The organism is Dyella acidisoli, from assembly GCF_030160295.1.
In the GTDB taxonomy this organism is placed as follows: domain Bacteria; phylum Pseudomonadota; class Gammaproteobacteria; order Xanthomonadales; family Rhodanobacteraceae; genus Dyella_B; species Dyella_B acidisoli.
In genome coordinates this window covers 214,049-424,574 of sequence record NZ_BSOB01000017.1, presented here as the reverse complement: position 1 = coordinate 424,574, position 210,526 = coordinate 214,049, and the positions used below count along the sequence as shown (strand labels likewise).

At 59.3% G+C, this 210,526-nt stretch carries 171 protein-coding genes, 2 tRNA genes, 2 pseudogenes and 1 riboswitch; of the genes and pseudogenes, 88 read left to right on the top strand and 87 right to left on the bottom strand.

Annotated elements, in window-relative coordinates; translation table 11 throughout:
• Positions 1-106: 106 nt before the first annotated feature.
• The 8 genes from QQJ86_RS11125 to QQJ86_RS11090 form a co-directional block, all read right to left on the bottom strand.
• Entirely contained in the window at positions 107-1,414 is a 1,308-nt protein-coding gene (locus QQJ86_RS11125) for a DUF58 domain-containing protein (RefSeq protein WP_284321015.1), read from the bottom strand.
• Positions 1,414-2,373 (bottom strand): AAA family ATPase, encoded by a 960-nt coding sequence (locus QQJ86_RS11120; RefSeq protein ID WP_284321014.1) that lies wholly within the window; start codon positions 2,371-2,373, stop codon positions 1,414-1,416. Before QQJ86_RS11120 ends, QQJ86_RS11125 begins: the two co-directional genes overlap by 1 nt.
• A gap of 41 nt (positions 2,374-2,414) precedes the next feature.
• The gene (locus QQJ86_RS11115) at positions 2,415-3,527 is read right to left on the bottom strand and encodes a DUF4350 domain-containing protein (protein WP_284321002.1); all 1,113 of its coding nucleotides are present in this window, start codon (positions 3,525-3,527) and stop codon (positions 2,415-2,417) included.
• Positions 3,524-5,047, bottom strand: coding sequence for a DUF4129 domain-containing protein (locus QQJ86_RS11110; protein WP_284321001.1), 1,524 nt, complete (start codon positions 5,045-5,047; stop codon positions 3,524-3,526). The genes QQJ86_RS11115 and QQJ86_RS11110 overlap by 4 nt, the downstream gene beginning before the upstream one ends.
• Positions 5,037-6,014 carry a stage II sporulation protein M gene (locus QQJ86_RS11105; RefSeq protein ID WP_284321000.1) on the bottom strand — a complete coding sequence of 326 codons (978 nt, stop codon included), beginning with the start codon at positions 6,012-6,014 and terminating at the stop codon, positions 5,037-5,039. The genes QQJ86_RS11110 and QQJ86_RS11105 overlap by 11 nt, the downstream gene beginning before the upstream one ends.
• Positions 6,011-6,691 (bottom strand): RDD family protein, encoded by a 681-nt coding sequence (locus tag QQJ86_RS11100; RefSeq protein ID WP_284320999.1) that lies wholly within the window; start codon positions 6,689-6,691, stop codon positions 6,011-6,013. Before QQJ86_RS11100 ends, QQJ86_RS11105 begins: the two co-directional genes overlap by 4 nt.
• Positions 6,691-7,227, bottom strand: coding sequence for an RDD family protein (locus tag QQJ86_RS11095; protein ID WP_284320998.1), 537 nt, complete (start codon positions 7,225-7,227; stop codon positions 6,691-6,693). The genes QQJ86_RS11100 and QQJ86_RS11095 overlap by 1 nt, the downstream gene beginning before the upstream one ends.
• Positions 7,228-7,568: 341 nt before the next feature.
• Complete coding sequence (locus QQJ86_RS11090) at positions 7,569-8,048, bottom strand: SET domain-containing protein (protein ID WP_284320997.1); 480 nt, start codon at positions 8,046-8,048, stop codon at positions 7,569-7,571.
• A 376-nt stretch (positions 8,049-8,424) separates the two neighbouring features.
• Here QQJ86_RS11090 and QQJ86_RS11085 point away from each other — a divergent pair, with 376 nt between their 5' ends.
• The 6 genes from QQJ86_RS11085 (at position 8,425) to QQJ86_RS11060 (ending at position 15,911) form a co-directional block, all read left to right on the top strand.
• Complete coding sequence (locus QQJ86_RS11085) at positions 8,425-8,922, top strand: hypothetical protein (RefSeq protein WP_284320996.1); 498 nt, start codon at positions 8,425-8,427, stop codon at positions 8,920-8,922.
• A gap of 27 nt (positions 8,923-8,949) precedes the next feature.
• Complete coding sequence (locus tag QQJ86_RS11080; protein WP_284320995.1) at positions 8,950-10,725, top strand: acyl-CoA dehydrogenase C-terminal domain-containing protein; 1,776 nt, start codon at positions 8,950-8,952, stop codon at positions 10,723-10,725.
• Between the two features lie 269 nt (positions 10,726-10,994).
• On the top strand, positions 10,995-12,971 hold the full coding sequence (locus QQJ86_RS11075; RefSeq protein WP_284320994.1) for a CocE/NonD family hydrolase: 1,977 nt from the start codon (positions 10,995-10,997) through the stop codon (positions 12,969-12,971).
• A 264-nt stretch (positions 12,972-13,235) separates the two neighbouring features.
• Positions 13,236-13,709, top strand: a complete 474-nt coding sequence (locus QQJ86_RS11070; RefSeq protein WP_284320993.1) for a GNAT family N-acetyltransferase — start codon at positions 13,236-13,238, stop codon at positions 13,707-13,709.
• 145 nt (positions 13,710-13,854) lie between these two features.
• On the top strand, positions 13,855-15,462 hold the full coding sequence (locus tag QQJ86_RS11065; RefSeq protein WP_284320992.1) for a flavin monoamine oxidase family protein: 1,608 nt from the start codon (positions 13,855-13,857) through the stop codon (positions 15,460-15,462).
• Positions 15,459-15,911, top strand: coding sequence for a c-type cytochrome (locus tag QQJ86_RS11060; RefSeq protein WP_284320991.1), 453 nt, complete (start codon positions 15,459-15,461; stop codon positions 15,909-15,911). The genes QQJ86_RS11065 and QQJ86_RS11060 overlap by 4 nt, the downstream gene beginning before the upstream one ends.
• A gap of 74 nt (positions 15,912-15,985) precedes the next feature.
• Here QQJ86_RS11060 and QQJ86_RS11055 read toward each other — a convergent pair whose 3' ends face one another.
• Positions 15,986-16,333, bottom strand: a complete 348-nt coding sequence (locus QQJ86_RS11055; RefSeq protein ID WP_284321013.1) for a GFA family protein — start codon at positions 16,331-16,333, stop codon at positions 15,986-15,988.
• Positions 16,334-16,460: 127 nt separating this feature from the next.
• A complete protein-coding gene (locus QQJ86_RS11050) occupies positions 16,461-17,222 on the bottom strand; it encodes a SapC family protein (protein WP_284320990.1) in 762 nt (253 codons plus the stop codon).
• A 256-nt stretch (positions 17,223-17,478) separates the two neighbouring features.
• Here QQJ86_RS11050 and QQJ86_RS11045 point away from each other — a divergent pair, with 256 nt between their 5' ends.
• The 3 genes from QQJ86_RS11045 (at position 17,479) to QQJ86_RS11035 (ending at position 22,781) form a co-directional block, all read left to right on the top strand.
• The gene (locus tag QQJ86_RS11045) at positions 17,479-18,078 is read left to right on the top strand and encodes an HNH endonuclease (RefSeq protein ID WP_284320989.1); all 600 of its coding nucleotides are present in this window, start codon (positions 17,479-17,481) and stop codon (positions 18,076-18,078) included.
• Between the two features lie 69 nt (positions 18,079-18,147).
• Positions 18,148-19,959, top strand: coding sequence for a 1-deoxy-D-xylulose-5-phosphate synthase (dxs, locus tag QQJ86_RS11040; protein WP_284320988.1), 1,812 nt, complete (start codon positions 18,148-18,150; stop codon positions 19,957-19,959).
• Positions 19,960-20,180: 221 nt separating this feature from the next.
• Positions 20,181-22,781, top strand: coding sequence for an MMPL family transporter (locus QQJ86_RS11035; protein WP_284320987.1), 2,601 nt, complete (start codon positions 20,181-20,183; stop codon positions 22,779-22,781).
• 123 nt (positions 22,782-22,904) lie between these two features.
• Here QQJ86_RS11035 and QQJ86_RS11030 read toward each other — a convergent pair whose 3' ends face one another.
• The 5 genes from QQJ86_RS11030 to QQJ86_RS11010 all read right to left on the bottom strand — a co-directional run bounded on the left by QQJ86_RS11030 (position 22,905) and on the right by QQJ86_RS11010 (position 29,737).
• A complete protein-coding gene (locus QQJ86_RS11030) occupies positions 22,905-25,223 on the bottom strand; it encodes a TonB-dependent receptor (RefSeq protein WP_284320986.1) in 2,319 nt (772 codons plus the stop codon).
• An 86-nt stretch (positions 25,224-25,309) separates the two neighbouring features.
• A complete protein-coding gene (gene prmC / locus QQJ86_RS11025) occupies positions 25,310-26,182 on the bottom strand; it encodes a peptide chain release factor N(5)-glutamine methyltransferase (RefSeq protein WP_284320985.1) in 873 nt (290 codons plus the stop codon).
• Positions 26,183-26,335: 153 nt separating this feature from the next.
• On the bottom strand, positions 26,336-27,280 hold the full coding sequence (gene oxyR, locus QQJ86_RS11020; protein WP_284320984.1) for a DNA-binding transcriptional regulator OxyR: 945 nt from the start codon (positions 27,278-27,280) through the stop codon (positions 26,336-26,338).
• Between the two features lie 161 nt (positions 27,281-27,441).
• Entirely contained in the window at positions 27,442-28,374 is a 933-nt protein-coding gene (locus tag QQJ86_RS11015) for a S8 family serine peptidase (RefSeq protein WP_284321012.1), read from the bottom strand.
• 607 nt (positions 28,375-28,981) lie between these two features.
• The gene (locus QQJ86_RS11010; RefSeq protein WP_284320983.1) at positions 28,982-29,737 is read right to left on the bottom strand and encodes a response regulator transcription factor; all 756 of its coding nucleotides are present in this window, start codon (positions 29,735-29,737) and stop codon (positions 28,982-28,984) included.
• Between the two features lie 132 nt (positions 29,738-29,869).
• Between QQJ86_RS11010 and QQJ86_RS11005 the strand changes: the two genes are divergently transcribed.
• The 6 genes from QQJ86_RS11005 (at position 29,870) to QQJ86_RS10980 (ending at position 34,788) form a co-directional block, all read left to right on the top strand.
• Entirely contained in the window at positions 29,870-32,554 is a 2,685-nt protein-coding gene (locus QQJ86_RS11005) for a M1 family metallopeptidase (protein ID WP_284320982.1), read from the top strand.
• A 212-nt stretch (positions 32,555-32,766) separates the two neighbouring features.
• On the top strand, positions 32,767-33,189 hold the full coding sequence (locus QQJ86_RS11000) for a rubrerythrin family protein (RefSeq protein WP_284320981.1): 423 nt from the start codon (positions 32,767-32,769) through the stop codon (positions 33,187-33,189).
• A 72-nt stretch (positions 33,190-33,261) separates the two neighbouring features.
• Entirely contained in the window at positions 33,262-33,453 is a 192-nt protein-coding gene (locus QQJ86_RS10995; protein WP_284320980.1) for a hypothetical protein, read from the top strand.
• Entirely contained in the window at positions 33,423-33,842 is a 420-nt protein-coding gene (locus QQJ86_RS10990) for a hypothetical protein (protein WP_284320979.1), read from the top strand. Before QQJ86_RS10995 ends, QQJ86_RS10990 begins: the two co-directional genes overlap by 31 nt.
• The gene (locus QQJ86_RS10985; RefSeq protein WP_284320978.1) at positions 33,791-34,309 is read left to right on the top strand and encodes a (Fe-S)-binding protein; all 519 of its coding nucleotides are present in this window, start codon (positions 33,791-33,793) and stop codon (positions 34,307-34,309) included. The genes QQJ86_RS10990 and QQJ86_RS10985 overlap by 52 nt, the downstream gene beginning before the upstream one ends.
• 2 nt (positions 34,310-34,311) lie before the next feature.
• Positions 34,312-34,788, top strand: coding sequence for a DUF3501 family protein (locus QQJ86_RS10980; RefSeq protein WP_284320977.1), 477 nt, complete (start codon positions 34,312-34,314; stop codon positions 34,786-34,788).
• A gap of 216 nt (positions 34,789-35,004) precedes the next feature.
• Here QQJ86_RS10980 and QQJ86_RS10975 read toward each other — a convergent pair whose 3' ends face one another.
• The 6 genes from QQJ86_RS10975 to lgt all read right to left on the bottom strand — a co-directional run bounded on the left by QQJ86_RS10975 (position 35,005) and on the right by lgt (position 39,368).
• Positions 35,005-35,523, bottom strand: coding sequence for an adenine phosphoribosyltransferase (locus tag QQJ86_RS10975; protein ID WP_284320976.1), 519 nt, complete (start codon positions 35,521-35,523; stop codon positions 35,005-35,007).
• Positions 35,524-35,743: 220 nt separating this feature from the next.
• Positions 35,744-36,022 carry a putative signal transducing protein gene (locus tag QQJ86_RS10970; protein WP_284320975.1) on the bottom strand — a complete coding sequence of 93 codons (279 nt, stop codon included), beginning with the start codon at positions 36,020-36,022 and terminating at the stop codon, positions 35,744-35,746.
• A gap of 40 nt (positions 36,023-36,062) precedes the next feature.
• Positions 36,063-37,025 (bottom strand): Nudix family hydrolase, encoded by a 963-nt coding sequence (locus QQJ86_RS10965; RefSeq protein WP_284320974.1) that lies wholly within the window; start codon positions 37,023-37,025, stop codon positions 36,063-36,065.
• A gap of 4 nt (positions 37,026-37,029) precedes the next feature.
• Positions 37,030-37,518 (bottom strand): dihydrofolate reductase, encoded by a 489-nt coding sequence (locus tag QQJ86_RS10960; protein WP_284320973.1) that lies wholly within the window; start codon positions 37,516-37,518, stop codon positions 37,030-37,032.
• A 149-nt stretch (positions 37,519-37,667) separates the two neighbouring features.
• Positions 37,668-38,462 (bottom strand): thymidylate synthase, encoded by a 795-nt coding sequence (locus tag QQJ86_RS10955; protein WP_284320972.1) that lies wholly within the window; start codon positions 38,460-38,462, stop codon positions 37,668-37,670.
• 9 nt (positions 38,463-38,471) lie between these two features.
• Positions 38,472-39,368, bottom strand: a complete 897-nt coding sequence (gene lgt, locus QQJ86_RS10950; protein ID WP_284320971.1) for a prolipoprotein diacylglyceryl transferase — start codon at positions 39,366-39,368, stop codon at positions 38,472-38,474.
• Between the two features lie 452 nt (positions 39,369-39,820).
• Between lgt and QQJ86_RS10945 the strand changes: the two genes are divergently transcribed.
• The 3 genes from QQJ86_RS10945 to QQJ86_RS10935 all read left to right on the top strand — a co-directional run bounded on the left by QQJ86_RS10945 (position 39,821) and on the right by QQJ86_RS10935 (position 45,126).
• Positions 39,821-42,580, top strand: coding sequence for a TonB-dependent receptor (locus tag QQJ86_RS10945; RefSeq protein ID WP_284320970.1), 2,760 nt, complete (start codon positions 39,821-39,823; stop codon positions 42,578-42,580).
• A 49-nt stretch (positions 42,581-42,629) separates the two neighbouring features.
• Entirely contained in the window at positions 42,630-43,835 is a 1,206-nt protein-coding gene (locus QQJ86_RS10940) for a phosphodiester glycosidase family protein (protein WP_284320969.1), read from the top strand.
• Positions 43,836-44,028: 193 nt separating this feature from the next.
• On the top strand, positions 44,029-45,126 hold the full coding sequence (locus QQJ86_RS10935; protein ID WP_284321011.1) for an ROK family transcriptional regulator: 1,098 nt from the start codon (positions 44,029-44,031) through the stop codon (positions 45,124-45,126).
• A 198-nt stretch (positions 45,127-45,324) separates the two neighbouring features.
• Here the strand turns inward: QQJ86_RS10935 and QQJ86_RS10930 are convergent, their stop codons facing one another.
• From QQJ86_RS10930 to QQJ86_RS10920, 3 genes are all read right to left on the bottom strand, one after another.
• Positions 45,325-46,488: a transglycosylase SLT domain-containing protein gene (locus tag QQJ86_RS10930; protein ID WP_284320968.1), complete on the bottom strand. Its 1,164-nt coding sequence runs from the start codon at positions 46,486-46,488 to the stop codon at positions 45,325-45,327.
• A gap of 212 nt (positions 46,489-46,700) precedes the next feature.
• Positions 46,701-49,058, bottom strand: coding sequence for a winged helix-turn-helix domain-containing protein (locus QQJ86_RS10925; RefSeq protein WP_284320967.1), 2,358 nt, complete (start codon positions 49,056-49,058; stop codon positions 46,701-46,703).
• A gap of 228 nt (positions 49,059-49,286) precedes the next feature.
• Positions 49,287-50,000: an AraC family transcriptional regulator gene (locus QQJ86_RS10920; protein WP_284320966.1), complete on the bottom strand. Its 714-nt coding sequence runs from the start codon at positions 49,998-50,000 to the stop codon at positions 49,287-49,289.
• Between the two features lie 203 nt (positions 50,001-50,203).
• Between QQJ86_RS10920 and QQJ86_RS10915 the strand changes: the two genes are divergently transcribed.
• From QQJ86_RS10915 to QQJ86_RS10880, 8 genes are all read left to right on the top strand, one after another.
• Positions 50,204-51,148 carry a 4-hydroxyproline epimerase gene (locus QQJ86_RS10915; RefSeq protein ID WP_284320965.1) on the top strand — a complete coding sequence of 315 codons (945 nt, stop codon included), beginning with the start codon at positions 50,204-50,206 and terminating at the stop codon, positions 51,146-51,148.
• Positions 51,127-52,242, top strand: coding sequence for an NAD(P)/FAD-dependent oxidoreductase (locus tag QQJ86_RS10910; protein ID WP_284320964.1), 1,116 nt, complete (start codon positions 51,127-51,129; stop codon positions 52,240-52,242). Before QQJ86_RS10915 ends, QQJ86_RS10910 begins: the two co-directional genes overlap by 22 nt.
• The gene (locus QQJ86_RS10905) at positions 52,239-52,481 is read left to right on the top strand and encodes a (2Fe-2S)-binding protein (RefSeq protein ID WP_284320963.1); all 243 of its coding nucleotides are present in this window, start codon (positions 52,239-52,241) and stop codon (positions 52,479-52,481) included. Before QQJ86_RS10910 ends, QQJ86_RS10905 begins: the two co-directional genes overlap by 4 nt.
• Positions 52,474-53,760, top strand: a complete 1,287-nt coding sequence (locus tag QQJ86_RS10900) for an FAD-dependent oxidoreductase (protein WP_284320962.1) — start codon at positions 52,474-52,476, stop codon at positions 53,758-53,760. The genes QQJ86_RS10905 and QQJ86_RS10900 overlap by 8 nt, the downstream gene beginning before the upstream one ends.
• The gene (locus QQJ86_RS10895) at positions 53,757-54,662 is read left to right on the top strand and encodes a dihydrodipicolinate synthase family protein (protein WP_284320961.1); all 906 of its coding nucleotides are present in this window, start codon (positions 53,757-53,759) and stop codon (positions 54,660-54,662) included. The genes QQJ86_RS10900 and QQJ86_RS10895 overlap by 4 nt, the downstream gene beginning before the upstream one ends.
• Before the next feature lies 1 nt (position 54,663).
• Positions 54,664-56,244, top strand: coding sequence for an aldehyde dehydrogenase family protein (locus QQJ86_RS10890; RefSeq protein ID WP_284320960.1), 1,581 nt, complete (start codon positions 54,664-54,666; stop codon positions 56,242-56,244).
• Positions 56,245-56,500: 256 nt separating this feature from the next.
• Positions 56,501-58,216: a DUF885 domain-containing protein gene (locus QQJ86_RS10885; RefSeq protein ID WP_284320959.1), complete on the top strand. Its 1,716-nt coding sequence runs from the start codon at positions 56,501-56,503 to the stop codon at positions 58,214-58,216.
• 168 nt (positions 58,217-58,384) lie between these two features.
• On the top strand, positions 58,385-59,821 hold the full coding sequence (locus QQJ86_RS10880) for an amino acid permease (RefSeq protein ID WP_284320958.1): 1,437 nt from the start codon (positions 58,385-58,387) through the stop codon (positions 59,819-59,821).
• A 353-nt stretch (positions 59,822-60,174) separates the two neighbouring features.
• Here the strand turns inward: QQJ86_RS10880 and QQJ86_RS10875 are convergent, their stop codons facing one another.
• The 3 genes and pseudogenes from QQJ86_RS10875 to QQJ86_RS10865 all read right to left on the bottom strand — a co-directional run.
• Complete coding sequence (locus tag QQJ86_RS10875; RefSeq protein WP_284320957.1) at positions 60,175-60,528, bottom strand: Hpt domain-containing protein; 354 nt, start codon at positions 60,526-60,528, stop codon at positions 60,175-60,177.
• A 626-nt stretch (positions 60,529-61,154) separates the two neighbouring features.
• Positions 61,155-61,385, bottom strand: coding sequence for a fimbrial biogenesis chaperone (locus QQJ86_RS10870; RefSeq protein ID WP_284321010.1), 231 nt, complete (start codon positions 61,383-61,385; stop codon positions 61,155-61,157).
• A gap of 81 nt (positions 61,386-61,466) precedes the next feature.
• Positions 61,467-61,793: pseudogene (locus QQJ86_RS10865) on the bottom strand (fimbria/pilus periplasmic chaperone); the annotation flags it as partial.
• Between the two features lie 18 nt (positions 61,794-61,811).
• Between QQJ86_RS10865 and QQJ86_RS10860 the strand changes: the two are divergent.
• Together QQJ86_RS10860 and QQJ86_RS10855 are read left to right on the top strand one after the other, a co-directional pair.
• Positions 61,812-63,941: a hybrid sensor histidine kinase/response regulator gene (locus QQJ86_RS10860; protein ID WP_284320956.1), complete on the top strand. Its 2,130-nt coding sequence runs from the start codon at positions 61,812-61,814 to the stop codon at positions 63,939-63,941.
• 117 nt (positions 63,942-64,058) lie between these two features.
• Positions 64,059-64,481, top strand: a complete 423-nt coding sequence (locus QQJ86_RS10855) for a response regulator (RefSeq protein WP_284320955.1) — start codon at positions 64,059-64,061, stop codon at positions 64,479-64,481.
• A gap of 337 nt (positions 64,482-64,818) precedes the next feature.
• Here QQJ86_RS10855 and QQJ86_RS10850 read toward each other — a convergent pair whose 3' ends face one another.
• From QQJ86_RS10850 to grxD, 8 genes are all read right to left on the bottom strand, one after another.
• Positions 64,819-66,678, bottom strand: a complete 1,860-nt coding sequence (locus QQJ86_RS10850; protein WP_284320954.1) for a beta propeller lectin — start codon at positions 66,676-66,678, stop codon at positions 64,819-64,821.
• Between the two features lie 1,217 nt (positions 66,679-67,895).
• Positions 67,896-67,972 (bottom strand) — tRNA-Asn (locus tag QQJ86_RS10845).
• A gap of 67 nt (positions 67,973-68,039) precedes the next feature.
• Positions 68,040-69,440 (bottom strand): nucleotide 5'-monophosphate nucleosidase PpnN, encoded by a 1,401-nt coding sequence (gene ppnN / locus QQJ86_RS10840; RefSeq protein WP_284320953.1) that lies wholly within the window; start codon positions 69,438-69,440, stop codon positions 68,040-68,042.
• Positions 69,441-69,629: 189 nt separating this feature from the next.
• Positions 69,630-72,089, bottom strand: a complete 2,460-nt coding sequence (locus tag QQJ86_RS10835; protein ID WP_284320952.1) for a TonB-dependent receptor — start codon at positions 72,087-72,089, stop codon at positions 69,630-69,632.
• A gap of 487 nt (positions 72,090-72,576) precedes the next feature.
• On the bottom strand, positions 72,577-74,292 hold the full coding sequence (olsF, locus tag QQJ86_RS10830; protein ID WP_284320951.1) for a bifunctional ornithine lipid synthase OlsF: 1,716 nt from the start codon (positions 74,290-74,292) through the stop codon (positions 72,577-72,579).
• Positions 74,293-74,473: 181 nt separating this feature from the next.
• A complete protein-coding gene (locus tag QQJ86_RS10825; protein ID WP_284320950.1) occupies positions 74,474-75,070 on the bottom strand; it encodes a YhgN family NAAT transporter in 597 nt (198 codons plus the stop codon).
• Between the two features lie 50 nt (positions 75,071-75,120).
• Entirely contained in the window at positions 75,121-75,894 is a 774-nt protein-coding gene (locus tag QQJ86_RS10820) for an SDR family NAD(P)-dependent oxidoreductase (RefSeq protein ID WP_284320949.1), read from the bottom strand.
• The gene (gene grxD, locus QQJ86_RS10815) at positions 75,891-76,217 is read right to left on the bottom strand and encodes a Grx4 family monothiol glutaredoxin (RefSeq protein WP_284320948.1); all 327 of its coding nucleotides are present in this window, start codon (positions 76,215-76,217) and stop codon (positions 75,891-75,893) included. Before grxD ends, QQJ86_RS10820 begins: the two co-directional genes overlap by 4 nt.
• 108 nt (positions 76,218-76,325) lie before the next feature.
• On the opposite strand from grxD, the gene QQJ86_RS10810 reads away from it, so the two are divergent.
• Entirely contained in the window at positions 76,326-76,907 is a 582-nt protein-coding gene (locus QQJ86_RS10810) for a superoxide dismutase (protein WP_284320947.1), read from the top strand.
• A gap of 151 nt (positions 76,908-77,058) precedes the next feature.
• Here QQJ86_RS10810 and QQJ86_RS10805 read toward each other — a convergent pair whose 3' ends face one another.
• Positions 77,059-78,213, bottom strand: a complete 1,155-nt coding sequence (locus tag QQJ86_RS10805; RefSeq protein WP_284320946.1) for a 5-(carboxyamino)imidazole ribonucleotide synthase — start codon at positions 78,211-78,213, stop codon at positions 77,059-77,061.
• Positions 78,210-78,713: a 5-(carboxyamino)imidazole ribonucleotide mutase gene (gene purE, locus QQJ86_RS10800; RefSeq protein WP_284320945.1), complete on the bottom strand. Its 504-nt coding sequence runs from the start codon at positions 78,711-78,713 to the stop codon at positions 78,210-78,212. Before purE ends, QQJ86_RS10805 begins: the two co-directional genes overlap by 4 nt.
• A 67-nt stretch (positions 78,714-78,780) precedes the next feature.
• Here purE and QQJ86_RS10795 point away from each other — a divergent pair, with 67 nt between their 5' ends.
• The 4 genes from QQJ86_RS10795 to QQJ86_RS10780 all read left to right on the top strand — a co-directional run bounded on the left by QQJ86_RS10795 (position 78,781) and on the right by QQJ86_RS10780 (position 82,985).
• Entirely contained in the window at positions 78,781-79,053 is a 273-nt protein-coding gene (locus QQJ86_RS10795; protein ID WP_284320944.1) for a Trm112 family protein, read from the top strand.
• A 198-nt stretch (positions 79,054-79,251) separates the two neighbouring features.
• Positions 79,252-81,567 (top strand): DUF1631 domain-containing protein, encoded by a 2,316-nt coding sequence (locus tag QQJ86_RS10790; RefSeq protein WP_284320943.1) that lies wholly within the window; start codon positions 79,252-79,254, stop codon positions 81,565-81,567.
• A gap of 116 nt (positions 81,568-81,683) precedes the next feature.
• Positions 81,684-82,541, top strand: a complete 858-nt coding sequence (nadC, locus tag QQJ86_RS10785) for a carboxylating nicotinate-nucleotide diphosphorylase (RefSeq protein WP_284320942.1) — start codon at positions 81,684-81,686, stop codon at positions 82,539-82,541.
• Between the two features lie 36 nt (positions 82,542-82,577).
• Positions 82,578-82,985: a DUF3301 domain-containing protein gene (locus QQJ86_RS10780; protein ID WP_284320941.1), complete on the top strand. Its 408-nt coding sequence runs from the start codon at positions 82,578-82,580 to the stop codon at positions 82,983-82,985.
• Here the strand turns inward: QQJ86_RS10780 and cycA are convergent.
• The 6 genes from cycA to petA all read right to left on the bottom strand — a co-directional run bounded on the left by cycA (position 82,982) and on the right by petA (position 88,646).
• The gene (cycA, locus tag QQJ86_RS10775) at positions 82,982-84,385 is read right to left on the bottom strand and encodes a D-serine/D-alanine/glycine transporter (RefSeq protein ID WP_284320940.1); all 1,404 of its coding nucleotides are present in this window, start codon (positions 84,383-84,385) and stop codon (positions 82,982-82,984) included. The genes QQJ86_RS10780 and cycA overlap by 4 nt on opposite strands.
• A gap of 218 nt (positions 84,386-84,603) precedes the next feature.
• Positions 84,604-85,029 carry a ClpXP protease specificity-enhancing factor gene (locus tag QQJ86_RS10770; protein ID WP_284320939.1) on the bottom strand — a complete coding sequence of 142 codons (426 nt, stop codon included), beginning with the start codon at positions 85,027-85,029 and terminating at the stop codon, positions 84,604-84,606.
• A 261-nt stretch (positions 85,030-85,290) separates the two neighbouring features.
• On the bottom strand, positions 85,291-85,917 hold the full coding sequence (locus QQJ86_RS10765; RefSeq protein WP_284320938.1) for a glutathione S-transferase N-terminal domain-containing protein: 627 nt from the start codon (positions 85,915-85,917) through the stop codon (positions 85,291-85,293).
• 86 nt (positions 85,918-86,003) lie between these two features.
• Positions 86,004-86,744 carry a cytochrome c1 gene (locus tag QQJ86_RS10760; RefSeq protein ID WP_284320937.1) on the bottom strand — a complete coding sequence of 247 codons (741 nt, stop codon included), beginning with the start codon at positions 86,742-86,744 and terminating at the stop codon, positions 86,004-86,006.
• Positions 86,737-88,041, bottom strand: a complete 1,305-nt coding sequence (locus tag QQJ86_RS10755; RefSeq protein WP_284320936.1) for a cytochrome b — start codon at positions 88,039-88,041, stop codon at positions 86,737-86,739. The genes QQJ86_RS10760 and QQJ86_RS10755 overlap by 8 nt, the downstream gene beginning before the upstream one ends.
• Positions 88,041-88,646: a ubiquinol-cytochrome c reductase iron-sulfur subunit gene (gene petA, locus QQJ86_RS10750; protein ID WP_284320935.1), complete on the bottom strand. Its 606-nt coding sequence runs from the start codon at positions 88,644-88,646 to the stop codon at positions 88,041-88,043. The genes QQJ86_RS10755 and petA overlap by 1 nt, the downstream gene beginning before the upstream one ends.
• A gap of 237 nt (positions 88,647-88,883) precedes the next feature.
• Here petA and QQJ86_RS10745 point away from each other — a divergent pair, with 237 nt between their 5' ends.
• Positions 88,884-90,095, top strand: coding sequence for a trypsin-like peptidase domain-containing protein (locus tag QQJ86_RS10745; protein ID WP_284320934.1), 1,212 nt, complete (start codon positions 88,884-88,886; stop codon positions 90,093-90,095).
• Between the two features lie 231 nt (positions 90,096-90,326).
• Here QQJ86_RS10745 and QQJ86_RS10740 read toward each other — a convergent pair whose 3' ends face one another.
• Positions 90,327-91,343, bottom strand: a complete 1,017-nt coding sequence (locus QQJ86_RS10740; RefSeq protein WP_284320933.1) for a lytic transglycosylase domain-containing protein — start codon at positions 91,341-91,343, stop codon at positions 90,327-90,329.
• 417 nt (positions 91,344-91,760) lie between these two features.
• Between QQJ86_RS10740 and miaB the strand changes: the two genes are divergently transcribed.
• From miaB to corA, 7 genes and pseudogenes are all read left to right on the top strand, one after another.
• Positions 91,761-93,104: a tRNA (N6-isopentenyl adenosine(37)-C2)-methylthiotransferase MiaB gene (miaB, locus tag QQJ86_RS10735; RefSeq protein ID WP_284320932.1), complete on the top strand. Its 1,344-nt coding sequence runs from the start codon at positions 91,761-91,763 to the stop codon at positions 93,102-93,104.
• A 194-nt stretch (positions 93,105-93,298) separates the two neighbouring features.
• The gene (locus tag QQJ86_RS10730; RefSeq protein WP_284320931.1) at positions 93,299-93,838 is read left to right on the top strand and encodes a GNAT family N-acetyltransferase; all 540 of its coding nucleotides are present in this window, start codon (positions 93,299-93,301) and stop codon (positions 93,836-93,838) included.
• 84 nt (positions 93,839-93,922) lie between these two features.
• Complete coding sequence (locus QQJ86_RS10725) at positions 93,923-94,942, top strand: PhoH family protein (protein WP_284320930.1); 1,020 nt, start codon at positions 93,923-93,925, stop codon at positions 94,940-94,942.
• Positions 94,943-94,947: 5 nt separating this feature from the next.
• Positions 94,948-95,409, top strand: coding sequence for an rRNA maturation RNase YbeY (gene ybeY, locus QQJ86_RS10720; RefSeq protein WP_284320929.1), 462 nt, complete (start codon positions 94,948-94,950; stop codon positions 95,407-95,409).
• Positions 95,410-95,601: 192 nt separating this feature from the next.
• Positions 95,602-96,441 (top strand): CorC family transporter, encoded by an 840-nt coding sequence (locus QQJ86_RS10715; protein WP_284320928.1) that lies wholly within the window; start codon positions 95,602-95,604, stop codon positions 96,439-96,441.
• Positions 96,442-96,773: 332 nt separating this feature from the next.
• The gene (locus tag QQJ86_RS10710; RefSeq protein WP_284320927.1) at positions 96,774-97,991 is read left to right on the top strand and encodes a lipoprotein N-acyltransferase Lnb domain-containing protein; all 1,218 of its coding nucleotides are present in this window, start codon (positions 96,774-96,776) and stop codon (positions 97,989-97,991) included.
• Positions 97,992-98,195: 204 nt separating this feature from the next.
• Positions 98,196-99,165 (top strand): annotated as a pseudogene (gene corA / locus QQJ86_RS10705) (magnesium/cobalt transporter CorA).
• Positions 99,166-99,240: 75 nt separating this feature from the next.
• Here the strand turns inward: corA and QQJ86_RS10700 are convergent.
• Both QQJ86_RS10700 and QQJ86_RS10695 read right to left on the bottom strand, forming a co-directional pair.
• Positions 99,241-101,217 (bottom strand): acyltransferase family protein, encoded by a 1,977-nt coding sequence (locus QQJ86_RS10700; protein ID WP_284320925.1) that lies wholly within the window; start codon positions 101,215-101,217, stop codon positions 99,241-99,243.
• Positions 101,218-101,337: 120 nt separating this feature from the next.
• Positions 101,338-103,470 carry an alpha/beta hydrolase family protein gene (locus QQJ86_RS10695; protein ID WP_284320924.1) on the bottom strand — a complete coding sequence of 711 codons (2,133 nt, stop codon included), beginning with the start codon at positions 103,468-103,470 and terminating at the stop codon, positions 101,338-101,340.
• A 122-nt stretch (positions 103,471-103,592) separates the two neighbouring features.
• Here QQJ86_RS10695 and QQJ86_RS10690 point away from each other — a divergent pair, with 122 nt between their 5' ends.
• The 14 genes from QQJ86_RS10690 (at position 103,593) to QQJ86_RS10625 (ending at position 121,366) form a co-directional block, all read left to right on the top strand.
• On the top strand, positions 103,593-105,392 hold the full coding sequence (locus QQJ86_RS10690) for a tetratricopeptide repeat protein (RefSeq protein ID WP_284320923.1): 1,800 nt from the start codon (positions 103,593-103,595) through the stop codon (positions 105,390-105,392).
• A 135-nt stretch (positions 105,393-105,527) separates the two neighbouring features.
• Positions 105,528-105,968: a pilin gene (locus tag QQJ86_RS10685; protein WP_284320922.1), complete on the top strand. Its 441-nt coding sequence runs from the start codon at positions 105,528-105,530 to the stop codon at positions 105,966-105,968.
• A gap of 318 nt (positions 105,969-106,286) precedes the next feature.
• Positions 106,287-106,736: a pilin gene (locus QQJ86_RS10680; RefSeq protein WP_284320921.1), complete on the top strand. Its 450-nt coding sequence runs from the start codon at positions 106,287-106,289 to the stop codon at positions 106,734-106,736.
• A 69-nt stretch (positions 106,737-106,805) separates the two neighbouring features.
• Positions 106,806-108,908: a tetratricopeptide repeat protein gene (locus QQJ86_RS10675; protein ID WP_284320920.1), complete on the top strand. Its 2,103-nt coding sequence runs from the start codon at positions 106,806-106,808 to the stop codon at positions 108,906-108,908.
• On the top strand, positions 108,905-110,935 hold the full coding sequence (locus QQJ86_RS10670) for a hypothetical protein (RefSeq protein ID WP_284320919.1): 2,031 nt from the start codon (positions 108,905-108,907) through the stop codon (positions 110,933-110,935). The genes QQJ86_RS10675 and QQJ86_RS10670 overlap by 4 nt, the downstream gene beginning before the upstream one ends.
• A 95-nt stretch (positions 110,936-111,030) precedes the next feature.
• Positions 111,031-112,740, top strand: a complete 1,710-nt coding sequence (locus QQJ86_RS10665) for an ABC transporter ATP-binding protein (RefSeq protein WP_284320918.1) — start codon at positions 111,031-111,033, stop codon at positions 112,738-112,740.
• Positions 112,737-113,921, top strand: a complete 1,185-nt coding sequence (locus QQJ86_RS10660; RefSeq protein ID WP_284320917.1) for a DegT/DnrJ/EryC1/StrS family aminotransferase — start codon at positions 112,737-112,739, stop codon at positions 113,919-113,921. Before QQJ86_RS10665 ends, QQJ86_RS10660 begins: the two co-directional genes overlap by 4 nt.
• A gap of 62 nt (positions 113,922-113,983) precedes the next feature.
• Positions 113,984-114,691: a class I SAM-dependent methyltransferase gene (locus tag QQJ86_RS10655; protein WP_284320916.1), complete on the top strand. Its 708-nt coding sequence runs from the start codon at positions 113,984-113,986 to the stop codon at positions 114,689-114,691.
• A gap of 5 nt (positions 114,692-114,696) precedes the next feature.
• Entirely contained in the window at positions 114,697-115,896 is a 1,200-nt protein-coding gene (locus QQJ86_RS10650; protein WP_284320915.1) for a DegT/DnrJ/EryC1/StrS family aminotransferase, read from the top strand.
• Entirely contained in the window at positions 115,893-117,086 is a 1,194-nt protein-coding gene (locus QQJ86_RS10645; RefSeq protein ID WP_284320914.1) for a DegT/DnrJ/EryC1/StrS family aminotransferase, read from the top strand. Before QQJ86_RS10650 ends, QQJ86_RS10645 begins: the two co-directional genes overlap by 4 nt.
• 1 nt (position 117,087) lies before the next feature.
• Positions 117,088-117,807: a WbqC family protein gene (locus QQJ86_RS10640; protein ID WP_284320913.1), complete on the top strand. Its 720-nt coding sequence runs from the start codon at positions 117,088-117,090 to the stop codon at positions 117,805-117,807.
• A 252-nt stretch (positions 117,808-118,059) separates the two neighbouring features.
• Positions 118,060-119,148, top strand: a complete 1,089-nt coding sequence (locus QQJ86_RS10635) for a glycosyltransferase (protein ID WP_284320912.1) — start codon at positions 118,060-118,062, stop codon at positions 119,146-119,148.
• 8 nt (positions 119,149-119,156) lie between these two features.
• Entirely contained in the window at positions 119,157-120,248 is a 1,092-nt protein-coding gene (glf, locus tag QQJ86_RS10630; protein WP_284320911.1) for a UDP-galactopyranose mutase, read from the top strand.
• A 38-nt stretch (positions 120,249-120,286) separates the two neighbouring features.
• Entirely contained in the window at positions 120,287-121,366 is a 1,080-nt protein-coding gene (locus QQJ86_RS10625; RefSeq protein ID WP_284320910.1) for a glycosyltransferase family 4 protein, read from the top strand.
• Here the strand turns inward: QQJ86_RS10625 and QQJ86_RS10620 are convergent.
• The 4 genes from QQJ86_RS10620 to QQJ86_RS10605 are packed head-to-tail and all read right to left on the bottom strand — an operon-like array spanning position 121,363 to position 125,157.
• On the bottom strand, positions 121,363-122,052 hold the full coding sequence (locus QQJ86_RS10620) for a class I SAM-dependent methyltransferase (protein WP_284320909.1): 690 nt from the start codon (positions 122,050-122,052) through the stop codon (positions 121,363-121,365). The genes QQJ86_RS10625 and QQJ86_RS10620 overlap by 4 nt on opposite strands.
• A 57-nt stretch (positions 122,053-122,109) precedes the next feature.
• Complete coding sequence (gene galE, locus QQJ86_RS10615) at positions 122,110-123,087, bottom strand: UDP-glucose 4-epimerase GalE (protein WP_284320908.1); 978 nt, start codon at positions 123,085-123,087, stop codon at positions 122,110-122,112.
• Positions 123,084-124,310: a glycosyltransferase gene (locus QQJ86_RS10610; protein WP_284320907.1), complete on the bottom strand. Its 1,227-nt coding sequence runs from the start codon at positions 124,308-124,310 to the stop codon at positions 123,084-123,086. Before QQJ86_RS10610 ends, galE begins: the two co-directional genes overlap by 4 nt.
• Positions 124,303-125,157 carry a glycosyltransferase family 2 protein gene (locus QQJ86_RS10605; RefSeq protein WP_284320906.1) on the bottom strand — a complete coding sequence of 285 codons (855 nt, stop codon included), beginning with the start codon at positions 125,155-125,157 and terminating at the stop codon, positions 124,303-124,305. The genes QQJ86_RS10610 and QQJ86_RS10605 overlap by 8 nt, the downstream gene beginning before the upstream one ends.
• Before the next feature lie 243 nt (positions 125,158-125,400).
• On the opposite strand from QQJ86_RS10605, the gene pilB reads away from it, so the two are divergent.
• The 7 genes from pilB (at position 125,401) to QQJ86_RS10570 (ending at position 133,354) form a co-directional block, all read left to right on the top strand.
• Positions 125,401-127,128 (top strand): type IV-A pilus assembly ATPase PilB, encoded by a 1,728-nt coding sequence (gene pilB / locus QQJ86_RS10600; protein WP_284320905.1) that lies wholly within the window; start codon positions 125,401-125,403, stop codon positions 127,126-127,128.
• Between the two features lie 140 nt (positions 127,129-127,268).
• Positions 127,269-128,537: a type II secretion system F family protein gene (locus tag QQJ86_RS10595; RefSeq protein ID WP_284320904.1), complete on the top strand. Its 1,269-nt coding sequence runs from the start codon at positions 127,269-127,271 to the stop codon at positions 128,535-128,537.
• A gap of 78 nt (positions 128,538-128,615) precedes the next feature.
• Entirely contained in the window at positions 128,616-129,473 is an 858-nt protein-coding gene (locus QQJ86_RS10590; protein WP_284320903.1) for a prepilin peptidase, read from the top strand.
• 7 nt (positions 129,474-129,480) lie between these two features.
• Complete coding sequence (coaE, locus tag QQJ86_RS10585; RefSeq protein WP_284320902.1) at positions 129,481-130,089, top strand: dephospho-CoA kinase; 609 nt, start codon at positions 129,481-129,483, stop codon at positions 130,087-130,089.
• 82 nt (positions 130,090-130,171) lie between these two features.
• Positions 130,172-131,932: a glutamine--tRNA ligase/YqeY domain fusion protein gene (locus QQJ86_RS10580; RefSeq protein ID WP_284320901.1), complete on the top strand. Its 1,761-nt coding sequence runs from the start codon at positions 130,172-130,174 to the stop codon at positions 131,930-131,932.
• Positions 131,933-132,098: 166 nt separating this feature from the next.
• On the top strand, positions 132,099-132,656 hold the full coding sequence (locus QQJ86_RS10575) for a nucleoside deaminase (protein ID WP_284321009.1): 558 nt from the start codon (positions 132,099-132,101) through the stop codon (positions 132,654-132,656).
• Positions 132,653-133,354, top strand: coding sequence for a TVP38/TMEM64 family protein (locus tag QQJ86_RS10570; RefSeq protein WP_284320900.1), 702 nt, complete (start codon positions 132,653-132,655; stop codon positions 133,352-133,354). The genes QQJ86_RS10575 and QQJ86_RS10570 overlap by 4 nt, the downstream gene beginning before the upstream one ends.
• A 291-nt stretch (positions 133,355-133,645) precedes the next feature.
• Here QQJ86_RS10570 and QQJ86_RS10565 read toward each other — a convergent pair.
• The 27 genes from QQJ86_RS10565 to cobO form a co-directional block, all read right to left on the bottom strand.
• Positions 133,646-133,721: transfer RNA gene (locus QQJ86_RS10565), tRNA-Lys, on the bottom strand.
• A gap of 65 nt (positions 133,722-133,786) precedes the next feature.
• On the bottom strand, positions 133,787-134,467 hold the full coding sequence (queC, locus tag QQJ86_RS10560) for a 7-cyano-7-deazaguanine synthase QueC (protein WP_284320899.1): 681 nt from the start codon (positions 134,465-134,467) through the stop codon (positions 133,787-133,789).
• Positions 134,468-134,648: 181 nt separating this feature from the next.
• Positions 134,649-135,314, bottom strand: coding sequence for a 7-carboxy-7-deazaguanine synthase QueE (queE, locus tag QQJ86_RS10555; protein WP_284321008.1), 666 nt, complete (start codon positions 135,312-135,314; stop codon positions 134,649-134,651).
• Between the two features lie 37 nt (positions 135,315-135,351).
• The gene (ybgF, locus tag QQJ86_RS10550; RefSeq protein WP_345782814.1) at positions 135,352-136,188 is read right to left on the bottom strand and encodes a tol-pal system protein YbgF; all 837 of its coding nucleotides are present in this window, start codon (positions 136,186-136,188) and stop codon (positions 135,352-135,354) included.
• A gap of 2 nt (positions 136,189-136,190) precedes the next feature.
• The gene (gene pal / locus QQJ86_RS10545) at positions 136,191-136,700 is read right to left on the bottom strand and encodes a peptidoglycan-associated lipoprotein Pal (protein ID WP_284320897.1); all 510 of its coding nucleotides are present in this window, start codon (positions 136,698-136,700) and stop codon (positions 136,191-136,193) included.
• Between the two features lie 250 nt (positions 136,701-136,950).
• Complete coding sequence (gene tolB, locus QQJ86_RS10540; RefSeq protein WP_284320896.1) at positions 136,951-138,273, bottom strand: Tol-Pal system beta propeller repeat protein TolB; 1,323 nt, start codon at positions 138,271-138,273, stop codon at positions 136,951-136,953.
• 8 nt (positions 138,274-138,281) lie between these two features.
• Positions 138,282-139,220: a cell envelope integrity protein TolA gene (tolA, locus tag QQJ86_RS10535; RefSeq protein WP_284320895.1), complete on the bottom strand. Its 939-nt coding sequence runs from the start codon at positions 139,218-139,220 to the stop codon at positions 138,282-138,284.
• Positions 139,207-139,653, bottom strand: a complete 447-nt coding sequence (gene tolR / locus QQJ86_RS10530; protein ID WP_284320894.1) for a protein TolR — start codon at positions 139,651-139,653, stop codon at positions 139,207-139,209. Before tolR ends, tolA begins: the two co-directional genes overlap by 14 nt.
• 14 nt (positions 139,654-139,667) lie before the next feature.
• Positions 139,668-140,354, bottom strand: a complete 687-nt coding sequence (gene tolQ / locus QQJ86_RS10525) for a protein TolQ (RefSeq protein ID WP_284320893.1) — start codon at positions 140,352-140,354, stop codon at positions 139,668-139,670.
• Between the two features lie 45 nt (positions 140,355-140,399).
• On the bottom strand, positions 140,400-140,819 hold the full coding sequence (gene ybgC / locus QQJ86_RS10520) for a tol-pal system-associated acyl-CoA thioesterase (protein WP_284320892.1): 420 nt from the start codon (positions 140,817-140,819) through the stop codon (positions 140,400-140,402).
• Positions 140,812-141,855, bottom strand: coding sequence for a Holliday junction branch migration DNA helicase RuvB (gene ruvB, locus QQJ86_RS10515; RefSeq protein WP_284320891.1), 1,044 nt, complete (start codon positions 141,853-141,855; stop codon positions 140,812-140,814). Before ruvB ends, ybgC begins: the two co-directional genes overlap by 8 nt.
• 55 nt (positions 141,856-141,910) lie before the next feature.
• The gene (locus tag QQJ86_RS10510) at positions 141,911-143,812 is read right to left on the bottom strand and encodes a potassium transporter Kup (RefSeq protein WP_284320890.1); all 1,902 of its coding nucleotides are present in this window, start codon (positions 143,810-143,812) and stop codon (positions 141,911-141,913) included.
• 2 nt (positions 143,813-143,814) lie between these two features.
• Positions 143,815-144,411: a Holliday junction branch migration protein RuvA gene (ruvA, locus tag QQJ86_RS10505; RefSeq protein ID WP_284320889.1), complete on the bottom strand. Its 597-nt coding sequence runs from the start codon at positions 144,409-144,411 to the stop codon at positions 143,815-143,817.
• Complete coding sequence (gene ruvC / locus QQJ86_RS10500; protein ID WP_284320888.1) at positions 144,408-144,929, bottom strand: crossover junction endodeoxyribonuclease RuvC; 522 nt, start codon at positions 144,927-144,929, stop codon at positions 144,408-144,410. Before ruvC ends, ruvA begins: the two co-directional genes overlap by 4 nt.
• 22 nt (positions 144,930-144,951) lie before the next feature.
• Positions 144,952-145,677 (bottom strand): YebC/PmpR family DNA-binding transcriptional regulator, encoded by a 726-nt coding sequence (locus tag QQJ86_RS10495; protein WP_284320887.1) that lies wholly within the window; start codon positions 145,675-145,677, stop codon positions 144,952-144,954.
• Between the two features lie 206 nt (positions 145,678-145,883).
• Positions 145,884-146,519 carry an esterase/lipase family protein gene (locus QQJ86_RS10490; protein WP_284320886.1) on the bottom strand — a complete coding sequence of 212 codons (636 nt, stop codon included), beginning with the start codon at positions 146,517-146,519 and terminating at the stop codon, positions 145,884-145,886.
• A 66-nt stretch (positions 146,520-146,585) separates the two neighbouring features.
• Positions 146,586-148,358, bottom strand: a complete 1,773-nt coding sequence (gene aspS / locus QQJ86_RS10485) for an aspartate--tRNA ligase (RefSeq protein WP_284320885.1) — start codon at positions 148,356-148,358, stop codon at positions 146,586-146,588.
• Positions 148,359-148,620: 262 nt separating this feature from the next.
• A complete protein-coding gene (locus tag QQJ86_RS10480; RefSeq protein WP_284320884.1) occupies positions 148,621-148,923 on the bottom strand; it encodes an FmdB family zinc ribbon protein in 303 nt (100 codons plus the stop codon).
• Positions 148,924-149,010: 87 nt separating this feature from the next.
• Complete coding sequence (locus QQJ86_RS10475) at positions 149,011-149,736, bottom strand: adenosylcobinamide-GDP ribazoletransferase (protein WP_284320883.1); 726 nt, start codon at positions 149,734-149,736, stop codon at positions 149,011-149,013.
• A complete protein-coding gene (locus QQJ86_RS10470; protein ID WP_284320882.1) occupies positions 149,733-150,290 on the bottom strand; it encodes a histidine phosphatase family protein in 558 nt (185 codons plus the stop codon). Before QQJ86_RS10470 ends, QQJ86_RS10475 begins: the two co-directional genes overlap by 4 nt.
• Entirely contained in the window at positions 150,287-151,333 is a 1,047-nt protein-coding gene (gene cobT / locus QQJ86_RS10465; protein ID WP_284320881.1) for a nicotinate-nucleotide--dimethylbenzimidazole phosphoribosyltransferase, read from the bottom strand. Before cobT ends, QQJ86_RS10470 begins: the two co-directional genes overlap by 4 nt.
• The gene (cobU, locus tag QQJ86_RS10460; protein ID WP_284320880.1) at positions 151,330-151,851 is read right to left on the bottom strand and encodes a bifunctional adenosylcobinamide kinase/adenosylcobinamide-phosphate guanylyltransferase; all 522 of its coding nucleotides are present in this window, start codon (positions 151,849-151,851) and stop codon (positions 151,330-151,332) included. The genes cobT and cobU overlap by 4 nt, the downstream gene beginning before the upstream one ends.
• Positions 151,839-153,311: a cobyric acid synthase gene (locus tag QQJ86_RS10455; RefSeq protein ID WP_284320879.1), complete on the bottom strand. Its 1,473-nt coding sequence runs from the start codon at positions 153,309-153,311 to the stop codon at positions 151,839-151,841. The genes cobU and QQJ86_RS10455 overlap by 13 nt, the downstream gene beginning before the upstream one ends.
• Positions 153,308-154,291, bottom strand: coding sequence for a threonine-phosphate decarboxylase CobD (cobD, locus tag QQJ86_RS10450; protein ID WP_284320878.1), 984 nt, complete (start codon positions 154,289-154,291; stop codon positions 153,308-153,310). Before cobD ends, QQJ86_RS10455 begins: the two co-directional genes overlap by 4 nt.
• Positions 154,284-155,204: an adenosylcobinamide-phosphate synthase CbiB gene (gene cbiB / locus QQJ86_RS10445; protein WP_284320877.1), complete on the bottom strand. Its 921-nt coding sequence runs from the start codon at positions 155,202-155,204 to the stop codon at positions 154,284-154,286. Before cbiB ends, cobD begins: the two co-directional genes overlap by 8 nt.
• Before the next feature lie 361 nt (positions 155,205-155,565).
• A complete protein-coding gene (locus QQJ86_RS10440; protein ID WP_284320876.1) occupies positions 155,566-156,858 on the bottom strand; it encodes a cobyrinic acid a,c-diamide synthase CobB in 1,293 nt (430 codons plus the stop codon).
• Complete coding sequence (cobO, locus tag QQJ86_RS10435) at positions 156,855-157,457, bottom strand: cob(I)yrinic acid a,c-diamide adenosyltransferase (RefSeq protein WP_284321007.1); 603 nt, start codon at positions 157,455-157,457, stop codon at positions 156,855-156,857. Before cobO ends, QQJ86_RS10440 begins: the two co-directional genes overlap by 4 nt.
• A 129-nt stretch (positions 157,458-157,586) precedes the next feature.
• Positions 157,587-157,804, bottom strand: a riboswitch (cobalamin riboswitch).
• Between the two features lie 304 nt (positions 157,805-158,108).
• Between cobO and QQJ86_RS10430 the strand changes: the two genes are divergently transcribed.
• The 4 genes from QQJ86_RS10430 (at position 158,109) to QQJ86_RS10415 (ending at position 165,116) form a co-directional block, all read left to right on the top strand.
• Complete coding sequence (locus tag QQJ86_RS10430; protein ID WP_284320875.1) at positions 158,109-160,607, top strand: TonB-dependent receptor plug domain-containing protein; 2,499 nt, start codon at positions 158,109-158,111, stop codon at positions 160,605-160,607.
• Between the two features lie 142 nt (positions 160,608-160,749).
• Positions 160,750-161,298: a cysteine peptidase family C39 domain-containing protein gene (locus QQJ86_RS10425; protein WP_284320874.1), complete on the top strand. Its 549-nt coding sequence runs from the start codon at positions 160,750-160,752 to the stop codon at positions 161,296-161,298.
• Positions 161,299-161,558: 260 nt separating this feature from the next.
• The gene (locus QQJ86_RS10420) at positions 161,559-163,607 is read left to right on the top strand and encodes a phosphocholine-specific phospholipase C (RefSeq protein ID WP_284320873.1); all 2,049 of its coding nucleotides are present in this window, start codon (positions 161,559-161,561) and stop codon (positions 163,605-163,607) included.
• Positions 163,608-163,823: 216 nt separating this feature from the next.
• On the top strand, positions 163,824-165,116 hold the full coding sequence (locus QQJ86_RS10415; protein ID WP_284320872.1) for a DUF5690 family protein: 1,293 nt from the start codon (positions 163,824-163,826) through the stop codon (positions 165,114-165,116).
• 575 nt (positions 165,117-165,691) lie between these two features.
• On the opposite strand, the gene phnN is transcribed toward QQJ86_RS10415, so the two are convergent.
• Genes phnN through phnF form a run of 3 tightly spaced genes read right to left on the bottom strand, consistent with a single transcriptional unit; the run spans position 165,692 to position 167,675 of the window.
• Positions 165,692-166,297 carry a phosphonate metabolism protein/1,5-bisphosphokinase (PRPP-forming) PhnN gene (phnN, locus tag QQJ86_RS10410; RefSeq protein WP_284320871.1) on the bottom strand — a complete coding sequence of 202 codons (606 nt, stop codon included), beginning with the start codon at positions 166,295-166,297 and terminating at the stop codon, positions 165,692-165,694.
• A complete protein-coding gene (locus QQJ86_RS10405; RefSeq protein WP_284320870.1) occupies positions 166,294-166,944 on the bottom strand; it encodes a DUF1045 domain-containing protein in 651 nt (216 codons plus the stop codon). The genes phnN and QQJ86_RS10405 overlap by 4 nt, the downstream gene beginning before the upstream one ends.
• Entirely contained in the window at positions 166,944-167,675 is a 732-nt protein-coding gene (phnF, locus tag QQJ86_RS10400) for a phosphonate metabolism transcriptional regulator PhnF (RefSeq protein WP_284320869.1), read from the bottom strand. The genes QQJ86_RS10405 and phnF overlap by 1 nt, the downstream gene beginning before the upstream one ends.
• A gap of 134 nt (positions 167,676-167,809) precedes the next feature.
• Here phnF and phnG point away from each other — a divergent pair, with 134 nt between their 5' ends.
• From phnG to QQJ86_RS10355, 9 genes are all read left to right on the top strand, one after another.
• Positions 167,810-168,256 (top strand): phosphonate C-P lyase system protein PhnG, encoded by a 447-nt coding sequence (gene phnG, locus QQJ86_RS10395; protein ID WP_284320868.1) that lies wholly within the window; start codon positions 167,810-167,812, stop codon positions 168,254-168,256.
• Entirely contained in the window at positions 168,256-168,831 is a 576-nt protein-coding gene (phnH, locus tag QQJ86_RS10390) for a phosphonate C-P lyase system protein PhnH (RefSeq protein WP_284320867.1), read from the top strand. Before phnG ends, phnH begins: the two co-directional genes overlap by 1 nt.
• Positions 168,832-169,935, top strand: a complete 1,104-nt coding sequence (locus tag QQJ86_RS10385; RefSeq protein WP_284320866.1) for a carbon-phosphorus lyase complex subunit — start codon at positions 168,832-168,834, stop codon at positions 169,933-169,935.
• Positions 169,932-170,768 (top strand): alpha-D-ribose 1-methylphosphonate 5-phosphate C-P-lyase PhnJ, encoded by an 837-nt coding sequence (locus QQJ86_RS10380; protein WP_284320865.1) that lies wholly within the window; start codon positions 169,932-169,934, stop codon positions 170,766-170,768. The genes QQJ86_RS10385 and QQJ86_RS10380 overlap by 4 nt, the downstream gene beginning before the upstream one ends.
• Positions 170,765-171,535 (top strand): phosphonate C-P lyase system protein PhnK, encoded by a 771-nt coding sequence (phnK, locus tag QQJ86_RS10375; protein WP_284320864.1) that lies wholly within the window; start codon positions 170,765-170,767, stop codon positions 171,533-171,535. Before QQJ86_RS10380 ends, phnK begins: the two co-directional genes overlap by 4 nt.
• Positions 171,532-172,233 (top strand): phosphonate C-P lyase system protein PhnL, encoded by a 702-nt coding sequence (gene phnL / locus QQJ86_RS10370; protein WP_284320863.1) that lies wholly within the window; start codon positions 171,532-171,534, stop codon positions 172,231-172,233. The genes phnK and phnL overlap by 4 nt, the downstream gene beginning before the upstream one ends.
• A 13-nt stretch (positions 172,234-172,246) precedes the next feature.
• Positions 172,247-173,404, top strand: a complete 1,158-nt coding sequence (locus QQJ86_RS10365; protein WP_284320862.1) for an alpha-D-ribose 1-methylphosphonate 5-triphosphate diphosphatase — start codon at positions 172,247-172,249, stop codon at positions 173,402-173,404.
• A 506-nt stretch (positions 173,405-173,910) separates the two neighbouring features.
• The gene (locus QQJ86_RS10360; RefSeq protein ID WP_284320861.1) at positions 173,911-176,541 is read left to right on the top strand and encodes a TonB-dependent receptor; all 2,631 of its coding nucleotides are present in this window, start codon (positions 173,911-173,913) and stop codon (positions 176,539-176,541) included.
• 81 nt (positions 176,542-176,622) lie between these two features.
• Entirely contained in the window at positions 176,623-178,659 is a 2,037-nt protein-coding gene (locus QQJ86_RS10355) for a tetratricopeptide repeat-containing sulfotransferase family protein (RefSeq protein WP_284320860.1), read from the top strand.
• A 52-nt stretch (positions 178,660-178,711) separates the two neighbouring features.
• On the opposite strand, the gene clpB is transcribed toward QQJ86_RS10355, so the two are convergent.
• The 3 genes from clpB to rluD all read right to left on the bottom strand — a co-directional run bounded on the left by clpB (position 178,712) and on the right by rluD (position 183,160).
• The gene (clpB, locus tag QQJ86_RS10350) at positions 178,712-181,297 is read right to left on the bottom strand and encodes an ATP-dependent chaperone ClpB (protein ID WP_284320859.1); all 2,586 of its coding nucleotides are present in this window, start codon (positions 181,295-181,297) and stop codon (positions 178,712-178,714) included.
• Positions 181,298-181,421: 124 nt separating this feature from the next.
• A complete protein-coding gene (gene pgeF, locus QQJ86_RS10345) occupies positions 181,422-182,168 on the bottom strand; it encodes a peptidoglycan editing factor PgeF (protein ID WP_284320858.1) in 747 nt (248 codons plus the stop codon).
• 14 nt (positions 182,169-182,182) lie between these two features.
• Positions 182,183-183,160 (bottom strand): 23S rRNA pseudouridine(1911/1915/1917) synthase RluD, encoded by a 978-nt coding sequence (gene rluD, locus QQJ86_RS10340; protein WP_284320857.1) that lies wholly within the window; start codon positions 183,158-183,160, stop codon positions 182,183-182,185.
• 71 nt (positions 183,161-183,231) lie between these two features.
• Here rluD and QQJ86_RS10335 point away from each other — a divergent pair, with 71 nt between their 5' ends.
• Entirely contained in the window at positions 183,232-184,092 is an 861-nt protein-coding gene (locus tag QQJ86_RS10335) for an outer membrane protein assembly factor BamD (protein WP_284320856.1), read from the top strand.
• Positions 184,093-184,168: 76 nt separating this feature from the next.
• Here QQJ86_RS10335 and QQJ86_RS10330 read toward each other — a convergent pair whose 3' ends face one another.
• The 3 genes from QQJ86_RS10330 to sucC form a co-directional block, all read right to left on the bottom strand.
• Positions 184,169-185,806, bottom strand: coding sequence for an NAD+ synthase (locus QQJ86_RS10330; protein WP_284320855.1), 1,638 nt, complete (start codon positions 185,804-185,806; stop codon positions 184,169-184,171).
• Between the two features lie 120 nt (positions 185,807-185,926).
• The gene (gene sucD / locus QQJ86_RS10325) at positions 185,927-186,802 is read right to left on the bottom strand and encodes a succinate--CoA ligase subunit alpha (RefSeq protein ID WP_188794427.1); all 876 of its coding nucleotides are present in this window, start codon (positions 186,800-186,802) and stop codon (positions 185,927-185,929) included.
• A gap of 13 nt (positions 186,803-186,815) precedes the next feature.
• Positions 186,816-187,982, bottom strand: coding sequence for an ADP-forming succinate--CoA ligase subunit beta (sucC, locus tag QQJ86_RS10320; protein WP_284320854.1), 1,167 nt, complete (start codon positions 187,980-187,982; stop codon positions 186,816-186,818).
• Between the two features lie 660 nt (positions 187,983-188,642).
• Between sucC and QQJ86_RS10315 the strand changes: the two genes are divergently transcribed.
• The 3 genes from QQJ86_RS10315 (at position 188,643) to QQJ86_RS10305 (ending at position 190,990) form a co-directional block, all read left to right on the top strand.
• Complete coding sequence (locus QQJ86_RS10315) at positions 188,643-190,262, top strand: sensor histidine kinase (protein WP_284320853.1); 1,620 nt, start codon at positions 188,643-188,645, stop codon at positions 190,260-190,262.
• A gap of 105 nt (positions 190,263-190,367) precedes the next feature.
• Positions 190,368-190,646: a type II toxin-antitoxin system RelE/ParE family toxin gene (locus QQJ86_RS10310; RefSeq protein ID WP_284320852.1), complete on the top strand. Its 279-nt coding sequence runs from the start codon at positions 190,368-190,370 to the stop codon at positions 190,644-190,646.
• A 44-nt stretch (positions 190,647-190,690) separates the two neighbouring features.
• A complete protein-coding gene (locus QQJ86_RS10305; RefSeq protein ID WP_284320851.1) occupies positions 190,691-190,990 on the top strand; it encodes a HigA family addiction module antitoxin in 300 nt (99 codons plus the stop codon).
• Between the two features lie 14 nt (positions 190,991-191,004).
• On the opposite strand, the gene QQJ86_RS10300 is transcribed toward QQJ86_RS10305, so the two are convergent.
• Complete coding sequence (locus QQJ86_RS10300) at positions 191,005-191,967, bottom strand: LacI family DNA-binding transcriptional regulator (protein WP_284321006.1); 963 nt, start codon at positions 191,965-191,967, stop codon at positions 191,005-191,007.
• A 299-nt stretch (positions 191,968-192,266) separates the two neighbouring features.
• Here QQJ86_RS10300 and pgmB point away from each other — a divergent pair, with 299 nt between their 5' ends.
• The 9 genes from pgmB (at position 192,267) to QQJ86_RS10255 (ending at position 210,298) form a co-directional block, all read left to right on the top strand.
• Positions 192,267-195,284: a beta-phosphoglucomutase gene (gene pgmB / locus QQJ86_RS10295; RefSeq protein ID WP_284320850.1), complete on the top strand. Its 3,018-nt coding sequence runs from the start codon at positions 192,267-192,269 to the stop codon at positions 195,282-195,284.
• A 66-nt stretch (positions 195,285-195,350) separates the two neighbouring features.
• A complete protein-coding gene (locus QQJ86_RS10290; RefSeq protein WP_284320849.1) occupies positions 195,351-197,900 on the top strand; it encodes a TonB-dependent receptor in 2,550 nt (849 codons plus the stop codon).
• 247 nt (positions 197,901-198,147) lie between these two features.
• On the top strand, positions 198,148-199,410 hold the full coding sequence (locus QQJ86_RS10285; RefSeq protein WP_284320848.1) for an MFS transporter: 1,263 nt from the start codon (positions 198,148-198,150) through the stop codon (positions 199,408-199,410).
• A 44-nt stretch (positions 199,411-199,454) separates the two neighbouring features.
• Positions 199,455-201,701 (top strand): glycosyl hydrolase family 95 catalytic domain-containing protein, encoded by a 2,247-nt coding sequence (locus QQJ86_RS10280; RefSeq protein ID WP_284320847.1) that lies wholly within the window; start codon positions 199,455-199,457, stop codon positions 201,699-201,701.
• An 11-nt stretch (positions 201,702-201,712) separates the two neighbouring features.
• Positions 201,713-203,527: a putative 2OG-Fe(II) oxygenase gene (locus QQJ86_RS10275; RefSeq protein ID WP_284320846.1), complete on the top strand. Its 1,815-nt coding sequence runs from the start codon at positions 201,713-201,715 to the stop codon at positions 203,525-203,527.
• The gene (locus QQJ86_RS10270; protein ID WP_284320845.1) at positions 203,524-205,782 is read left to right on the top strand and encodes a glycoside hydrolase family 65 protein; all 2,259 of its coding nucleotides are present in this window, start codon (positions 203,524-203,526) and stop codon (positions 205,780-205,782) included. The genes QQJ86_RS10275 and QQJ86_RS10270 overlap by 4 nt, the downstream gene beginning before the upstream one ends.
• Positions 205,783-205,834: 52 nt before the next feature.
• Positions 205,835-207,559 carry a trehalase family glycosidase gene (locus QQJ86_RS10265; RefSeq protein ID WP_284320844.1) on the top strand — a complete coding sequence of 575 codons (1,725 nt, stop codon included), beginning with the start codon at positions 205,835-205,837 and terminating at the stop codon, positions 207,557-207,559.
• A gap of 152 nt (positions 207,560-207,711) precedes the next feature.
• On the top strand, positions 207,712-208,773 hold the full coding sequence (locus tag QQJ86_RS10260) for an alpha/beta hydrolase (RefSeq protein ID WP_284320843.1): 1,062 nt from the start codon (positions 207,712-207,714) through the stop codon (positions 208,771-208,773).
• Between the two features lie 82 nt (positions 208,774-208,855).
• Positions 208,856-210,298: a sigma-54-dependent transcriptional regulator gene (locus QQJ86_RS10255; RefSeq protein WP_284320842.1), complete on the top strand. Its 1,443-nt coding sequence runs from the start codon at positions 208,856-208,858 to the stop codon at positions 210,296-210,298.
• The last annotated feature ends 228 nt before the right edge of the window (positions 210,299-210,526 follow it).

Here is a 210,526-nt window from a genome sequence, read left to right as displayed (position 1 = left end):
CCACCTTGGTGAGGCCTCATACATAGATGCAGCCGGCATTCGGGGATGAAAAAAGCGGTTGACGAAGGGGGCGAGTCCATACATAGGCTGGGATGCCAATCCCAACCTACAGCCGGCTTTCGCGCTTGAGCCGCAAATAACGCTCGATCAACGCGCTGGACAACTCCGCACACTCCACATCCAGCGTCATCACGCCGCGCCGATTGAGATCATCATGCACACGCTCGCGACCGGCCAGGTAATGCATGGCCGATGCACTGCGAATGGCACTTTCCAGGCTCTCGCTTGCATGGTGTGCAGCTTGCTCCACCGCTTGTTCGCGCAGACTCGCCACCAACACGAGATGACGCTGCGCCAGCAGCGTTACGGCCAAGGCCAGTTCACTGTCGTCTTCGTCACGAACGTTGGTGATCAGAATCACCAACGCGCGCCGACGTTGCCGCTCCTGCAATGCGCGCGCAGCAGCCAGGTAGTCGGTAGGTGCGGAGGTTGCCTGCAAGTCATAGCCGGTACCAAGCAGCAGATCCATGCCACCACTGTCGCGCTGAGGCGGCAGCCAGCGCTGCGTACGTCCCGTACAAGCCAGCAAGCCCACCGCATCACCTTCGCGCATGGCGATGTAAGCCAGCGACAGCGATGCATTCAACACGTGATCGAAGTGCGAGATCGCGCCATCCTTCGCCAGCATGCGGCGACCGCAATCGACCAGCAGCACGATCTGCTGGTTGCGCTCCTCGCGGTATTCGCGCGAGATGAAATGGCCCATGCGCGCTGTGGCTTTCCAGTCGATCTTGCGCATGCTGTCGCCGACGCGATAGTCGCGCAATTCCTGGAATTCGGTACCTTCGCCGCGTCGACGCTGCAGACGCGCGCCAAACGTATGCGAAGCCAGTTCAACGGTGAGGCCAGCCATTTTCGCCAACGGTGCAAAGTTGGGATACACGCGCACGGTGTTCACCACATCGAGCGCGCGGCGTTGCCTCCACAGGCGCCATGCGGAATGAAGGCGCAGATGGCAACCGACAAAGAGCGCGGGCCCGCGCTCGTCCGGCGTCAAGGCGTACTCGAAGGCGTAATCCGTCTCCGGCGCAAGTTGCAATCGATGCGGCAACCCGCGCATCGGCCAGCCACCGGGATGCAGGTCGTGCACTTCGACGGTACGTGGACTTTTTTCCGCCGATTGCATGCGCAACCGCACGAACATATCCAGCCCCAACGGCACTACAGGCGCCACTTCGCGCTGCAAGGCCGGTGAAGGTGCGCGTTGCAGCCGCCACGCGTCGATCAGCATCACGCACGCCAGCGCCGCACCGTAAGCCAGCCATGCAGCCAGCGGAATGATGCCTATGCTCGCCAGCACGCCCACCAGCGTCCAGCCGAGCAACAGCCACAGCAGCAGCGGACCCGGTCGCATCATTGCCGTGGTGCGGCCACCTTGTGCAGCAACGCGCGGATCACATCGTCCGGGCGCTGCCGTTCCACCAACGCCTCCGGCGCTAGCAACAAGCGATGACGCAAAGCAGGCAAGGCCACCGTGCGCACATCGTCCGGCGTCACAAAATCACGCCCATCGATCGCAGCATGCGCACGTGCCAGACGCGCCAGCGCAAGACCGCCACGCGGCCCTGCACCGCCCACCACCGCCGGCCATTCGCGCGTGGCTCGCGCAATGCGCACGGCGTAGTCGGTAACGGCCGGATCCATATGCATATGCGCAACACCTTGCTGCATCGCCTGCAATTCTTCGTGCGTCATCACCTGTTGCACGTGCGACACGTCGAGGTCGGCAGCAACCTTGCCGTTCAGCACGTTTTCCACCATGCGCTTTTCGTCATCCAGCGAGGGATAGTCGATCAGCACCTTGATCAGGAAACGATCGAGCTGCGCTTCGGGCAGTGGATACGTGCCTTCCTGTTCGATCGGATTTTGCGTGGCCACGACCATGAAAGGCGCCGGCAACGGAAAGCGTCGCCCTTCGATGGTGGCCTGCCCTTCCTGCATGGCTTCGAGCAAGGCCGCCTGCGTCTTGGCCGGCGCGCGGTTGATTTCGTCGGCCAGCAGCAGGTTCGCGAACACCGGGCCGCGACGAACCTGGAAACGCTCGGCTTTCACGTCGTAGATCGCGTGGCCGGTGACGTCGGTCGGCATCAAGTCTGGCGTGAACTGGATGCGCCCGAAGCTGCAATTCATCGCCGCCGCCAGCGCGCGCACCAAGAGCGTTTTGCCGAGCCCGGGAACGCCTTCGATCAGCACGTGGCCACCGGCCAGCAAAGCCATCAGCACCTGGTCGAACACTTCGGTCTGTCCGATGAAGGCGTGCGCTACTTGGTGTCGTAACGCGGCGGTGCGTGCATGGATGGTGTCGACCGACATCGGCGCCAGCGGCGCTGCGGGCGCAAGGGTTTCGGGTGTCGTCATAAGTGGCTCCTGAGCCGCGCCAGAGTGGTCATGCTGCCGCGGAACGCAGCGGCGTTCGCGGGTGAGCGGAAAGCGTGTTCGATAAGGGAAGCTTCAAGCCGGCTGCGTTGTGCCAGCCATGCATACAATTCGTCCTGCTTGAGCATCACGCTGGCTGGATCGCGGCGGTGCAGACGCGCAAGCACAGCCTCGCACGCCAGTTGATGCAGACTCCGGCCGCCATCACGGCGAAACAAGAATTCGCCGACCGCGTGGATGTGTTCCAGCAACGCACGTCGATGCGCGGACGGCGCCGGCACCAGCGGACCCAACCGCTCGCTGCGCATAAGCATCCAGCCGAGGATGAGCAGCAATGACGCGATCAACGCAGGCCAGCCGCGTACGAACAGATTGACCCAGAACGAGCTGCCGATCAGTTCGTACAACAAATAGACATGACCATGCCCGAAGTTCGGCGCCAGCAAGCGCAGCGCGAACTGCTGCTGCGGCTGTTTTTTCAGGCTGTTGTCGGCGAGGACACCCATGTTGCTCAGCATGCTGACGGTGCCATCGCCTTCGGACACGCGTGCGAAGACCAGGCCCTTGCCTGCGTTGTCGCCGATCATCACCTGAGCGTGCGCAAGCGCCTGCTTCTTTAAATGGAAGCCACTGCCGCACACAGGCATGCTTTCCTTTCCACCGCTAACCGAAAGCTCGACGCACGTCACTTTGCTTTCTTGATTGGCGAGCAAATCCAATTCATCCAGCAGAGGGATGTCCTGCTTGGCATAAGCGGTCGGCGAAAACACCAGATGGCCGCCCTCGCGAACCCATTCGGCAAGGTTCGCGGCGTCGTCGGGCTTGATGCTTCCGATGTCATCACCGATCACCACCGTATCGCCCGAATCCAGATCCGGAAGAATCTTGTTCAGCAGAACGCCACTGCTGGCGGGCTGCCCTATGTTCTTGAGTATGTTCTGCAGGGCAAAGAAACGGTTGTAATACGCTTCACCTGTGGAAGGTGTGGTTTCCGTACTCCAATCGCGCTTGAACGTGTTGAAAAACAGGGCACCACCCAACATCGCGATCGCGGCGATGATCACTGACACGACCACGATGCGCGTCTTCATGGCGCCACCTGCTGTGCAGGCCAGCCCGACAACAAAACATCGATGTCCGCGTCACCAGGGTAACGATCCGCGTACGCAGCGAGCTGCCAGGTACGCACGATGCGGATCAGCCGCTCGCGTCGCGCAGGATCATCCAGTGTGCGTGCATGCTGCAGCCAATCGGCTTCTGTCGCATCGATCGGTGGTTGTATGCGCAACGCGGTCGCCGCGCGCACCACGCTGCCACGATAGAGCAAGGCCAATGCTTCGCGCCGATGGCCTTCGCGCCATAGCTCACGCACGGCGGTGGGTAGGTCTTCCGGTAGCGGAATATCGTGCACGACGCTGCTACGCAATACCTTTGGTTTCTCGAAGCGCTCCATTGAAGGCATCGAGCCACGCAGGTGACGCACAGCGAACACGATCAAAGCCACTACAACGGTCGCCAGCAATCCCCAAAAAATCAGATTCAACAAGCCGGCACCCAGATTGCCAAATCCCGCAAGCCCAGCGAACCATGAAGGCGGTTTACCAGGCTCCTGATCCGCGGGGTGTTTCAGTACCCAGCGCAGCACCTTGTGTTCTTGCCCGAATCTTGGATCGCGGTAGACGTCAGCGGCTTTGCTGGCGAACAACGCGTCTTTGTCATTCACCGGCTGATGGAACACCTCGGCGATGTTCTGCGGCGGCACTTGCTTGTCATCAGCATGCTTGTCGGCGGCGTGCGCGATGGATGGTGCACCCATGACGCAGACCAGCAACACCATGGCAACGCCTGCTTCCACCAGACGCTGGCGCAGACGCCGGAAGGCGAGATCGATGTCCCACGCCTCCAATTGCGTACGGCGATTCAAATACAGCGCAAAGCCGGTGGCAACGTACAGCGGCTCCACGATGCTCATCGATACATACGTCACGCCCGACGCAATCCACACCAATGCATGCTTGAAGGCCGGGATGGTCAGCGCCTGCTTCACATCACGCATGGAATCGGGCAGCGTTTCGTTCGGTACCATCCAGATGGCGAAGATGCACAGGCTTAGCGCTATCGCCAGCTCGAACGCTATGCACGTCCAGGTCAGGCCGCTCGCTACACCCACCAATGGCCGGCTGAGTACGCGCCAGCGCGCCCGACGCTGCTTGGAATCCACTCCCTCCAGCACCTCCATCGGCAAACGCAACGAGCGGTTGGTATCCACGCGCAGATACGACAATGCGGCGAGCGTTCGCTTCCACGGCCACTTCCACTGCGCGCGCAACGTGGCACGCCATGTGGGTGTCTGCTCGAACACTGCACGCGACAGCACGTATAGCGGAATACGATCGAACAAAGGACGCAACCACCAAGGTAGCAGCAAACCCAACCAAGGCATGCCGAGCAACCACGCTGCGCCTTGGCAAGCAAGAAAAATAGGCAGCGTAAACACGAACCACGCCATCCACACCGGACGCGCATGCGCGCGCAGCATGGCCATGCCCAGATCCATCGCCTCCTGCGATGTGCGCGGACGCAACGCGACGCCGATGCGTTCAAGCTGCATAACGGCTCCCTGCTCCACCGCGAATCAGCCACCACAGCACCAGCACCCAGATGCCTGCGCCACTGCTGAACTTCACCACGTCAGGCAGCGCGGCGATTGACGACCAATACGCTTCGATGAAGGCCGCGGCTATCAACATCGCAAAAGCACCCATGGCGAGTCGCGCACCTGTCCACGCGGCATCACGCAGGGCGATCTCACGCCGCAACCGTCCTGGCGCCAGCAGGCTCAAGCCGAATTGCAGTCCCGCGCCACCGGCAATCACGATGGCGGTGAGTTCAAAGCCCGAATGCCCGACCACGAACCGCCAGAACGGTCCGCCGTAGCCGATGGCTTCCAGATGTCCCGCCACGCCGCCAAGAATCACACCATTGGCCGCCAGCACATAGATCGCACCCACGCCGAACGCCAAACCCGACGCAAAGGTGCGAAAAGCAATGCTGACGTTGTTCATGATGTAGAAGCCGAACATCTGCAGATCGGTGCCGCTGCTGCGGCCGATATGATTGTTGGCAGGGTCATACATCTTGTCGAAGTCAGCCAACTGCCGCGCAGTGAACAGCGAATGCGCCAACGTTGGCTTCCATAGCACTACGATGTAAGTCACGATGGCTGGCAAGTACAACAGCAAAGCCGCGACAAGCATGCAGCGCCATTGCTGGCGCACCAGGCGCGGAAAATCGGCCAACAGGAAGACCGCCACTTTGTGCCAACGCGGTGCCGGCGGGCGGTATAGCTGACGATGCCCCATCTGCACGATTTGCTGCAGGCGATCAGTCACTTCGCGGCTGTAACCACGCGCTTGCGCCAAGGACAGATGATGGCAAACGCGCCGATACGCATGCGGAAAATCCAGCATGCGTTCTGCACGCATCGCGGCTTGCGGCGCCCGATCGAGCTGCGCGAGCCACGATTGCAACGTGTCCCACTCTTTCGCATACGAGGCGACGAACTGCTCCTGCTTCATGGCCTTCCCAGCAATCCATTGGCGTAGGCGGTAAGTTGCTTGACGGCCGCGGTGCCTTCGCTTCCCGTCAGCGGATACAGAATGTCTGCAAGCTCTTCCTGCCGCTGCACCGTGAGCAACGGCGAGCGCTCGGCGAATTCGATCACCGCGGCCTGTTCGTCTTGATCGAGCGGCAAGGGGAGCGGTTGTGCCGGCACGATCGGCACTTTGCTTCCTGCCGGCAGATCGTTCGCATGCACCACCAAGGTACCGGCCACGATGTCGCCGACACGTCGCCCGGAAGGATCGATCATGCTGCAGATCAACCCGACCCCATAAATGCCTGGCAACCCATCAACCACGCGCAGCAGATTGCGCGTAATCGACGGAAGCAGCGTGATCGGTGTGCCGTCAGCGCTGACCACCCGCAGACCCAGCGCACGCTTGCCAAGCGTCTGGCCGTGGAACCACACCTCACACACCACGTTGTACGCCCACATGAGTGCGAACAGCAGCATCGAAGCCAGCCCCATGCCGCCGCGACCCAAGGCGCCGAAGATTCCCAACGCGGTAAAGAACACCGCCATGCGAACCACAAAATCGAGCAGCCAAGCCTGCGCACGGCCAAATGCACCGGCCGCGCGCAAACGCAGTGCGACGCCTTCCGGCGTTTCGATCTCGCGTACGGTGTCCAGCATCAGTCGACGATGACGATGGTGTCCGCGATGTAATCGTGGATGCAGCGCCTATCGCTACCGAAAATCACGAGCGCATCAGCAAGCCCCGCGAGGCCCCCGAGGAATGGAATCCACCGCACGACAAACAAGGGAAGCCAACGCAGGACGACGACGCGCCAAACCTCCACCGGCGTGCCGTCGGTGCGCACGAGCTTGGTGCCGACGGTGCGCTTGCCGATGGTCTGGCCGTTCTTGTTGAGCAGCATGAGATTGCAGGCAATCACCGCCACCACCAAGAGCGCGCTGACAGCCATGGCAGTCGAGCCTGTAAAGGGGAGTTTTTCCAGCATGGGCGCTACTTGGGAATGGTTGATTCCATGATGGCCGGCCCACCACATAGACAATGGCCAAGAACAAAGGCCCACGATGAAACTGTCTATGAAAGCCCCCCACCAGCGCTGCCATCGCGTGGCTTTACGAGCCTCCAGATCATCCCTGCCAAACGCAGGTGCGTCCTCGACAACCGCGCCGGGCGCGGCATACGGATTCGTTTCCATGGCTTGTTTTCCCTGTCTGAACACCGGCCCCCATGCCGGTGCGTGACTTGAGTATAGGAGCAAGTCATGACAGGTGTACAAGTGCTGCGCGGCGCCATCTGTTAGCCACGTAGGTTGGAGGGCAAGCCCCAACATGGCCATGCGATGTGGTACGAGATTTGGTGGGGTTCGCACCGAATGGCGCTATGCCCCTCTCCCCTCGGGAGAGGGGTTTGGGGTGAGGGTACGATCAGCGCGCGACTACAAAAAACTTGTGCAAGAAGTCGTTATCACGCTTCGCCCGAATCCTCACCCCCACTCTCGAAGGGAGACGGGTGCAGAGTCCGTTCAAGCCGTCCAGATCAGTTCTTCTTGACGCGCTTGGGCTTGAGCAGCGTGCCCGTGCACTTGGGCGAGCCACACAGGCAGGCCCACTTTTTCTTTAGACGTGCGGTATGCGGCACTTCCAGCACGATGCCGTAATCGTAAGTCAGTTCCTCGCCCGCCTTGATGTTGCGCTTGGCTTCGATGACAACCTTGTCCTTGCGCGGATCGCCTTTTTCATTTTCGATCACGAACGCCACGCAGTTGGGGGCGCAGCTGTGGTTGATCCAGCGTGCGACGTTGCCCTTGCGATTAGCGTCGAGGATGTACTCCTCGTTGAGCGTAAACAGGAAAGTGTGCCCGGTTTCGCCACCGTCGCCGTACATCTCGTCGGCATCCTCGTGGGTCATCAGCGTGCCCCGGTATTCAATGATTTCTTCACCCTTCTTGATGGGGGCGACGGCAAACACGCCATTGCCGTGGATGGGTGAGCGGCGAGCAACGATGCGACGGGACATGGATAACCGGAGTTGGATGGAAGGAAAGTGCAATCGCTAATGATGCCTGCTCTGTGTGACGTTGGGAACCGCACGAGAGCATGCGTACACGAAGAACTCGTAGCTCCCTCCCCTGCATAGGCAGGGGAGGGTGGGGGTGGGGTTGCGTGAGCTTGCAGCGAAGTTGAATTTCATCGCGAGGTTGCTTCACCCCATCACAACCCTTCCCCACTACACGTAGGTGAAGGGAGCACTCATAGCTCGCTATGACAAGCGGTACATCCCACCCTTCTCTTTTTGTATAACTCTTTTCGTTTCAAACGCTTCGCATGTTGCGCCGCCCCCTTTCACCCATCCCATTCCCTGCTATATTCAAACAATCGTTTGAGGTGCTTCCATGAAACGACTGCTCCACGGACTGGCTCTTGTCATGCTGGCTGTCTTGCTTACGGCCTGCGGGCCACAGCGGCAGAGCGTGTTCCCGCCTACCCTCACCATCCAGCAGATGCGCGTGCAGCCCAGCGGCGCCTGGCAACTCAGCCTGCGCATCCAGAACAACAGCTACACCGGCATGAATTACCAATCGATCGAAGGCCAATTGCAGATCGCGCAGGGCATCCCCGTGCGCGTGCATACGAAGTTCGATCTGGATATCCCCACGTTCGCCGGCGACGTGGTGCAAGTCGACGTACTGCCCACGCCGGAGATGAACCAGGCGCTCCAAGCCATTGCCGGCAAAGGCAGCGCCGGCTCCATGCCCTACACGCTCAACGGCACCGTGCATTGCATGCCCAATCTGGAAGACCACCCGGACAACAAGAATCCGCGCGATTTTCCGTTCACCAGCAATTCTTTCCTGTCGCCGGTTCCCGGCGTGCCCAACACCTATCGCTGACCCATTCGCACCACGAAGGATTTAGCCATGACGCTCTACAAGGCTCCGCTCGATGACCAGCGCTTTGCACTTTTCGACGTGCTCGGCGCAGAAGCCGTACTCACCAAGCTGCAAGGAGGTGACGGCCACACCCGCGACCTGCTCGACGCAGTGTTGGAAGAAGCCGGCCGCCTGAGCGAGCAAGTGCTGGCACCCACGAATGCCCCGGGCGACGAGGAAGGCTGTCATTTCGACAAGGCCACCCGCACCGTCACCACACCCAAAGGATTCAAGGAAGCCTTCAAGCAATTCGCCGAAGGCGGCTGGGCCGGTCTCACCATGGCGGAAGAGTTCGGCGGTCAGGCGCTGCCTTCGGTGCTGGGCATCGCCACTACCGAGCTGTTCCAGTCCGGCAACCTGTCGTGGAGTCTGTATCCGCTGTTGTCAGAAGGCGCGTGCCACGCGCTGGAACTGCACGGTACGGACGAACAGAAGCACACCTATCTCAAGCCGATCGTCGCCGGCCAATGGACCGGCACCATGTGCCTTACCGAACCGCAGGCCGGTTCGGATCTGGGCCTGTTGAAGACACGCGCCGAGCCCGGCGAAAACGGCAGCTACAAGATCACGGGCACCAAGATCTTCATCAGCGCCGGTGATCATGATCTGGCCGAGAACATCATCCACCTGGTGCTGGCACGCCTGCCCGACGCACCGGCCGGCAGCCGCGGCATCTCCATGTTCATCGTGTCGAAGTTCAAGGTGAAGGCCGACGGTTCACCGGGTGAACGCAACAACGTCTACGCCGGCGCCATCGAGCACAAGATGGGCATACGCGGCTCCGCCACCTGCGTGATGAATTTCGACGAGGCCGAAGGCTATCTGATCGGGCAGCCGCACAAAGGCCTGGCCGCGATGTTCACCATGATGAATGCCGCGCGTCTTTCGGTGGGCGTGCAAGGCTTGGCCCTGGCTGAACGCGCCCTGCAGAACAGCGACAATTACGCACGCGAACGTTTGCAATCGCGTTCGCTCTCCGGCGCAAAATTCCCGGACAAGCCGGCCGACAATTTGCTGGTGCAGCCGGACGTTCGCCGCATGCTGCTCACCCAGCGCGCCTTCGTGGAAGGCTCACGCATGCTGTTGTTGTATGCCGCGTTGCAGACCGACGTCGAAGCACGCGGCGCAGACGAAGCGCAGCAGCAAAAAGGCAGCGAGCTGCTCGCCTTTCTGATTCCCATTGCCAAGGGCCTGGTGACTGAACTGGCGCAGGAATGCACCAAGGAAGCGCTACAGGTGTACGGCGGTCATGGCTTCATCGTGGAAAATGGCGTGGAACAGTTCGTGCGTGATGCACGCATCATCACGCTGTACGAAGGCACCACCGGCATCCAAGCCGCCGATCTGCTCGGCCGCAAGATCCTCCAGTTGAAGGGCGTGGGCCTGCAGCATTTCCTCGCCGAGATCGGCACGTTCTGCAAGCAGCATGCGGCGGACGAAGCATTGAAGCCGTACATCGGTCCGTTGGGTGCCTTGGCGAAGGAATGGGGCGAGCTGACGTTGAAGCTGGCGCAGCGCATCCAGTCGAATCCCGAAGAACTCGGCGCCGCTGCCAACGATTACCTCTATTACAGCGGTTACATAACCCTTGCCTATTTCTGGGCGCGTGCAGTGGCGGCGCTGGGGCAAAGCACACAGCAGCCGGCATTCAAGCAAGCGAAGCGGGATACGGCGGCGTTCTATTTCGCACGTCTTTTGCCGCGTACGCATGTGCACAAGGCGGCGATTGAGGCGGGGATCGGCACGATTCCGGCGATTGCATAAAGCTACGTAAGCGATACACAAAACGCCCGGGTATTCCGGGCGTTTTTATTTTGATGGCGCGAAGTACACATGGCTTGCCGTGAAAATCATCACCCCTCATGGTCGTCATTCCCGCGCAAGCGGGAATCCATCTTCGCTTTTGTATCAGAGCAAAATGGATTCCCGCTTGCGCGGGAATGACGACCATGAGGGGTCGCGCGACGACCGACACGTACCCGCCCATCTCGATTAACGCTAGGCTACCCCGGCTTATCCAACGGGGAGTCACCATGAAGTCCAGCCGCACCGCTGTCGCGCTACGCAGCGCCAAACCCGCATTGCTCGCATTGCTGCTCAGCCTTAGCAGCGCCGCACTCGCCACGGATGACACGCCGAAACCGCAATACCCCGACTATCCCAGCGAAACGCCGGCCAATTTCAAACCGGTTGCCGACAGCTTCGATTACATCGAGCGCGACGTGAAGATCCCGATGCGCGATGGCGTAAAGCTCAACACGGTGATCCTTATTCCGAAAGGTGCGCACCGCGCCGGCATCGTGATGACACGCACGCCCTACGATGCAAAAGAACTTACCCATCACGTGATGAGCGGCCATCTCGGTCCGATGCTGCAAGGCTACGACAACGCCACCGATGTGATCGTGGAAGACGGCTATATCCGCGTGATCCAGGATATCCGCGGCAAATACGGTTCCGAAGGCGATTACGTAATGAACCGCCCGGTGCACGGCTCGCTCAATCCTACCCCGGTGGACGATGCCACCGACACGTACGACACCATCGACTGGCTGGTGAAAAACGTGCCGGAGTCGAACGGCAAGGTCGGCACCATCGGCATTTCCTATGATGGTTTCGAACCGCTGATGTCGCTGGTGAATCCGCATCCGGCCTTGAAGGTATCGGTGCCGATGAATCCGATGGTGGACGGCTGGATGGGTGACGACTGGTTTCACCACGGTGCGTTCCGTCAGCAGAACATGTCTTACATCTATGAGCAGACGGCCAGCCGCGATAACACGTACAAGTGGTGGAGCAGTTTCCACGACGAATACGACCTCTTCATGCACTACGTATCCGCCGGCGACATGGGTCACGCCTATGGCATGGAGCAGTTGGGCTTTTGGAACAAAGTGATTGCGCACCCAGCCTACGATTCGTTCTGGAGCGATCAGGCCATGGATAAGGTGCTCGGCGCACAGCCACTGAAGGTGCCGACGATGCTGGTGCACAGCTTGTGGGACCAGGAAGACATCTACGGCGACATCGCCGTGTATCGCGCCATCAAGCCGAAGGACAAGAGCGGCAACATGGTGAAGCTGGTGATGGGCCCGTGGCATCACGGCCAGGAAATCGACGAAGGCAGCTCGCTCGGCGCGATCCGCTTCGGCAGCGACACGGCCAAGTATTTCCGCGAGCACATCCTGCGTCCGTACCTGGCGCAATACCTGAAGGACGGCGCCCCGAAGGCGGACATTGCTCCGGTGACGGCGTATCAGACCGGCAGCAACCGGTGGGAACGCCTTGAGCATTGGCCGCTTGCTTGCGAAGAAGACTGCAGCACAAAGAGTCGCCCGCTGTATCTCCAGGCCGATCACAAACTCGGTTTCAGCGCACCGACCAGCGGCGATGCTTACGATGAATACATCTCCGATCCCGCGCATCCGGTGTCGTTCCGTGCGCGTCCGATCCAGCCGATCGGTTACGACAACGGCCTCACCTGGCCGCAGTGGCTGGTGGACGATCAGCGCGAAGCATCCGGCCGCACCGATGTGGTCACCTATGTGTCCGATGTGCTGACCCAACCGCTGACCATCAGCGGCTCCCCAGTGGTGCATCTGACCGCCTCGACCAGCGGCACGGATAGCGACTGGGTGGTGAAGCTGATCGACGTGTATCCCGATCAGGTGGCCGAGCAGCCCGAGATGGGCGGCTACCAACTTGCCGTTGCGATGGATATCTTCCGCGGCCGCTATCGCGAAGGCTATGACAACCCGAAAGCGCTGGCCGCCAATCAGCCACTCGCCTACCGCTTCGACCTGCCGACCGCGAACCACGTCTTCCTGCCCGGCCATCGGGTGATGGTGCAGGTGCAGTCGAGCTGGTTCCCACTGTACGACCGCAACCCGCAGACCTTCGTGCCAAACATCTTCTTCGCCAAGCCGGCGGATTATCAGAAGGCGACGCAGCGGGTTTATCACTCGGGGGATCAGGCAAGTTACATCGCGCTGCCGGTGATTGGTGGTTGAGTAAAGCACCACTCCCTCTCCCCTCCGGGGAGAGGGCTGGGGTGAGGGGCCAACCTCGCCAAAATGTGCACAACTGCCACGAACGCAGCGCTTCCCATTTCCTCAGCACACAAAGCTGTTCCGCAAGATTGTCCCCTCACCCTAACCCTCTCCCCAAAGGGGAGAGGGAACTGTATTTCGTGAGTCGCAGCCCACCAGGCTCTTCCACCCACAACCCCGTTGGGTGTAGAACCGGCCTACGCGTTCCTATCGACCGGCCGGCGCATGAGCGACACCCATTTTCTGATTCGTCTGGCCGAGGATGACGATGACTTTATCCTCGGTCTGGTTCCGCGTTTCGTGGATTTCTCCCTGCCCGCTTGGCGCAAGCGGCACGAATGCATCGAAGGTATCCGCAAGGACCTCAGTCGCCATCTGGACGACCAGCCTTCGAACAGCTATGTCTTCGTCGCCGAGAACGACGACGGCGATCGCGTGGGATTCATCCATCTGCAGAAAACGCAGGATTTCTTCACCGGCCGGGCCAATTGCCACATCTCCGACCTTGCTGTCGTGCCGCGCCACGAAGGTCAGGGCGTCGGCAAGGCGCTGATCGAACATGCCATGGAGTGGGCGCGGGAGCATCAGTGCCAGCTAGTGACGCTGGCGGTATTCCCCGGCAATGAACGTGCAAAGGCGCTGTACGAAGCGGCGGGATTCAATCTCGATCTACTGCGGATGGCCAAGCCGGTGCATTGATTCACCACCCATCCCTTCCGCAGCTTATGTAGGTTGGCGTGCAAACCCCAACCCACGAAAGCAGCGGATCGATGCATGCCTTATGTCACTGTCCCCAGCGTCCGAGATACGCTGTGCTGACAGCTCGAACATCATGGGGCAAACCATGCAAGGGGAAGATGCCGGACTTTCGATGACGCGCCGCGATCTGCTGCGCCTGATCGGGCTCAGCGCAGGCGGCGCGGCGATGTACGCGGCCATGAATCGCCTGGGCTTTGCGGCCCCATCGCCTTACCAGGGCACGCCCGCACTGCAAGGTGCACCGCGCGGCACTTCCGTGCTGATTCTCGGCGCGGGACTGGCTGGCATGGTGGCAGCGTACGAACTGCGGGCAGCCGGTTACAAAGTGCAGGTGCTGGAATACAACCAGCGCGCCGGCGGCCGTAACTGGACGTTGCGCGGCGGCGACACCTACACCGAACTCGGCGGCTTTACGCAGCATTGCCAGTTCGATCGCGGCCTCTACATCAATCCCGGCCCATGGCGTATCCCTTATCACCATCGCGGCCTGCTCGATTACTGCAAGAAGCTTGACATACCGCTCGAGCCGTTCGTGCAGGTCAATTACAACGCCTACCTGCATAGGGCCAATGCGTTCGGCGGCAAGCCACAGCGCTATCGCACCATCAACGCCGATTACCGCGGGCACATCGCCGAACTGCTGGCGAAGGCAACGCAGCAAAGCAAGCTCGATGCTCAAGTGAGCAAAGACGATCAAGCCCTGCTGCTCGACTCGTTGCGCCAATGGGGTGCGCTCGACAAGAACTATGCCTATGCCGCTGGACCCGCCACCAGCAACCGCCGTGGTTACGCAAAATCGCCGGGCGGTGGTTTGACCGCGAAACCGCTGGATTCACAGCCGTTGCAACTGCACGACGTGCTCACCTCACGCCTGTGGTCGGGCCTCACCGACGGGGAAATGATCGAATTCCAAACCACGCTGTTTCAGCCGGTGGGCGGCATGGGGCGTATCGGCGAAGCCTTCGGAAAACGGCTGAAAGAAGTGATCCGCTACAACGCCAAAGTCACCGCCATTCACCAGGACGATCACGGCGTAACCGTCAGCTACGAGGACACACGCCATCCAGGCCGCGCACAAACGGCGCATGCGGATTGGTGCATCTGCACGATTCCGCTTTCGATCCTGAGCCAGATTCCGATGAACGTCGGCGCACCGATGACCGAGGCGATCGGCGCCGTGCCTTACGCTGCTTCGGTAAAAATCGGCCTGCAATTCAAGCGGCGTTTCTGGGAAGAAGACGAAGACATCTACGGCGGCATCACCACCACCGATCTCCCGATCAGCACCATCAGCTACCCAAGCGCGGACTTCAACAGCAAGGGCAAGGGCGTGCTGCTCGGCGGGTACGCCTACGGCCTCGATGCTTACCAGTTCACCGCGTTAACACCTGAAGAACGCGTGCGCAAAGCCGTGGAATACGGCAGTCAGATCCATCCGCAATACAAGCAGGAATTCGAAAGCGGCGTTGCCGTGGCGTGGCATCGCTCACCGTCCACGCTGGGCTGCTTTGCGACATGGACCGATGAACTGCGCGACAAACATTATGAAAACCTTTGCCAGATTGACGGGCGCATCGCGCTGGCCGGCGAACATGCTTCGTATCTGCCGGCGTGGCAAGAAGGCGCAGTAACATCGGCGTTGGATGTGATCACACGCATCCATCAGCGCGTCGTAGCGGGAGGCGTTGCATGAAACGGTTGTCCGCAATCGCGATACTCTTTCTTGCCTGCACGAAGCTCGCCGCAGCGCAGACCTCCGACAACGCGTTCTACACCTACGCATCGCTCACCCATGCCAACGGTGAAGCGATCTTTCACGCCATTTGCCAGGGTTGCCACATGCCCGATGCCAAGGGCGCTATCGGAGCGGGAACCTATCCGGCTTTGACGGGCAATTCGAAATTGGCCTCGCCGCAATACATGGCCGCAGTGATTCTATTCGGCCGGCACGACATGCCCTCGTTCGTGTCGAAACCCTCGGATCACAAGAATTTCTTTGAGGATGCGAAGCTGAGCGACGCGCAGATCGCCGATGTGATCAATTACGTGCGCACGCATTTCGGCAATCACTACACCAACAGCATTACGGCTGCGGAAGTTACCGCTATGCATCCACAAACTGCGGCAGCGAAACAACCGTAGGCCGGGGTGTAACCCCCAACATCGCCATCCATACGAACATGATGATGTTGGGGTTTGCGCTCCAACCTATGCGATCAATGACTGCGCCCGTCAAACTGCACGCGTTTCAAATTAGCAATATCCACATTTTCCAGGCAGCGCACATTCACTGCAGCCATTGCCTTGCCATCGGGCCCCGTACCAAAGCACAGCGGCGCGCATCCGCACGTCGGGCAGAAGTGATGCTGGATGACATGTTTGTTGAAGGTATAAACCGACATGTCCGACTCAGGCGTATGCAACGTGAACTGCTCGCGCGGTACGAACCACAGCAGAAAACCCTTTCGGCTGCAGTGCGAACAATTGCACTCCATCGCTTGCGTCAATTCGCCTTGCACATCGAACGCGATACGCCCGCAGTGACAACTGCCGTGGTAATTCATAAAAGCTCCTTGCTGTTGACCGTGTCTTGAAAACGATACGCCGACGCGCGCCATCAAGTGACAGCACATAAAAAAATCCCCCGTTCGACGAACGGGGGATCTTGAGCCTGGAAGCTACCTCGAACAATCAGTTCTTGGTGGCGTTGGCACCTTCAGCTTCTTCACGCAGCGCCAGGCGCTGGCCGACGCGGTCGATGTTCATCAGCGACAGCAGATGGGCGTAGATCCAGCCCAGGGTGCCATCGGTGAGGAAGCGGTGCGTGGTTGCGGCGTCGAGCTTGCGCAGCTTTTCCTCGCTGATCACGTACAGACCATTGAGGTTGATCACGTTGCCGTTGCGCTCCAGGCGGATGTTGCGCGGCTCGAGCAGGTCGTGCTTGCGCAGGTCTTCCATGAACTGCTTGGTGCGCGCTACGTGCTGCTGGAATTCACCGAGGAAGGTCACGGCATTCTTCAGCACGTCGGTTTCGGTGCCGTCTTCCTTGAACAGGCGCTCGCCTTCGGCGTTGTTGAAGCCTTCATAGGCTTCATCGAGGAACACGGTGAAATCGTCACCTTCCACTTCCGGTGGCTTCTCGGCCAGCACGAACGGATAGCGGCGCACGAAGGCCGGGATGTACACGCTCTGTGCCCACTGGCCGTCGGCGTCGACGAACAGGTTCTCGTTCTGGCGCAGGCCAAGCAGTGCCATCGGGCCAGCGTTGGTCTCGTCCGGGCCGGCGAACAGGATCGGGATGTCACGGGCGGTGACCGGGAATTCCGTGCAGGTCAGCGGTACGGAATGCACGTTGTGTGCGAACTTGAGATTCTGCAGCCCCTTGATGCGCAGATCCTTGTGTGCGGTGCGGTTCAGCGGAACCGGACGCTCGTAGAAAAGTACTTCGGCCACGTTTATTACCTCTGCCCCGCCGTGCCGGGGTCGCCACCCAGGCTCCCCCTCCCAAACCCGGCGTCGGGTCTACAGATGAATGAGCACTATATCAGCGCCGGATTTCCGGGGCGAGTTAGCCAGATATGCCCACTGGGTAGGGGTTTGACGCCGGGTATTGCATGCGATTTGCAATCAACTTGGTCTATGCTGCGGAAAAACCGAGCGCCATTGCATCGAGAAGACGCTCTTTCGCCAAAAGTGAAGGACGATACACATGCTTATGGAAGTGCCACATCGGGCCGATTTGAACTCGACCCGGGTACTGTCACTGGACGCCGCGGGCCGGATCCTGGACTGGATCAGTTGGCAGGACGCGGTATGCCTCTATGTCCGGGACGCCGTAGCCTGGACCCTCGGAGACCCCTGCCTGACCGTGCACGGCGGCCATAATCGCGACTTGGGCATGCAAAGCCGCATCGAGTTGCATCCCATCGTCGCAAGCCGGGGCCACTGCCACGACCATGCGATCGACCCCGCACCAGCGCTAACCAACGTCGCACTATTCAGCCGCGACCGCTATCTGTGCATGTACTGCGGCGTGCGCTTCGCCCGCAGCGAGCTGACCCGCGATCATGTGCTGCCGATTTCCAAGCACGGCCGCGACGAATGGGAAAACGTGGTCAGCGCCTGCCTGGCCTGCAATCTGAAGAAGGGCAACCGTACCCCGCAGCAAGCCAACATGCCGCTGCTGGCGGTACCTTATCGGCCGAGTTGGGTGGAGCATCTGATCCTTTCCAACCGCAATATCCTGGCAGACCAGATGGAATTTCTGGTGAGTCATCTGCCAAGGCATCGGCGCGAGGCGATGGCCTAGAAGGCGATCTAATCCCCTCTCCTCAAGTGGGAGAGGGAGAAAAAGCGGCGAGAGGGGCACAATACGCCGATGATCGATCTCTCCCGCTACCCCCACCTCGCATCCATCGAGACTCCCGCTGACCTACGCCGCTTTCCCGACGATCAGCTCCCCGCCATCGCCGACGAACTGCGCCGCTACCTGATCGAAGCCGTAGCCAGCTCGGGCGGCCATTTCGGCGCGGGGTTGGGCGTGGTGGAGCTGACGGTGGCGCTGCACTATGTGTTCGAGACGCCGCACGATCGCCTGATCTGGGACGTGGGCCATCAGTGCTATCCGCACAAGATCCTTACCGGCCGCCGCGATCGCATCACTACCATCAAGAAGAAAGGTGGCTTGGCGCCTTTTCCGCGTCGCGAGGAAAGCGCATACGACACTTTCGGTGTAGGCCACTCATCAACGTCGATTTCCGCTGCGCTGGGCATGGCGATCGCCGCCCAGCACAAGGGTGATGCACGCAAGTTCGTGGCAGTGATCGGCGATGGGGCGATGACTGCGGGTATGGCGTTCGAAGCGCTCGATCATGCGGGCGACCTCAGCGCAAACCTGCTGGTGGTACTTAACGACAACGGCATGTCGATCAGCGAAAACGTGGGCGGCCTTGCCAAGCGGCTGGAAAAACGCGACGACAGCGTGGCAGTGCCGAGCACGATGTTCGAGGAACTGGGCTTCCACTACACCGGCCCCATCGATGGCCACGACGTGCCGAAATTGCTGGAAGTGCTGCGCGCGCTGAAGCAGCAGCAAGGCCCGCAGTTGCTGCATGTGATCACCACCAAGGGCAAGGGCTACGCGCCCGCCGAGCTTGAGCAAATCGAATACCACGCCGTAGGCCCGTTCGATCCGCTAGCCGGCGTGGTGAAGAAAACCACTCCTGGCAAGCTCACCTACAGCGACGTTTTCAGCGACTGGCTGTGCGACATGGCTGCCGCAGATACGCGCCTGTTCGGGATCACGCCAGCTATGCGCGAAGGCTCGGGACTGGTGCGTTTTTCGCAGGAACATCCCGATCGCTACATCGACGTGGCCATCGCCGAGCAGCACGCCGTCACGCTGGCCGCCGGCATGGCCTGCGAAGGCGCCAAGCCGGTGGTGGCGATCTATTCCACCTTTCTGCAGCGCGCCTATGACCAAGCCATCCACGACGTAGCGCTACAAAACCTCGACGTGACCTTCGCCATCGACCGAGCTGGTGTGGTCGGTCCGGATGGCCCCACGCACGCAGGCAGCTTTGATCTGAGCTTTCTGCGCTGTCTACCGAACATGCTGATCATGGCGCCTGCGGACGAAGACGAATGCCGCGCCATGCTCAGCACCGGCTTCCGTCACAAGGGCCCCGCAGCCATTCGCTACCCGCGCGGCGGCGGCCCTGGCGTGGCGGTGCGCAACACGCTCGATACGCTACCGATCGGCAAGGCGGAATTGCGTCGCCACGGTCGGCGGCTGGCCATCCTCAGCTTCGGCGCCATGCTTGCACCGGCTACGGAAATCGCGGCCGAGATTGACGCTACGCTCGTGAACATGCGCTTCGTTAAACCGCTGGACGAAGCATTGCTGTTGGAACTGGCGAAAAGCCACGACGCCTTCGTGACCGTCGAAGACAACGTGATTGCCGGCGGTGCGGGCTCAGGCGTGGCCGAATGCCTGGCAGCACACGGTGTGAGCTTGCCGATCCTGCACCTCGGGCTGCCCGATGCGTATTTGGAGCACGGTAGCCGCGAGCAAGTGCTGAGCGAAGCCGGCCTGGATTTGCCTGGCATTCGCAAGGCGATTCGGGCGCGTTTTCCGCAAGCGGTTGCACCGCTTTACCCCCTCTCCCCTCCGGGGAGAGGGTTGGGGTGAGGGGCCACGGCTTGCCTGAAACCTCATAAGAGCCACGTTCCGAAAAAAAATTTAAGCAAGATTGTCCCCTCACCCCAGCCCTCTCCCCGGAGGGGAGAGGGAGTTGTTCCATGCCCTCCCAACCCTCAGCCAAGTTAGGTAGTTACCCCGGCCTAAGGGAGAACTGCGCGTTATGGACTATCCTTAACGTTTTCCAAAGAACTTGAGGAGCCGTTAGGCCCGTGACTGAGTTCATCGTCCGAGTTGCCCAGTTTTGCCGCCGCTACGCCCTGCTCGTGGCGCTGTTTTTCTTTGCCCTTGCTGGCGTAGGTGTCTGGATTGCCGCAAATAAGCTGAGCGTCGATACCAATACCGACAACCTCTTCGCCAGCACACTGCAGTGGCGCCAGCAGTCGATGGCCTTCGATCGCGAATTCCCGCAGTTCAACAACGTATTGGCGGTGGTTGTCCGTGGCGCGACGCCGGAGGAATCCGACGAGACGGCCGAGCAATTGGCCAAGGCACTGAATGAGGACAAGAAGCACTTTATCGATGTGAGCCGGCCCGATGCCGATCCGTTCTTCCGCCACGAAGGCCTGCTGCTGCTCGATCCGAACGATCTGAGCAAGATGCTCGGCTCCCTGATGAATGCGCAGCCTCTGCTTGGCCCACTCGCGGCCGATCCGTCGGCGCGTGGCTTGTTGAATGGCGTATCGCTGATGGCCGCGGGTGTGCGCATCCAACATGCCGATCTTTCGCCATACAAACCTGCGCTGGACCAGCTGACCCAGGTATTGAATAACGCGGCGGATGGCCACTCCATCCCGCTTTCGTGGCAGAGCATGCTCGGCTCGGACGTTACGCAGCAGGCGGAAAACGTGCGCTTCGTGCTCACCCACCCCGTTCTGGAAGACGGTTCGCTGCAGCCCGGCTTGGCCGCCACGCAAAAGCTGGAACAGATAGCCAAGAACTTGCCGGATGTGAAAGCCGGCCGCGTGCGCGTCAACTACACCGGCTCGGTTGCGCTGGCTGATGTGCAATTCGGCGCGCTCACCAAGGGCATCGTCGCCAGCACGCTGGTCAGCCTGTTTCTGCTCGCCTTGTGGTTGTACCTGGCGATGCATTCGTTCCGCCGCATCATTCCCATCCTGCTCACGCTGCTAGTCGGTTTTGCGCTCACTACCGGTTTCGCAGCACTGGCGGTTGGAACGTTGAACGTGATCTCGGTGGCGTTCGCGGTGCTGTTCGTCGGCTTGGCGGTGGATTTCGGCATCCAGTTCGCGGTGCGCCTGCGCGAGCAGCGCATGCTGCACGATGACATCAATGTTGCGTTGGCCGAAGGTGCGCGCGTATCCGGCAGTCAGATTGCCGTAGCTGCTGCCGCCACCGCCTGCGGCTTTCTTGCGTTCTCGCCAACCAGCTTCGTAGGCGTGGCCGAGCTGGGCACGATCGCGGGCGTAGGCATGGGCATTGCACTGGTTTGCACGCTTACCTTGCTACCCGCCTTGCTTAGCTTGATGAAGCCCGCGCGCCAGAGCAAAGAACTCTCGCTGCCGTTTGGGCCGAAGCTCGATTCCTTCCTGCATTGCCATTACAAACCGGTGCTGATCGTGTTCGCGCTGCTCGGCGTCGCCGGTCTGGTGGCCGGTGTGCGCATGCCGTTCGATGCCAATCCGCTCAACACGCAGGATCCGAATTCCGAACCGATGCGCACCTTGCGCAGTTTGGCTGACAACCCCGTCACCAATCCGTTCAACATCAACATCATGGTGCCCAATCTGGACACCGCGCGTACCTTGTCGGACAAACTGTCGAAGCTGCCGGAAGTGTCGAGCGTGATTTCCGCCGCTACCTTCGTGCGCGCCGATCAACAGGCTTCGCTCGACCAACTCAATCAAGCGCAAGTGTTGATGCTGCCGTCGCTGGATGTCGATCCTTCCGGTCCGCCCGTCACACCGCAAGCCTTACGCTCGGCGATCAGCGATACGCTGGACGCCATCAATGACGCGAAACCTGAGATGACGGCTGATTCGCCGCTGCATGGCATCGAAGCCGCTTTGCAGAAACTCGCTAAAGCACCGGATGACCGGCTGATGATGATGAACGAAGCGATTAGCCGCTTCCTTCCCAAGCAGTTGGAAAGCCTGCGCGACGCCTTGGACGCGAAGGGCGTCACGCTCGAATCACTACCACCATCGATCAAGCGCGACTGGGTCAGCCCGAATGGCCAGGTCCGCATCCAGGTATCGCCCACCGTCAACGAGCAAGACACCGCCGGCTTGCGCAAATTCGTGGAGGCCGTGCAACGCATCACGCCTGATGCGGGCGGCCCTGCCGTCACGACGATTGCATCGGCCGACACCATCATGCAGGCCTTCAAGCAGGCGGCGACGCTGGCGATCATCGCGATTGCTGTCGTGCTGATGCTGGTGATCCGTCGCTTGAAAGATGCCGGCATCGTGCTGCTCACGCTGGCGATGTCCGCGCTGCTCACCGCCTTGCTCGCACGCATGCTGGGCATGGCGGTGAATTACGCCAACATCATCGCGCTGCCGCTACTGCTGGGTGTGGGCGTGTCGTTCAACGTGTACTTCGTGATGAACTGGCGTGCAGGGATGCGGCGTTTCGTAAGTTCCGCTTCGGCACGTGCGGTGTTGTTCTCGGCGCTCACCACTGGCACGGCGTTCGGCTCGCTGGCGCTGTCGCACGACCTTGGCATGGCCAGCATGGGCCGTATGCTGCTGGTGAGCCTGGTGGCCGTGCTGTTGGCCACGTTTATCTTTCTGCCGGCGTTGTTGTATGGGATCAAGCGGCCGGCGCAGGTGAGTGGCACAGGCCATTGAGCCCCGCGTAATCCACAGGGCCGTCATTCCCGCGAAAGCGGGAATCCATTTGCTTTGATGTAAAGGCGAAGATGGATTCCCGCTTTCGCGGGAATGACGGCTCTGAGGCATGTAGTTCTTTAGCTAAAACAGCACATTGAACGCCACACCCACCGTGCGCGGCGTCGACATCTGCACCAGCATCGGCCCACCCACCGAAGCTAAGAAATTCACCGCTTCATCATTGAGCGTGCCAATCGGCACTCTCCGGTTGAGCGCATTGCGTACGTAGAGATCGACGTTCGCACCGCCGCGCAGGTTCACACCCATATTGAAATCGAGGAACATGAAGCCGGGCAGCTTGAAGTTCGGATCGCTGACGTCACCGTCGAAACCCGCATTGCGGTGACTGGAACCGCGCACCACTGCGCCGACATAAGCATTCGTTCCCGCCACCACGAATTTGTACTTGCCGCTCACCGTGCCCGCCCATCGGGCCGAATACGGCAGCGGCGCATCGGGCTGTATGCCGAGCTGCGGTGCACCGTTGTCGGTAAAGGCATCGGTATAGGCACCCGATGCGCCGAACTCCCACGAATGGTTCGAATAACTTCCTTGGATCTCTATGCCCTTGATGCGCGCATCGCCCGCGTTCTGGATGATGGTGTTGCCGAGCGTATAGGTGAAGAGCTGCATGTGATGCCATTCGATGTCGTAGCCGTCGATGCCCACATTCAAATGACGATCCAGATAGCTGCCCTTATAGCCAAGTTCGTAACTATCCAGGTCGTCGGAACCGAACGTGCTCGTGGCATTGGGATTGGGCACCAGTAGCGTGCTTTGCAACGGCGCCTGCAAACCTCCCGGCCGATAGCCGGTGGACGCGCGCATGTAGAAGCTATCCTTGTCGGTAGGCCGCCAGGTCAGCGTGATCATCTTGGTGACGTCCTGGCTATTCATATGCTCACGGAAGCCGCCTGGGCTGCCCGCGAAGGGGCCGTCTTCGAAGTTCGACAGATGCTGCGAGTTGCCGCTCGCGCGCGCACCAACGGTAAGATCCAGCGTCGGGTTGGCATGCCAGGTGACATCGCCATAGCCTGCATATTCTTTGAAGCTTGCATTGACGTACTGGTGGATCAACGGTGTCACGCCAGGCGGCGGCGCATTGTCGCCTTGTAGCGTGTACTGCTCCCATACGTTCTCGCGATTGAGCCACAAGCCGAACAGCCAGTCGAAGTTTTCGTTCTTACGCGAAGTGAAACGAATCTCCTGCGAACTCTTGTGCACGGAATACTGCGAATCGACATACAGCGAGCTGAGCGTCTGATTCACACCGAACAAAGGTCCAACCTGGTTCAACAGATTGAGGAATGAATCGGGATAATCCTGCACGCTGTGATTGACGAAATTCTGGTAAGAGCTGATCCAGTCCAACGTAGCCCAGTTAAAGTCATACCCGGCGTGGAAGGAATACAGCTGCAGCGTCTGAGTGAACGGCTCGCGATGATTGAGTGCACGATTGTAGGGGCCGCCAGAAATGGGCTGTCCCTGCAAATTGAAGTCACCCATCGACAAGCCGTCAGCCATGATCTTCTGTGCCATGGCAGTGACGTTCAACGTGAGCTTGTCGATCGGGTCGACTTCCAATTGCACACGCGCACCCTTGGTATGCGTGCGATCGGCACCGCCCGCCGGCGTTTCGCCTATTGCTCGATACACGCCGGTGGTGTGCTGGTCCACCACCGATATACGCAATGCCGCTTTGTCTTTGACCAATGGAAAGCTGATCGACGCGTGTTCGGAATAGCTCGTGCCGCCGCGATTGGTGTTGGAGATGTCGCCACCCACGTCGCCCGAAACACCGCTGAGATCAGGCTTCACCGTTACGTATTTCACCAAGCCACCCATCGAACCGGCACCGTAAAGCGTGCCCTGCGGTCCATACAGGAATTCGATGTGATCGAGATCAAGCAGCGCCGGGTCAAATAGAAACGTGGCTGAAGCGGCATACACGGTGCTGCCGCCCACTGGCACATCGTCAATGTAAAGCGACACCGTCGGGCTGGTCTGGTTGCCGGTCGACACGCCGCGCATCACCAGCTCGCCCTCCCCCGCGCCACCTGCGCTGGCAAAGAACACGCCAGGCTGATACGACACGTAGTCGTTGAGGTTCTTCGCACCCAGTTGCTGCAAGGTTGCTGCCTGCACCGTATCCACGTGCATGGGTACTTCGCGTTGCGGCTCGCGGCGGCGGTTTGCCGTCACCATCACTTCGCTCAGTGTCACTGCTTGTTGTTGGCTGCTGCTCGAAGGTGGTGGTGCGGTCGTGCTGGACGATGCAGGCAAGGTGCTGGTTTGCGCCATAGCAGCGGGCGCGAGCAAAATCATCAGAAGCGAATGAATCGCATACGACAAAGGCCGCGACGCAAGCGAATGGTGAGCGGCAATGCAACGGTTATTCATGAGAGTGCATCCGGGGCAAAACGTTATTCGTTTTCGTGCCCGGATGCGCCGACAGAACCCGGGCCCCTTTTAGTAACGCCTGCAGTCTACGCCGAACTTCGCGGTGAATGGCAACCGCTGCTGACCAACCAATGTCCTAGGCTGACGCGATCTCGTTGCTCAAGATCACGTGCGGTTGAAAGCTCCACGAAACCTGCGTCGCGAAGCAGCATGCGCGCTGCATCACCTTGATGCCAACCGTGCTCGAACAACAACCATCCGTCAGGAACGAGGTGAAGTCCGGCATCACGCACAATGCGGCGAATGTCATCGAGTCCATCGGTTCCCGATGCGAGTGCACTCATCGGTTCGAAACGCAAATCACCCTGCTGCAAATGCGGATCGCCGCTTTCGATATAGGGTGGATTGGAAACAATGATGTCGAAACAGCTATCGCCCAATGGCGCAAACCATTCGCCATGCACAAAGTTGACGTTGCCGATGTGATGACGCCGTGCATTGCGTTGCGCCACTTCAAGTGCGTCGATGCTCGCATCGGTCGCGACGATCTTCGAAGCAGGACGTTCACGTGCAATGGCCAAGGCAATGGCGCCGGAACCCGTGCCTAGATCAAGCACGCGGCAGGCACGATCGGTAGGCAGGCGTTCCAATGCAAGCTCTACCAGCAGCTCCGTTTCGGGACGTGGAATGAGCGTAGCGGGTGTCACTTCCAGATCAAGCGACCAGAAACCGCGCCGCCCGGTGATGTACGCAATTGGCTCCCCCGCTTCGCGCTGTTCGATCAGCAAGGCATAGGCTGCCGCGTAATCGAGTGGAAGCAGATCGTCGGCATGGGCGATCAACCAGCTGCGAGGTTTATCCAAAGCGTACGCAAGCAACACTTCCGCATCGACGCGGTCGCCGAGTCGTTGTGTTGCGTCGCTGAGTGCGCGGCGGATGTTGGATGCAGGGCGATTCAAGTCGAATGCCTCCGCCGTGTGAATATCTTCATCGATGCCAGAATCGCCCCCTCCCCTGCTTGCAGGGGGGGCAGCTTGTTCCGCATCCTAGGAAATAACGGCGAGGCAAAGAAGAACATCGCGTGCAATCCTGGTGCGCGATGCAGCTGCATATCAAGCCATCCGCCGTCGCTTCGCCGATGCAGCCGCCGCGCTATGCGGATCGAGCAGATCCCTCGGCAAATGCTTGAAGACTTCCGCAAGCTGTTTCAGGAAGCTGCCCATGGCCGAACTCTTGCGCCATACCATCGCAATGCGCCGGCTCGGCGGATGTCCGCTGAATTCCACCAGCTGTAGATTCGGTGCCTGAGCGACCGGTGGTTTTACTGCGAGCGTGGGCAACAGCGTGATACCGACATTGGCGGCTACCATTTGGCGCAGCGTTTCCAAGCTGGTGGCGCGGAAACCATTTTTCTCGCCAGCGCCCGCCATATGACATACCTCCAGCGCCTGGTCGCGCAGGCAATGGCCGTCCTCCAGCAACAAAAGGCTCTGATCGGAAAGATCGTTGAGTTTCAACTGTGGACGCTTGGCCAGTGGATGCGATTGCGGCACGGCAAGCAGGAAGGGTTCCTCGAACAGGAACTCCGCATGCAGGCTGTCGTCGTGGATGGGCAACGCGAGAATGCCTGCGTCGAGCTTTCCTTCACGCAAACGATGCAGTACCACTTCTGTTTTTTCTTCGACCAGCAGCAGTTCCAGGCGCGGGAACCGCTGACTCACCATCGGCACAACGTGCGGCAGCAAGTAAGGACCTAACGTAGGGAAGATGCCCAACCGCACCGTGCCCGATTCCGGATCCACCGTTCGCCGCGCGATGCCTTTGATCTGCTCGATTTCGTTCAACACATCGCGCGCGCGGTTGGCGATGTCGCGACCAACATCCGTGAGCAGCACTTTACGCGGCGTGCGTTCAACGAGCGCGACACCCAACTCGTCTTCCAGCTTTTTGATTTGGGTGGAAAGCGTGGGCTGGCTGACAAAGCAAGCTTCGGCGGCGCGCCCGAAGTGCCGGTGCTCGGCCAGGGAGACCAGATAATGGAGATCGCGCAGGTTCATGACGAACTCAATAATAGATGGTATCTATAAGTATTGCTGTAATAATCGATATTAGCAATGAAAAGGTGCTTCGCCATGGACAATGAGGGGATACGGAACCATCAAAAAAGAACCCCGGTTTGCAGGCCGGGGTTCTTCTTGCATGCAACTAGCGGGTGCAATTACGGGTTGTAGTCGGCCAATACGGAAAGGTTACTGGTGGCGCTCTCACCACCGACCACGAGGATGTAATACGTGGTTGCCTCCGGTTTCTGGATGACTACGGCTTCGTTGTTGCCGGGCTTGACCGAGCTGAAGTCGGCATCGCTGCCATCGGCAACCGGCGAGCTACCAGCCTTGACGTACAACGATACGTCACCACCGCTGCCACCGATGGTGCGGATGTTCAGCGTCGTGGCGCCGGCCGGCACGGTGATCGAGTAGCGAACCCCAGCACCTGCGCCGATGGTCTGGCCGGAGAGGATCACGCCCTTGGTCAGTGTGGCGCCTGGATCGTTACCGCCATCGCCCGGGTTGCCGGTGTCGCCATTCAAGGCAAGATTGACCGCAGCGGCGGCATCAACGATGCCGGCGCCGATAACGTGATCCTCGGCCACCGGGAACGGACGAGCCGATTTCACCAAGACATTCGCGATGTCGGCCGGCGATGGCGTCGCCAATCCAGCCGCCTTCGTTGCGCCGATGATCATCGCCACGGTGCCACTGACGTGCGGTGTCGCTTGCGAAGTACCGGCCATACCGCCGTAAGTGGGATTGCCGGGTGTTGTGGCGCCATCATTGATGGAGGACCAAACGAAACCGTTGTTGACCACATTGCCCGATGAGGCGTCGTTGGCATAGATACCGCCACCCGGAGCCGAAAGGGTCACGCCCTTGCCGTAGTTGGAATAGAAAGCGCGCTTGCCAGTGATGCCGTTTGACGCAACCGCGATAACGCCGGGACAACTGGCGGGCGTAAAGCCGGATACATCCGCCGAGTTGTTGCCTGCGGCTACGACAACGGTGGTGCCGCGGCTGATCGCGTCGTTGATGGCGGTGTATTCCGGAGCGTCGGTGGTACACGCTTCCTGACCGCCCAAGCTCATGCTGATCACCTGTGCCACGTGTGTATTGTCAGGTACGCCATCCGTTCACGCGTGGAGGTGTGTCACGCACACAAATGCACGGAATATCACCTTATTGTTCGCAATCTCACGCTTGATCACATCCGTGCATGCTGTGCACGAAAGAGCGTGCATGCCGCTCAAATGGTGCTGCGCTTGGATTTGAAAGAAATGGTGTTGATGACGTCTCTCTCTCGGACAACGCGAGTGGAAAATCGAGAGAGGAAGCTTGCGATTTATCTGACAAGATGCGCTGGAACATGCTTGCGCTTCTAGGGCGACATGCCGTCAACGTGATTTTTTACGGGCCATGAAGGCCAGTATTGCTTGCACTCGCGATCACAGCACATGGGTTCATGGTGTGCGCATGCAAATCTCAACGCGAGATCCACATGTCAATGTTAGGTTCGCATACACCGCAATCTATGTATGGCCGTCATTCCCGCGAAAGCGGGAATCCATGTTGCCCTGAGGCCAGAAGCGAAGATGGATTCCCGCTTTCGCGGGAATGACGACCGTGAGGGTGTACAGAGTTCCTCGCAGGCTGGATTGACGAAAAACCATCCGCAGCGGGCACTTGACGATTTTTGGATGCGCTCTACAAATCGCAAAGCAGCATGTAACCCTTGCCGCGCACCGTAATGAGCGAAAGCGCCTGCCCAGCCTGCGCAAGCGCTTTTCGCCGCAAGCGATAAATGATCATTTCCAGGCGATGCGGGTCGGAGTCGTAGGCGTTCTGGCTGAGTGCTTCGGCGAGCGCTTCGCGCGACACTGGTTGATCACCTGCGGCAATCAGCATGGTCAGCACACATCGCTCGCTAGAGGTGAGTGCAACCACTTTTCCATGAGGCGAGACGAAACGCCAGCCGCCAGCGTCCATTCGCCAGCGCGAAGGAGAAGGCTGGGGATTTGCCGCGATGCCATGCAGCATGGGAAGTGCAAGCCGGCGCGCAAGACTGTGCAGCGAAGCCACTAGCACGTCGACATCGACCGGCTTGGCTAGATAGAAATCCGCCCCACGTTTCAGCGCCTGGATGTGATGATCGCGATGCGCCCAATCGCTGAGGATGACGATACCGATGTCCAATGTTTCGCGCAGATGTTGCGCGACGGTAAATCCATCCTCATCGGGAAGGCTGATGTCGAGCAGCACGATATCGAACTGCTGCGAGAGCATGTGCCGATACAGCTCTGCCGCGCTAGCCATGCCATGCACGCTGAAGCCGTGATCGTGAAGCGCCGGTAGCAGAATGTCGCAGCGGAATGCCTCGTCCTCCTCCAGCACTGCAACGCGGATGGCGCGCGCGGGTGCATGCGGGATCAAAGGCGGATGACCCTTCATCGGTGTGCTCATCAATGGTCCCTCCTGCAGTCAAGCTTAGGTGCAGGCGGCGTCCCATCATCAGAGGACTATGCCTTTTGGCACTGTGGCACTGTGCCTACACGACCTAGCGTGGATGCTTTTCGTTGCCGTAGGAAGCTCTCCATGCACCACCTCGTTCGTTCGCTCGCCATGACTGCACTCGCCGTATGTTGCAGCGCAGCCCTGGCATCTCCGCAGGCCGATCAGGCGCCACATGGAAAGCTACCTAGCTGGGCGGTGCCGCAGGCTTACAAGCTGGCATTCAAGGTCGACCCCGCGCAGCAGACGTTTACCGGCACAACCACCATCAAGGTGGATTTGAAGCAGGCATCCGATTACCTGTGGCTGGATGGTCGCGACCTCAACGTTTCCAAGGTCACCATCACCGATGCCGCGGGCAACGCCCACGACGGCAAATACATGGCCGTGGCACCGAACGAAGGCGTGTCGCGCATCGATTTCGGCAGCACGCTGCAGCCGCAGTCACTCACGCTCACCATCGACTACACGGCGCCGCTCAATCAGCAGTTGCAAGGCTTGTACAAGGTCAGCCACGCGGGCACACCGTATGCGATGACGCAAATGGAGCCGATCAGTGCACGCTTCGCGTTTCCTGGTTTCGACGAACCGGGTTTCAAGACACCGTATGACATCACGCTAACTGTTCCTTCGGATCTGGCTGCGGTAGCCAACACCAAGCAGATCAGCGAGACCTCCGCCGGCGACAAATGGAAAACCTTGAGCTTTGCACGTACGCAACCGCTGCCGACCTATCTGGTGGCGTTCGCGGTAGGTCCGTGGGACATCGTCAATGGTCCTGACATCGCGCCGAGCGACTATCGCAGTGATGTGCTGCAGTTGCGCGGCATCGCCGCGCACGGCGAAGGTCATCGGATGCAGCATGTACTGAGCGAAACACCGAGCATCATTCATACGCTGGAAAACTACTACGGCTTCGGCTATCCGTTCGGCAAACTCGATCTGCTCGCCGCGCCGGATTTCTCCGCTGGCGCGATGGAAAACCCGGGCCTGGTCACCTTCCGTGATTGGTTGTTGCTGCTCGATCCGGATTCGGCAGCCATGTATGTGCGCAGTTCGTTCGACGTCACCGCGCATGAACTGGCGCATCAATGGACCGGCGATACGGTCACGCTGGCATGGTGGGACGACCTGTGGCTCAACGAAGCCTTCGCCACTTGGATGCAACAGAAAGTCACCATGAAGGTGCACCCGGAATACCGCGCCGATCTGGATCGCATCACCCAGGCACAAGGTGCGATGCAGAGCGACAGTCTCGTCAGCGCGCGCAAGATTCGCCAGCCGATCACCGGCAACGGTGATATCGAAACCGCGTTCGACAACATCACCTATCGCAAAGGTGCGGCCGTGCTCGGCATGTTCGAAGGCTACGTGGGCGAAGATACGTATCAGAAAGGCATGCGTGCCTACATCCAGGCACACAAATTCGGCAACGCCACCGCGGATGACCTGGTCAACGCGATCGCCACCGCAGCGAACCAAGGCGACACCTTCAAGCACGCTTTCAACAGTTTCCTTGACCAATCCGGCGTGCCTTACGTGCAAACCAAGCTGGAACAGAAAGGTGGAAAAACCATTCTGCATCTGAGCCAGAGTCGCTATCTGCCGGTAGGCAGCACGGGCGATGCGAAGCGCGTGTGGGGCATTCCCATGTGCGTGCGCTACGGCACCGCCGACGGCAGCAAAGTGCAGTGCGAAATGTTCGACAAAGCCACCGGCACCATGGAGCTGGCCGATGCCGGCAACGCAACCTGGGTGATGCCCAACGCCTACGCACGCGGCTATTACCGCTTCAGCCTGGCGAAGTCACAGTGGGCTGACCTCACCAAGCACATCGCATCGCTGAGCGATACCGAGCAGCTCGCCTATGCGGACGGCATCGATGCGGGCTTCCGTCATGGTGATCTGGACGCCGCTGATGCCTTGGCCGCGCTTAAGCCGCTGGCCGGAGCAAGCACGCGCGAAGTCGTGATCGCACCACTGGAAACGGTTGCGTGGATTTATCGCCACGAAGCACAGACTGATGCGCAACGCGCGAAAGTCGTCGACTGGGTAAGCAAGGCTTATCTGTCGCGCATGGAGCAGCTCGGCTATCACCGCAAGGCGGGCGAAGCAGACGGCGACAGCATCCTGCGCACCGCACTCGCGCATGCACTAGCCCTGGATTTCAAGCTACCGGATGTGCGCGCGGCGCTGCTTAAACAAGGCAATGCCGCATTGACCAAGAAGGCCGACGGGCATCTTGATCTTGCCGCCGCCGATGCGGACCTGCTCGGTAGCGCGCTCGCCGTGGCAGTGCAGGAACACGGCAAGCCAGCGGTGGACGCATTGATCGCAGAACTGCCGCAAACTACCGATCCCGCTTTGCGCAACGCGATGCTCGCGGGCCTCAGCGCTACCGACACACCGGAACTGGCAAATCAAGCACGCGACTTCGCACTCACCAAACAAGTGAAGGTCGGCGAGATGGCCGCCATCCTGCGCGGCAGTCGCGACACCCCGGCGGCGCGCGAAGCGTTGTGGCAGTGGTTCACGGCGCACTACGATCAGGTCGTGGCCCGTACCGGCAGCTTCGCCAGCGGTGTTCTGCCGCGACTGGCGGGCGGTGGCGGCTGCTCCACGGCCGAGGCTGATCGTCTGCAGGCTTACTTCAAGCCGCGCCTGAAGGACATCACCGGTGCTGACCGCGGACTGGCGCAAACGAGCGAGCAGACGTTGTTGTGCGCCACACTCAAGGCCAAGCAAAATCCCGCTGCGATTTTGCGCTGAGCGTTCTCGACCATCAGCACGAAGAGCCGGACGGTTTTCACCGTCCGGTTTTTTTATGCCTGTGCTCGGACGTGTTGGCCATAGACTCAGTCAATCATCTTCATAAAAACTATCAATTTCAGAATCGTCCTAGCGAGGACTACGTTCCGGGGCCGAGCCATAGGTCCCCCTCTTGCATTTCCCTCTCAAGCCCAACGCCACGAGGTAATGTCATGAGCAAGCTGAAAGGCTCCAAGACGGAGCAGAATTTGAAAGACGCGTTTGCCGGCGAATCCATGGCCAACCGCCGGTATCTGTACTTCGCATCGAAAGCCGATGTGGAAGGCTACAACGATGTATCCGCCGTGTTCCGTTCCACTGCCGAAGGTGAAACCGGCCACGCGCACGGTCACTTGGAATACATGGAACAGTGTGGCGATCCGGCCACCGGCAAGCCGTTCGGTCCCATCAAGGAAAACCTGCAAAGCGCCATCGCGGGTGAAACCCACGAATACACGGACATGTATCCGGGCATGGCCAAAACCGCGCGCGATGAAGGCTTCGACGAAGTAGCCGACTGGTTCGAAACGCTCGCGAAGGCGGAGCGTTCGCATGCGAACCGGTTCCAGAAGGCGTTGAACGAACTCGCTGCTTGATCGGCGCGAATACCGCGCGTAAAGCCCCTCTCCCGAAGGGAGAGGGGAGCAAGCACACCGGAGGCGGAACGCATGGCAGAACCCATCAGCACCACGCGAGAAGGCAGCCTCGAAGCACCCACTCGCCATCCGCTGGATTGGTTGAATCCCGAATTCTGGGATCGCGCATCACTCGATGCCGAACTCGAGCGTGTCTTCAACATCTGCCACGGCTGCCGCCGCTGTTTGAGCCTTTGCCACGCCTCCCCACGTTGTTCGATCTGATCGACGCATCCGAATCGATGGAAATCGATGGCGTCGCGAAAAGTGATTACGCAAAGGTCACAGAGCAGTGCTATCTCTGCGACCTGTGCTATCTCACCAAATGCCCCTATGTGCCGCCGCATCCGTGGAATGTGGATTTTCCGCACCTGATGCTGCGCGCCAAGGCGGTGGAATTTCGCGAGCACGGCGCACCGCTGTCCGCGAGAATTCTTTCCAATACACGCGCCGTCGGCAAACTTGCCTCGATTCCGGTTGCAGTGCAAACCATCAACGCGGCGAACAAAAATCCCACCGCACGCAAGCTGCTGGAAAAAACTTGGATCCGGTACTCACAAAGATGGCGCGCGAAGGCTGGGATTTCACCGCGGCCGTGCCGTCGTGCGTACTGATGTTCAAGCAGGAACTGCCGCTGATGTCTCCAGACGACAGTGATGTAGCACTGGTGCGTGACCGCTTCTTCGATCCTTTCGAATATTTGGCAGAACGACACAAGGCCGGCTTGCTCGTCACCGACTTCAAGCAATCGCTCGGCAAGATTGCATGGCAGGTGCCCTGCCATCAGCGCGTGCAGAAGATCGGACCGAAAACCGGCGAGATTCTTCAACTCGTACCGAACACGGAAATCACCGCCATCGAACGCTGTTCCGGTCACGACGGCACCTATGGCGTGAAACACAAGACCTACGCGTTGTCACGCAAGCTCGCCAAGCCGGTGGAAAACCGCGTCGCACAAGCCGAAGCCGCGCATTTCACCAGCGGCTGCCCGATGGCCGGCGGCCACATTGCGCATGGTCTGAACGACAAACCAGCAGCGGAGCATCCATTGAGTCTCTTGCGCAAGGCCTACGGAATCTGATCATGAACTCACAACTTTCGACACACATAAACAAACTGCAGCGCCGCGATCTTCTTTCGCTCGAAGCCTACGCCGCGCAACGCAACGATTTTCGCGCGCGTGTGATGGCGCACAAGAAAAAACGCTGCGCGCAATTAGGTGCACATCTCACACTGACGTTCGAAGACCGCCTCACGATCCAGTATCAGATCCAGGAGATGCTGCGCATCGAGCAGATCTTCGAGGCAAATGGTATCCATGAGGAACTGGATGCGTATAACCCGCTCATCCCCGATGGGAAGAATTTAAAGGCGACGCTGTTCGTGGAATATCCCGATGTGGAACAGCGCAAGCGCGAGCTTGCACGATTGGTTGGTATCGAGCATAGGATCACGCTGACAGTAAGCGGACATCCATCCGTTACGGCGATTGCAGACGAAGATATGGATCGCAGCACCGAGGACAAAACGGCGGCGGTGCATTTTTTGCGCTTCGAGTAGAGTGATGGAATGATCGAGGATTGGAAAGCCAGGGGCTGCTGTGATGCTTGCCTCAACGCATCCAGAGATGCGCGAAAAAGTTATGTTATCGGACACGCAGCGCAAGACGCTCGCCGAAGACTTCGACTGAACACGTAGGTTGGGGTGCAAACCCCAACATTGCCATCCACGCATACATGGCAGCGTTGGAATTTACACCCCACCCTACGGCGTCCCTCAATAATGCAGCACCGAATGCAATGGGATTTCACGGGGCCAAAGCGCCCGCCCCTGCAAAGCCAGCAACTCAATCACCACCGAAGCACCCAGCAGTTCAGCACCAAGCTGCCCCAACAAATTACGCGCCGCGCCAATCGTCCCACCGGTGGCGAGCACATCGTCCACCAGTACTACCCGTTCGCCCTGGCGCACCGTACCGACACGCGCCTCAAGGCGATCAGTGCCATATTCGAGTTGGTAGTCCGCATGCATCACCGGAGGTGGAAGTTTGCCGGGTTTGCGCAGTGGCACGAAGCCCGCACCCAATTTCTGCGCCATCGCCGCAGCAAAAATGAAACCGCGCGATTCGACGCCGCATACGGCCTGTACGCCACTACCCAACCAAGGTTCGACCAGCGCGTCGATGCATCGCGCGAAGGCGGGGCCATCGGCCAGCAACGGCGTGATGTCCCGGAACGTGACGCCCGGCTTCGGAAAATCCGGTACGGCACGAATCAGACTTGCAAACTCGGTCATGCAGGGCTCCAGTGGTGATGCGCTCGATAGCATACCTGCATAGCGTGCCCCTCTCCCTTCGGGAGAGGGGTTGGGGTGAGGGTGCGATCAGCGCGCGATGGCGAACGCTCGTGCGATTCATCAACATGGCGCTTCGCTGGAAACCTCACCCGCTTCTCGGCACCCTCTCCCAAACGGAGAGGGACGCACTAAGGGTGCTTCATGACAAGTCTGCCGGCCATCAAACCGGCAACGGCACCACGCTATCGGGATCATCATCGAAATCGTGGATGGCCGACCTGGCCTCAGCCAATGCATGATCGATCTCGCGCACAATGGGTTCGGCCGCATCTACGCTGGATTCCGACACCAACACCGCCACGTAGTCCAGCGCAGGCAACTGCCCGACGCCGCCGGTAAGGTATTCGCCGGAGATGAAGGCGGGCACGTCCGCACTCTCCAGCGCATCCTTCACCAGATGGGCATCGATCAGATTCTGGGCGCGATAGACGATACGCATGGACGCACGCTACTGCTGCACGCGCTGCCGGGCAAGCCATTCACCAGAATGCACCGATGCCCGCCACACCCTGGGCGCCATGCTTGCGCGCCTCCTCGACTTGCGCGGGCGCCATACCGCCAAGTGCATAGACCGGTAGCGCGGCAGCCTCGGCCAGCGCGTGAAATCGCTGCCAGCCTAACGCGGGCGCGTGGGGATGGCTGGCGGTAGGAGCCACCGGCGAAAGCGCGGCGAAGTCGGCCAATGGCACGGCTTTCATGAGCTGGCTGGCCTCGTGGCAGCTCGCGCCGATCACCTGCGACCAAGGCAAGGGACGCTCCGTCAGCGCCTCCACTTGCGCCGCTTTCAGGTGCACACCAATGCCTTTGCCAAGCCTGCTCGCACCTTCGATATCGCCATTGAGCAGCAGGCAGGCACCACGTTGCACTGCGCTTGCTTGCAGGCGAGCAGCCAGAGCGCGCACCTGTTCAAACGACCATGATGGAAAACGCAACTGAATCAACCGAACGCCTCGTTCGATCGCAGCCTCCACGCGCGCATGCCACGCATCGACATGATCCGGCGACACATCGGCCGGCGTAATCGCGTAGAGGGCTGGCAAGCGTAGCGCTTGCAGGATGGGGCGATCGGCAGGCGCCAGCGTCGCCAGGTCGACGTCGCAGGGCATTAGCCATTGCAAGGCCTGCCCTTCCAGCGACTGCGGCGTACCCTCCCAGCGCGTAAATGCCCACGCGTCGAGCAACAAGCCGCGCTCGCCATAGCGCCACGGTATGCGAATCAATGGTGTGCCGTCTTGCGGCTGGATCTGTACGTCCAGCTCTTCGAGCAGTTCGCGCATCAACGCGTGCTGCGGCGATTCGCCAAGCTCCAGCTTGCCGCCTGGGAATTCCCACATGCCTTCCAGATGCTTGCCGGGCGGACGCTGCGCCAGCAGCACCCTGCCCTGCGCATCGCGCAGCACACCGGCCATCACATGCAGCATTGCGCCGGCGACGTCGTTCACGCGATCAGCTATTGCGGATGTACTCAACCATGTCGAAGTCGTAGCTGTGCTGCGCATCCTTCTTGTGATGCGTGCGCTTGACCTCGGTCCAGTCGCTGAAGTGGATGCCAGGGAAGAACGCATCCGCCCCATCCACCGCCGCACTCACCCAGGTGAGATAAAGGCGCTGCGCCATCGGCAGCGCGTCATGAAACACCCTGCCGCCGCCGATCACCATCAGGCCGGTGCCATCGGCACGCGCCTGTGCTTCTTCGATGGAGCGCACCGTGATCTGGCCGGGGAACGGCGCCTCGTGGCGATGCGATATCACCAGGTTCTCTCGCTCCGGCAGGGCTCGGCCAATCGAAACCGCGGTGTTGTAACCCATCAGCACGAACTTGCCGACGGTCAACTGTTTGAACCACTTCAGATCGTCCGGCAGATGCCAGGGAAGCTGGCCCTTACGACCGATTGCAAAGTTCTCGTCGAGGGCGGCGATCAGCGAAATGGCCATGGAGGCTCCAAAAGGCGGCGGTGACTGTCACAAAGGCTGGGTCTGGCCCAGCCGACCGCTCATTATAGCGTTTGAAGCGAGCGGGCTGGGATGCCAATCCCAGCTTTTCGCAGCCTCTTGACGCCGGGATTGGCATCCCGGCCTGCGTCTTATACCGCCACCGGCGCCTTGATCGCCGGATGCGGGTGGTAATCCTCGATCGTCACATCCTCGAAGCGGAAGTCGAAGATCGACGTGACATGCGGATTAAGCTTCAGCCGCGGCAGTGCGCGCGGCTCGCGCGTCAGTTGCAAACGCGCCTGTTCCAGATGATTGCTGTACAGATGCGCATCGCCCAGCGTGTGCACGAAATCACCCACGCCTAATCCGCACACCTGCGCAATCATATGCGTGAGCAACGCATAGCTGGCGATGTTGAACGGCACGCCGAGAAAAATATCGCCGGAACGCTGATAGAGCTGACAGCTCAATTTGCCATTCGCAACGTAGAACTGGAACAACGCGTGACACGGCATCAGCGCCATCTTCGGCAGCTCGCCCACGTTCCACGCGCTCACGATCAGACGACGCGAATCGGGATTGCGCTTGATCTCCTCGACCACCCAGCGGATCTGATCCACCACATGTCCGTCAGCGGTCGGCCAGGCGCGCCATTGCTTGCCATAGACCGGACCGAGATCGCCGTGTTCGTCGGCCCACTCGTCCCAGATGCTGACGCCATGTTCCTTCAGATACGCGATGTTGGTATCACCCTGCAGAAACCAGATCAGCTCATGCACGATCGATTTCAAATGCAGCTTCTTGGTGGTGACCAGCGGGAAGCCTTCGTTGAGGTCAAAGCGCAACTGCGGGCCGAACACGCTGCGCGTGCCGGTGCCGGTGCGATCGTTTTTTTCCGCGCCATGTTCCAGCACATGACGAAGCAGGTCGAGATAAGCGTGCATGGCGAAATCTTACGCCGTCTTCGCCGGCTCTGCCTGAGCCAACGGCAAAGTGGGTGCCTTGCGCGAAAGCCAAAGCAAGGCTATGCCGATCACGATCAACGGCAGCGACTGGATCTGCCCCATCGTGAGCCAGCCCCACGCCAGATAGCCGAGCTGCACATCCGGCACACGAACGAATTCCACCGCGAAGCGGAAGCAACCGTACATCAGCGCGAACAAGCCGGAGATGAGATAACGCGGCCTCGGCTTCATCGACACCAACCACAACACGCTAAGCATCACGACGCCTTCCAGTGCCAGCTCATACAGCTGCGAGGGATGACGCGGCACGCCGCCGAACTGTTGCATGATCTGCGCGAGATGCGGATCGTTCGCCGCCAGCGCAGCATCTTCATCGCGTGCACCGGGAAAAATCATTGCCCACGACACGCTGCCCGGCTTGCCCCATAGCTCGCCATTGATGAAATTGCCCAGGCGACCGAGCCCAAGTCCCAGCGGCACCAACGGCGCAACAAAGTCCACCGTGTCGAAGAAATGCAGCTTGTGCCGACGCGACCACCACAAGCCCGCCGCCAGCACGCCGACCAGACCACCATGGAAACTCATGCCGCCATCCCATACGCGGAACAGCGCCAGCGGTTCGGTCCATATCCATTTGATGCCGCCCGCGTAATAAAACAGCATGTACCAGATGCGCCCACCCAGGATGATGCCCATCATCGCGTAGAACATCAGATCGCCCAGCGCATCGCGGCTTACCGGCAGGCGTCCACGCTTGCGCCGGTATTCGCCCAGCAGCCAGGCCCCAAGGAAGCCAAGCAGATACATCAGACCGTACCAGTGGACCTGGATCGGCCCCAGATGCACGGCGACGGGGTTGAATTGCACGACAAAAGGCTGCGTCATGGGCTGCATCAGTAAAGATCAAAGGCGGCAGTTTAGCCGGGCCAGCCCAGGCTCGTCAGGACACTGCTTCATTTCCCCTGCCCTTCGGGCCTAACTAGCGCGATCTTCCACCTGCTCCCTCCCCTACGTTCAGTAGGGGAGGGTTGGGGTGGGGTGAAGCAAACATCGCGACGATGTTCAATCGTGTCTAGCAGTTATTGCGGCATAGCCAACGCGAGCTTTGCTCGCGTCACCCCACCCTAACCCTCCTCTGCAAGCAAGGGAGGGAACTCTGCATAGCCACACTGTCATTTCCTTCCAGGCTGCGTCCCGAAATAACTCCTCATCTGCTCGCAACATCGCATCGCGTGATGCCGCGTGCCCTCTGTCAAATTTAATTCACACATAGTGATTAATTTGTACGGCACGCACGCCCACAGGGGGGCGCGACGCTTGAAGAGGAAACCGCTTTCATGAAGCACCAACCGAAGATGCGCGGCGGCAACGCACGCTACGTATCGCTTATTGCATTAACCAGCCTGACTTTGGCGATGGGCCAAGCCTTCGCACAGTCCACACCACCGCCCGTCAACAGCGTGGACTCCAACAAGCCCGACACCGCGAGCACAGCGGCCAAGACCTTGGATGCCATACAAGTCACTGGCAAAACACTGTCCGTGGAAAAAGCGATCGCCGAAAAGCGTTCGCTGTCGGTGATCTCCGATGGGATTTCCGCCGATGAAATCGGTTCGGTTCCAGATTTTGGTCTTGGCGAAGCCGTGCAGCGCATTCCCGGTGTGGCGATGACCATCAACAACGGGCGTGGCGAAGCGCAGTTCCTCAATCTGCGCGGCCTCAATCCCGACTACAACTCGGTGATGGTGGATGGTGTCGCCCTGCCCTCCACGGAAACCACCACGCGCAACGTATCGCTGGACGTGTTGCCCGCTTCACTTGCGCAACACGTCAGCGTCTACAAGGCCGTGACGGCCGACATGCCTGCCGATGCGATCGGTGGCGTGGTGAACCTGCGCACGCGCAGCGCCTTCGATCATCCCGGGTTATTCATATCGGGTCGCGCCGATTACGCACATTGGGACAATTCGCGTGTCGTTGCCCATTCTGGTCCATCCGGACAAATCGAGAATACGATCAGCGATACGTTCGGTAGCCAGCATCAATTCGGCTTCATTCTGTCGACCAGCTATTACCGTCGCGATTCGTCTTCGCTCGATACGGCGATGGATAGCGATGGGTATTACAACTACACCGGCGGCACGCAGAAGCTTTCCTCGCTGGGTCAGAACAAAGCAGGCACTGGCTCCACGCTGACGCCCAGCAACGACGTCGATGGCCTGGTGGCCGTTCCTGATCGTCACCGCTGGCTCACTTACGACAACGTGCGGCAACGCGAAGGCGTGCTCGGCAAGTTCGAGTACGACAACCATGAAAATCTGCAAGCACACGTCACCGGGGGTTTTTTCCAGCACGAAAACAATGAATTCCGCCGTTCGCAGTTCCTGGCACGCGTAGGTCCGGCCACACTCACTTCCGACACCACAGGCAGCTTCGCTAAAGGCGCAGCGCAGGTCGACTTCGATCATTACGATCAGGTTCGCCAGATCAAATATGTGGAACTCGGCAGCAGTTTCGAACCCGATGAACGCGACCAGCTCGACGTGACTGCCAACTACGCGGTCGGCAACTACAAGCAATCCACCCAGGAGGATGTCTTTACCAGCGCGACATCATCCAATCTCGGATTCAACTACGACGCCTCGCCCGGCAGCGTCGCGCTGTTCACACCGAGCAACGCGAGTTATTACATGAATCCGGCGAACTATCTGCAGACCAGCTATATGAATGCGCTCGAACGCAGCAAGTCGGGATTGGTCACACTGAAGGCTGACTTCAACCACAACTTGCAAGAAGATTCCGAAGGCTGGGGTTACAAAGCCGGCGTGCAGTACCGCAATCTGCAGCAACGTTACGATCTCAACCAGATCGGCTATGCCCCCACTTCGTCTGTGTCGCTTGGGACCATCGGCACGGAAGACACTTATTTCCAGCCCTACGATGGCAACGGCCAGAACATGCTGCTCATCGATCCAGCCAAGGTGACGCAGTACTTCCTGGATCACCCTAACCTTTACGCGCCAGTGGCTACCAACACGCGCACCAGCGCCATCAGCGATTTCAACATCAAGGAAGCCACTACCAGCGGCTACGCCATGACGGGTTATCGCCAGGGTGACTTCATGGGCATCGTCGGGTTGCGTTATGAAGACACGTCGCAAGACGTGCAAAACACGCAGCCGAATCCGATCAGCAGCCTCACTAACTTCGCCAAGCTCGACAATGTTCACCACTACGGCAAGTTGCTGCCTTCGGCGATCCTTGCCTACAACCTGGAACCTGATCTGATTTTGCGTGCAGGTGCAAACCAGACGTTGGCGCGTGCTTCGTATGCTGCGCTGGGACAGAACAGTGCACCCACCGTGAGCCTGGCCGGCAACACCATTTCGCAAACTATCAGCAATCCGAACCTGGTGCCGCGCAAGTCCACCAACTACGACTTGTCGCTGGAATGGTATCCGGCCAGCGACGCGATGTTTTCGCTTGCCGCATTCCAGAAACGTATCCAGCACGAAATCGTTAACCTGACGACCACCGCCTCCGAGGTTAATCCCGACGGCTTGACCGGCACGTACTTGGTAACAACCACCCAGGCGCAGAATGCCACCACCGCCAAAGTGAAGGGACTGGAGTTCGGCGCAACCAAATTGCATTTCGATTTTCTGCCGGGTGTGCTGAGCCATTTCGGCGCCAGCTTCAATGCCACTTTGCTGGACATGGATGGCCCAATGATTCGGATGAACGACGGCAGCCAGCGTCAATTGCCGATGCTGGTCGGCGCCGCCAAGCACCTCCTCAATGCGTCGCTGCTCTACAACCAGGGACCATTCAGCGCCCAGATCAGCGCGAATCACACCGGCAAGATGCCGATCAGTTTCGCCACGGACAATCCGGTGAACGACATCTATTACGCGCAAACGCAAACCTATGATGCACAGCTTCGCTACATCTACAACTCGCACGTCAGCTTCCTGCTGCAAGGCAAGAACCTCACCAACGCACGCCCCACTCGCGTGCTTGGCCCGGATCAGAGCTTGATCAAGGAACAACTGGACAATGGCCGCGCTTATTACGTGGGGGTCACCTATGTCCTTTAAGCTTCCTGTTCGCACTCTGCTGCATGCATGCGTAGCGACTGCCCTTGTGATGAGCACCACGCATGCAAGCGAATCGCAACCGACCACATCCGACGCATCTGCAAGCGTGATTCCCGTCGTAGCCAGTTCCACGTGCTGGGACATGCGACCCAACGACGTACTGGGCGCGCTGCAGCAATGCGCCCACAAGAAAATTCCATTCATGATCTTGTCTGTGCGCAAAGGCTCGGATGGCAACCTCTACGCCGCAACGAATTACGCAGATACACCGTGCCAGGCCAGCACAGACTGCGTGCCATTGGCCGATGCGCTAAGCGTGCAGCCCGCACCGCATCTGCTGCTGCAAGTTGCTCCATCCTTGCTGGATGAGGTGCAGGCGTTGATCCACAACGCTTCTGCAGAAGCACGCGTGCTGGTTCAACCCATGTTGCAGCGGCCCGAGGGCAACAACTCGCCCATCACGCTCCAGCCAGGCCTGCGCTATTGGCACCAGCACATAGCGCAACCGCGGCCGATGATGGTCCATGTTCTGGAGATCGATCTGGACACGCCGGGCCTCGCCTTTGTCGTCAACTCGGGCACACCGAAGGATGGCAACGAATTCGTTGCGGAAAAGACGACTGCATTTGTAGAGCGCGAACACCTGGATGCCGCCATCAATGCCACGTATTTCCGTCCATTCGATGGCGGGCATTTGCTGGATAAGGCATACGTACCCGCGCTCGGCCAAGGAGTAGTCGTGGATGGCGTGTCGATGGCGCATGGACACCTGGACTCGGATTACGCCAGTCCTGATCCGCGCTCGAACGGCGCCGTGTGCATCCACGCGCGTGACGTGCAGATCACCACTTCACATTGCCCCAGGCAAACCACAGATGCCGTCGGTGCAGGTCCCGTACTCATGATTCACGGCAAGGTGCTACCGCTGGAAAGCAAGCGTCACGATTACTACTACGACACCGAGCCGCGTACGGCCATTGCATTGGACAAGGCGCGGCGAAAGATGTGGTGGATTGTGGTGGATGGGCGTCAACCGCATTACAGCGAAGGCATGACGTTGCCCGAGCTGACTGAGCTGATGCGGCAACTGGGTGCGGATTCGGCCATCAATATGGACGGCGGCGGCTCGTCCACCATGGTGTTGCGGCAACAAGGCAAACTGGAGATCGCCAACAGCCCCATCCATACCGGCATTCCAGGTCGGGAACGCCCGGTAGGCAATCATTTGGGGCTGCGCATCGGGGTGTCCCCGTGACGTTCCCATCAACAATTTGCGCTAATGGATTGGCGACTTGGGACAACTGTGTCAACAAGTCGAAATGAGGATTTCGCAACGCACAGTGACATAATTGACCCATCGTTGAACTGCATAAGAGCCTATGTCGGCCCCCATTCCGTTTGCAGGCGAATTACATTCGGGTTTTCTACGCGGCGATGACGCCGAGGTCATGGTGTCCGCCAACGAGCGAGATCTTCTGGATCTCGTCCGCAAAAGCGGCACCACCACACGAGCAGAACTGGGACGCGCCACCGGCCTTACCGCGCAATCGGTGATGCGTCTGGTGGATGAACTCGTCGAGCGCGGTATGCTGCAATTCGGCGAAGCGGTGCCACAGGAAGGCCGCGGCAAGCCTGCCATGGCGGTTAGCCTGCGTGCCAACTATGCCTATGCAGTGGGCGTGTCGATTACCACCGATTCCATTGCATTGGCGTTGATGGACTTTGCTGGCAACGTACTCGCTCACCATAGCGAGCCGATGCCGGCGCTCAGCCGCGCCGCGTTGCTACGGCGCGTGCGTACGCTGGTCGAACGCCTGTTGCGCAAGGCTCGCGTCAATGAGCGCCGCCTGTTCGGCGTCGGCATCGGCATGACTGGCTTTTTCATCGGCGACGGTGCCAAGGTCAATCCGCCTTCGCCGCTGGACGAGCTCGCCCTGGTGGAACTGGATGCGCTTTTTGCCGATGCGCTAGATCATCCGGTATGGCTGGACAACGATGGCAGCGTTGCGGCCATCGGCGAAAGCCTGCACGGCCTTGGTCGCCACTATCGCGACTTTGCTTATTTCTATTTTGGCCACGGTTTCGGCGGCGGCGTGGTGATGAATGGCCGTTGCATACGTGGCGCCCACGGCAACACCGGCGAATTCGCCGGCATGCTGCCTCGGCTGGGACTGGAGCGCGCCGCACTGGAAACGCTGCGCACGCTGTTGAACGAGGATGGCTTGAGCCTGCCCGATATCCAATCGATGGTCGATAACTATGACCCGAGTTGGCCAGCCATCGAACAGTGGATCAAGCGCGTAACACCCGGCTTGTCGGTGATCACCTCGGCTGTTGTCGCCATTCTCGATCCGCAGGCCATCGTGTTCGGCGGAAGAATTCCGGAGGATCTCGCGAATCGGCTTATTCCACATATCGAGATCGACAACGTATCGCGGCGCGGCCACGCACGCCCTGTGCCTCGCATGATGTACGCGCAGACACCGTTCGATGCGGTGGCAACGGGTGCCGCCACGCTTCCGTTCAAGGAGTGCTTTTTCCGTTGACAGACGAGCGCTCTGCCTCAGCGACGCAAGACGTTAGCCTCTAAGCACCAGAGAGGTTTGCCGAAGCATTCACTTTACCTCATGGCCGTCATTCCCGCGAAAGCGGGAATCCACTTTGTTCTGATGCATGTTTGAAAATGGATTCCCGCTTTCGCGGGAATGACGGCCATGAGGGAATAATGGAAATAGGTGCGCCTGCTACCCACCCGATTGCGCGGTCTTTGTCGACGCCAATGCCACTGCACGCGATGGCGACCTTCCCATCGCCATCTTCAATTCCTTGTAAACGTTCAACACCAGCTCCCCGTAACCGCGCGCCAGCGTGGCGTCATGGCTGTGGTAGTAGCCGATGCGCAGCACTGGATCGCTGCTTTCGCCCATGGCCTTGCGCAGCAGGCGCGTGCCGATCTCGATGTTGCGCGCTGGATTGAGCAGCGCGATGGGATCGGGTTCGATGTCGCGATGCACCGGGTAATACACCTGCATGATGCCGACATCTTGCACCGGCACGGCCAGCAGATGCGCCAATTCAATGGCATGTTCCGTTTCTGCACGCGAGCCACTGTGCAGATGGCCATTGATGCGCACGATCCAGGGGCTGGGCGCCACGGAACCATCCGGCTGCGTGCCACGCGTTTCCACCAACGCCACGGCATAAATCAATACCGGATCGATGCGATAACGCGCACCAGCCTTGACCCACAGACTGCTCGGCGACGTGATGTCCAGATCGAAGCCACCGGTATGCACGGCGCGTGGTTCCGCTACGACGACGATGGTGCCATCACTGGCCAGGCCGAGTGTCGACGTCGAAGATTCCTTCGGTTTGGTAAGCGCCATTCGCCGCGCGGGCACGCTCACCACTGCGCCGGTCACGTCCGCAAACGAGACTGATGGCCGCACAGGTGCAGCCACGGCCAGCGGCTTCGTCACATTCGCTGGCCTTACCGCAAGCGGAGTGTTTGCACTCGCATGCCAGGCATGGATGCCGATCGCTACCGCGGCAGTGCCCGCTGCCAAGCCCAAACCGCTAATGATCGGCACACGATACATCTGCGCTTGCTGCTTGATGACAGGCAGCCAATGCGGCGTATCGAAGGATAGTTTTGCCTGCCACGACGGCAGTGCAGTCAAAGCACCCAGTCCGGATAGGCCCTTCGCAGTCTCTGCGGCGCGCCGATGGCGCTGCGTGATGCGTCGCTGCCGAGCCCATCCGCAAGGAGCTGCGATCAGAACCTTCTCGACGGGGCCGCCCAGTCGCCTAGCCCGAAACGCGGCCGGCGCACATAGATAGACCCGTTGCGTCACTTCTTGTCGACTCGGGGCGCCATTGCCGCGCATGACCGGTTCGCTTCCGCCCACGGGAAGCGCCTGACTTGTGCGTGGAAAGGGGTTCGCTTGCAGCAACAGCACCTATCGTCTTCCGTTTATCGCCGGCGGCAGAGTCCGCTAGACAAGCACAAATCGGGCCGAACTCCAAGCGCACAGAAGGCCAGAGTGACAGTCGAAGGATTGTGATGCGCCTTTGCGGCCCTCATCGGGCGCCCCTCCCAAAGGTGAAGAGGACGCAAAAATCAGAACGAAAACAACGTCGGCTCCGTGAGCTGCATGCGATCCCCCGCAAGCGTCTGCGCCTTATTGCGCTGTTTCTCCCACGCATCCATCTGCCCCAGTGCGCGATACGTGCACGCCTCCACCCACGCCGCACGCCAATCCACGTTGCTCCATGTCGAAAGCCGACCGCTGATCGCAACGGCTTGATCCACGTTGCCCGCACTCAACAAAGCCAACGCATAAGCTTGACCGACGCCGACGATGAGATCGGGCACGCCAAGCTTGTCCGCCTTGATCATAGCGAGCCGCAGTTGCTCCAGTGCTTGTTCGCGCCGTCCTTCGCTCCACGCTTGAGCAGCGTTGGCGCGCAGGACGAAAATGTCGGTCCAATCATCCAGTTCTTTGCGATGCCCCACCCAGGCTTGCAAAGTGGCCACCGTGTGTTTGAGTTCGTCGAGCTTGCCGGCACGCTGCAGGACATTGACCTTGGTAAGCATCGCCTCGGCGTAATCGCGCTGGTCGTCGTCCTGATCCAGTGCCGATCCCGTAAAGGCTTTTGCTATCCACGCCTGAGCCGCCTGAGTTTCGCCGCGCTCCAGGGCAAACCTGGCCAGCAATATATTCGCCCAAGCTGACAGGATCGGATCATCGTCAGGCTTCGGCTGCGCATTCAACTGCTGCAGCAAAGTGCTTGCATCCGACGTACGGCCACTATCGGCCAGCGCCAACGCACGCAGTATGACGAGTTCGCTGCGCACGTTGTCGTCGCAAAACTCCATGTTTTTTTCGTCGAACGGCCAGTAGCGGTCGCTGGCTTCGAGTTCGTCGGCATACTGCAACAGCATCTTGTGCGACATGATCAGGCCCTGCAGCGGTGTGGAAAGAAGCTGCCGCATGCCCATGCGCTGGTAGTGTTCGTACGCGCTCTGTTCCAGGGAAAGCGCTTGGTCAAATTGCCCGCGCCGCATGGCGATCTCCCCCATGGCGGTATCCACTTTCGCCTGCCCCACGGTATCGCCTGCGAGCTTGTAGTTGATGCGGGCAAGACCGAGATCAGCGGTGGCTTCGTCCGGCTTGCCGTCGAAGAACTCCAGATGCGATCGATCGAGGTATGCCAGGGCCAGGGCCTCGTTGTCCTTCCGCGCCTGTAGAAGACGCACCGCCTCGGTCAATGCAGCTTCACCCTCGGCAAACTGATGTTTGCGATAGTAGATATACCAAAGCGACGTAAGCACCCTTCCCCGAAGCAACGGTTGCTTGTCCGCGGGCAACTGCTTGAGCAGATCATTCAACGCTCGTTCGCAGGGCTCCAGCTTTCCTTCGTCGCAATGAAAGTCGGCTTGGATGACGGCAAATTCGGGCGTTTCGCGCACATCGGGTGGCGCCTTGTCGATCAGTTCATGCGCAAGATCGGGGTGCCCGGCAAGCTGCGCAGCTTCGACACGCAATAGATATTCCTGCCGCGAAGTGCCGGAACCCGGCTTGGATTCTCCACCGAAGCCAAGCTGTGCCAAGAGCAGATCGCTCGCCGCACGTGCGGCGCTCAAGACATTGGCGGAAGACGATTCTGCCTGCCAGATGCGCCCTTCGCGGCTCTTTGCATCCAGATGAACATGCCACGTATTGTCGGACAACGTCACGTTCGGCGTGACAACTAGCGCAAACGAGGAAAGCTTGGCGCCGCCTTCCGCATCGGCCCGATTGAGCAGGTTGAGCACGTTGCGACTGTTCTCCGTCGGAACATTGGCTTCCCGCAATCGGCTTGAGAGCATGTCCATCAAGCCAAGGCGCAGCCAGCTCCAATCTGCTGATGCATTCACCACGGCAGGCAACACGATGGCCGTGCCCTGCTCGAAATGCATGGCGGTCGCGGCGGGCTTGGCTTGATGGAACTGCCAACCCCAGTAGGCAACCGCCAAGCCGAGTGTGGCCAGCAAAGCCACCAGAAGGGGGCGACGAACCTGTTTGCTGCGCAAAGGCTTCAACGTCGTAGCTTCACTAATCGCTTCAACGTTGGACGTTGGCGACTGTGCGGCAGCCTGCTTGGTAGAACCCTGGGACACGACCTGCGTATCCAGCATCCAACGATAGCCGACACGTGGCACGGTTTTTATACAACGCTGCTCGTTGCCGGCATCACCCAATGAACGCCGCAAGCGCACGATGGTCTGCGCGAGCAGATTGTCGCTGACGTCGTCACGTCCCCACACCGCTGAAATCAGTTCGTCCTTGCCGACCGGACGTTCTCGATGCTCGATCAGATACACCAGACAATCGAAGGCGCTCGCTGCAAGCGCAATCGATTCACCGTTCCGACTCAACTCCCGTGCGAGGGGATTAAGGCAGAAATCGTCGAAATAGAAAACTGAATTCCCCATGCACGGATTTTATCACCCACCTACACATATTCCTTTCGTTTCAAACGGCTTGGACGCGATTTATGGGACCTCACTCACTACCCGACAAATATCGCAACGCCATCGTGGAATATCGCAAATGCAGACGAAGCGGCGTTATGAAAGGCCCACTGCTTTCGCATGACGAAATGATGACGTGTGCGTCGTTGTTCGTTGGGTTACCCCGGACTTGATCCGGGGTAACCCAACCTACGAGTCGCCCTCGTTGACTTTCGCGATCGACCGATACACCCGCGGCGACATGCCCACCGTTGCCTTGAATTGGCGCGCGAATGCACTCTGATCGACAAAACCGCACGCCATGCTGATCGATGCGACCGTTTCGTCCGTGTGCAATAACCGCATCGCAGCTTCGATACGCAACTTGGTCAGCAATTGCTGCGGTGTGAGCTGAAACACGCGACGGAAGTGCCGCTCGAGTTGCGCGATGGAAAGTCCGGCCAAATCAGCCAGCGCCTGTACACGGATTCCCTCGGCGTAGTTCTCCTGCATGTAGGTCAGCACACGCCTCAGGCGGTCATAGATGGGATGCTTGCCATCGGGAATACCCAGATCGCGCGAGATGCCGATCAAGCCTTGAATTTTCCCACGCGAACGCAGCGGCCGTTTGCAGGTCAGACACCAGCCGGGAACGCGGTTGGCGAAGATGTGCACTTCCAGTTGGTCTTCAATAATTTCGCCGGCCAGCACGCGCCGATCTTGTGCTGCGTAGGAGCCGCCCATGGTGGCGGGAAAAAGTTCGGTGACGGATCTGCCGATCACCTCGCTGCGTTGCTTCAAGCCGAGCCGGCGCACCAAGGTAAGATTGGCGTGGGTATATCGCCCAAGCGTGTCCTTGACGAAGAACACCACATCCGGCAATGCGTCGAACAAGCGTTCCAGTTCATCGGCGGAAATCTTCATAAGACGGATGACTGCAGCGAGGCACTGAGATGTCTGCAAAAGCCACGACCATGGCCTCTCAGGCCAAGTCGCCACGGCATTTAGCCGCCGCTGAACGCTTCCCGCTCGCTGGCGGCACCATGCACCCGACTATGCCGAATTCCGCATACAAGGTCCATAAGCTTTACTAGACGCTTACGGCATGTGAAGACGAAGATGCCAGCATGCATACCATCGACTTCATCGACTCACATACGGGCGGCGAACCTACCCGGGTTGTGCTGACGGGTTTCCCGGATCTCGGCAACGGCTCGCTGGCCGAGCGCCGCGAATTGTTCCGTACCCGCTACGACCGTTGGCGCCAGGCGATCGCCTGTGAACCGCGTGGCTCTGACACCATGGTGGGCGCGCTGTTGCTGCCGCCAACCGATCCGTCCGCCTGCGCCGGGGTGATCTACTTCAATAACGTGGGTTATCTCGGCATGTGCGGTCACGGCACCATTGGCTTGATTCGCACGCTGCACTACCTCGGGCGCATCACGCCTGGCAAGCACCGCTTGGAAACACCGGTGGGCATGGTGGGCATCGAACTGCATGCGGATGGCCGCGTGGCGATCGACAACGTGGAAAGCTATCGTCACGCCAAAGATGTAGTGTTGGATGTGCCGGGCTACGGCACGGTGACCGGCGACATCGCCTGGGGCGGCAACTGGTTCTTCATCAGCAACGATAGTCCTCTTCCGCTCACCTTGGCCAACCAACGTGCGTTGACGGTGTATACCGAAGCGATTCGCCTTGCGCTCGAAGCGGAAAACATCCGCGGTGCCGACAACGGCGAGATTGACCATATCGAAATCAATGCGCCTTCTCCGCAAGCCGATGCCGACGCGCGCAATTTTGTGCTGTGCCCCGGGCTGGCCTACGACCGCTCGCCCTGCGGCACCGGTACCAGCGCAAAAGTGGCTTGCCTGGCTGCCGACGGCAAACTTGCGTCGGGACAAGTGTGGCGCCAAGGCGGCATTCTCGGCAGTGTGTTTGAAGCGCAATACACGGCGGGCTCGCGCGGCGTACTTCCGCGCATCACCGGCAGCGCACACATCACCGCGCAAGGCCAATTACTGATCGACGCCGAAGACGATCCGCTGGCATGGGGTATCGGCAACGCGTGAAGAGTTACGACCTGATCATCGTCGGCGCAGGCATCGTTGGCACAGCCTGCGCGGACTACGCCAGCCAGGAGGGCCTGCGCGTGGCGATCGTCGAGCCTGGTCCCATCGGCGGCGGGGCCACCGCAGCGGCCATGGGCCATCTTGTCGCGATGGATGACGATCCCGCCGAACTGGCGCTCTCGCATTACTCGCTGAATTTGTGGGAAAGCTTCACCGGTGTGGAGCAGATCGAATACAGCCGATGCGGCACGTTGTGGGTGGCCAGCAACGAAGCGGAGTTCGCGCGAATTCCAGAAAAACTGGCGCGTCTCGCAGCAACGGGTGTGCAGGCTGAGCTGATCGATCGCGAACAACTTTATCGACTGGAACCGCATCTCGCACCCGACTTGTGCGGCGGCATGCGCGTGTCGCGCGAAGCCGTCGTTTATCCGCCCGGCATGGCACATCATCTGCTCAATCGAGCCCGTGCGCGCGGCGCCGAATTGCATACCAACCGTGTCATCGCCATCACTCATCACGGCGTGCAGTTGGCGGATCAAACGCATCTCGCAGGCACAGTGCTGGTCGCCACCGGTTGTGCATTGCCCGAGCTGTTGCCGCAGTTGCCGATACGCGGCCGCAAAGGCCATCTGGTGATCACCGATCGTTACCCTGGCGTCGTGCATCATCAGTTGCTGGAATTGGGCTATGCGGACAGTGCGCACGGCCATGACGACAGCAGCGTCGCCTTCAACGTACAGCCGCGGCCAACTGGACAGATTCTTATCGGTTCTTCGCGCGAATACGGCAGCGATACGCCGGATGTTTCCATGCCGATGGTCCGACGCATGCTGGAGCGAACGTTCCGTTTTCTGCCTCGCCTGCGTCAGCTCGATGCATTGCGTATCTGGACCGGCTTTCGCCCCGTGAGCGTGGATGGCTTGCCTTATCTGGGTAACGTGCCAGGGCAATCGAACGTGTGGGTCGCCGCTGGCCACGAAGGTTTGGGCATCACCACGTCGCTGGGCAGCGCGCGGTTGGTGATCGATCAATGGCTGGGGCGGGCAACGGCGATTGATGCGCGTCCTTACGATCCCGCGCGGGTGGCTGCATGAGCACGGTGCGTATCGAGATCGATGGCGAAACGCTCGACGTGCCGGCTGGCATCACCGTGGCCGCCGCCATCGCGCGAGTGGAGCGCCCATTCCGCCGCTCTGTGAAAGGCCATGCGCGTGCACCGTTTTGCGGCATGGGTATCTGTTTCGAGTGCCGCGTGCGCATCAACGGCGTTGCACAACAACGCGCTTGCATGATCGCCGTGCACGAAGGCATGCAGGTGGTTACCGATGACTGAGCACTACGACGTTGTCATTGTCGGTGCCGGCCCCGCGGGATTGGCCGCTGCCGAAGCCGCGCTTGCGCACGGTGCGCGTGTGGCATGGCTGGACGCACAAGCCACGGCCGGTGGCCAAGTGTGGCGCCGGGATGTCGAGCATGGTTGGCCGCCTCGTGCGCAGCGCGTGATCGAATACGTCACCCAGCATGCGAACGCAACATGGATGCCACAGACGCAAGTCGTCACCGCGGAAGCAAGCGAACTGTTACTGCAAAACGAATCCCGTGCATGGCGTATCAGCTACGACGCACTGGTCCTCGCCACCGGCGCGCGCGAACTGCTGCTGCCGTTTCCTGGCTGGACGTTACCCGGCGTGACTGGCGCAGGCGGTTTACAAGCGCTGGCGAAACAGGGCTGGCCGCTGGCGGGACGTCGCGTGGTGATCGCCGGCAGTGGTCCGCTACTGCTGGCAGTGGCGGCAACCGCAAAGCGACACGGTGCGCACGTACTAGGTATCTACGAGCAAGCCAGTGCCGCCACAGTGCATAACTTTGCGCAGAAGCTATGGCGCTGGCCCGGTAAAGCCTTGCAGGCCGTGTCGCTGCGCGCACGACTGGCAGGCATTCCCTATCGTTGCGGCAGCATCGTGACGCGTGCATTGGGCGACAGCACGCTGCAGTTGATTGAAGTGGATGGCCCACGCGGCGTCGAACGCTTCGAATGCGATCAGCTCGCCGTGGGTTATGGCCTGGTACCAAACGTGGAGCTGGCCCATGCGCTCGGTTGCGCCATGAAATACGAAGGCGCGCATCCTTGCATCGAGGTCGATGCCATGCAGTGCACTAGCGTTCCGCATATCTATGCTGCTGGCGAAGTCTGCGGTATCGGCGGACACGACTGCGCTTGGTTGGAAGGCCGCATTGCAGGCCTCGCCGCCACCAACGCCTCGATCGGTGCATCGCTCTTGCGCAAGCAACATCATGCACGCACCTTCGCGGCAGCGTTGCGCGAATACTTCGCGCTCGATCCGTATATCCACGATCTATCCGAACCTGACACGTTGATCTGTCGCTGTGAAGACGTTCCGCTGCGCGCGTTGGAAGACTACGACGACGCACGCAATGCCAAGCTTGCCACGCGCTGCGGCATGGGCGCTTGCCAGGGCCGCGTGTGCGGTACGGCGCTCGCAGAACTGGGCCGTTTTCCACGCAGCGGTCTACGCCCTCCCCTGTTTCCGACCCGGCTCGCCACGCTGGGTGAACTCCATTCCTCCTGTAGCCAAGGATCCATCCCATGAGCAACGCATCCATGTGGCACGGCGTACTGCCCGCCATCACCACTCCGTTTACCGCCGACGACCAAGTCGATCATGCTTTTCTTGCCAAACACGCGAAGCACCTTATCGATGCAGGTTGCCGTGGCATCGTGCCGCTGGGTTCGCTGGGCGAAGCGGCCACACTGAGTTTCGAGGAGAAGCTCGACATTCTGCGCACGCTGGTGAAAGCACTGGAAGGCCGCGCGCCGGTGATTCCCGGCATCGCCGCGCTTTCCACGCGCGAAGCCGTGAAGCTGGCGAAAGAAGCGAAAGCCCTTGGCTGCGGCGGCCTGATGGTGTTGCCGCCCTATGTGTATTCGACCGATTGGCGCGAGATGGGTGCGCACGTGCGTGCAGTGATCAGCGCCACCGATCTTCCGTGCATGCTTTATAACAACCCTGTGGCCTATAAGACCGATTTCGCACCGGCGCAGATCGCCGAACTGGCTGCGGAATTTCCGAATCTGCAAGCGGTGAAAGAATCGTCCGCCGACGTGCGCCGCTTTGCCGGCATTCGCGCCTTACTTGGCGATCGCCTGCAACTGCTGGTGGGTATGGACGATGCGATCGTCGAAGGCGCAGCAATGGGTGCGGTGGGCTGGATCGCTGGTCTGGTAAACGCGTATCCGAAAGAATCGGTGAAACTGTTCGAACTCGCACGCGACGGCGGACCGAAGGCAGCCGAAACGCTGTACAACTGGTTCCTGCCGCTGTTGCGCCTCGACACCGTGCCAACCTTCGTGCAACTGATCAAGCTGGTGCAGGAGAAAACCGGCATGGGCAGCGAACGCGTACGCGCACCGCGTCTGCCGGTGGCGGGTACTGAACGTGAGCACGCGCTCAAGATCATCGATCACGCCATCGCGACTCTACCGGCAGTTTGATATGAGCATGCTCGAGCAAGTGCTTGTCGGCGGCCAATGGTGCGCATCGCTGGATGCGCAAGCTGGCTTTCGCGCGGAAGATCCTGTTCGCGCGGAAGCCATTGGTCCCACATTTCCGATCAGTGGCGCCGCGGATGTCGAGGCGGCCATGCGCGCCGCGATAGACGTTGCGGATGCGTTGAGCGCTGCACCGCCCACACAGATCGCCGATTTCCTGGAACGCTACGCGGCCGCGATTGAGGCTGATGCCGATCGTCTGGTGGCCTTGGCGCATGCGGAAACCGCATTGCCTGTGGAACCGCGCTTGCGCACGGTGGAGTTGCCGCGCACCAGCAATCAGCTGCGCCTCGCCGCAAAGGCTGTGCGCGAATACGCCTGGACTGATCCGGTGATCGACACGCAAGGCGGATTGCGCGCGCATCGCGCACCGCTCAGCAAACCGGTGCTGGTGTTCGGGCCTAACAACTTCCCGTTCGCTTTCAATGCCATCGCCGGCAGCGATTTTGCATCGGCCATTGCTGCTCGTAATCCGGTGATTGCCAAGGCGCATCCCTCGCATCCGGCCACCAGTCAGCGACTGGCGCAGCTTGCGCATGCTGCGCTGCTTGAAGCGGGATTGCCGGCCACGGCGGTGCAAATGCTGTATCACTTCGACAATGCACTTGGCTTGGCATGGGCGGGTGATTCTCGATTGGGCGCGATCGGTTTCACCGGCAGCCGCGCCGGTGGTCTCGCGCTCAAAGCGGCAGCCGATAAAGTTGGCGTTCCCATCTATGCGGAACTGTCGAGCGTCAATCCTGTTTTTCTGCTTCCTGGCGCGTTAGCCGAACGCGGCGATGCATTGGCGCAGGAATTCTTCACTTCATGCACCATGGGAAGCGGCCAGTTCTGCACCAATCCCGGCATCGTGATTGTGCCCAAGGGTGAACAGGGCGATGCCTTCGTCGGTGCAACCACGCAACTGTTCGCCAAGGCGGAACCCAAGGTGTTGTTCTCCCGCGGCGTGCAGCAAAATCTTGCGCGCGCTATAGCCGGCCTATGCGCAGCGGGTGCGGAGCTGCTTGTCGGTGGCAACGCGGGCGAAGGTTATCGATTCCAGCCCACCTTGCTTGGTGTGGATGGCGAAGTGTTCCTGGCGCACGCGGAAAGTTTGCAGGCCGAAGCATTCGGCCCGGTCAGCCTGATCGTCCGCGCGGAAGATCTGACGGCTATGCAACGTATTGCCGCGTCATTTGAAGGCAATCTCACCGGCACGATTTATCGCCCCGCTGATGGCAGCGACGATGCGTCGTGGCAAGCGATCGCGCCGATATTGCGCAACAAGATCGGTCGATTGATCGCCAACAAGATGCCAACCGGTGTTGCTGTAAGCGCGGCGATGAATCACGGCGGTCCGTATCCCAGCACCAGTCATCCTGGTTTTACGGCGGTGGGCATGCCGGCTGCGATTCGCCGCTTCACCGCGTTGCACAGCTACGACAACGTGCCTGAAGCACTGTTGCCGCAGGAGTTGCGCAATCGTAATCCTGGTGCCGTGCAGCGCATGGTGGACGGGCGGTGGACGGATGGTGATCTTGCGTAGCGCGAAACGCCTCCCTCTCCCTAAGGGCATAGGTATCTACACATTTATTGTGAGGTTCAAACCTTCCTCACCGTCATCCCAGCGAAAGCTGGGATCCAGCGCCTTTCAGCCTCGCTTAGACACATCGAAAAACCAAAGTCACTGGATCCCAGCTTTCGCTGGGATGACGACTAGGTACATTGGGGCTTCTGGAAAGTTGTGCAGATGCCGAAGTCCGAAGGGAGAAGGACTAAAACGCTTCGCCACGTATCTTCTTTTGCTATTCGTTATCCAACCCGTACTCGCCGCAACTGACGCCGACCAAACCTTCCACGATCTCTACACCCACGAATGGCAATGGCGCCAACAACAATTCGCCGGTGCCGACGACGAAGACAGCCAAGGCAAGACAGCCGACCACTTGCCGAAGGTAGATGCAGCGACGCAGGCGATGCGCGAGCAGTACTGGAACAACGTCCTCTCCCAACTCGACGCCATTCCCGAAGCGCAGCTCAGCGCAGAGGACCAGGTCAACTACGCCGTCTACAAGCAGCAGATCGAAACGCTGCAGAGTGATCAGACATTCAAAACCTGGCAGATGCCGTTCAATAGCGACTCGGCATTCTGGAGTGATCTCGGTTTCGCGGCACGTGATCATTTCGCCAACGCCAAGGACTATCAGAATTACCTCGGCAAGCTGCGCGACATACCGCGTTACTTCGACGAGCAGATCGCCAACATGCGGCTGGGTTTGGCCCGCGGATTCACGCACCCGCAAATCATCTTGAAAGGGCGCGATCAATCGATCGAAGCCGTGGTCGACGCGCAAGGCGAGCAGAATCTGTTCTACGCTCCGTTCAAGCAGATGCCGGCCAGTGTCCCAGCCGAGCAACAAGCCGCTTTGCGTGCCCAAGCCTTGGCAGCCATCAAGCAAAAAGTCATTCCCGCTTACGCCAAGCTGCTGGCATTCATGCGCAATGAATACATGCCGCATGCGCGCACCACGCTTGCTGCCGAGGACTTGCCCGACGGCCAAGCGTTATACCGATCGAAGATTCTCGAATACACCACGCTGGATATGGGCCCCGATGCCATCCATGCGCTGGGTTTGAAAGAGATGGCCAGCATCCATCAGCAGATGCTGGTCATCATCAAGCAGACCGGCTTCAAGGGTAGCTTCTCCGACTTCCTCCAGTTTCTACGCACCGATCCGCGCTTCTACGCGAAAACGCCGGATGAATTGCTGAAGGATGCAGCCTGGATCGCCAAGGAAGTCGATGGGAAGGTAGGCGACTACATCGGCCATTTGCCGCGCCGTCGCTTTGCGATCAAACCAGTGCCACCGGATCTTGCGCCAATCTATACGGGTGGACGTGGCGGTCCGGGCATTTATCTGGTCAACACTTACGATCTACCTTCGCGCCCGCTCTATTCGCTGCCGGCGCTCACCTTGCACGAATCTTCGCCTGGCCATGCACTGCAGATGCCATTGGCCGAGGAAATGCAGGGACTGCCCGACTTCCGCCGCTACACCTATATCTCCGCCTACGGCGAGGGCTGGGCCTTGTATTGCGAATACCTGGGCCAGGAGATGGGCATGTACCAGACGCCTTATGAGCAATTCGGCTATCTGAGCTATCAAGCTTGGCGCGCGGCGCGGCTAGTGGTGGATACCGGCCTGCATCATCTGCATTGGACGCGCGAACAGGCGCGGGATTATCTGCGCCAGAACACTGCGTTGGCCGAACATGAAATCGACACCGAGGTGGATCGCTATATCGCATGGCCGGGGCAGGCATTGTCGTATTACCTCGGTGAGATTGAAATACGCGAGGATCGTGCGCGTGCCGAAAAGGCGCTGGGAGAGAAGTTCGACATTCGCGCCTTCCATGATGCGGTGCTTTCTACTGGCTCGGTACCGTTGCCGGTGTTGCATCGGCGGATCGATCAGTTCATTGCCAAGGGTGGGGAGTCGCCGTATGCACAGCCCTAGTTATCCAATTTGCGCAGACGCACCACGCTCGTCATTCTGGCGAAGGCCGGAATCCAGTTTCAATAGGTCGTGCGAAGCACTCGAAAGCAGTTTTGTGTCCTTCGGACGCATATTTGCACTGGATTCCGGCCTTCGCCGGAATGACGATTCGGCACAGGGGAACATCACATGAGCTTGTGGACCGACATGACCCGGCGCAAATCCGTCGCCGCCATGCAGCAGGAAACAGGGGAACGCAGCGGGCTACGACGTGTGCTTGGACTCTGGCAGCTCACCGCCATCGGCTTGGGCGGCATCATCGGCGTCGGCATCTTCGTGCTCACCGGTACAGTTGCCGCCACGCAAGCAGGACCGGCAGTGGTGTTGTCATTCCTACTCGCAGGCATCGCCAGCGGTGCGGCTGCACTCTGCTACGCCGAGTTCTCCGGGCTCATTCCCGTATCCGGCAGCGCTTATACCTATGGCTACGCTGTGCTTGGCGAGTTCGCCGGCTGGATCATCGGCTGGGACTTGCTGCTCGAATACGCGCTGATCGCTGCTGTAGTTGCGGTGGGTTGGTCGGGTTACGTGCAGGCCTTGCTGGATGCCATGGGCTTGCCATTGCCGGTATGGGCGCAAGGTGCTTATGGCAGTGCGCCGGGGCGCTTGTTCAACCTTCCCGCGGTTGTGATTTCACTGCTGATCACCACCTTGCTCGCCACGCGCATGCAATGGGGCGCGCGCTTCAATACGGCGATCGTGGCAATCAAGATCGCCGCGGCGGCGGGCATCGTGATAGCCGGCGCTGCCTATGTGAAGCCCGAGCGCTGGCATCCGTTCATGCCGTTCGGTGTGCATGGTGTAGTCACCGGTGCGGCCGTGGTGTTCTTCGCGGTGTTTGGTTACGACATGCTTACCACCGCCGCGGAAGAATCACGCAATCCGCAACGCGATCTGCCGCGCGCAGTATTGCTGTCGCTCGGTATTGCGATGGCGTTGTATTTCGCCATTTGCCTGGTGCTAACCGGTATCGTGCCATACACCACGCTCAACACTCCCGCGCCGGTAGCGGGTGCGTTCACCGCCATTGGTTTGCCACAAGTGATGGTGGCGATTTCGCTGGCATCGATCTGCGGCATCACCAGCGTAATCTTCGCCAACCTGCTCGCTGGCGCGCGGATCTGGTTCGCGCTGTCGCGCGACGGCCTGTTGCCCGGCTGGTTCGCTAAAGTACATCCGCGCTGGCATACACCACACCGCACTACCCTGTTGCTGGGTGCTGTCACGGCGATTGCATCAGGCATGTTTCCACTCGATGAATTGGCCAAACTGGTGAACATAGGTGTGCTATGCGCCTTTATCGTGATCTGTACTGCAGTGGCGGTACTGCGTCGGCGCCATCCCGACATGACACGTCCTTTCCGCACACCACTGGTGCCGCTGGTACCTCTGATCGGCGTGGGCTTTTCTTGCTGGCTGATTTGGGGATTGCCCACCATCACCTATTGGCGTTTTACGCTCTGGCTGCTGCTCGGCCTGCTGGTGTATTTCGCTTATGGCCGTCATCACAGCCGCCTGAGCACATCGGTCGAGAGTGCAGCATCTGTGCACGAATCCGCATCCTAGATGCCGGATTTCGCCAAGACGCCCCTACCAGCCTGTCCCACCATGCAAACAGGCCCGTGCACGACGCCACCTCCGCCGGTCGGACACACCGGTGCCCTCCAAGACGTGCACGGGCCATTTTTATGTGCGTGTGATGGCCATTCGCCGTCGGCATAGTGGCTGTATTCGTGGATCGTCGACGCTTTTTGCAAAGGCGGGCCGCCACCAGCGCGGCCGTCGGATTGAATGGTGTGAGTCGCAATCGCCCCATGCAGGACGTGCCGACCGAATTCGCTACGCAGTGCAGTGGCAGAACGAGAGCGACGCGTCTGCTGTCTGAACACGTCGCTTCGAAATCGTGCAGATTGAACGGCTCAACTGTTTTCGGTGTAGCGCTGAAGTAGCCGGCGCAACGATGACTTCAGGTATTCGATGTCGCGTTCGCACTTGTCCAGACCTCCCGTCTGAACGCCCTGCTCAGCCATGCCACAATCGTTGGCCGCCGAGTGCTCTCCGACGATAAACAACGCGCCTTTCAACGAATGAATACATTCCAGCAGACCGGACTGGTCATGCCGGCGCAAGGCACCGTCGATGCTTTCGAGGTCGCGACTGATCGATTCGACGAGAATATGCCGATCTTTCCCAGACAATCTGATCGTCATGGCCGGCTTGCCGGTTGCGGCATACGAGTCCGATGCGATGGACGGATGCTGAGAAGTGACCATAACGCGTTACTCCCTGAAAGAATGGCGGCAGTGATTCGGATGCAGTTCCCGTCATGGACGAACGCCGAACGTCTAAAAAGCTTCCCCCTACGATCTCACTGTATCGCTGTCAGGCTAGCAACATCAGCCAAACCGTGATCCTTATCGAGCCAGGCAAGCATAGCGCCGGGCAACCAACTCACCTCAGTTTGGCCGAAGGAAAGGTGTCCAACATCCTCTCAATGCCCGGACAAGCCAGAATTTTCAACTTTTCCAGATTGCCCTTGTCGACTGCATCTTGATCGATGACGGCGACTTCCCGGCGACACACCCTGTAAGTTAAATGACAGAGACGGCCTACCGAATAAGATCGTTACGAAAAGCTCGACATGTGCAAATTGATGCACACCGTATCATCCATGTGGTCTATCTGACTCAGGCCGCTCGTTTGCCAGGCTTGGGTATCGTCTTGCCAGAACGTCCCCTTGCTCGCCATCGATTCGCTCAGCTTGAAGTCGGTAACGTTAGAAAACAGACGCACCCTATTCTGAGCAAAAGCCCGCACGTGCAAATCGCCGGTCCCTGTTGAAAATGGTGACCGACAAATGCGGTGCCGGGATGCCAATGCGAGATTCTTCTTTACGCCGTTATGGCGTCAACATCGCCGTGTGGGAAACAAATTGACCATAGTCGTCGATGCTTTTGAAATGCACTTCCAACTTTGCGCCGGCGGCTGGGTGAAAATCCTTGAGCGGGTAACGCTGCGTGCCGCCGGGCACGATCATTTGAGGGCTTTCGCTCTTGATGTCCTTACCATCAATAACCAGTGATACGCTCTCAAACGAGACGTAATAGGCACTAGGATTTTCCGCAACCAGTGCCGGTTCCGCACCATCTGTCGCCAGCTTCCAGCGTAGCTGTCCCGGCGCATCAGCGGCATTACCTTTCAGATCTTTGGGACGGAAGAACAGCTTGATGCGCGTGCGAAAGGCCAACTGCAGCGTATTGGGCTGCTGACTATTGACGGCCTTGGGCTTGGGCGGCACTTCCAGCACATTTACCCAAAACACCGACTCTTTATCCGTCGGCAGCGATTTATCGTTGAGGTAGGACACCCGCAGCGCTTGCCCTTTACCGGGGTCGATGCGGAATACGGGCGGCGTCAGGAGGAACGGTACATGGAGCTGATCCGGCGTACTCTTCTCATTGCCGTCATCGATCCAGGCTTGCACGAGTAGCGGCGACTTCTCGTCTTGATTGGTCAACTTGACGGTGATCTCACGCTCCTGCGCCGGATACTTATTATGTTATGCCTTCTCGTGCCTGGGATCAGTCAGTCGCAGACAGAGGAGCTTTTCACGCCCGAAGAGCGGGCGTGGATGGCTGCGCATCCGGTTGTGAAGTACGCGGGATATCCGGATTGGCACCCCTTCGAATATATAGAGAACGGCAAAGTCTCCGGCTTGGCGGTCGAATACCTTGCAGCCATTTCCCATACCAGCGGATTGCGTTTTCAACCTGTCCTGGAAATAGACCCTGCACAGCCGCACCAAGCTCAGCGAGCGCTGGATCGCGGCAATGTCGATCTGCTTCCCGCCGTCGCCTCCGAAGATGTTTCCAAGACTGCGCCGGATCCCCACGTCGTACTCAGCGACCCGTATTTCGTGGGCACTGCCGTGATCATCACGCGCGATTCTGCACCCACGATCTTCGATCTTGGAAAATTGCGCAGCAAGCGCGTGGCAGTACGGAGCCAAGGCTTTTTCGGACAGCTTCTGCTCGAACGCTTTCCGGACATCACGCTAGTGCCAAGCCCGAACGCCGAAGCAGCTCTGGATGCCGTCGTGCAAGGCAAAGCGGATGCGGCGATCGATATGGACGCAGCACTGATGCCATTGTGGCGGCGCAAATACCTCAATACATTGCACGTTTCCGGCACGGTGAATGACGCCCTGCTCAGCATTCGCATGAGCATGCGCAGCGACACGCCTGAGCTGTTGTCCATCATCAACAAATCACTGGCTTCGCTCACTGCCAAACAAACTGACGAAATGATGGCCAAATGGATGGACGACACCGACTATGGTGCGCCATCGTGGCAAGTACTGATCCGCTTTCATGTTCTACAAGCAGTAAGCGCTTTGGTAGCGCTGATGGTTTTCATTACCCTATTCCTGATCGCACGCCGAGATCGCCGGCGAGCCGTTCGTAGCGAACGTGACAAAGCAGCTTTTCTCGCAGTGATGAGTCATGAGATTCGGCTGCCATTAGGTGCGGTAATCTCGTCCGTGGATTTGCTCAAGCAAACCCGGCTCGATGGCAAGCAACAACAGATCGTCGACAATGCCACATCTGCTGCAGACGCTCTGCATCATCTGCTCGACAATGTGCTCGACCTTTCGAAGCTCGAGGTCAACGGCATGAAGCTCGAATGGCTACCATTCGAGCTTGAAAAACTGGGCCAGGATGCCATAGAGATTGTCCGCCACAAGGCACAAGCCAAGCGTCTTCCACTCGTATTTCGATCGCACATTTCCGCGGGGGCCGTCGTTATTACAGACCCCACGCGCTTGCGTCAGATAGTGATCAATCTGCTATCGAACGCGGTCAAGTTCACGGAACGAGGTAGCGTCATCCTGGAAATGACGCTGCATCAAAGCCATGGCATGGACATGCCGGCGCAATTGTCGGTGGAGGTGCGGGATACCGGTATCGGCATCTCCGCCGAGCGCCGCAATCGCCTGTTCCGAGCTTACGCGCAAGCCGACAATACGATTTCCCGCCGTTATGGCGGTACCGGGCTCGGTCTGAATATCTGTCGACAGCTCGTCGAATTGATGGGTGGCACCATCGAATTGCATAGCGAAGTGAACGTCGGAACCACGGTGTCGTTCACTGTACCGGTTACCCTTGGCGAAATGCCGGCATCAACCGATCAAGTCTCGCCCGCCACCAGGTCCATAGCCGAACTGCCTCGACGCAAAACCTTCTCGTCGCAGAAGCACGCCTCGATCCTGCTTGTCGAAGATCATCCGGCGAATCGATTCGTTATCGAGCAGCAGCTTCAATCCATCGGCTGCCGGGTAACTTCCTGTATGGATGCTGCTTCCGCATTACGGCTGCATCAGATCGAATCCTTCGACATGATCCTGATGGACTGCGATCTTCCGGATATGGACGGCTATACGCTGACACGCATGATCCGCGAACGTGAAAGTACAACGCATCACCACACGCCTATTCTGGCACTCTCGGCATCCACGGATGCCGATCACCGCATGCGGTGTATCGAATGCGGCATAGACGGCTTGTTGAAGAAGCCACTACAGCTATCAGTACTCCAGTCCGAATTGGCGCTGTGGTGTGGCATCGAGTTGCCCACTGCTCCTCCATCGCAAACGAATAAGCATCCGCCGAAAGACAACTGCGCTTGAACATCCACCGCTGAGAGCGTCCGTCCGCGGCGTCCTTACGCGGACAGACAGTGCAACTAGTCCTGCATAGAATGGCTACGCACCGTTCGCGCCGCACCAAAGGAGCCTAAATCCGTCATGGCCGCCGCTACGCAAAGCATTCGAGTATCCCTTCTTGACGATCATGCGCTGGTTCGACTAGGTCTAGCCCGTGTCATCGAACAGCAACCGGACTTGATCCTGGCTGGAAGTTACGCCTCAGGTGCCGAGGCGCTGCGGGAGCTTGGATCCTCGTCCACCGATGTGCTGGTACAGGACTACGCGCTCGCCCCGGGCGACATCAGCGGCCACGAACTCATTCTTGCGTTGAAACAGCGGAACCCAGGACTCAACATCCTTGTCTTGACCGCGAGCATCGATGAAACGCGCGTGTCCGCCTGCCTGGAAGCAGGCGCCGCGGGTGTCGCGCACAAACAACTCCCCTTGCCTGAATTGATGAATGCCATCCGCACGATCCAAAGTGGGCAGCGGTTCGTCGATCCAAGCCTGTCGGCTCCATGAGTCCTACGTGAAAGCGCTCTACGTCTAACCCGCCAACACAACATGCAGACACAAAAAACCCCGCATTGACGCGGGGTTAGATGTTTCCACAAAAATCGGGGAAGACCCTGCGGAAAGTAGATGGCGCCCGAAGTTGGACTCGAACCAACGACCCCTGATTAACAGTCTGGGCAGGTTACCGCTCAAATCAAATACTTGCCTGAGATAATTTTTATACGGATCGTGCCTCTTCACTCCATTACATCAAGGAGTTATGAGGGAGTTTTATGCACCAACATGTGCCAATGGTGAACTTCGACTTTTTCATGGGAGCTCCTGACGTTGCTCACTGAAACGGTCACATAAGCGCGGGCCCACCCCATGAACCAGCCGATTGAACCCAGGAGACCGTCGCTAGTCCGGCGTTGTTCACGCAGAACAGGTCGGTCTGGCTGCTCGCACCGAACTGCTGCGAGCTTGTCACCGGTGAACCCGGGGGGGCGAAACCCGGCGGGCTTACCTGCACAGGACCATTCCACGATCCGGCATTCTCGACCCAGAAGACGTTCATCCGTCCGTTCACGTCGACCACAAATACATCAGTCTGGTTGTCGCAGCCGAATTGCTGGATCGCGCTCATAGACGCACCCGGAGGCGCGAAGCCCGGTGCACTGATCGCCACGGGGCCGTTCCAGGCCCCCGCATTCTCAACCCAAAACACGACCAGACGCCCGGTGCTGTCCACTACCCAGACATTGGTCTGGTTATCGCAGCCGAACTGCTGACTGGTCGCTAGACGCGCGCCGGGTGGAGCGAAGCCTGCCGCGCTGATCGGCACAGGACCATTCCACTGTCCCGGCTGATTGGTCCAAAACACGACCAGGCGGCCCGTGCTGTCCACCACCCAGACATTGGTCTGATTCGGGCACCCGAACTGCGGGCCTGCGGCCAACCCAGCGCCGGGCGGAGCAAAGTGGGACGGACCGATCGGTCTCGGGCCGCTCCAGTTACCGAGACTCTGCACAGAGAACACCGAGAGCTGTCCTGATTTGGCCACCACAAAGGCGTCGGTCTGATTGGTGACGGAGAACTCCTGGCTTGCTACCAGATGCGCGCCCGCAGGGGCAAAGCCCGTCGGGCCGATCGGGACCGGCCCGTTGAAGCCACCGTTCGCCTTCGCCCAGTAGACCTGCAGCTGACCGTTGTTCCCGACGGTGAACACGTCCGTCTGACCGCCGCCACCGAACTGTTCCGAAGCAGCGACCGCCGCACCTGGTGGGGCCAGCCCCGCCGGCCCGTAGCCCGTAGGGCCACTCCAGCCACCCGTCCCCGTGACCTGAAACTGCTGTAGCTGACCGGCTCCCCCCATCATGTAGACCTCGGTCTGCGCCGCAGCTCCGAACCGCTGAGAGGATGCAAGATGTGCACCCGGAGGGATCGTCGGTTGGGGCGCGTTGAAGCTCTGCGTCGTCGACGCGCTCGGTCCAGCGGGCAGACCGCCATAAACAGAGTTGGAAGTCTCTTCCGTCACCGTGCCTGCGGCCGAGACGCAATCAGGCAGGCTGTTCGACACCGTCAGGGGACTGGTTGCCGCATAAGTAATCGTCCCCGCTCCGCTCTGCAGCAGGGTCACCTCACCATTGTCCTGGCCGACGATGTTGAGCTCAAAAGCGTGGATCGGCGCCAAGCCAGTCGAGTCGACCTTCGCTCCGATAGGAGAGCCCGTCACTGGTAGGCCAAGCAAGTCGATCAGCCCCGTGCTAGGGGTGTGGCCGTGGCCGTCGTCCATACTAAATGTCACACCGGTGACATTGCCCGCCCCATCATTTGCTAAGGCGATGGTCAAGCTGTAACCGGCCGGCAGGGTGGGCGTTGCACTGCCCATTTTAAATAGCTGCCCCTGATGGTTGATGAAGTTGAAGTTCGGCGGAAGTTTTAGCTGTTGCCCGTAGTTGACCGACGGCCAGTTGTCGATCATCCAGTTAATGCTGGGATTGCCGCCCGAAGAGACGACAAACATAAACACGTACTGCTGGTAGACGCAGTTTGCGTTCTGAGCCGAGTACGCGTTTAGCTGAAAACTCATCCCTAGAGGGACAAATATCTCCTGCGTAATTTTGATGGAAACCGTCAGCCCGGTCACCGCGCTGCAGTCACTGTTGATCAGATAGTTTGAGTTGCTGGCCAGCCCGCCGGCTGGTGCTTTGACGTCACCCATGAATGCCTCCCTTGCTGATGGTTGCACGTAAGAAAGCTAGGATTTCCGATCAGATCCAACTGCGTGCTTCTGCCGCTGACAATCAAAAAAGCGCCACTGAGCATAGTTTTCTATTACAGCGATGGAGGCTGGGAGTGGATACGTGCCACCGCCCGCAAACCCTTAGCTCGCCGCATTCCTCTACATGCCAATGCGATATACGCATTGCCACCCGTTTTGTCGCCTAACCTTCTGCCCCTGTACTGAGAAACGCATAGACAAAAGGCGTTGCTTAGCAGTCATGGAGCGTGACAAACCCAAGTCAGCATTGTCCCGCAATGCTTTGCCTGGAATTAGTGGCACGGGTTAGGTGTCGGTGGTGGAACAACCCCCTGGGAGCTACAAGCTACGTAACACGACGTGTAGTAAGGGCCGGAACACTTTTGATTATTTGTTGCATAGCAACTGTAGCCTGGCACCTGCTTCTTAAATTGCGAGGGGCCGGAACCACAACTGCAAGTCATCGGTCGGTCCGGCTTTTCTATCGGACAACTAAGCAAATGACTAGAGGCTGATGCATCTGGATGGAAAGGTGCAGATGATTGCGTTGCAAATGACGCTGCGACTACGCACCACAGAACAACCACTGTGAGCGACTTAATTACCATGTAGATGCCCCCCAACTGACAACAAAGTTACCGAATCGGGATCGCCCAAAACAAGAAATACACGTAGCCATGTTCGACGCCAAGCAAACGCCGACTCGCAATGCAACTAACTCTCCAGAGATGCAACAGACAACGTCGCTATGAAGCGACTTGAAATAAAACTTAGAGCCCCTGTTGCTTGCGCGCTCCAACCTGAGAGCTGCCGAGCTGTAATAGCAAGCTAGTCGTTATGACGGCGTGATGCCAATAGCAGAGCTTTTTTTGCGCACTGCTCGAATGAAATCGCAAAGACAAAGCGAGACCTTCTAAAAAACGGAGCCAACCAAATACGCAGTACGGGATATTGATTTGATTAATAGCTCGATAGGTTTGCACGTAGCCCTGTTTGCGAATGACGGCCTTCCACGTGGCCGAAGCGGTTCGCACAAACGTTGCCATTTGGCACTCCAAACATCTCAGGTGTACCGAAAATGTACCGATGGTGAAGTTTGGGTGCCTGTAATCCTGGGCGGATAAATTGCCGAGAACCAAAAAAACAAAGGCCAGCAATGATTTGCTGGCCTTGATATTTGGCGCCCGAAGTTGGACTCGAACCAACGACCCCCTGATTAACAGTCAAGTGCTCTAACCGGCTGAGCTATTCGGGCGGGGAGCTGCATAGTTTGGGGAATCGGGCCCAAGGCTGTCAAGCCATGGACGCTTGGATTTCCGTCTTCAGTTCGTGAGCACCCGGTAGCACGGCACGTAAGCGCTACCGCCGGGGAGTTTCATGCGGTGTTGCTGGACGAAGGCCTGCAGCAGGCGGTCCAGGGCACGCATGATCTCCGGCTCGCCGTCGATTTCGAACGGGCCGTGCTGCTCGATGGCGCGCACGCCCTCGTCCTTCACGTTGCCGGCGACGATGCCCGAGAAGGCGCGGCGCAAATCGGCAGCGAGTTCGTGCCGTGGGCGATTGCGATGGATGGCCAGCGCGCGCATGGCGGCATGGGTGGGCATAAACGGCTGCTGGAATGCCAACGGAATGCTCAGGGACCAGTTGAAGAAGAACGCATCCTTGTTGTCCAGGCGATGGTTGCGCACCTTGTCGATGCCGCGCACGGCCGCGTGCGCCACGGCGATCGGATCGTCCACGATGATCTTGTAGTGCTGCGCAATCTCGTCGCCCAAGGCGAGACGCAGGAAGGCATCGATCTGCTCGAAATAGGCGGCGGATTGCTTGGGCCCGGTGAAGATCAGCGGGAACGGAATGCCGGCGTTGTCCGGATGCAGCAGGATGCCGAGCAGATAGAGGATTTCCTCCGCCGTACCGACGCCACCAGGGAACACCACAATGCCGTGCCCCATGCGAACGAATGCTTCAAGGCGCTTTTCGATATCCGGCATGATCACGAGCTGATTCACGATCGGATTCGGCGACTCGGCCGCGATGATGCCCGGCTCGGTCACGCCGATGTAGCGATTCTTGCGGCGACGCTGCTTGGCGTGGGCGATAGTTGCGCCCTTCATCGGTCCCTTCATGGCACCAGGACCGCAGCCCGTGCAAATGTCCATGCCGCGCAAGCCAAGCTGATAGCCGACGGACTTGGTGTATTCGTACTCATCGCGCGAAATCGAATGGCCACCCCAGCACACCACTAGATTGGGATCGATCTGCGGTTTGAGAATGCGCGCATTGCGCAGGATCTCGAACACCGAGTGGGTGATCCCCACGGTATCGTGCAGATCGAACGCGCCCTGCTCCAACTGCGTGGCCACGTAGACAATGTCGCGCACCACCGCCACCAGCAACTCATTGATACCGCGAATAAGCTGCCCGTCGACGAACGCCTTGGCCGGCGCATGAGAGAGTTCGATCTTGATGCCGCGATCCTGCTGCAACACCTGGATATCGAAGTTGGGATATTGCTCGAACATGCCACGCGGATCGTCGCCGATCTCGCCTGAAGTGAGCACTGCGAGTGCGCACCGGCGCAACAGGCCGTGCAGCCCGGAGCCGCTGGCATCACGCAGGCGGATCACCTCGTTGCGAGAGAGGATATCCAGGCCGCCAGCGGGCGAAATGCGAGCGCTTACCGTAGCGGGCTTGCCGGATTTGTCGATCTGCGTGTCGTTCATTTCCCATCTTCTCCTGGATTTCTTACGCGGCGCGGTGCTGCAACCTGTGCGTGCGGCCGCCTAGCATCTCGCCGAAACCGTGGCGCGGTCAATGTTTTGGGCACAAAAAAGCCCCGCTGCGCGCGGGGCTTGCCTCACCCCATCCCTCTCCCCAAAAAGAGGAGAGGGAGTCGGGCGAGATGACGCTTCTTAGAAGAACGAAGCGCCGAACGTCACCATGTAGGTGCGCTCTTCCAGCAGCGTGTAGTACGGCGCAGAAGCAAACAGCGTCACACCGTTGACGTCCTTCACGTTGTTCGGATTGGAAGCCAGGAACGCGGACACGTTGCTGGCGTACGTGAGCGCCTTGCGGTTAGCCAGGTTGAACACGTTGAGCTTGATGTAGGGCTTGTGCAGCCAGCCACCGAAGTCGGCGAAGTTCCAGCCAGCGTTGAAGTTGAACGTGGTGTAGCCGCCCACCTTCTCGGTATTGGACCAGTCGCCCCACTGCGAGCCGGTGTACTTCGCGTTCAACTGCGCCCAGAACGGGCCGTTGTTGTAGTTGACCGACGTGTACACCAGGTTTTGCGGCGTGGCGATCATCGTCTTGCCGCGGGTGTAGTAGATGCCGTCACCCAGCGTGTTGATGTTGTCTTCCAGGCGAGCCTGTGTGTAGGAGTAGGAGCCGTAGATCGTCCACTCGTTCGTGATCTTGTAGCTGGCTTCGGAGTTCAGGCCACGCAGATGCACGCGATTAAGCGGCACGTACACCGTCAGACCCGTGTTCTGGTCGTAACCGGAGATCTGCTTGTTGTGGAAGTTGGAGGCATACGCATCCACGTTCGCCGAGATCGTGTCGCCGTAGAAGCGCCAGCCCAGATCCACCGTATCGGCCGTTTCCGGCTTCACGTTCACCGGGTTCTTGCCGTAGTTGGCAAACTCGTTGGACAGCACTGCACCATTGATCGGCGCACGGAAGGTGTGGCCGTAGCCGAAGTAGAACTGGTTCAGCTCATCCAGCTGGTACTTGGCACCGAAGGTCGGCGTGAAGTCGTGGAAGGTCTGGTTGGCGGAGCCGCCGAACGAGGAATTGAAGTTGCTCACGGCCAGCTTTTTGGTGAGCGAACCAGTGGAGCCCGGATATTCCCACATGAAGCCATCACGCTTGGACCACACGTAGGCAATGCTGCCGGTCAGCGTCAGCTGATCGGTCGGCGTCCACGTGTCGGTAATGAAGCCCTTGGCGTTCGTGGTGGTGGTGTACTGATCGTACGTCTTCTGGACCACACCGTTGGAGTAGCGGATCAAGCTGTCATTGCCGGCCCACTGGTCCAGCGGCGCACCGGTGTTGTAGTTGATCGGAATGAACACCTGACCCTGCGACTGGCGCGGACGCTCGAACCACACGCCGTATTCCAGGCTGTTGTCCAGGCCGAAGTCCTGGTTCAACTTGGCGATCACACCGGGGCGGAAGGTGTACGAGTAGCTGTACGAATTGACCAGCACGTTGGAGTACTTGTTGTCGATCTTGCCGTTGTCGTTGAGATCGTAGGTCACGACCTTGAACAGCGGCTCGTTCGAACCCTTGCCGTTGTACTCGCTGAACGTGGTGCCCGAACCGCCACCGCCTTCACCCCACTGGAAATACGGGACGACCGACAGGTGCAGGTTGTCGGACAGCTTGAACTCGCCGTCCAGGCTGGCCAGGTAATTCACGAACGGATTCTGGTGCAACAGGTAGAAGTTGTTGCTGGTCTGACCAGGCGTATAGACGCCTAGATAGCTCTGCTTGTAATCCTGCTGCGCTTGCGCCTTGGTCAGCGACTCGAAATTGGTTTTGATTTCGCGGTTGTACTGCACAGCGGCCGAAATGGTGTTGTCGGCGTCGATGGTCCACACCGACTTGGCGTCGACCTTGGTCACGTGCGAAGTGCCGGGGCCGCGCCACAGGTTCACTTGGTTGTCGGAGTACGAAACCCATGAACGCACCGGGCCGAGATCGCCCGTGTTCAAGCGGAAGAAGGTGCGACGATAGTCATGGCCGCCGAACGACTGGCTGAAATCCACACCACCCTTGTGCGAGGGATCGAGCGTCACCCAGGCAATCGAGCCGCCTGCAGCGCCCGGAATCGGCATGTCGTTGTCCGGATAACCCTGCTGCACGGTGATGTCACCCATGTTCTCGGTGTCGCCGTACTCGGTCGGGTAAATCTTGTAGTTGCCGCTGTCGTTGATCGGCGCACCGTTCACCGTTACACCGATTTCGTCGAGCGTGTAGCCACGAATGGCAGCGGTGCCGTCGTTGAGGCCGGTGACGTCATCCGTCGCGGTCACCGCGCCAGGGATGCTGTCGATGGCCTGCACAAAAGTCGCACCCGGAGCCGACTTGACAATCGCATCGCGCGAAATGGTGGACACCGCCTTCGGCGCTTCCTGCACCGACATCAGGCCGCCACCGAGGGCGAGCGACTGAGCCTTCACCTGCACCGCGCTCAACTGCTGCACGGCGCGCTTGGTGGCCGTGTCGTTGGTGGTGTTCGACGTGGTCGACACCGAGGCGCGCTGCTGAGCATTCGTTTGGCTTTGATCACCTGCGGTCTGCGCCAGCGCAGCACCCGCGGTGAAGTAACAAGCCATGGCAATCCCTGCGTAAAGATGCGTTCGTTTCATGAAGAGCCCCGTAGTTCGGTTATTGATTTCGAAATTTTTTGGCACCGCTTGTAATGACCGCTCGACCATTGCTGGTGACAACTCGATATCAGCCGGCCCTCCTGGCCACTTGCGATTCCCCGACACAAAAAGGCTCGGGCTCACCTGTTGGATGAGCCGAGTGGCCTTCTCAGGAACCCCTAGGTTTTGCTTTTTCCAGCGGGACAGAGCAGAAGAACTCCGACCCTTTGACATAACCCTGGACGAAACACGTGCAAGCTGATTCGCATGCCTTTCCAAGCCATTTACTTACGCCCAGGCGAGGGAAAAGCGGTCACGTATCCTTAGCGATACCTTAGCACAATCCCACATTTCCTTTACATGGATTTTACAGAAGCATCTCAACTGTGGAGAAAGCCCCAGACAAGCTCCTCCCCTTCAACCAGGGGAGGAGCAGTTTTTCCCAATTGATGGATATCTATGCCCGAGGAGAGAGGCAATAGAAGGCTCAGACGCCTTTGCCCAGATAACGCGCTCGCTTAGCGGGCTTGAGGCGCGAAAGATCGAGCATCACCAAGCCATCAACACAGCCGGAGAAACCGGGGTCTTCGCCAAAATCGAGGAATTGCACACCGTCGGGCTCGACCAAGTCCACGTATTGGCGATAGAGCACCGGCAAGCTAACTCCTAGCGCGTCCAAGTGATGGCGCAATTTGCCAAGACCGCTGACCGGGTCCAGGCCTTCCAACTCGCCGCGCACCCTTTCAAGCACGTCCGCTGAAACCTTGAACGGCTGGCGGGCCGAGGCAAGACCCGGCGCGCCGAAGTAATGCTGATGTGCCGCGGCAATCCATTCGCGCGCCTGAAGCGGAAGGCTTACCGACATGCTCACCGGTCCGAACAGGTAACGCAGCTCCGCATGATGTCGCTGCAGATACAGGCCGATACCCTGCCACAGCTGATCCAGCGCGCGCGAACGCCAATACGCCGGGGCAATGAAGCTGCGACCCAGTTCCAACCCCTGCGCCAATCGCGATTCCAACGCTGGCGAATAATTGAACAAACTGGCGGTGTACAGACCGCTCATACCGCGCTCTGCAATCAGCCGACCGCCATGACCAAGGCGATACGAACCGACAATGCGCAGTGCCTTCGGATCCCACAGCACGAGGTGCTCGTAATGGGCATCGTAAGCATCCAGATCGCGGCGGGTATTGGTGCCTTCGCCCACTTTGCGGAAGGTGAGTTCGCGCAAACGACCGATCTCGCGCAACGCAGCACCGTCAGTTTGGCCGCGCAACACGATCAACTGTTTACCGTCAGCCAAATCGGCGAGCTTTTCGCTTTGCGCCAACTCCATCGCCACGCGATCGACCGGCTCGGGATGGGCCAACGGTACCTGTCCGCCGAAGATCAAGCCGCGCCGACGGCCGATGCGATACACATGCCTACGCATCAAATCGGCCGCACGCTGCGAATTGTTATCGCTGCGCTTGATCATTTCTTCCGCGCTTACCAGCGCACCTACGCTAAAACCAATGCGGCTGACGTGAGTCGCCACCGCTTCGCGCGGCAGCATGGCCGTACTGAGCGGCTTGGCCAGCATGGAAAGCCCATAGAACATGGCCGAATTGCGCGCTGCTACATGAATCGGCAACACGGGTACCTTGCTGCGCATGGCCATTCGCGCGAAACCATCCGCCCAGCGACCATCGCGTACTCCGACCGGGCCCATGCGGGAAACTTCGCCAGCCGGAAAAATAATCAGGGCCTCTCCACGATCGAGCGCACGATAAATGTTGCGCATGCGCGAAGCCGCGCCGCCGCCGAATACATCGACGGGCAACAGCAAAGGACCTAGTTGCGGAACGGCAGCCAGCCAGTCATTGCCGAGAATACGCACGTCCTTGCGTACCGAACCCACCAGGTCCAGCAAGGCCATCGCGTCGAGCATACCTAGCGGATGATTAGCAACGACCATCACGCCACCTTCGACGGGAATATGTTCCCGCTCGCGCTGCACGACGTGATAGCTGCAGCCCAACAGATCCAGGACCTGTTCGGCGAAATCGAACCCCTTGGTGTCGGCAAGCCGATCAAGTACCCGATTGAAGCCCGCTTCATCGGCAAGTCGCCCCAACATGCCGGCGACGGGCCTGCGAATCATCGGGTGCTGAGCGAGCCATGGCAGACGTTCGGTAAGGGCCTGTTCAACGTGAAGCATGACCGCCTCCCTTGGTTTTAATCCATGTTGCCGATCAAGTGTGACAACTGCGAGAAATCGCAGGGTCAAACTGGTACGGAGCGCAAGAATACACGAAGGATCACGTATGGATTCTTAAAACCGCGTTCAAATCGGTTGTGCCTCATGACCTATCGCATTGATTTTGCGGGAGCACAAACAATCAAACCGCCAGATGCAAATAAGCCGCGATACCGCTGAGAAACATCTGCACAGACAAGGCAATCAACAACATGCCCATCACGCGCTCCAGTGCAGTGAGCACGCTTTCACCGAGCCAACGGAACAAATAAGTGGAACTGAGCAGGATGATGGCCGTCGCCAGCCACGCGCACAGCAATGCGATCGCCCAGTCCGCGTTGCGTCCCGGTTGCGTATTCGTAAGCAGCAACAGCGCCGCCATCGCTGAAGGCCCGGCCACGCCGGGAATCGCCATCGGCACGATGAAAGGCTCGCCTTCACCGGCTTGTCCGAAGATGCCACCCTCGGCCGGTGGAAATACCATGCGGATGCCGATCAGGAACAGCACGATGCCACCCGCAATGCTGATGGACTCTTGCCGCAGTTGCAGCAGCTTCAAAATCAACTGACCGCCCATCAAGAACATCAGCAACACGGCCAGTGCAATCAACAGTTCGCGCACCATCACTGCGCGGCGCCGCTTGGGCGCCACATCTTTGAGCAAGGTCAGGAAGATGGGAATGTTGCCGAGCGGATCCATGATCAGGAACAGCAGGATCGCCGCCGACATGGTGGTCATCTGCGTTTCCATTGAATCCCCTTTTGATTAGCGCGCAACATGCTGCTCGATCATGCCATGCGTAGATCGAGCACGCCGCCACGCGCAGCAGCGGCTTTCGCACTCAGCAGATACACCACTGCTTCGGCCGTGCTGTCCGGTACCGGGTGCTGCAAGGTGTCTTCACCGAAATAGGCAGTACGACGCAAGGTGGTCCGCATCGGCGCCGGCAGCAGCGCATGCACACGGAACGCACCTTCGTCGTGCTCGTCATGAAGAATGGCAACGAAACGCTCCAGCGCCGCCTTTGACACGCCGTAAGCACCCCAGTGCGCACGATGCACCAGCTCCGGATTGTCCAACACGAACACCGCTGCGCTGTCGGGCGCAGCCGTGAGCAATGGCAGGCAAGCCTGGGTAAGCGCGAACGGTGCGGATACGTTGACGTGCAGGCTGCGCAGCCAGGCATCCGGCTTGTGCGTGGCCATCGGCATCAAGCCGGCAAAACTTGCCGCGGTATGGACAATGCCATCGAGCCGGCCGAGGTCGCGCTGCAAACCTTCGGCAAGCGCCTCGTAATCGCGGGGCGTGGCCACTTCTAGATCGAGTGGATGGATGACCGGTTCGGGCAGACCGTCGCGGACCATCGCATCGAAAAGCTGTTCCAGTTGTCGCTTGCGCTTGCCGGTGATTACTACTGTGGCACCGGCACGAGCAACGGCGCGCGCAACCGCACCACCTAATCCGCCATAGGCACCCGTGACCAACACCACGCGGCCTTCCAACTCATTGGCGGCCGGCGCCCAGGCCACGGGCAAACGGTGCAACGGCAGACTCAAGCTCATGCTTGATGTTCCCCTTCTACGTCTTGCGCCATACGCGCTAGTTCGCCGGAGGCTTTGAGGTCTTCGACGATGTCGCAGCCACCGATCAGCTCGCCCTGTATGAAAAGCTGCGGGAACGTAGGCCAGTTGGCGTAGTGCGGCAAGGCTGCGCGGATTTCCGGATCAGCCAGCACGTTCACCGCATAGAACGTCGCGCCCGCTTCCGTGAGCGCTTGCGCTGCGCGAGCGGAGAAGCCGCACATGGGGAATTGCGGCGTGCCTTTCATGAAAAGCACGATGGGGTGCTCGGCCAGCACCGCCTTGATTCGCTCATTGACGTCCATAACTTGAGATTCATCACTACAATGCAGCCAGCTTAGTAGTGTACCAGCCGTCCCGGCGCCCGGCCGGGTGGTCACCCGTTATCCTCAGCCAACGCCCAGGAGTTACCCATGGCGATCGAACTTCCCCCGTTGCCCTACGAAAAGAACGCGCTGGAGCCGAACATCTCGGCCGAGACGCTGGAGTTTCACTACGGCAAGCATCATCAGGCCTATGTGACCAACCTCAACAACCTGATCAAGGGCACGGAGTTCGAAAGTGCCGCGCTGGAAGACATCATCAAGAAGTCGTCCGGCGGCGTGTTCAACAACGCAGCGCAGATCTGGAACCACACCTTCTACTGGCACTCCATGCGCTCGCCGAAGAAGGACAACGCCCCCGCCGGCAAGCTGGCCGATTCGATCGACAAGGCGTTCGGCTCCTTCGACAAATTCAAGGAAGAATTCACCAAGTCGGCCGTCGGCAACTTCGGTTCGGGCTGGACTTGGCTGGTGCAGCGTCCGGACGGTTCGGTGGGCATCGTCAACACGTCCAACGCTGCCACACCGATCACCGGCAGCGACAAGCCGCTGTTCACCATCGACGTATGGGAACACGCGTACTACATCGACTACCGCAATGCGCGTCCGAAGTACGTTGAATCGTTCTGGGATCTGGTGAACTGGGATTTTGCGGCGAAAAATCTCGCCTGATGCGTTTAGCCCCTCTCCCTTCGGGAGAGGGGTTGAGGTGAGGGTGCGATCAGCGCGTGATGATGCAGGCTCGCACGAAAAGTCGATACCGCGCTTCGCCCGAACCCTCACCCGCCTCTCGGCACCCTCTCCCGAAGGGAGAGGGATTCACTTAGTTAGATAACGCGCGTATACCGGGCGCCGCTTGCTCTTCGCGCTTCAACACGCGCGCAATCTCACCCACTCGCGCAGCCAAGGTTTTCGCATCCTGCGCGCATACCGTGGCATGTCCCACCTTGCGTCCCGGACGCGACTCCTTGCCGTAGTCGTGCCAATGCCCATCGACCGTGCCCAACACCGGTGCAGCATCTGGCAACTCGCCGATCCAATTGAACATCGCTGAAAAACCACGCGCGGAGGTATCGCCTAACGGCAAACCAAGCACCGCGCGCACGTGGTTTTCGAACTGGCTGGCAATGGCGCCTTCGATGGTCCAGTGTCCAGAGTTATGCACGCGGGGCGCCATTTCGTTGCCGAGCAATTCGCCATCTTTGACGAACAACTCGAGCGCAAACACTCCGACGTAATCCAAGCGCTCCGCTAGCGTGCGCGCCAAGGCCTCAGCGCGCGCCTGCAATGCGCCAACCTCCGGCGCTGGAGCGAGGCTCAAGCTGAGCACACCATCTGTATGCCAATTCTGTGTGAGCGGCCACACGCGGAAATCGCCATTGCGCGTACGCACTGCCAGCACGGAGAGCTCACGCTCGAATGGCACGAAGGCTTCCAGAATCAGCCCATGCGCGTTCGCGCCTAGCGTGGCCCATGCGGCATCCGCATCCGCAAGCTGCTTGATGCGGAACTGACCCTTGCCGTCGTAACCAAGGCGGCGCGTCTTCAGGATGGATGGCGCGCCGATCTTGGCCAATGCGCGGTCGAGGTCTTCGCGCGTATCGACCGCCTCGAATGCCGGTGTCTGCAAACCGCATTCGCGGAACAGCGTTTTTTCGGCAAGGCGATCCTGCGCTACGGCCAGCGCGCGTGGATTGGGAAACACCGCTGCACGCTCGGCGAGCCAATGTGCGGTGTCGGCCGGCACGTTTTCGAAATCGAAGGTGACTACGTCGACCTCGGCCGCGAATTTTTCCAGGGCGGCGAAATCGGTCCAGTCAGCTTGGCGCAGTGGCGCCACCTGTCCGGCGCAGGCGTCGGCGGCGCTATCCACCACCAACGTTCTCACACCCAGCGGAGCAGCAGCGATAGCAAGCATGCGGGCGAGCTGTCCGCCGCCCAGAATGCCTAGAACGGGTTGCTTCTGACGTCCACTCACGAGCGGGGATCCGGGTTATCCAGAACAGTCTGGGTCTGACGTGCGCGATAGGTTTCGAGCGCCTTTGCCACGGCCGGATCGTGCAGAGCCAGCACCGACGCGGCCAGTAAACCGGCGTTGACCGCGCCAGCACGACCGATCGCCAGCGTGCCGACCGGAATGCCGGCCGGCATCTGTGCGATGGAAAGCAAGGAATCCATACCATTCAGAGCCTTGGACTGCACCGGCACGCCGAACACCGGCAAGCGAGTCTTGGCCGCCAGCATGCCCGGCAGATGGGCTGCCCCGCCGGCTCCGGCGATGATGACGTGGATACCACGCTTGACCGCCTCTTCGGCGTACTGGAACAACAGATCCGGCGTGCGATGGGCCGATACCACCCGCACCTCGTGCGGTACACCCAACTCCGCAAGCACCTCGGCCGCATGCGTCATGGTTTCCCAATCCGAACGCGATCCCATCACCACACCTACCCGCGGTGTTGAAGCTGTGTCCGTCATGGTTCGGTCGTCCAAAAGGGGTTATTGTACGAACTTCGCCGCATTGCAACGATACCTATTCAACACGATGGATAAGCGTCTACTCGACATCCTCTGCTGCCCGGTAAGCAAAACGCCGGTGCGTCCGCTCAACGCTAGCGAACTCAACGCTTTGAACCGGGCCATCGACGATGGCCAGGTACTCAACGTAGCCGGTGGGTCGGTGCAAAACCGACTATCCGAAGGATTGATCACGGTCGATCGCAAGGTGATCTACCGGATCGAGGATGGCATCCCGGTCATGCTGCCCGAGGAAGGGATTGGGACCACCCAATTCACGGATTTTCCGGCAGCGGCGTAAGATGTTGCGGCAGGCCTTCACAACGCCTGCACGAACAGTCCACAAAAGCATGACTTGGGACATGGCGATGAAGCACAATTTCGCTTATGTTCGGAGCATAGGCGGCAATCCCCCGTCGCGGCCCTTCGCGGTCGCCGGGGAAGGTTGTTGCCACGGCAGCGGTTACCGGCCTAGCCAGCCAACCACAGGGGTGTGGCGATGAAAGAAGCCAACGAGTCCTCCAACGTCGTCAATCTTAGCCAGCGGCTGGATCCGTCCAGCGGACGCGGAGGCGACCTGTTGAACGCTGTCCGGAATATCTCCTCCCGCCGCCTGCAGCAGTACATCGGCAACATGTTCGAACATGTGGACGACGCCTTGTTCGATCTCGCTGAGAAAGCCGAGAACAACGCAGCGCAGATGCATTACTTCGACGGTATGCGCGAAGTGCGCAAGCGCCGGCCGGTGATTGAGCGCGGCTTCCTCGCGCTCGTGTCGCGTGAATTGAATGATTTCGCAGGCGGTAACCGCGCCCCTAGCGCAGGTCCAAATGTCGGCGCCCCCGTAGGTCCGGTGCCCGGCTCCGTCGAACTTTCGCTGGTGGCTGATAACGAGCTGGAAGAATCGTTGGCCATCACCAGCATGATTGGCAAGAACGAGTCGCGCCTGTCGCGCGATCTGTTCGCCGTGAATCAGCGCTTGTCGGTGATCTGCGGCGGTACGCGCATCGAAGATGCCACCAACCCGATCGGCCCCGCCCTGCTGGCCCAGGCTTTCCGCCAGGCCATGCGCGAGCTCAACGCCGACATGCGCGTGAAGCTCATCATCTACAAGCTGTTCGATCGCTATGTGATGGCGGCGCTGGAAGAGCTCTATCAAGAGGTCAATGCCGAACTGATGCGCGCGGGCGTGCTGCCGCAATTGCGCCATGAAGTGCTGCGCAACACCGCCGGCGATGCGGGAGCTGCCGCTGGCGCCGCCGCCGCGGCGGGTGAAGTGCCGGCACCGCTGGCGGCCGACGACAGCGAAGCATCGGCTGAACTGCTGCAAACCTTGCGTGCCTTGTTTAGCGCTCGCCGCGGCGGGCATCCAGCAGGCGTGCCGGGGGCGATGCCGCAAGGCCCGCTGCCCACGGCCAACGAATTGATCGGCGCGCTGAGCGTGCTGCAGAGCCAGGCTGCCATGGTGCCCATGCCAATGGCAGCCGCGGTGCCCAGCACGAGCGCGGTGGATGTCGCCGAGCAAGTGCTGCATCTGAAAGAACAACTGCTTAGCCAGCTCGGCTCTTTGCGCGGGCAGCGTCCAGGTCAGATCGCCACCATCGATGAAGACACCATCGATCTGGTCGGCATGCTGTTCGAGTTCATCCTCGAAGACCGCAATCTGCCGCCGCAGATGCAGGTGCTGCTGGCGCGCTTGCAGATTCCATATCTCAAAGCCGCGATTCTCGATCGCAAGCTGTTCGCGCACCGCCAGCATCCGGCGCGTCGCCTGCTCGACGGTCTGGCCGACGCAGCCAAGAGCTGGTCCGAAGAATCCGACCGCGACGGCCGCCTGCACGACACCATCAAAGCCATCGTCGAACGCCTGCTGCAGGAATTCGACGATGACATGACGATCTTCGATCGCCTGCACGCCGAGCTGGCGCAATTCCAAGACTCGAACCGCCGTCGTGCGGAACTGGCCGAGCAGCGTGTGGCCGAATCCACGCGCGGCCGTGAAAAACTGGAACAGGCACGCCGCCGCGCTGCACGAGAAATCCTCAATCGCATCGGTGATCACGTACTGCCCCCGCTGATCCACGGCGTGCTTTCGCGCGCGTGGGCGAACTACCTCGTGCTCACGATCCTGCGCAAGGGCGAGGAATCGAACGAATTCCGCGAAGCGCTGCGCTTCGTCGACGCATTTATCGCCAGTACCAAGCCCGTACGCACGCCGGAAGCCAAGCGCGATCTGCGCCAATTGCTGCCCGGCATCGAGCGCGCGTTGCGCAAGGGTCTGGCGAACGTGGCCTTCCAGGAAGCCGACATCGAGAAGCTGCTCGCGCAGTTGCACAGCTATTACCGCCAGCAGCTCGGCGAAGTAGCGCCCGCTCCTGCACAGCCCACCGCAGAAGCCGCCGCACCCGCACCGCTCCCGATTCCGGAAAGCATCCAGCCGATCGCCGAAAGCGTCGACGAGCTGGAAGACGAAACCGCCAGCGCCGAACCGGCCGCCGATACCATCACACCCGAAGTGCGCGATCAGCTTGATCTGGTCAAGGCGCTCAAGCCTGGCATCTGGCTGGAATTCAGCGGACAGGAAGAACATTTCGAGCGCGCCAAGCTGTCGTGGATCAGCCCGATGAGCGGACGCTATCTGTTCGTCAATCGTCGCGGCCTTAAGGTGGGTGACTACTCGCCTTATGAGCTGGCAATGGTCATGGCAGAAGGTCGCGCGCGCGTCCTCGCGTCGAACGCCCTGTTCGATCGAGCCATGGACGCGATCGTTGATCGCTTGAGCAACGACGAAGTTCGCCCAGGCGAGTCACCCTGACGGCCAACTTCCCCCCCCATCCTTGATCAATAACGGGGGAGAGGGTTGGGGTTATCACCCCAACCTACATGCGAGTAGCATGCGCGGAATTCCCCACCACGCGCAGCTCTTCTCGCATGTCCCAAACCTTCCGCCTCGCCCCGCCCGACCAGCGCCTGATCGATGCCGACGTGGAACGCGCTTTCGCCGAAGACATCGGCCATGGCGACGCCACCGCCAGCCTGCTACCGGCCGACGCCGTGGCGACAGCGCAGCTCACCTGTCGCGAAGATGCTGTTATCGCCGGCATTCCCTGGTTCGATACCTGCGTACACAAGCTCGATCCGCACGTGCACATTCATTGGCACGTGACCGATAGTGATCGCGTCACGCCTGGCAGCGTCATTTGCGAGATGCGCGGCAACGCGCGCGCGCTGGTCACGGCCGAACGCTCCGCTTTGAATTTCCTGCAGATGTTGTCTGGCACAGCCACCATCACCGCCGCGTATGTCGCTGCTGTCGCCGGCACGCGTACGCGTGTGCTCGATACTCGCAAGACTGTGCCAGGCCTGCGCATTGCGCAGAAATACGCCGTGCGCTGCGGTGGCGGCCATAACCATCGCATCGGTCTTTACGACGCGATCCTGGTGAAGGAAAACCACATTATCGCCGCCGGCAGCATCGCGGCTGCGGTGCAGGCCGCCCGCCAGCTTCATCCAGCACTGCTGTTGGAAGTGGAAGTGGAAAACCTCGACGAGTTGCAGCAGGCGTTGGATGCCGGCGTCGATCGCGTCATGCTCGACAACTTCACCCTGCCTTTGATGCGCGAAGCCGTCGCGCAAACCGATGGCCGCGTGCCGCTGGAAATCTCTGGCAACGTCGACCTGAAAACCATCGGCGACTACGCCCAAACCGGCGTGGATTACATTTCAGTCGGCGCGCTGACCAAGCACGTACGAGCCGTTGACCTTTCGCTGCGCTTGAAAATCGACTGACTTGCAGCCAGCTCCGGTCGCCCACACACTGCGGGTATGGGCGACCTCACTACCCTCCTGCTGCTGCTCGTGCTGCTGGCCATCGCCGGCACTTGGCTGGTATTGAGCCGCGCACGCGACCGCGCCATCCAAGAGGCGCGCTGGCGCTGCAAACAACACGGCCTGCAACTACTGGACGAAACCGTCGGCCTGAGCGGAGTGCGCCTGCGTCGCCTCAATGACCGCCGAGTGCTGGAGCGCCGTTACAGCTTCGAGGTGAGCATCGACGGCGACGATCGCGAAGCCGGTCATCTATGGATGATCGGCAACGCGCTTACCGCGTTGATCCTACCCACCATCGAGTTGTATATGCCAGAACATGCAACGCCCGAAACGACAACGACTGAAGGCGGAAACGTGGTGCCGTTTCAGCGCCAGCATCGCGACCGGGATATCCGGCACTAACCCTCTTCGCGGACCGGTGCCGTGGTGACGGTAGCGCGCCGCCCCTTCCACCAGTAGCCGATCGCGAGCAGCACAAACCACACCGGACTCGCCAACAAGGCCTGACGCGTATCCGCCTGCAGCGTCAACAGCCACAGGACGAACGCGAAGAAGACCAGGCACGCCCAGCACATCACTACGCCACCCGGCATCTTGTAGCGCGAAGCCGCATGCAAGTGCGGCCGCTTACGCCGGTAAGCCATGTACGCGATCAGGATCAGCGACCACACAAACATGAAGAGCACGGCCGAAAGCGTAGTGACCAGGGTAAACGCCGTCACCAGATTAGGTACCACGTAGACCAGCATCGCGCCGGCTAGCAGACACACGCACGAAAACAACAGGCCATGTGAAGGCACCGCCGAGCGCGACAGACGCGCAAACATACCTGGCGCGTGATTCTCTTCAGCCAAACCGTAGAGCATGCGGCTGGTAGAAAAAATGCCACTGTTGGCCGATGACGTGGCCGACGTCAGCACCACGAAGTTGATCAGGCTGGCTGCAGCGGGAATGCCCGCCAACAGGAAGAGTTCCACGAACGGACTCTTGCCCGGCTGCACCAGGCGCCACGGCGTAACCGTCATGATCACCACCAGCGCCAGCACGTAGAACAGAATGATGCGCACCGGAATGGAGTTGATCGCCTTGGGCAGATTGCGTGTGGGATCAGCCGTTTCTGCCGCCGTCGTACCTACCAACTCGATGCCCACGAAGGCGAACACCGCAATCTGGAAACCCGCGAAGAAGCCACCCACACCTTTAGGGAACAAACCGCCGTCATTCCACAGATTCGCCAGCAAAGCATGATGACCGGACGGCGACTGAAACCCGAACACGATCATGCAGAAACCAGTGACGATCAAGGCGATGATCGCCACGATCTTGATCAGCGCAAACCAGAACTCCAGCTCACCAAACACGCGCACCGCTGTGAGATTCAAGCTGAGCAGCAACAGCACGCAGAGCACGGCGGGAATCCACGGCATGAGTCCGGGAAACCAGAACTGCGCATAAGACGCAATGGCGATCACGTCCGCGATGGCCGTGACAATCCAGCAGAACCAATACGTCCAACCACAGAAGAAACCGGCCCAAGGCCCGAGCAAATCCGTGGAGAAGTCGATGAACGACTTGTACTCCAGATTCGAGAGCAACAACTCACCCATCGCCCGCATGACGAAGAACAGCATCACGCCGATGATCAGATACACCAGCAGGATCGAAGGCCCGGCCAGGCTGATCGTCTTGCCCGATCCCATGAATAGGCCGGTACCAATGGCGCCACCGATGGCGATCAGCTGCAGGTGACGGTTGGACAGGCTGCGGCGTAGGTGATCCGGGTGTTCGTGGGCGGCGGACATGCGGAGCGGCTTGTAGGAGAAAGCCGATACCTTAGAGGAAATGCTGAGGTGGGGCTATCTAGATGCGCAGCAAATAAACCTCAGATCGTCGTCCCGGCGAAGGCCGGGACCCAGCGACTTTGCTTCGAGTTCAAGTCACTGGACCCCGGCCTTCGCCGGGGCGACGAGTCTGAGGAGTTTTCCCGGAATCCCTGTGAATCGAGTAGCCTGCGAATGGACTACTTCACCACCCGCAAATGCGACCCGCCCCGCTTCGGCTTGTCACCATCGCCCGAAGGCGGCTCCGGCTCAGGCGGCGACGGCGGCGTATCGGTCGGCGGCTCGCCGCCTTCTTCCTCATCCGCGGGAAACATCATGCCCTGCCCGTTTTCCTGAGCGTACAAAGCCAGCACAGCGGGCACAGGAATCTGGATGCTGTGACTGACGCCAGAGAAACGCGCCTGGAAGCTGATCCATTCGTTGCCCAAGTCCAGGTTGGCAACAGCACGCATCGCCAGATTGAGCACCACCTGCCCGTTCTTGATCACATGTGGCGGTACACGCACACCTTGGCGGGTGGCATCCACCAGCATGTAGGGCGTGAGATTGTTGTCGCTGATCCAATCGTAGATCGCCCGCAACAAGTACGGGCGGTTGGAACTCATATTCGGTTGTTGCTGGCTAGTCAACTAAGGGTGCTCTGACCGATTTTGCGTGAACGTCACCGGCTCTGTCTGTTCGCAGACCACAGGGTCATCGGCGAAGGCAGACTGGCTGGCTGTCGAGACGATGGACCGAAGGGTATGCGGACAGACGGAGCCGGCCCCGACGTATTGAATGAGAAATGATGGGGTGATGTCCAGAAGGCCCGCAGCCTGCGCCGCGCAACACGCTCTGCGAGCCTTCTGGACATCATGCCGTATCGGTCAGAGCGCCCTTAGAGCCTTTTCCTCGGGCGTCAGACTGCGGGCGTACCCCTGACTGTGGAACAGGCGCTCGCCGTAATCCATGATTGGTTTCCCTTCGCGCCCCAAATCCACCCCCAACGAAGGGAGCCGCCAGACCACGGGGGTCACCAGGCAGTCAGCCAGGCTCATTTCCGGGTTGAGGAAAAACTTCGACACTTTGAATAACGGCAGCGCCGTCAGCAGCTGTTCGCGCAGTCTTTTACGTGCCGCGTCGGCCGGACGACCACCCGCCTTGATGTGCTCGATTTCCGGCAACCAATCCCGCTCGATGCGCACCGCCGCCAGCCGCAATCGGGCACGCGAGAGGGGATCAATCGGCATCAGCGGTGGATGGGGGTAGCGCTCGTCCAGGTATTCGCACACCACTGAGGTGTCATAGAGCGTGAGTTCGCGATCGACCAGGGTCGGCAGGCTGTGGTACGGATTGAGATCGAGTAAGTCTTGCTGCGGCTTGGCCGGATCAACCACGATCAAGTCGTAGGTAACTCCCTTTGCTGCCAGCACCAATCGTACGCGATGGCATTGGATGTCATCGGCAGCGGAATACAGGGCGAGTACCGTCCGGGAACGAGCGTTCTGGACCATGCACGTTTCTCCCCTTGAGTTTGGCCGCAAGGATGGCGTGCGCCACCCCGAGGCCACAAGTCCCTTCGTTTCTTTTTAAAAGGACGTCAGTGGACGTCCTTCCAATATTCTTTCTTGAGCAAGGATGCAAGGAAGGTGAAGCCCAGCAGGAACAGCACTACCCAGATGCCGTAGTGCCGCCGCTGCAAAGCCGCCGGCTCGGAGACGTATTCCAGGAAGTTAGTGACGTCGCGCGCAGCCTGCTGGTACTGCTCGGGCGAAAGCTTACCCGGGTGGAGCAGTGTGAGCTTTTCGATCTGCGGATCGTCGCCGGGCGTGGCCGGCTTCATCACCGGCACCTGCGTACCCTGCAGCTCCCACAACGGGAACGGCATGGCTGCATTGGGCAGCACGGTGTTGTTCCAGCCGATCGGGCTCTTGGGGTCCAAGTAGAACGAATTAAGGTAACCGAACACCCAATCCGCACCCTTGGCCGATACTTCCAGCGAGAGATCCGGCGGCGCTTTTCCGAAGAATTTTTGCGCGTCGTCGGCCGGCATGTGCGAGATCACCTGATCGCCGAACTTGCCGCCGGTGAAGTTGAGGTTCTTCATCACGTCGTCCTCGGTCAAGCCGAGGTCGTCCGCGATGCGCTCATAGCGGATGTACTTGAGCGAATGGCAGCCCACGCAGTAGTTGAAGAAGATGTGCGCGCCACGCTGCAGCGATGCCGTATCGCGAATGTTGGTGCCGGCGGCTGGCAGTTCCGGACCTTCTGCCATCACCGCCGTGGTGCCCAGCAGCAGGCCGAACGCCAGCGCAAAAATGGAGATGTAGCGCTTAGTCATGGGTCGTCACCCGTTCCGGAACCGGCTTGGTCTTTTCCCAGCCAAGATGCGTGTACAGCCACAGGAATACGAAGAACCCGAAGTAGATCAGCACCATGATGCGACCGAACAAATTCTCGATGCCGGTTACGTCGGCACTCGCGCCGAACAACGTCGGAATCAGGTCGGCGGTGGAATCGGTACCGATCAAGACCAACCCAAAGAACGCCAGCACGAACAAGGCCAACGCCACCTTGTAGCCGGTGCCACGATAGCGGATGGATTTCACCTTGCCGGCATCGATCCAAGGCATCAGGAACAACAGCACGATTGCGCCGAACATACCCAGCACGCCCCACACCGCGGTGCCCATGGCCGAAGGAATCATGCGCACGATCGCGTAGAACGCGGTGAAGTACCACACCGGCTTGATTTGCGCGGGTGTCACCAGGTTGTTCGCCGGAATCGAGTTGTCGTGCTCGAGGAACCAGCCACCAAACGTCGGCTGGAAGAAGATGATGAAAGCGGCGATGGCCAGGAACAGCCCCACCCCCACCATGTCCTTCACCGTGTAGTACGGATGGAACGGAATGCCGTCGGCGGGCTTGGTGGGATCCCAGCGATTGCCTTTCGGTCCGTGCTTTACATCCACGCCATCCGGATTGTTCGAACCTACTTCATGCAGCGCAGCCAGGTGCAGCACCACCAGCAACAGCAGCACGAGCGGCAACGCGATCACGTGCAACGCGAAGAAACGATTGAGCGTGGCGTCCGCAGGCAAGTAATCGCCCATGATCCACTCGACCAGATCCTTGCCGATCACCGGAATGGTGCCGAACAACGACACGATGACCTTCGCACCCCAGAACGACATATTGCCCCACGGCAACACGTAGCCCATGAAGGCTTCGGCCATCAGCACCAGGAAGATCAGCATGCCCAGCAGCCATACCAGCTCACGCGGCTTCTGGTACGAGCCGTACATGAGGCCGCGGAACATGTGCAGATAAACCACCACGAAGAACAGCGACGCACCCGTGGAATGCATGTAGCGGATCAGCCAACCCCACTCCACGTCGCGCATGATGTACTGCACCGAGTCGAACGCACCGCTCGCGCTCGGGTCGTAGTTCATCGTGAGGAAGATACCGGTGACGATCTGGTTGACCAGCACCAGCAAAGCGAGCGAACCGAAGTAATACCAGATGTTGAAGTTCTTCGGCGCGTAATACTCGGTCATGTGCTTGCGGTACACGGGCATCAGGCCCGGCGCACGCTCATTGACCCATTCACCGATGTTCGAGAAGACGTTCGCCATTACGCTGCCCCTTCCGCATCCACGCCGATTTGCACGGTGGTGTCATCGACAAAGTGATAAGGCGGAATCGCCATGTTCTTCGGCGCAGGCACGCCTTGATAGACGCGGCCGGCCATGTCGTAGCGCGAGTGATGGCAGGGGCAGTAGTAGCCACCTTGCCAATTCGGATCGAACGGCTCGGGCTTCATTTCGCCCACGAAGTCGGGCACGCAACCCAAGTGCGTGCAGATGCCGATCATCACCAACCATTCCGGCTTGATGGAGCGGGTTTCGTTCTGCGCGTACTTGGGCTGCTGGTCAGCGGAAGCGCCGTCGGACTTCGGATCGACCAGACGAAGATCTTGCTTGGACAGCGACGCCAACTGCGTAGGCGTGCGATTGACAATGAATACTGGAAGGCTGCGCCAGGCCACAATCAACTGCTGGCCGGGCTCGATCTTCTTAAGTGACTGCGTAACGGGGGCGCCGGCGGCCTTAGCTCTTGCACTGGGTTCCCACGACTTGATGAAAGGCACAGCTGCCGCCACTACGCCCACTCCTCCCACTACAGCAGTAGTCGTGGTGAGAAAGCGGCGGCGGCCTTGATCGACGACTTCGTTCGCCATCAGGCTCTCCGGTACTTGCATGCCATTGACACTACAGAAACCAGATTCTGCTGTTGCGGACGAGAAAAAATGCGCTGTTCGCCGACCGCCCCAGGATCGTGCCCCTGCAAAAAATCGCGTTACCTACAAAAATCGCGTTAGTCTAGCCTAAGGTATAAACCCTACAATAAATCGGTTTGTGCGGTCACGCCGCTCTGCCACACTCTCGCACTTGCCTTCCTCAGACTGCATTACGACATGAAGCATGCCGCCGGCATCGTCGCCTTTGTTGCCCGATTCGTCGTACTCGGGTTGGCGATCGCGTTCGTGATCAGTCTGATCTGGCCCGGCGTCGGCGATCGTTTGCGCGCACGCTTCGGTTTGCAGCACGAGTCCATTCCAACAGCGAGTGCGCCGGCAACACAGACCTCCGTCGCGCCCGCTTCCTACGCCGATGCCGTTGCCAAGGCAGCGCCATCCGTGGTCAACATCTACGCCAACAAGATCGTGACCGAGCAAGCCGTGCGCATGTTCACCGATCCGTTGATGCAGCAACTGTTCGGCGGCACACCCATCGGCACGGTGAAACGTCGCGAACAGAATCTTGGTTCCGGCGTCATCGTCAGCGCAGACGGCTACGTGCTCACCAACAATCACGTGATCGCCCATGCCGACGACATCCAGGTGCTGCTGTACGACGGACGCGTCGCCAAGGCGAAGCTGGTCGGTGCCGATGAGGAAACGGATCTGGCCGTGCTGAAGATCCTCGACGCCGGCAACCTTCCGGTGATCCAGATGGCCGATCCAAAAAAACTGCGCGTGGGTGACGTGGTGCTCGCCATCGGCAACCCGCTCAATCTCAATCAGACCGTGACCATGGGCATCATCAGTGCCATCGGCCGTCAGTTGAGCAACAGCAGTCCGGAAGATTTCATCCAGACCGATGCCGCGATCAACCTCGGCAACTCCGGTGGTGCGCTGGTCAACAGCAACGGTGACCTGGTCGGTATCAACACCCTCCTCATCGGTAAGGCAGCTAACGCGGAGGGTATCGGTTTTGCCATTCCCGTCGATACAGCCACCAACGTACTGCGACAATTAATCGCAACCGGCCACGTGATCCGCGGCTGGCTGGGCGCCAACTACGGCTTCGTGCCGGTGGCCGCCGATAGCGGCCTCCCCGCCGCCGCCGCACGCGGCGCACAAGTCACCGACGTCACCCCCGGCACACCGGCTGCCACAGCCGGGCTACAACCACGCGACGTGCTGCTACGTTTGGGCGATGACGACATCCGCGATCCGGCCGACCTCAGCCGTCGCGAAGCCGCGTTGAAGCCGGGCAGCAAAGTGGAAGTCTCCGGCCTGCGCAACGGCGTGCCGTTCCACGTGCTGGTACACGTGGTCCAACGACCGCCGCAGATGCCCACGGCGAGCTCGGCAGCAAACAGCGGAAGCAATATCGAAGGCTAAGTGCTCTACTCCCTCTCCCCTCTGGGGAGAGGGTTGGGGTGAGGGGCCAACCTCGCGCTAAAGCCACCCTTTTGCCTCACCGCCATTCCGGCGAAGGCCGGAATCCAGTCCAAATAAACCGCGCGAAGCACACAAAACTATTGGTACGGAGTGCTTCGCACAACGTGTTTACACTGGATTCCGGCCTTCGCCGGAATGACGGCGAGATAAAATCAAACCGAGTGGCGAGCTTCAAAGACTCGCCAACGGCGGATGCAGCGCCTTCGTATACCGCTGCAACAACTCACCCACGCGTTGCACATACACCTGCGTCTCCGCAAACGGCGGCACACCGTTGTAGTGCTGCACGGCGCCGGGGCCGGCGTTGTAGGCAGCGGCCGCAAGACGTGCATCGCCGTTGAAGTTCTTCATCAGCAAGCTGAGATAGCGCGCGCCGCCGCGGATGTTCTGCGCAGGATCGAAAGCATCCAGTACGCCCATGTCGTTGGCAGTGCCCGGCATCAATTGCATCAACCCTTGCGCGCCCTTGAGCGACATCGCGCGCGGATTGAACGCGCTTTCGGCGTGGATAATCGCGCGGATCAACGCTTCGTCCACGCCCGATTCCACGCTCGCATCGCGGATCACATCCTTGTACGCGTCCAGATTTAGCGCCACCGAACCCCAGTTGATGGTCGAATGCAGATTGCACGCCATGCAAGTGGCGATGTAGCTGAAAAGACGCGTGACGTTGTTGGCCTGCCCGCCCGCCGGCGGAATATTGGTGTATTCCACACTGCCGTCGCGATGCACCACCCGATACACGGCACCGCGCAACACGCGGTTGTCCGGCGAATCCGCCCCACCGATGGTGGCCAGCTGGGCAAGCTGGCTGTCGCGCGATTCGCTATAGGTCCATTGTCCGCGCTTGCCGGGAGAGGAAAGTGGCGCCACGCGAGCCGTCGTTTCCACACCAGCTTCCACCCGGTCCAGCGACACGACGATGGGCGCAATGGGCGTGGCCGTGGTTTCCACCCAACCGGTGACCCAAGCCAGCGAAGCGATCGGGTTGGAAGCCACTCGCCTTGGCCCCGCATGCGGCGAGGGCGCGGCAAACGTCGCCACCTGCTGGCATTCCCGATAACCCGCCTTGCTGCTGGTAAACACCACCTCGCCTTGCGACCCGGCGCAGCGATAGAGCACGCCGGCTTGAACGGGCCGCGCTGCCAACAGCAGGCCGCACCCCAGCATCACCAGCAGGAGGGACATCAAAAACGCAGGGAGACGACCGCGGCCTCCCCTTTGGCGTACGGCGGCAAACATGGCCGGCAGTTTGCGCCCATGCCCGGCTTACGCCAAGCATGAATTGGCGAATTCGTGTGCCAGAACATGGATATAGGCATCACTTAAGCTCAAGCCCCCTCTCCCCTCCGGGGAGAGGGCTGGGGTGAGGGGTAAAGGCTTGCAAGAAACTCCAACAATACGTGCAAGCCAGTTTTTGATCCTTGCCGCAATCACCCATCTAGCGAGGTTGCCCCCTCACCCCGACCCTCTCCCCGAAGGGGAGAGGGAGCTTGAGGCTGCCGCAAGTCCTTGATCCGTCTGTAGCACCCCACCAACCACACGCGTACAATGTGCGGTTCGACGCATTCCGCATCGCCCTCCGATTCCACGGTACACGACGCCATGAGCGGCAAGCTTTTCATCAAGACCCACGGCTGCCAGATGAACGAGTACGACTCGGCCAAAATGGCCGACGTGCTGAAAGCGTCGCATGGCCTGGAACTAACCCAGGATGAATCGGAAGCGGACGTGATCCTGGTCAACACCTGCTCGATCCGCGAAAAGGCGCAAGAGAAAGTCTTCAGCCAGCTCGGCCGCTGGCGCGAATACAAGCAAGGCGGCAAACCCGTGCTGATCGGCGTGGGTGGCTGCGTGGCCTCGCAGGAAGGCGAGGCAATTCTGAAGCGCGCACCGTTCGTGGACTTGGTGTTCGGCCCGCAAACCCTGCACCGCTTGCCTGAGCTGATCGAAGCCAAGCGCGCCACCGGTAAGCCGCAGGTGGACATCAGCTTCCCAGAAATCGAAAAGTTCGACCGCCTGCCCGAACCACGGGCCGAAGGCCCCACTGCCTTCGTATCGATCATGGAAGGCTGCTCCAAATACTGCAGCTATTGCGTGGTGCCCTACACCCGCGGCGAAGAGATCAGCCGTCCGTTCGACGACGTACTGGTGGAAGTGGCACAGCTCGCCGGACAAGGCGTGCGCGAGGTGATCCTGCTGGGTCAGAACGTGAACGCCTATCGCGGCCCCACGCACGATGGCGGCACGGCGGACTTAGCGGTACTGATCCACGCCATCGCACAGATCGAAACCATCGGCCGCATCCGCTTCACTACCTCGCATCCGCTGGAATTCTCCGATTCGCTGATCGAGGCATATGCGAACGTGCCAAAGTTGGCAAACTTCCTGCACCTGCCCGTGCAAGCCGGTTCGGATCGCATTCTCACAGCGATGAAGCGCGGCTACACCGCGTTGGAATTCAAGCAGAAGATCCGCAAGCTGCGCGCGGTGCGTCCGGACATCTGCATCTCTTCCGATTTCATCGTCGGGTTCCCCGGTGAAACAGATGCGGATTTCGAGAAGACCATGAAGCTGATCGACGACGTCGGCTTCGACCAGAGCTTCTCCTTCATCTTCTCCGCACGCCCTGGCACGCCTGCCGCGAACCTCGCCGATGACACAATGGCATCAGTGAAGAGCGAACGCCTGACGCGCCTGCAGGCCGTGCTCAACGAGAATGCCCGCAAGATCAACGAAGCGATGGTCGGTACAGTGCAGCGCGTACTGGTGGAAAAGCCCAGCAAGAAAAACGCGAACGAGCTCACCGGCCGCACCGAGAACATGCGCTACGTGAACTTCCCCGGCCACGCCCGACTGATCGGTCAATTCGTGGACGTGATCATCACCGAAGCGATGACCAACTCGCTGCGTGGACGTGTTGCCGGCGTGGATAGCGAAGCGGCTTGATTCGGTTCTTACAGCGCCAGAAATTACAGTCCAGCGTATAGGATGTACCTCCTCAGGTCGTCATTCCCGCGAAGGCGGGAATCCATCTTGCCCTTTGGCGGAAAGCTAAAATGGATTCCCGCTTTCGCGGGAATGACGGCAAGGAAACAAACGGCATCGTTGCAAGAAATGCAGCCTGCGCGTAGGAAGGGACAATGACCAGCGTCTTGCATCCACAGAACCCAGCACTCATACACCTAGTGCCCTTCGAGGCGCATCACGCCGCCGCCGTCGGTCAACTCATCGTATCCATCCAGCGCGAAGAATTCGGTTTTGATATCGATTTGGAACGTCAACCTGATCTTTCCGCGATCCCCACGTATTACCAGCAGGGCACCGGCAATTTCTGGGTAGCGCTGGATCAGGAAAAGGTCGTCGGCACCATCGCATTGAAAGACATCGGCCATTACGGCGTGGCGTTACGCAAGATGTTCGTGGCCGCAGAGTATCGCGGCACCGCATGGGGTGTTGCGGCAAAGTTGCTGCATGGCGCGCTGGATTGGGCAAAGCAGCACGCGGTGCAAAGCGTATTCCTGGGCACCACGGATAAATTCCGTGCCGCGCATCGCTTCTACGAAAAACACGGTTTCACATTGATCGACAAAACACTCTTGCCGGCAAGCTTTCCGTTCATGCCGGTTGATACGCGTTTCTATCGCCTCGATCTACAAACAGACGCTTCATCACCGCCGTAAAGTTGGGCTTGGCAACTTTGCTTGCATTGAAGGCACTGGCCCGGCTTTTGCCGGCGTGACGACACACGAAAGAATTCGACATCTATGAACAACGGCTTGAACCAACGCGATTTCTCTCTCGATCCAGAAGACAACGCCCGGCTCGCCAACCTGTGCGGTCCGTTCGACGAACACCTGCGCCAAGTAGAACTGCGCCTGGGCGTGGAGATCGACCACCGCGGCAACCTCTTCCAGGTGATCGGCGAGGAAGCCGCAGCACGCGCCAGCGAAAGAGTGCTGCGCGCACTGTATACCGCCACCGAAAACGAATCGCTCACCGGTGCGAAGATCAACCTGCACCTGGCCGAATCCGGCATCGATGCGATGGTGGAAGAAGCCGCCGAAGGCGCGCAGGAAGTCACCATCAAAGTGAAGCGCGGCGTGATCAAAGGCCGCGGCCCGAACCAAGCGCGCTACCTGCACGCAATCAGTACACACGACATCGGCTTCGGCGTAGGCCCGGCCGGCACCGGCAAAACCTATCTTGCCGTAGCCAGCGCAGTGGAAGCGCTGGAAGCCAACCGCGTGCAGCGCATTCTGCTGGTGCGTCCCGCGGTGGAAGCCGGTGAGAAACTCGGCTTCCTGCCCGGCGATCTGTCGCAAAAAGTCGATCCGTATCTGCGTCCGCTGTACGACGCGCTGTATGAAATGCTCGGTTTCGAAAAGGTCGCCAAGCTGATCGAACGCAACGTGATCGAGATTGCACCGCTCGCCTATATGCGCGGCCGCACGCTCAACGATTCCTATGTAATTCTCGACGAAGCGCAGAACACCACGGTCGAGCAGATGAAGATGTTCCTCACCCGCATCGGCTTCGGCTCAGTGGCTGTCATCACCGGCGACGTCAGCCAGATCGACCTGCCCCGCCATGTGCGCTCCGGTCTACGCCATGCGATTGAAGTGCTGCGCGGCGTAGATGGCATCAGCTTTACGTTTTTCACCTCGCGCGACGTAGTGCGCCATCCACTGGTGGCGAAAATCGTGCGCGCGTACGAGGCGTTTGAAGAAACAGGGAACGGGGAACAGGGAACGGCGAACGCCAACAAACCGGGCCGCGAAGGCTGATCCGCATGACCGAGCCAACGGCCACTGTGCACCTTAGTTATGGCCTTTCGCGCGCCGGCGTGCCAGCGCCCGTCAGCTTCCGCCGCTGGGTGGAAGCTGCCCTGGCCGGTGCACGTCGTCGCCAAGCGGCGGAGCTGTCGATCCGCATCGTGGGTACACGGGAAGGTCGCACCCTCAACCGGACCTACCGGGACAAGGATTACGCCACCAACGTGCTCTCTTTCCCCACGGACCTGCCTGCGGGTGTGCGCCTGCCGCTGCTGGGCGACATCGCCATATGCGCTCCGGTGGTCCGCCGGGAAGCCACCGAACAAGGCAAGCCGGCCGCCGATCACTGGGCTCACCTCACCGTGCACGGCGTACTGCACCTGCTCGGTTACGACCATATCGTCGAAGCAGAGGCAGTGCGGATGGAGGCTCTGGAAACGCGCATTCTCAAGGGCTTAGGCATCTCCAACCCGTACTGAGAGCTGCTCCCTCCCAGCTTGCAGGGGAGGGCTGGGGTGGGGTGAACCCTTGCCTCAAACCTCCCTTTTTCGATCTTGCACCTTTGCGGCGCATCCCCATGTTCAGCGGTACGCCCCCTTTGTCTCTGAACAGCAAAGGATTTTCCGCTAGACTCATTTCCCCGCCCAGCTTGGGCTGTTTTTCCAAGAGTAATGAACGAGGACCCTGGCAGTACCAGCGGCCCGGTCCACCGAAAATGGTGGGATCGACTGGGCCATCTGTTTTCCGGCGAACCGCGCAACCGCGAGGAACTGATCGACGAGTTGCGGACCGCCCAGGCCAACGGCCTGCTGACCGCCGACACCCTTCCCATGCTGGAAGGCGCGCTACGAGTCACCGAGCTCAACGTCGACGACGTGATGGTGCCCCGCGTACAGATCGTAATGATCGACGTGGACTCGCCGCTTCCCGACATCCTTGCCGCCGTGGTGGAATCCGGCCACTCCCGCTTCCCCGTGCACGGTGAAGACAAGGACGACATCCTCGGCATCCTGCTCGCCAAGGATTTGCTCAAGTACTTCGGTAACGGCCACGATTTTGACCTGCGCACCATCCTGCGCCCGGCAGTGCTGATTCCCGAATCGATGCGCCTGAACGTGCTGTTGGCCGAATTCCGCCGCAGCCGCAATCACATGGCGCTGGTGGTAGACGAATACGGCGGCGTCGCCGGCCTCGTCACCATCGAAGACGTGCTGGAAGAAATCGTTGGCGAAATCGACGACGAACACGACGACGAGGAAGAACCCAACCTCGTGCACCCCCAGGCTGAAGGCGAATGGATCGTCGATGCGTTGACGCCCATTGCCGACTTCAACGAAGAAGTAGGCGCCACGTTCTCCGACGAAGAATTCGACACCGTCGGCGGCATGGCCACCGCCGAATTCGGCCACCTGCCGGAAGCGGGCGAAAACATCGCCATCGGCAACTTCGAATTCCACGTGACCCAGGCGGATGACCGGCGCGTGCAGCAGTTCCGCGTCACCCGCCGCTAGCTGCTTTGCACCCTCTCCCCTCCGGGGAGAGAGGGCTGGGGTGAGGGGCCACCCTTGCCACCAAGCTCCCTACTACCTCAGCGTCATTCCGGCGAAGGCCGGAATCCAGTACAAACATGCTGTGCGAAGCACTCGATACAAAGGTTCCGGGTGCTTCGCACGACGTATTTGGACTGGATTCCGGCATGCGCCGGAACGACGGCACGCTAAAGATCAAACCTCAAGGCGAGTCATGTGAATGGCGATGCATGGGTCTAAGGGCGCTTCGTCGAACCACGCAAGTCACACACATCCGCTACCCTAACGCGTCCCCGATAAAGATCGCTCCATCCATGACCAAGGCCGGCCGCATCTTCCTCATCGCCCTCGCCATCCTGTGCAGCACGATCCTCCCCGCGCACGCCGGCGTCGCCGAAGCACCAGGCGAAAAGCTGGAAGTCTCCCTCATCACCTACGGCCCCGGCGACATCTACTGGGAACGCTTCGGCCATGACGCCATCGAACTGCGCGACACCGCCAGCGGCGAAGAAGTGAACTTCAACTACGGCGTTTTCAACTTCGACGAGAAGAACTTCTTCTTCAACTTCGCCCGCGGCCAGATGCACTACCTGATCGACGCCGAAACCACCACCGACGAAGAAAACTTCTACGCCCAAGCCGGCCGTTCCGTCACCAAACAAAAGCTCAATCTCACACCACAACAAGCTGCCGCACTACGCGACTTCCTACTCTGGAATCTGCGCCCCGAAAACGCCGTCTACAACTACGACTACTACATCGACAACTGCACCACGCGCGTACGCGATGCACTCGATCGCGCACTCGGCAGCGTCATCAAAGCGCGCCTAACAAAACTGCCCGGCAGCATGACCTATCGCCAGCAAACCGTACGCCTGATGAGCGCACAACCGTGGCTGATGCTGATCCTCGACCTCGGCCTAGGCCCCTACGCCGACCAACCGCTCAATGCATGGCAAGAAAGCTTTCTGCCGGAAGAACTAGAAAAGAACCTCCGCAGCGTCACCATTTCCGACGGCCACGGCGGCTCCCAACCGCTCGTGCAAAACGAAACCCTACTCTCACCCAATCGCCTCAGCGTCCCACCCGCTACGCCACCCGACTTGCGCATTCCACTCGGCATTGCGGGACTGATCTTCGCAGCATTGATCATTGCAACGTGGCGCTATGCACGCCTCATCTACACGTTACTAGGCAGCGCATTCCTGCTAGTCGCCGGCTTCGTCGGCCTGGTCATGCTGATCCTCTGGACCCTCACCGCACATCATTCCGCGTGGGCCAATGCAAACCTGCTGCTGTTCAACCCACTCGCCTTCATTCTGCTACGCGCGCCATGGCGAGCATACAGCAACATCACTTCTTCACGTTTCGCCAATTACGCATTGCTTCTCCAGCTGATCGCCCTGCTACTCGCCATGCTCATGCACTTGTTGCCCGGCGTCGTGCAGCAAAATCAGCCATGGATTCTGTTCGCTTTACCATGCTGGCTGGCTTTGGCGTGGTCACTACGTCAAACCACACACACCAGATAGCCCTCACAGCCGTCATTCCCGCGAAAGCGGGAATCCATTTTGCTCTTCAGTACCACCTGAAAGTGGATTGGCCCGCTCCACTGTTGTAGAGCGCCTTCGCTTTCGCGGGAATAACGGCCAAATCGCTGCTCGCACAAACGTCGCATAGGATCATCGCCCATGCCTGACACGCCATCTGCCGTCGCAAACCCACCCGCCACCAACATGATCGTCAACTGCGTAGCCTACCGCACCAACGGCACACGCCTGCGCGACATCAGCATCGACGACATCAGCGAAGTATTGAAAGACCCCGACACCTTCGTCTGGGTCGGTCTGCACGAACCTGACAGCGCTCTGCTAGTGAAACTGCAGGAAGAATTCAACCTGCATGACTTAGCCGTGGAAGATGCCCGATGCGCCCACCAACGCACTAAAGTCGAAACCTACGATGACTCACTCTTCATCGTCGTACAAACCGCACAACTCATCAGCGGCCACCTCGCCTTCGGCGAAACCCACATTTTCCTCGGCAAGCGCTACCTCATCACCATCCGCCACGGCGCGTCGCTCTCCTACAAACCTGCACGGTTAAACTGCGAAAAAACGCCCGAACTACTAGCACTCGGCCCCAGCTACGCCCTCTACGGCGTCCTCGACTTCATCGTCGACAACCTGCTCCCCATCGTGCGCGAATTCCGCGAAGAACTGCAGACGCTGGAAACAGACATCTTCTCCAACACCTTCAACCGCGACACCGTCCGCCGCCTCTACGACATGCAGCGAGACCTGATGACCCTGCGCCTCGCCGTCGCGCCCATGCAAGACGTCATCAACCAACTCGTCCGCCTCCACCCCGAACTCATCCAAGACGAACTGCGCGTCTACTTCCGAGACGTTTACGACCACGTCTTCCGCGTGAACGAATCCATCAGCGCCATGCGCGAAATGCTCACCGCCGCCATCAACGTCAACCTTTCCATGGTCTCCTTCGGCCAGAACGAGGTGATGAAAAAGCTCGCCGGCTGGGCGGCCATGCTCGCCGCGCCAACATTGATTACCAGCTGGTCCGGCATGAACTTCATGCATATGCCTGAATTGAGTCAGCCGTGGGCATATCCAGCGATCATGGGCGCAATCGCATGCCTAGTGGGCGGCATCTATTTGATGCCTGAAGCGCGCAAAATGGTTTTGACCATGGTAGCCGACGGCAACTAGTGTGGCCGAGAAGAAATTAGCTCAACCGCTACATATTTGAGTTTGAGCGTGCTCACATGGCTGGCGCATCAGCTCGTAACTGTTTGCCAAGCTCCGGTTCAAGAGATTTCACAAAAGTCGCCGTCATATGCTTCGAGTCTCGGAAGACAACCACACCATTCTGCTCCGCATCGCATACGCTTGCTGCACAGATCTCACTATTCATATCTACCGCATGGACATTCGCAAACTGAGTGGCAGCCGCCTCTAGTGCGGCATAAATCCTATTGCCGGTCGCGTCACTCACTAAGACGCTGCAACTGCCATTACCAAGCAACCATTTAGGGCGAGATGCGTGCTCAGCGAGACAATCGGGACCGTCAAAAGGCAAGCTGGGCGTCGCACGCAATACATAAACTTGCGTCGCCGCCTTGCTGAGCGATCGCATCACACGCGTAGATCCTGTGACCCACTCCTCGGGCGAAAAAAAAGGAGTGGCATCAGAACTCATAATCACTACATCCGGCTTGATTTCATCAATTTTTCTCAATGCAGCATTTCGCCAGGCAGCACATTCCGTGTAGATACGACCTATGCGTGCATAAAAATAAGGATAGTCCACCATGGGACAAGATGACTTGGTAAGCACCAATAAACGCCAGCCTAGGCGATCATAGAGTTGCGATATAGCCGGAAACCACTGACCTGCAATGCTATCCCCCAGCAGCAAGGCAGTATGGGCGGCATGCGCATCGCCAAAGGCACATATCTTTACTTGATCGCTTCTATACCAATCATCACATCCCATTTCATAAATGATTGGCGCATCGATTTGAGAAAGTGCAATTCGCCTCTGCTCACCTCCCTGAGCCACGTCATAGGCATAGTTATACCAATGCAGCAGACAAGTGATGGATAGCACTGCGACTACTACCGCGCACAATGCTGCAGTTCGCTTATGAACCAGCCACCACTGCTGATGTCTGATTGGGCGCTCGATAAAACGATAGGAAGCAACCGCCAATAGCAATGAAACGAGTACATATGCCAATCGATACGAGGCCGTACTGAACCCCGTAAGCGCATGGCCAAGCAGCAAAACCGGCCAATGCCACAAATACCAAGAATACGAAACCCGCCCAATTGCCTGAAAAAGCTTCAGTGACAGCACTCGTTGGACGAACGTTTCGGTACCGCAACTGCCCGATGCAATAGCTAGCGCGGCCCCTATGGTTGGAACCATTGCATACAATCCGGGGTACGGCCTGTTCGAATCGAGCAAGCAACCGGCTCCCAACAACATAACAAGACCAAGCGCACCCAAAACTCCTGCAGTTTTTCCATTTAAGTGACACAAGGCAAGCCATCCGGATCTTTCGCGAAACTCCAACCAAACCAGCGCACCTACCGCGAACTGCCACGCACGAAGCGGCATCATGTAAAAAGCCAGCTGCGGAGATCGGTACGTGAGTGCCCAACAGGCCACCAGACTGACAACCGCGACAGATATCATGCATATCCGCAGCCAACCAAGACTTTGCAAGCCCTTATTGCGCAGGACCAAATAGATCAATGCGGGCCAGACAAGGTAGAACTGTTCTTCCACTCCAAGCGACCACGTATGCAAAAAGATATTCGTGTCGTTTCCTGGCGCAAAGTAATCCAATCTGCTGAACGCAAAGTGGACGTTACTAAGCCATGCGGTGACGCTAATCCCTGTTTGGGCCTGTGTCATTTGCTCCATAGGCGCAAGAACGAGTGCTGCCAACACACCGCTAGCCAACAGCATCACAATCAGTGCGGGAAATAGTCGCCTGAGCCGACGAAGATAGAAATCTGCAAACTTTAGACGTCCTGTATCTGCAATTTCCCTGATGAGCAACCCGGTGATCAGGAACCCCGACAGTACGAAGAAAGCATCGACCCCAACAAACCCTCCACCAAGGCCCGGTACAAGAGCATGGGCGCCGATAACCAAGAGGATGGCAATGGCGCGCAGCCCCTCAACGTCGGCCCGATATCCAAGCCGGTAATCACTACCCGCACTCATACCTTTCCTCTGTCACCTTAATACACCGACACCTGCACACCCAAGTCGACCAAATGGATCAAGCTTTACCGGTTGCACGGATTACTACCCCTCCCAAAAGAGGAAAGGGCAAGAACAGCCCTAAGGCCTATTGGACGATGTGTCTTGCGCCGTCCATTTCTTCAGCCAGGCGTTTACCGTTTCGTGCCACAGCACGCTATTTTGCGGCTTCAATACCCAGTGATTTTCGTCAGGAAAAGTAAGGAACTCGCTCGGGATGCCCTGACGCTGCAGCGCCGTGAAGGCACCTAGGCCCTGTGTAATCGGAATGCGGAAATCATTGCCCGAGTGAACCACTAGCATTGGCACGCGCCAATCCTTCACATGATCGAGCGGATTGAACTTCTCGTAATTCTCAGGCATGTCGAACTGCGGGCCGCCATTTTCATGCTCTTCGAACCATAACTCTTCGGTGGCGTAATACATCATTCGTCCATCAAACACGCCATCGTGATCAACCAGGCACTTCCATGGTTTGTTCCATACGCCGGCAATCCAGTAGGTCATGTAGCCACCGTAGCTGGCTCCGAGCGCGCAAGCACGGTTGCTATCGAGAAAGTTGTACTTATCCAGTGCAGCCTGCCAGCCAAGCTTGAGATCCTCCAGAGGCTTGCCGCCCCAATCGCCTGAGATGGAATCAGTGAATGCCTGACCGTAGCCGGTGGAACCGTGAAAGTTGATGGTGACGACAGCGAAACCCTGGCCCGCGTACGTCTGCGGATTCCAGCGATAGCTCCAGTCGTTGTTCATCGCACCCTGCGGGCCGCCATGGATGATGAAGGCGACCGGGTATTTGTGGCCTACCTTGTAGTTGACCGGCTTTACCACATAGCCCTGCACAGTCTGGCTGTTCCAACCCGGGAAGGTAAAGAACTGCACATCACCCATCTTCGCGTTCTTCAAGCTCATCGCGTTGAAATGCGTGACTTGCTTCAGGTCTTTGCCATCAGTGGCTACGGTGTAGAGATCGGAAGGGTGCTTGAGGTCATCGCGAGCCAAAAGGATACGCTTGTTAGCGACGGAATACGCGCTCACCGATCCGTTATCGACCAGCTTGTCGACCTTGCCACTGACGACGTCCACGGCAAACAGCGGATGCTGTCCTTCGTCATCGGCCGTCACAAACAATGTCTTGCCGTCCGCGCTGATCTGCATACCGCTGGCCGAGCGATCCCAGGAAGGGTCAACCTCCCGGATCGTGCCAGTGGTCAGATCCATCGCCATGATGCCAAAACGATCGGCCTCAAACCCGGGCGTCTTCATGGCGAGGTAGTACAGCGTCTTGCCGTCCGGCGAGGGTATGGGATAGGCATCCCAGGCTTTGTTCGCCGCAGTGAGATTCTGCGGTACAGATGAGCCGTCCGCCGGCACTTTGAACAGATCGAAATTGGTCGACCACGGCTCACTGTTGCCGGCAATGCGCGCATCGAAATACACCGTGTTGCCATCGGGCGAGAACGCGAATTCGCTATCGTCGCCAAATGGCTTGCTGGGGATATCGCCATCAATACCTCTGCTCAGCCAGATCGGCTCGACCGACAGGCTGCCATCTGCGGCGAAGTGGGCAAGATAGAGCTGACTGCGCCGACCATCGGACCAGGTATCCCAGTGCCGTACAAACAGCTTCTTATAGAGCATACCCGTGGACTTGTCCTTGGCGCGGCCGTCGAGGCGCTCCTTGGTGCAGGCCAGGTCGTTGCAGTCGGTGAATACGGCGTAGGAGAGCAGCACGCTTTTGCCATCTGGCGAGAGCTTGTACGCGTCGATATCGAGCTGCCCATGGCTAACCTGCGCCGGCACGGTAGCAGCTGTCAGCTCAGGACCATGCTTGCCAGCAGGAAAATCCAAGCGCCATAGCTGGGCCACCCCATCGGCCTGAGCGATGTAATAGATGCTGTGGCCATCCGGCGACCAGCGCGGAGACGAGCCCTTGACTACCACCTTGATTGGCTTGCTAGCGGATTCGCCCAGGTCCTGCACATATATAGCGTTGATGCCCTTGTTGGCTGCGTAATCGGTACTGCGAACACTGTAGGCAGCGTAGCGAACGTCAGGCGACAACTGCGGATCGCTAACCCGGTCCATCATCACCAGATCATTGATGTTGAAGGGATGCGGCGAATGATCCTCCACGGGCGTTCCGTGGGACGACGTATTCGCCGCGGTCGACATGGCCGGCAAGGCCAACAGCAACGCCGCAAACAAAGGTTTCATGCCAACTCCTCGATAGATGTACGGACTGTGGGGACCACCGAGTGTTACCGGTGCACTGGCTCTCATTGCTGGAGGCGCGCCTGTAAGATAATTTGGCGGGGTCACCAGGATGCAATCGTCTAATGTTCTCGAACACCATCTTCCGCGGCAAGTGGGAACTTGCTTTATGTGCTGCCGTAATAGGCCTAATCGTTGCCATCACGTACTGGCCGGTAGCTCACGCGCAGTTCGTCTATGACGACATTACAGACTTTCAGAGGATGGCGTGGCTGCGCCATGGCGATCAATGGGTCCATTTGCTGTTTCACGGGTTCAATAACTGGCTCAACTACTTTCGGCCGCTTGTCGTTGCTTTGTTCACGCTACAACTGCGCCTGTTCGATACGCAGCCAGGCCCGATGCATCTGGTTTCGCTGGCTTTTCATGTAGTGAACACGCTATTGGTGGGCGTGCTTTCCCTGAAAATTTCCGCTCGTAACGCACTCTTGCAGAAGCGCTATTGGGTTTTTGGCGTATCCACCCTGCTGTATGGCTTACATCCGCTACTAGTTGAAGCCGTGGTGTGGATAGGTTGCCAGTTTGAACTCGCTGCAACCTTATTCATGCTGCTGGGTTGGATAGCCAACGCGGGCATCACTCGACCCACGCGCCGTGCTTTTACGGTCGCAATATGCTTTTTCCTGGCGGCATGCTCCAAAGAATCTGCAGCCGCCTTTCCTTTTATTCTCGTTGTCCTGGATTGGCTTACGCGTCCCGGACCAAGTGACGATCACATAGCTAGCCGGATCCGAACGCTCATTGGTCAAAATTGGCTCACTTATGTAGCAATCATCGTCACGGGCGTTGCCTATCTTGTAATAAGGCATTTCTCGTTAGGCGCCCTTGTACCAGGCGCAGACGCGCACCCACTACCCATATGGGCTCGCCTACAGCAGGCCAGTTTTCTTTATTTGCGCTATTGGCAAATGTTTTTCTGGCCAACTGTTGGCATGGGTCCGCTACACCCGGTGCCGACTCAACAATTTCTCGCCTTCAATATATCCACGCTACTGCAGGACATCGGAGCTGCCTGCATTCTCATCGCTGGCATATGGATGACGTTGCGTCGTATCTATTTCGGGGCGCTGATACTTTGCATCACGTTTTCGCTTCTACCAGTGCTTTATCTTATTGGCCCGCATTTTGATACCAGCCTCTATCACGAGCGCTATGCCATGACAGCACTTGCCGTGGCGTGTGCGTGGCTCCCATCCAGCTTGAAGCAAATTTCGTTTCCACCCAGTCTGCGACGACTCTTGTCGCCTGCTGGAAGGCTTATTCTTGCCACATGGCTGATCCTGGCAGTGATAACGGTTCGCCTAACCATTCCGCTCTGGTCCACCCAAATAAATTTGTGGACATGGGCAGCACAACAAAACCCAACCTACGTGGGAGCCAAGGATGAGCTGATTAGCGCCTACATCGAACAACAAGACACTGCATCAGCTTGGAAGCTGATTGACGACATAATCAAAAACCATGAGACATGCGTGAACTGCATGCTCAACGCAGCAAGCATGTCCGTTACGGAACAGAATCCACAACGCGCGGATTTTTTTCTGCAAAAAGTGAAAGACCTGCCCGAGCTATATACGCAGCCTAATTATCGTTTTTACCTCACAACTGCCGGGCAAGTGGAATTTCTTGAAGGGAACTACAAACATGCCGAAGCATTGGCCCGAGCGGCCACTTCCCTAGAAAAGCTTGACCCACAACCGCAGAAGTTACTTGTCGTTGCACTCGCCATGCAAGGACAAATAAGCACAGCCACTCAGGCTGAAGCTACCGCTCTTTCATTACTTACTGCGGATGAACAAGCTGCGGAGCGCGAACGGTTTAAACAGGTGATGGATTACGTTCGCTCGCATCCAGTCACAAACTAGGCGTTGTGAGCCGGCATGCCGCCTGCAAAGCCCAAGATGGTGGCGAGCATCCCAAAAGACAAAACGGATCACATTTCCCTGCTCCCTTTGGTACGGAACATGCCTCGCATTGGTCTAAACCCAGGGGATCTGACCATGTTGCGCCAACGTGTTTCTGCCGGCTTTACCTTGATAGAGTTGATGATCGTCGTGGCAATTATTGCCATCCTCACTGCTATCGCCATCCCCGCTTATCAGGACTATGTCATAAGAGCCCAAGTCAGCGAGGGCATCGACCTAGCCGAAGCGGCCAAGAGCGCCGAATGGGACTTCTTCTCTACCAGGGGTTATTTGCCGACCACCAATCAGTCGGCAGGGTTGGTCAGCGCCGCGTCCATATCGGGGAAGTACGTGTCCAGCGTCAACCTGGCACCTGCCGGCCAGATCACGGTCACCTACAACGGCCCCCAGGCTAACACGACGATCCATGGCTCCACGCTGGTTCTCTCGGCCCTTACCTCGTCTGGAAACATCAATTGGACCTGTACACCCAGCACTTTGGCGGACAGGTACCTGCCAACAGTCTGCCGACACTGATCGAACACGCTCACGACTGACAAAAATTGTCACCTGATGACAATTTGCAACCCACGCTACTATGAGGCCCGCCAACCCTGAGAACCGATGAGGAAATCCTTGATGGATTTGGCTTGTCGATCTGCGTGACCCAGGACACAATGCCAAACATACGGCGCACCTAGGGCCGTATGCCTCGATGAAAGTGGCATGCAAGGTGCATCGTAAATCCCGCTTCCTGTACGTTCCGACCGCGTTATGGGGATCCAATCCCGCCTAGGGGGATAGGGACTGGAGCTCAGGGGGCATTACACGGTTAGCTAACCAAGAGGAACTATCATGAAGAGTGTGCAAAAGGGCTTTACCCTTATCGAATTGATGATCGTGGTTGCGATCATCGCCATCCTGGCAGCCATCGCTATTCCGGCTTACCAGAACTACCTGATCCGCGCGCAGGTGTCCGAAGGCGCGGTTCTGGCGAGCGCTTCCGAGACGGCTCTTGCAGAGTTCTATCAGAACACAGGGCACTTCCCGACCAGCAACTTGTCTGCCGGTTTGCCCGCCGCCGCCAGCGTGGCTGGCAAGTACGTAAGTCAGGTAGACGCCGTCACCGCATCTGGCATCATCAAAGCCACTTTCGGTGGTGGCCAGGTTAACAGCGCAATTTCGGGTGAGATCATTGCTTTTTCGGCTATCACGAAGGGCGGCACCATGTCGTGGTCGTGCGCGAGCAGTAACACCACCGTGCCGGCCAAGTATCTGCCAACCGCCTGCCGCACTGGTGGCTGATCGCATTACGTCTATCTTCAAGCAACACAAAGGGCCGCAAACGCGGCCCTTCTTTTATTTAGAGAACCCATGAAGCCGAGCCGCGCACCAACGTTTTTTTTATTGCTGACTGGGTTACTTATAGCGACAGCGATCGTTTACTACCCGGGCTTGCGAGGAGGCTTCTTATTTGACGACTACGCCAACCTTCCGGCTCTCGGGAGCGATGGGCCCATAAATAATTGGCCCGCATTCTGGCAGTACATCACGTCCGGAACCGCCGATCCGACTGGGCGACCACTCACGCTGCTAAGCTTTTTGCTCGACGCCCACAACTGGCCCGCCGATCCGCTCCCGTTCAAGCGCACCAACCTGGTTTTGCATCTGCTCAACGGCGCACTGCTGGCATGTCTGCTGCGGGTACTGGGACGAATGCTTTTGCCAGACGCCAACCAGCGCCGTGTCGACACGGCTGCGCTGCTGGGGGCCGAGTTCTGGCTGCTGCATCCACTATTTGTTTCAACCACGCTATACATTGTGCAGCGGGAAGCGATGCTGCCAACCACGTTTACCTTGCTTGGTTTATTGGCGTGGCTGCATGGCCGAACTGCCTTGCAAAAGGGCTCGCGACTTTCCGGCGCGGCCTGGACGCTGTGTGGGCTCCTCGCCTGTACCCTGCTGGGGACACTGAGCAAAGCCAATGGCGTCTTATTGCCTGCGTTAGCGCTGGTCATCGAGTACACCCTGCTGCGCACGTCACCCAACGCCCCCCTGCGCACCACCAGCAGTTTGTATCGTGTATGCATGCTCCTGCTAGCTTGGATACCCGCCCTGCTGATTCTTTGTTACCTGCTGGTTGAAGGCTGGCAGGGGTTTGTTCACGGCATTTCCGCAGTGCGTACCTGGACGCTTGGGCAACGCTTGCTGACCGAGCCACGAGTACTAATGGAGTACCTCAATCTATTGTGGCTGCCGAGGCCGTTCACCCCCGGGCTTTTTAACGATAACGTCCAAGCATCCACTTCTCTTTTGGCGCCCGGCACAACTCTGCCTGCGCTGCTCGGGGTACTCGCACTAATTGCGCTAGCCTGGAAATATCGACGTCAACACCCGTTCACAGCTACCGCGATTCTGTTCTATTTCGTCGGTCAGTCCATTGAATCCAGCACCATTTCGCTGGAATTGTATTTCGAGCATCGCAACTATTTGCCGGCCCTATTGATGTTCTGGCCATTGGCTCTGTGGCTATGCAATGTTCGTGTTCCGCAAAGCACGCCCGCCGGCACAGAACGGAATGCAATGCGCCTAACCATGTCGCCAGCCATGGAAACAACGCCCCCCCATTCCCAACAGGCAGACAGCTCTACACTCACGCTGCGCAAAGCAAAGCCAGCACTCGCCGTGGCATTGCTTATGGGCCTGGGCTTGATGACCCACACCAACGCGGAGTTATGGGGAAACACGCATGATCAGGCCATCCTGTGGGCCGCGTTGAATCCCGATTCGCCGCGCGCGCAGGCCAGCGCCGCTATCGCCGAAAGGGACGCCGGCCATCCGGAGCTTGCCGTTATCAGGCTAAAGCGCCTACTGGTCAAAGACCCGGATCAAGTCCAACTAGCCTTGAATTTGTTTAGTGCACAATGCCAGCTTGGCAGCATTGATCCAAGCACGATCGACGCTTCGCAAACCGCGCTTCGTACGAGCCGGGATACCGGCAACCTGATGGCGCATTGGTTCGACGGGATGATGGAACAAGCCCAGCACCCGCCATGCCGCCAGCTTAACCTTGAAACGATCGCAAGCCTTCTCGACGCGGCGCAGAAAAACCCATACCTCGCCACGAATCCTGGCCGGAGACAGGACCTCTACTATCTGCAAGGCCACCTCGCATTGATCAGGGGTAACGCCGATATGGCCCTGACCGACTTCAACCATGGGCTAGATATACAGGTACGTGAATCAGACGCGCTGGCACAAGCCGCGCTACTGGGTGCCATGGGTTATCCACGCCACGGCCTGGCACACCTGGACCATTATAAAGCCGTGCAACAGAAAGCCACACCACCAGGGTTAGGCATGCCACGCGTTCACGCCTGGGTTTTGGAGCAGCAAGATTATTGGCCCAAAGAGCTCGCGCGCCTGCGCGCTACACTACGCAGCGATGCTGCTTCGCAACCCACCGGCAACCGATGAGCCTGACAACCCCCAAATTACATCGATGGTGGCTCCCATGGGGTCTGCTGGCCCTAGGGCTGATAATTACCACCTTTGCTTACTGGCCGGGCTTATCCGGCAGCTTCTTCTTTGACGACAACCCTAATATCGTCGATAACAAGGGCGTTCAACCAGCTGATGCATCGTTTGCATCACTACTAAACGCAGCGCTTTCGTCACCATCAAGCGAATTCAAGCGCCCACTTTCTTCACTGAGCTTCGCCGCGAACTACCTTCTTACAGGCCTTGATCCTTATTGGATGAAGCTCACCAATCTGGTTATTCATCTATTAAACGGCTTCTTGGTGTTTTTACTTGCGCGTGCATTAATAGAACTCGCAAGCAGACAGTCGCCAGAAAATAGACCGCGTTCAAGTTACGTCGCTGCTGTCCTCACCTGCGGCTGGATGCTTCTACCCATCAATTTAACGGGCGTGCTCTATGTCGTCCAACGCATGGAGAGCCTCGCCAACCTGTTCGTGCTTATGGGCCTGATCGGCTATGTGACGGGGCGCAAGTGTATGCTGTCCGATGGCGACAGCCCATCACCATCTAGTCAACACCTATCCGATTGGGGTGGGCTCGGCATCTGCGCGGCAAGCATCGCCCTTTTCACGCTCATCGGGCTGCTGGCCAAAGAAACGGCGGTGATGTTGCCACTCTATGCATTTCTGATTGAGTGGATCCTATTTGGTTTCCGCAAGCGGCCTGCTGCTGCTTCGCAGGTTGTCCATCCACATGACTGGCGCCTGATCAGTCTCTATGTGATCGGATTGCTTGCTCCACTTGTTGTCGGCCTCACGTGGCTGCTACCCGGTCTGCTGAGACCGGAAAACTGGGCCACCCGCGACTTCACTCTGGGCACACGCCTGCTCAGTGAAGCCCGAATCGTGGTGGACTACATCATCTGGACCTTGTTGCCCACTCCCGATGCACTCTCCTTCTACCACGACAACTTCGTTGTCTCGACAGGATTGTGGCATCCATGGACCACGCTTCCTTGCATAGTGATACTGGCAGCCATGGCTTTGCTGGTTCCTGTGCTGCGCCAGCGCTGGCCGTTGGTATCGCTAGGCACCGCACTGTTTTTAGGCGCCCACCTGCTTACCGCCACCGTCTTGCCGCTGGAACTGGTCTACGAACATCGCAACTATTTCGCGAGTTTCGGGCTCCTGCTCGCCATGATGCCACTGCTAACCACGGGCATGTGGCGCCAGGCTCCACAGTCAACGCAGAGTTTTATCCTTGCTCGCAGCACCGCGCTGGTCATGCTGATGCTGTTGTGGACCTTTGAAACAGCTGTCACCGCCATCGCGTGGGGTGCCCCGCTCAGCCTTGCCGAAACACTGGCAAGCCGCGCCCCCAACTCTCCACGGGCGGAATACGAACTGGGCCGTACTTACATCATTTGCTCCCATTACGACCCAAGGTCACCTTTCACTGCCTTGGCGTATGCTCCGCTGGAGCGCGCCGCCGCGCTCCCGCACTCCTCGATCCTTCCCGAACAAGCCTTGATTTTCATGAACGCACGCATGCACTTGCCGTTAAAAGATACATGGTGGGACAGCATGATCGGAAAGCTGAAATCTCGCCCGGCCGGCGTACAGGACGAGAGCTCGCTCGGCGCGTTGACCGAATGTGCCCGCGATCACGGCTGCGACCTCCCCCCTCGGCGCATGATTGATGCCTACTTGGCCGCGTTATCGCACCCCAATCCCAGCGCACGCTTGCTTTCCATGTATGGCGACTATGCATGGAACGTACTTGGTGATAGAGCCCTGGGCGAGCAGATGGCTGAGGGTGCCGTCAACACGGCCCCCAATGAAACCGCCTACCGAATCACGCTGATACGAATGCTCGTAGCGCTTGGCCAAACATCAGAAGCCATGCATGCATACCGTCAGCTAGCGCTGATGAATGTCGGAGGCAGACTCGATCAGGAGTTGAAGAACCTACTCGATACAATCGAAGCCCACAGTCCGACAATCTCTACAACCAGGTCCTGATCAAATCTCATCGCGATAGCACCCTACCAATGTTCAACACTCTTGGAAAAATCTGGGACATATTTACGCCAGCCGAGAGGAGCAAAGCGATACGGATGCTCATGCTGGTCGTGCTGATGGCCATGGCCGAGACCGCCAGCGTACTGTCCATCATGCCGTTTCTCTCAGTGCTGGGGCGACCGGCCATCATCCAGGAAACACCGGTGCTGATGGCCGCCTATCACCGGCTTGGACTGACCGACACACGCCAGTTCATCTTCTTTCTGGGTTTTGCATCCATTGCACTGGTCATTTCCTCTTCCCTGTTCAAAACCATCACGCTGCACATCCTGAACCGCTTCGTACATATGGAGCGGCACTCCATCAGCACACGCCTGCTGTCGCGCTATCTACAACAACCTTACGAGTTCTTCCTAAGCCACAACCCGTCTATCCTGGCGAAAAATGTACTGTCCGAGGTTGACCAATTGCTCTTTGAGCTGATTCAACCCCTATCTCAACTACTGGCTCAGGGTGCCGTACTGCTCGCCATGATCGCACTGATCCTCTGCTACGATGCAGTGACGGCCATTTGCATTATGGTCAGCTTGGCCCTGCTTTACGCCGGCATCTACATACTCGTACGCAAGCGCCTGGCGCGCATCGGCACCGAGCGCCTCGCTGCAAATGGGCAGCGCTATCAAACCTGCAACGAAGCGCTCGGCGGCATCAAGGACGTTAAGGTCACTCACGCCACAAAGGTCTATCTCACCCATTTCGAACGCGCTTCGCATTTGTTCTCGCGTCACACCGCCACCAATGAGACCCTGGCCCAATCCCCACTGTATCTGGTGGAAGCCACCGGCTACACCGGGCTCATTGCGATTGCCCTGGTGTTGCTCCTCAAGACCAACGACATCGCCCATGTGCTGCCAGCGCTGGGCCTGTACGGCTTTGCTGCCTACCGCATGCTGCCTTCGGCACAGATCATGTATCGGGGCTTCGCCAAGCTGCGATTCACCTCGTCCACTTTGGAATCCATCGATCGTGACCTGAAGCTACCTGAGGAACCTGATGCTATATCCAGTTCCACCATACCGTTCCACCACGAAATCCGCTTGCAGCGCATCCGCTACGCCTACCCCTCAGCACCGGAAAAACGGGTCTTCGACGGCTTCGATCTCATCATTCCCGTCAACAGCAGTGTGGGCATTGTTGGCAAAAGTGGTGCAGGCAAAAGCACCCTGATGGACATCCTGCTTGGCCTGCTGCATCCCCAAGCAGGCACGATGAGCGTAGATGGTGTACTGATCACCGCCGACAATGCTGCCGCGTGGCAACGCAGTATCGGTTACGTGCCACAGCACATCTACTTGTCGGACGCCAGCATCGCCGAAAACATTGCTTTCGGCGCGCCACGCGAATCCATTGATATGGCCTCCGTGGAACAGGCTGCCCGCGCAGCGCAAATCCACGACTTCGTCATCGGCGAGTTGCCACAAGGTTACGATACCCAAATCGGTGATCGCGGTATCCGCCTCTCCGGTGGCCAACGTCAACGGCTCGGCGTTGCTCGCGCACTCTATCGCGATCCGTCGGTACTACTCATGGACGAAGCCACCAGCGCATTGGACGCCCAAACCGAAGAAGCCTTGAACGAGGCAATCCGCAATTTGTCAGGAAACAAGACGATCATCGTGATCGCACACAGGGAAGCGTCATTGCGGAGCTGTCAACAAGTATTCCATATTGGCATCGGTGGAGATGTGACCACCCCAGACGCCGCTGGCCCCTCACCTACTCCCTATACTGCATATCGCCCATGAAAAGGATCAACGATCCCTCGGATCTTGCCATCAACGGCGCGCCACCCGCATTTTCAGAGCGGCTGCACGTCGGACGCCCCAACATCGGCAACCACGAGGCATTCCTGCAGCGAATCGCGCAAGTGCTGGACAACCAGTGGCTGACCAACAACGGCCCGATGGTCCAGGAGTTCGAGCGGCGCATCGCCGCCCACCTCGGTGTCAAGCACTGTATCGCCATGTGCAACGGCACCATCGCCCTGGAAATCGCGATTCGCGCCCTGGGATTGACCGGCGAGGTCATAGTCCCCTCATGGACTTTCATCGCCACCGCCCATGCGCTGTACTGGCAAGGTATTACGCCTGTCTTTGCCGACATCGACCCAGCTACGCACAACCTCGATCCCGAAGCTGTGCGGCGCATGATCACGCCGCGCACGACAGGCATCATCGGCGTTCACCTTTGGGGGCGTGCAGCGCCAATCGACGAACTTCAATCCATTGCCCACGAACACGGCCTGAAGCTGATGTTCGATGCCGCGCACGCCTTCGGCAGCACGTATCATGGCCAGAACATTGGGCGCTTCGGCGAGTGCGAGGTGTTCAGCTTCCACGCCACTAAGGCGTTCAACACCATGGAAGGCGGTGCCGTCACCACGAACAACGACGAGCTGGCCGACGCCATGCGCCTGATGCGTAACTTCGGTTTCAAGGGTTACGACAACGTCATCCACCCAGGCACTAATGGCAAGATGATCGAAGCATGTGCAGCAATGGGTTTGACCAATCTTGATGCACTCGAAGAAATGTTCACCGCGACCCGCCTTAATTACGGGATCTACAGGGAAGCGCTAATGGCCATACCAGGCATCTCCGTACTCGACTATGCCCCCAAAGAACAAAACAGTCATCACTATGTCGTGATCGAGATTGACGAACATTTCGGACCCACGCGTGATGAAGTCATCGCTGCCCTTCACGCCGAAAATATACTGGCGCGCAAGTATTTTTGGCCGGGTTGCCACAAGATGAAACCCTATCGGGACTTATTCCCTCACGCAGGGCTGATGCTTCAGAATTCACACAAAGTTTCGGAGCGTGTCGTCGTGCTTCCCGCAGGCTCCAGTTTGCATCCTGACAGCATCAAACAAATCTGCCGCGTGATTGAAATGCTGTACCACGGTAATCGCAACCATCAATAGCATGAAAAATCGCAAATAGATCACATAGCACCACCAAGCGTCACTGACGTAAAAGGGTCCCCATGAATTTCCCAAAATCGGACTACAAGGAATATCCCAAAACGCTGCCGCCAGATGATTTCTGGGGGCAAGTCAGGCGTACTGTCCATGGAAAGCCGATACCGGAAAATCAAATACAGCTCATTGTCGAAGCCATCAAGAGCGGCCTTGATTTTTGCAATAACGACTGCCTGCTAGATATTGCTTGCGGCAACGGCGCGCTTTCTCAGCTACTCTTCCACGATATTGCTGAGTTCCTTGGTGTCGACAATTCGGAATACCTAATATCCGTTGCACTAGCAAACTTTGGCAAACCTCCAGAGTTCAATTTCAGCCTAAGCGATGCTGCCGAATATATTCAAACGGAGCAGAATCCTGACCGATTCACCAAAGCGCTCTGCTATGGCAGTTTTTCTTATTTCACGACTCAGGATGCTCGCACTGTCCTGCAGGGGCTATCGGAGCGATTTACAAAGGTCAAGAAGTTGTACATTGGCAATTTGCCGGATAAAGCACGCGCTCAAGCTTTCTATCCTGCAGGAAAAGATTATGCTGAAGAACTAGTAGATCATGCATCGCAAATTGGAATTTGGCGCAGCAAGGAAGATATGGAGCAGCTTGCAGCCGAAACAGGATGGAGCATTCGATTCAAGCATATGCCGGATGACTTCTTTGCGGCACATTATCGCTTTGACGCGATATTGGAACCACTCCATTCACGAATGAAGTAAATCAAGTGATCCACAAAAAAAACATAAGTGATTTGGCAAACTTTGGCGGCACCGCCTTGTTCGCCACCCCACGCTCCACGTCCAACCTTGTTCGTCCGGATGTCGAGACATTTTTATTGCACTCCAAGTCGATTCTTGAACAAAGGCGAAGAATCGGCGCACCTTCATTGGTTGAACAACTCGAACGAGAATTGGCGGAGTTTCACAACACTACATTCTGTGTTGCTTTCAGCAACGGGTTCTGGGGGCTGGCACTTGCCATGAAATGCTTAGCTGTCCCTGGCAAGACAGAAATAGTAATGCCTTCGTTGACATACCGCCGCATGGCAGACATTGCTGCTTGGGTAAAATTGGTCCCCCACTATTGTGAGATAGACGCTCACACACTCGGTATCAATGCCGAAACTGCCGCACGCTGCATTAATGAAAACACAGCGTTGCTGCTTGCCGTGCATCCAATCGTCAACTGTTGCGAAATCGATGGCCTAGTCGGGTTGGCGGAACGCAACAATCTTCCCCTACTAGTCGACGCAGTCGAATCAGTATACGAAACATATAAGGGGAAAAAGATAGGATCGTTTGGCAACGCGGAATGCTTTTCCATGCACGCCAGCAAATTGATCAATGGTTTCGAGGGTGGTTATTTGACTACCAACGATCCCGACCTTGCGGAAAAGCTAATCAAAATGCGTAGCATGGGGGTGCTCGAAGACGGTCGCACAATCCCTCATGGCATTGACGCAACCATGAATGACGTTCACGCAGCCATGGCGCTCGCCAGCCTGTTGGATCTTCCCGCACAAGTCGAACGCAATCGTATGCGCTACGAAGCCTACAAGCACATGCTTGGTTCAGTACCAGGCATAAATCTGCTCGCTTTTGACGAGCGTGAGCAATGCAGCTACAAAAATATCGTGGTGCGACTTTCTGCAGAATGGCCACTCTCTCGCGCAGACACGCTGTCCATCCTGCACAGCGAACGCGTGATTGCGCGCCCATATTACTCGCCGGCACTACACATGAAACGTACAACGTACCCCACCATTGCCGGCGATCTCAGCCTGACAGAAAGCCTAGCTGAACAATTCATGTTATTACCTTGCGGATATTTCGTCGACGACGACGATACGGCACTCATAGTTTCGCTTCTTCGTTTCATACATGACCACGCCGATCAGATCACTAGACAACTACATCAAAAATGAACACAACACCGTCTCATCCAACCTTCGGCATACTGGGTGCACGCCCCAGGTTCAATACTCTGTTGGTCGGTGACACCACCTATCTGCCTGCGCCGGAGCGATATGAGAGTATCTTTCGAGACATCTTCGCCCGGCAGTACTATACGAACCAAGGCCCACTAACGTCTCAACTCGAACAGCGCCTAAGCGTTCTCCATGGGATGCGGCATGTCGTATGCGTCACCAACGCAACGATTGGGCTAATCATGGCAGCCGAAGCAATGGAGCTACGAGATCAGGTTGTCGTCCCTGCGCTAGCCTCCACCTCTGTTTTGCAGTCTCTGGCTTGGGCCGGCCTTGAACCAATTTTCTGCAACATAGATTCGTCAACACATCAGATGAACATCGGTCACGTAACCGACATACTTAACCAAAATCGCGGAGCAATTTCAGGCATATTGGCAGTAAATCAGTGGGGAAGCATATGCGACGCGCCAGCTCTGCGAAGCCTCGCCAGTCGATTCGGCATCCATCTATATTTCGATTCTGTCCACGCGTTCGCAAATGTCGTTAACGGCGCGTCAATTGGCAGCCTGGGTGATGTAGAAGTTTTTTCACTTCACAGCAGCCAAATCATGGGAGGGGCAGAAGGCGGCTTTCTATGCACGAATGATGATGCTCTGGCGGCACGTCTGCGCAACATCCGCAGCAGCTATGGCGCGGGCACCTTTACCGCCGTGGCAAAAACCAGCAACGGTAGAATGTCAGAAGCACAAGCGGCGCTGGGACTACTGCATCTCGATGACTTCCCGCAACTACAATCGAGAAACTTAGCACTGCTCCAAAGATATGAGAGCGGCCTTGAAAAGGTTTCTGGTTTGCGCCTGTTGAAACCGAGCGACACCTGCAATAGCAACTATGCATATGTCGTATGCCAAGTTGACGAATCTGTATTCGGAATGAGTAGAGACCGCCTAATCGCAGTTTTAAAGGCCGAGAACATCAACGCTCGTCATCATCCATGCCTAGAAGCAAGTTTGGCATACATAGCACCAGAGGAAGACCAGTTGCAGCACTCTGTCGATGTAATACGCAACTACTTTCAATTGCCACTCGGCGTTGATGTCTCCGTGCATGACGTCGACCAGGTTTGCGCTGTGCTCGCCGAAGCAAGGACATACGCGACCATGCTAAAAAAAATTGAGGTGTAATGTGCGCCTCGGCATCATGCAGCCATATTTCTTTCCTTACCTAGCGCATTTTGCATTAATTGCGCATACTGATGCTTGGGTAGTTTTCGATATAACGCAATATACGCCCAAGACGTGGATGAATAGAAATCGAATATTGCATCCGGCTACAGGCTGGAACTATGTCACAGTGCCGCTTTCAAACTCATCAACCAGCATAAAGACCCACGAAGCCAGAATTCTAGATATAGCAGCAAGTCATAAAAGCATTATTGGCAAGCTCAGCCACTATCGGCACAAAGCACCCTATTTCGACAATGTAAAAGAAATCGTAAATGATGTCTTCACCTCAATGAAGAACGATTTGCTGACAAGCCTCAACGTGCAAGCGTTAAAAACTGTATGTGCGTACTTAAACATTCCTTTTCGCGTACAGATCAGTTCCGAAATGAAGTTGCAGCTTCCCGCGAACCTCGAACCTGGCGAATGGGCACTTGAAATATCTCACCAATTAGGTGCGAGTAGCTATATTAACCCCATTAGTGGAAGACAACTATTCAATCCTCAACGCTTCAAAGAACGCGATATTTCACTATATTTTATGCAATTCGACAATTTCGCGTACGATACCCAACCATACCTGTATGAGAGCAACCTTTCAGTACTCGATGTCTTGATGTGGAATCATCCAAATGACGTTCGCGGCATTTTGATCGCAAACTCGCATTTAGTCGCTGCATGAGGTTTTTTTATTGCGTCGCAACATTTTCATTCATGGAATTTGATGACTATGGATCTCATAGACAAGCCTGCAAATAGACGCACACCCTCATCTTTAGGGCATCTGCCGCCAGAAAAAGATGCACGCTTTATCTCGGATACGAGCGCCGTCTTTTTCTAAATTGGTAGGCCGTTTTAGATTTAAATGCTACTGAACTTTTTTGCCTCACTCCGAATGAACTGGGTTAGATACCCGGGAAGTCATCATCCTGACATGACCGATCAAACAGAGACCATTGAAATTTCGGACTGGAGCAAGCTACCGACGAATCCGTTAGTGAGCGTTTACATGCTTGCGTATCGGCACGAAAAGTTCATCGCCCAAGCTATCGAGAGCGTCATCGCACAACAGTGCGACTTTCCTATCGAATTGATCGTCGGCGAGGATTGCTCACCAGATCGAACCCGTGAGATCGTACTGAATTACCAGCGCCGCCACCCCCATCTCGTTCGCATACTGACGGCAAAAGAAAACGTTGGATCACGTGCCAACTCGCATCGATGTTGGTCGGCAACGCGCGGAAAGTACGTGGCAATTTGCGAAGGTGATGACTATTGGTGCGACCCGACAAAGTTAGCTCGCCAAATGGAGGTATTTCGTATCTACCCAGAGTGCTCGCTGGTCTTTCATGCCGCGGCCTATGTAGATAGCCAAAGCGGTCGTCAGACTAGGACGAGCAGACAGTCTCTCTTCTCACGAATGCTTAGTACGAATGAAGTCATTCTTGGCGATGGAGGACTCATACCAACTGCCTCGATACTCGTACGCCGCGAAATTGCCCTCAACCCACCCTTTTGGTATCACCGGGCTCCCGTAGGAGACTACCCACTCGCATTGCACGCTGCATTGCGCGGAAAGATTGCTTACCTCGATAGAATCATGTCTGTCTACAACATCAACGTACCGCATTCCTGGACACAGCGGTACGTACCCGACGTCGGTTCACGTATGCTGTACGCGCGTCAAATCGAAGAGATGTTTGCCGGATTTTCAGCGGAAAGTGAGCATCGTTTCGATAAGGCCACTCGCGAAATGATAAGCAAATACTATTCCGACCCATTGGTGCGCCTTCCTTGCCCGATTGAAGAAAGACGTCGTTTTCATCTCGACATCGCCGACAAATTGCAAGGATCGGATCGCCTGCTGGCCTGGCTCGCCGCGAAATATGACTTGAAGTTGCCCTTGCTCAAGGACGTGGCGCGCAAATCGCGGTCACTTAGACGACTAATCATGTCGCATGCCCTTTGCGAACGTATTACGGTTCGCCACAAACCCATCGTCCACCATGCTCGCGATCATTAAAAAGCGATATGCACTCTGATCTGCTCATCGTTGGCGCCGGCTACGCCGGCAGCGTCACGGCACGTGAACTGGCAGATGCCGGTCACCGAGTGCATATCATCGACAAGCGTCCGCATATTGCCGGCAACGCCTACGATGAACTGGACGAACATGGCGTACTGATACATCGCTACGGTCCGCACATCTTTCATTCTAATGGTGAACGAATTTTTGAATATCTCTCACGCTTTACTAAGTGGCGCTCTTATGAACACCGCGTACGAGGCGTAGTTGGCGGTGCGTCCTATCCGTTCCCTATAAATCGGGACACATTGAACAAGTTATACGGATTGGATCTTGATGACGCTGGCGCCGAAGCCTACTTTGAACGTGTCAGAGAGCCACGCGAGCCCGTTTTGACGAGCGAAGACGTGGTCCTCAACACCGTTGGCCGCGATCTCTACGAAAAATTCTTCCTTAACTACACACGCAAGCAATGGGGACTAGAGCCTTCCGAACTAAAAGCAGGTGTTGCTGCTCGCATTCCAGTGCGAGTCAATACCGATGACCGTTACTTCACTGACAGATTCCAAGCCATGCCTCTACATGGCTATACGAAGATGTTCGAAGCCATGCTAGATCATCCGAACATTTCGGTGGAATTAGAGATTGACTTTGCCGAACTGCGCAATATCGACCGGTATCAGCACATTGTCTACACCGGCCCCATCGACACCTATTTCAATTATTGCTACGGTCACTTGCCTTATCGCTCCTTGCGCTTTGAGCATGAGCACCTGCCGAACGTACAGCAATATCAAGAGACCGGGACAGTCAATTATCCAAATGATCATGCCTACACACGCATAACCGAGTTCAAACATCTTACCGGTCAGACGCACTCAGGCACATCTATTGTGCGTGAATATCCGCAAGCCGAAGGCGACCCCTACTACCCCATTCCACGCACGGAGAATGAGTCGCTCTTCAAACGTTATGAGGAATTGGCCAGCAAAGAAACACGCGTCACCTTTGTCGGCCGCCTTGCGCAGTATCGCTACTACAACATGGACCAAGTAGTAGGTGCCGCCTTGACTGCGGCCAAGCAACTTATCGGCTGATAACCATGCGCATAGCTTTTTTGTGCAAGCGACGGTATATGAACAAGGATGTCATCCTTGATCGCTACGCACGTCTATATGAGATTCCGTTCCAGCTTGCAAAGCTGGGACACACAGTTGGCGGGTTCTGCCTCAGCTATCAGAGACATGATCGCATCAAGGAATCACACGACGCCCTCCCCGGGCGACTGCACTGGGAGTCACGTTCGTTAGGGAGGCTTTTACTGCCGAACCTTCTCAGCTATCCGCACACTCTGCTTCACCACCTAAGGGATTTCGCCCCGGATCTGTTGATCGGTGCATCGGACATTCCACACGTGGTGCTGTCTGCGTGGCTGTCCCGGCAACTCAAAGTGCCTTATGTCGTAGATTTGTACGACAACTTTGAAGGATTCGGTCAGGCCCGCATGCCGGGAATGGTACCCGCCTTACGCAAAGCAGTACGTAACGCTTCGCTCGTGACCACTACAAGCGCTCCGCTCAAGGAATTTGTGGCAACGGTCTATCATGCACGAGGCCAGATTATTTCAATGCCAAGCACAGTGGACAAGTCCATATTCCGACCTATGGACCGTATGGCATGCCGAATGTCGCTCGGACTTCCGGCCAATGCGCCTCTTATAGGGACCGCAGGCGGCTTGTATCGTGATAAAGGTGTGGAAACGCTCTACGAAGCGTGGAAGATAATCAAAGAGCGGCGCAGTGATGTGCGTTTGGTGCTCGCTGGTCCTGTGGATACGAACCTGGCGCTCCCCTTAGACGACCGCGTTCACTACCTTGGTTCGCTTCCGCACACACGCACCGCCGAATTATTTAATGCATTGGACGTCGGCGCGATCTGCATCCGCGACACCCCATTTGGTCGTTACTGCTTTCCGCAGAAGGCTTATGAAATGTTCGCCTGCGGATTACCCGTTGCAGCTGCCTGCGTTGGTGTCATGCCAGATCTGTTGGCACAGACTCCCTCATGCCTATATCAGGTAGACAGTCCGGAAAGCTTGGCAAACGTATTATTTGCTCAACTCGAAAGCCCCGTTACAGCCGTCGTAGCCGTTGATGACTGGAAAAAACTAATAGGTTCGGTGGAACCGAAACTTGTCGAACTTGTCCGCCATTAACCGCTGCACTTAATACCGCTTGCCACGTAGCCATCGCCAAGATCGTACTGATAGAACCATCGTTGCACAAAGCAAAATGGCACAAACAGATCGCCGCTAATGAGCGAAAGCGCTTTATTGATGATGGCTGGCTTAGTTTGCGCGCTACGAACGCTCCGCTGCTCAGGTGTCATATCATCGTAGCTTTGATCATTCTTGATGAGGCGATTAGACAATCTTCGAGTAAATTCGGTAACCGGGAACCCATAGTTCACAATATGAATGTCTGCCACTCCGGCGCTCATTAAAAGTGTCCGTAACTCCCCCTTTTCATACCGTCTTACATGCCCCACGAGTTCGTCAGACCTGCCAAATTTTCGCTGATGCGCCGGCACTGAAATCAGAACTCGGCCTCCTGGCTTCAAATAACGTATCCATTCACGCATAACTTCTCTATCTTTCTCAATATGCTCAAGCACCTCAAACGCGAACAGGTAGTCAAACGACTCATCAGCTAATTCTGATAACCGATCGACCACGACCATACGCTCTTGAGCAAACGACAAATTTTCCCTCATCATTTGGCGGCTATCCCGCCCAAGATCATGGCTAGCACCAAAAAAACCCCGCTCAAGAAAAATCCGGGTCATATGTCCCGTGCCAGCCCCCATTTCTATAAAACGACCTGGTGACCAAGTGCTACTCATGTCATGGACACAACTTTCTCGAAGAATGAGCTTAGGCTGTTTCGCCATTGGCTGACCTCAATAGTGGGGCGCTCGGTGCCAACGCCAAGCAGTTTCGATTATGGATCGCACATCTTCAAACTCCGGCCGCCAATCGAGCACCTCGATAGCGCGCCTAATATCTGCCACTAGTGCAGGTGGATCACCAGCGCGACGCGGTGCTCGCACAAATTCAATGGGCTGCCCTGTAATTTCACGCGCTGCGGCAATCACTTCCATCACGGTATGACCCTTTCCACTCCCGAGATTGAAACAGTGAGTCCCTTCGTTGCTTTCCAGAAAGCGCATTGCTTGGAAGTGCGCTTGAGCCAAATCGGTAACATGCACATAGTCCCTTATGCATGTCCCATCGCGGGTGACGTAGTCGTTTCCGAAGACTTTCAATGGCTCACCAATTCCCTGCGCTACACGCAGGACATTTGGAATTAGATGCGTTTCGGGCAAGTGTGATTCACCGATATCTCCTTCGGAATCAGCACCAGCAGCGTTGAAGTAGCGCAGAATCACTGATCGAAGTCCGTAGGCGCGCGATGCATCTTCGAGCACACGCTCGACCATCAGTTTACTCGCGCCATAAGGATTGATTGGATTTGTTGGGTGCGATTCGCTCAACAGTCCCTCGTTGACAGGAACCCCATAAACAGCGGCTGTAGACGAAAAAACAAGCTTATTGACGTCGGCGGCGCGCATAGCCTCCAGTAGAGTCACAGTGCCTGTTACATTATTTTGGTAATACGTGTAAGGGTCTCTTACGGACTCACCTACTTGCGACAATGCACAAAAGTGCATGACTACGTCGATATGCTGGGAGACAAACAAACGATCCAACGCTTCACGGTCAAGAATATTGCCTTCAACAAATCTACCCCAGCGCACCGCGGCTCGATGACCCGTGGACAGATTGTCGAATACAGTAGTTTCGTAACCTCGAAGCGCCAACATTTTGAGCATGTGCGTACCTATATATCCCGCACCGCCACAAATCAGGACGTTCACGATAGATCCCTTGCCGTACTTAGAAGACATTGCTGGATGACACGAGCATACCCGTCGGCTATGACATCCCAGTCAATACTGCCCGCCGCGATATTACGAATCCGATATGCGCGCTCCTGAGCCTGTTTCGGATTCTCCAGCGCTGCAAGAATTGCTTCCGCAAAAGCATGTGTATCGGCAGGATCTACACATATCTCTGGTGCTGCGTCGCCCAATAAGTCCTGGATACCCGGAACATTCCCGACGACCACTGGGCAGCCGCAACCAATCGCTTCCATAAGAACGACCGGCAGTCCCTCTTGATTGCCCGATGAGTCGCGGACAAATGGTGCAACAAACACGGTGGCGCGGCGATAAAGCTCCGGCAAGCCTTCTTGTGACATAGCTCCACGAAAACTAACCTGACTTTCAATGCCTAAAGAGCGTACGAGCGAGCGCAAGGATGCCTCTTCAGGACCAAAGCCCGCGATGGTCAAAACAGTAGATGGCCGCTGACGCAGTACCGCGGGCATAGCCTTTAAAAGTGCGGGCAAGCCTTTTTTTGCCACTAATCGCCCTACAAACAACAGTTCGTTTTCAACCCGCTCGACGCTTGAATCAATGGAAAACCGGTTGCGCAAATCGACACCCATGGGCAGCACTGCCAGGCTCGGAGGTTGCAAACCAATCTTCGTGACTTCAGCTTGCATGGCTGTGCTAACCACAGTCATAGAGGAAGAGGCTTTCGCAACTTTTTGCTTCAAGCTTCCAAGCAACGCACCACGCAAGCCGTACAGGTCCCCCCCATGGGAGGTCACGATGTAAGGTACGGCAGCCACTTTCTTCAGTCGTCGCGCAATGAGGCCTTGTGGAATCAGCCAGTGCGCATGGATAAGATCAATTTTGCGCGTTCGAACAAGTCGCCTGGCGGCCAGGTATTGACATAGGACAAACCCCGGAACCAGCAACCATTTCCAGGGATGATGACGCAAATTGCCTACGATACCTCCATGATTGACCAGCGTCTGCAACCAACGCGGGGCATATCGAAAGCGTACTACTTCTACGCAGTCCATCTTTCCACTCGGATCAGCATCAGGAGCATCTGGGACCAACGCGACAACAGCGAAGTGATCTGCCAGGCGGCGGCATAGCTCATGTACAAAGCCGGGCTCTGGATCGCCGCGCCACCGTGGATAAGTTGATGCGAGTACGAGCAGGGTGAGGCGATTTACTTCAGTCATGACGTCGGTATGTCAACGACGTGATTTGCTCCGAAACCAAACCTATCAGGAAAATGATCACTGCCGCACTCCACATGAGAGTGCTCATGTTGGTAAGCCTTCCCTCTCGGATAAAGGTCCACGTGTAATTGGCGCAACCCAACAGGAAAAAGACCCCGCTGGCCGGCACAAACAGCTTCAAAGGTGAGTAAAGCGTGGCGATCTTAAAAATGATCAATAGGAACCGTAGCCCATCTCTCAGCGGCTTGATATGACTTTTGCCGACACGTTGAGCGGCCTTGATAGGTACGTAGGCCACTGGATAAGCACTTCGAAAAAATGCCATGGTGCTGGTGGTGGGATATGAGAATCCATTTGGCAACAAATAGAGGAACTCACGAAACCTATCTGCACGTACGGCGCGAAAACCAGACGTGAGATCAGCAATGTCATGCCCAGTCATCCGCGTAGCCAGCCAGTTGTAGAACGTGTTGGCAACGCCGCGCCCGACTCCGGCCTGACTTCCCCAATCACGGGCTCCTACTGCCATGTCGTATCCCTGTTCTAACTTTTCTAGGAGCCTCGCCACATCCGCCGGGTGATGCTGCCCGTCCGCATCCATGAAGACCAGTACATCACCCTTGGCAGCTCTCGCACCGCGTTTTATGGCGGCACCATTTCCCATGGAATAAGGTGAACTGAGGCATCGCACCCCATGCTTTTCGCAAATAGCCCGGGTATCGTCGATTGACCCATCGTCCACCACGATAATCTGCGCAGACGGCTGCTCCGCACAAAGACGCGGCAACAATTCAGCGAGTGCGGCTGCCTCGTTCTTGGCAGGAAGGATGATGCTGAGCATGTTCAAACAGTTGGCTTCCCCAGAGATCGCCTAATCATAGCGTGGCCTATTAAATAGCGTTGCCAAGTTGTTCCCACACCGAACATTTTCGTAGCTCAGAATATCTGAGTCCCTGCCAACTACCTAAGACGTCTTATCTGCCGAGGAAAAGGGCCGTGTCCCTCCTGCAAAACCGGTGACAGTCGATAGCCTGCCGCCTCAATGTGCGCTAAATTCGAGTCCAATCAGGGGACTTAAGCAGGTTTTATCATGTCATCGCAGCCGCAGCCCACCGCACTTGGCTTATCAGGACTGGCCCGTCGACTCGTTTCCGAGGGTTTGCTGCCTGAAGCCGACGTTCGCAAAGCTGTCACCGAGTCGAGTCAGCAGAAGAAGACCTTGACCGGCTGGCTGTTGGACCAGAATTTGGTCGACAACAACCGTTTGACGCAGATTGCCTCGGCAGAGTTCGGCATGCCGATCTTCGATGTCTCGGCACTTGCGGCGGCAAGTATGCCTACAAGCTTGATCAGTCAGGAGCTGATGACCAAGCATCAGGCCCTGCCCCTTATGAAGCGTGGCAAACGCCTCTTCGTGGGCATTGCCGACCCCATGCAGCTTCACGCGCTGGACGAAATCAAATTCCACTCCAATTGCATGGTGGAGCCCGTCTTGGTCGAGCGGGCTCAGCTGAGCCGCGCCATTGATACAGCCGTCAGCACGCTTAACAACGTGACGCCCGATTTGGGCGGAGGCGACCTAGAAGACCTGGCACTGGAGTCAGTAGACGAAGACGGAGAGACCAGCAGCGGCGGTATCGACGCCACTGGCGGTGATGACGCCCCCGTGGTGAAGTTCGTCAATAAGATCCTGGTGGACGCCATTCGTCGCGGCGCGTCGGATATCCACTTCGAACCCTATGAAAACCAATACCGCGTACGTCTGCGTATGGACGGTATGCTGCGCGCTGTGGCCAGCCCGCCACAGAAACTGGCGAACCGCATCTCCTCACGTCTGAAGGTGATGGCGGGCCTGGATATCGCCGAACGTCGCGTGCCGCAGGACGGCCGCATCAAGCTCAACCTGTCCAAGAGCCATGCGATGGACTTCCGCGTGAGCACACTGCCGACCCTGTTCGGCGAAAAGATCGTGCTGCGTATCCTGGACAGCTCTTCGGCCAAGTTGGGTATCGATAAGCTCGGTTACGAAGACCTGCAAAAGAAGCTCTACCTGGACGCCATCCACAAGCCCTATGGCATGGTGCTGGTGACCGGCCCAACCGGTTCGGGTAAGACGGTCTCGCTGTACACGGCGCTGAACATCCTCAACACGGCGGAACGCAACATTTCCACGGTAGAAGACCCGGTGGAAATCCGTGTGGAGGGCATCAACCAAGTACAGCAGAACACCAAGCGCGGCATGACCTTCGCGGCGGCGCTGCGCTCCTTCCTGCGTCAGGACCCAGACGTGATCATGGTGGGCGAAATCCGCGACCTGGAGACAGCGGAAATTGCCATCAAGGCCGCCCAGACCGGTCACATGGTACTTTCCACCCTGCATACGAACGACGCACCGCAGACCATCTCCCGTCTAATGAACATGGGCATCCCGCCCTACAGCATCACCTCGTCAGTCACTCTAGTCATCGCCCAGCGCCTGGCACGACGCCTGCATAGCTGTAAGAAGAAGATTGAGCTTCCCCCGCAGGCTTTGCTTGCTGCAGGCTTTACGCAGAAGGACCTCGATGAGGGCATGGAACTTTACGACGCCGTGGGCTGCCCGGATTGCAACGAGGGTTACAAAGGGCGCGTGGGTATCTATCAGGTAATGCCCATGGTCGAGGAGATCCAGAAGATTGTGCTGGAGGGCGGCAACGCTCTGCAGATCGCCGAAGCGGCGCAGAGGATTGGCATCAACGATCTGCGCAAATCGGCTTTGATGAAGGCCAAGGCTGGGGTGACCAGCCTTGCGGAAATCGATCGCGTGACCAAGGATTAACGTTAGATCGCGACCGTCTTCATACCAGACTTGCGCGGGCGGCCACGAAATGGGTCGCAAAACTACCGTAAGCTGGTGATTATGTTGCCCGCTGTGCCGATATCCGGCGCTGGGTTCGGTTTATTGGGGGATTAAACGCCATGGCTACGGTTACCGCCGCTACCAAAAACACCCGACAGCAGGCTACCGCGCGCGCGCAAATTACGCAGATGCCCACTTATGAATGGGTGGCATTGGACAAGCGCGGCAAGCGCATGACGGGCTCGATGCCGGCGAAGAATGTCTCGCTGGTAAAAGCCGAACTGCGTCGACAGGGGATGAACCCGCAGACGGTGAAGGAGCGCGCCAAGCCGCTTTTCGGCGGTAGTGGCAGCGCGGTCAAACCTCGCGATGTCGCTATCTTCAGCCGCCAGATCGCCACCATGATGGCCTCCGGCGTGCCAATGGTGCAGTCCTTCGACATCATCGCGGACGGCCAGAAGAATCCTCGTTTCAAGAACATGCTGGTCGAGGTAAAACAGAGCATTGAGGGCGGCTCGACGCTTCATGAAGCACTGGGCCAGTACCCGGTGCAGTTTGACGAGCTTTACCGCAACCTGGTGCGTGCCGGCGAATCGGCTGGTGTGCTCGATACGATTCTCGACACCGTTGCCACCTACAAGGAAAAAACCGAAGCCATCAAGGGCAAGATCAAGAAGGCGCTGTTCTATCCCATCATGGTGATGGTGGTCGCCGTGGCGGTGATCATGATTATGTTGCTGTTCGTGGTTCCGGTTTTTGCCAAGACCTTCAAGGACGCAGGCGCGGAGTTGCCAGCGCCCACTCAGCTTCTTGTGACGATGTCGGCATTCATGCAGGACTATTGGTACATCGTGCTCGGAGGCCTTATCGGTGGCATCGTGGGCCTGATCATGGCCAAGAAGCGCTCGGTGAAATTCGCCCATTTCCTTGATCGCGTATCGCTCAAGCTTCCAGTTATGGGCAACATTCTTCGCCAGTCGGCTATTGCGCGATTCTCCCGTACGCTGGGCGTCACATTCCGTGCTGGCGTCCCCCTCGTAGAGGCTATGGACGCAGTGGCAGGTGCTACGGGCAGCGTTGTCTACTCCGACGCCGTACACCAGATGCGCGACGATATCGCGGTGGGTCACCAACTGCAGCTAGCTATGAGGCAGACCGGCCTGTTCCCCAACATGGTCGTGCAAATGGTAGCTATCGGTGAAGAGTCGGGCGCATTGGATAGCATGCTGTTCAAATGCGCTGAATTCTACGAAGAGGAAGTCAGCAATGCGGTCGACTCCCTTGCCTCCTTGCTCGAACCACTGATGATGGTGATTCTAGGTACGGTGGTGGGCGGTATCGTTATTGCGCTCTATCTCCCCATCTTCAAACTCGCCGGCACGTTCTAATCCCTGCCTAAACCACGCGCCACATCGTTGCCGCCCAGCGGCGATAATGTGGCGCGTTTTCATACCTACGGTTCGTGCATGCCTGATTTGCCGCTTACAGTCTGGATCGTTGTCGCAGGCGTGCTGGGCCTGATTGTTGGCAGCTTTCTCAATGTCGTGATCTTGCGTTTACCGGCCCGGCTGGATGCGTTCTGGAGGCAGGAAGCGCATGCGGTGCTGGGTCTTGAGCTTCCCGAAGAAGCGCTACCGCCAGGCATCGTGCGCGAAGGCTCGCATTGCCCACATTGCAAACACCCTTTGGCAGCCCGCGACAACATCCCGCTGTTCGGCTGGCTCCTGCTACGCGGTCGCTGCCGCTACTGTCAAGCACCCATCTCCATCCAATACCCGCTGATCGAGCTGCTGACTGGCATCCTCAGCGCCATCATCATCTGGAAATTCGGCCCAACCTGGGCTGGTCTCGCGGGACTGTTCTTCACCTGGGCGCTGGTTTCGCTGTCGGGCATCGATTTCCGCACGCAATTGCTGCCGGACCAGATTACGTTGCCACTACTGTGGGCCGGCCTGCTGCTGAGCCTGGTCCATCTTTTCGTCCAGCCACCCGCTTCGATTCTGGGCGCCACCATCGGCTACCTCAGCCTATGGAGTGTGTATTGGCTGTTCAAGCTGCTCACCGGCAAGGAAGGCATGGGCTTCGGCGATTTCAAATTGCTCGCTGCACTGGGCGCTTGGATGGGGCCTATGTCGCTGCTGCCGGTGATCCTGCTTTCTTCACTGATCGGCGCGCTGGTAGGCGGCGCATTGATCGCCCTGCGCAAACACGGGCGCGAAGTGCCGATGCCGTTCGGGCCATTCCTCGCCATGGCGGGGTGGGTGTGGTTTGTCGCGGGTGATCAGCTTGCGCATGCCTACATGAGTTTGACTGGACTGCGATGAGCAAGCCATGCCCTTCACGGTAGCCCTCACCGGCGGCATCGCTTCCGGCAAAAGTGCAGCGGAGCAGCGCTTCCGGGCGCTGGGTGTGCACGTGTACGACGCAGATCAGGCGTCTCGCGCCGTTGTGGAACCAGGCAGCGATGGTCTCGCGGCCATCGTCGACGCGTTCGGCAGCGAGGTGCTCGATGTGCATGGTCGCCTGGACCGCCCGCGCATGCGCGAACGCGTGTTCAGCGATCCCACCGCGCGCAAAACCTTGGAGGCCATCGTGCACCCACGCGTGCGGCAGTGGATGCTGGAGCGAGTGCAGGTCGATGAAGCCCCGTACGTGATGCTGGCCATTCCCTTGCTGGCGGAAAACATCGGCCACTATCGCTGGGTGGACCGGATCCTGGTGGTGGACGTACCGGAAGCCACCCAACTGGACCGCCTGATGCGGCGTGACGGCATGGATGAAGACTTAGGCCTACGCATTCTCGCCACTCAGGCCTCCCGCACTGAGCGTCTCGGCCTGGCGGACGATGTCATCGATAACAGCGGGCCGGAGTCGGCCTTGGAACCTCAAGTTGACGCACTCCATCAGGCTTATCTGACGCTGGCTGCCGCCCGCCATTGAATGCGGCCTTGGCCGTCGTTACCTAAGTCGTTCAACCGGTTAAACTTGGAGATTCCCACTCCTTGTGCGAACTTTTGATCCGATGTCCACTTCGTCCGCTGCCGCTACGCCCGCTGTAACCCCCGAGACCGACGCGCCGCGCGATTTCATCCGTCAGATCATTCGCGAGGATTTGGGCACCGGCAAGCACGCCGCCATCCGCACCCGCTTTCCACCCGAACCCAACGGCTACCTGCACATCGGCCATGCCAAGGCGATCTGTCTGGATTTCGGTATCGCCCGCGAGTTCGCCGGCTGGTGCAATCTGCGCCTGGACGACACCAACCCTGGCAAGGAAGACCCCGAGTTCGTCGAAGGCATCAAGGATGACGTGCGCTGGCTGGGGTACGAGTGGCATGACCTGCGCCACGCCTCCGATTACTTCGAGGTGCTTTATCGCGCCGCCATCAAGCTGATCCAGGACGGCCACGCCTACGTCGACGACCTCACCGCTGAGGAAATGCGCGAATACCGTGGCACGCTCACCGAGCCAGGCCGTAACTCGCCACACCGCGACCGCAGCGTGGAAGAAAACCTGGACCTGTTCCACCGCATGCGAGCAGGCGAATTCCCGGACGGCAGCAAGACGCTGCGTGCCAAGATCGACATGACTTCCGGCAACATGAACATGCGCGATCCGGCCATCTACCGCATCCGCAAGGTCACTCACCAGAACACAGGCGACGCGTGGCCGATCTACCCCATGTACGACTACGCGCACTGCCTGTCTGACGCACTGGAAGGCATCACGCACTCGCTATGTACGCTGGAATTTGAAGATCACCGTCCGCTTTACGACTGGTTCGTGGACAACGTGGATCTTCCCAGCCATCCGGAGCTGTGGGAGCACATGCGCCAGGCCGGGTTCCGCACGGAGCCGGCCAAGCCGCGCCAAATCGAGTTCTCGCGCTTGAACCTGAGCTACATGATCACCAGCAAGCGCAAGCTGGCCCAGCTGGTGAACGATGGGCTGGTCGACGGCTGGGACGACCCGCGCATGAACACCCTGCGCGGCCTGCGCCGCCGCGGTTTCACGGCAAGCGGCATCCGCCTGCTGATTGAACGCCTGGGCGTGAGCAAACAGAACAGCGTGATCGATTACGCCATTCTCGAGAACTGCGTACGCGAAGACCTGGACGCCACCGCGCCACGCCGCATGGCCGTGATCGATCCGCTCAAGCTGGTCATCACCAACCTGCCAGAAGATCACGAAGAATCGCTGACCTTCTCCAATCACCCCAAGGACGAAAGCTTTGGCACGCGTCACATACCGTTCTCGCGTGAGGTCTGGATCGAACGCGAAGATTTCGCTGAAGTGCCGCCAAAAGGCTTCCATCGCCTGAAGCCCGATGGCGAAGTCCGCCTGCGCGGCGTGGGCATCGTGAAGTGCGTGGAAATCATCAAGGCCGACGACGGCAGCGTGAGCGAAGTGCGCTGCACGCTCGATCCCGAATCGCGCTCCGGCATGCCCGGCGCCGAGCGCAAGGTGAAAGGCACCATCCACTGGGTCAGCGCAAAGCACGGCGTGGCCACGGAAATCCGCCTGTACGACCGCCTGTTCAACGTACCCACGCCGGACGATGAAAGCGACGGCAAAACCTGGATCGAGCACATCAATCCGGAAGCCAAGCGCATCGTGCGCGGCTGGCTGGAACCTGCTGCGGCCCAGGCCACGCCGGAACAGCGCTACCAGTTCGAGCGCCTGGGCTATTTCGTGGCCGATCGTCTGGATCATCGCCCCGAATCCCCTGTGTTCAACCGCGCCGTCACCCTTCGCGACACCTGGGCTAAACAAGCGGGCTAAAAGCCTGTCTATGGTCTCGGCGTGGCCCGCGCCGGGATCTGTTTGCTTGTCGGGCAAGGAGGAACGAAGGCGTGTATGTCGATACACAACTGAGTGAGGACGCAATCCGACGGGCAAACAGACCCGGCGCGAGCCATGCCGAGGCCACAGGCAGGCTCTCCTCATGATGCTGCCGCTGCAGATCCACCTCACCCTGCCGCCATGGATCGAAGAAGTTGCCGACACCAGTCAGCGGTACATCACGGATGAAGAGCGTGTGCGGCTGGCGATCGAGCTGTCGCGGCGCAATATCGAACACGGCCAGGGTGGGCCGTTCGGCGCAGCCGTATTCGACGAACATGGCCGCCTGATCGCCGCGGCAGTCAACCGGGTGATTCCGCAGACCTGTTCCGTAGCCCACGCCGAAATGCTGGCCTACATGGCCGCGCAACAGCGCTTGGCCAGTTATCGCCTCAACGAACAAGGCGGCCACTACACATTGGCCACCAGTGCGCAACCCTGCTGCCAGTGCTACGGCGCCACCTTCTGGGCCGGTGTCGATACGCTGCTGATTGGCGCACGCGGAGAAGACGTCGAAGCACTGACAGAATTCGACGAAGGTCCTCTGCCCTCCGACTGGGTCGGCGAACTGCAGCATCGAGGTATCACCGTGCGACGCGACATCCTGCGCGAAGAAGCACGCGCCGTACTCGCCGCTTATGGCGCCCGCGGAGAAAGCTATTGAACCGCCTGCGCTCCGCGCTGCCGTTGCTGCTGCTGATCGCGGCAGGCATCGTGCTGCTGGCTTCGGGCGTGTTTGACCGCATCCATCCCGAGCAACTGGTTGCGCATCAACATCAACTACGTGAACACCTCGCCGAACATCCCTGGCTGAGCCGCCTTGGTTACATCAGCCTGCTGGTACTGGCGACTTGCACGGGTGTTCCAGTCACCATCTTGCTGATCCTGGCGGCCGGTTTCGCCTTCGGCGTTGTGGAGGGTACCGCGTATTCCTCCATCGGCCTCACGCTTGGCTCGTTGATCCTGTTTCTAGCCAGCCGCTACGCTTTCGGCATCGGCAGCAAACATCCTCCCGCCATCGCGGACAAACTGCACCACGGCTTCGAGCGACATCCTGTGGTCTACACCATGTTCCTGCGGCTGGTACCGGTAGCGCCGTTCGGTTTGGTCACCATGGCGCTGGCCTGGTTTCGATGCCCGTTATGGCTGTTCCTCGGCGCCACGTTTCTTGGCGGCACCGTGATGCTGGTCTTCGAAACCTCGGTGGGCGCAGGTTTGGGTGTAGCCCTCAGCCATGGTCGGCAGCTTGGACCGGAGCTGATTTTCGATCCGAGTGTCGTGCTGCCTTTATGCGCGCTGGCAGCACTCTCGCTGGTGCCGTTGGTAGTGGAACGAGTACGGCAGCACCGTTCGCGGGTATAGCGTCTTCAGCCTTTTGCTTGCATGGAAAACTCGCACGGCGGAAGCCATGCGGGTTTTCGTTCGTGACATAACTGGAACGCGACGTTCGTAAAGACGGGAACGACAAGGAAGCCGGCAGATCGAATGCGTGTTGTTGTTCGCATCCACCGTCACATTAATCAAACTCAGAGCAAGCTCATCAACGGGCTTCGCAGTTGCGGCGAAGGTTGCGATGCAAACCAATAGAGAAAAGAAGTTATGCCGCCGGCAAAGAAAAAAAGGACCTGCGTTGCCGCAGATCCTTTCAAATAGTGGTGGGCCGTGACAGATTCGAACTGTCGACCAACGGATTAAAAGTCCGCTGCTCTACCGACTGAGCTAACGGCCCGGAAAGCAAGCCGCTAATTTTAGAGTCTGGACGCCTGCGGCACAAGCGACACCTGACCGGATTGCTCAAGCATATCGGGTGGGATCGTCCAAACCGGCGTCACGGAAGCCCTGTGCACGCAGCCGGCAGGCGTCGCAATGGCCGCAGGCGCGGCCTTCCGCGTCGGCTCGGTAGCAGCTCACCGTCGCAGAGAAATCTATGCCCAGGCGCTGGCCTTCACGGGCGATATCCGCCTTGCTCATCGCCATCAAGGGTGCATGAATGCGGATGCCAGCACCTTCTACGCCAGCCTTGGTCGCCACGTTGGCCAGCCGCTCGAAGGCTTCAATGAATGCGAGGCGGCAGTCGGGATAACCGGAGTAATCGACGGCGTTCACACCGCACCAGATGTCGGTGGAGCCAAGCACTTCGGCCCAACCCAGGGCAATGGATAGCATGATGGTATTGCGCGCCGGCACGTAGGTAACCGGAATACCTTCCCCGCCTTGCTCCGGCACATCGATGTCCGCCGTGAGCGCCGAGCCGCCGATGCTGCGCAGATCCACGTGCACGGTTTTGTGTTCGACCGCACCGAGCATGCGCGCAACGCGTGCTGCTGCGTCCAGTTCGGAACTGTGGCGCTGGCCGTAGGCCACGCTCAGTGCGTGCACTTGATAGCCCTGTTCGCGGGCAATAGCGATAGTGACGGCAGAGTCCATGCCTCCGGAAACGAGGATGACAGCCTTACGGGGTATAGAACCTGACATAGTGAATTCCAACTGCAGAAGACGGCCGGTCACCGGCCGGGAACGCTGTCGGCGACACAGGCCGGCGCGTGTGGTTTATCTCCACGTATTGGAGAACTACAACTCGTCAATGACCAGCTTTGCTGTTGAAAAGCACCTCGGCGAAGGCCGGAATGACGGTAAGGTGAGATTGAGCACTCGCTCAATGCCCCGGCGCATCGTTCCACAGCAGCTTGTGCAACTGCAGTTGGAAGCGCACCGGCAATTTATCTTCGATGATCCATTCGGCCAAGGCGCGCGGTTCGATCGCGCCATGCACCGGCGAGAACAACACCATGCAACGACGATCGATGCGATGTTCGGCCACCACACCGCGCGCCCATTCGTAATCGACGCGACTGGCGATCACGATCTTTACTTGATCGTGCGGCAGCAGATGATCGAGGTTGGACCAGAGATTGCGCGCGCTTTCGCCGGAATCGGGTGCCTTCAGATCCATCACCTTGCGCACGCGCGGATCGACCTCGGCAACGTCCAGTGCGCCGGAAGTTTCCAGCGACACCTCGTAGCCGGCATCACACAGCTTGCGCAGCAGAATCAGGCAGCGCTTCTGCGCCAGCGGTTCGCCACCGGTGACGCACACGTGGCTGGCGCCATACGAGGCGACCTCAGCGAGAATGTCGTCGATGTCGCGCCAATTGCCGCCGTAGAACGAATACTCGGTATCGCACCACACACAACGCAGTGGGCAGCCGGTAAGACGCACGAACACGGTGCGCCAACCGATCGCGTCGGCTTCGCCTTGAATGGAATGAAAGATCTCGGTGATGCGTAGGCGTTCAGCCGCCGGAGAATCCGACGTGGTCATTTCCACGTTCGCCGATGTGCTGCTCACCACCTTACCCTCAACGCGTCGACTGCGAGAGTCGGCGCAGGCGTTCCTGGGCCAGCTTGGCCGCATTGGAATTGGGGTACTTGCTGACCACTGACTTCAACGTATCGATGCCTGCGTCAGTCTGCTTCATCTCTAGCTGGCTGTAGCCGAGTTTAAGCGTGGCATCTGCCGCTTTGTCGCTCTGCGGGTACTGGCTCAGCAGATGCTTGAAGGCTTCCACCGCCACTTGGTAGTTAGTGGTGGCGTAGTACGACTCGCCCAGCCAATAGAACGCATTTGGCGTGAGCGCATCGTTGGGATATTTCTGGATGAATTCGCGAAAGCCGCGCGACGAGGACACGTAGTCGCCTGCGCGCAAAGATTTGAATGCGGCGTTGTAGGCGTTGAGTGCAGCACTCTTCTGCGCAGCTGATTCGGCCGGTGCAGCGGGTGTCGACGTTGCGGCGGGAGCTGCATTGTTGGGGGCAGATGCGCTGGCTGCTGGAGCCTGCGCGGCGGTTGCCGATGATGCTGGCGCGGCGCTGCCCTGCTTTTCGAGACGACCAACGCGGCTATCCAGGTCGGTGTACTGCGCCTTGTTCTGGTCCTGCAATTGCTGAACCTGGTGCTGCAGCTCTTCGATCTGACCCTGCTGTTGCTGAATCATCGACTGCAATTGCTGCAGCTGATTGAGCTGGCCAACCTTGTTCTGGTCCTGGTTCTGCTGTTGCTGTTCGAGCCGTGCGACACGATCCGACAGACTCATTGGTGAGTTCTGCGCGTGTACGGGCGCCACAAACAGCAAGGCGGACGCCAGGGCGCCCGCCATGCTGAGATTGGCCATGAAACGATGAGCCAATCGAAACACCATTATGTCGCCGTGTAGACGATCTCAACGCGACGATTCTTGCTCCAGCAATCCTCGTTGTGCTCGCGGCACACGGGCTTTTCCTTACCGTGGCTGATCACGTTGATCTGGCTGGCGGAACCGCCATTGGCCTGCAGCGCGCTGGACACGGCGTTACCACGACGCTCGCCCAGGCCCAGGTTGTATTCACGCGTACCGCGCTCGTCGGCGTTGCCGTCCAAGGTCATGCGCGAGGTCGGCACGTCCTGCAGGAACTTGGCATGGCACTGCATGATCTGCTGGAACTCCGGCTTCACTTCGTCCTTGTCGAAGTCGAAGTAGACAACGCGCTGCTTCAGGCAGGCGTCGGTGTCGAGGTCAGCGGCGGTGTACTTGCCGGCGCCGGGCTGGGCCGGAGCGGTCGTGGTTTCCGGCTGCTGCGGAGCCTGCGGCTTGGTTTCCTGCTTCTTGGTACAAGCGGCCGCACCGACGCAAAGCAGGGCGACCAGGGCAATACGAACGGTCTTATTCATGGTGACGTTCCTTCAAACGGGTTTGGTTTCCGACAGTCAATGACGATTGCGGTTACGGGACAGTCTTCGCCGGTGGGCCGGCTGTTGTTTTATTTTTCTTACACCTACAACTACGGCCACGCATTGTACTGCAGAGGCCAGTAAAACAGGCATGGCAAAACGCCATACCTGTCGTGGCCGGAACACTCTCGCGCTCCGGGCCTCTCCTCAAGTCATCCGGTCGCGACGTAAGGTTCGCGACCGGATTGAATCACTGCTTGCGATAGGGTCCCCAGGACGGTTGGCGGACATCGCCATCGGCGAGCGCCAGGCGCTGCCTTACCAATCCATCGTTCGAAACGGCATAAAGCACGTCTCGGGCTCCATCGGTGGCGGCGTAAATCAACATGCTGGCGTTCGGCGCGAAGCTAGGCGATTCGTCGATCGGACCGGGCGAGAGAAACCGCACCTGCCCACCGAGGCTCTGGTCCACGATGGCGATACGATACACGTTCCCGTTGGCCTGCACCATGGCGGTCTGCTTGCTGTCGTAGCTGATCGCCGCATCCAGGTTCTGCTGGCCCTGGAAGGAAACGCGCTCGGGCGTGCCGCCGCCGGCCGACATGCGATAGATCTGGGGGCGGCCGGAGCGGTCGGAGGTGAAATAGATGCTCTGGCCATCCGGCGACCAGACCGGCTCGGTATTGATCGCCAGACTGCGGGTAAGGCGGGTTTCCTGGCGGCTGCCCAGATCCATCACGTAGATCTCGGGGTTGCCAGTATAAGAGAGGGACAGAGCAAGCTTGGTGCCATCCGGCGACCAGGCGGGTGCGCTGTTGATGCCCTTGGCACGGCCGGAAATGAGCTGGCGGGAGCCGGTGGTGATGTTCTGGATATACACCGCCGAGTTGCCGCTTTCGAAGGACACATACGCAATGCGCGTGCCATCGGGCGACCACTTGGGCGACAACAGCGCCTCATGCGAGCGCGCGACCACCTGCGGGTTGTAGCCATCCGAATCGGCCACGATCAGCGAATACGTGGCGTTGTTGCCGCTGCCGACCATGGTCACGTAGGCAATGCGTGTCCAGAATGCACCGGGAATGCCGGTGATCTGCTGGAAGATGGCATCGGCGATCTGATGCGCAACGCCGCGCAGGTCGCTGATGGAAGCAGGCGGCATGGCATTGCCGAGCAGTCGCTGCTGGCGATTCACATCCCACAGCTCGTATTCCACTGTCACCATGCCATTGCCGGCATCTTTGATGCGGCCGATCACGATGTAGTCCTGCTTGAGCAGACGCCAGGTGGCGAACTTGATGTCCGAACCCTGGCTGGGCTGCTCGACGATCTCACTCACCGCCAGCGAGCGGAATTTGCCGCAGCGGTTGAGATCGTTGCGGATCACGTCGGCGATGTCGGTGGGCAGTGGTGCGCCCTGCTGGGCGAAAGGCACTACGGCGACCGGTGTGGCGGATTTCACGCCACCGACGATCTGCACGTTCAACGATTGCTGCGCCATGGCGGGGCCTGCAACCAGGCCAGCGATGAATAACAGCAGGAGGGTAATTAGCGATCGGGATGATCTGCGCATGGGCTAGCTCACTGCGGAATGAAGGTGAAGTCGATGTCGCGGTGGAACACGCTTTCGAAGCCCTGATAGGGCAGCGGCTGCGCGCGCAGCACGGCATCCTCGACGGATTTCTTGCCAGCTGCATCGTAAGGGCAGTTAGGTGATGCTTTGGCGCTCAGCACATTGCCACCGGGAATCTGCACGATGTGGACCACGCATGGAGCGTTAGGCATGTTATCCGGCCTGATCCAATTCTGCGTGACGGCGTTCTGAATCGCCGCCATATATTGCGAAAGCAGCGTGCTGTTGGAGTTGTTGCCCGTCTGGCGCTGGTCCGCGTTCGGCAGATTCTCCATGCCGTTAGCCTGCGCGTTTTTCAGATCCGCGAGCTGCTTTTTCGCCTGGTTGGCTTTGCTGTCCGCCTTCTGTGTCTGCGCCGAAGCATTGTCGAGCTGCTTGAACAGCTCATCCACCTTCTCCTGCTCGGCCTTCTTTTTAGCCGCCTGGGCGTCCAATTCGGCTTGACGCTGGCGCTGCTTTTCTTCCTGTTCTTTCTTGGCGTTCTCGGCCTTCTGCAGACCTTCCTGCACCACGCGCTCCTGATCCACCACATCCGGATGCTCGGGTGGTGGCGGCAATTGACTCACCTTCGGCTGTTCGATCGGTGGCGGCGGAGGCGGCGGCACCGACGGCGGTGGTGGCACAGTGTTGGGCACCGGCTTCACTTTCTCCGACTTCGGCGGCGGCGCGGCCGTATTGCCGAGCAGTGTGGCTTCGATCACCGGACCGCTTAGCTGCAGCGGTGGCGGCGTGCAAGTGATCGGGTTCGGCAGATGCAGCTCAGTGAGGAATTTTTCGTACGACGTGCAGGGCAACATCGCCAGGAACAGGAAGGCGACGATACCCAGATGGAGAACGGCCGATAGCGCGACCGCGAGCGGAGTGCCCTTGGCGTTACGGTCGTCCATTCGGATTGCCCGACTCCGGCGCACTCATCAAACCGACCTTGGCCACACCGGCCTGCTGCAACAAGGCCAGTACCTGATATACACCGTCATACTTGCCGTCACGATCGCCCGCGACCAGCACGCTTACATCAGGATTCTGTTTTACGAACGCACCGACCTTGACCTTCAGCGCATCCGCTTCGATCGGTTCCTTCTTGCTGGTGCCCAAGGTGAGATACATGTGACCCTGGGTGTCGACTGAGATGATCACCGGCTCCTTCTTATCCTGCAGCGACTTGGCATTGGCTTGCGGCAGGTTGACGTCGACGTTCGCATTGAGCATGGGCGCGGTGACCATGAAGATGATCAGCAGCACCAGCATCACGTCGATGTAGGGCACGACATTGATTTCGGATTTGAGCTTTAAACGCTTGTGGCGCGCGGAGCTGAGCATGATCGCGGCCTCGCTTAGTGGTTATCGTCGGTCTGGATCTGGCGCTGCAGTACGGAGGAGAACTCTTCCTGGAACACTTCATAGCGCGAGGCGACGCGTTCGACCTTGTTGGCGTAGCGGTTGTAGGCCCACACCGCCGGAATCGCGGCGAACAAACCCATGGCGGTGGCGATCAGCGCTTCGGAAATGTGCGGCGCCACCACGGCGATAGTGACGTCCTTCATTTCGCCCAGGCCCTGGAACGCACCCATGATGCCCCACACCGTGCCGAACAGGCCGACGTACGGGCTGATCGAACCCACGTTGGCAAGGAATTCCAGATTGCGCTCGAGCAGGCCGATCTCCTTGGTGCCGGCCACACGCATCGCGCGCTCGGAACCTTCGATCACCGTGCGCACGTCGGTGCTGCGACGCTGGCGCTGGCGCACGAATTCGCGAAAGCCCGACTCGAAGATATTTTCCATGCCGCCGCTGTTGCCGCCGTTGTTGCTCACTTCGCGGAACAGCTGCGCCAGATCCGCGCCGGACCAGAAGCGCTCCTCGAAGGATTCGGCGTTCTCCATCGCGGCTTTGAGCTGCGAATACTTGCGGAGGATGATCACCCAGGAGAAGAACGACCCTATCACCAACACCAGCATCACCAGTTTCACTGGCAAGCTTGCACTCGCAAGGATCTCGAAAACGTTCAATCCACCGTTCATGGCTTGGGGGTTCTCCACCACATGGGTATGTCGTAAATAGTTGAATCAGGCTGGAACGCGATCGATCCGGCCGACAATGTCTTCAGGAATCCGCGCGGGCTGCATCCGTTTCAGATCCACGCATGCCGCGCGGACCTGCGCCTGGATAAGCACGGTGCCATCCGCCCGGACGATCGTTTGCGCGAAAAGAATACTGGCTGAACGACGTTCTTTGACTTCCACCGTGACTAGCAGTTCATCGTCCAGCAGGGCGGGCTTGAGGAAGTCGATCTCCATCCGGTGCACCATGAAGGCCAGTCCGGTCTCCTGTTTGAACGCCATCTGGTCCACGCCCAGGGCGCGCAGCCACTCCGTGCGGGCGCGTTCCATGAAACGCAGGTAGCTGGCGTGGTACACCACCCCGCCGGCGTCTGTGTCTTCCCAGTAAACACGTACCGGCCACCTAAATGTCTTAACGTCAGACATCGCTGGCACCAAACAGATCGCTCGGCTGCGGTTGTCGCGGAGGCGGCGTGAGGCCGAGGTGACGCCAGGCTTTGGCACTGGCCATGCGGCCGCGTGCGGTGCGTATCAGAAAACCCTGTTGGATCAGATACGGCTCGACTACGTCTTCCAGCGTGCCGCGGTCTTCGCTAAGCGCGGCAGCCAGCGACTCCACGCCCACCGGACCGCCATCGAAGTTCTCGATGATGACGGCAAGCAAACGGCGATCCAGCTCGTCGAAACCTTCGGCATCGACCTTGAGCATATTCATCGCGGCTCGCGCGGCATCGAGAGTGATGTGTCCGTCGGCACGCACTTCGGCGTAGTCGCGCACACGGCGCAGCAGGCGGTTGGCGATACGCGGTGTGCCGCGTGAGCGGCGTGCGATCTCCTGCGCACCATCCACTTCACAAGGAATGCCGAGAATGCGCGCCGAGCGACGCACGATCGCAGTGAGTTCGTCCGGCGAATAGAACTCCAGGCGTTGCACGATGCCGAAGCGATCGCGAAGAGGCGCAGTCAGCAGACCCGCGCGCGTCGTCGCACCAATCAAGGTAAAGGGCGGCAAGTCCAGCTTGATCGAACGCGCGGCCGGACCTTCGCCGATCATGATGTCGATCTGGAAATCCTCCATCGCCGGATAGAGCACTTCCTCGACCACCGGAGAGAGACGATGGATCTCGTCGACGAACAGCACGTCGTTCTTTTCGAGATTGGTGAGCAGCGCCGCCAGATCACCCGCACGCTCCAGCACCGGGCCCGAGGTGGAGCGGATGTTTACACCCAACTCGTTGGCAATCACATGGCTCAACGTCGTTTTGCCCAGACCTGGCGGACCGAAGATCAGCACGTGGTCCAACGCACCGCCACGTCTCTTCGCCGCCTCGATGTAAATCGACAGCTGCTCGCGCACCGCCTGCTGGCCGAGATACTCGTTGAGCCGCTTCGGGCGTATCGAGGCCTCCAGCGCTTCGTCGTCGAGCTGGGAGGCAGCGGTAATGATGCGGTGATCGGACATACGGCGATTATGGCTGAGAGTGAGGTTCCAAGGGCGAACAGCGCGCCCTGCTCCCTCAAATCTCCACTTGCGTCCCCAGCTCGATCAATCGATTACCCGGAATCTGGAAGAACGCCGTAGCCGGCAATGCATTGCGCGACATGAAAGCGAACAGGCGATCACGCCACAGCGCCATGCCAGGACGGCGTTTATCGGCAACGATGTTCTCGCGCGAAAGGAAGAAGGTGGTGTCCATCAGATCGAACGGCAGGCCCACCTTGGCGCACTTGGACAGCACAAGTGGAATGTTCGGATCCTCCGCAAAGCCGAAGCGCACTGCCAAGCCGTAGAAATCGCTGCCTAGCGGTGACAAGTGAATGCGTTCTTCGCGGTCGGCAAAGGGGGCTTCCAGCACCTCCACCGTGAGCATCACGTTGCGATCGTGCAGCACTTTGTTGTGCTTTAGGTTGTGCAGCAACGCGTGCGGTACAGCACTCTGATTGGCAGTGAGGAATACGGCGGTACCGGGCACACGTAGCGGCGGATGTTCGGTGATGTTCTCGATGAACGGCGATAGCGCCAGACCACCCTGCTTGATCTCACGTACCACCAGCTCGCGTCCACGGCGCCAAGTGGTCATCACCACAAACACGGCCAAACCCAGCACCAGCGGGAACCAGCCGCCGTATTCCACCTTGATCAGGTTGGCGGCGAAGAAGGAGATGTCGATGGTCAACAGGATCGCGCCCACGATCCACAGGAGTGGAAGGCTCCATCCCCACCGGTGACGCGCCACGAACAGCGCCAGCACGGTCGTGATGGTCATCGTGCCGGTCACCGCGATGCCGTAGGCCGCGCTCAGGCTGTCGGAGCTGCGGAAACCAAGCACCGCCACCAGCACCATCACCAACAGGAACGCGTTGATCCACGGCACGAAGATCTGGCCGGACATCTCGCGCGAGGTATGCACCACCGGCATGCGCATCGAATAACCCAGCGTCATCGCCTCACGCGTCATCGAGAACGCGCCGGAGATCACTGCTTGCGAAGCGATCACCGTCGCCACCGTGGCCAGCGCGATCATCGGATACAGCAACATCGACGGCACAGTCTTGAAGAACGGATTGTCGATGGCGCTGGGATCATGCAGCAGCAAGGCGCCTTGTCCGAAGTAATTGAGCACCAACGCTGGAAGCACGAAGTTGAACCATGCGAGCCGGATCGGCTGCTTGCCGAAGTGGCCCATATCCGCATACAGCGCCTCGGCGCCGGTGAGGGCCAGCACTACGCCGCCCAACGCGACAAACCCTTGCATGCCGTGCGTCATGAAGAAGCTCAAACCATAATACGGGTTGAGCGCGTACAACACGTGAGGCTCGGTCAGAATCATGCGTCCGCCGAGCACCGCGATCGTAATGAACCAGATCACCATCACCGGACCGAACAGCTTGCCCACGCGCTCCGTGCCATGTCGCTGCAGCGCGAACAGGAAGAACAAAATCACCGCCGTAACCGGCACCACCCAGTGCGCCAAGCCAGGCGCGGCTACCTTCACACCTTCCACCGCCGACAGCACCGAAATGGCCGGCGTGATCACGCCGTCGCCATAGAACAGCGAAGCACCGAAGATGCCGATAATCGCCAGCAACCACCGTAGTTTCGGTTGACCGCCCACACCGCGCAACGCCAGCGCCATCAGCGCCATGATGCCGCCTTCCCCTTTGTTGTCGGCGCGCATGATGAACACCACGTACTTCAGCGACACCACGATGATCTGTGCCCAGAAAATCAGTGACAGCACGCCGTAGATGCTTTCCGGTGTAGGACGCATGCCGTCGTGACTCAGCGTGGTCTGCAGGGTGTACAGCGGGCTGGTGCCGATATCGCCATAAACGACGCCGATGGCGCCTAGCGCCAAAGTGGCCAGTCGTTTCTTGGTGTCGGCTTCGCTCAAGCCTTGATGAATCTCCTGTCCCACGGTCAACTCCCGAGTGCGGCGCGCAGCGCCTTGCGGATGATGGTTTCGGCGTCGTCGCCCGATGCGGCGACTTTCTGTACGAGCCGAGTGACTTCGGCCGGCTTGTAGCCGAGCTGTTGCAGCGCCACGGTGGCTTCGGCAGCCGGATCAGCGGGCGCCCCGGGCGCGGCTGTGAGACCCGGCATGTTTATGCCAAGACCGTCGACACGATCGCGCAGCTCTACCACGATGCGTTCGGCCGTCTTCTTGCCGATGCCTGGAATCTTGGTGAGCGCGACCACATCGCCCGCCTGCACCAGCCGTGCGAAATCCTGCGTGGATACGCCCGACAGCACGGACAGCGCTGTCTTTGCGCCGATGCCGCTGACTTTCAGCAGATTGCGGAACGAGGTGCGCTCGGATTCATGCAGAAAACCGTAGAGCGCCACGCTGTCTTCCTTCACCGCGTAGTGCGTGAGCAGCGTCACTTCCTTGCCGGTTTGCGGCAGGTCGTAAATGGTGGACATGGGCGCTTCCAATTCGTAACCCACGCCACCCACTTCCACCAGCAGCCACGGTGGCTGCTTCGAAATAAGCGTACCTCTGAGTCGGCCGATCATCGGCGACGTCTCCATGCCGTGCGCGGAATGCCCACGCGTTCGAGACTGGAACGGGTATGCGCATGCGCGACGGCAATCGCCAGCGCATCGGCTGCGTCCGCCTGGATCGGACCCTTCAAGCCGAGCAATACACCGATCATGTGCTGTACCTGCGTTTTGTCGCTGCGGCCACCACCGACCACCGATTTCTTCACTTCGGTAGCAGCGTATTCGTGCACCGGGATACCGCGATTCACTACTGCGCAGATCGCCGCCCCGCGTGCCTGCCCAAGCTTGAGCGCCGAATCGGCATTGCGCGCCATGAATACGCGCTCAATGCCGCACTCCACCGGGCGATGCATCGAAATGATTTCATCCACGCCTTCGAAGATGCGCTTCAGGCGCAGCGTGAAATTCTCTTCGCCAGCCACGACTAGAGCAGCATGAAAAACGTGCGACAGCTTGCCAGCAGCATCGACATCCACGATGCCGATGCCCGTACGCTGGCTGCCAGGATCGATGCCGATGATACGGATCATGGAGAGGTGGCTCGAAAGCCCGTCACTCGGCCGGCAGCAACGCGTTGTGATAAACCTCGCTCACGTCGTCGAGGCCATCGAGTTTTTCGAGCAGATCGTTGAGCGTTTCGAGTATTTCACCCGACACGGCAGTGCGATTGTTCGGACGCATCACCACACCCGCATGCTGCGCATCGAGGCCGGCTTCGATCAGCTTCTGCTGCACGGCTTCGAAGTTTTCGGGTGCACAGAGCACCGTGCTTTCGCCGTTCTCGTTGACCACATCGTCGGCGCCCGCATCGAGTGCGGCTTCCAGGATCTTTTCTTCCTTCGCCTCATCGCCGCCGGTGGAGAACGCCAGCTCACCGCAGCGCGTGAACTGGAACGCCACCGAACCGCTGGTGCCCAAATTGCCGCCGTGCTTGGTGAGCGCGTGGCGCACGTCGGCCACCGTGCGGACGGTGTTGTCGGTGAAGCATTCGATGATCAGCGCGATGCCGCCCGGGCCATAACCTTCATAGCGCAGTTCTTCCATCTTCGCGCCGCCATCGGCACCGGAGCCGCGCTTGATCGCGCGTTCGATGGTGTCCTTGGACATGTTGGCGGTCAGCGCCTTGTCCACGGCCGTGCGCAGGCGCGGATTGAGCGCGGGGTCGGGCACGCCGGCTCGCGTGGCAACGGTGATTTCGCGGATCAGCTTGGTGAACACCTTGGCGCGCTTGGCGTCTTCGGCATTCTTGCGACCTTCGATGGACGGGCCTCTACCCATAGGGATACCTGGCTTGGGTTTGAAAGTGGAAAGCGGGAGATTTTACTGCATTGCGCCATCGCTCTCCTTCTCTCCTCCCGAAGTCACGGAAAAAAACTTGGCCCTCGTCGCCCCGGCGAAGGCCGGGGCCCAGCGACTTCGTTGGCCCATCAAGACACTGGGCCCCGGCCTTCGCCGGGGCGACGAGCCCGAGGTTTTCCCACAAATTACAAAGGAGAGAGGGAGCCAAAGCTCCCCTCGCGCAGGAAGTTGGCCGTCAACCGCGCCACTTCCGCCGAAAACAGCAGCCCCGTATGGCTGGTTTCGACCACGCAATGAGCAGCCAGCCCGGGCAGCACGGTTTCTTCCACCGCCACAGTGCCGTCGTGCTCGCCAGGAATGGGGCTGAGCATAGCGCCCAGGCCGATCGGCATGCGGCCGGCGATCACGCCCACTTCGCGTGGACCTTTCCAGGCTTCCAGCCCCAGTTCCAGCAACGCGCGGTTATGGCCTAGCAGCACCTCGCCGCCGCGCCCAAGGCGGGCGAAGGCACGCGCCGCGGCACTACCCTTCAGCGGTGAACCGAGACAGACGATGCGGCCAGGCGGCAGATCGTTCGCTGCCAAGCAAGCACGCAAAGCAAGCAGACCGCCCAGGCTATGGCCGACGAGATGCACCGGCCCGGGCGCGTAATCGAGCATGCTCGCATGCAGCCGACCCAGGATGTGCTCCTGCGTCGCCGCCACGCTCATGTAGTCGAAGCGATGGAGGCGAAAGCCCTCTTCCATCAGACGGCGATGCAGCAGGCCCAGCGCGAAACCGCGCATCCAAAGGCCGTGCAGCAAGATGACGTGTTCGGTCATGAAATCAAAGCACTACAAAGCAGCAGGCAGGATGCCATGCCGTGATTGAGGCATGGCATCGCCAGCTCAGCTTTTCGCTTTTTCTGTGACCGCCACCGCGACATGCAGTTCTTTCAACTGCGGCTCGCTCACTACAGACGGCGCATCCGTCATCAGATCCTGCGCGCTGGTGGTCTTCGGGAACGCAATCACGTCGCGGATCGATTCGGTGCCCGCCATCAATGCCGCAACGCGGTCGATGCCGAACGCGATGCCGCCGTGCGGCGGCGCGCCGAACTTCAGCGCCTTGAGCAGGAAGCCGAACTTCATCTCGGCTTCTTCTGCGCCGATGCCGAGCAACTCGAACACTGCGCTTTGCATGTCCGGGCGATGGATACGGATCGAACCGCCGCCGATTTCGTTGCCGTTGAGCACCATGTCATAGCCGCGGCTCACCGCAATCGCTGCATTGGCGCGCAGATCGGCGATGTCATCCACCTTCGGACCAGTAAATGGGTGATGCAGGGCGACGAAACGTTTTTCTTCCTCGTCATACTCGAACATCGGGAAGTCAGTCACCCACAGCGGTTTCCAGCTGTTTTCCACCAGGCCGCGATCCTTGGCCACCTTCAAGCGCAGCGCGCCCATGAAGTCGGTGACGGCTTTCCACTTGCCCGCGCCCAGGAACACCATGTCACCCGATTGCGCGCCAGTCGCCTTGAGCACGGCATCCAGCGCGGCATCATCGAGGAACTTCGCCACCGGCGAATTGACGCCTTCGCGGCCCTTGGCGAGGTCTTCCACCTTGATCCACGCCAACCCCTTCGCGCCGTACTTGGCCACGTATTCAGTGAGTTGATCAATTTCCTTGCGGCTGAGCGTGGCACCGCCAGGCAAGCGCAGCGCAGCCACGCGGCCGGCCGGATCGTTGGCCGGTTCGGCAAACACCTTGAATTCCACGTGCTTGAGCAGATCCGCTACGTCGACCAATTCCAGCGTGATGCGCAGGTCGGGTTTGTCGGAACCGTAACGGCGCATCGCCTCGTCCCAGGTCATGCGTGGGAACGATTCGGCCAATTCCACGCCGACCACTTCCTTGAAGATATGGCGGATCATCGCTTCGACGAAATCCTGCACATCGCGCTCCTGCACGAAGGCGAATTCCATATCGAGCTGAGTGAATTCCGGCTGGCGGTCGGCGCGCAAGTCTTCGTCACGGAAGCAGCGCGCGATCTGATAGTAACGGTCGAAACCGGCCATCATCAGGATCTGCTTGAACAGCTGCGGCGACTGCGGCAGCGCATAGAACTGACCCGGATGCACACGGCTGGGCACCAGGTAATCGCGCGCGCCTTCCGGCGTAGCCTTGGTGAGGATGGGCGTTTCGATGTCCTGAAAACCGCGCGCATCCAGATAACGGCGCAACGCCTGCACCAGCTTGATGCGCGTACGCATCATGTGCTGCATCTCGGGGCGGCGCAGGTCGAGGTAGCGGTACGTCATCCGCATGTCCTCGTTGGGGTTCTCGTGCAGCGCGAACGGCAAATCCTTCGCAGCGTTGAGAATCTCCACCTTCTCGGCCAGCAGCTCCACCGTGCCGGTCTTCAGCTTGTCGTTGGCCGACAGGCGCTTGCGAATGCTGCCCGTGACGCGCACGCAGTATTCGTAACCCAGCTCGCCGGCTACTGCGAAAGCATCTGCGTTCTCGCGCTCGATCACTACCTGGGCGATGCCCTCATGGTCGCGCAGATCGACGAAGGCGACGTGGCTCTGCAGGCGAAGGGTGTTGACCCAGCCGCACAGGGTGACGGTCTGGCCGACCAGCGACTCATTGATGAGGCCGCAGTAATGCGTGCGCATGCGCTTGATGCTCCGTGCCGCCAGGGCGGCGAATCAGCGTGGAAAAGGCTCGGAATCTTAGCATTCCCCACGGCATCCCGCCGTGCAGTACCCCAATGATCATCAGCGCATCGGCATCTGCCGTGGTGGAAGGTCCTCAGGGGAGCCGTCATTCCCGCGAAAGCGGGAATCCATTTTCATGGATACATCAGAGCAAAGTGGATTCCCGCTTTCGCGGGAATGACGGCCGTGAGGGAACGCATACGTTCATGGCAATCCACGCTCAATCGTTCGACGCGGCAGACGGGGCTGGAGCCGGCGCAGGGGCGGGTGACGGACTGGAACTCTTTTCCGACGACGTGCTGGTGCTGGCATCTCCGGCGAGATTTCGCTTCTTGTCACCGTCTTTCTTGAAGTCGGTTTCGTACCAGCCGCCGCCCGCCAAACGGAACTGCGGCGCGCTGATCTGCCGCTGCACTTGCGGGGCGCCACAGTCAGGGCACGTGGAAGGATCGGGGTCGGAAATTTTCTGCAAGCGGTCGAAACGATGACCGCAGGCGTTGCATTGGAATTCGTAAATAGGCATAGGGAAGGGCTACGCAAACGCCATCGGGGCCGATGGCCGCGGCTGATTATCGGGACGGAAAGGCCACTACAACACGTTGGCCGGCGCTCAGCGTAAGGCCAAACCCACCAGCACCGCTACCTCCACCATTTCGGCCAGCGCTCCGGCGGTGTCGCCCGTGCAGCCGCCAAGCCGGTTCAGGCAGGCATGCCGCCACAAGCCGAACACCGCCGCCGCCAACACCAGCACCAGCAGCCCCCGCCCGCCGAACGGCATGCACACCGCCACGGTCACCATCAATGCGATCACGCATGCTCGGCGAGGCGCATCCACCAAGGCCGTGCCCAACCCGCCGCTTCGCACATACGGCGTAGTGAGAAACAGCGCCACGAGGCTGGCTCGTGACAGCAAGGGCGCCAACAGCACTGCCGCCCACGGAGCGGGCCCCAGGCTCGCCAACGCGGCGAACTTCAGCAGCAATGTCAGCACCAGCGCCACCACGCCAGCGGGTCCGCTGCGCGGATCCTTCATGATCGCCAGGGTTTTCTCGCGATCGCCCATGCCGCCGATCCACGCGTCGGCACTGTCGGCCAGCCCATCCAGATGCAGTGCTCCCGTCACCGCCACCCACGCCGTCACTAGCAAAGCAGAGGACAGCATGGTCGACGTGTCGCGCAACAACCACGCCAGCACACCCAACAGTAGACCGATCAACACACCAACCAGCGGATACCAGACCAGCGAGGCCGCCTTGGCGCGCACATCGTCGTATGCATAAGCCGGCACCGGCAGCCGGGTGAGAAAGCCGATCGCCACCAGCAGCGCACGCATCACGCCGTAACCGCTACCGGCCAGGACACAGGATGTAGCGAAGCATGCGGCACTTCGATACTCGCCATGTCGCCATAGCTGCGCTGTTCCACTCGGCAACGCAGCAGACGGATCGCACCACCGTGCGTGATGACTAGCACACGCTGCCCTGCCGTCTGCATCGCAATGTCATCGAGCGCTGCGCACAACCGCTCGCGAAACGCCTCGAAAGTCTCCGCGCCCGGCGGCGGATACTTCACCGGATCGGCCCAGAATCGCGCCAACGCATCGCCCTGCTCTTCGGCAATGCGCTCGATCGGCATGCCCTGCCAAGTGCCGAAGTGGTATTCGGCAAGCCTCGCGTCGATACGTAACGGTAAGCCGCGCGCTTGCGACAACTCGTGCGCAAATGCAGCGCAACGTTGCAACGAGGACGACACGATGCAGTCCCACATGCGTCCTTGTACTGCTGCACGCAGTTGCGACCAGCCCAGTTCGCTCAGCGCATCATCAAGCTGCCCGCGATAGCTGCGCTGCGCGGTGTCGCCGTGGCGCAATAATTCAATGCACGTACTCATGCAGTAGATACACCCGCCTGCTCGAACGTCGCCATGCCGTTGTGCAGGGCGCATGCGAGACGCAACAACGGCACCGCGGTAGCGGCACCGCTGGCTTCGCCCAGGCGCAACCCCAGATCAATCAGCGGTTCCGCTTCCAGCGCCCTCAGCAAACGCACATGACCGTGCTCCTTCGAGCGATGCGCGAACAACAACCACGGCCGCACGTCCGGTTGAATCGACACAGCAACCAGTGCTGCCGTAGTGGCAATGAAACCATCGACCAACACCGGCATGCCCGACTGTGCCGCGGCCACATACGCACCGGTCAGTGCAGCGATCTCGAAACCACCCAGACAACGCAATCGTTCCAACGCTGTCTCTGCTGTGACGTGCTGTTCCAAGGCACGTTCCAGCACACTCACCTTGTGCTGGATACCTGCAGCGTTGAGCCCGGTACCCGCACCAGCGAGACACGATGGCGGTTCCTCGAGCAACGCGCTCGCCAACGCAGCGGCTGCAGTTGTATTCGCAATACCCATTTCGCCACCGATGAAAAGCTGCGCCTCCGATTTCAGCGCAGCGCGTGCGCTCTCCGCGCCGATGTCGAGCGCCGCTTCCAGTTGCGCTTCCGTCATCGCCGGCCCATGACAAAAGTTCGCGGTGGACGGGGCGATGATCGCGCGGCGCACGCCCGGAATGTCGCCCGGATCGTTGACCGTACCGAGATTCACTACATCCAGCTTCGCATCCAGGCAGCGTGCCAGCACGCTGATCGCTGCACCGCCGGTGGCGAAGTTGCGCACCATTTCACCAGTGACCACTTGCGGAAACGCGGAAACACCCTCCTCCGCTACGCCGTGGTCGGCGGCAAACACGCTGATCCACACGCGATCTACTGCGGGCTTTGATGTGCCCTGCAATGAAGCGAGCTGGATCGCCACCGCTTCCAGCGCACCGAGCGAGCCGGGCGGCTTGGTCAATTGCGATTGGTGCGCGCGCGCCGACTCGGCCAGTGCGGTATTCGGCTGAGCACATGGCGAAGAAAGCCAGTCAAGACTCATGGGAGCGTTCCTTTGAGAGCAAGAGGTAAACCGGCGGCTACGAACACGACACGTTCGCTGACCGCAGCAATAGCTTGATGCAGACGCCCGGCTTCATCCACGAAACGGCGCGTCAATTCACCCATCGGCACGATACCGAGGCCGACTTCGTTGCTGACCATCAGTACATCGCCAGGAAGACCAGGCAGCACGCTGAGGAGTCGATCACGCTCGCGCTCGAAACCTTGCATGTCGGGATCGCCAAGCAGGTTGCTGAGCCATAGCGTAAGGCAATCGACCAGCATGCAGCGATCTTCCCGTGCATATTTATGCAATACGTCGGCAAGATGCAGCGGCTCTTCCACGCACAGCCACTGCTGTGGCCGGCAAGCACGATGATGCGCGATACGCGCTGCCATTTCCGCATCACCCGCTTGCGCGGTGGCGATGTAGACGACCTCCCGCCCGCTGTCGACTGCCAGCCGCTCCGCCAACGCGCTTTTGCCCGAGCGGGCGCCGCCGAGGATCAAGGTACGCATGCAGTCATTCCCAGCCACTGTTCGAGCAAGCGCGTGTTCAAGTGTATGTCCACCGCATCCGCCAAACGTTCGATACTGCTTTCCCGCAAGGCTCGCACGTCGACGGTGACGGCATCCTGCAAACCCGCCCAGCGCAGCAAGGCGGATAGCGCCTGCGGATCGTCGAACAGGCCATGCAAATAGCTGCCCATGATCTGACCGTCCATCGAGATGGCGCCATCGCTGCGTCCGTCATCGAGCTGCGCAAACGCATTCTTCAAGGCAGCGCCGTTGCTGGTACCACAATGGATTTCATAACCCTCCACACGAGCATCCGCGAATGCCAAGCGGCCCTTCACGCGATGAAGCTGTTTGTGTGCCTGCAAGGTGGTTTCCATGTCGAGCCAGCCCAGTCCTTCGCTGGAACCCTGTGCGCCCTCGATACCCTGTGGATCGTGCACAACCTGCCCGAGCATTTGCAAACCGCCGCAGATACCCAGCAGCTTGCCGCCATACCGTAGATGCCGCTCGATCGCGCGATCCCAGCCCTGCTCTCGCAACCATGCAAGGTCCGCGCGGGTGGATTTTGAGCCGGGAAGAATGATCAGGTCGCACGCAGATGGCGGTTCGTTGGGTCCGACGATATGCAAATCGATATCAGGGTGCGCGCGCAGCGCATCGAAATCGGTGTGATTGCTGATCCGCGGCAAGGCTGGCACAGCAACACGCAGCCGTGCGCGTGACTTGTCCATGCGTTCGCGCGGCAACGCATCCTCGGCCTCCAGATGCAGACCATGCAGATAGGGCAGCACGCCGAGCACCGGCTTGCCGGTTTCACGCTCCAGCCAATCGAGTCCTGACTGCAGCAACGCAAGATCTCCGCGAAACCGATTGATCACGGAGCCCGCTATGCGTGCACGTTCACTGGGCGACAGCAGCGCCAGCGTACCGACCAGATGCGCGAACACGCCACCGCGATCGATATCCGCCACCAAAATCACCGGACAATCCACCGCTTCCGCATAACCCATATTGGCGATGTCGCGATCGCGCAGATTGATTTCGGCAGGACTGCCCGCGCCTTCGACGATCACCGCGTCATAGCCATCCACTAGACGTTGATGGGAGGCCATCACCGCGTCGAACGCGCGGCGCTTGTAGTCGTGGTAGTCACGCGCATCCATATTTGCAACGGGATGGCCATGCACGATCACCTGCGCGCCGACGTCGCTATTGGGCTTGAGCAGGATCGGATTGAAATCGATACGCGGCTCAAGCCCGCACGCTTGCGCCTGTACCGCCTGCGCTCGGCCGATCTCGCCACCATCCACCGTAACGGCTGAATTCAAAGCCATGTTCTGCGGCTTGAACGGCGCCACACGCAAGCCTCGGCGAAGCGCCCAGCGGCACAATGCGGTCACCAGCGTACTTTTGCCCGCATCGGACGTGCAGCCTTGCACCATCAACACGCGCGCGGTCATTGCATTGCCTCCTGCAACGCGCGGTCGAGGCGTTCGAACGCAGCATCGTCAGGCGGCAGACCGAAGCGCAGACTGGAAGGTGTCTCGAACAGGCGCGTGAGAATGCCGTGCCGCGCCAGTGCCTGGTGTACTCGCGAAGCGTCATCGCGGCAACACCACTGAAACAAGCCGCAGCCTGCCGTGGGATGCCATGCGTGCCTGGAAAGCAACGCTGCAAGACGCTCACTGGTTTGCAGCAAGCGGACACGCGCTTGTGCCTGCCACGCGCGATCGGCCAGCGCCTGCTGTACTACGTAGCGCGACGGCCCGCTCAAGGTCCATGGACCAAGCTGCTCCCGCAGAGCCCGGAGCATGCTCGGCGATGCGCAGACAAAACCCGCTCGTACGCCAGCCAAGCCGAAAAACTTGCCTACGGACCGCAACACGATCAGCCCTTCGCGATCGGCATATCGGCACACGCTTTGCTCGGGCGCAACGTCGATGAAAGCCTCATCAATCACCAGCCAGCCACCACGCCGTGCGAGTTCTGCATGCACACGCAGTAACGCTTCGGCATCGAATCGTTCACCGCCAGGATTATTCGGATGAATCAGCACCAGCACGTCCAATGATGCCAAGTTGGCAAGCAGTGCATCGGCAGCCTGCGTTGTGACCTGATGACCAGCGCGTCGCCACGCGTGTGCATGCTCGGCATAGCCAGGTGCAATGACGCCCACGCGTGATGTCGGCCGAAGCAAAGGCAGCGCTTGAATCGCGGCTTGTGAACCCGCCACCGGCAATACATGAGCCGCTTCGTAATAAGCACAAGCGGCTTCAATCAACCCATCGTCCTCTTCAGGCAGTCGCCGCCACACCGATGCGGGAACAGACGGCACCGGCCAACCGAATGGACTGATGCCCGTGGACAAATCCAGCCATTGCTCCAACGGAATACCGTGGTCGCGCGCTGCCTGCCGCAGGCGACCGCCATGCTCAAGCATGCGTGCCTCCCTGCATTGCCAAGCCCAGCAATAAAGCAACCGCCAGCCATATGACGACGCCACGCTGCAGCAGACTCAAAGCACGATGGATGGCATCGGCGCTGGGCGGATCGCCGCTGCCGAGCTCCGGCCGAGCTTCCCACACACCGTGATAAGGCGCCGCGCCGCCCAATTTCACGTGCAACGCACCTGCACCTGCAGCCATCACCGGACCGGCATTGGGACTGTCCCATTGCGGCGCCTGCGCGTACCAGCAGCGAACGGCACCTTCGAAGTGGCCACATAGCGCGTAGGTAAACGCAGTGAGACGCGCAGGCAAAAAGTTCAGCACGTCGTCGATACGCGCCGCGGCCCAGCCGAAACGCTCGTAACGCGGCGTGCGATAACCCCACATGGCATCCAGCGTATTGGCCAGGCGATACAGCACAGCGCCAGGCGCACCCAGCATGGCGAACCAGAACAAGGCGCCGAATACGGCATCGTTGCCGTTTTCCAACACGGATTCGGTGGCTGCTGCGGCAACTTGTTGCGCATTTAGTGCAGCGGTGTCGCGGCTGACCATGCGTCCGACTGCCGCGCGTGCGGCATCGAGATCATCATTCTGCAACGCCTCGGCGACGGGTCGCGCATGTTCTCCAAGACTGCGCAACCCGATCGCTGCATACAACACGATCACGGCGATGCACCAAGCCAACCATGTTGGCACGTATTGCTGCGCGGCTTGCGTTAGCAGCACGCATGGCAGCACGGCAAGCATCCATGCGAGCACACCTTTTCCGCGTCGATCCGCATGCATGTGTTGTTCGATCCAGCTGGCCATGCGGCCGAATGCGACCAACGGATGCGCGCGACGTGGTTCGCCCAGGAGGCGATCAAGCAATAGGGCAGCAAGCATCGCTATCGCTGTGCTCATGTCGATGCCTTGCTGGTGCCCCTCCCCCTGCTTGCGGGGGAAGGTTGGGGGCAATGCTCCGAACTTAAGTATGTTTCAGCCACCAGGGATCTAACACCCGTCATTCCAGCGAAAGCTGGAATCCAGCGACTTTTGGGGTGGAGAGGCACTGGATTCCAGCTTTCGCTGGAATGACGACAAGTAGGGACTCTCCTTAAGTTCGGTGCATTGGGTTGGGAGGGGATGAACACTTGCGGGAAAGTTGAAGGTTTGAGGCAAGTGTTTATCCCACCCCACCTCATCCTGCTTGCAGGATGGGAAAAGTGAGCATGTTCCCCTGCAAGCAGGGGAGGGAGCGTGTAGTTCCCCATAAACCTTGCACTCATGGCAGGAACAACCGCAATGCAGCGTGCGCATTGGATGGAAAGTAAAAGTGCACGAAGCTGGCCGTCATACGGCGATCGCGATAAACCGCCTCTTTGCACGGCCCATGATTTGGATTGAACGCGTGTGTCTGTGGTTGCGCATCGATGGATGCGTGAGCGTAATGAAATGTGTGCCCGTGCAATTCGCCTTCAGGCAAGCTGGCACCTTGCAAACCCAGTGCAGCAAGCCGGGGTTGTATCGCCGCATGTCCGGATAGCAGACCCGCCATCTGCGCCGTATGCCCTTCTCGATCGGCCAGCGCATCGAGCGCAAACAGCAGACCGCCGCATTCAGCGAGCATGGGCTTGCCGGCATCGCGGTGCTCGCGCAGCGCTGCATGGAGATCATGCCGTTGCGACAAAGCCTGCAGATGCAGTTCCGGATAACCACCCGGCAGCCAGACTGCATCGCACTCGGGCAACGCATCGCCTGCAATGGGAGAAAAGAAACGCAGCTCTGCGCCCGCTTCGCGCAGCAGATCCAGGTTCGCTGGATAGAGAAAACAGAATGCGTCGTCCCGCGCGATCGCAATACGCCGGCCTTGCAGCAGCGGCGGAACGGCGTCGAACGTCGGCGCCTCAAAAGCAATAGATGGCGGTAGCTCGGTCGCCGCATGCTGCGACCAGGCCTCTGCCAGCGCATCGAGCCGCGCATCGATATCAGACAACTCGCCTGCGGAGACCAAACCAAGATGCCGTTCAGGCAAAGCGAGACGATCTTCGCGCGGCAACGCACCCAGCCAATGCAGTGAGGCGGGTAGGCTCTCTTTCAACAGTTGCGCGTGATACGCACTGCCGATGCGATTGGCTGCCACACCGTACATCGACAAGCCTTCGCGATAGCTCGCCAAGCCACACGCCAATGCGCCGAAGGTCTGCGCCATGGCCGAACCATCGATGACCGCGAGCACAGGCAGGCCCAATTGCTGTGCGAGATCGGCGGTGGAAGGTGTGCCATCGAACAAGCCCATCACGCCTTCCACCAGGATCAGATTGGCCTCACCCGCCGCATCGAACAGGCGTTTGCGCACATCCGCTTCGCCGCACATCCACAGATCGAGCTGATAAACCGGACCACCCGCAGCGCGGGCCAGCACCATCGGGTCGAGAAAATCCGGCCCCGTCTTGAACACGCGCACGCGTCGCCCTTGCCGCGTGTGCCAACGTGCAAGTGCTGCCGTGACCGATGTTTTGCCCTGCCCTGATGCAGGTGCGGAAACCAGCAAGGCGGGGCAACGGCGAACGCTCACAGCTCGATGCCCTTCTGCGCTTTGATGCCTGCATCGAATGCATGCTTGACCACGCGCATCTCAGTCACCGTGTCGGCGACGGCGATGAGGCCATCAGGTGCACCGCGTCCGGTGATCACCACATGCTGGCGTGGCGGTCGCGCGGTGACGGCGGCGAGTACCTGCTCCAACTGCACGTATTGCTTCACCAACGCAATATTGAGTTCGTCCAGCAATACGAAGTCGTACGCGGGATCGCTAAGCATGCCCGCAGCGATGTTCCATGCCGCCTGCGCTGCAGCGATATCGCGCGCTTTGTCCTGCGTTTCCCAGGTGAAGCCTTCGCCCATCACGTGGTAGTCGAGCTGGTCGCCGGCAAAGTGGCGAAAGAAGGCTTCCTCTCCGGTGGAGAAAGTGCCCTTGATGAACTGCACCACGCCACACTTGAAGCCGTGACCTAGCGAACGGGCCAGCATGCCAAAACCGGAAGAGCTCTTGCCCTTGCCGTTGCCGGTATTCACCACCAGCACGCCGCGATCAATGGTGGCGCGCGCAATTTTGCGATCGACCAACTCTTTCTTGCGCTGCATGCGCTCGCGATAGCGCTCTTCCGGTGTCATGGCATCGCGCGATGGATGGTCGCTCATATATTCCCTCCGCATGCCTTGGCGTAAGCCAGGCATCTCAAGTAGCAGGAGGAAAACAGCAGCGGCACCGGCGATGAAGCGGCCCCGACACGGCCCTCCGCCTGTCCGGTTTCACATGAGGCCGGTCTCCGGGCTCGCGAGCGAAGGCTGGTGCCTTCCGATCCACGCCTTCCCATGCACATGGCACAGTGGCGGTGTGTGGATCGTTTTGCTCGCTTACCGTTGCGGGGGCAGCTCCGGCATGGCCGCGCAGACGGCGCACCGGATTCCCGTTTCAACCGCCGGCCATGCCGACGATCACCTCAAGCCGGAGCATCTTAGAGCGTGCTCCCCGACCCGCCTAGGGAGCCCGCCATACAGCGCAAGGACGCAAGCTGGGATTGGCATCACGGCTTACGAGTTGAAGGATCGCCATACATCGTCGATGCTCGCCATGCAGCACACGCAAGCGTGGGGATGCCTACGGCCGGGGACAGCCGTAGCTATGTGGCAAGCGCATGTTCGACATGGATATTTCCATTTGGACTATGGCTCGCCTCAATCGTCCGTTGGGGGCGGACGACATTGTCACTAATCTGACTTGCTGCAAAGCAGCACGTCATACGCTAGGGGAAACTTTCCGCAATGAACAACGACAACAACCGGCCCAATCACCAGCGGTCCAACAAGAACAGCTACGCCCTCACCCTACTCACCACTTCGCTGCTACTCGCTTTCGGTTCTGCCGCAGCGGCACAGGACACAGCGCAGAGCAGCAACTCGACTCAGCCCAGCAACCCCAAGAATCTGCAAGCGGTGATCGTCACCGGTACACGCGCGCAGAACCGCACCGACAGCACGTCGTTATCACCGATCGACGTAGTGCCCGCCTCCGCACTGCAGAGCACCGGCACCAACGAACTTTCCACCGCCTTGGCGCGCTTGATTCCGTCACTGAATTTCCCGCGCCCCGCTGCAACCGATGCCACCGACTCGCAACGCCCCGCGCAGTTGCGCGGCCTTGCGCCGGATGAAGTGTTGGTACTGGTCGACGGCAAGCGCTGGCACACCAGCGCGATGGTGAACGTGGATGGCACCATCGGCCGCGGCTCAGCGCCGGTGGACCTCAACACCATTCCGCTTTCCGCGATCGATCACATTGAAGTGCTGCGCGATGGCGCTTCTGCGCAATACGGCTCCGACGCACTCGCGGGCGTGATCAACATCATCTTGAAGCACGGCGCACAGGGTGGCTCAGTCGAACTTGATGGCGGTCGCTTCCAGCGCGGCGGCGGCAAGCAGTGGCAGGGTTCGGCCAACTTCGGCATACCGTTGAATGGGGACAAAGGTTGGCTGCGCATCAGCCTGGATGACGGGCATCAAGATGAGACCAATCACGGCGGTGCGGATATCCGCTACCCGCAATTGGGCCGCAGGCAGGTGTTCGGCGATCCCACCGTGAGCCAGCACAGCCTGTTCCTTAACTCGCAGTACGACATCACCAACAACATCCAGTTTTACGCGTTCGGCAGCTACAGCTCACGCAATGCGATTTCCGATGAGCTGTATCGCAATCCATACGGCTATCCGTCTTCGGTGAAGTCGCTGCTTACTGCGCTCTATCCAGGCGGTTATCAGCCGCTGCTGCAGGCGCGCAGCACCGATCAATCGCTGGTCGCCGGCGTGCGCGGCACCACCAGCGGTGGGTGGCGCTGGGACGTGAGCGCCAACTACGGCGGTAATCGCGTATCGCTCGATACCATTCACACCGCCAACTACGCCTTCCTGCACGACTTCGGCTACACGCCCACCAGCTTCTTCGATGGGGTGGTCTCTTCCGCTCAGCAGTTGGCGGATGTCGACATCGCGAAGGATTTCAACCTGAGCTGGCTGCCGAATGCAGTAACGCTTGCGTTCGGTGCGGAATATCAGCGCAATACGTATCAGATCAGCGCTGGCGATCCGAGCTCCTACTACGTAGGCACTTCCGGCGTGAGCGGCGGCTCGCAGGGCTTCAGCGGCTACAGTCCGGTGAACACGGGCTCATGGAGCCGCAGCGACGTAGCGCAGTACGTAAGCCTGGAAACCAACCTCACCGACAAGCTGGGCACGTCGTTTGCAGTGCGCCATGAGGACTACAACGATTTCGGCAACACCGTCTCCGGCGCGCTGGCGGCCCGTTACGACTTCACCTCACGCTTCGCGTTGCGCGGAAGTGTCTCCAGCGGCTTCCGGGCACCCTCTTTGGCCCAAGAAGACTATTCGCAGATCGGCTCGCTGTATCTCACGCCGAGCAGCGCAGGCCCGGGCGTTGCACCAGGCATCTACCAGACCGGCCTGTTGCCGGTGAGCAATCAGGTCGCGCAGTTGCTGGGCGCGCAGGCGCTGAAGCCGGAGCGCTCGCATAACTACACCGTGGGTGCGGTGTTCAATCCGATTGATCCGCTCACGCTGACCTTCGACGTGTACCAGATCAACGTCTACAACCGCGTCGTGCTTTCAAACACGCTGAGCGGCCTCAATCGACCGGCCGTGGTGGCTTATCTGGCCGCGAACGGTGTCACCAACGTGGCATTCAGTTCGGCGCAGTACTTCACCAATGCGGTGGACACGCGCACCCAGGGCGGCGATCTGGTCGCAAGCTTCCGCTCCGACTTTGGCAACGCGGGCGTGCTCAACAGCACCTTGAGCTACAACTACAACCGCACGCAGGTCACGCACGTAGCCGCTAATCCGGAGCAACTGAATGCGCTGGGCCTGCAGTTGCAGCGTGTGACGTACCGCGACGTCAAAGGCCTGCTGGCCAACTCAACGCCACGCAGCAAGTTGATTCTCAACGAGAACTACACGCTGGGCCAGTGGGTGTTCAACGGCAACCTCACCCGCTATGGCAGCTTCACGTCGTACAGCAACAGTTCGTACCTGTTGAATCAAACCTACAGTCCACAGTGGGTGCTGGACGTGGCAGGCAGTTACAACCTGGACAATTGGACGTTTACGCTCGGCGTGGACAACGCCACCAACAGCTATCCGGACAAGACCATCGCCGCGAACAATGTTAACGGCACCATCCCGTATTCAAATTTTTCACCCGCGGGCTTCAATGGGCGCTACTATTACACCAAAGTGATCTATCACTGGTGACCCAACAAGCCCACTGCCAAACATTACATGCGATGTGTGCATGAAAAATCCCGGCCAATGAGCCGGGATTTTTTTTGCGTGTGTTCACATCCTGCGCAGTCGAACGTCCTTTTGCGTGCCCCATCACACAGGAGAGACGCTCATGCCAAACACCGTACCCAACCCGCCTGCCCTGATTGCACAGGAAACACCAGCCTGGTGCTTTGCTGCAGCGGAATTGATGGCCCGGAACTATTACGGCCTGACCACTCCAAGCCAGTATGAGATTGCACGCACCAGCGTGATCCGCTTGGTCGATGCCGGGGCAAAACCGACCTTAGAACAATGGAACAGCGCAACGACGTATGACCTGCTTGCGAACCAACAGGAAAATGGCGGAGCCAACCTCAACAGCGCCCGCGTGCAATTGATCCGCACCAATTGGGGCGCGATCTATCCCAATGACATCGGCGGCCATTTCGAGGCCAATTACACCCAAGAGAATTTTCGCGCCGACATCGATGCCGGCGAGATCGTCATCATTGGCACGGCGATCCACTATTACGTGGTCTACGGTTACGAAGACAACGGCAATAACTTCACGCTCTTGGTGCGTGATCCCTGGCCGGCGGGTGTCGGCGGCCAGTTGCAACGCGTTCGGTACGACGATTTCGCCAACTGGCTCGGCCGCACGATCATCAGCTTCCGCTGAGGCCACGCTTGGACCACCACCAGAACTCGTGCGCTGTATGCATGGAAATCCCGGCCTGTGCCGGGATTTTTTATGCACGAGCCACGCGCGTGTGCACGCCACGTGAAGCATGGTTCAGCCTGTCGAAGACAAGTGACAGGCTCCTCCACCCATCTATCACCCGTCTGCTCGCTGTCGTCGCACTGGCAAGTCGCTGCAACAGCTTCGCGCTGAGCTACGCAGGGGCTGGCGTGGGCCGGCCATTTGCTGGGGAGAGGTGTATGAGCGAGATCGACGATATCAAGCGTCGGCGATTCCTGAAGGTAACGGCCGGCGCCGCGGGTGGACTGACAGCTATGTCGATGCTGCCACCAGCCATACGCAAAGCGCTGGCGACACCGGCCGCCACGGTTACCGGCACCATCAGCGATGTGAAGCACGTGGTGATCTTCATGCAAGAGAACCGCTCGTTCGATCACTACTTCGGCAGCCGCCCCGGTGTGCGCGGCTTCAACGATCCCGTGCCGGCGCCGTTGCCCAGCACCACGCTCACGGGGAACAACGTGTGGTATCAGCCGTACAAGAGCAACTACATCCTGCCTTTCCATCTGGATACGACCAAGACCAACGCCACCTGCATCAGCGCATCCTCGATGGGCTTCACCACCGACACGGCCATCAACAACGGCGGCAAGTTCAATGCATGGAATACGGCGCGTTCGCCGGGGCTTGGCATGGGGTTTTACAACCGCAACGACCTGCCGTTCTACTACGCACTGGCCGACAGCTTCACCGTCTGCGACCAGTATTTCTGTTCAACGCTCACCGACACCAATCCGAATCGCCTGTTCCTGTTCACCGGCAGCAACGGACTTTCGGTAGGTACCTCGCCTGTATTGGACGACACCGAATCCAGCTCGGGCTGGACCTGGACTACCTATGCCGAACGCCTGCAGTCGGCCGGTGTGAGCTGGAAGGTCTACCAGCAGAGCGACAATTTCGACGACAACGCACTGGCGTGGTTCGCCAATTTCAAAAACGCCGCGCCCGGTTCCGCGCTGTACGACCAGGGCATGGCGACCGTGTCGAACATCGTGACGGCCTTCCAAAACGACGTCACCAACAACACCTTGCCGCAGGTCTCATGGGTCGTCGCACCTGCGTCGCTGTCGGAGCATCCGAACTATCAACCGCCGGATGGCGAAAACCTCACCGCTCAACTGGTGGCCGCACTGGCGTCCAATCCCAGCGTATATGCCAGCACGGTCTTTATCCTTAATTACGATGAAAACGGCGGCTTCTTCGATCATGTGCCGCCGCCGTGCCCACCGTCATCCATCACCGGCGGCAAGTCCACCGTCAGCACGTCGGGCGAACTGAGCACGGTCAATGAATCCGGCAGCACGATCAATGCCTCACCGATCGGACTGGGTTACCGCGTACCAGCGATCATCGTGTCTCCCTGGACCTACGGCGGCCGTGTGTGTTCGCAGGTTTTCGATCACAGCTCGGTCCTGCAATTTCTGGAGCAATGGACCGGCGTGACCGAACCGAACATCAGCGCATGGCGCAGGGCAGTCTGCGGCGATCTCACCGCCGCCTTCGATTTCAGCGGCAGCAACACGAACTGGCCAAGCCTGCCGTCGACCAGCAACTACGTATCGCAATCGAGCACGGAATGTTCCACCTTGCCGGCACCAACGGTGCCGAAGACACAAACCATGCCGACCGCCGAAACCGGCATTTACCCGGCCTGCGCGCTGCCTTACACGATAGACGCGCAAGGCAGCATCAACACGTCCGCCAACCAGTTCGATATCGACTTCATCAATACAGGTACGGTTGGCGTGGTGTTTCAGGTCTATGCATTCAATCGCAGCAGCAGCACCGGCCCGTGGACCTATACGGTGGGCACCAATGCGTCCGTTTCCGATTATTGGAACGGCAGCGTGTTCAACGGCGGAACCTACGCGCTGGAAGTGCACGGACCGAACGGTTTCATGCGTCATTACCAGGGCAGCGCCAAGTCGGCGGCTGTCATGCCGGAAACTGCCATCAGCTACAACCCGAGCGCCGGCACGGTCACGCTGACCATGAGCAATGCTGGCACCAGCAGTTGCTCGATGACGGTCACCAACGGCTATAACGCCTCCGACATGCGCACCTATACCGTGCCTGCAGGCGGCAGCGTTAACGACACCTGGAATCTGAGCAGCAGCGCGAACTGGTACGACCTCAAGGCGATCGTTGCAGGCTTGAGCAACTGGTCACGCCGTTTGTGCGGGCATATGGAAAACGGGCTGCCGAGCACGACCGAGCCACCGCACTGAACGTCCCTTGTTGCAAGGCTTTCTCATCAGCCATGCGCCACTGAATAGGTGTACCCCTCCCCTGCAAGCAGGGGAGGGAACTGCTTTTCACAGGGTGACCAGAGCTCAAACCGCTCTAGACCTTTCCCGTTCCCGCGCCTAGCGATCGCCACGCCGCTGTAACCTGACACGTCCACTCTGCCGGCATCGCCATTCAGCGGTTTACCGGATATTTCCGTGTTCATTGCGTCGCGTCTTTACCGCCATCCCTTGATGATCAACCTGCTGGCCGGCAGCGCGGCGTTTCTGGCCTATGCGTCGATGTATGCATTTCGCAAACCGTTCACTGCCGCATCCTTCGATGGCCTTCACGTCGGCGGCATCGATTACAAGGTGTGGCTGGTCATCGCACAGGTTTTTGGATACATGCTGAGCAAGGTGCGCGGGATTACCTGGATCGCCGAGATCCAGCGCCAGCATCGCGCACGCACACTCGTCTGCTTGATCGGTTTCTCATGGATCGCGCTGTTGGGTTTCGCGCTGATTCCAGCGCCGTGGAATATCCCGTTTCTATTCCTCAACGGCCTGCCGCTAGGCATGGTGTGGGGCGTGATCTTCGGATATTTGGAAGGACGCCGCGGCACCGAGATGATGGGTGCATGCATGTGTGCCAGCTTTATCGTGGGCTCCGGCGTGGTGAAATCCGTCGGCATGTGGTTGATGGTGCACTGGCATGTGAGTGAATTCTGGATGCCCTTCACCACCGGCTTGTTGTTCATCGCACCGCTGTGCCTGGCAGTCTGGGTACTGGAACACCTGCCTGCGCCGGACGCTGCCGATGTGGCCGCGCGCAGTGTGCGCTTGCCGATGGATGCCGCTACGCGGCGCGCCTTCCTGGCACGCTTCCTGCCCGGCATCGCGATGATCGTGATGGCCTATGTGGCGCTGACCATCACGCGCGATTTCCGTGACAATTTCGCAGCGGAAATATGGAGCGATCTCGGCCACGGCGGCGATGCCTCGGTGTTCACTGAGACTGAAGCACCGATCGCTGTTGCGGTGTTGATCATCACAGCCTTCACCATGATTGTGCGCAATAACCTCAGGGCGCTGATGCTCAATCACGTACTGATCTTCGGTGGCTTCAGCATCGCCGTGTTAGCCACCTGGATGCACAACCACGCCATGATCGATCCACTGGGCTGGATTGGCCTAAGCGGTTTCGGTCTGTATCTGGCTTACGTGCCGTATAACGCCACCTTCTTCGAACGCATGCTGGCGACGTTCCGTGTTGGCGGCAATGTCGGCTTCATCATGTATATCGCCGATAGCAGCGGCTATATGGGTAGCGTGGCGATAATCCTGGTTAAGGAATTCGGCGGCATGCATTTGTCTTGGGCATCGTTCTATGCGCAGACGGTGATGACGTTGTCAGGCATCGGCATGCTGATTACGTTGGTGTCGGCGCTGTATTTTTACGAGAAGGCGCGGCGGGCGCGGCTGTCGGTGCCTGTCGCTGCTGCGGCGTGAGGCTGGATCAAAGATCAAGCAAAAGGGTTTCTGATTAGCGTCTCGCCTCAGCTGGGCATTTTGTGTTGTTGGGACATTGCCTGCGGCGCTTTCGGTCCCTAAAGGGCCCGAGTCACTTTTCTTTGCTGGCCCAAAGAAAAGTAACCCAAAGAAATGGCCTGAAGAGCTCATGGCATTGCATAGGTTACAAGCTTGAAGGATGACGCCTTAGCTTTGATCGTTGGCGGGCCAAGCTTCTACCGCGCCGCTATACCGCGAGGCGTCGGAGCGTTGAGGGCTTAAAGCGAGCCTGCCGATAGGTTGAGCTTTGCTGAGCTCTGCCCGATCTGCTTTAAGTCCTCAGCGCTCCGACGCCTCGCGGTATAGCGGGGGCGTTGAACCATGGGCGAGCAACCTTCGATCTAGCCATAGGCGTTCAGGCTTTTACCTTACTCATGCTGTGAGCCTTTTAGGCCATTTCTTTGGGTTACTTTTCTTTGGGCCAGCAAAGAAAAGTGACCCGGGCGCTTCGCGACCGGAAGCGCCGCAGGCAATGCCACAACAACACGACACACCCAGCTGAGGCGAGACGCTAATCAGAAAAGGATTTGCATATCGAGATGTGAGACGTTTCCACTGGGGACGCCCCCACTAGAACCGCGCCCCTCGCAAATCGCCCGCAACAACACCGCCCCCGCCTCCTCAACGCTGCTTTCATTCCGAATAACCACACTGTCAGACGGCACAGAATAAGCCTCAGCACGGTGCAACCGCGCAGCGATATCCGCCTCCGTTTCGCGTCCGCGCAAAGCAAGTCGTTGCGCGATGCATTCCGCACTGGCCGTGATGAGCACCGGCTGCAAGTTGTCAAAGCGCTGGCGTGCAAGCGCGAGCGCTGCGCGTGAGCCGTTTACCAGCACGTCCATACCATGCTCCAGCCAATGCAGCACTTCGCTGCCGATGCCGTAGTGCAGGCCATGCGCCTGCCAGCTCAGCACGAACAGGCCACGTTGTTCGCGCGAGTGGAACTCAGCTTCGCTCAATGCCACATGATTTTCGCCACCAGCATGTGCTGGCCGAGTGATATAGCGATGCGCGCACAGCACGCTGTGCGTCGCGCCGTGTTGCCGCACCCAGGCCAACACGCTGTCCTTGCCGGCGCCGGAAGGTCCCATGACGTAATACAAGCGCCCTTGGTTCATGCCGCGGCCTTCAGCGGCAGGCTCACGAGTTGCTCGAACGCTGCGCCTGGTATCGGCTCACGGCAAACGGTGAGAGCGTCGATGCGCGCGCAAGGGGCGTGGCCCAACTTGGGCAATAGGTATGCACACAAGGCTTGTTCTTCTTCTGCAGTAGCAGGCGCGGAAAGCGTCAAATGGAAACGATAACGGTCCAGCACATAGGGATAGCCGTATTGGCGAAACAGTGTGTGCTCCGTGTCATCCAGTGTTTCAGCCCGCCGCTCCCACGCAGCTTGCGTGATGGGCGCACGTAATGTGTTTAGATCGCGCACGCATTGCGCGGCCAATGCATCGACGGCTTGCGTATCGCCGCATGGCCGCAGCGCGAGAAAGCCTGCCAGTGTGTCGAGTTGCAGCGGCAACTCGAAGGCCGGTGTGTACACGGCAATATCGGCGATGCGACGATGCAAGTCATCATAGCTTGCATGCGATGCCAGCTCGAACGGCGCAGTGAGCGTGGCGTGCCAGCCGTAGCGCCGCACGTCGGCGAGCAGCACCTGCAACCGTTCTGGCGCGATAGTCGGCACAACAGTAGTCGCTAACCACTCGGTTCCGAACGCATGCAAGGCACTGTCCGGCGCCGGACAAAAATAGACCGCGTAACGCATCAGCCATCCGCCATCAACACAAGTTGCACCCACTCGCCGGAGAAGCGCGTGATGCCATATTGCACCGGCACACCGCGTGTATCGGCATTGATGGATTGCACGTAGAGCACCGGCCGGTTGGTCGCCTGTTTCATCAATCTCGCGGTGTGCGCGTCGGGCAGACGTGCAGACACGCGCGTGTGCTTGCGCTCGTAGTCGATGACACCGAATTCTTCCAGCGTCCGCGTGACCGATCGCAGGCGACGGTATACCGAAGGCAGGCCGGTAAACCGCGCAGCAGGAAAATACGCCGTACTGTAGTCCACGATATGTCCGTCGGCACGGCTGATCGTTTCGATGCGGTAGGCATAGGCGTGACGATCCATGCACAGCGCCTGCGCCACCTGTGGTGGCGGGATCTCGCGCGCATCCTCCAGCACTTCGATATCCGCTTCCACGTTGAGGTTGCGCATGTTCTGAGTGAAGCGCGTGCGCCGGCTGATGGGGTAATCCAGCGCGTGCTCCTGCACGAAGGTGCCGCGACCCTGCTCGGTACGCACCAGGTTGCGCTGCTCCAGCGCAGCAACGGCACGGCGCACGGTATGGCGGTTGACGTTGAAGCGCACCGCCAACTCCTGCGCGGATGGCAGTTGCTCACCTTGGCGCAGCGCCCCTTTGAGAATGTCATCGGCCAGGATGCCACTGATCTGGCTCCAGAGCGCAACGCCCCGGCCTCGTTCGATTTCAGCCATACCACGTCCTCAACCTGTCTATTCGTCGTCATGGGAACGGCATGCTGACCTGCTGGAATGCCGTTCGAAGGGCGCCAAGTGGCGCCCGCACCTGTCTAGATAACTAGACATTTGTGACAAGCCTAGGAACACCTATGGACACCTCCCCCCACTTGGCGCGTTCGCAATGGATGTCGTTGCTGGCGCAGTCGGAGCCAGACGAACTGGCCCTGGCCATGAAAGAACTTGCGCCGCCCGTCGATGCTGCCTGGCTGCGCCCTGCGCAAACCGGCCTGTACATGCTGCGCGGACGCATGGGCGGCAACGGCGCGCAGTTCAATTTCGGCGAGATCACCGTGACCCGCTGCAGCGTGCAGATCGGCGAACGCATCGGACACGCCTGGGTGCGCGGCACGCACGCACGGCACGCCGAACTGGCGGCCTTGGCCGACGCGCTGCTGCAAGATCCGAGCTTGCATGCGCGTCTGCGCACAGAACTGCTGGAACCCCTTCTGCGCTCGCTGCAGGCCCGGAGGGATACGGCCAGCCGCAAGGCGGCAGCCAGCAAGGTGGAGTTCTTTACCGTGGTGCGGGGTGATTGATGCTTGCCGCGTTTGCTAATCCGGTTTTCGACAGCCAGCGCACCTTCCGCGAACTGCTGCAGGCGATGGCCCGCCCCGCCGTACCTCGCGCGCTACCCGTTCTGCCACCCGCGCCTGAATCGGTAGCGCCAGCCGCCATGGCGATACTGCTTACGCTCTGCGATGCAGCCACCGCGCTGTGGCTGCAGCAGCCTGTGGGGAATGCGCTTGAGCACCTGCGTTTCCACACTGGTCTGCGCGTGGCACAGACTGCGAAAGAGGCGGATTTTGCACTGATCACTGCGCCGGATGCGATGCCGTCGCTGCAGTCCTTTGCCCAAGGCGAGCTGCGTTATCCGGATCGCTCCACCAGCCTGATTGTGCAGGTGCAAGGCTTTCGCAACGAAGCCGGCGTGTGTGTGGCCGGCCCAGGCATCCGCGACCAGGAAATGCTGCATATCGAAGGCTTGCCTGCCGATTTCTGGACCCAGCGCGCGGCATTGGCCGAAAGCTTTCCGCTGGGTATCGACATGTTTTTCGTGGCTGAGCAGCACGTGCTGGCGCTGCCGCGTACCACCCGTTTGCTGGAGCATTGAATGTACGTAGCCGTGAAAGGGGGCGAGCAAGCTATTGCCCGTTCGCTGGAATTGCTGGCCGAAGCGCGGCGCGGCGATCCGGCTGTGCCGGAACTGGAGCTGACGCAGATCCGCGAACAACTGCGCCTGGGCGTAGCGCGCGTCATGCAGGAAGGTTCGTTGTACGACGAGGAACTGGCCGCGCTGGCTATTCGCCAGGCAGCGGGCGACATGCTGGAGGCGATCTTTCTGCTGCGCGCCTACCGCACCACGTTGCCGCGCTTTGGCTACACGCTACCGCTTGAGACGGATGGCATGCGCGTGCGTCGCCGTGTATCCGGCACCTTCAAGGACATTCCCGGCGGCCAAGTGCTTGGGCCTACCGCCGATTACACGCAGCGCCTGCTGGATTTCGATACAACACCGCCGACTGCGACGACATCCGCCGAAGCTCCTTTGCCCGCCGAGATGCCCCGCGTGCTGGATCTGCTGGAAGCCGAAGCCTTGATTGAGCCGGCGGATGCCGATAGCGATCCAGAACCACTCGATCTCACCCGCGAACCGCTTACGTTTCCGGCCGACCGCGCCACACGCCTGCAGAACCTGGCGCGCGGCGACGAAGGCTATTTGCTAGGCCTGGCCTATTCCACGCAACGCGGCTATGCGGAAAGCCATCCCTTCGCGGGTGAAATACGCATGGGCGAAGTGGACGTGTGTATTTGCCCGGAGGAACTCGGCTTTTCGATCGAGATCGGCAGCATCACCGTCACCGAGTGCCAGATGATCAACCAATTTCATGGCGGCAACGGCGTGCCGCCGCAATTCACGCGAGGCTACGGATTGAGCATGGGCGAAGGCGAACGCAAGGCCATGTCGATGGCATTGGTAGACCGCGCCTTGCGCTGCGACGAACTGGGCGAAACGGCGCATGCACCGGCACAAGATCAGGAGTTCGTGCTGTCGCATTCAGACAACGTGGAAGCCTCGGGCTTCGTGCAACATCTCAAGCTACCGCACTACGTAGATTTCCAAGCCGAGCTGTCGCTGTTGCGCACGCTTGCAAAGCAGCAAGCTGCGGACAGCGGCGAGCAACCCTTGCACGCAGCGGGAGGTTTGCACGCATGACGCCCCGCTATAACTTCGCCTTCCTCGACGAAGACACCAAGCGCATGTTGCGCCGCGCCCTGCTCAAAGCAGTGGCCATTCCCGGTTGCCAGATTCCGTTCGGCAGCCGAGAAATGCCCCTGCCCTACGGCTGGGGCACCGGCGGCATCCAGGTCACCGCTGCCTTGCTGGGGCCGGACGACGTACTGAAGGTGATCGACCAAGGCGCGGACGACACCACCAACGCGGTGAACATCCGTCGTTTCTTTGCGCGCGTGGCGGGTATCGCCACCACTGAGCGTACGGCGGAAGCCACGCTGATCCAGACGCGCCACCGTATTCCTGAAACACCGCTGCGCGAGGATCAGATCCTGGTATTCCAGGTACCGGAGCCCGAACCGCTACGCACCCTGGAAGCACGCGAAACCGAAACACGCACGCTGCACGCCCTGGCCGATTACGGACTCATGCACGTCAAGCTCTACGAAGACATCGCCCGCTACGGGCGCATTGCGACCAGTTACGACTATCCAGTGCTGGTGGATGGACGCTACCTGACATCGCCCTCGCCTATTCCGAAATTCGACAATCCCAAGCTGGATCACTCACCGGCCCTGATGCTGTTTGGCGCCGGACGCGAAAAACGCATCTATGCCATTCCGCCGTATACGCGCGTAGAAAGCGTGGCCTTCGAAGATCATCCGTTCGACGTGCAGCAATGGGATGAACGCTGCGCGTTGTGCGGCTCGGGCGAAAGCTACCTGGATGAAGTGGTGGTGGACGATCGGGGCACGCGCATGTTCGTGTGTTCAGATACGGATTTCTGCAGCCAACGCACGGAGGCGCAGGCATGAACGCGCTGCTGAAAGTGCGCACGCTCGGCCACCGCTACGGCCAGCGCGTAGGCTGCGAAGACGTGAGTTTCGATCTGTATCCCGGCGAACTGCTGTGTATCGTGGGTGAATCGGGCTCGGGCAAATCTACCTTGCTCAATACGCTGGCCGCGCAGCTCGCGCCCACGTCCGGCTCGGTACGCTACCGGCAGCGCGACGGCGCATGGCTGGATGTCGGCAGCTTGAATGAAGCGGACCGTCGACGGCTTGCCCGTCAGGAGTGGGGATTCGTCACACAGAATCCACGCGACGGGCTGCGCTTGAACGTGAGCGCCGGTGCAAACGTAGCCGAACGTCTGATGGCGCTGGGCGAACGTCACTATGGCCGCTTGCGCAACATCGCGCGCGGCTGGCTGGAGCGTGTGGAAATCGATCCTGCGCGCATTGATGACATGCCGGCCGATTTTTCCGGCGGCATGCAACAGCGACTGCAAATTGCACGCACGCTGGTGACCCATCCGCGTCTGGTGTTCATGGATGAACCGACGGCGGGATTGGATGTATCGGTGCAAGCGCGCATTCTGGATCTGCTGCGCCGATTGGTGCACGAGCTGGACCTGGCCGCCGTGATGGTGACGCACGATCTGGCCGTCGCGCGCCTGCTGGCAGCGCGCACGATGGTGATGCAAGGCGGACGCGTGGTGGAAACTGGGCTTACCGACCAGATCCTGGACGATCCGCAGCATCCGTATACGCAATTGCTCGTTTCATCGGTGTTGACCACATGACCGCTACCTTGATGCTTGAACTGCGCGACCTTGGCAAGTCGTTCGAATTGCACCAGCAGCATGGCGCGCATCTCAATGTGCTCCGTGGTGTGAACCTGAGTTTGCACGCCGGTGAATGCGTGGTGTTATCCGGCCCCTCCGGCGCGGGAAAAAGCACGCTGCTGCGCGTGATCTATGCCAATTACCGGACGAGTGGCGGCGCCGTGTACGTGCGCCACGACGATCGCTGGCTGGATCTGGCTAGCGCGACGCCACACGAAGTGCTGGATGTACGTCGGCGCACACTTGGCTACGTCAGCCAGTTCCTGCGCGTGATTCCACGCGTATCCGCACTGGACATCGTGGCCGAGCCGCTGCTGCGCGACGGCATGGATGAACACGAAGCACGCGAACGCGCGGCCGCCATGTTGCGTCGGGTGAATATTCCCGAACGCCTGTGGGCGTTGCCGCCCGGCACGTTCTCCGGTGGTGAGCAGCAGCGAGTAAACATCGCTCGCGGACTGATTGTGCCGCGCCCCATCCTGCTGCTGGACGAACCCACAGCTTCGCTTGATGCCGGCAATCGCGCCGTAGTGGCAGAACTACTCGCTGAAGCTCGCGCCGCCGGCTCCGCGGTGCTCGGCATCTTTCACGACGAAGCCATGCGCGACCAAGTCGCCACGCGCCTCTTTACCATGCAGGCGCTGGAAGCCGCTTAACTCTCTTTCTTCTATGCATAAGAACTCCATGAACGATTTAGTCTTGACCAACGCACGCATCGTGCTCGACAACACGGTCATCCACGGCAGCCTGTTCGCCCGCAACGGCATGATCCGCATGATCGACGAAGGTCGTACGCCATCGCCGGGCGCGATCGACTGCGAGGGTGACTACATCATCCCGGGCCTGATCGAAATACACACCGACAACCTGGAAAAACATCTGATGCCCCGCGCCGGTGTGCTGTGGCCGTCGCTGCCGGCAGTGCTTACACACGATGCACAGGTGGTGGCCGCCGGTATCACCACCGTATTCGACGCGTTGTCGGTGGGTGACCTGGAAGAGGAAAGCGTGCGCATCGAAACGCTGCGCAGCACCTATGACGCCATTCTTGAAGGTCAAGCCAGCGGAGCCCTGCGCGCAGATCATTGGTTGCATCTACGTTGCGAACTGGCCTATCCGCGCTTGCTCGAAGCCTTGGAACCACTGCTGCATCACGACAGTGTGCGGCTGGTTTCGCTGATGGACCACACGCCTGGCCAACGCCAGTACCGCGATCTGCAGCAGTACCGCAAGTATTACAGCAAGAACCATATGAGCTGGACGGAGGAGGAATTCGCCGAAGTGGTGAAACGCCGCGCCGAACAGCAGGCCACCTACAGTGCCCGACACGAGCGCGCCGTGCTCACCTTGGCGAAGCAGCACAAGATGGTGCTGGCCAGCCACGACGACACCGATACCGAACAAGTGCGTCACGCGCAACGCATCGGCGTGACCATTTCCGAATTCCCCACTACACAGGAGGCCGCCGACGCTGCGTATTCGCACGGTCTGCGCACGGTGATGGGCGCGCCTAACGTCGTGCGCGGCGGTTCGCACTCCGGCAACGTAGCCGCGCTGGAGCTTGCACGCACCGATCGCCTCGACATGCTTTCTTCGGACTATGTGCCGGCCAGCCTGTTGCACGGTGCCTTTCTGTTGCATACGCAAGCAGATTGGTCGATGCCGCGCGCCATGGCCACGGTCAGCCGCAATCCGGCCAAGGCGCTGGGCTTCGAAGATCGCGGGCAGCTCAAGCCCGGCTTGCGCGCGGATGTAGTGCGTATGCGCGTGATGGATGGCTTGCCGATCGTGCGCAATGTATGGGTACATGGTGAGCGCGCGTTTTAAGCGATTGATGCAAACGCTTACACACGTCCGTAGCGTAATCATTCCTTAATGTCATTCTCACGAAAGCGAGAATGATGACGACACAGTAAGATTTCGCAGATCACTGTTTTCGAATGCCATTGATATCGATAAGCATCGGGCATCGATAAGTCATAAATCGTTGTAGATGCTTACCGGCATTCACAATCCTGTGCACACGGGGCACATCGCGTGATATTGCGATGCGAGGGAAGTTGTCTGCAGTGTTCCAATAAATACGCCGGCACACGCACCGAATGTCATTATTTAAAAGTTTTTCTGGCATCAAATTGTCATGAAAAGCCACAAGAGTACGCGCGCTGTTCAGGGGCGCTCGGCGTGCATGACGAGTTCGGCTAGACATCTATGCAAGTTGGCTAGACGACGTCATCAGCATTTCATGGCTACCCCCTAGCCTTCTCATCAAGACAGCATCAAGCATTCATACCGGTGCTGCGCAATCACCACATGTCTCGGGGGATATCGTTTTGAAGATCAATCCAATCACTTGCGCGGTGCTTGCCGCGCTTGCGGTCACTCGCGTGTCTTATGCAGACGACACCGTGCAGCCGGCTCCAACAACACCATCAACATCAGCTGCACAGCCCGCCAAACCGGATGCATCCTCCGCGTCCACACTCGGTACGGTGACGGTGACCGCGCAGCACACAGCCCAAGACATGCAGGACGTGCCGATTACGCTGCAGGCATTCACCGGCACGACCTTGCAGCAGTTGAACGTCGTGTCGTTCGATGACCTGATCAAGTATCTGCCCAATGTGACCTTCGCCGCGAACGGCCCAGGCCAGGGCAACATCTACATGCGCGGCCTGAGCACCGGCTTCCTCGGCAATCAGTCGAGCGCGTCGATCGCACCGTTCCCGAACGTCGCGGTTTATCTCGACGACCAGTCGATGCAGTTCCCCGCGCGCAATCTCGACATCTACATGGTAGATATGGAGCGCCTCGAAGTGCTCGAAGGCCCGCAGGGTACGTTGTTCGGCGGTGGCGCCGAGGCGGGTGCCGTTCGCTACATCACCAACAAGCCGAATCTCAACAAGACGAGCGGCAGCGCAGAAGCCAGCGTTGGCGTTACCGATGGCGGCGCACCGAACAATTCGGCCAACGTCGTGCTGAACCTGCCGCTCATTCCAGGTACGCTGGCAGTGCGTGGCGTGATCTACCACGATCATGAGGGCGGTTACATCAACAACGTGCCAAGCACGTACACGCGCCAGTCCACGGACGGCGGCGGAGCCATGGCGCCTTACGTCGCTGCCGGCGGCACTTCGGTCATCAACAACTACAGCGTCGCGCAGAACAACTGGAACCCCGTTGACTACCAGGGCGCCCGCCTGTCCGCGTTGTGGAAGATCAACGACGACTGGAACTTCCTGATCGCCGAGAGCTATCAGAACCTGGACGCCAAGGGCCAGTCCTCGACGTACCCGATCGGCACCGACGGCCAGACGCTGGGCACCGACCAGATCACCTCCTTCGTACCGGCCTGGAACAACGACCACTTCACCAATACCTCGTGGACGTTGAACGGCCAGATCGGTGACCTCTCGCTGGTGTACACCGGCGGCTACACCAATCGCCACATCAGCGAACAGCAGGATTACACCAACTATTCGCGCAGCGCCGGCGGCATGTATTACCAGTGCACCGGCACGTCAGCGGGCCTGTCCAGCGCGGGCAAGCCGATCTGCTATTCGCCGGTCGGCTATTGGAACGACCACGTCAACAGCACGCATCAGAGCCATGAGTTGCGCCTGAGCACCCCGGAAGACTATCGCTTCCGCGTCATCGGCGGCCTGTACTACGAAGATTTCAACATCGACGACCACATGAACTTCAACTACAAGACCATCCCGTCTTGTACGCCGCAGAACCTGGCCAATGCGGTCGCCGGCGGCTATCCGTGCGTAGCCAATGCGATGTCTTCGCCGGGCGTCGAGATGCCCGACGACACGGCCTTCGGTGAAGTCGAGCAGCGCGGCTACAAACAGGAAGCGGCATTCGCTTCGCTGTCGTACGACATCATTCCCGAAGTGCTGACTGTGACCGGCGGCACGCGCTATTACCACTACTCCGAGTGGCAGACGGGTACGGAGTTCTACACCACCACCGCGCAGGACAATGTTCCCAACGGCACCTACGTGGGCAACGACACGGTGATGAACTACCACAAGACGTATCACGGCTTTAAGAGTCGTGCGAACGTGGTGTGGCACATCACGCCGAATACGATGGTGTATTACACCTTCTCGCAAGGTTTCCGCCCGGGTGGCTTCAATCGCACGACCTCGGGCGTGGCGAAGCTCGATGGCGAAGCGCAGTACCGCAAGCCGATCAGCTACGCGCCTGATACGTTGACCAACAACGAAATCGGCTTCAAAACCACGTTCTTCGACGACCGCCTGATGCTCAACGGCTCGCTGTACGACATGCGGTGGGACAACGTGCAGATGCAGTTCTTCAATCCGCTGGTGCTGGGTAACACCACCTTCGCGGTCAACGGGCCGAACTACAAGGTGGATGGCGGCGAACTGCAATTCCAGGCACGGCTCACCGATGGCTTGACGCTTATCGGCTCCGGTTCGCTCAACCATGCCAAGCAGACCACTTCACCGTGCTTGATTGACAACATCCCTGGCTCGCCGCGGTACAACGAGTGCATCATCCAAACCGGCGCTGTCGGTGCCGAAACGTCCTTCGCCAATCCGTTTGGTGAAATCGGCAGCGTGCCAGCCTTCTCGCCCCGCTCGCAGTACAACATGCGCCTGCGTTACGACTGGACGTTCGGCGACGGCTTCAAGGCATTCGCGCAGGTTGGCTTCAACCACACCGGTTCGATGTACAACCAGCCGGCCACCTATCCGAGTGGCTCGGGCGTGACGGACATCACCACCGTTGAATTGCGTTACCTGCAGGCCGGTTACAACACCGTCGACGCATCGGTAGGCGTGGCCAAGGACAACTGGGATGTGTCGCTGTACGGCACCAACCTGACCGACAACCACGCCAGCGTGTTCACCTCCTCGGCTCAGTTCATCGAGTCGGAAGTGCCGATTCGTCCGCGCGTGATCGGCCTGAAGGTGGGCTTCAAGTTCTAAACCATTGCTGCCCTGGCGGTTTAAGTAGAATCGGGTGGGCGTAATGCCCACCCTCTTTTTTTTTAAGGTTTGCGATCGATCATGAATGCCACGCCGGCCGACCCGGGATTGCTATCGGTGGAGCAACGAGTTCAGCAACTGCGCGAGCTGCAAGGTGCCGGGCACTATGCCCAAGCCCTGCAAGCAGCCGAAGCGTTGGCCGTGGAAGCACCGGAACACCGCGACGTGCTGCACGCCATAGCCAGAAGCCAGCGCTATCTCGGACAGATCGACGCGGCCTTGCAGACGCTGGCGCGGCTGGAACAGCACCACCCCCAATTCAGCCGTTTGCACGAAGAGCGCGGTCATTGCTACGTCGTGATGCGCGATGCGCCGCGTGCGATCGACGCGCTATTGCGTGCCGTCAACATCAATCCTGCCTTGCCTTCGAGCTGGAACTTGCTCGAAGGTCTGTATCGCATGACTGGCGATACTACCAATGCGGCAACCGCCGCCGCGCATGTCGCCACGCTCAAGCGTTTGGCGCCCGAAGTCGTGCACGCAACCAGCCATTTCTCGGATGGCGACCTCGAACCTGCCGAGCAGATCATCCGCGCTTACCTGATCAAAGTCGGCAATGACGTCGAAGCGATGCGCCTGCTTGCACGTATAGGCCTGGCACGCGACGTGCTCGACGACGCCGAAATGCTGCTCGACGCGGTACTGAAGATCGCACCGAACTATCGAGCGGCACGCTATGACTATGCGTGCGTCCTATTCGAACGACACCTGTACCAGCGGGCCTCCGAGGAAATCGAAAAGCTGCTTGCGGTCGATCCTGATCACGTCGATTACCGCACGCTCTACGCCAGCGCGAGCGTCGGCCTGGGTGAACACGAGCGAGCCATCGGTTTGTATCAGCAGCTTTTGCAGCAACTGCCGGGCGCCGCCGATTTGCACCTGTCGTTTGCCCATTCGCTGAAGACACAAGGAAGGCAAGCCGACGCGATCGAAGCTTACCGCGCAGCGACGGCGGCACGCCCCAACTTTGGCGATGCGTATTGGAGCCTGGCCAACCTCAAAACTTATCGCTTTTCGGATGATGAGATGGCCCGGATGCGTGCCGAGGAAGCGTCATCGGCCACCCCGCTGATCGATCGTTATCATCTGTGTTTCGCATTAGGCAAAGCGTTCGAGGATCGCAGCGACTACGCCGAATCGTGGAACTATTACGATCGAGGCAATGCGCTCAAGCGCTCCGAAAGCCGTTATCGCCCCGAGATCATCGAGACCAACACGCGCAGGCAGATCGAAATCTGTACTCGCGAATTCCTCGCAAGCCGCACGGGCGCAGGCGATCCGAGTCCTGATCCGATTTTCATCGTCGGCCTGCCACGTGCCGGCTCCACCCTGCTCGAACAGATCCTCGCCTCTCATTCGCAGGTGGAAGGCACGCAGGAGCTGGCTGATATTCCGCGTATCGTGCTCGATCTGCAGGGACGCGATCCTGATCTCGATGATCCCCGCTACCCCGGTGTGCTGACCTGCATGCAGCCGGAGGACTTTCGCGAGCTGGGCGAAAAGTATCTGCGCGATACGCGCATCTACCGTAGTGGCAAGTCTTATTTCATCGACAAGATGCCGAATAATTTCCGGCACCTTGGCCTGATCCATCTGATACTGCCCAACGCAAAGATCATCGATGCACGGCGCGAGCCTATGGCCTGCTGCTTCAGCAATCTCAAGCAACTGTTCGCCACCGGCCAGGAATTCACCTACAGCGTCGAGGACATCGCGCGCTATTACCGCACCTATCTCGAGCTGATGGAGCATTGGGATGCGGCGCTACCCGGCCGCGTGCTGCGCATCTACCACGAAGACGTGGTCGATGATCTGGAAGGCAATGTGCGACGCCTGCTCGATTTCTGCGGTCTGCCGTTCGAACCCGGTTGCCTGGAATTCCACAAGACTGTGCGCAGCGTGCGCACGGCAAGTTCCGAGCAGGTTCGCCGTCCGATCTTTCGCGACGGCGTCGATCAGTGGGCCAAGTTCGCGCCCTATCTCGGCGCGCTCAAGGAGCAGCTTGGCGATGCGCTTGTGCGCTATCGAACAGATAGCACCACAGCACTTGGCATCTGATACTCATCATTCCCGCTTTCGCGGGAATGATGACAAGGAAGCGGTACAAACATCAGGCGTTCTTGTGGAACGCCAGATGCCCGCCTTCCACTTCAACCACAATCGTGTCACCCGATACAAAACGTCCTTCCAGGATTTCCCTCGCCAACGGGTTCTCCAACTGTTGTTGGATCGCACGCTTGAGCGGTCTCGCGCCGTATACCGGATCGAAACCAACGTTGCCGAGCAAATCCAGCGCCTTCTCGTCGATCTCCAGCTTGAGCTGACGTTCGGCCAAGCGCTTTTCCAGATACGTGAGCTGGATCAGCGCAATCTTGCGAATCTGCTTTTTCTCCAGCGGGCGGAACACCACCAGCTCGTCCAGACGGTTGATGAATTCCGGACGGAAGTGCGCCTGCACCACACCCAGCACAGCGGCTTTCATCTGCAGGTAATCGGCCTCGGTGTCACCCGCGTTTTCCTGGATGAGCTGCGAGCCAAGGTTGGAAGTCATCACAATCACGGTGTTGCGGAAATCCACCGTGCGGCCTTGGCCGTCGGTGAGGCGTCCATCGTCGAGCACCTGCAGCAGCACGTTGAAGACGTCCGGGTGCGCTTTCTCCACTTCGTCCAGCAAGATCACGCTGTACGGCCGACGACGCACCGCCTCGGTGAGATAGCCACCTTCCTCGTAACCGACATAACCGGGAGGTGCACCGATCAGACGCGCGACGGAGTGCTTCTCCATGAATTCACTCATGTCGATGCGTATCATCGCTTCCTGCGTATCGAACAGGAATTCGGCCAGTGCCTTGCAGAGTTCCGTCTTGCCCACGCCGGTGGGGCCAAGGAACAGGAACGAACCGTAAGGGCGATTGGGATCGGACAGGCCTGCGCGTGCACGACGGATGGCGTCGGAGACCGCACGCACCGCTTCGTCCTGGCCAACCACGCGCTTGTGCAGCGATTCTTCCATGTGCAGCAACTTGTCGCGCTCGCCTTCAAGCATCTTGCTGACGGGAATACCCGTCCAGCGCGACACCACTTCGGCCACTTCTTCTTCCGTGACACGATCCTGTACCAGCTTGAAATCCTGCTTCTCGGCAGCTTGCGCCGCAGCGAGTTGCTTTTCCAGTTCAGGCATGCGGCCGTACTGGATCTCGCTCATCTTGGCGTAATCCTGCCTGCGCTGCGCTGCTTCCAGTTCCACGCGCGCTTGCTCGATCTGCTCTTTGACCTTGGTCGCGCCTTGCAACGCGGCCTTTTCCGACTTCCACACTTCGTTGAGATCGGAGAATTCGCGTTCGAGCTTGGCAATGTCGTTATCGAGATCCGCAAGGCGCTTCTTCGAAGCCTCGTCGGTTTCCTTCTTCAGCATTTCGCGCTGGATCTTGAGCTGAATCAGGCGGCGCTCCAGGCGGTCGAGTTCTTCCGGCTTGGAGTCGATTTCCATGCGGATGCGCGAGGCAGCCTCATCGATCAGGTCGATGGCCTTGTCCGGCAGTTGGCGATCCGTGATGTAACGGTTCGACAGCGTGGCCGCAGCAACAATGGCGGGATCGGTGATCTCCACGCCGTGATGCATGGCGTAGCGTTCTTTCAAGCCGCGCAGGATGGCGATGGTGTCCTCCACGCTCGGCTCGCCCACGTACACCTTCTGAAAGCGGCGTTCCAATGCAGCATCTTTCTCGATGTACTTGCGGTATTCGTCCAGCGTGGTGGCGCCGACGCAATGCAGCTCGCCGCGCGCCAGCGCAGGTTTAAGCATATTGCCGGCGTCCATCGCGCCCTCGGCTTTGCCGGCACCGACCATCGTGTGCAATTCGTCGATGAACAGGATGATCTGGCCTTCGTTCTTGGCCAGGTCGTTGAGTACAGCCTTGAGGCGCTCTTCGAACTCGCCACGGAATTTCGCACCGGCAATCAGCGCGCCCATGTCGAGCACGAGCACGCGCTTGTCGCGCAGGCCCTCGGGCACTTCGTTCTTGATGATGCGTTGCGCGAGGCCTTCGACGATGGCTGTCTTGCCCACACCAGGTTCGCCGATCAGCACGGGATTGTTCTTGGTACGACGTTGCAGCACCTGGATCACGCGGCGAATTTCCTCGTCGCGGCCGATCACCGGATCGAGCTTGCCGCTCTCGGCGCGCGCAGTGAGGTCAATGCAATATTTTTCCAGTGCCTGGCGCTGGTCTTCGGCGTTTTCGCTCTGCACTTTTTCGCCGCCGCGCAGCTTGTCGATGGCAGCTTCCAGGTTGGTCTTGGTGGCGCCGGCTGCTTTCAATGCCGCACCCAGTTCGCCCTTGTCTTCCAGGGCGGCCAGCACGAACAGCTCGCTGGCGATGAACTGGTCGCCGCGCTGCTGTGCAAGCTTGTCGGTGAGGTTGAGCAGGCGCGTCAGTTCGTTGCCGGCGTGGATGTTGCCTTCCTGTCCACTCACTTTTGGCAGTCGGTCGAGCAGCTCAAACACGCGCTGACGGAATGCCGGCACGTTGACGTGTGCCTGGGTCAGCAACGGCGCAGTCGAGCCGCCTTGTTGGTCGAGCAGTGCAGCCATGATGTGCACCGGCTCGAGCATGTTGTGATCGCGCCCCACTGCAAGCGATTGCGCATCCGCAAGCGCCTGCTGGAAACGCGAGGTAAGTTTGTCCATTCGCATCGAGGTATCCCCAAAAAGGTTTTTGGCGGACGCACCGCCACTGCCCGCAAAGATGCGGACGCAGCGGGGTGATTCAAGCGTTGCAGATGGATGCTTTAAGGTAGGTTAGGGTGCAAACCCCAACCTAAGGCTCCAGCCAGATCAGGCTGGCGAATCGACCGCTGCGGGCCCCTTCGCCCCGATAGGAATAAAAGCGTGCGTCGGTGCGCGTATCAAAACCGCCGCCATAGATACGCGTAACGCCCGCCGCCTCCAGGCGTTGCCGCGCCAACGTGGCCAGATCGCATAGCCAATGCCCCGAGCGGGTCGGCACAAAGGCCGAAGCCGCGGCAGGGTCGTGATGAAGAAACGCCTTGCGCACTTCCTCACCCACTTCATACGAAGGCGCACCGATGCATGGACCGAGCCATGCCAGCAGGTTCTCGGGGTGCATCTGCATCTGTTCGACCGTGTTTTCCAGCACGCCGGCGACCAGTCCTCGCCAGCCTGCATGCGCGGCACCCATGATGCTGCCGTCGTCGGCACAGAGCAGCACGGGCAAGCAATCGGCCGTGAGAATCGCCAGCACCGTGCCCTGCAAGTGCGAAACCGCTGCATCCGCCTCGGGTTCGTGAGGACCCGGCAACGGACCAAGCTCCGCCACGGTGGTGCCATGCACCTGCCGCAACCAGCGCGGCTCCGCCGGCAACGCCAGCGACTGACGCAACGCGCCGCGATTGCTGCGCACAGTCTGCTCGTCTTCACCACTGCGCAACCCGAGATTGAAACGCCCGAAAGGCGGCTGCGAAACACCTGGACCATCACGCGTAGTGACGGCCGCATGCACACCACGCGGCGCGGGCCAGTCGGGGAAGAGCCAGGCGTCAGTCATCGAATGCATCGTGATTATTCGTTGGAACCGTTGACTGCGAGATCGGCACGAAGTGCCGCGATCAACGCATCTACATCATCCGGACGTGTCGCATCAAACGACAATGCTTCGCCGGTAACTGGGTGTTCAAACGCCAACCGCTCCGCATGCAGCGCCTGTCGACGGAAGCCGCGCAAGGCGGCCACCAATTCCGGCGTCGCGCGCTTGGGCAATTTCAAGCTGCCGCCGTACAGTGGATCGCCGACCAGCGGGTGACCGATGTGTGCCATGTGCACGCGGATCTGGTGCGTGCGTCCGGTTTCGAGATTGCACTGGATCAAGCTATGTGTGCGGAAGCGCTCGCGCAGGCGGTAGTGGGTCATAGCGTGCTTGCCGTCTTCTTCGTCGCGCACGGCCTGGCGCAGGCGATCGCTGTGATGACGGCCGATGGGGGCGTCGACGGTGCCACCTGCGATGAGTGCGCCGAGCACTACAGCTTCGTACTGGCGATCAACGTCGTGGCGCGACAGCATGTCGACCAGGGCGGTGTGCGCGGCCAGCGTTTTGGCAACCACCATCAGCCCGGAGGTGTCCTTGTCCAAACGATGCACAATGCCGCCGCGCGGCAGCTCGGCCAGCTTCGGATCGTGATGAAGCAGCGCGTTGAGCAGCGTGCCTGCCGGGTTGCCGGCACCGGGATGCACGACCAGGCCTGCGGGCTTGTTCAACACCAGCAGATGCTCGTCCTCATGGACGATGTCCAGGGCGATGGCCTCAGGCTCACTGGATACTTCGGTCTCCAGCTCCGCTTCCAGCCGCACCTGCTCGCCTCCCTTCAGCAGATGACGTGGCACCGCCGGCACGCCGTCCAATGTCACCGCGCCCGCCTTGATCCAGCTGGTCAGGCGGGAACGGGAGTAGTCCGGGAACATCTCGGCCAAGGCCTGGTCGAACCTTCGACCTGCCGCCGACAGGGGGACAACCGCCTCATGACGAATGATGGAGCCTGTCATCCCTGAACCCCCGGCCGGGAACCGGTTTCGGCTATGATCCCTTTTCGCTCAAACATCTGAACCCCTTACTCATGCGCGTAACCAAGCTGCCGGTCGCCCCGACATCTGCCCTTAAAGTACTGATCGTGCTCGTCCTGGCACTGACGATGAGCGCCTGCTCATGGTTCCATCGCGGCGGCGATCCGCTCGATACCTTGCCGCTGCCGCAGCTTTACGCCAGGGCCCATAACGATCTGGTCCATGCCGATTATTCAGCGGCTGAGAAAGCGTACCAGCGTCTGATCGCCCGTTTCCCATCCGGTCCGTTCAACGAGCAGTCCCAGTTGGAACTGGCTTACGCGCAATACAAGAACAACAAGCCGGACGACGCCTATTCGACGGTCAACCGCTTCATCAAGGCGAACCCGCTCAATCCACATGTGGATTATGCCTATTACCTGCGCGGTCTGATCAACTTCGACCGCACCACGGGCATTATCGAGCGTACGTTCACCAGCCAGGAAATTGGCAAGCAGACGCGCCGCGACCAGGGTTACAACCTGAAGTCGTTCGACGATTTCGCTGAACTCAGCCGCCGCTTCCCCGATAGTGCCTACGCCGCGGACGCCCGCCAGCGCATGATCTATCTGCGCAACGTGCTGGCCCAGTACGAAATCAACGTCTCCAAGTTCTATCTGCGCAACAAGGCCTACGTAGCTGCGGCAGACCGCGCCCAGTACGTGATCGAGCACTATCAGGAATCGCCGCAAGCCGGCGACGCACTGGCCATCATGTGCCGCAGCTATCTGGCCCTGGGCCAGAAGCAGCAAGCCGACCAGGTGCGGCAGGTGCTGACGACGAACTATCCGGACCACCCGTATCTGAAGGATCCGAAGTGGCCGCACTCGCCGTCGCTGATACGCAAGATGATTCCGTTCTCGGGCCACTATTGAGCGTTGGCCGTTTGATGCGGAAAAAAGCCGGTGCGCACTGAGCCACCGGCTTTTTCTTTTGTAGGTTGAGGTGCAGTCATTTCCAGCCTGAGGTAATGGGGTATCGCCGCTCGCGACCAAATGCGCGTGTCGTTACGCGCGGACCGGGGGCCGATTGGCGCCGCTTGAATTCGTTGACCAGCACTAACCGAACGACGCGGTGCACGGTGTTTGCGTCATAACCGGCGGCAATGATTTCCGCCTGCGACTGCTCCTCTTCGATGAAGCGGGCGAGGATGGCGTCCAGTTCGTCGTACGGCGGCAACGAATCCTGGTCGGTCTGGTTTTCGCGCAGCTCGGCCGAAGGCGGACGCTCGATCACCGCGGGCGGGATAACCCATGCGTCATCACCCTGAATGTGCTGCTCGGACAGATTGCGCCAGCGGGAGAGTCGGTACACCTCGGTCTTGTAGACATCCTTGAGTGGCGCGTAGGCACCGCACATGTCGCCGTACAACGTGGCGTAACCCACTGCCATCTCGCTCTTATTGCCGGTGGCCAACAACAGACGGCTGTGTTTATTGGAAAGCGCCATCAACATCACACCGCGGGTGCGCGATTGCAGATTTTCTTCGGTGACGTCCGGCGACTTGCCCGCGAACGCAGGCGTTAGCGCTGTGATGAAGGCGTCGTATACCGGCTCGATGCCGATCACGTGGTATTCCACGCCGAGCCGTTCGGCTTGTCCGCGCGCCCCGTCGAGCGAAAGCTGCGAGGTATAGCGCATGGGCATCATCACTGCGGTGACACGATCCGGACCGAGCGCATCCACCGCCAGTGCAAGCGTGAGCGCCGAATCGATGCCGCCCGAAAGTCCCAGCAGCACGCCGCTGAAGCCGTTCTTGTCGATGTAGTCGCGAATGCCGCGCACCAGCGCAGCGTAGAGCGTGGCTTCGTGCGAGGCATCCGGCACACTTGGCCAGTCCAGTGCATGCAGCGTGCGAGTGGTGGTGTCGAAGTCGGCCCACAGCAGCGCATCGATGAACGCCGGCGCTCGTGCGGCAATGCTGCCATCGCCATTCACCAGCAGCGTACCGCCGTCGTACACGACCTCATCCTGACCGCCGACGAGATTGAGATACACAAAGGCACAACCGGTTTCCTTCGCACGCGCCACCAATACTTCCTCGCGCGCCGTCTGTTTGGCGTCATCCCAAGGGGACGCATTGATCACTACGATCAATTCAGCGCCGGCAGCCGCCGCAGCAGCAGCCGGCTCGGCCTGCCACACGTCCTCGCAAACCAGATAGCCGACACGTACGCCATCGACCACCGCTACTGCGCTGGTCCGCCCCGGGCGGAAATAGCGCTTATCGTCGAAGACACCATAGTTCGGCAGCGCCCGCTTGTGGGTGATCTGCACGATCTCACCGCCGCCCAGGAATGCTGCAGCGTTGTACACCTCACCCATGCTGTGCGGAAAACCGACGATGGCGGCCAGCCCGTTGGTATCGGCTGCAATCTCCTGGATGGCGTCCTGGCAGGCGGCGAGGAAGCTCGGGCGCAGCAGCAGATCTTCAGGTGGATAACCGCTGATGGTCAGTTCGGGAAACACCGCCAGCGCCGCCTTGCCTTCGCGGGCACGGTCCATCAGTTCGCGAACTTTGGCGGTGTTGGCGGCGACGGCGCCGACGGAGAAATCGTATTGGGCCAGGGCCAGGCGGAGAACGGCCATGTAGTGCATGTTCCAGGTTCGACTGGCGCTACATGGTAATGGATGAGCTGGGGGACAAGAGCAAGCATGAAAAAAGGGCCGCGTTTCCGCGGCCCTTTTTGATCACTGCAACACGGCGGATTACTTCTTCAGCAAACCAGCCAGCGTTTTGCCAAGATCGGCCGGCGACTTCACCGTAGTAACGCCCGCCTTCTCCAGCGCGGCGAACTTGGCAGCTGCCGTGCCCTTGCCGCCGGAGATGATCGCACCGGCATGGCCCATGCGCTTGCCGGCCGGAGCCGACGCACCTGCAATGAACGACACCACCGGCTTCTTGACGTATTCGCCAATGAATTCAGCCGCTTCTTCCTCGGCGCTGCCACCGATTTCGCCGACCATGATGATGCCCTCGGTCTGCGGATCGTCCTGGAACAGCTTCAGGCAGTCGATGAAGTTCAGGCCGTTGATCGGGTCGCCACCGATACCGATACAGGTGGACTGGCCCAGGCCTTCGTTGGTGGTCTGGAACACAGCTTCATAGGTCAGCGTGCCGGAGCGCGACACGATGCCGACCTTGCCCGCCATGTGAATGTGACCCGGCATGATGCCGATCTTGCATTCGTCCGGGGTGATGATACCGGGGCAATTCGGTCCGATCAGCACGGTTTCCGGATGCTGCGCCAGCACGTTCTTGACGCGCAACATGTCGAGCACCGGGATGCCTTCGGTGATCGTGACGATCACGCGCACGCCGGCATCAATGGCTTCGAGGATGGAGTCCGCAGCGAACGGCGGCGGCACGAAGATGACCGACGCATCGGCGCCGGTTTCGTCGACCGCTTCGGCCACGCTGTTGAAAACCGGCAGACCGATGTGCTCGGTGCCGCCCTTACCCGGGGTCACGCCGCCGACCACCTTGGTGCCGTAGTCGATCGCCTGTTCGGCGTGGAAGGTACCCTGCTGGCCGGTGAAGCCCTGCACGATCACCTTGGTGTTCTTATTGACGAGAACGCTCATGCTCGTTTGCTCCTCACTTCGACTTCGCGGCGGCCACGGCTTTCTTCGCCGCGTCGTTGAGATCGTCGGCCGACGTAATGGCCAGACCGGAGTTGGCCAGCAGTTCGCGGCCCTTCTCCACGTTGGTGCCCTGCAGACGCACCACCACCGGAATCTTCAGACCCACTTCCTTCACCGCGGCGATGATGCCGTCGGCGATCAGGTCGCAGCGAACGATGCCGCCGAAAATGTTGACCAGGATGGCCTTCACCTTGTCGGAGGAGAGAATCAGCTTGAACGCCTCGGTGACGCGCTCCTTGGTGGCGCCGCCGCCGACGTCGAGGAAGTTGGCCGGCTCGCCGCCCGCCAGCTTGATCACGTCCATGGTGGCCATGGCCAAGCCTGCGCCGTTGACCATGCAGCCGATGTTGCCGTCCATGGTCACGTAGTTGAGGTTGTGCTGCACGGCGGCCGCTTCGGCCGCATCTTCCTGCGTGAGGTCGCGCATCTTGGCCAGGTCCGCGTGACGGAACTCGGCGTTGTCGTCGGAATTGACCTTGCCGTCGAGGGCGGCGAGGTTGCCGTCTTCGAGAATCGCGAGCGGGTTGAGCTCGACCAGCGACAGGTCCTTCTCGTTGAACAGCTTGTACAAGCCCAGCATGATCTTGGTGAGCTGCGTGACCTGCTTGGGATTCAGATCCATCGCAAAGCCGAGCTGACGGCACTGGTACGGCTGCAGGCCTTCGATGAAGTCCACCACGATGGTGTGGATGTCATCCGGCGTTTCCTTGGCCACCTGCTCGATATCCACGCCACCGTGCTTGGAAGCGATGAAGGTCACGGCCTTGCTGTCGCGGTCGACCAGGATCGACAGGTACAGTTCCTTGGCGATGTTGGTGGCATCGGTCACCAGCACCAGGTTCACCGGCAGCGCACGGCCGGCGGACTGATAGGTTTCCATGCTCTTGCCCAGCATGCCCTTGGCGGCGGCATGCACGTCATCCAGGCTTTTGCAGAACTTGACGCCGCCGGCCTTGCCGCGGCCGCCTGCGTGGATCTGAGCCTTGACCATCCATTGCGAACCGCCCAGGTGCTTGGCGGCGTCGACGGCGGCGTCGGGGGAATTGGCGACTTTGCCCGGCGGCACGGCAATGCCGTACTGCGCGAACAGCTCTTTGGCCTGGTACTCGTGGAAATTCATTCGATACCTCGAGTGAATGGGGAAGGATCGAGCCTGCGCGGTAGCCACAGCACAGGCTTGGGAGAACGGACGGCGGTGTTACGCACTACCGGCGTGTGCAGTGCGCCGTGGCCATGCGGGGGATGCTCTGATCGATTTTTCGTAGACGTCACCGTTGCTGTCCGTCTGCAGGCCACAGGACCATCGGTGAAGGCAGACTGCCTGTCTGTCGAGACGATGGGCCGAAGGCATGCGGACGGACAGCAACGGCCCAACATATCGAGATTAAACCGATGGGGTGATGTCCAGAAGGCCCGCAGGCTGCGCCGCGCAGCTTGGCAAGACAACCTGTCTTCCCGGCGCCGCGCAACACACCCTGCGGGCCTTCTGGACATCATGACGTTTACGAAAAATCGATCAGAGCATCCCTCACATGGGGAAAACCGCGCAATACGGCCCGGTATTTTCGCGGAAGCGGGTAGGGATGGAAAGGGGCGGGCCAACAGATTTACTTCCGCTCCCCTCTGAGGAGAAGATTGAGGTTAAGGGGCAATCTTGCGAAAGTGGTGCATCGGAGTTCGCTTCGATGTTGTTCTACCGAAAGATTGTCCCCTCACCCGGACCCTCTCCCCAGGGAGAGAGGGGAGGCAGTTACCACTTCTCCTCGTGAGTGTGCAGACCGTGTCCAGCCGCGCGATCGTTGATTCGCCCAACAGCACGACCACCCGCCACGAGCTGCTGTTTCTGAATTATTTCAGGCTAGCCCAGGCGCTGGTGTACGTCGGGCTGGCCTTCACCCCCACCGGCATGGGCTGGCCCCATCTGGACAACAGTGACCTGGCGCGCCTGGTGGCCGCTGGCTACCTGCTGTTCGCCCTGGCGGTGGTATCGATCACCCACCTCACCAAGTCACTGGGCTGGCTGGGCATCCTGGGCACCCTGCTGGTGGACATCGTTGCGGCGGTGCTGGCGATCGCCGCGATGAACGAGGCGCGCATCGGCATCGCGATGATGCTGGCCGTGAACCTTGCCGCGGGCGCGTTGCTGCTTCCATTGCGGCTGGCGCTGTTCCTTGCCGCGCTTGCCACCCTTGGGGTGCTCGGACGCATCGTGTTCTCCCTGCCCCACACGCCCTCGGTCGACGACCGCGACTTCCTGGAGTCGGGCCTGTTCGGCATGGCCTACTTCGCGATCGTCGTCTTATGTAACGTGCTGGGTCGTCAGCTGCGCGCCAGCGAGGCACTGGCCGAACAGCGCAGCATCGATTTGGTCAACCTGGCTCAGGTCAACGAGCTGATCATCCGCCGCATGAAAACAGGCGTGATGCTGGTGGACGACGCCAACCGCATCCATCAGATCAACGAATCGGCGTGGATGCTGTTGGGCAATCCTTCCTCCGACCAGCGCGATCTGGGCCGTGTAGCACCGGAGTTGTCGCGCCGTCTGTATCACTGGATCACCTCGGGCAAGCTGGACGAAACCGCCACTCAGCTCGCCGACGGTATGCCAGAAGTGGTGCCGCGCTTCAGCCGACTCGCGCCGAACGATGATTCGCTCGTGCTGATCTTCCTGGACGACACCTCGCTGGTGTCGCGTCGCGCCGAAGAACTCACACTCGGCTCGCTGGGCCGGCTTTCCGCTTCGATCGCGCACGAGATCCGCAATCCGCTTGCAGCCATCCGCTACTCCGCGCAGCTATTGGCCGAATCGCACGAGATGAGCGCCACCGACCTGCGCATGGTCGAGATCATCAACAATCACTGCAGCCGCCTCAACGACATCATCGAAAACATCTTGCAGTTGTCGCGACGCGAACGCTCACGCCCTGAAACGCTGAGCCTGGGCGACTGGGCGCACGGCTTCGTGGATGAATACAAGCAGGGCAACGACATCGGCAACGACTCATTGCGTGTGATCGACAACAGCGCACAGCCGGTCATCGCGGTAGCCGACTCGCAGCAGCTGCATCAAGTGGTGTGGAATCTGGTGCAGAACGCATTGCGCTACGGCCGCATGCCTGGCGAACCCGCGCGCGTGCTGGTAGTGGTACGACACGGCGAACATGGCGTACCGATTCTGGAAGTAATCGATCGCGGCCCCGGCATTGCGCCGAAAGTAGCAGCGCAAATCTTCGAGCCGTTCTACACCACGCACGAATACGGCACCGGTCTTGGACTTTATCTCGCGCGACAGATGGCAGAAGCGAATCAGGCGGCTCTGGAGTATGTGCGCGTAGCAGGCGGTGGAAGCTGCTTCAGATTGGTATTGACGCCCCCCGTGCGGATCGAGCCGGCCGTCTAGCGTGGTTCGCTTACCCAAATAATTGAACTTATCTGCCCCATCTGTGGGCTCTTTTCGTAGATCGAGAGCGCCGCCCTATATCGGTTATCGATATATGATAAGGTCATGATTAGGACGTTCGCCGATAAAGACACGGAAGCCCTTGCCAACGGTGAGCGGGTTCGCAAATGGGTCAACATTGAAGGCGTTGCCCGTCGCAAATTGGCGCAGCTGCGGGCGGCGGCAACGCTCGACTTCCTACGCGTTCCACCAGGTAATCGCCTTGAAGCTCTCAAAGGTGACCGCGCCGGGCAATACAGCATACGCATTAACGACCAATACCGCGTCTGCTTTATTTGGAAGGATGGCAACGCTTACAACGCAGAGATCTGTGACTATCACTGACCTCTAAGGATTGGCCTACGGCCATTGAGAATGAGAGAAAGACCATGACCGCCAAGAAGCTACTGCCGCCGGTTCATCCCGGCGAGATTCTGCGCGAGGAATACATGAAGCCGCTGGGGCTATCCGCAAATGCACTCGCACGCGCAATTGGTGTCACCCCGGCGCGTGTAAACGAAATTGCAAACGAACGTCGTGGCATCACCGCAGATACAGCGCTCCGTCTTGCGCGTTATTTCAGAACCGATGCGCAAAGCTGGATTAATCTGCAAGTGAACTATGAGCTGGAATGTGCGCGCCGCGAACTGGGCGACGAGCTGAAGCAGATTCATCCGCACGCGGCGTAACGCAATAAAGCGGCTCAGGTAGAACGCACCACCAACGTTGTCGCCATCATTTGCGACTGCACCGGATGCCCATGAATCGCCGCCAGCACTTTGCGTGCGAGCAGCACGCCGCCTTCCTGCCAGTTCTGGCGCACCGAACTCAAGGGCGGGAGAAAAGTGGCGCCTAAGGGCGTGTCGTCATAGCCGATCACGGAGACGTCGTTCGGCACCGACTGCCCGAGTTCGACCAGCGCACGAATCGCGCCCATCGCCAGCAAGTCGCTGCACGCAAAGATGGCATCGAAGCGCACCTTGCGTGCCGCCAGCGAACGCACCGCGTCCACGCCCGATTCCAGCGTGAAATCCGCACGTCGCAGCAATAGCGGCTTGATGCCATGGCGGGCCAGTTCATCGACGAAGCCGAACAGGCGTTGCGCCATTTCGGGATGATCGGGGTTGCCGATGAACACCGGATGGCGCCGGCCGATGGAAAGAAAGCGCTCAGCCGCGATGATGCCGCCCTGGTGATTGTCGCTGCCGACGACGACATGGTTGTCCCCGCCCTCGCCGGCCGCGCCCCACACCACCATGGGCAAACCGAGCTTGTCGTAGAGACGCACCGCATCCTGGCGCGCGCCCTGCCCCAACAGAATCAGCCCATCCGCGGCCTGTACCGCCGCATTGGATGCGCCTTGCCTGGTGGTCAGCAGCACGCTGTAGCCGGCCGAAGTGAGTTCCTGCGAAATGCCGCCGAGCAGTGATAACGGGTACGGGTCCCACATGGTGCGTTCGGACGACGGCTTCATTTCCACAATGACCGCCACCGTATGGCTGCGGCGCAGACGCAGGTTGCGGGCGCTGACGTTTAACTTGTAGCCATGCTTGCGCGCCAGGGCCTGTACCCGTTCACGGGTCTCGGTATTGACCAACGGGCTTTCGCTCAACGCCCGCGACACGGTGATCTTGGACACCCCCGCCAGCTCGGCCAAGTCCGCCATGGTGAGGCTGGGACGTTGCGCAAGAGGTTGTTTCTTCTTGGCCTGCGTCAAGCGGCGACTCCCTGGTAGTGCATGGATGCAGTAATCGATGCGGCTCGACAAGTGTGCCCGAGGACTCTGAGTTCCTCCAATGCAGGCTCTTGCTGACCACATTTTCGCCACGTTGACGGGCGCATCATGGTGCAACGCAGCGATGATATCGATATCTTGATATCGATATCATCGCCCTTTATGCTCGCCCACCACAGGCCCCAGAGGCCAACGAGACGACCAATCGGAAGATGCCAAGGGGAGAATGCGTGCACAGCCACGATGCGCAAGCCGTCGCCATGGAACCGGCTTACCAGGCATCCCCCGATCCCTGGCGGGTCGTTCATGCACAGCGTCCAAAGGGATTCGAACAGGCCAAGTTCGAAAGCCTGTTTGCGCTCGCCAACGGCACGCTAGGCGTGCGCGGCGCCCTGGAAGAAGATCGCAGCCCCACCCAGGGCACGTTTCTTACCGGTGTGTGGGAACGCACGCCAATCGAATATCACGAACGCTTCCCCGGCTTTGCCCGTAGCACCGACACACGCATCCCGGTACCGGATGGCGTACGCATCGGCTTGCGCTTGGGCGACGCACCGGTCTACTTGCGCGAAGGTGAATGGCTGGCGTTCGAGCAAGCGTTGGACCTGCGAACCGGCTGCCTGGAAAGAACGCTGCGCTGGCGCTCCCCCTCAGGCGTCACCTTGCAGATCGATGCGGAACGCATCGTTCCCCTGCATGCGCCGAACCTGCTCTGCATCCGTTACCGGGTCACCTCGATCGACTACACCGGCCCGATCACGCTGGAGTCAGCGCTGGTCGCCGATATCAGCGCCGCCGACCAAGGCGATGACCCGCGCATCGGCGCGCGCATCCAGGGTGGTCTGACTATCACTGCAAGTGATGCGGACCGAACGCTTGCCTCGATCTGCCAGCGCACCCAGAGCAGCCACATCCGTCTTGCCAGCGGGCAACGCCATCGCCTGACACAACCGAACCTGGCTTTCGCCCGTGCCATCGTGGACGACAGCGAAGGCGTGCAGCAGCACTACGTGGCGGAACTGCAACCTGGCGAAAGCGTGTTGCTGGAGAAATTCGTCGCCTACGCCTGCAGCCGCCCCGAAAGCGGCGACACCGAAGCCTCCCTGCTCGACACCGTAGCCACTACGTTGGAACGCGCGCTGACAGTGGATTTCGATACCCATCGCGCGGATCAGGCAAGCGCTTGGGCCGTGTTCTGGAACGCAGCGGATGTGGAAGTCCATGGCGACAACCCAGTCGAACAAGCACTGCGTTTCAACCTGTTTCATCTGCTGCAATCCACACCGCGTGATGGCAGCGGCAGCGCGGCAGCGAAAGGGCTCACCGGCGAAGGCTACGAAGGCCATTATTTCTGGGATGCCGAAGCCTTCATCCTGCCCGTGTTCGCCTTCACGTCGCCCGCGCACGCACGCAGCATGCTTGAGTACCGCGTCAACACGCTCGACCGCGCACGCAACCACGCACGCGAAATGAATCATCCCGCCGGTGCACTCTATGCGTGGCGCACGATCAGCGGCGATGAGTGTTCGGCGTACTTCCCTTCCGGCTCGGCGCAATACCACATCAATGCAGCGATCGCGTTTGCGATTCGCCTCTACGTCGAATCCAGCGGCGATATCGATTTCCTGGTGCGCGGTGGCGCCGAAGTGCTGTTCGAAACCGCACGCCTGTGGCATCACGTGGGCAGCTATAACCCGCGCCGCGGCGGAGCATTCTGCATCTGCCAGGTAACCGGCCCAGACGAATACACCGCACTGGTCGACAACAACTACTACACCAACCACATGGCGCAACAGCATCTGCGCTATGCCGCATCGGTAGCCTTGCAACTGGGACGCGAACGGCCGCAGGATTACGCCCGTATCGCAACCACGCTCGAGCTATCCGACAGGGAGATCGCTGCATGGCTGGCCGCAGCCGATGCAATGTATCTGCCGGTCGATCCGGAACTCGGCATCTTTCCGCAGGACGATGACTTCCTCAACAAACCGCGCTTGCCGATTGCACGCCCCAGCGAGCACGGCCATCGTCCGCTTTTGCTGCAGTTGCATCCACTGACGATCTATCGTCATCAGGTATGCAAGCAAGCGGATGTATTGCAGGCCTTCGTGCTGGCGGGCAACGGTATCGACAAGGAAAGCAAGCGACGCAACTTCGATTACTACGAAGGCGTCACCGTGCACGATTCCACGTTGTCGGCATCCACCTTCAGCATCGTTGCGTCGGACGTGGGGTATACGCAGAAGGCATACGCCTATTTTCTCGATACGTTGCGCGTGGATATCGACAATCTACACGGCAACACCTCGCACGGCGTGCACATGGCAGCCATGGCCGGCAGCTGGTTGTCACTGGCCTGGGGTTTTGGTGGCATGCGTGTGGTCGATGGCCGCCCCGCATTCGCACCCACGCTGCCCGCAGCATGGAACAGCTACCGTTTCGGCGTGCGCTGGCGCGATCACCACATACGCGTGACGGTGAAGAAAGATCGCGTGGAATACGCGCTTACTGAAGGCGCACAACTGGACATCCTCCACCACGGCGACACCGTGGCGTTGCATGCCGGCCACACGGTGAACCTGCCGCTGCACACACCTGCACGCCCGCTGATAAAAGGCGTGGTCTTCGATCTCGATGGCGTTATCGCCGATACGGCCGTGGTGCATCACGCTGCGTGGAAGCGCCTTGCGGCAGAGATTGGCATTGCCTTCGACGATTCCGTCGGCGAACGGCTCAAAGGCGTCGATCGCCGCGGCTCGCTGGATATCTTGCTCGAGCGGTCGCCACGCGCTTATTCCGAGGACGAAAAAGAAGCCCTGGCCTCGCGCAAGAACGACTACTACCGGCAGCAGATCGAAAGCTTCGGTCCGCACAACTTGTTGCCTGGCGCACACCATGCCATCGAATCGGTGCGTCGCGCCGGCTTGAAAACCGCGCTGGCGTCGGCCAGCCGGAATGCACCGCTTTTGCTCGAAAGACTCGGTATCGCCGACTTGTTCGACTACGTGGTGGACGCCAACCACATCAGTCGCGCCAAGCCCGATCCCGAGATTTTCCTGGCCGCCGCGCGCGGCCTCGGCTTGGAGCCGAGCGAATGTATCGGCGTGGAAGACGCCGCGGCAGGGATCGCCAGCATTCATGCTGCGGGAATGAAAGCAGTAGGTATTGGCCAGACACCTGCACTGGCTGAGGCGGATCTGCTGCTGCCGAACGTCGCCGCGTTCGACATCAGCTTGTTCACAACATAAGCAGCGGCTAACAGACGCGGTCATGCCGCGCCATCACACATACGAATTAGTTGGGGAGAACGTTCGATGAAGACCAAGCCACTCACACGCGTAGCGTTATCGGCAGCTATCACGACCACGCTTATGTCTGGTGCTGTGTATGCGCAAGATAACGGCCAGACCCAAAATACAACGACGGCGCCTACAGCCGCTCCCGTCAAGGCAAGTCCCGGCGCCCAGCAGGCTGCCAACGCCAAGAATGCGCAAACCCTGCAACAAGTGGTGGTGACCGGCACGGCAACATTCGGCGGTATCAAAAAGATCGATGCCAGCTATTCGATCACCTCGATGAGCTCAGAGCAGATCAAAGAAGCCAACCCCAAGAGCGTGGCCGACCTGCTGAAAGCCTCGCCCGGCGTGTATCCGGAATCGTCCGGCGGCCAGACCGGCGCGAACATCGAAGTGGCCGGCTTCCCGGGTGGCGGCGACGCGCCGTATTACACGGGCCAGATCAACGGCACGCCGCTGTATCCGATGTCGAACCTGTCGTTCATGGAACACTCCACCATGTTCCGTCTCGATGACACCATCGACCGCGTCGAAATCGTGCAAGGTGGTCCGTCGGTGTTGTATGGCAACGGCCAGCCGGGTGTGACCTCGAACTTCATCCTGCGCGAAGGCACTGACACGCCTTCCGGCGACATCGGCGTTACCTTCGGTTCGGAAGGCCTGTACCGCCTCGATGGCTTCCTCGGCGGCAAGGTCGCCAACGGCTGGTACGCCAGCATCGGCGGGTTCTGGCGTCGCTCGGACGGCGTGCGCAATCCGCAGTTCCCGGCCGATAACGGTGGCCAGCTCACCGCCACGCTGACGCGCGACTGGGACAACGGGTCGCTGATGTTCTATGCGCGCGCGCTGAAGGATCACAACCAGTTCGTGACCGATACGCCGATCCTCAACGCGAGCAAGGGCAACTTCTCCAACTATCCGGGTTTCGATGCACTCACCGGCACATTCGGCAGCACGGCTGACCAGCGTGAATTCATCGAAACCACGCCCTGTTTCACCCCCGGCTGCAAGCCAGGCGGTCAGGACGTGAACCTTGCCAAGGGCCGCGGCGCGGATCTGCGCATGTTCGGCGCGAACTTCGACTGGGATTTCGGCAACGGCTGGTCGATCTCGGACAAGCTGGGCTTCACCGCCGGCGAGCTGAATACCGTCTCGTTCTTCAGCACGGGAGCGAATCCCACTTCGTTGGCGTCCTATATCGCCGGCCAAGAAACAGCCAACAACCTTCCGGCTGGTCTTGTCGCCACAGCCACCTATACGAATGGCCAGGCGGCGGACATGAACCAGAACGTCACCCAGCAGGGCCTGTGGTCTGTGCGCAAAAACCTCGAATCGTTCAGCAACGAATTCCACGTCAGCGATGAATTGTTCGAAGGCAATACCCTGACGCTGGGCAACTTCACCGCCGTCTATCAGGACCATGACACCTGGTACCTCGGCAACAACATGCTGTTGCAGGCCATCAGCAATCCGAATCCGATCGTGGTGTCGCTTACCAACGGCGTGAACACCTGGGATCTGACCGATCCACAAGGTTTTGTCAGCGCCGTTTCTGCAGCAGCCATCAAAGAGCGCTGGCACGGCTTCAATACCGCGTTCTTCGCGACGGATACCTGGAAGATCGGCAACTGGCTGATCGATGGCGGTATGCGTGTGGAGCGCCAGACGTCGAACGGTGCGATCGCCAACACCGCCAAGGGCGACCTGGATGACAACCCGTACACGCTCTACAACAACAACTCCATCTACTTCGCGCCAGGCAATCAGTACATCAATTACGAGAAGACGGAGAAGTCCTGGACGCTGGGCGCCAACTACGAGTTCAACCCGAACATGAGCGCCTACGTCCGCGCGAACCTGGGCGTGCACTTCCCGGACTTCGACGATCTGCGCGGCATGCCCACCACGCCGGTGCAGAAGGTGAGGAACTACGAAATCGGCTTCAAGTATCAGGCCGACTGGATCTATGCCGACGTCAGCGCGTATCGCCGCCTGTTCTACAACGTGCCGTACACCATCACCACCGATACCGGCCAAAACACCTACGTGTACGGCGCACAGGCCAAGGGCGTGAACTTCATCACGACGGTGAAACCGTTCGAGCATGCCGCCGTCACCTTTTCCGGTGACTACATGAACGGCCACTACTATCGCTACGTCGGCTGCCTCGCCTATACGACGCAGAGCGGGGCCAACGCATGCAGCAGCATCAACGGCATGCAGTTGCAGCGCCAGCCGAAGTTCCAGTTCCGCCTGACACCCTCGTACACCTTCCCCACCGCGTGGGGTAGCGTGAAAGCCTGGATCACCTACGAGTACGTCGGTAACCGCTACGGCGACCTGATCCAGCAGCAGCCGCTGGGCAACTACTACGACCTGGCCTTCGGCGTGCTGGCCAACGTCGGACCGCACTGGGTGTTGAGCGTGCAAGGCACCAACCTGACCAATCAGATCGGCATCACCGAAGGCAATGCGCGCCTGTTCGGCTTTGCCAGCTCGGGTGGCGTGATTTTGGCCCGTTCGATCGAAGGCCGCGAGGTGAACGGGCAGATCAAGTACAACTTCTGATCGTCCTGCTTTGCTCCCTCTCCCGTGCTGGGAGAGGGAGATTTCTTTAGAAGCATTAGCCGCCCTCCCCTCCTTTGGGCACCCATGGCCGGCCTTGTGTCCGGCCATGGACTTTCCCCGCATAACACGTTGTAGAGTTCGCCGTTAGCAACCGTTGCGCGGCCGGTCTTTCACCCGGCACAGCTTCGGCGGTTACGGCCGGTGGAGGGTTTGTTTCGCCATGCAATTCGTCACCAGGCAGGTCGCCATGAACCGATTCCGCATGATCGCCGCGCTCGCCTTGATCTACATGGTCTTCGCGATTCTGCTCAACAGCGTGGGCACGGTCATCTTGCAGTCGATCTACACCTTCGGCGTCGACAAGCCGCAAGCGAGCCTGCTGGAGCTGTTCAAGGATCTGCCGATTGCGATCACTTCCTTCCTGGTTGCGTCCTTTCTTCCCCTGCTTGGTTATCGGCGCGCGATGATGATCGCGCTGGGCATCGTTGCCTGCGCCTGTGTGCTGATGCCGTTGTATCCGAGCTTCCGCACCACGGAACTGTTGTTCACCTGTGTGGGCGTGTCGTTCGCGTTGACCAAGGTGGCGGTGTATTCCTCCATTGGCCTGTTGGCCAACGATCGCAGCGAGCACGGCCGGCTTACCAATACGATCGAAGGATTGTTCATGGTCGGCGTGCTGTTCGCCGGGTGGCTATTCAGCGCCTTCATCGATGGCGCAAAACCGACCAGTCCGTCGTGGCTCAATGTGTATTGGGTGCTGGCCGTGATCTGCGTGCTGGTGATCCTGTTGCTTGCCACGTCGCGCCTGGACGAATCGGCGGCGCGCACCGAGGAAACCAAATCGATGCGCGGCTCGCTGCTGGAAATGCTGCATCTGTTCCTGCGTCCGCTGGTTTACGTGTTTCTCACCTCAGCTTTTCTATACGTATTGATCGAGCAGAGCTTCAGCACCTGGCTGCCGACCTTCAACAACGAAATTCTCAAGCTGCCGAATGCGATGAGCATCCAGCTCGCGACCATCCTTGCCGGCGCCTCGGCAGTGGGCCGCATCATTGCCGGCCAGCTGCTGCGCCGCATGCGCTGGTATGCGCTGCTCAACATCTGCGTGCTCGGCATGGGTCTGCTGGTGATGCTCACGCTGCCGCTGGCCCAGGGCGTGGTGGAACGGGCGGATGTCGGTTGGATGAATGCACCCGCGGCTGCCTACCTGATTCCGCTGATCGGCGTGTTGATGGCGCCGATCTATCCGGTGATCAACTCGGTGGCGCTGAGCTCGCTGCCCAAGCCGTCGCATGCGGCGATGACCGGCCTGATCGTGATCTTCTCCGCACTCGGCGGCACGCTTGGTTCACGCATCACGGCCATCGTGTTCTCGCGCTTCGATGGCATCCACGCGTTCTATTTCTCTCTGGTGCCGATGCTGTTGATCCTGGTCACGCTGTTCTTCTTCAAGCGCGAGACCGATCGTGCAGGCACAGCGACGGCAACCATCACACTAGCCGCCAAGTAACACCATCCAGGTCGAAACACGCAACGCTTTACGCTGGAGTTTTCATGAGCTTTCGCCGCCTTGGGCTGTCTGGTTTGTTTCTCGCGGCGTTTGCCGCCGTCTCCAACGCGTACGGCGCGACGGACCCGAGCTTTCAGCTCACCGCTTCATCCGACAACTTTGGCAACTATTTTCCCAGCTATCTCGCCAACGGCTATTTCTCGACCATGACCTCGCCGCGCGGCACTGAGCCCGCGCGCGCATACATGGTCGCGTTCATGGACTACGACAAACGCGATGCCTCCCGTCCTGCCGCCATTCCCGGTTGGAGCGAGATCGACTACAACCCGGGTGGCGGCTGGATCAATTCAACGCGCCTGGACAAGAAGATCTTCGCGGACTACTCGCAAACGCTCGACATGCACGATGGCACGCTCACCACGCGCTATCGCTTCGATTACGCCAACAAATCCACCGACGTAAAGGTCACCACCTTCGTCAGTCAGGCAGATAATCATCTTGCCGCGACGCAGTTCTCCATCACACCGCACTTCGACGGCAGCATCGAGCTCACCTTCCCGATCCGCCTTTGGTCCGAATATCAGCCGCGCCTTCCGATCGGCAGCATGACCGGCGACCAGATGATCGCTGCGGTGATCGCCAGCGGACAGAATCTCGACAGCAAACCCGTACCGACGCCTGACCGCGCCGCCGTGTGGTATCCCGGCTATACCGAAGTGTTGTCCAGCGACGGCGATACCAAAACGTTGACACTTTGGTTGAACGGCCGCGCAAAGGAAGGCCTGAGCATGGCGGAAGCCGCGGCCATCGATCTGCCAAAGGCGCTGGACATCCAGAGCATCAAGCTCGACAAGACGTCGAACCTGCTGTCGCTGCACGTCACGGCCAAAGTGAAGCAAGGAGCCACGTACACGTTCACCAAGTACCTCGCTGCATCACGCCAGGATTGGGGCGGTGATGCGAAAGCCGACGTGGAACTCGCCAAGCAAGCGCGCACGACAGGTTTCGATACGCTGCTGGCAAACCACCAGGCCGCATGGCATGGGCTGTGGAAGTCGGACATCGTCGTGGATGGCGATCCGGCCGTGCAGAAAGCGGTGCACTCCGATCTCTACTACCTGCTGTCCAACAGCACCGTAGGCACCGCGTGGCCGATGGGTGCCTGTGCATTGACGCCGAACTATGCCGGCCACGCCTTCTGGGATAGCGACTCATGGGTCTTCCCTGCGCTGCTGTTGCTGCATCCGGAACGCGCCAAGCCGATCGTGATGTTCCGTCACCGCACCATGCAACCTGCGCGCGAACGCGCCATCCAGTACGGTGCGAAAGGCACGATGTATCCATGGGAATCCGATCCGCAGACCGGCGTGGACAACACCCCGCATTTCGCCTACGGCGTGTATCGCGAGATTCACGTCAATGCCGATATCGCCATCGCGCAATGGCAGTACTACCTCGCCAGCGGCGACAAGGATTGGTTGAAGCAATACGGATGGCCGGTGATCCGCGAAATCGCACAGTTCTGGGCCAGTCGCGTCACTTACAACAAGGCGGCGGATCGCTACGAGATCATGCACGTCACGTCTCCGGACGAAGCGTACGACGACGTGCCGAACGACTCCTTCACCAACGCCGCCGCACGCAAGGCACTCAACATTGCCGTCGAAGCGGCGAAGACCGTCGGCGAGCCAGTTGATCCGCAGTGGACACAGATCGCCGCCAAGATGTACATCCCGTTCCTCGACAAGGAACAGCGTCATCTGGATTTCGACGAGTCGGTCCCGCACGACAAGATCACCTGGATGGGCTCGTCACTCGCGTGGCTGATGTATCCCAATCTCGACCTGCCGATGTCGGACGCCGTACGCCGCAACGACTTCGACTTCCAGTTGCATGAGCTGAAAGTACACGGCGACGATCCGAACGAGATGATGATGGTGATGCTCGCCGTCGGCGCTTCAGAACTCGGCGATGCGAAGACCGCCGGGGACTGGATCGAACGCAACCTGGTCGGTTTCCTGAAACCGCCCTTCAACGTTCGCACCGAAACGGTGGCGAACAACGCCGGCTACATTCTCGCCACGTCATCGGGTTTTCTGCAGAGTATGATTTATGGCCTGACCGGCTTGCGCATCGATGACAACGGCCTCGATGCAGCCTATGCACCCGCGTTGCCGCCGAATTGGACGTCGTTGACGCTTCGGCGCGTGAGCTTCCGCGGCAGGCAGTACGACATAACGATCAAGCGCAACGCGGCAGGCAAGGCGGAGTTGGTTCGCACGGCACTGTAACGACGATGTCCATGCCCCCGCCCTCACTCCTTGAAGCCATGCAGCAGGTCGGCAAGCTGTTGCAGGGCGGGGACTTTCACGGTGCGCGTGATCGACTGCAATCCATTGTCGAAGAGCACCCTGACTATGCGGAAGCCTTGCGCCTGCTGGGCGGTATTCGGCAAGCACAGGGGGACATCGAAGGCGCGGAGGCGCTGTTGCGCAAAGCCATGGCCGCCGATCCTGGCTGGGCGCCAACGTGGGCCTCGCTCGGCGAGTTGCTACTGAACAGCGGACGCCAGGACGAAGCGGTGCCGTTGCTGCAACGTGTAGCTCAGCGTCTACCGCACGCCGCGCTGCTGCTTGCGCGCCACTACAACGATCAGCAGCGCCCGACCGATGCGCTGACCATCGTTGCCCCCTTGTGCGGTTCCACACAGGCACCGGCCGAGCTGATCGCGCAACATGTTGCAGCGCTTGCGGCGCTCGGACGTCAGGATGAAGCCGTTGGCTTTTATCGCCGACGAGCAGAAGCGCTGCCTGACGATCCTGCTGCGGCCCATGCACTGGCGATGGCCTTGGCGGCGGCGTCCAAACACACCGAGGCCGAACGCGCCGCCGATAACGCGCTTGCACGTGGGCACCGGACGGCAGCCGTCTATTTCACCCATGCAAGCAGCCTGATCGCACTCGGCAAATTGGAATCCGCAGAAGCTGCCCTGCGCGACTGCCTGCGGCAGGAACCTCGCCATATCGATGCACACGATCATCTTGCCCGGCTGGTATGGATGCGCACAGGCGATAGCGCGCAGACCACCGCGGTGCTCGATCAAGCCTTACAAAAATTCCAGGGTGACGAAGCGCTGCTCGCCACGAAAGCGGCGATTCTGCAGGGCGCCGGCGATGCACACGGCGCTTACCTGTGCCTGGCGACATCGGCGGCGCATCCACAAGCCACACCCTCCCTACTGGTACGTGCGGGGCTTGCTGCGTTGGAATTCGATCCTGCCACCGCGCTGACATTGGCAGAACGCGCACTGCAACGATCACCTTCCGCTAGCGCACCGCGAAACCTGCTGGCTGCGGCGTTGTTAGGTACCGGCGATGCGCAAAATGCATTGCGTCACTGCGAAGCACTGCTTGCCAACACACCGGACGATCAATACTTGATCGCATTGCAGACCACCGCATGGCGTCTGCTCGGCGATGAGCGCTACGACGCGTTTTGCGACTATCCGGATCTGGTGCGTCCGCAAACCTTGCAGGCGCCACCGCAGTGGCCGGATCTGCCTCATTTCCTTGCTGATGTGAAGCGCAGCCTGGAGCGCCTGCACAATCCGCATGGCCACCCGTTGTTGTTCCAATCGTTGCGCCATGGCACGGAAACCACCGGCGATCTGACGCGTCACCCGGATCTCATCATCCAGGCGCTTTTCGAAGCATTCGACGCACCGATCCGCGCTTACCTCGCGCATATCGGCAGCGGTTCCGATCCGTTACGCCGCCGCAACCGCGGGGCTTATCGCTACAACGGCGGCTGGTCGGTGCGGCTGCGTAGTGCAGGCTTTCACACCAGTCACGTACACCCGCGCGGCTGGATTTCTTCGGCGTTTTACGTAGACCTGCCCGATGACATGGCCCGCGCTTCCACGCCGGACGGATGTCTCGCGTTCGGGCAGCCCAGCATCGTGACCACGCCGCCGTTGCATACCCAGCACGTAGTCCGGCCCGAAGCGGGCAAGTTGGTGCTGTTTCCTTCCTATTTCTGGCACGGCACCGTGCCATTCCACAGCGAGCAGACCCGACTTACGGTGGCCTTCGACGTGGTGCCGGAGGAAACACCATGACACGGCGGCGCATGCTACTCGCCTGCCTCGCGCTGATGGCCAGCAGTGTTTGCGCCGCTACCGATTCCAGTTTTCTGCTGACTGCCACCATGCAGGATCTTGGCACTTATTTTCCCGGCCAACTCGGCAACGGCTACATCTCCACCATGACCGCCCCACGCGGGACTGAAGGCAATCTCGCCTACATGATCGCTTTCATGGATTACGCAAAAGGCGACGTGTCACGCCCCGCGGCCATCCCCGGCTGGACCGGCATCGACTACAGCACCGGCGCATCGCACGCCGGTCAGTTCTGGCTGAATCAGGTCGACGTCGACGCCCATCACTTCAAGGACTACGCGCAGACGCTGGACATGTACAACGGCGTACTGACCACACAGTACAACTACATCGACGGCCACAAAACGACCGTGATCAAGGTGGAGACGTTCGTCAGCCAGGCATCGCCTCATCTTGCTGCGACGCAGTTTTCGATCACGCCGGATTTCGACGGCGAAGTGCAGCTTTCCTTCCAGCTCGATCAATGGGCGCCTCACCAGCCGCGATTCGCATTGGCAAAAATAGACGGCCCGCAGATGCAGGAAGCCGTGTTCGCCAACAACATGACGCTGCGGCCGATACCACCCGCAACACCGGATCGAGCGCCGTTGTGGTACCACGGCGACACGCATGTGCTGACCGCTGATGGCGATACTTCAGCACTCACGCTATGGCTGCGAGGCAAGGCTGAGCAGGGTGCCGGTATGGCGCAAGCCGTGGCGATCGCGCTGCCGAACGATGTCCAAGCCAGCCATGTCGAGCGCTACCGCAGCGACTATCGCCTGGCGCTGAACCTGCGCGTCGAGGTGCGCAAAGGTCGCACCTACACCTTCACCAAATACGTGGCGATGTCACGAGATGGCTGGGGTGGCGCTAATGCGAAGCAGAATCTGGCCCAGGCAACCGCCGCACGCGACAAAGGTTTCGATGCCTTGTTGGCAGAACACGAGAACGCCTGGCATAACTTGTGGCAGTCGGACATTGTGATCAACGGTGATCCCAAAGCGCAGCGGATGGTGCACTCCGATCTCTATTATCTGCTGTCGAACGTCGCACCTGACACGGCGTGGCCGATCGGCGCTTGCGGCATGACACCGGGTTACACAGGACACATTTTCTGGGATAGCGATTCCTGGGTGTTCCCCGCATTGCTCTTGCTGCATTCTGATCGCGCAAAATCTCTGGTGATGTTCCGCGCCCGCACGCTCGATGAGGCCAAGCAGCGCGCCCATGAACGCAATCTGCGCGGCGCGATGTATCCATGGGAAGCCGATCCGGACAATGGAAGCTCGCAAACACCCCATTTCGCCTGGGTGTTGGACGAACGCGAAATCCACGTCAACGCCGATATCGCGATCGCACAATGGCAGTACTTCCTCGCCACGCACGATCGCGACTGGCTGGTCCAACATGGCTGGCCGGTCATTCGTGCCGTGGCCGACTTCTGGGCCAGTCGCGCCACCTACAATCCGATCAAGCAACGCTACGACATCCTGCACGTCACGTCGGTGGACGAGGATTACAACGACGTGCCGAACGACACGTTTACCAATGCGGCCGCACGCAAGGCGCTTGAGATTGCCACGGATGCCGCAGCCGTCGTCGACGACAAGCCTGACCCGCACTGGGCGGAAGTGGCGAAAGGACTCTACCTGCCTTTCTCCAAGCAGGAAGGCCACTACCTGGATTTCGACGAGACCGTACCGCACGACATCGATTCATGGGGCGGCAGCGCACTGCCTCATCTGAGCCTTCCATCGGTGGACTTGTCCATGAGCCAGGATCTGCGCAAGCGCAACTACGACTACGCCATCGCACCCATCAAGCAGTCACACCGCGAAGCCAACAGCATGGGCTATTTGCCGCTTTCCATCACGGCCGCCACTGCCGGCTACGTGAAGGATGCAGACAAATGGTTCCAAAGCTACATCAGTGCTGACGTACTCAAGCCGCCCTTCAACGTGCGCACCGAAACGGCCAGCAACAACACCGGCTATTTCATGACGTCCAGTGGTGGACTGCTGCAGAACATCCTTTACGGCTTTACCGGCTTGCGCATCGAGGATCAAGGGCTGGTGCAGGCCTATCCACCCATGCTGCCTGCACACTGGAAGAGCGTGACGATCAAGCACGTCACGTTTCGCGGCACGTCGATGGACATCACGTTACAGCGAGATGCCCACGGAAACGTAACCCTCACGCGCCATACTCTTTGATTCGCAATACGCCATCAGCTAGCGATCGGTGGCTCTGAAATGGGGATTTCGCATGAACAACGAACTTGGCACTACTCCGCAAAGCCTAAATTCTCCTCACCGTCATTCCGGCGAAGCAAGAATTGGCATTGTAAGAACTGCTTACCTTTCATTGCTTCTAACCACGTTTGTCGCGACCGCCTCCGCCGCACAGCCCGATCCGGCCAAGACCCGCGACTACATCGACAAAGCCTGGAGCACGCTCACGCGTTCCCAGGACGAGTGCAAGTCGTTGCTCGACCCGAAGATACGAACACGCCCCGTGCTCTATGTGCCGGCGCAGTTCACCGCGCCGCAGGATCTACTGCAGGCACAGAAACGCTGCAATATCGATGTACACACGTTACCGCGCACCATCGAGCAACTCGGTGACGTCGACGCGACCAAGCTGCCTGTGCAAGGCCTGCTTTATCTACCGCATCCCTACGTGGTGCCCGGCGGTTTTTTCAATGAGATGTACGGCTGGGACAGCTACTTCATCCTGCTTGGCCTGGTGGCCGACCATCGCACCGAGCTGGCGCGCAGCATGGTCGACAACGCGCTGTTCGAGGTGCAGTACTACGGCGGCGTGTTGAACGCGAACCGCACTTACTACCTCAGCCGTTCACAGCCGCCGTTCCTCACCCGGATGATGGTGTCGGTGCTCAACGATCCGGCAGCTTTCCACAATGCGGACGAGAAGCGAGACTGGCTCGAAAAAGCCTATCCGCTCGCGGTGCGCAATCACGACATCTGGACGCGCCCGGAACATCTTGCCGGCAACACAGGATTGGCGCGCTATTACGATTTCGGCGCAGGCCCGGTGCTGGAGGCACAGACCAGCGAATACTATCGCGGCGTGATCAAGTGGCTGCTCGCCCATCCGACCGAAAATCCTGGTTATCTACTCAAGGCCGGCGAGCATCCGGATGCAGCCGAATCCGATCGCCTGAAGACGGAAAGTTGCGACGTGCAAGCATCCAAGGTGTGCGCCGGCAACTGGCTGGGCGGCTATCGCCTGACCGCCGACTACTACCACGGCGATCGCGCCATGCGCGAATCGGGTTTCGACACCAATTTCCATTACGGCCCGTTTGGTGGCTCCACCCATCACTACGCGGATGTGAGCTTGAACAGCCTGCTCTATCGCTACGAGATGGATCTGCACGACTTTGCCCAGCAATTAGGCAAGACCGCCGATGCGGAACACTGGGCGCAGTCCGCCGCCGCGCGCAAAGAAGCGATGAACAAGTATCTGTGGCGCCCTGAGTTCGGCATGTATCGCGATTACGATGCCGTTGCCGGCAAGCCGTCCGACGCACCTTACCTCAGCACTTTCTATCCGCTATGGGCCAGTGCGGCTTCACCGCAACAGGCGGCCTCCGTGCGCGACAAGCTTTCCATCTTCGAACTGTCCGGCGGTCTTGCCATGGACAACAAGCCCAGCGGTGCGCAGTGGAATGCACCGTTCGGCTGGGCACCCACCAACTGGCTTGCTGTAGCCGGCTTGGATGCCTATGGCTTCCACGACGATGCACACCGCATCGCCGGCAAGTTCAACGCCACGATCGATCGCAGCCTTGCCGCCGATGGCACGATCCGCGAGAAATACAACATGGCCAGCGGCAATGCCGATGTGAAAGTGAGCGCGGGCTACACCGCCAATGTGATCGGCTTCGGCTGGACCAACGGGGTGTATTTGATGATGGATGAAATTTTGAGCGGCACGAAATCGCCAAAATCCGCGAGTACGCCGTAACACGCCCCATAGCCGTCATTCCCGCGAACGCGGGAATCCATTTTTACGGGGTGCATCAGAGCAAGATGGATTCCTGCTTTCGCAGGAATGACGACGGCGAGGGAGACTGTACTTTCATAGCAACCTACATCCATCGCGAGCAGGGAGGAATCATGTACGCACCACGTCTTCTATGCCTTGCAGCCATCGCACTATTCGGTTCGGCAGTTTCTGCGCAAGACACCGCACCAACTATCAAACCCGACGCCACCATCACCTCTCCCGCTGTCAGTATCCCCTACTCCACCTTCGCTTCGCCCGAAGCACGCGCCTTCTTCCCCAAAATGCTCGCCGCGGGTAGCAAGGCACCACCGATCACAGCACCTATCGAACAGAGCCGCGCCTTTTACGATCACCTCAACAGCGATCGCGCCGCGCGCATGCAAAAGATGTATGCGGTGAAGATCCAGAGCGAAACGATCGGCGGCGTAAGGACGGACGTGGTGCTACCGGCGCGGGGCGTCTCCGAAGAAAACGCGCATCGCGTGCTGATCAATTTGCATGGCGGCGCCTTCCTGTGGGGTGCGCATAGCGGCGCGCTGGTGGAGGCGATTCCGGTCGCAAGCATCGGCCGCATCAAGGTGATCACGGTTGATTATCGACAAGGGCCCGAGCACACGTTCCCAGCTGCGAGCGAGGATGTGGAGGCCGTGTATCGCGCCTTGCTCAAGCAGTACAAGCCCAAAGAGATCGGTATCTATGGCTGCTCCGCCGGCGGCATCCTCACTGGCGAATCGGTTGCCCGCCTGATCACCGACAAGGTGCCAGTGCCCGGCGCCATCGGTACCTTGTGCTCTTCGTTGCTGGATATCGACGGCGACTCGGCCTACATAGGCCCCGTGTTGAATGGCCAGGGCGCGCCGGCGCACCGGCTCACGCTGGCCGACCTTCCCTATTTCCATGGCGCGAGCCCCCGCGATCCACTGGTACAGCCCGGCCTTTCGCCCGCGTTGCTGGCCAAATTTCCGCCCACCCTGCTGATCACCGGCACGCGCGACATGGCGATGAGTTCGGTGTTGGCCAGCCAGCAATTGCTCGACAAAGCGGGAGTGCAGACCGAACTGCACGTGTGGGAAGGCATGTGGCACTCGTTCTTCTCCGATCCGGAGCTGCCCGAGTCGCAGGATGCCTATCGTGTGATGGTAAGGTTCTTCCTCAAGCACCTCAGTCATTAGACGTACGCGAACACGCCGCGCTTTGCCACTGGCGGGTGCCGCGAGTATCCTGAACGGAAACTCAACCTTTAGCCGCCGAATCATGAGCCAACAGACAGTCCTGGTTATCGACGACGAACGCGACATCCGGGAGCTGCTGACGATTACGCTCGGCCGCATGGACCTCAAGGTCGATGCAGTCGGCACGGTCGCCGAAGCGCGCCAGGCGTTGTCCGAACGCAGCTACGACTTGTGTTTCACCGACATGCGGCTGCCCGATGGCAGCGGCCAGGAGTTGGTGGAGCTGATCGCGGCCGAGCATGACGAGACGCCGGTGGCGATGATCACCGCTTATGGCAACGTTGACGCCGCCGTCACGGCGCTGAAGGCCGGCGCGTTCGATTTCGTTTCCAAGCCGGTCGATATCCAGATGCTGCGCCGACTGGTCCGCACTGCGCTGAAGCTGGCGGAAGAAAAACGCACCGGCGCTGGTGCCAGCCCTGCTGCAACCGGCTCAAGCGAGCGGTTGATCGGTGACTCCGGCGCCATGCAGCAAGTGCGCAACACCATTGGCAAGCTCGCGCGCAATCAGGCTCCGGTGTACATCGCTGGCGAATCGGGCGTGGGCAAGGAACTGGTCGCACGGCTCATTCACGAACAGGGACCGCGTGCCAGCGGACCATTTGTGCCGGTGAACTGCGGCGCGATTCCTTCCGAGCTGATGGAAAGTGAGTTCTTCGGCCACCGCAAAGGCAGCTTCACCGGCGCGGTTGCGGACAAGGAAGGACTGTTCCAGGCCGCACACGGCGGCACGCTGTTCCTCGATGAAGTGGCCGAGCTGCCGCTGCACATGCAGGTAAAACTGCTGCGCGCGATCCAGGAAAAAGCCGTGCGCCCGATCGGTGCGCGCGAAGAAGTCGCCGTGGACGTGCGCATTCTTTCCGCCACGCACAAGAATCTCGCGGCCTTGGTCGATCAGGGCCAGTTCCGTCAGGACCTGTTCTATCGCATCAACGTGATCGAACTGCGCGTGCCGCCCTTACGCGAACGCCGCGGCGACGTACCGCTGCTGGCCGACTTCGTGCTGCGCCATCTGGCGGTGAAAAGTGGCGGCGGCACGCCAGTGCGCCTGCTTCCCGAAGCGCGCCAGGCGCTGGAGGAGTACGACTTTCCCGGCAATGTGCGCGAACTGGAAAACATTCTCGAGCGCGCGGTGGCGATGTGCGACGGTGATCGCATCGATGCCAGCGATCTGATGCTGCCGCAACGTCCTGCGCGTCATACCGCCGAAGTCGGCGCGGGTGCGCACTCCACCCATCACGCTACCCCGGCGGCCTATGCGCAGAACCAGTCGCCCGCAGCCGTACCCGCCGCGCAGACGCCTTCCAGCGAATTGCCACTGGACGACTACATCAGCAACCTCGAGCGCACCGCGATCATGAAGGCGCTGGAAGAGTCGCGCTACAACAAAACGGCGGCAGCGCGGAAGCTGGGTATTACGTTCCGTGCATTGCGGTACAAGCTGAAGAAGCTTGGGATTGATTGATCCTTTGCCCTGCCTTCCCCTGCGTGCATCTGATTAGCGTCGAGCCTCAGCTGGGGATTTCGTGGATTGAGCCATTGCCTGCGGCGCTTTCGGAGCTTTCGGCCCCTAAAGGGCCCGAGTCACTTTTCTTTGCGGGCCCAAAGAAAAGTAACCCAAAGAAATGACCTGAAGAGCTCACAGCATTGCATGGGTTACAAGCCTGAAGGATGTCGCCTTGCTTTGATCGAC

Bases quoted from the DNA above. Each gene is read 5' to 3' on its own strand.
- QQJ86_RS11125 (WP_284321015.1), bottom strand. From the start codon at position 1,414: ATGCGACCGGGTCCGCTGCTGCTGTGGCTGTTGCTCGGCTGGACGCTG.
- QQJ86_RS11120 (WP_284321014.1), bottom strand. From the start codon at position 2,373: ATGTCGGTCGACACCATCCATGCACGCACCGCCGCGTTACGACACCAA.
- QQJ86_RS11115 (WP_284321002.1), bottom strand. From the start codon at position 3,527: ATGAAGACGCGCATCGTGGTCGTGTCAGTGATCATCGCCGCGATCGCG.
- QQJ86_RS11110 (WP_284321001.1), bottom strand. From the start codon at position 5,047: ATGCAGCTTGAACGCATCGGCGTCGCGTTGCGTCCGCGCACATCGCAG.
- QQJ86_RS11105 (WP_284321000.1), bottom strand. From the start codon at position 6,014: ATGAAGCAGGAGCAGTTCGTCGCCTCGTATGCGAAAGAGTGGGACACG.
- QQJ86_RS11100 (WP_284320999.1), bottom strand. From the start codon at position 6,691: ATGCTGGACACCGTACGCGAGATCGAAACGCCGGAAGGCGTCGCACTG.
- QQJ86_RS11095 (WP_284320998.1), bottom strand. From the start codon at position 7,227: ATGGAAACGAATCCGTATGCCGCGCCCGGCGCGGTTGTCGAGGACGCA.
- QQJ86_RS11090 (WP_284320997.1), bottom strand. From the start codon at position 8,048: ATGTCCCGTCGCATCGTTGCTCGCCGCTCACCCATCCACGGCAATGGC.
- QQJ86_RS11085 (WP_284320996.1), top strand. From the start codon at position 8,425: ATGAAACGACTGCTCCACGGACTGGCTCTTGTCATGCTGGCTGTCTTG.
- QQJ86_RS11080 (WP_284320995.1), top strand. From the start codon at position 8,950: ATGACGCTCTACAAGGCTCCGCTCGATGACCAGCGCTTTGCACTTTTC.
- QQJ86_RS11075 (WP_284320994.1), top strand. From the start codon at position 10,995: ATGAAGTCCAGCCGCACCGCTGTCGCGCTACGCAGCGCCAAACCCGCA.
- QQJ86_RS11070 (WP_284320993.1), top strand. From the start codon at position 13,236: ATGAGCGACACCCATTTTCTGATTCGTCTGGCCGAGGATGACGATGAC.
- QQJ86_RS11065 (WP_284320992.1), top strand. From the start codon at position 13,855: ATGCAAGGGGAAGATGCCGGACTTTCGATGACGCGCCGCGATCTGCTG.
- QQJ86_RS11060 (WP_284320991.1), top strand. From the start codon at position 15,459: ATGAAACGGTTGTCCGCAATCGCGATACTCTTTCTTGCCTGCACGAAG.
- QQJ86_RS11055 (WP_284321013.1), bottom strand. From the start codon at position 16,333: ATGAATTACCACGGCAGTTGTCACTGCGGGCGTATCGCGTTCGATGTG.
- QQJ86_RS11045 (WP_284320989.1), top strand. From the start codon at position 17,479: ATGCTTATGGAAGTGCCACATCGGGCCGATTTGAACTCGACCCGGGTA.
- dxs (WP_284320988.1), top strand. From the start codon at position 18,148: ATGATCGATCTCTCCCGCTACCCCCACCTCGCATCCATCGAGACTCCC.
- QQJ86_RS11030 (WP_284320986.1), bottom strand. From the start codon at position 25,223: ATGAATAACCGTTGCATTGCCGCTCACCATTCGCTTGCGTCGCGGCCT.
- oxyR (WP_284320984.1), bottom strand. From the start codon at position 27,280: ATGAACCTGCGCGATCTCCATTATCTGGTCTCCCTGGCCGAGCACCGG.
- QQJ86_RS11010 (WP_284320983.1), bottom strand. From the start codon at position 29,737: ATGAGCACACCGATGAAGGGTCATCCGCCTTTGATCCCGCATGCACCC.
- QQJ86_RS11005 (WP_284320982.1), top strand. From the start codon at position 29,870: ATGCACCACCTCGTTCGTTCGCTCGCCATGACTGCACTCGCCGTATGT.
- QQJ86_RS11000 (WP_284320981.1), top strand. From the start codon at position 32,767: ATGAGCAAGCTGAAAGGCTCCAAGACGGAGCAGAATTTGAAAGACGCG.
- QQJ86_RS10995 (WP_284320980.1), top strand. From the start codon at position 33,262: ATGGCAGAACCCATCAGCACCACGCGAGAAGGCAGCCTCGAAGCACCC.
- QQJ86_RS10985 (WP_284320978.1), top strand. From the start codon at position 33,791: ATGGCGCGCGAAGGCTGGGATTTCACCGCGGCCGTGCCGTCGTGCGTA.
- QQJ86_RS10980 (WP_284320977.1), top strand. From the start codon at position 34,312: ATGAACTCACAACTTTCGACACACATAAACAAACTGCAGCGCCGCGAT.
- QQJ86_RS10975 (WP_284320976.1), bottom strand. From the start codon at position 35,523: ATGACCGAGTTTGCAAGTCTGATTCGTGCCGTACCGGATTTTCCGAAG.
- QQJ86_RS10970 (WP_284320975.1), bottom strand. From the start codon at position 36,022: ATGCGTATCGTCTATCGCGCCCAGAATCTGATCGATGCCCATCTGGTG.
- QQJ86_RS10960 (WP_284320973.1), bottom strand. From the start codon at position 37,518: ATGGCCATTTCGCTGATCGCCGCCCTCGACGAGAACTTTGCAATCGGT.
- QQJ86_RS10955 (WP_284320972.1), bottom strand. From the start codon at position 38,462: ATGCACGCTTATCTCGACCTGCTTCGTCATGTGCTGGAACATGGCGCG.
- lgt (WP_284320971.1), bottom strand. From the start codon at position 39,368: ATGACGCAGCCTTTTGTCGTGCAATTCAACCCCGTCGCCGTGCATCTG.
- QQJ86_RS10945 (WP_284320970.1), top strand. From the start codon at position 39,821: ATGAAGCACCAACCGAAGATGCGCGGCGGCAACGCACGCTACGTATCG.
- QQJ86_RS10940 (WP_284320969.1), top strand. From the start codon at position 42,630: ATGAGCACCACGCATGCAAGCGAATCGCAACCGACCACATCCGACGCA.
- QQJ86_RS10935 (WP_284321011.1), top strand. From the start codon at position 44,029: ATGGTGTCCGCCAACGAGCGAGATCTTCTGGATCTCGTCCGCAAAAGC.
- QQJ86_RS10925 (WP_284320967.1), bottom strand. From the start codon at position 49,058: ATGGGGAATTCAGTTTTCTATTTCGACGATTTCTGCCTTAATCCCCTC.
- QQJ86_RS10920 (WP_284320966.1), bottom strand. From the start codon at position 50,000: ATGAAGATTTCCGCCGATGAACTGGAACGCTTGTTCGACGCATTGCCG.
- QQJ86_RS10915 (WP_284320965.1), top strand. From the start codon at position 50,204: ATGCATACCATCGACTTCATCGACTCACATACGGGCGGCGAACCTACC.
- QQJ86_RS10910 (WP_284320964.1), top strand. From the start codon at position 51,127: ATGGGGTATCGGCAACGCGTGAAGAGTTACGACCTGATCATCGTCGGC.
- QQJ86_RS10905 (WP_284320963.1), top strand. From the start codon at position 52,239: ATGAGCACGGTGCGTATCGAGATCGATGGCGAAACGCTCGACGTGCCG.
- QQJ86_RS10900 (WP_284320962.1), top strand. From the start codon at position 52,474: ATGACTGAGCACTACGACGTTGTCATTGTCGGTGCCGGCCCCGCGGGA.
- QQJ86_RS10895 (WP_284320961.1), top strand. From the start codon at position 53,757: ATGAGCAACGCATCCATGTGGCACGGCGTACTGCCCGCCATCACCACT.
- QQJ86_RS10890 (WP_284320960.1), top strand. From the start codon at position 54,664: ATGAGCATGCTCGAGCAAGTGCTTGTCGGCGGCCAATGGTGCGCATCG.
- QQJ86_RS10880 (WP_284320958.1), top strand. From the start codon at position 58,385: ATGAGCTTGTGGACCGACATGACCCGGCGCAAATCCGTCGCCGCCATG.
- QQJ86_RS10875 (WP_284320957.1), bottom strand. From the start codon at position 60,528: ATGGTCACTTCTCAGCATCCGTCCATCGCATCGGACTCGTATGCCGCA.
- QQJ86_RS10860 (WP_284320956.1), top strand. From the start codon at position 61,812: ATGTTATGCCTTCTCGTGCCTGGGATCAGTCAGTCGCAGACAGAGGAG.
- QQJ86_RS10855 (WP_284320955.1), top strand. From the start codon at position 64,059: ATGGCCGCCGCTACGCAAAGCATTCGAGTATCCCTTCTTGACGATCAT.
- QQJ86_RS10850 (WP_284320954.1), bottom strand. From the start codon at position 66,678: ATGGGTGACGTCAAAGCACCAGCCGGCGGGCTGGCCAGCAACTCAAAC.
- ppnN (WP_284320953.1), bottom strand. From the start codon at position 69,440: ATGAACGACACGCAGATCGACAAATCCGGCAAGCCCGCTACGGTAAGC.
- QQJ86_RS10835 (WP_284320952.1), bottom strand. From the start codon at position 72,089: ATGAAACGAACGCATCTTTACGCAGGGATTGCCATGGCTTGTTACTTC.
- olsF (WP_284320951.1), bottom strand. From the start codon at position 74,292: ATGCTTCACGTTGAACAGGCCCTTACCGAACGTCTGCCATGGCTCGCT.
- QQJ86_RS10825 (WP_284320950.1), bottom strand. From the start codon at position 75,070: ATGACCACCATGTCGGCGGCGATCCTGCTGTTCCTGATCATGGATCCG.
- QQJ86_RS10820 (WP_284320949.1), bottom strand. From the start codon at position 75,894: ATGAGCTTGAGTCTGCCGTTGCACCGTTTGCCCGTGGCCTGGGCGCCG.
- grxD (WP_284320948.1), bottom strand. From the start codon at position 76,217: ATGGACGTCAATGAGCGAATCAAGGCGGTGCTGGCCGAGCACCCCATC.
- QQJ86_RS10810 (WP_284320947.1), top strand. From the start codon at position 76,326: ATGGCGATCGAACTTCCCCCGTTGCCCTACGAAAAGAACGCGCTGGAG.
- purE (WP_284320945.1), bottom strand. From the start codon at position 78,713: ATGACGGACACAGCTTCAACACCGCGGGTAGGTGTGGTGATGGGATCG.
- QQJ86_RS10795 (WP_284320944.1), top strand. From the start codon at position 78,781: ATGGATAAGCGTCTACTCGACATCCTCTGCTGCCCGGTAAGCAAAACG.
- QQJ86_RS10790 (WP_284320943.1), top strand. From the start codon at position 79,252: ATGAAAGAAGCCAACGAGTCCTCCAACGTCGTCAATCTTAGCCAGCGG.
- nadC (WP_284320942.1), top strand. From the start codon at position 81,684: ATGTCCCAAACCTTCCGCCTCGCCCCGCCCGACCAGCGCCTGATCGAT.
- QQJ86_RS10780 (WP_284320941.1), top strand. From the start codon at position 82,578: ATGGGCGACCTCACTACCCTCCTGCTGCTGCTCGTGCTGCTGGCCATC.
- cycA (WP_284320940.1), bottom strand. From the start codon at position 84,385: ATGTCCGCCGCCCACGAACACCCGGATCACCTACGCCGCAGCCTGTCC.
- QQJ86_RS10770 (WP_284320939.1), bottom strand. From the start codon at position 85,029: ATGAGTTCCAACCGCCCGTACTTGTTGCGGGCGATCTACGATTGGATC.
- QQJ86_RS10765 (WP_284320938.1), bottom strand. From the start codon at position 85,917: ATGGTCCAGAACGCTCGTTCCCGGACGGTACTCGCCCTGTATTCCGCT.
- QQJ86_RS10760 (WP_284320937.1), bottom strand. From the start codon at position 86,744: ATGACTAAGCGCTACATCTCCATTTTTGCGCTGGCGTTCGGCCTGCTG.
- QQJ86_RS10755 (WP_284320936.1), bottom strand. From the start codon at position 88,041: ATGGCGAACGTCTTCTCGAACATCGGTGAATGGGTCAATGAGCGTGCG.
- petA (WP_284320935.1), bottom strand. From the start codon at position 88,646: ATGGCGAACGAAGTCGTCGATCAAGGCCGCCGCCGCTTTCTCACCACG.
- QQJ86_RS10745 (WP_284320934.1), top strand. From the start codon at position 88,884: ATGAAGCATGCCGCCGGCATCGTCGCCTTTGTTGCCCGATTCGTCGTA.
- QQJ86_RS10740 (WP_284320933.1), bottom strand. From the start codon at position 91,343: ATGTCCCTCCTGCTGGTGATGCTGGGGTGCGGCCTGCTGTTGGCAGCG.
- miaB (WP_284320932.1), top strand. From the start codon at position 91,761: ATGAGCGGCAAGCTTTTCATCAAGACCCACGGCTGCCAGATGAACGAG.
- QQJ86_RS10730 (WP_284320931.1), top strand. From the start codon at position 93,299: ATGACCAGCGTCTTGCATCCACAGAACCCAGCACTCATACACCTAGTG.
- QQJ86_RS10725 (WP_284320930.1), top strand. From the start codon at position 93,923: ATGAACAACGGCTTGAACCAACGCGATTTCTCTCTCGATCCAGAAGAC.
- ybeY (WP_284320929.1), top strand. From the start codon at position 94,948: ATGACCGAGCCAACGGCCACTGTGCACCTTAGTTATGGCCTTTCGCGC.
- QQJ86_RS10715 (WP_284320928.1), top strand. From the start codon at position 95,602: ATGAACGAGGACCCTGGCAGTACCAGCGGCCCGGTCCACCGAAAATGG.
- QQJ86_RS10710 (WP_284320927.1), top strand. From the start codon at position 96,774: ATGACCAAGGCCGGCCGCATCTTCCTCATCGCCCTCGCCATCCTGTGC.
- QQJ86_RS10700 (WP_284320925.1), bottom strand. From the start codon at position 101,217: ATGAGTGCGGGTAGTGATTACCGGCTTGGATATCGGGCCGACGTTGAG.
- QQJ86_RS10695 (WP_284320924.1), bottom strand. From the start codon at position 103,470: ATGAAACCTTTGTTTGCGGCGTTGCTGTTGGCCTTGCCGGCCATGTCG.
- QQJ86_RS10690 (WP_284320923.1), top strand. From the start codon at position 103,593: ATGTTCTCGAACACCATCTTCCGCGGCAAGTGGGAACTTGCTTTATGT.
- QQJ86_RS10685 (WP_284320922.1), top strand. From the start codon at position 105,528: ATGTTGCGCCAACGTGTTTCTGCCGGCTTTACCTTGATAGAGTTGATG.
- QQJ86_RS10680 (WP_284320921.1), top strand. From the start codon at position 106,287: ATGAAGAGTGTGCAAAAGGGCTTTACCCTTATCGAATTGATGATCGTG.
- QQJ86_RS10675 (WP_284320920.1), top strand. From the start codon at position 106,806: ATGAAGCCGAGCCGCGCACCAACGTTTTTTTTATTGCTGACTGGGTTA.
- QQJ86_RS10670 (WP_284320919.1), top strand. From the start codon at position 108,905: ATGAGCCTGACAACCCCCAAATTACATCGATGGTGGCTCCCATGGGGT.
- QQJ86_RS10665 (WP_284320918.1), top strand. From the start codon at position 111,031: ATGCTCATGCTGGTCGTGCTGATGGCCATGGCCGAGACCGCCAGCGTA.
- QQJ86_RS10660 (WP_284320917.1), top strand. From the start codon at position 112,737: ATGAAAAGGATCAACGATCCCTCGGATCTTGCCATCAACGGCGCGCCA.
- QQJ86_RS10655 (WP_284320916.1), top strand. From the start codon at position 113,984: ATGAATTTCCCAAAATCGGACTACAAGGAATATCCCAAAACGCTGCCG.
- QQJ86_RS10645 (WP_284320914.1), top strand. From the start codon at position 115,893: ATGAACACAACACCGTCTCATCCAACCTTCGGCATACTGGGTGCACGC.
- QQJ86_RS10635 (WP_284320912.1), top strand. From the start codon at position 118,060: ATGACCGATCAAACAGAGACCATTGAAATTTCGGACTGGAGCAAGCTA.
- glf (WP_284320911.1), top strand. From the start codon at position 119,157: ATGCACTCTGATCTGCTCATCGTTGGCGCCGGCTACGCCGGCAGCGTC.
- QQJ86_RS10625 (WP_284320910.1), top strand. From the start codon at position 120,287: ATGAACAAGGATGTCATCCTTGATCGCTACGCACGTCTATATGAGATT.
- QQJ86_RS10620 (WP_284320909.1), bottom strand. From the start codon at position 122,052: ATGAGTAGCACTTGGTCACCAGGTCGTTTTATAGAAATGGGGGCTGGC.
- QQJ86_RS10610 (WP_284320907.1), bottom strand. From the start codon at position 124,310: ATGACTGAAGTAAATCGCCTCACCCTGCTCGTACTCGCATCAACTTAT.
- pilB (WP_284320905.1), top strand. From the start codon at position 125,401: ATGTCATCGCAGCCGCAGCCCACCGCACTTGGCTTATCAGGACTGGCC.
- QQJ86_RS10595 (WP_284320904.1), top strand. From the start codon at position 127,269: ATGGCTACGGTTACCGCCGCTACCAAAAACACCCGACAGCAGGCTACC.
- QQJ86_RS10590 (WP_284320903.1), top strand. From the start codon at position 128,616: ATGCCTGATTTGCCGCTTACAGTCTGGATCGTTGTCGCAGGCGTGCTG.
- coaE (WP_284320902.1), top strand. From the start codon at position 129,481: ATGCCCTTCACGGTAGCCCTCACCGGCGGCATCGCTTCCGGCAAAAGT.
- QQJ86_RS10580 (WP_284320901.1), top strand. From the start codon at position 130,172: ATGTCCACTTCGTCCGCTGCCGCTACGCCCGCTGTAACCCCCGAGACC.
- QQJ86_RS10575 (WP_284321009.1), top strand. From the start codon at position 132,099: ATGCTGCCGCTGCAGATCCACCTCACCCTGCCGCCATGGATCGAAGAA.
- queC (WP_284320899.1), bottom strand. From the start codon at position 134,467: ATGTCAGGTTCTATACCCCGTAAGGCTGTCATCCTCGTTTCCGGAGGC.
- queE (WP_284321008.1), bottom strand. From the start codon at position 135,314: ATGACCACGTCGGATTCTCCGGCGGCTGAACGCCTACGCATCACCGAG.
- pal (WP_284320897.1), bottom strand. From the start codon at position 136,700: ATGAATAAGACCGTTCGTATTGCCCTGGTCGCCCTGCTTTGCGTCGGT.
- tolB (WP_284320896.1), bottom strand. From the start codon at position 138,273: ATGCGCAGATCATCCCGATCGCTAATTACCCTCCTGCTGTTATTCATC.
- tolA (WP_284320895.1), bottom strand. From the start codon at position 139,220: ATGGACGACCGTAACGCCAAGGGCACTCCGCTCGCGGTCGCGCTATCG.
- tolR (WP_284320894.1), bottom strand. From the start codon at position 139,653: ATGCTCAGCTCCGCGCGCCACAAGCGTTTAAAGCTCAAATCCGAAATC.
- tolQ (WP_284320893.1), bottom strand. From the start codon at position 140,354: ATGAACGGTGGATTGAACGTTTTCGAGATCCTTGCGAGTGCAAGCTTG.
- ybgC (WP_284320892.1), bottom strand. From the start codon at position 140,819: ATGTCTGACGTTAAGACATTTAGGTGGCCGGTACGTGTTTACTGGGAA.
- ruvB (WP_284320891.1), bottom strand. From the start codon at position 141,855: ATGTCCGATCACCGCATCATTACCGCTGCCTCCCAGCTCGACGACGAA.
- ruvA (WP_284320889.1), bottom strand. From the start codon at position 144,411: ATGATCGGCCGACTCAGAGGTACGCTTATTTCGAAGCAGCCACCGTGG.
- ruvC (WP_284320888.1), bottom strand. From the start codon at position 144,929: ATGATCCGTATCATCGGCATCGATCCTGGCAGCCAGCGTACGGGCATC.
- QQJ86_RS10495 (WP_284320887.1), bottom strand. From the start codon at position 145,677: ATGGGTAGAGGCCCGTCCATCGAAGGTCGCAAGAATGCCGAAGACGCC.
- QQJ86_RS10490 (WP_284320886.1), bottom strand. From the start codon at position 146,519: ATGACCGAACACGTCATCTTGCTGCACGGCCTTTGGATGCGCGGTTTC.
- aspS (WP_284320885.1), bottom strand. From the start codon at position 148,358: ATGCGCACGCATTACTGCGGCCTCATCAATGAGTCGCTGGTCGGCCAG.
- QQJ86_RS10480 (WP_284320884.1), bottom strand. From the start codon at position 148,923: ATGCCTATTTACGAATTCCAATGCAACGCCTGCGGTCATCGTTTCGAC.
- QQJ86_RS10470 (WP_284320882.1), bottom strand. From the start codon at position 150,290: ATGAGTACGTGCATTGAATTATTGCGCCACGGCGACACCGCGCAGCGC.
- cobT (WP_284320881.1), bottom strand. From the start codon at position 151,333: ATGAGTCTTGACTGGCTTTCTTCGCCATGTGCTCAGCCGAATACCGCA.
- cobU (WP_284320880.1), bottom strand. From the start codon at position 151,851: ATGCGTACCTTGATCCTCGGCGGCGCCCGCTCGGGCAAAAGCGCGTTG.
- QQJ86_RS10455 (WP_284320879.1), bottom strand. From the start codon at position 153,311: ATGACCGCGCGCGTGTTGATGGTGCAAGGCTGCACGTCCGATGCGGGC.
- cobD (WP_284320878.1), bottom strand. From the start codon at position 154,291: ATGCTTGAGCATGGCGGTCGCCTGCGGCAGGCAGCGCGCGACCACGGT.
- cbiB (WP_284320877.1), bottom strand. From the start codon at position 155,204: ATGAGCACAGCGATAGCGATGCTTGCTGCCCTATTGCTTGATCGCCTC.
- cobO (WP_284321007.1), bottom strand. From the start codon at position 157,457: ATGACACCGGAAGAGCGCTATCGCGAGCGCATGCAGCGCAAGAAAGAG.
- QQJ86_RS10430 (WP_284320875.1), top strand. From the start codon at position 158,109: ATGAACAACGACAACAACCGGCCCAATCACCAGCGGTCCAACAAGAAC.
- QQJ86_RS10425 (WP_284320874.1), top strand. From the start codon at position 160,750: ATGCCAAACACCGTACCCAACCCGCCTGCCCTGATTGCACAGGAAACA.
- QQJ86_RS10420 (WP_284320873.1), top strand. From the start codon at position 161,559: ATGAGCGAGATCGACGATATCAAGCGTCGGCGATTCCTGAAGGTAACG.
- phnN (WP_284320871.1), bottom strand. From the start codon at position 166,297: ATGAACCAAGGGCGCTTGTATTACGTCATGGGACCTTCCGGCGCCGGC.
- QQJ86_RS10405 (WP_284320870.1), bottom strand. From the start codon at position 166,944: ATGCGTTACGCGGTCTATTTTTGTCCGGCGCCGGACAGTGCCTTGCAT.
- phnF (WP_284320869.1), bottom strand. From the start codon at position 167,675: ATGGCTGAAATCGAACGAGGCCGGGGCGTTGCGCTCTGGAGCCAGATC.
- phnG (WP_284320868.1), top strand. From the start codon at position 167,810: ATGGACACCTCCCCCCACTTGGCGCGTTCGCAATGGATGTCGTTGCTG.
- phnH (WP_284320867.1), top strand. From the start codon at position 168,256: ATGCTTGCCGCGTTTGCTAATCCGGTTTTCGACAGCCAGCGCACCTTC.
- QQJ86_RS10385 (WP_284320866.1), top strand. From the start codon at position 168,832: ATGTACGTAGCCGTGAAAGGGGGCGAGCAAGCTATTGCCCGTTCGCTG.
- QQJ86_RS10380 (WP_284320865.1), top strand. From the start codon at position 169,932: ATGACGCCCCGCTATAACTTCGCCTTCCTCGACGAAGACACCAAGCGC.
- phnK (WP_284320864.1), top strand. From the start codon at position 170,765: ATGAACGCGCTGCTGAAAGTGCGCACGCTCGGCCACCGCTACGGCCAG.
- phnL (WP_284320863.1), top strand. From the start codon at position 171,532: ATGACCGCTACCTTGATGCTTGAACTGCGCGACCTTGGCAAGTCGTTC.
- QQJ86_RS10365 (WP_284320862.1), top strand. From the start codon at position 172,247: ATGCATAAGAACTCCATGAACGATTTAGTCTTGACCAACGCACGCATC.
- QQJ86_RS10355 (WP_284320860.1), top strand. From the start codon at position 176,623: ATGAATGCCACGCCGGCCGACCCGGGATTGCTATCGGTGGAGCAACGA.
- clpB (WP_284320859.1), bottom strand. From the start codon at position 181,297: ATGCGAATGGACAAACTTACCTCGCGTTTCCAGCAGGCGCTTGCGGAT.
- pgeF (WP_284320858.1), bottom strand. From the start codon at position 182,168: ATGACTGACGCCTGGCTCTTCCCCGACTGGCCCGCGCCGCGTGGTGTG.
- rluD (WP_284320857.1), bottom strand. From the start codon at position 183,160: ATGACAGGCTCCATCATTCGTCATGAGGCGGTTGTCCCCCTGTCGGCG.
- QQJ86_RS10335 (WP_284320856.1), top strand. From the start codon at position 183,232: ATGCGCGTAACCAAGCTGCCGGTCGCCCCGACATCTGCCCTTAAAGTA.
- QQJ86_RS10330 (WP_284320855.1), bottom strand. From the start codon at position 185,806: ATGGCCGTTCTCCGCCTGGCCCTGGCCCAATACGATTTCTCCGTCGGC.
- sucD (WP_188794427.1), bottom strand. From the start codon at position 186,802: ATGAGCGTTCTCGTCAATAAGAACACCAAGGTGATCGTGCAGGGCTTC.
- sucC (WP_284320854.1), bottom strand. From the start codon at position 187,982: ATGAATTTCCACGAGTACCAGGCCAAAGAGCTGTTCGCGCAGTACGGC.
- QQJ86_RS10310 (WP_284320852.1), top strand. From the start codon at position 190,368: ATGATTAGGACGTTCGCCGATAAAGACACGGAAGCCCTTGCCAACGGT.
- QQJ86_RS10305 (WP_284320851.1), top strand. From the start codon at position 190,691: ATGACCGCCAAGAAGCTACTGCCGCCGGTTCATCCCGGCGAGATTCTG.
- QQJ86_RS10300 (WP_284321006.1), bottom strand. From the start codon at position 191,967: ATGGCGGACTTGGCCGAGCTGGCGGGGGTGTCCAAGATCACCGTGTCG.
- QQJ86_RS10290 (WP_284320849.1), top strand. From the start codon at position 195,351: ATGAAGACCAAGCCACTCACACGCGTAGCGTTATCGGCAGCTATCACG.
- QQJ86_RS10285 (WP_284320848.1), top strand. From the start codon at position 198,148: ATGAACCGATTCCGCATGATCGCCGCGCTCGCCTTGATCTACATGGTC.
- QQJ86_RS10280 (WP_284320847.1), top strand. From the start codon at position 199,455: ATGAGCTTTCGCCGCCTTGGGCTGTCTGGTTTGTTTCTCGCGGCGTTT.
- QQJ86_RS10275 (WP_284320846.1), top strand. From the start codon at position 201,713: ATGCCCCCGCCCTCACTCCTTGAAGCCATGCAGCAGGTCGGCAAGCTG.
- QQJ86_RS10270 (WP_284320845.1), top strand. From the start codon at position 203,524: ATGACACGGCGGCGCATGCTACTCGCCTGCCTCGCGCTGATGGCCAGC.
- QQJ86_RS10265 (WP_284320844.1), top strand. From the start codon at position 205,835: ATGAACAACGAACTTGGCACTACTCCGCAAAGCCTAAATTCTCCTCAC.
- QQJ86_RS10260 (WP_284320843.1), top strand. From the start codon at position 207,712: ATGTACGCACCACGTCTTCTATGCCTTGCAGCCATCGCACTATTCGGT.
- QQJ86_RS10255 (WP_284320842.1), top strand. From the start codon at position 208,856: ATGAGCCAACAGACAGTCCTGGTTATCGACGACGAACGCGACATCCGG.